General features: G+C 64.3%; 159 protein-coding genes, 9 tRNA genes and 1 other RNA gene (2 of these 169 cut by a window edge). 67 read left to right on the forward strand and 102 right to left on the reverse strand.

Features of this window, described 5'->3' with window-relative positions:
- The 8 genes from LCW13_RS13550 to LCW13_RS13585 form a co-directional block, all read right to left on the reverse strand.
- A protein-coding gene (locus LCW13_RS13550; RefSeq protein ID WP_054555610.1) for a SulP family inorganic anion transporter crosses the window boundary here: on the reverse strand, nt 1–929 show its 5' portion. 559 nt of this gene lie to the left of the window's left edge; the window shows 929 of its 1488 coding nt (coding positions 1–929); its start codon is at nt 927–929; its stop codon lies off the left edge, out of view.
- A 264-nt stretch (nt 930–1193) separates the two neighbouring features.
- A complete protein-coding gene (locus LCW13_RS13555) occupies nt 1194–2243 on the reverse strand; it encodes a DMT family transporter (protein ID WP_225347164.1) in 1050 nt (349 codons plus the stop codon).
- 6 nt (nt 2244–2249) lie between these two features.
- Nucleotides 2250–3110 (reverse strand): HAD family hydrolase, encoded by an 861-nt coding sequence (locus tag LCW13_RS13560; RefSeq protein WP_225347165.1) that lies wholly within the window; start codon nt 3108–3110, stop codon nt 2250–2252.
- A gap of 134 nt (nt 3111–3244) precedes the next feature.
- Nucleotides 3245–4273: a cyclodeaminase gene (locus tag LCW13_RS13565; protein ID WP_225347166.1), complete on the reverse strand. Its 1029-nt coding sequence runs from the start codon at nt 4271–4273 to the stop codon at nt 3245–3247.
- A gap of 58 nt (nt 4274–4331) precedes the next feature.
- Nucleotides 4332–5441 (reverse strand): pyridoxal-phosphate dependent enzyme, encoded by a 1110-nt coding sequence (locus LCW13_RS13570; protein ID WP_225347167.1) that lies wholly within the window; start codon nt 5439–5441, stop codon nt 4332–4334.
- A 3-nt stretch (nt 5442–5444) separates the two neighbouring features.
- Complete coding sequence (locus tag LCW13_RS13575; RefSeq protein WP_225347168.1) at nt 5445–6905, reverse strand: aminotransferase; 1461 nt, start codon at nt 6903–6905, stop codon at nt 5445–5447.
- A 96-nt stretch (nt 6906–7001) separates the two neighbouring features.
- The gene (locus LCW13_RS13580) at nt 7002–8555 is read right to left on the reverse strand and encodes an NAD-dependent succinate-semialdehyde dehydrogenase (RefSeq protein ID WP_225347169.1); all 1554 of its coding nucleotides are present in this window, start codon (nt 8553–8555) and stop codon (nt 7002–7004) included.
- Nucleotides 8556–8807: 252 nt separating this feature from the next.
- A complete protein-coding gene (locus tag LCW13_RS13585; RefSeq protein ID WP_043331576.1) occupies nt 8808–9356 on the reverse strand; it encodes a hemerythrin domain-containing protein in 549 nt (182 codons plus the stop codon).
- A 312-nt stretch (nt 9357–9668) separates the two neighbouring features.
- On the opposite strand from LCW13_RS13585, the gene LCW13_RS13590 reads away from it, so the two are divergent.
- Nucleotides 9669–11036 carry a replication-associated recombination protein A gene (locus LCW13_RS13590; RefSeq protein WP_153636423.1) on the forward strand — a complete coding sequence of 456 codons (1368 nt, stop codon included), beginning with the start codon at nt 9669–9671 and terminating at the stop codon, nt 11034–11036.
- 131 nt (nt 11037–11167) lie between these two features.
- On the opposite strand, the gene lolA is transcribed toward LCW13_RS13590, so the two are convergent.
- Entirely contained in the window at nt 11168–11836 is a 669-nt protein-coding gene (gene lolA / locus LCW13_RS13595; protein ID WP_054555615.1) for an outer membrane lipoprotein chaperone LolA, read from the reverse strand.
- Between the two features lie 193 nt (nt 11837–12029).
- Nucleotides 12030–16118: a DNA translocase FtsK gene (locus tag LCW13_RS13600; RefSeq protein WP_225347170.1), complete on the reverse strand. Its 4089-nt coding sequence runs from the start codon at nt 16116–16118 to the stop codon at nt 12030–12032.
- A 170-nt stretch (nt 16119–16288) separates the two neighbouring features.
- On the opposite strand from LCW13_RS13600, the gene aat reads away from it, so the two are divergent.
- The 3 genes from aat to infA all read left to right on the forward strand — a co-directional run bounded on the left by aat (nt 16289) and on the right by infA (nt 18418).
- Entirely contained in the window at nt 16289–17005 is a 717-nt protein-coding gene (gene aat, locus LCW13_RS13605) for a leucyl/phenylalanyl-tRNA--protein transferase (protein WP_225347171.1), read from the forward strand.
- 36 nt (nt 17006–17041) lie between these two features.
- On the forward strand, nt 17042–17845 hold the full coding sequence (locus tag LCW13_RS13610; protein ID WP_054555616.1) for an arginyltransferase: 804 nt from the start codon (nt 17042–17044) through the stop codon (nt 17843–17845).
- Nucleotides 17846–18199: 354 nt separating this feature from the next.
- Nucleotides 18200–18418 (forward strand): translation initiation factor IF-1, encoded by a 219-nt coding sequence (infA, locus tag LCW13_RS13615; protein WP_024953359.1) that lies wholly within the window; start codon nt 18200–18202, stop codon nt 18416–18418.
- A 575-nt stretch (nt 18419–18993) separates the two neighbouring features.
- On the opposite strand, the gene clpA is transcribed toward infA, so the two are convergent.
- The 3 genes from clpA to icd form a co-directional block, all read right to left on the reverse strand.
- Nucleotides 18994–21258 carry an ATP-dependent Clp protease ATP-binding subunit ClpA gene (clpA, locus tag LCW13_RS13620; protein WP_043333850.1) on the reverse strand — a complete coding sequence of 755 codons (2265 nt, stop codon included), beginning with the start codon at nt 21256–21258 and terminating at the stop codon, nt 18994–18996.
- A 33-nt stretch (nt 21259–21291) separates the two neighbouring features.
- Complete coding sequence (gene clpS / locus LCW13_RS13625) at nt 21292–21693, reverse strand: ATP-dependent Clp protease adapter ClpS (RefSeq protein ID WP_225347172.1); 402 nt, start codon at nt 21691–21693, stop codon at nt 21292–21294.
- A gap of 499 nt (nt 21694–22192) precedes the next feature.
- Nucleotides 22193–23455: an NADP-dependent isocitrate dehydrogenase gene (icd, locus tag LCW13_RS13630; protein WP_043333852.1), complete on the reverse strand. Its 1263-nt coding sequence runs from the start codon at nt 23453–23455 to the stop codon at nt 22193–22195.
- Nucleotides 23456–23555: 100 nt separating this feature from the next.
- On the opposite strand from icd, the gene LCW13_RS13635 reads away from it, so the two are divergent.
- From LCW13_RS13635 to LCW13_RS13685, 11 genes are all read left to right on the forward strand, one after another.
- Nucleotides 23556–24359, forward strand: a complete 804-nt coding sequence (locus LCW13_RS13635) for a pseudouridine synthase (protein WP_153636424.1) — start codon at nt 23556–23558, stop codon at nt 24357–24359.
- On the forward strand, nt 24359–24808 hold the full coding sequence (locus tag LCW13_RS13640; RefSeq protein ID WP_043333853.1) for an NUDIX domain-containing protein: 450 nt from the start codon (nt 24359–24361) through the stop codon (nt 24806–24808). The genes LCW13_RS13635 and LCW13_RS13640 overlap by 1 nt, the downstream gene beginning before the upstream one ends.
- 201 nt (nt 24809–25009) lie before the next feature.
- Entirely contained in the window at nt 25010–26191 is a 1182-nt protein-coding gene (gene mnmA / locus LCW13_RS13645; protein WP_054555617.1) for a tRNA 2-thiouridine(34) synthase MnmA, read from the forward strand.
- Nucleotides 26188–26823, forward strand: coding sequence for a high frequency lysogenization protein HflD (gene hflD / locus LCW13_RS13650; protein ID WP_043333854.1), 636 nt, complete (start codon nt 26188–26190; stop codon nt 26821–26823). Before mnmA ends, hflD begins: the two co-directional genes overlap by 4 nt.
- Before the next feature lie 149 nt (nt 26824–26972).
- Complete coding sequence (purB, locus tag LCW13_RS13655) at nt 26973–28340, forward strand: adenylosuccinate lyase (protein ID WP_192837462.1); 1368 nt, start codon at nt 26973–26975, stop codon at nt 28338–28340.
- A gap of 257 nt (nt 28341–28597) precedes the next feature.
- On the forward strand, nt 28598–29842 hold the full coding sequence (locus LCW13_RS13660; RefSeq protein WP_054555618.1) for a cupin domain-containing protein: 1245 nt from the start codon (nt 28598–28600) through the stop codon (nt 29840–29842).
- Entirely contained in the window at nt 29839–30270 is a 432-nt protein-coding gene (locus LCW13_RS13665) for a GNAT family N-acetyltransferase (RefSeq protein WP_225347173.1), read from the forward strand. Before LCW13_RS13660 ends, LCW13_RS13665 begins: the two co-directional genes overlap by 4 nt.
- 338 nt (nt 30271–30608) lie before the next feature.
- Nucleotides 30609–31379, forward strand: coding sequence for a hypothetical protein (locus tag LCW13_RS13670; protein WP_225347174.1), 771 nt, complete (start codon nt 30609–30611; stop codon nt 31377–31379).
- A 197-nt stretch (nt 31380–31576) separates the two neighbouring features.
- Nucleotides 31577–32887 (forward strand): isocitrate lyase, encoded by a 1311-nt coding sequence (gene aceA, locus LCW13_RS13675; RefSeq protein WP_225347175.1) that lies wholly within the window; start codon nt 31577–31579, stop codon nt 32885–32887.
- 488 nt (nt 32888–33375) lie between these two features.
- The gene (locus LCW13_RS13680; RefSeq protein ID WP_052384587.1) at nt 33376–33879 is read left to right on the forward strand and encodes an outer membrane lipoprotein; all 504 of its coding nucleotides are present in this window, start codon (nt 33376–33378) and stop codon (nt 33877–33879) included.
- A gap of 549 nt (nt 33880–34428) precedes the next feature.
- Complete coding sequence (locus tag LCW13_RS13685; protein ID WP_107336769.1) at nt 34429–35406, forward strand: lipid A deacylase LpxR family protein; 978 nt, start codon at nt 34429–34431, stop codon at nt 35404–35406.
- 158 nt (nt 35407–35564) lie between these two features.
- Here LCW13_RS13685 and LCW13_RS13690 read toward each other — a convergent pair whose 3' ends face one another.
- Complete coding sequence (locus LCW13_RS13690; RefSeq protein WP_043333859.1) at nt 35565–35849, reverse strand: hypothetical protein; 285 nt, start codon at nt 35847–35849, stop codon at nt 35565–35567.
- Between the two features lie 493 nt (nt 35850–36342).
- On the opposite strand from LCW13_RS13690, the gene LCW13_RS13695 reads away from it, so the two are divergent.
- Nucleotides 36343–36825 (forward strand): FKBP-type peptidyl-prolyl cis-trans isomerase, encoded by a 483-nt coding sequence (locus LCW13_RS13695; protein WP_043333860.1) that lies wholly within the window; start codon nt 36343–36345, stop codon nt 36823–36825.
- A 202-nt stretch (nt 36826–37027) separates the two neighbouring features.
- Here LCW13_RS13695 and LCW13_RS13700 read toward each other — a convergent pair whose 3' ends face one another.
- From LCW13_RS13700 to LCW13_RS13720, 5 genes are all read right to left on the reverse strand, one after another.
- Complete coding sequence (locus LCW13_RS13700) at nt 37028–37726, reverse strand: DUF3047 domain-containing protein (protein WP_225347176.1); 699 nt, start codon at nt 37724–37726, stop codon at nt 37028–37030.
- Nucleotides 37727–37808: 82 nt separating this feature from the next.
- The gene (locus LCW13_RS13705) at nt 37809–38471 is read right to left on the reverse strand and encodes a CDP-alcohol phosphatidyltransferase family protein (protein WP_225347177.1); all 663 of its coding nucleotides are present in this window, start codon (nt 38469–38471) and stop codon (nt 37809–37811) included.
- 59 nt (nt 38472–38530) lie between these two features.
- Nucleotides 38531–40294, reverse strand: a complete 1764-nt coding sequence (locus LCW13_RS13710) for an ABC transporter permease (protein ID WP_225347178.1) — start codon at nt 40292–40294, stop codon at nt 38531–38533.
- A complete protein-coding gene (locus LCW13_RS13715) occupies nt 40270–41553 on the reverse strand; it encodes an ABC transporter substrate-binding protein (RefSeq protein ID WP_225347179.1) in 1284 nt (427 codons plus the stop codon). The genes LCW13_RS13710 and LCW13_RS13715 overlap by 25 nt, the downstream gene beginning before the upstream one ends.
- Before the next feature lie 67 nt (nt 41554–41620).
- Nucleotides 41621–43843, reverse strand: coding sequence for an FAD-dependent oxidoreductase (locus LCW13_RS13720; RefSeq protein ID WP_225347180.1), 2223 nt, complete (start codon nt 43841–43843; stop codon nt 41621–41623).
- A 296-nt stretch (nt 43844–44139) separates the two neighbouring features.
- Here LCW13_RS13720 and msrA point away from each other — a divergent pair, with 296 nt between their 5' ends.
- A complete protein-coding gene (gene msrA, locus LCW13_RS13725) occupies nt 44140–44817 on the forward strand; it encodes a peptide-methionine (S)-S-oxide reductase MsrA (RefSeq protein ID WP_225347181.1) in 678 nt (225 codons plus the stop codon).
- Nucleotides 44818–44958: 141 nt separating this feature from the next.
- Here msrA and LCW13_RS13730 read toward each other — a convergent pair whose 3' ends face one another.
- Nucleotides 44959–46278 (reverse strand): MFS transporter, encoded by a 1320-nt coding sequence (locus LCW13_RS13730; protein WP_225347182.1) that lies wholly within the window; start codon nt 46276–46278, stop codon nt 44959–44961.
- Between the two features lie 187 nt (nt 46279–46465).
- On the opposite strand from LCW13_RS13730, the gene LCW13_RS13735 reads away from it, so the two are divergent.
- Nucleotides 46466–47440: a LysR family transcriptional regulator gene (locus LCW13_RS13735; RefSeq protein ID WP_225347183.1), complete on the forward strand. Its 975-nt coding sequence runs from the start codon at nt 46466–46468 to the stop codon at nt 47438–47440.
- Nucleotides 47441–47590: 150 nt separating this feature from the next.
- Here LCW13_RS13735 and LCW13_RS13740 read toward each other — a convergent pair whose 3' ends face one another.
- From LCW13_RS13740 to LCW13_RS13800, 13 genes are all read right to left on the reverse strand, one after another.
- Nucleotides 47591–48190: a C40 family peptidase gene (locus LCW13_RS13740; protein ID WP_131432632.1), complete on the reverse strand. Its 600-nt coding sequence runs from the start codon at nt 48188–48190 to the stop codon at nt 47591–47593.
- 312 nt (nt 48191–48502) lie between these two features.
- The gene (locus LCW13_RS13745) at nt 48503–51130 is read right to left on the reverse strand and encodes a DUF1266 domain-containing protein (RefSeq protein ID WP_225347184.1); all 2628 of its coding nucleotides are present in this window, start codon (nt 51128–51130) and stop codon (nt 48503–48505) included.
- Nucleotides 51131–51357: 227 nt separating this feature from the next.
- Nucleotides 51358–54441, reverse strand: coding sequence for an efflux RND transporter permease subunit (locus LCW13_RS13750; protein WP_215823365.1), 3084 nt, complete (start codon nt 54439–54441; stop codon nt 51358–51360).
- 3 nt (nt 54442–54444) lie between these two features.
- Complete coding sequence (locus LCW13_RS13755) at nt 54445–55677, reverse strand: efflux RND transporter periplasmic adaptor subunit (RefSeq protein ID WP_225347185.1); 1233 nt, start codon at nt 55675–55677, stop codon at nt 54445–54447.
- 86 nt (nt 55678–55763) lie between these two features.
- Complete coding sequence (locus tag LCW13_RS13760) at nt 55764–56390, reverse strand: TetR/AcrR family transcriptional regulator (RefSeq protein ID WP_225347186.1); 627 nt, start codon at nt 56388–56390, stop codon at nt 55764–55766.
- Nucleotides 56391–56783: 393 nt separating this feature from the next.
- Nucleotides 56784–57263: a YcgN family cysteine cluster protein gene (locus tag LCW13_RS13765; RefSeq protein ID WP_054555633.1), complete on the reverse strand. Its 480-nt coding sequence runs from the start codon at nt 57261–57263 to the stop codon at nt 56784–56786.
- A gap of 69 nt (nt 57264–57332) precedes the next feature.
- On the reverse strand, nt 57333–57689 hold the full coding sequence (locus tag LCW13_RS13770) for a YcgL domain-containing protein (RefSeq protein WP_225347187.1): 357 nt from the start codon (nt 57687–57689) through the stop codon (nt 57333–57335).
- Nucleotides 57690–57804: 115 nt separating this feature from the next.
- The gene (rnd, locus tag LCW13_RS13775; protein WP_225347188.1) at nt 57805–58986 is read right to left on the reverse strand and encodes a ribonuclease D; all 1182 of its coding nucleotides are present in this window, start codon (nt 58984–58986) and stop codon (nt 57805–57807) included.
- A 217-nt stretch (nt 58987–59203) separates the two neighbouring features.
- On the reverse strand, nt 59204–59830 hold the full coding sequence (recR, locus tag LCW13_RS13780) for a recombination mediator RecR (protein ID WP_043333870.1): 627 nt from the start codon (nt 59828–59830) through the stop codon (nt 59204–59206).
- Nucleotides 59830–60162 (reverse strand): YbaB/EbfC family nucleoid-associated protein, encoded by a 333-nt coding sequence (locus tag LCW13_RS13785; protein WP_043333871.1) that lies wholly within the window; start codon nt 60160–60162, stop codon nt 59830–59832. The genes recR and LCW13_RS13785 overlap by 1 nt, the downstream gene beginning before the upstream one ends.
- Before the next feature lie 181 nt (nt 60163–60343).
- On the reverse strand, nt 60344–62617 hold the full coding sequence (gene dnaX / locus LCW13_RS13790; RefSeq protein ID WP_225347189.1) for a DNA polymerase III subunit gamma/tau: 2274 nt from the start codon (nt 62615–62617) through the stop codon (nt 60344–60346).
- 430 nt (nt 62618–63047) lie between these two features.
- Nucleotides 63048–63144, reverse strand: an RNA gene (gene ffs / locus LCW13_RS13795) — signal recognition particle sRNA small type.
- A 129-nt stretch (nt 63145–63273) separates the two neighbouring features.
- Nucleotides 63274–64437, reverse strand: a complete 1164-nt coding sequence (locus LCW13_RS13800; protein ID WP_225347190.1) for an AbrB family transcriptional regulator — start codon at nt 64435–64437, stop codon at nt 63274–63276.
- Between the two features lie 179 nt (nt 64438–64616).
- On the opposite strand from LCW13_RS13800, the gene LCW13_RS13805 reads away from it, so the two are divergent.
- The 3 genes from LCW13_RS13805 to LCW13_RS13815 all read left to right on the forward strand — a co-directional run bounded on the left by LCW13_RS13805 (nt 64617) and on the right by LCW13_RS13815 (nt 68457).
- A complete protein-coding gene (locus LCW13_RS13805; protein ID WP_225347191.1) occupies nt 64617–65447 on the forward strand; it encodes a response regulator transcription factor in 831 nt (276 codons plus the stop codon).
- A complete protein-coding gene (locus tag LCW13_RS13810; protein ID WP_225347192.1) occupies nt 65444–67168 on the forward strand; it encodes a sensor histidine kinase in 1725 nt (574 codons plus the stop codon). Before LCW13_RS13805 ends, LCW13_RS13810 begins: the two co-directional genes overlap by 4 nt.
- A 128-nt stretch (nt 67169–67296) precedes the next feature.
- Nucleotides 67297–68457, forward strand: a complete 1161-nt coding sequence (locus LCW13_RS13815; RefSeq protein WP_225347193.1) for an ABC transporter substrate-binding protein — start codon at nt 67297–67299, stop codon at nt 68455–68457.
- A gap of 144 nt (nt 68458–68601) precedes the next feature.
- On the opposite strand, the gene mscK is transcribed toward LCW13_RS13815, so the two are convergent.
- Nucleotides 68602–72147: a mechanosensitive channel MscK gene (gene mscK / locus LCW13_RS13820; protein WP_225347194.1), complete on the reverse strand. Its 3546-nt coding sequence runs from the start codon at nt 72145–72147 to the stop codon at nt 68602–68604.
- 425 nt (nt 72148–72572) lie between these two features.
- Here mscK and LCW13_RS13825 point away from each other — a divergent pair, with 425 nt between their 5' ends.
- The 4 genes from LCW13_RS13825 to LCW13_RS13840 all read left to right on the forward strand — a co-directional run bounded on the left by LCW13_RS13825 (nt 72573) and on the right by LCW13_RS13840 (nt 75374).
- On the forward strand, nt 72573–73787 hold the full coding sequence (locus LCW13_RS13825; protein ID WP_225347195.1) for a phospholipase A: 1215 nt from the start codon (nt 72573–72575) through the stop codon (nt 73785–73787).
- A 441-nt stretch (nt 73788–74228) separates the two neighbouring features.
- Nucleotides 74229–74567, forward strand: coding sequence for a DUF883 family protein (locus LCW13_RS13830; RefSeq protein WP_082388358.1), 339 nt, complete (start codon nt 74229–74231; stop codon nt 74565–74567).
- Nucleotides 74567–74989, forward strand: coding sequence for a phage holin family protein (locus LCW13_RS13835; protein ID WP_225347196.1), 423 nt, complete (start codon nt 74567–74569; stop codon nt 74987–74989). The genes LCW13_RS13830 and LCW13_RS13835 overlap by 1 nt, the downstream gene beginning before the upstream one ends.
- Nucleotides 74990–75023: 34 nt before the next feature.
- Nucleotides 75024–75374: a YqjK-like family protein gene (locus LCW13_RS13840; protein WP_225347197.1), complete on the forward strand. Its 351-nt coding sequence runs from the start codon at nt 75024–75026 to the stop codon at nt 75372–75374.
- A 95-nt stretch (nt 75375–75469) separates the two neighbouring features.
- Here the strand turns inward: LCW13_RS13840 and LCW13_RS13845 are convergent, their stop codons facing one another.
- Nucleotides 75470–76666 carry an MFS transporter gene (locus LCW13_RS13845; protein WP_225347198.1) on the reverse strand — a complete coding sequence of 399 codons (1197 nt, stop codon included), beginning with the start codon at nt 76664–76666 and terminating at the stop codon, nt 75470–75472.
- A gap of 246 nt (nt 76667–76912) precedes the next feature.
- Between LCW13_RS13845 and LCW13_RS13850 the strand changes: the two genes are divergently transcribed.
- The gene (locus LCW13_RS13850; protein ID WP_225347199.1) at nt 76913–77821 is read left to right on the forward strand and encodes a LysR family transcriptional regulator; all 909 of its coding nucleotides are present in this window, start codon (nt 76913–76915) and stop codon (nt 77819–77821) included.
- A gap of 28 nt (nt 77822–77849) precedes the next feature.
- On the opposite strand, the gene LCW13_RS13855 is transcribed toward LCW13_RS13850, so the two are convergent.
- The 17 genes from LCW13_RS13855 to LCW13_RS13935 form a co-directional block, all read right to left on the reverse strand.
- Nucleotides 77850–79046, reverse strand: coding sequence for a BaiN/RdsA family NAD(P)/FAD-dependent oxidoreductase (locus tag LCW13_RS13855; protein ID WP_225347200.1), 1197 nt, complete (start codon nt 79044–79046; stop codon nt 77850–77852).
- A gap of 181 nt (nt 79047–79227) precedes the next feature.
- Nucleotides 79228–80817 carry an ABC-F family ATPase gene (locus tag LCW13_RS13860; protein WP_225347201.1) on the reverse strand — a complete coding sequence of 530 codons (1590 nt, stop codon included), beginning with the start codon at nt 80815–80817 and terminating at the stop codon, nt 79228–79230.
- Between the two features lie 94 nt (nt 80818–80911).
- The gene (locus LCW13_RS13865) at nt 80912–81193 is read right to left on the reverse strand and encodes a peptidylprolyl isomerase (RefSeq protein ID WP_043333877.1); all 282 of its coding nucleotides are present in this window, start codon (nt 81191–81193) and stop codon (nt 80912–80914) included.
- Between the two features lie 276 nt (nt 81194–81469).
- A tRNA-Ser gene (locus LCW13_RS13870) sits at nt 81470–81557 on the reverse strand.
- A gap of 176 nt (nt 81558–81733) precedes the next feature.
- Nucleotides 81734–82321 (reverse strand): YiiD C-terminal domain-containing protein, encoded by a 588-nt coding sequence (locus LCW13_RS13875; protein WP_225347202.1) that lies wholly within the window; start codon nt 82319–82321, stop codon nt 81734–81736.
- Nucleotides 82322–82387: 66 nt separating this feature from the next.
- Entirely contained in the window at nt 82388–82948 is a 561-nt protein-coding gene (locus tag LCW13_RS13880; protein WP_054555640.1) for an NAD(P)H nitroreductase, read from the reverse strand.
- Between the two features lie 150 nt (nt 82949–83098).
- Nucleotides 83099–83977 (reverse strand): NADPH-dependent 7-cyano-7-deazaguanine reductase QueF, encoded by an 879-nt coding sequence (gene queF / locus LCW13_RS13885; RefSeq protein ID WP_225347203.1) that lies wholly within the window; start codon nt 83975–83977, stop codon nt 83099–83101.
- A 134-nt stretch (nt 83978–84111) separates the two neighbouring features.
- Nucleotides 84112–84885 carry an ABC transporter permease gene (locus tag LCW13_RS13890; protein WP_043333883.1) on the reverse strand — a complete coding sequence of 258 codons (774 nt, stop codon included), beginning with the start codon at nt 84883–84885 and terminating at the stop codon, nt 84112–84114.
- Complete coding sequence (locus LCW13_RS13895) at nt 84882–85850, reverse strand: ABC transporter ATP-binding protein (RefSeq protein ID WP_043333884.1); 969 nt, start codon at nt 85848–85850, stop codon at nt 84882–84884. Before LCW13_RS13895 ends, LCW13_RS13890 begins: the two co-directional genes overlap by 4 nt.
- Before the next feature lie 368 nt (nt 85851–86218).
- Nucleotides 86219–86293, reverse strand: a tRNA-Gly gene (locus LCW13_RS13900).
- A gap of 35 nt (nt 86294–86328) precedes the next feature.
- A tRNA-Glu gene (locus LCW13_RS13905) sits at nt 86329–86404 on the reverse strand.
- A 31-nt stretch (nt 86405–86435) separates the two neighbouring features.
- Nucleotides 86436–86510 (reverse strand) — tRNA-Gly (locus LCW13_RS13910).
- Between the two features lie 70 nt (nt 86511–86580).
- Nucleotides 86581–86656 (reverse strand) — tRNA-Glu (locus LCW13_RS13915).
- Nucleotides 86657–86729: 73 nt separating this feature from the next.
- Nucleotides 86730–86804, reverse strand: a tRNA-Gly gene (locus LCW13_RS13920).
- 37 nt (nt 86805–86841) lie between these two features.
- A tRNA-Glu gene (locus LCW13_RS13925) sits at nt 86842–86917 on the reverse strand.
- 4 nt (nt 86918–86921) lie between these two features.
- Nucleotides 86922–86996 (reverse strand) — tRNA-Gly (locus LCW13_RS13930).
- A gap of 26 nt (nt 86997–87022) precedes the next feature.
- Nucleotides 87023–87098: transfer RNA gene (locus tag LCW13_RS13935), tRNA-Glu, on the reverse strand.
- 268 nt (nt 87099–87366) lie between these two features.
- On the opposite strand from LCW13_RS13935, the gene msrB reads away from it, so the two are divergent.
- The 4 genes from msrB (at nt 87367) to htpX (ending at nt 91572) form a co-directional block, all read left to right on the forward strand.
- Nucleotides 87367–87789: a peptide-methionine (R)-S-oxide reductase MsrB gene (gene msrB / locus LCW13_RS13940; RefSeq protein ID WP_043334292.1), complete on the forward strand. Its 423-nt coding sequence runs from the start codon at nt 87367–87369 to the stop codon at nt 87787–87789.
- A 233-nt stretch (nt 87790–88022) separates the two neighbouring features.
- Entirely contained in the window at nt 88023–89000 is a 978-nt protein-coding gene (gene ylqF / locus LCW13_RS13945) for a ribosome biogenesis GTPase YlqF (RefSeq protein ID WP_043334293.1), read from the forward strand.
- Between the two features lie 238 nt (nt 89001–89238).
- On the forward strand, nt 89239–90477 hold the full coding sequence (locus LCW13_RS13950; RefSeq protein ID WP_225347204.1) for a pyridoxal phosphate-dependent aminotransferase: 1239 nt from the start codon (nt 89239–89241) through the stop codon (nt 90475–90477).
- A 195-nt stretch (nt 90478–90672) separates the two neighbouring features.
- The gene (gene htpX, locus LCW13_RS13955) at nt 90673–91572 is read left to right on the forward strand and encodes a protease HtpX (RefSeq protein WP_107336103.1); all 900 of its coding nucleotides are present in this window, start codon (nt 90673–90675) and stop codon (nt 91570–91572) included.
- A gap of 102 nt (nt 91573–91674) precedes the next feature.
- Here htpX and nhaC read toward each other — a convergent pair whose 3' ends face one another.
- The gene (nhaC, locus tag LCW13_RS13960; RefSeq protein ID WP_064503312.1) at nt 91675–93231 is read right to left on the reverse strand and encodes a Na+/H+ antiporter NhaC; all 1557 of its coding nucleotides are present in this window, start codon (nt 93229–93231) and stop codon (nt 91675–91677) included.
- Nucleotides 93232–93534: 303 nt separating this feature from the next.
- A complete protein-coding gene (gene pdxB / locus LCW13_RS13965; protein WP_225347205.1) occupies nt 93535–94713 on the reverse strand; it encodes a 4-phosphoerythronate dehydrogenase PdxB in 1179 nt (392 codons plus the stop codon).
- A gap of 211 nt (nt 94714–94924) precedes the next feature.
- Between pdxB and LCW13_RS13970 the strand changes: the two genes are divergently transcribed.
- Complete coding sequence (locus tag LCW13_RS13970; protein ID WP_043334304.1) at nt 94925–95203, forward strand: WGR domain-containing protein; 279 nt, start codon at nt 94925–94927, stop codon at nt 95201–95203.
- A 93-nt stretch (nt 95204–95296) separates the two neighbouring features.
- Here LCW13_RS13970 and LCW13_RS13975 read toward each other — a convergent pair whose 3' ends face one another.
- A complete protein-coding gene (locus LCW13_RS13975; protein WP_225347206.1) occupies nt 95297–95647 on the reverse strand; it encodes a glutaredoxin family protein in 351 nt (116 codons plus the stop codon).
- Between the two features lie 3 nt (nt 95648–95650).
- Nucleotides 95651–97867 (reverse strand): bifunctional 23S rRNA (guanine(2069)-N(7))-methyltransferase RlmK/23S rRNA (guanine(2445)-N(2))-methyltransferase RlmL, encoded by a 2217-nt coding sequence (gene rlmKL, locus LCW13_RS13980; protein WP_192837427.1) that lies wholly within the window; start codon nt 97865–97867, stop codon nt 95651–95653.
- A 487-nt stretch (nt 97868–98354) separates the two neighbouring features.
- Between rlmKL and rmf the strand changes: the two genes are divergently transcribed.
- Nucleotides 98355–98564 (forward strand): ribosome modulation factor, encoded by a 210-nt coding sequence (rmf, locus tag LCW13_RS13985; RefSeq protein ID WP_043334308.1) that lies wholly within the window; start codon nt 98355–98357, stop codon nt 98562–98564.
- A gap of 824 nt (nt 98565–99388) precedes the next feature.
- Here the strand turns inward: rmf and LCW13_RS13990 are convergent.
- The 9 genes from LCW13_RS13990 to doeA form a co-directional block, all read right to left on the reverse strand.
- Nucleotides 99389–100432 (reverse strand): quinone-dependent dihydroorotate dehydrogenase, encoded by a 1044-nt coding sequence (locus LCW13_RS13990; protein WP_225347207.1) that lies wholly within the window; start codon nt 100430–100432, stop codon nt 99389–99391.
- Nucleotides 100433–100662: 230 nt separating this feature from the next.
- Nucleotides 100663–101808 carry a hypothetical protein gene (locus LCW13_RS13995; RefSeq protein ID WP_225347208.1) on the reverse strand — a complete coding sequence of 382 codons (1146 nt, stop codon included), beginning with the start codon at nt 101806–101808 and terminating at the stop codon, nt 100663–100665.
- Between the two features lie 338 nt (nt 101809–102146).
- Nucleotides 102147–106985 carry an NAD-glutamate dehydrogenase gene (locus LCW13_RS14000; RefSeq protein ID WP_225347209.1) on the reverse strand — a complete coding sequence of 1613 codons (4839 nt, stop codon included), beginning with the start codon at nt 106983–106985 and terminating at the stop codon, nt 102147–102149.
- Nucleotides 106986–107342: 357 nt separating this feature from the next.
- A complete protein-coding gene (gene trmA, locus LCW13_RS14005; protein ID WP_054555653.1) occupies nt 107343–108473 on the reverse strand; it encodes a tRNA (uridine(54)-C5)-methyltransferase TrmA in 1131 nt (376 codons plus the stop codon).
- A gap of 207 nt (nt 108474–108680) precedes the next feature.
- Nucleotides 108681–109565 carry a glutamate racemase gene (gene murI, locus LCW13_RS14010; RefSeq protein ID WP_225347210.1) on the reverse strand — a complete coding sequence of 295 codons (885 nt, stop codon included), beginning with the start codon at nt 109563–109565 and terminating at the stop codon, nt 108681–108683.
- Between the two features lie 97 nt (nt 109566–109662).
- A complete protein-coding gene (locus LCW13_RS14015) occupies nt 109663–110676 on the reverse strand; it encodes a LysR family transcriptional regulator (protein WP_225347211.1) in 1014 nt (337 codons plus the stop codon).
- A gap of 107 nt (nt 110677–110783) precedes the next feature.
- Nucleotides 110784–111287 (reverse strand): Lrp/AsnC family transcriptional regulator, encoded by a 504-nt coding sequence (locus LCW13_RS14020; protein ID WP_225347212.1) that lies wholly within the window; start codon nt 111285–111287, stop codon nt 110784–110786.
- The gene (gene doeB, locus LCW13_RS14025) at nt 111284–112369 is read right to left on the reverse strand and encodes a N(2)-acetyl-L-2,4-diaminobutanoate deacetylase DoeB (RefSeq protein WP_225347213.1); all 1086 of its coding nucleotides are present in this window, start codon (nt 112367–112369) and stop codon (nt 111284–111286) included. Before doeB ends, LCW13_RS14020 begins: the two co-directional genes overlap by 4 nt.
- Before the next feature lie 45 nt (nt 112370–112414).
- The gene (doeA, locus tag LCW13_RS14030; RefSeq protein ID WP_084589510.1) at nt 112415–113725 is read right to left on the reverse strand and encodes an ectoine hydrolase DoeA; all 1311 of its coding nucleotides are present in this window, start codon (nt 113723–113725) and stop codon (nt 112415–112417) included.
- A 444-nt stretch (nt 113726–114169) separates the two neighbouring features.
- Between doeA and LCW13_RS14035 the strand changes: the two genes are divergently transcribed.
- Nucleotides 114170–115186 (forward strand): 2-hydroxyacid dehydrogenase, encoded by a 1017-nt coding sequence (locus tag LCW13_RS14035; RefSeq protein WP_225347214.1) that lies wholly within the window; start codon nt 114170–114172, stop codon nt 115184–115186.
- A 54-nt stretch (nt 115187–115240) separates the two neighbouring features.
- On the opposite strand, the gene LCW13_RS14040 is transcribed toward LCW13_RS14035, so the two are convergent.
- Nucleotides 115241–115696 carry an Lrp/AsnC family transcriptional regulator gene (locus LCW13_RS14040; protein WP_043334316.1) on the reverse strand — a complete coding sequence of 152 codons (456 nt, stop codon included), beginning with the start codon at nt 115694–115696 and terminating at the stop codon, nt 115241–115243.
- A 234-nt stretch (nt 115697–115930) separates the two neighbouring features.
- Here LCW13_RS14040 and LCW13_RS14045 point away from each other — a divergent pair, with 234 nt between their 5' ends.
- Nucleotides 115931–117052 (forward strand): PLP-dependent cysteine synthase family protein, encoded by a 1122-nt coding sequence (locus LCW13_RS14045; protein ID WP_225347215.1) that lies wholly within the window; start codon nt 115931–115933, stop codon nt 117050–117052.
- A 103-nt stretch (nt 117053–117155) separates the two neighbouring features.
- Here LCW13_RS14045 and LCW13_RS14050 read toward each other — a convergent pair whose 3' ends face one another.
- Nucleotides 117156–117716: a DJ-1/PfpI family protein gene (locus LCW13_RS14050; protein ID WP_043334317.1), complete on the reverse strand. Its 561-nt coding sequence runs from the start codon at nt 117714–117716 to the stop codon at nt 117156–117158.
- 258 nt (nt 117717–117974) lie between these two features.
- Between LCW13_RS14050 and LCW13_RS14055 the strand changes: the two genes are divergently transcribed.
- The 3 genes from LCW13_RS14055 (at nt 117975) to LCW13_RS14065 (ending at nt 121074) form a co-directional block, all read left to right on the forward strand.
- Nucleotides 117975–118838, forward strand: coding sequence for a hypothetical protein (locus tag LCW13_RS14055; RefSeq protein WP_225347216.1), 864 nt, complete (start codon nt 117975–117977; stop codon nt 118836–118838).
- Nucleotides 118839–119033: 195 nt separating this feature from the next.
- Nucleotides 119034–119960 carry a lysine exporter LysO family protein gene (locus tag LCW13_RS14060; protein ID WP_153636470.1) on the forward strand — a complete coding sequence of 309 codons (927 nt, stop codon included), beginning with the start codon at nt 119034–119036 and terminating at the stop codon, nt 119958–119960.
- Between the two features lie 76 nt (nt 119961–120036).
- Nucleotides 120037–121074 carry a LacI family DNA-binding transcriptional regulator gene (locus LCW13_RS14065; RefSeq protein ID WP_107336079.1) on the forward strand — a complete coding sequence of 346 codons (1038 nt, stop codon included), beginning with the start codon at nt 120037–120039 and terminating at the stop codon, nt 121072–121074.
- A 58-nt stretch (nt 121075–121132) separates the two neighbouring features.
- On the opposite strand, the gene LCW13_RS14070 is transcribed toward LCW13_RS14065, so the two are convergent.
- Nucleotides 121133–121684, reverse strand: coding sequence for a gluconokinase (locus LCW13_RS14070; RefSeq protein ID WP_225347217.1), 552 nt, complete (start codon nt 121682–121684; stop codon nt 121133–121135).
- A gap of 332 nt (nt 121685–122016) precedes the next feature.
- Between LCW13_RS14070 and LCW13_RS14075 the strand changes: the two genes are divergently transcribed.
- From LCW13_RS14075 to betT, 8 genes are all read left to right on the forward strand, one after another.
- A complete protein-coding gene (locus tag LCW13_RS14075; protein WP_043334321.1) occupies nt 122017–123375 on the forward strand; it encodes a GntT/GntP/DsdX family permease in 1359 nt (452 codons plus the stop codon).
- 358 nt (nt 123376–123733) lie between these two features.
- Nucleotides 123734–125116 carry an efflux RND transporter periplasmic adaptor subunit gene (locus LCW13_RS14080; protein ID WP_225347218.1) on the forward strand — a complete coding sequence of 461 codons (1383 nt, stop codon included), beginning with the start codon at nt 123734–123736 and terminating at the stop codon, nt 125114–125116.
- Nucleotides 125113–128238 carry an efflux RND transporter permease subunit gene (locus tag LCW13_RS14085; RefSeq protein ID WP_225347219.1) on the forward strand — a complete coding sequence of 1042 codons (3126 nt, stop codon included), beginning with the start codon at nt 125113–125115 and terminating at the stop codon, nt 128236–128238. The genes LCW13_RS14080 and LCW13_RS14085 overlap by 4 nt, the downstream gene beginning before the upstream one ends.
- On the forward strand, nt 128235–129653 hold the full coding sequence (locus LCW13_RS14090) for an ATP-binding protein (RefSeq protein WP_225347220.1): 1419 nt from the start codon (nt 128235–128237) through the stop codon (nt 129651–129653). The genes LCW13_RS14085 and LCW13_RS14090 overlap by 4 nt, the downstream gene beginning before the upstream one ends.
- A gap of 33 nt (nt 129654–129686) precedes the next feature.
- Nucleotides 129687–130430 (forward strand): response regulator, encoded by a 744-nt coding sequence (locus tag LCW13_RS14095; protein ID WP_215823399.1) that lies wholly within the window; start codon nt 129687–129689, stop codon nt 130428–130430.
- 199 nt (nt 130431–130629) lie between these two features.
- Complete coding sequence (locus LCW13_RS14100; RefSeq protein WP_225347221.1) at nt 130630–131025, forward strand: hypothetical protein; 396 nt, start codon at nt 130630–130632, stop codon at nt 131023–131025.
- A gap of 243 nt (nt 131026–131268) precedes the next feature.
- Nucleotides 131269–132447: a Spy/CpxP family protein refolding chaperone gene (locus tag LCW13_RS14105; RefSeq protein WP_225347222.1), complete on the forward strand. Its 1179-nt coding sequence runs from the start codon at nt 131269–131271 to the stop codon at nt 132445–132447.
- Between the two features lie 999 nt (nt 132448–133446).
- Complete coding sequence (betT, locus tag LCW13_RS14110) at nt 133447–135486, forward strand: choline BCCT transporter BetT (protein ID WP_225347223.1); 2040 nt, start codon at nt 133447–133449, stop codon at nt 135484–135486.
- 152 nt (nt 135487–135638) lie between these two features.
- Here betT and LCW13_RS14115 read toward each other — a convergent pair whose 3' ends face one another.
- Genes LCW13_RS14115 through ptsP form a run of 3 tightly spaced genes read right to left on the reverse strand, consistent with a single transcriptional unit; the run spans nt 135639 to nt 141510 of the window.
- Entirely contained in the window at nt 135639–137426 is a 1788-nt protein-coding gene (locus LCW13_RS14115; RefSeq protein WP_225347224.1) for a PTS fructose-like transporter subunit IIB, read from the reverse strand.
- On the reverse strand, nt 137423–138466 hold the full coding sequence (locus tag LCW13_RS14120) for a 1-phosphofructokinase family hexose kinase (RefSeq protein ID WP_225347225.1): 1044 nt from the start codon (nt 138464–138466) through the stop codon (nt 137423–137425). The genes LCW13_RS14115 and LCW13_RS14120 overlap by 4 nt, the downstream gene beginning before the upstream one ends.
- On the reverse strand, nt 138466–141510 hold the full coding sequence (ptsP, locus tag LCW13_RS14125; RefSeq protein WP_225347226.1) for a phosphoenolpyruvate--protein phosphotransferase: 3045 nt from the start codon (nt 141508–141510) through the stop codon (nt 138466–138468). Before ptsP ends, LCW13_RS14120 begins: the two co-directional genes overlap by 1 nt.
- Before the next feature lie 387 nt (nt 141511–141897).
- On the opposite strand from ptsP, the gene cra reads away from it, so the two are divergent.
- Nucleotides 141898–142905: a catabolite repressor/activator gene (gene cra, locus LCW13_RS14130; protein ID WP_225347227.1), complete on the forward strand. Its 1008-nt coding sequence runs from the start codon at nt 141898–141900 to the stop codon at nt 142903–142905.
- A gap of 57 nt (nt 142906–142962) precedes the next feature.
- On the opposite strand, the gene LCW13_RS14135 is transcribed toward cra, so the two are convergent.
- Together LCW13_RS14135 and LCW13_RS14140 are read right to left on the reverse strand one after the other, a co-directional pair.
- Nucleotides 142963–145719, reverse strand: coding sequence for a sensor histidine kinase (locus LCW13_RS14135; RefSeq protein ID WP_225347228.1), 2757 nt, complete (start codon nt 145717–145719; stop codon nt 142963–142965).
- Nucleotides 145720–145770: 51 nt separating this feature from the next.
- Nucleotides 145771–146451 carry an oxidoreductase gene (locus LCW13_RS14140; protein WP_225347229.1) on the reverse strand — a complete coding sequence of 227 codons (681 nt, stop codon included), beginning with the start codon at nt 146449–146451 and terminating at the stop codon, nt 145771–145773.
- Between the two features lie 259 nt (nt 146452–146710).
- On the opposite strand from LCW13_RS14140, the gene LCW13_RS14145 reads away from it, so the two are divergent.
- A complete protein-coding gene (locus LCW13_RS14145; RefSeq protein WP_225347230.1) occupies nt 146711–148873 on the forward strand; it encodes an alkaline phosphatase D family protein in 2163 nt (720 codons plus the stop codon).
- On the forward strand, nt 148857–149831 hold the full coding sequence (locus LCW13_RS14150; protein ID WP_225347231.1) for a histone deacetylase family protein: 975 nt from the start codon (nt 148857–148859) through the stop codon (nt 149829–149831). The genes LCW13_RS14145 and LCW13_RS14150 overlap by 17 nt, the downstream gene beginning before the upstream one ends.
- A gap of 123 nt (nt 149832–149954) precedes the next feature.
- Here LCW13_RS14150 and LCW13_RS14155 read toward each other — a convergent pair whose 3' ends face one another.
- The 4 genes from LCW13_RS14155 to modA all read right to left on the reverse strand — a co-directional run bounded on the left by LCW13_RS14155 (nt 149955) and on the right by modA (nt 153855).
- A complete protein-coding gene (locus LCW13_RS14155) occupies nt 149955–150770 on the reverse strand; it encodes an MOSC domain-containing protein (protein ID WP_225347232.1) in 816 nt (271 codons plus the stop codon).
- A gap of 63 nt (nt 150771–150833) precedes the next feature.
- Nucleotides 150834–152072, reverse strand: a complete 1239-nt coding sequence (modC, locus tag LCW13_RS14160; protein ID WP_225347233.1) for a molybdenum ABC transporter ATP-binding protein — start codon at nt 152070–152072, stop codon at nt 150834–150836.
- Nucleotides 152065–152757, reverse strand: coding sequence for a molybdate ABC transporter permease subunit (gene modB / locus LCW13_RS14165; RefSeq protein ID WP_225347234.1), 693 nt, complete (start codon nt 152755–152757; stop codon nt 152065–152067). The genes modC and modB overlap by 8 nt, the downstream gene beginning before the upstream one ends.
- A gap of 174 nt (nt 152758–152931) precedes the next feature.
- Nucleotides 152932–153855 carry a molybdate ABC transporter substrate-binding protein gene (modA, locus tag LCW13_RS14170; protein ID WP_225347235.1) on the reverse strand — a complete coding sequence of 308 codons (924 nt, stop codon included), beginning with the start codon at nt 153853–153855 and terminating at the stop codon, nt 152932–152934.
- A gap of 446 nt (nt 153856–154301) precedes the next feature.
- Between modA and LCW13_RS14175 the strand changes: the two genes are divergently transcribed.
- Complete coding sequence (locus LCW13_RS14175; RefSeq protein WP_054555676.1) at nt 154302–155216, forward strand: LysR family transcriptional regulator; 915 nt, start codon at nt 154302–154304, stop codon at nt 155214–155216.
- Nucleotides 155217–155330: 114 nt separating this feature from the next.
- Here LCW13_RS14175 and LCW13_RS14180 read toward each other — a convergent pair whose 3' ends face one another.
- Both LCW13_RS14180 and LCW13_RS14185 read right to left on the reverse strand, forming a co-directional pair.
- Nucleotides 155331–156020: a glutathione S-transferase C-terminal domain-containing protein gene (locus tag LCW13_RS14180; protein ID WP_225347236.1), complete on the reverse strand. Its 690-nt coding sequence runs from the start codon at nt 156018–156020 to the stop codon at nt 155331–155333.
- 154 nt (nt 156021–156174) lie between these two features.
- A complete protein-coding gene (locus LCW13_RS14185) occupies nt 156175–156897 on the reverse strand; it encodes a glutathione S-transferase N-terminal domain-containing protein (RefSeq protein ID WP_225347237.1) in 723 nt (240 codons plus the stop codon).
- Nucleotides 156898–157284: 387 nt separating this feature from the next.
- Here LCW13_RS14185 and LCW13_RS14190 point away from each other — a divergent pair, with 387 nt between their 5' ends.
- Entirely contained in the window at nt 157285–158844 is a 1560-nt protein-coding gene (locus LCW13_RS14190; protein ID WP_043334381.1) for a carbon-nitrogen hydrolase family protein, read from the forward strand.
- A 4-nt stretch (nt 158845–158848) separates the two neighbouring features.
- The gene (locus LCW13_RS14195; RefSeq protein WP_225347238.1) at nt 158849–159694 is read left to right on the forward strand and encodes a M90 family metallopeptidase; all 846 of its coding nucleotides are present in this window, start codon (nt 158849–158851) and stop codon (nt 159692–159694) included.
- 232 nt (nt 159695–159926) lie between these two features.
- On the opposite strand, the gene LCW13_RS14200 is transcribed toward LCW13_RS14195, so the two are convergent.
- Nucleotides 159927–160850 (reverse strand): LysR family transcriptional regulator, encoded by a 924-nt coding sequence (locus LCW13_RS14200; protein ID WP_225347239.1) that lies wholly within the window; start codon nt 160848–160850, stop codon nt 159927–159929.
- Nucleotides 160851–161049: 199 nt separating this feature from the next.
- On the opposite strand from LCW13_RS14200, the gene LCW13_RS14205 reads away from it, so the two are divergent.
- From LCW13_RS14205 to LCW13_RS14265, 13 genes are all read left to right on the forward strand, one after another.
- Nucleotides 161050–162282 carry a TauD/TfdA family dioxygenase gene (locus LCW13_RS14205; protein ID WP_225347240.1) on the forward strand — a complete coding sequence of 411 codons (1233 nt, stop codon included), beginning with the start codon at nt 161050–161052 and terminating at the stop codon, nt 162280–162282.
- A 131-nt stretch (nt 162283–162413) separates the two neighbouring features.
- Nucleotides 162414–163616: a GGDEF domain-containing protein gene (locus LCW13_RS14210; RefSeq protein WP_225347241.1), complete on the forward strand. Its 1203-nt coding sequence runs from the start codon at nt 162414–162416 to the stop codon at nt 163614–163616.
- A gap of 185 nt (nt 163617–163801) precedes the next feature.
- On the forward strand, nt 163802–164359 hold the full coding sequence (locus LCW13_RS14215; protein WP_225347242.1) for a lipocalin family protein: 558 nt from the start codon (nt 163802–163804) through the stop codon (nt 164357–164359).
- Nucleotides 164360–164620: 261 nt separating this feature from the next.
- Nucleotides 164621–165439, forward strand: coding sequence for a DUF1338 domain-containing protein (locus LCW13_RS14220; protein WP_225347243.1), 819 nt, complete (start codon nt 164621–164623; stop codon nt 165437–165439).
- A complete protein-coding gene (locus tag LCW13_RS14225; RefSeq protein WP_225347244.1) occupies nt 165436–166458 on the forward strand; it encodes a succinylglutamate desuccinylase in 1023 nt (340 codons plus the stop codon). Before LCW13_RS14220 ends, LCW13_RS14225 begins: the two co-directional genes overlap by 4 nt.
- 588 nt (nt 166459–167046) lie before the next feature.
- Nucleotides 167047–167841 (forward strand): ABC transporter ATP-binding protein, encoded by a 795-nt coding sequence (locus LCW13_RS14230; RefSeq protein WP_172978744.1) that lies wholly within the window; start codon nt 167047–167049, stop codon nt 167839–167841.
- 188 nt (nt 167842–168029) lie between these two features.
- Nucleotides 168030–168854 (forward strand): transporter substrate-binding domain-containing protein, encoded by an 825-nt coding sequence (locus tag LCW13_RS14235; protein ID WP_043334394.1) that lies wholly within the window; start codon nt 168030–168032, stop codon nt 168852–168854.
- 41 nt (nt 168855–168895) lie between these two features.
- Nucleotides 168896–169612, forward strand: a complete 717-nt coding sequence (locus LCW13_RS14240) for an ABC transporter permease (RefSeq protein ID WP_043334396.1) — start codon at nt 168896–168898, stop codon at nt 169610–169612.
- Between the two features lie 23 nt (nt 169613–169635).
- Nucleotides 169636–170406, forward strand: a complete 771-nt coding sequence (locus LCW13_RS14245) for an ABC transporter permease (RefSeq protein WP_404813690.1) — start codon at nt 169636–169638, stop codon at nt 170404–170406.
- 249 nt (nt 170407–170655) lie between these two features.
- Complete coding sequence (locus LCW13_RS14250; protein WP_153636493.1) at nt 170656–171420, forward strand: transporter substrate-binding domain-containing protein; 765 nt, start codon at nt 170656–170658, stop codon at nt 171418–171420.
- Between the two features lie 299 nt (nt 171421–171719).
- Nucleotides 171720–173006, forward strand: a complete 1287-nt coding sequence (locus tag LCW13_RS14255; RefSeq protein WP_225347245.1) for an efflux RND transporter periplasmic adaptor subunit — start codon at nt 171720–171722, stop codon at nt 173004–173006.
- On the forward strand, nt 173003–176197 hold the full coding sequence (locus tag LCW13_RS14260) for an efflux RND transporter permease subunit (RefSeq protein ID WP_225347246.1): 3195 nt from the start codon (nt 173003–173005) through the stop codon (nt 176195–176197). The genes LCW13_RS14255 and LCW13_RS14260 overlap by 4 nt, the downstream gene beginning before the upstream one ends.
- Nucleotides 176198–176375: 178 nt before the next feature.
- Entirely contained in the window at nt 176376–176786 is a 411-nt protein-coding gene (locus tag LCW13_RS14265; RefSeq protein ID WP_054555691.1) for a hypothetical protein, read from the forward strand.
- Nucleotides 176787–176910: 124 nt separating this feature from the next.
- Here LCW13_RS14265 and LCW13_RS14270 read toward each other — a convergent pair whose 3' ends face one another.
- From LCW13_RS14270 to LCW13_RS14290, 5 genes are all read right to left on the reverse strand, one after another.
- Complete coding sequence (locus LCW13_RS14270; RefSeq protein ID WP_225347247.1) at nt 176911–177525, reverse strand: nucleotidyltransferase family protein; 615 nt, start codon at nt 177523–177525, stop codon at nt 176911–176913.
- A 32-nt stretch (nt 177526–177557) separates the two neighbouring features.
- The gene (locus LCW13_RS14275; protein WP_225347248.1) at nt 177558–178583 is read right to left on the reverse strand and encodes an XdhC family protein; all 1026 of its coding nucleotides are present in this window, start codon (nt 178581–178583) and stop codon (nt 177558–177560) included.
- 103 nt (nt 178584–178686) lie between these two features.
- Nucleotides 178687–181071 carry a xanthine dehydrogenase family protein molybdopterin-binding subunit gene (locus LCW13_RS14280; RefSeq protein ID WP_225347249.1) on the reverse strand — a complete coding sequence of 795 codons (2385 nt, stop codon included), beginning with the start codon at nt 181069–181071 and terminating at the stop codon, nt 178687–178689.
- Nucleotides 181058–181651, reverse strand: a complete 594-nt coding sequence (locus LCW13_RS14285; RefSeq protein WP_064503317.1) for a (2Fe-2S)-binding protein — start codon at nt 181649–181651, stop codon at nt 181058–181060. The genes LCW13_RS14280 and LCW13_RS14285 overlap by 14 nt, the downstream gene beginning before the upstream one ends.
- A gap of 479 nt (nt 181652–182130) precedes the next feature.
- Nucleotides 182131–182835 carry a glutamine amidotransferase-related protein gene (locus LCW13_RS14290; RefSeq protein ID WP_225347250.1) on the reverse strand — a complete coding sequence of 235 codons (705 nt, stop codon included), beginning with the start codon at nt 182833–182835 and terminating at the stop codon, nt 182131–182133.
- Between the two features lie 229 nt (nt 182836–183064).
- On the opposite strand from LCW13_RS14290, the gene LCW13_RS14295 reads away from it, so the two are divergent.
- A complete protein-coding gene (locus LCW13_RS14295; protein ID WP_225347251.1) occupies nt 183065–184255 on the forward strand; it encodes an MFS transporter in 1191 nt (396 codons plus the stop codon).
- A gap of 118 nt (nt 184256–184373) precedes the next feature.
- On the opposite strand, the gene astB is transcribed toward LCW13_RS14295, so the two are convergent.
- The 7 genes from astB to fabV form a co-directional block, all read right to left on the reverse strand.
- Nucleotides 184374–185720, reverse strand: a complete 1347-nt coding sequence (gene astB / locus LCW13_RS14300) for an N-succinylarginine dihydrolase (protein ID WP_225347252.1) — start codon at nt 185718–185720, stop codon at nt 184374–184376.
- A gap of 100 nt (nt 185721–185820) precedes the next feature.
- Entirely contained in the window at nt 185821–187320 is a 1500-nt protein-coding gene (gene astD / locus LCW13_RS14305) for a succinylglutamate-semialdehyde dehydrogenase (protein ID WP_225347253.1), read from the reverse strand.
- Between the two features lie 151 nt (nt 187321–187471).
- Nucleotides 187472–188503: an arginine N-succinyltransferase gene (gene astA / locus LCW13_RS14310; RefSeq protein ID WP_225347254.1), complete on the reverse strand. Its 1032-nt coding sequence runs from the start codon at nt 188501–188503 to the stop codon at nt 187472–187474.
- Nucleotides 188503–189564: an arginine N-succinyltransferase gene (locus LCW13_RS14315; RefSeq protein WP_225348170.1), complete on the reverse strand. Its 1062-nt coding sequence runs from the start codon at nt 189562–189564 to the stop codon at nt 188503–188505. Before LCW13_RS14315 ends, astA begins: the two co-directional genes overlap by 1 nt.
- Nucleotides 189565–189587: 23 nt before the next feature.
- Nucleotides 189588–190808: an aspartate aminotransferase family protein gene (locus LCW13_RS14320; protein WP_043334420.1), complete on the reverse strand. Its 1221-nt coding sequence runs from the start codon at nt 190806–190808 to the stop codon at nt 189588–189590.
- Nucleotides 190809–190964: 156 nt separating this feature from the next.
- Complete coding sequence (locus tag LCW13_RS14325; RefSeq protein WP_200906740.1) at nt 190965–191966, reverse strand: GlxA family transcriptional regulator; 1002 nt, start codon at nt 191964–191966, stop codon at nt 190965–190967.
- Nucleotides 191967–192232: 266 nt separating this feature from the next.
- Entirely contained in the window at nt 192233–193435 is a 1203-nt protein-coding gene (fabV, locus tag LCW13_RS14330) for an enoyl-ACP reductase FabV (RefSeq protein WP_043334421.1), read from the reverse strand.
- Between the two features lie 350 nt (nt 193436–193785).
- Here fabV and LCW13_RS14335 point away from each other — a divergent pair, with 350 nt between their 5' ends.
- Nucleotides 193786–194199, forward strand: coding sequence for a DUF7079 family protein (locus tag LCW13_RS14335; RefSeq protein WP_166020033.1), 414 nt, complete (start codon nt 193786–193788; stop codon nt 194197–194199).
- Nucleotides 194200–194372: 173 nt separating this feature from the next.
- Here LCW13_RS14335 and LCW13_RS14340 read toward each other — a convergent pair whose 3' ends face one another.
- From LCW13_RS14340 to LCW13_RS14395, 10 genes are all read right to left on the reverse strand, one after another.
- On the reverse strand, nt 194373–195041 hold the full coding sequence (locus tag LCW13_RS14340) for a transglutaminase-like cysteine peptidase (protein WP_213114967.1): 669 nt from the start codon (nt 195039–195041) through the stop codon (nt 194373–194375).
- Between the two features lie 22 nt (nt 195042–195063).
- Entirely contained in the window at nt 195064–197013 is a 1950-nt protein-coding gene (locus tag LCW13_RS14345) for a bifunctional diguanylate cyclase/phosphodiesterase (RefSeq protein ID WP_225347255.1), read from the reverse strand.
- A gap of 66 nt (nt 197014–197079) precedes the next feature.
- Nucleotides 197080–198387 (reverse strand): TolC family outer membrane protein, encoded by a 1308-nt coding sequence (locus LCW13_RS14350; protein WP_082388386.1) that lies wholly within the window; start codon nt 198385–198387, stop codon nt 197080–197082.
- A 33-nt stretch (nt 198388–198420) separates the two neighbouring features.
- Complete coding sequence (locus tag LCW13_RS14355; protein WP_153636505.1) at nt 198421–199803, reverse strand: HlyD family type I secretion periplasmic adaptor subunit; 1383 nt, start codon at nt 199801–199803, stop codon at nt 198421–198423.
- Nucleotides 199796–201970, reverse strand: a complete 2175-nt coding sequence (locus tag LCW13_RS14360) for a type I secretion system permease/ATPase (RefSeq protein WP_225347256.1) — start codon at nt 201968–201970, stop codon at nt 199796–199798. Before LCW13_RS14360 ends, LCW13_RS14355 begins: the two co-directional genes overlap by 8 nt.
- 97 nt (nt 201971–202067) lie before the next feature.
- Entirely contained in the window at nt 202068–225182 is a 23115-nt protein-coding gene (locus tag LCW13_RS14375; RefSeq protein ID WP_318527664.1) for a VCBS domain-containing protein, read from the reverse strand.
- A gap of 218 nt (nt 225183–225400) precedes the next feature.
- Entirely contained in the window at nt 225401–227557 is a 2157-nt protein-coding gene (locus LCW13_RS14380; RefSeq protein ID WP_225347257.1) for a transglutaminase TgpA family protein, read from the reverse strand.
- Nucleotides 227554–228573: a DUF58 domain-containing protein gene (locus LCW13_RS14385; RefSeq protein ID WP_225347258.1), complete on the reverse strand. Its 1020-nt coding sequence runs from the start codon at nt 228571–228573 to the stop codon at nt 227554–227556. The genes LCW13_RS14380 and LCW13_RS14385 overlap by 4 nt, the downstream gene beginning before the upstream one ends.
- Nucleotides 228570–229499 carry an AAA family ATPase gene (locus tag LCW13_RS14390; protein ID WP_054556876.1) on the reverse strand — a complete coding sequence of 310 codons (930 nt, stop codon included), beginning with the start codon at nt 229497–229499 and terminating at the stop codon, nt 228570–228572. The genes LCW13_RS14385 and LCW13_RS14390 overlap by 4 nt, the downstream gene beginning before the upstream one ends.
- A gap of 118 nt (nt 229500–229617) precedes the next feature.
- Nucleotides 229618–230130, reverse strand: coding sequence for an NUDIX hydrolase (locus tag LCW13_RS14395; RefSeq protein WP_225347259.1), 513 nt, complete (start codon nt 230128–230130; stop codon nt 229618–229620).
- A gap of 322 nt (nt 230131–230452) precedes the next feature.
- Between LCW13_RS14395 and LCW13_RS14400 the strand changes: the two genes are divergently transcribed.
- Nucleotides 230453–230686: the 5' end (the start) of a copper chaperone PCu(A)C gene (locus LCW13_RS14400; RefSeq protein WP_225347260.1), read on the forward strand. 318 nt of this gene lie beyond the right edge of the window; only the first 234 of its 552 coding nucleotides appear in the window; the start codon lies at nt 230453–230455; its stop codon lies beyond the right edge, outside the window.

Genomic DNA, 230686 nt, shown 5'->3' on the forward strand with positions numbered 1-230686 from the left:
AACACGACCAGGATCAGCAGCACGACACCCGCCACCATGGTGGAGAGACGCGTACGACCGCCGGACTTCACGTTGATCATCGTCTGGCCGATCATCGCGCAACCCGCCATGCCGCCAAGGAAGCCGGTGACGACGTTGGCCGCGCCCTGGCCCTTGCACTCACGGTTCTTGTCGGACGGCGTATCGGTCAGATCATCGACCAGGGTGGCCGTCATCAGGGATTCCAGCAGGCCCACGACCGCCAGCGGCAGCGAGTACGGCAGGATGATCCACAGGGTTTCCAGATTGAAGGGGATGTCCGGAATCAGGAACACCGGCAGGCTGTCCGGCAGCTCGCCCATGTCGCCGACGGTGCGGATATCCAGACCGACGACCATCGCGAAGATGGTGAGCACGATGATGCAGACCAGCGGCGACGGCAGCAGCTTGCCGACCTTCGGCACCAGCGGCAGCAGGTAGATGATGCCGAGACCGGCCGCCGTCATGGCGTAGACGTGCCAGGTGACGTTGGTCAGCTCCGGCAGCTGGGCCATGAAGATCAGGATCGCCAGCGCATTCACGAAGCCGGTGACCACCGAGCGCGACACGAAGCGCATCAGCGAGCCGAGCTTGAAGTAGCCGAAGATGATCTGGATCACGCCGGTCAGCACGGTGGCGGCCAGCAGGTATTCCAGGCCGTGGTCCTTGACCAGGTCGACCATCAGCAGTGCCATGGCACCGGTGGCGGCGGAGATCATGCCCGGACGGCCACCGGCGATGGCGGTCACCACGGCGATGGAGAAGGAGGCATACAGGCCGACCTTGGGGTCGACACCGGCAATGATGGAAAAGGCGATGGCTTCGGGGATCAGGGCCAACGCCACCACCAGGCCGGACAGGATGTCGGGCCGGAGGTTGGAGAGCCACTGCTGTTTGAGGCTGCTTGTCATCGAGTCGTCCGCAACAGGTTGGGGAAGGTGGTGTGCGTGCTGGATCCTGGCGCTGTCGAGTCAGTCTGGCGTCCGGTTGTTGCAATCTTCATCACTGCCGTCAGGGGCAGTGCCGCTCGCGCCTGGCTCGCGTCGTGAAGTCGCCGTCGTTTCCGATCGCCCTGTGGCTTTCTTCGCGCCATGAGCTATTCGCTCCGGTCGCCGTGAGGCGTCCAGAGGGCTGTCATTTGACAGTGAATAAACTCGGGGATGGGCGGGATTGTATCAGTTGCCGCCCGCAGACGCATCCGCAGAAGGCGTGCGCGTGGCCTGCAGGTGACGCAGGCGGCGGTCGATCAGGCTCTTGATCAGCATCGCGCCCAGCACCATGGCGCCGCCCACCCAGCCGCGCACGGTCAGCGACTCGTCCAGCACCCACCACACCCACAGGATGCCGAACACGCTTTCCAGCAGCATCAGCAGCGCCACCTCGGCGGACGGCAGATACAGCGGACCACGCTGGATCAGCGTGAAGCCCAGCGGCGATAGCACCAGACACAGCAGCACCAGCCAGCCGGCGCGCCGGGCGAAATCATCGCTGTGCGAGGGCCATAGCTGGGTGAGCACGCTCTCGAGGCCCTCTGCTGCACCCTCCCCAGCACCAGAGACCGCCAACCACGTGCAGGCCAGCAGGCCGCACAGCGCGGTCAGCAGTCCCGACAGTGTCAGCATCGGGCTCATGTCGAGGCCCGGGCGCGTACGGCACAGCGTGAAGTTGCCCGCCAGTGACAGGCTGCAGCCCAGCGCGAGCAGATTGCCGGTCAGTGAGCCGTTGCCCGCCTCGTCCATCACCAGCAGCGTGATGCCCGCCAGCGAGACCAGAATCGCGCCCCATACATGGCGCGGCTGACGCTCGCCCAGCCATAGCCGCGACATCAGCGCCGCGAACAGCGGACTGGCAGCGAGGATGATCAGCACATTGCCGGCGCGGGTGTATTGATTGGCGAGCACGAAGCCCAGCGTGGAGCCGGTGAACAGCAGCGCGACCCACAGCCCCGTACGCCCGCAGCCACGCATGCGCGCCAGCGCACTGGCGAAGCGCTGGCCTGGCCCGCCGCGCTGGGTGAGCAGCAGAATCAGCGCAAAGCCGATGGCCGTCAGCAGGCCGCGCCAGAACACCAGCGGGCCATCGGCGACATCGGCGAGGCGCAGCAACAGCGCATCCGGCGAGATCAGCAACACGCCCAGCGCCGTCAGCGCGACGCCGCGCGCCTGCAGGGCTCTGGCATCCGGGCCGTGATCGCGGGAAAGATGGGAGTCAGTCGACGGCTGCATGCACGCTCAGTCCGATTCGATGGACAGGTGCGACTGGCGCCAGTCGACCACCGGCCAGCCACGCGCTTCGGCGAACTGGCGCAGCGGCGCATCCGGCTGGGTGGCGTGGGGATGATCGACCCGCTCGAGCAGCGGCAGGTCGTTGTGGGAATCGGAGTAGCCCCACAGTGCCTGCGGCGCACGCTTGAGCTGGCTGGCGTCTTCCAGCCAGGCATCCAGCGCCGCCAGCTTGCCTTCGCGGAAGGTGACGATGCCGGTGGTCTCGCCGGTGAAGCGGCCCTCTTCATCGAAGGCAGGATGGGTGGCCAGCGCGCCATCGGCGGTCAGACGACTGGCGATGGGGCCGACCAGATGATGCATGGAGGCGGAGATGATCAGGGTGCGATGGCCCGCCTCGCCGTGTTCGGCCAGCCGTGCGATGCCGCCTTCCAGCAGACGCGGCATTACCATTTCTTCCACGAAATCATCGACTTCACGACGCACCTCATCGCGATGCCGTCCGATGAGCGGGCTGAGCAGATGGCCGGTATGCTCGTGGATATCTAGGGTGCCGGCGTGATACTCGCTCTGGTGGCGCTCGCCGATGGCCATGAAGGCATCGACATCCTCGATCCAGCCACAGGCGGCCATCCAGCGCATCCACATGCCGGTGCAGTCGCCATCGAGCAGGGTATCGTCGAGATCGAACACCGCCAGCGGGGAATCCAGCTGGCAGAAATGGCGCAGATACCCCTCACCCGGCGGCGATAGCGGTGGCAGCAGCGTCACGGCATCGCAGTCGGCACAGAGATCCGCCAGCGGTGAGCGGCGGACCTCTACCCCGGGGGCAGCATTGAGGGCGCGCGGCGCAGCAGAGGGTGAGGGCATGGTTCGAGTCACGACAGGCTCCGAGTGGACGAGGGAGTCAACGGCTTCCTGCCGTTACTGCGTGACCCTCGCATGCGGCGCCGCGCTGGGCAAGTCCGTCGCGCCTTCATGACCCGCAGTCGCTGCGCGCGGCGCTAGCGCTGGGCGAGTCGAGCGAGCGCCAGACTGGCAATCGCGGTGTCCTGCACGCCGGTGCCGGTAAGGTCTGCCACCGTGATGAGGGTATCAGTGGCGGTTTCAGCCTGTTCACCGCTGTTCTGGTCACCGCTGTTCTGGTCACCGTCACGCAGACGACGCCCATCGGCCAGCAGCTTGCCCAGCTCGTACACCTCGCATGCCTTGGCCTGGTCTTCATCCAGCCCCTTGAGCTCCCCATTGATTTCCGACTGGGCGCGGCTGTCACACACGAAGTAGTCGCAATCGGTCAGCACGTCGGCTTCCAGCTCGCGCTTCTCGGGGCTGTCGGAGCCCATCGCGGTGACATGCACGCCTTCCGGCAGCATCGAGTATTCCAGCAGCGGCGTGTGAGACGGCGTGGCGGTGATGATGATATCGGCGTTCTGACACACCGCATGCAGGCTGTCATGGCTGCGCACGGTGAGTCCCAGGCGCTGCTCGGTGTCGCGCGCGAAGCGCTCGCCGCGCTCCTTGTCGCGTGCCCAGACATCGACACTCTCGATATCGCGCACCAGTCGCAGCGCTTCCAGCTGCAGGCTCGCCTGCTCACCGGCGCCGATCAGTGCGACGCGCTTGCTGTCGGGGCGTGACAGGGCCTCTGCCGCCACGGCACCGGCCAGCGCGGTGCGAATGGCGGTGAGATAGCCACCGTCATCCAGCAGGGCCTTGGCCAGCCCCGTCTCGGCGGAGAACACCACCATCAGGCCATTGAGGCTTGGCAAGCCGCGGGCGGGATTGTTGAAGAAGCCGGGGCTGATCTTGATCGCGAAGTGCTTGAGCCCCTGAATGTGGGCGGTCTTGACGTCCACCTCGCCGTTGGCCTCCTCGATGGCCATCGACAGGATCGGCGGCTGCACCACCTTGCCTTGGCCCAGCGCGATGAAGGCATCGCGAATGGTGCCCAGTGCCGTGGCGTCCAGCCCCACGACCTGCTCGATCTGTTCACGGGAATACGTCTGCATGCTTTCTTGAGTCGGTTCCGTCATGCGCCCTCCTCCTGATGTGCCATCATCTGTCTCACGCTGTGAGCCATGGGCGAAAAAATCACTGCTGAGCGTCCGCCAGCAGCGCTCTGGCCTGATCGAAGGTCTCCAGACTGACGCCATTGCCGCTGATGATCAGCGCGACACGCTGGCCGCGGATCGACTCGGCCAGCGCCGGGTCGGTCTCGCCCAGTCGCGAGGCCTCAAGCGCGGCAAGCCCGACCACGGCGGCGCCCTCGACCAGCAGCTTCTCCTCTTCCAGCAGCATCAGCATGGCGCGGGCGATGGCGCGCTCGCTGACCTGATGGTGTTCATCCATCACGCGGCGCACCAGCGGCAGCGTGGTGTGATTGCCAAGCCCGATGCCGCCGCCCAGCGAATCCGCGAGGCTGGCGACCTCTTGCACCTCCACCGGTGTGCCCGCCTGCAGGCTATGCCACATCGCGGCGCCTTCGGTGAGGCTGATGCCATGCACGCGGGTCTCGGGGCGAATCGCCTTGAGCGCCGCCCCGATACCGCCGAGCAGGCCGCCGCCGGACAGTCCGATCAGTACCTGATCGAGCTGCGGGCAATCTTCCATCAACTCAAGCCCGATGGTGCCCTGACCGGCCGCGATCAGCGGGTCATCGAAGGGCGGCACCGCCAGCATCCCCTCCTCCTCGACCAGCCGATTGACCTCGTGGAAGGCCTCGTCCTGACTGCGCCCGACCCGGCGCACCTCGACACTGCCACCAGTGGCACCGCCCAACTCACCCAGCGCCTCGATGGCACGCACCTTGTTGGCGGGCACCTGCTCGGAGAGACAGATGACCGCCCTGAGGCCACGGCGCATCGCGGCGTAGGCCAACGCGCGACCATGATTGCCGGTGGAGGCGGTGGTCACGCCGCGCTGGAGGCGCTCGTAGGCCTCCCCGGCGGCCTGCTCCGCCACGGCGGCCAGCAGATTGCTGGCCCCGCGCAGCTTGAAGGCGCCAGTGGGCTGGCGGGTCTCCAGCTTGAGCAGAATCTCGGCATCGAAGCGGCGCGACAGCGCCGGTGAAGGCACCAGCGCTGTGCGTTCGACACCCGTGGCCGTCGATGAATGAAACAGCCGCTGGCGCGCGGCATGGATATCGGCCAGCGCCAGCGGCGTTTCCCGTGTGCTCTTGAGCGGGGGTAAGGTCAATGCCATGGCCTACTGATCACCAGACGTGAGATCGCCATTGTCGACAAGCTCCTGATGCACCTTGTCCACGGCGCGACGCGCGCGGGCGACGATGTCATCGATTTCCTCAGGCGTGACCACCAGCGGCGGCGCGAAGCCGAGGATGTCGCCCTGCGGCATGGCGCGAGCGACCAGGCCTTCCTCGAGGGCTGCCGCGGAGATGCGCGGGCCGACCTTGAGCGCTGAGTCGAACGCCTTGCGCTGTGACGGCTGCGGCGAGAACTCCAGCGCCGCCAGCAGGCCGATGCCACGCACATTGCCGACGATGGGGTGATCGGCGAAAGCCTCCTGCATGGCGTTCTGCAGATAGGCGCCGGTATCGCGGGCGTTGTCGACCAGGCCCTCGCGACGGATGATCTCCAGGTTGGCGACACCGGCGGCGGCGCCCAGCGCATGGCCGGAGTAGGTCCAGCCATGGCCGATGGGGCCGAATTCGCCGGTGCCCTGCTCCAGCACCTTCCACACGCGGTCACCGACGATGACCCCGGACAGCGGCTGATAGGCGCTGGTCAGGCCCTTGGCGATGGTGACCAGGTCCGGCTTGATGCCGAAGTGCTGGTAGCCGAACTGGCTGCCGATGCGCCCGAAGCCGCACACCACCTCATCGCAGATCAACAGGATGTCGTGGCGCTTGAGCACGGTCTGGATGGCCTCCCAGTAGCCCTCCGGCGGCGGCACGATGCCACCGGTGCCCAGCACCGGTTCGCCGATGAAGGCGCCGACGGTCTCCGGCCCTTCGGCCTGGATCATCGCCTCGAGCTTCTCGGCGCACCAGGTGGAGAATTCGCGCTCGCTCATCTCGGCGCACTCGGCGGGACGACGATAATAGTCCGGCGCCTCGGTGTGCAGGATGCCCGGAATCGGCAGATCGAAGTGATCATGGAAGGCCGCCAGTCCGGTCAGCGAGCCTGAGGCGATGCCGGAGCCGTGATAGCCGCGCCAGCGCGAGATGACCTTCTTCTTCTCCGGCTTGCCGATCACGTTGTGGTAATAGCGCACCAGCTTGAGCTGGGTCTCGTTGGCATCACTGCCGGACATGCCGTAATAGACCTTGGACATGTCGGGGCCGGCCAGCTCGAGAATCTTCTCGGACAGCGCGATCTGCGGCTCATTCGAGTGGCCGACATAGGTGTGGTAGTAGCTGAGCTTGAGGGCCTGCTCGTGGATGGCATCAGCGACTTCCGTGCGCCCGTAACCGATGTTGACGCAGTAGAGGCCGGCGAAGCCATCGATCAGCTCACGCCCGTCACGCTCGCGGATGCGGATGCCTTCGCCACCGGTGATCACGCGGCCCGGTGCATCGCCCTGGGCGTAATCGCGCAGGTGGGTCGAGGCATGGAAGGTGACCTTGCGATCACGGCGAATCAGCTCATCGGTCGAGGTCGCGTCGTCGAAGCTGGCGGCCTGACTCAGGGTGTTATCGGTGCTCATGTGACTCTCCGAATGCTCAACTAGGGGCGATCGACCGGTGGTGCTCAATGGCCACCGGTCGCCATGATCGACATGTGACAGTGAAGGATGTCCGTCTCAACTTCCGGAGGCGCTTTCCAGTCCACCCAGACAGTAGTACTTGATATCGAGATATTCCTCGAGCCCCTGACGGCCACCTTCGCGACCCAGGCCAGATTGCTTGACGCCGCCGAAGGGAATCGGCGCGCCGGTCATCTTGACGGAATTGACGGAGACCATGCCGAAGCGCAGGCCACGCATCAGTTGCCAGATGCGGCGCACATCGTGGGTATAGACGTAGGCGGCGAGGCCGTATTCGGTGTCGTTGGCCATCGCGATCACCTCTTCCTCATCGTGCCAGGCGGTGATGCCGGCCACCGGCGAGAAGGTTTCCTCGCGCCAGACGCGCATGTCCGGCGTGATGTCGGCCAGCAGTACCGGCATGAAGAAGTTGGGGCCCGGCGCCATGCTCTGGTCGCCGTGGATCAGCCGCGCGCCACGCTCGACGGCGTCATCGACGATGGTCTGCGCCTTGGCGACGGCGTCGCGGTGGATCAGCGGGCCAAGGTCGATCCCCTTCACCTGACCATTGCCGACCTTGAGCTGCTTCATGATGCGTGCGAAGTGGCTCAGGAAGTCCTCGTAGAGGCTGTCGTGGACCAGGATACGGTCGGCCGCGAGGCAGTCCTGACCGGAGGTCTGGAACTTGGCATCGACGGCGGCGCGCGCAGCCTCCTCGGGGTCCATGTCCGGCCCGACGATGAAGGGGGCGTTGCCGCCCAGTTCCAGCGAGACACGCTTGACGCTGTCGGCGCACTGTTTCAGCAGCAGACGCCCGACCCGGGTGGAGCCGGTGAATGACAGCCCAGCGACGCGCGGGTCGTCACACAGCTGCCTGGAGACCTCGGAGGCCTCGCCGGTGATGACGCTGAAGACACCTGCGGGAATGCCGGCACGCTCGGCCAGCTCCGCCAGCGCCAGCGCCGAGAACGGCGTCTCGCCGGCCGGCTTGACCAGCACCGTGCAGCCCGCCGCCAGCGCGGCCGCGGCCTTGCGAGTGATCATCGCCAGCGGGAAGTTCCACGGCGTGATCAGCGCCGCGACACCGATAGGCTCACGCACGGTGCCCAGCGCGGCATTCGGGATATGGCTGGGAATGGTCTCGCCGAAGGCACGATTGCCCTCCTCGGCGAACCAGTGAACGAAGCTGGCGCCGTATTCCACCTCGCCACGCCCATCGTCCAGCGACTTGCCCTGCTCACGCGTCATCAGCATGGCCAGGTCTTCCTTGTGGGCGCGGATGAGGTCGTACCAGGCATCCAGCAGCTCGCCGCGCTGGTCGACGCGCAGCTTGCGCCATTCACTCTGGGCCGCATCGGCGGCGGCGATGGCGGTGTCGATCTGCGCCTCCTCGAGCCACGGCACCTGGCCGAGACGCTCGCCGGTGGCGGGGTCGAAGACCGCCTCCTCACGCCCGCCTTCGCCATGCACCCAGCAGCCATTCACGTAGGCGAGCTGGCGAAACAGGCGCGGGTCTTCCAGGGCAATGCCTTGGCTGGCGAACTGGGTGGGCTCGGACGTCGCTCCGTCCTGGGAAGTTGCCCACTGTCGTGCAAGAGATTGAGCACTCATCGCTTGTCTCCCGGGCCGCACGGCCGTCATCTGAGAAGGCGGAACACCGCCAAAGACAACGCCCACCGAAACGCGGCGGGCGTCATGTGATGACCTCAGTGTGGGGGAGATGGGACGTGGAGACTTTCGGAATACCCGCCAACGACTTGGCGTTCTTTCTGTTGTGGCGGGTAAAGTGCGGATTCTTTCTGTGTGGCGAGTTCCTGACTAGACGGTTATGGATCAGAGCGTCACTGATCGGACCGACGTGGCTCAGGCGGTCACGACATCACTCTCGGTCAGCTCGGCGTAGAGTTCCGGGTAGGCTTCCTGGAGGCGCTCAAGCTCGGTGCGCGCATGCGGGATGGCATCGGTCAGCTGCTGCCATTCCTCGTCACTGAGGTTGTCGCGCATCAGCGGGAACAGCTCCTGGCGCTCGGCACGCAGGTAGTCACGGTGTGCCTCCACATACTCGCGCAGGTCGGCATTGAACTGATCCATCGGGATGATCTGGTCCATCAGGATGCTGTCGAGATTGTCGGACAGCTTGTCCAGACGCTCGTGCAGGGTGCGATATTGCTGGATGAGGCGCTGACAGAGTGGCGCGGCGTCTTCGGAGCGTTCGCACAGCATCTGGGTGCATTGACGCTCCAGCGGAATGATGAAGCCCTGCATGTAATCGAGAATGTAATCCACCACCTCACGCATCATGCGAAAGTCGGGACGCTCACCACTGACGAGCGTCTTGTGGCGGTGCGAAAGCACGTGCAGCAGACGGGCCATGTTGGCGTGGTCCTGGCGCAGCTGAGTCACATTGGGCATGACTTCCTCCTCCTTACGGAACAGGTGGCCGATGCTGGCAGACAGCGCTGCCGCCTCGGGCATTGCTACCGAATGTAGCAATGTCGTCACCTAGAAGTGTAGGACACATCCCCCGAGCGCCAGTTAGACGTTGGGTGGGATTGCCTAAATGAGCGTGTCATGCTGTCAGGAAAACATGACAGTCTGGTGCAATGCCACGCGCGGCCTGAGGCCGCTGACTGACCGTGCCGCCCCTGCTGATTTGTACAGTCCTGCAGGATCGGCCATGATGAGCGCAATACTGCCCCACGCCTGCCGGAGCCAGACTCGCCGATGGATCTTTTTGCCGATACCGCCTCGAATTCCCATGCGCCACTGGCCTTCCGCATGCGTCCCCGCACCCTGGATGACTACATCGGACAGACAGCGTTGGTCGGGCCTGACATGCCGCTGCGCCAGATGGTGGCCTCCGGCGTGGTGCGCTCGATGATCCTGTGGGGGCCGCCGGGGGTCGGCAAGACGACGCTGGCCGAGATTCTCGCCAAGGGCTGTGATGCCCATCTGGAGCAGCTCTCGGCGGTGATGGCCGGCGTCAAGGACATCCGCGAGGTGGTGGAGCGCGCCAGACACTTCCAGGCCAGCGATCGCCAGACGGTGATGTTTCTCGATGAGATCCACCGCCTCAACAAGAGCCAGCAGGATGCCCTGTTGCCGCATGTGGAATCCGGCCTGCTGACGCTGATCGGCGCGACCACCGAGAACCCGTCCTTCGAGGTCAACTCGGCCCTGCTGTCACGGGCGCGGGTCTATGTGCTCAAGGCCCTGGAGACGGACGACCTGATCGAGGTACTGACGCGCGCCCTGCAGGATGAGGTCAACGGCCTCGGCAAGCGTCATATCGAAGCCAGCCGCGAGACGCTGACCCGCATCGCGCGCTCGGCCTCCGGCGATGCACGCCGCGCCCTCGGCCTGCTGGAGACTGCCTGTGACTTCGTGCGTCGTGAGCCAGACGCCCAGGGGGGAACGCGCGAGATACTCGAGGACAGCTCGCTGGAGGCCGTGCTGGGCCATCAGGCCTCCAGCTTCGACAAGCAGGGCGATGACTATTACGACCTGCTGTCGGCGATCCACAAGTCGATACGCTCCTCGCGGCCCGACGCGGCGCTGTTGTACATGGCGCGCTTCATGGATGGCGGCGGCGACCCGCTGGATGTCGTGCGGCGCCTGACGGCGATTGCCTCCGAAGATGTCGGCAACGCCGACCCACGCGCCCTGCCGCTGACCATCGCCGCCTGGGACGCCTATCTGCGCCTCGGTGACTACGAGGGCCAGCGCGCCATCGCCCATGCGGCGATCCACCTGGCCATCGCGCCCAAGAGCAATGCCATCGAGGTGGCCTGGAAGGAAGCCAAGGCCTTCGTGCGCCAGCAGCCCCACTTCGGGGTGCCGGTCTACCTGCGCAATGCCCCGACCACGCTGATGAAGGAGCTGGGCATGGGCGAAGGCTATCGCTATGCCCACAACGAGCCCAATGGCTATCCGGCCGGCCGCTCCCACGATGCCTGGCCAGAAGAGCTGCCGACCCAGCAGTTCTACCGCCCGACCCAGCATGGCGGTGAGAAGCGCTTCGCCGAGATTGAGCGCTGGCGCCGCGAGCAGGACGCCGCCGCAGACCGTGGCGAGACGCCCGGACAAAGCTGATCAGCGGCGAATCCTGCGCGCACATGGCTGCAGAGTCGCGACTGGCACAGACAAGAACGCCCGGACCAGAAGGTCCGGGCGTTCTTGTCTGGTCAAGCGTATTCAGGATTTGCGCTGCACCTTGGGCGTGATCACTGCTCGCGAATGACGTCGGCGCCTTGCGGGATCTGGAACACGAAACGACTATCCTGCAGCGACGGGTTGTACTGCACGTTGCTGAAGTCGATCGCCGTACGCTGGCCGGTGGAATCCGCCATCTGCAGCATGTCGAGCTGCTCGCTGTCGAAGGTCAGCTTGAGGCTTTCAAACAGCGTATCGGCCTGTTTGGGCGTCAGCGTGAAGGTCTCACGCGCGCCCTGCTGCTGACGCTTGACCGCATAGTTGGCGGTCAGCTCACTGGCACGACCGGACAGCAACAGCGCCGGCGTGTGGGTGACGCGCTCATCCAGCGGCTGCACGGTGACCTGCTCGAGGTCCGGGTCATGCAGATAGACTTCCTTGCCGTCCGACACCACTTCCTGACGGTACGGCGCATCGACGCTCCAGCGGAACTTGCCCGGGCGCGACAGCCACATCTTGCCCTTGGCTTCCTGCAGACGCTGACCGGAGGCATCGAGGATCTGCTGATCGAAGTCGGCTGCATAGGTCTTGAGCGGCTCCAGCAGGCGCGACAGGCGATCGCCTGCCGATTCCTCGGCGTGCGCTGGCAGAGCGGCCATGCCCAACATCAGCGCGGCGCCCAGCCCCTTGGCCAGACGAGCGGTCAACGAAGAAGCGAAAGAACGGGACAATGTCTTCATGAAACTCCTTGCGATGAGGAAGACCAGTGGCAAGCCTCGGCACCGAGGCCCTGCAGCTGACCATCATCATTTCAGCGATTCGGGATGATTGCTGCCAATATCCTGCTGGCAGTGATCTGTTATCTGATGTCTTTGACACGAAGGGGAGCAAAAAGCTCCCCTTCGTGTGTTTCAGCGACCAGGCCGGCGGCGGCTAGCCGCTGTGGTTGGGCGCGATCACTTCCCGCGAGCCATTGGTGCCCATCGCGGAGACGACGCCCGCCATCTCCATCGCCTCGACCAGACGCGCGGCGCGGTTGTACCCGATCTTGAAGCGACGCTGCACGGCAGAGATGGAGGCACGACGCGACTCGACCACATAGGCCACGGCCTCATCGTAGAGCGCATCCTGCTCGGCATCGCTGTCCTCGCCTTCAGCCTCGAGGCCGGCCAGCGCATCCGCCTGCACACCACCGGTGAGGATCTCCTCGATGTACTCCGGCGAGCCGCGACGCTTCCAGTCATCGACCACACGGTGAACCTCGTCATCATCGACGAAGGCACCATGAACGCGCGTCGGCATGCCGGCACCGGCCGGCAGGTAGAGCATGTCACCGTGACCCAGCAGGTCCTCGGCGCCGCCCTGATCGAGGATGGTGCGCGAGTCGATCTTGGAGGAGACCTGGAAGGCCATGCGCGTCGGGATGTTGGCCTTGATCAGGCCGGTCACCACGTCCACCGACGGACGCTGGGTGGCCAGAATCAGGTGAATCCCCGCGGCGCGCGCCTTCTGGGCCAGACGTGCGATCAACTCCTCGACCTTCTTGCCGACGATCATGAACATGTCGGCAAACTCGTCGATCACCACCACGATGTAGGGCAGCTTGGCGAGCACCGGCGGATGCTGGTGCATCTCCCAGGGCTGCGGCTCCCACAGCGGGTCAGCGATCTGGGCGCCATGTGCCTCGGCTTCATCGATCTTGGCATTGAAGCCGGCCAGGTTGCGCACGCCCATGGCGGCCATCAGCTTGTAGCGACGCTCCATCTCGGCGACACACCAGCGCAGGGCGTTGGCGGCCTCCTTCATGTCGGTCACCACCGGCGCCAGCAGATGCGGAATGCCGTCATAGACCGACAGCTCCAGCATCTTGGGGTCGACCATGATCATGCGCACTTCGTCCGGCGTGGCCTTGAGCAGCATCGAGATCAGCATCGAGTTGATGCCGACTGACTTGCCCGAACCGGTGGTACCGGCGACCAGCAGGTGTGGCATCTTGCCGAGGTTGGCCACGACAGGCGCGCCACCGATATCCTGCCCCAGCGCCAGGGTGACCGGAGATTCCGCCAGCTGATAGGCATCGGAATCGAACACTTCGCGCAGGCGAATCATGGCGCGGTTGGGGTTGGGGATCTCGATGCCGACCGTCGGACGGCCCGGAATCACCTCGACCACACGCACGCTCTTGACCAGCAGCGAACGCGCCAGGTCCGTCGACAGGTTGGAGATCTTGGACGCCTTGACGCCCGGCGCCGGCTGAATCTCGAAGCGTGTGATGACCGGCCCCGGCCAGACATCCGCCACCTCGGCCTTGACGCCATACTCGCGCAGACGCACCACCAGCAGCTCGGCCATCTGGTCGAGCTCTTCTTCGCTGTAGTTGGGCTTCTGGGCATCCGGCGGCGTCAGCAGACTCAGCTGCGGCAGGTCCCCTTCCGGCTCGTCCTCGTGATCGGCGCCTTCATGGCGCTGACTCTGCATGTGCTCCACGGTCCACAGGGTCGGGCCGGAGGGATCACTGGCAGCCGCCTGCGCATCTTCCGCCGTCGCCAGACGACCACCGCCCGGCACCATGCCGGACTCATCGCCGTCATAGGCCCAGGAAGGACGCTCGGCCGTTGCGGGGGTCGCTTCCGGCGTGGCTGTCGGCGCCTCGAAAGGCGGCACATGCTCGGCCTGAGGCGCCACGGAATCGGGCTCCGCTGGTGCGACCGGCTCGGCCGGTTGATGAGGCGCTGCAGGCTGACGCGGCTCAGGGGCATGCTGCGGCGGCGTGGCAGACGGGCTGCTCGGCGCCGCAGGCGCGTCTGCCTGTGTCGGCGCGTTGCCCGTCGGCTGCTCGAAGGCATCATCCCAGGAGACGACCGCCTTGCGAGCGGGAGTCTCGGAAGCGGCCGCCGCGACACCGGCCGCCATCACACCCGCACCGGCAGCCAGCCCTGCGGCCGTGGCGAATTGACCACCACTGCCGGGCAGGGGCGCATCATCGTCGTCCCTGGGCTCCGGCGGTTGATTGCGGCTATCCGGCGCGGCATCACTGCGCTCGCGCGCAAGTTGCGCGTCGCGCTCACGCTGTGCCTCTTTCTCAAGCTGCGCCTGCTGCTCGAGCTGTGCCTGCTTTTCGAGCTGCGCTTGTCGCTCTGCCGCTTGCTGCTCGGCTGCACGCTGCGCTTTCTGTTCAGCTTCGCGCTGCGCCTCCTGTTCTGCCAAGCGCTGCGCTTCCTGTTCAGCCAAGCGCTGCGCTTCCTGCTCGCGAGCCAGCTCTTGAGCCTGAGCTTGTGCCTGAGACGGAGCCTTGTGAGCTTCGGCCTCGCTCTGCGCCTGAGCGTCTTGCGCCGTGTCGTGTCGGGCGGTCTCATGACGAGCCGTGTCGTGACGAGCGGTCGGTGCAAAGGCTGAGGCGGCGTCCCAGGCAGCAGGGGCAGCCGTACTGTCGGAGGCTGATGCCGTATCTTCGGCGGCAGGGGCTGGCGTCGCCGCCTTGGGAGCCTGCGTGGTGACTGAGGCGTCAGCATGACGCTGGCGCTCGGCCTCAATGGCAGCGGCTTGCGGCAGACGGGAGCGCGTGACATCGGCATGCGCGACACGCGGCGCGGAGGCGGCCTCTGCCGCCACGGCGGTCTTCAGGGCCGCGGCCAGATCAACCCCTTCGATGCTGACATTGGCGCTCTGCACCGTCATGCGCTCGGTGTAGGCAGCGCCCGGCACCTTGGCGGAAGGCGTGGTTTCAGCGGTCTGCCACGGGATATCGGTGCTGCGGTCATCCGCGAAGTCATCGCGAGCGCTGATGGCCTCGTCGGTGCCGCCATCCAGAGACGGCTCGACACGGCGCTGGCCGCGCGGCTCGGCGGCGATGCCTTCTGCCTCCTGACGGCGACCAAGCAGAATCTCGTCGCTGTCCTCGTCCCACTCATCCTCACGGGCACGGCGGCCCGGCAGCAGACGCTGCCACCAGCTCAGTCTGGGGGCCGGGTCGCGATCCGAGTCATCCTCTTCACCGTCCTCGTGCGTCAGCGACTCTTCGGCGTAGGCTGCCTCGTCATCGTAGGCGTCCTGATCGTCGCGGCGACTGTTGAAGCGCTCGGCGAACCAGCCGGACACCCGCATGCAGCCATTGCCCAGCTCATCCATGACCGTCAGCCACGACATGCCGGTAAACAGCGTGAAGCCGCACAGGAAGCTGGCCATCGCGACCAGTACCGTGCCGCCCATGCCGATCAATGGCGTCAGTGCCCCGGCGATGCCCTTGCCGAGAATGCCGCCCGCGCCGTTGGTCAGCTGGCTGTCGGGGCTGTAGAACTGGATATCGCCGATGACGCAGGTCGCCATGATCAGCAGGAACAGGCCGCCAGCGCGCACCGCGATGGTCGTCGGGTCCCACACCAGCTCTGTACTGGGCTGACGCATCAGGCGCCAGGCACCGAAGCCCAGCATTGCCGGCCACCACAGGGCACTGCCGCCAAACAGCGAATACAGCACGTCTGACAGCCAGGCACCGATGCTGCCCATCCAGTTGCTGGGCGTGAGTTCAGGGCCGCTGTAGGACCAGCCGGGGTCCGTCGGCGCATAGCTGAACAGCGCCAGAAGCATGAAGACGCATAGGCTGAGCATGAGAATGACCACGCCTTCACGGCTGACGCCCTGCAGGGTGGTGGTCAGGCGTGACGGTGGTCGCGCTGCCTTCTCCGCACGCTGCTCGGCGCGGATGGCCTGGCGTTCGGCGCGTTCGGCCTGACGCTCGGCGCGGCGCTGGGCTGCAGGGCTCTCTTCCTGCACGCGCGGCTTGTTTCTGGCCTTGGCAGCAGGCTGGCCGCTGGCGTCCTTCCTCGCGGGCTTGCCCGAGACGCGCGGCGTCTTGCGTGCCGGGCTGGACTCAGTGGCCGAAGCACCGCGCAGACGCGCGAAGAAGCCCGGCGAGTCCGCTTTCTGACGGGCACGCTTCCTGGGTGTTGCTGCCGCACGGCGGCTACGGGTTTCAGGCTTGGCCTGTTCCCGACTTGTCTTTCTGGCACTCTTGGCAGTCAAGTCGCCATCCCCCTTGCACCTTGTGGGCGATTTTCCATGTACCTTCAGCCGGTTATCATAACCATTCGATGGCAGTGACGTCATAATTGCCGATTCACGTCTGCTCATGACGCCAAGGCGCCAGGAGCCCATTGCTCCGTGCATGTTCCCGAACCGACAAGAGGCTGCCCATGCTTCCCTGGCTTCCCCCTGCCCCTGTCCGCTTTCCGCATGCTTCCACCGCCCTGAGCGAGCCCGACGGCCTGCTGTGTGCAGGGGGCGAACTCAGTCCCGAGTGGCTGCTGGCGGCCTACCCCCGCGGCATATTTCCCTGGTTCAGTCCGGGTGACCCCATCCTGTGGTGGTCACCGGACCCACGCATGGTGCTCAAGCCAGAGGAAGTCCGTGTACGCCGCAGTCTGGCCAAGCGCCTGCGCAATGCAGGCCTGAGCTACAGTATCGACCGCGACTTTACCGGTGTGATCAATGCCTGTGCCAGCATTCCTCGCGATGGCCAGGCAGGCACGTGGATATTGCCAGAAATGCAGCGGGCCTACATCGCCCTGCATGCCATGGGACATGCCCACAGCGTTGAAGTCTGGCAGGGCGATTCTCTGGTGGGCGGCCTGTATGGCGTCGCCTGTGGACGCATCTTCTTCGGCGAGTCGATGTTCTCGCGCGTGCCCGATGCCTCGAAACTGGCGCTGGTGATCCTGTGCCAGGAATTGAAGGCACGGGATTTTCCGTTGATCGACTGTCAGATGCATACTCCGCACCTGGCAAGTCTTGGCGCCCGCAGCATCGCCCGCAGCGATTTCATCAGCTATCTTGACCAGTATGCCACTGGCCAAGGGCATGAGGGCAAGTGGTCACTGACATCCTGGCCCACGCAGCACGCCCGGGAATGATGGCCACGGCAATTCCAAGAGGGAGATGATGCAACGGTGAGCAGCAATACCCCCAAGCAACCGCAACGCGATCTGCGCTTCTTTCTGACGGTACCGCACGCCTGCAGCTATCTGGAAGGCCGCCAGGCGACCACGCTGTTTCTCGATCCGCAGGAAGCGCCCAATTCCGGTGTCTATGACGCCCTTGCCCTGCTCGGCTTTCGTCGCAGCGGCTCTCATCTCTATCGTCCGCATTGCGGTGATTGCCGTGCCTGCATTTCCGTACGCGTGCCGATCGCCGACTTCACGCCCAACCGCACCCAGAAGCGTCTGGTGCGTCGCAATGCCGACCTGGTCATCGAAGAGGGGCCAGCACTCTTCGACCCCGAGCATTATCGCCTCTACGCCCACTACATCCGCAGCCGTCATGCGGATGGCGACATGTTCCCGCCCAGTCATGAGCAGTATCGCACCTTCCTCACCTCCCGCGATGACTATGCCCGCCTGGTGAGCTTTCGCCTCGATGGCCGTCTGGTGGCCGTCGCCGCCATGGACCGCATGAGTCATGGCCTGTCCGCCATCTATACCTTCTACGATCCCGATGAGTCACTGAATCAGCGCTCGCTGGGGACCTACGCGGTGCTGTGGCAGATTGAGCAGGCACGCCGCGAAGGCCTGACCCACCTCTATCTGGGCTACTGGATCCGCGATTGCCGCAAGATGAACTACAAGCAGCATTTCCAGCCGCTCGAGTATCTGGATGGCAGCCACTGGCGGCGACGCATACCGGCCAACCATACCGACAGCCATCTGCCACTGAGCCTGGTCAAGCAAGGCGCGTCAGTGACATCCGGCGAGTGACGCGCTGAGCTCATTGCATGGGCTCTTTCGACGCGCTCTCCAGGCGCCCTCTCGACGCAAGCGCTCCGACAACGCTATGGTGACGCAACGCTCAGCTGGCAGGGGCTCATCAGACAGCGCTGAGTGCCGACCAACCGCCTGCCGAGAGTTGCCCCGGCGCAAGATGCCGATTTTTATCTTCCTCCTGAGCTGCCCACAGGCGCTCAAGGAACGTACAATCGCGCTTCGACTTTGCCTTGCCGCCGCCCTTACGGCACAATATCGCGTATCGAAGTCCCGAATCGGGCACTTTTTGTGCTGAGGCGGCTCGGAACTACCAGCAGTATTCCCTGTAATAAGTGAGGATCAGCCTATATGGCGCGTGAAGATCATATTGAAATGGAAGGCGTCATCGTCGACACCCTTCCGAACACCACTTTCCGTGTTGAACTGGAAAACGGCCACATCGTGACCGCTCACATCTCCGGCAAGATGCGCAAGAACTACATCCGCATCCTGACTGGCGACAAGGTCAAGGTTGAGCTGACTCCGTACGACCTGTCCAAGGGCCGTATCGTCTACCGTTCGCGCTAAGCACGGTCAGACTGCCCTGCCGGTTGCCATGCCATCGATCACTCTGTACGTCCTGGACCTGCATGCGATCATCATGACACCGGCTGGCTGAACCGGTCGTTCCCGGCACCTCAGGCACCAGCGTCACCTCCGCCTGAACCCTCCGCCCGGACCCGGAACGCATCGAGGTTGCAAGACTTGCCCTTCGCGGCGAGACACCCGCCACCTCGATGGCGTATGCCTGAGTATTCCGATGATGCCGCCTTGTCCCATGAATGCGTCTTGAGCCCGAACGCCAATCTGGCCTTCGCTCCCATTCAATGATGACAGGCGGCTCATCCCCGCTGGGCATCTTCTCCCCCCAGTACGCATTCGCTTCCCCCGATACGCATTCGCCTCCTCCAGTACTCATCCAACTCCCCGCCCTTCCCTTGAGGATGGCGAGCCCCTTGGCGTGCGCGCGTGTCCAGCTTGAGCAATCGACTTCATGCTCGCTACGTGCGGACAGCTTGCTGACTGACAGGCATAAAAAACGGCCAGTGCTTGAGCACTGACCGTTCATGTCGACCCTTCAGGGCAGCAAGCTGAGCGTCAGATCACGCCATTTCCGCTTCCGTTTCCAGGTGCAGCTCGCCGTTGTCGACCGTGACATGCACGATGCCGCCCGACTCGGACAGGTCGCCGAACAGGATCATCTCTGCCAGCGGCTTCTTGAGCTTCTCCTGAATCACGCGTGCCATCGGGCGAGCCCCCATTGCCGGGTCATACCCGAGAGTCGCCAGCAAGTCGCGCGCCTCATCAGCGACATCCAGCTGCACACGCTTCTCATCCAGCTGCGCCTGCAGTTCGACCAGGAACTTGTCGACCACATTGCGCACCACGGCGAGATCCAGCGCGCCGAACTGGATGATGCCATCCAGACGGTTGCGGAATTCCGGCGAGAACGTCTTGCGGATGACTTCCATGGCGTCGGTGGAGTGATCCTGGTGCTTGAAGCCGATGGAGCGACGCGCCACCTGCTCGGCACCCGCATTGGAGGTCATCACCAGAATGACGTTGCGGAAGTCCGCTTCGCGACCGTTGTTGTCGGTCAGGCGGCCGTGGTCCATCACCTGCAGCAGCAGGTTGAAGACTTCCGGGTGTGCCTTCTCGATCTCATCAAGCAACAGCACGCAGTGCGGCTGCTTGGTGATGGCTTCGGTCAACAGACCACCCTGGTCATAACCGACGTAGCCCGGCGGTGCCCCGATGAGGCGCGAGACGGTGTGGCGCTCCATGTACTCGGACATGTCGAAGCGCACCAGCTCGATGCCCATCAGCGCCGCCAGCTGACGAGCGACCTCGGTCTTGCCGACCCCTGTCGGGCCAGCGAACAGGAAGCTGCCCACCGGCTTGTCCGGCGCCTTGAGGCCTGCACGCGACAGCTTGATCGCTGCGGACAGCCCGGTGATGGCGTCGTCCTGCCCGAAAACCAGCATCTTGAGATCGCGCTCGAGGTTGGACAGCAGCTTCTTGTCGGAACTGGAGACCGTCTTCGGCGGAATGCGGGCGATGGAGGCGACGATCGCCTCGACCTGCTCGGTATCGATGGTGTCGACGCGGATGCTCTCCGGCAGCAGGCGCTGGTGGGCACCGGCCTCGTCGATCACGTCGATGGCCTTGTCCGGCAGCTGACGGTCGTTGATGTAGCGGTCTGCCAGACGCACTGCCGTTTCCAGCGAGGCATCGGTGTACTTGATGGCATGGTGCTCCTCGAAGCGACCACGCAGCCCCTTGAGGATGCGGATGGTGTCATCCACCGACGGCTCCATGACATCGACCTTCTGGAAGCGGCGCGCCAGGGCGCGGTCCTTCTCGAAGATGCCACGGAATTCCTGGAAGGTGGTGGAACCGATGCAACGCAGCTCGCCGGAAGACAGCAGCGGCTTGAGCAGGTTGGAGGCATCCATCACGCCACCGGACGCGGCACCCGCACCGATGACGGTGTGGATCTCATCGATGAACAGGATCGAGTTCGGTTCCTTGCGCAGCTCCGCCAGCAGCGACTTGAGACGCTTCTCGAAGTCACCGCGGTACTTGGTGCCGGCCAGCAACGCCCCGAGATCCAGCGAGTAGACCACGGCTTCCTTGATGACGTCCGGCACGTCCTCCTCGACGATGCGCTTGGCGAGACCTTCCGCGATGGCGGTCTTGCCGACACCGGCCTCACCGACCAGCAGCGGGTTGTTCTTGCGGCGACGCACCAGAATCTGCACCACGCGCTCGAGCTCGCCATCGCGACCGATCAGCGGGTCGATCTTGCCCAGACGCGCCTGCTCGTTGAGGTTGGTGGCGTAGTTGGTCAGCGGGTTGTTGCCGCCTTCGCTGCTCGCCTCTTCGCTCTCTTCATTCTCGACCGACGCCTGGGGCGTCTGGGTGTGACCCGCGACCTTGGAGATGCCATGCGCGATGTAATTGACCGCGTCCACACGCGCGACATTCTGCTGCTTGAGGAAGTAGACGGCCTGACTTTCCTGCTCGGAGAAGATGGCCACCAGCACGTTGGCGCCGGTCACTTCACTCTTGCCGGAGGATTGCACGTGGAAGACGGCACGCTGCAGGACGCGCTGGAAGCCCAGCGTCGGCTGCGTCTCGCGGTCTTCCTGCTCTTCCGGAATCAGCGGGGTGGTGGAATTGATGAAGTCCTGAAGGTCGACTCGCAGCTTGTCCAGATTGGCACCACAGGCGCGCAGGACATCGGCAGCGGAGGCATTGTCCAGCAGTGCCAGCAGGAGGTGTTCCACGGTCATGAATTCGTGGCGTTTGGAACGTGCCACGGTGAAGGCCGTGTTCAGGGTCAGTTCAAGTTCTTTGCTCAACATGGCAAGTCCCCTCTAGGCCGCGTCTTGGACGGATCACTCCGCCCGGTCGATGTCGCACAGCAGCGGATGCTGGCACTCTCGAGCATATTGATTGACTTGGTGGCATTTCGTTTCCGCGATGTCGCGACTGAAGATGCCACAGGTTCCTTTTCCCTGATGATGGACAGCGAGCATGATCTGTACTGCCTGCTCCTGATCCTTGTTGAAAAAGGTGGTCAGCACCTCCACGACGAAGTCCATCGGCGTGAAGTCATCATTGTGCAGAACGACCTTGTACATGGGCGGTGGAGCCAGTTCAGGCTCAGCGGTCTCGAATGCCAGATCACCTTCGTGGTCTTCCTGGTATCCGGGTGCCTGAGCCGACGGGGCCTGATTGCTGATCGACAGTGTCTCCAGAAAGGGAGGACTGCCGCGCGATGTCTCTGTCTTGAACATAAGGGGCTGATCCGGTGAACACAAGCCGTGACGAAGCAGATTGCCTCAACGCGCCGCGGAGAAGGTCAAGCGCTGCCACGTCGTCTCAATGTGGGTGTGATAAGGAAAAGATGGGGGCTTGTCGATCTGGTTGCAAGCTTTAGTCGCGCACGCCTGAGCGTACACGTTCATGCCTGCATCGCGACGCTCTGACATGAATGCGGACATTTGCATGCATTTTCGCTCACATACGCGACAGACACCTCTCGACAGGCGTCGCCAACCGGCGACCCACTCAAGCGTCTCGCCGCTCAATGAAGCCCGCAATGCTTCCGCACAGAACCCCCGCGCAGAACGCTCCACGCAGAACGCACAGGAGTGGCAATCGTTGGCAGCAGACTGAGCGCGCAACCGAGAAGCTTCCATCTCAAACGCAAGAAGGCCCCCGGACATGTCCGGGGGCCTTCTGCTGAAACCTGTCACGCAACCTGATGCCTGGGCATCAGATCAACGCAGGGTCTCAGGCATCCATGTTGTCAGCAACAGCCTGACCGAACTCGGAGCACTTCAGCAGCTTGGCATCGTCCATCAGGCGATGGAAGTCATAGGTGACTTCGCCCTTGGCGATGGCCTTCTCGACGCCTTTCAGCACGAGATCAGCCGCTTCGACCCAACCCATGTGACGCAGCATCATCTCGGCAGAGAGGATGACGGAGCCCGGGTTGACCTTGTCCTGGCCAGCGTACTTCGGTGCAGTACCGTGAGTCGCTTCGAACATGGCGACGGTGTCGGACAGGTTGGCACCCGGCGCGATACCGATACCACCCACTTCCGCCGCCAGAGCGTCGGACAGGTAGTCACCGTTCAGGTTCAGGGTGGCGATGACGTCATATTCCGCCGGACGCAGCAGGATCTGCTGGAGCATGGCGTCAGCGATGACGTCCTTGACCACGATGTCCTTGCCGTTGTTCGGGTTCTTGAAGGTCATCCACGGGCCGCCATCCAGCAGCTCGCCGCCGAACTCGTCCTTGACGATTTCGTAGCCCCAGTCCTTGAAGGCACCTTCGGTGAACTTCATGATGTTGCCCTTGTGCACCAGGGTCAGCGACTCACGGTCGTTGTCGATGGTGTACTGGACAGCCTGACGGACCAGACGCTTGGTACCTTCTTCGGAGACCGGCTTGACGCCGATACCGCAGTTCTCCGGGAAGCGGATGTTGGTGACACCCATCTCTTCACGCAGGAACTTGATGACCTTGTCGGCTTCCGGCGTTCCCGCTTTCCATTCGACACCGGCATAGATGTCTTCGGAGTTTTCGCGGAAAATGACCATGTCGACGTCAGCCGGCTTCTTGACCGGGCTCGGCACACCAGTGAACCAGCGCACCGGGCGCAGGCAGGTGTACAGATCCAGCTTCTGACGCAGAGCGACGTTCAGGGAGCGAATACCACCGCCCACCGGAGTGGTCAGCGGACCCTTGATGGAAACGATGTAATCCTTGACAGCCTCGAGAGTCTCTTCCGGCAGCCAGGTGTCAGCATCATAAACGTGAGTGGCTTTTTCACCGGCGTAGACTTCCATCCAGTGAATCTTGCGCTCGCCGCCATAGGCCTTGTCGACAGCAGCGTCGATGGCAATCTTCATGGCCGGAGTCACGTCCACACCGATACCATCGCCTTCGATGAACGGGATGATCGGATTATTCGGAACGTTGAGGGTATTGTCGGAATTTGCGGTGATCTTGGCACCGCCTTCCGGGACGACAATCTTCTGGAACCCCATTGATAACTCCCCTGTCATGGATTCAGTGGAGGCGCGAGTATAGCACCCGTGCCGCTTCTCACAGTAGGCTTATACGGCAGCCGCGACAAAAGTCTAAACCATGTCTCTCATATATCTGCTTCACAAGCCTTACCGCGTCCTGACCCAGTTCACCGACCGCGATCAGGGCCGCCAGACACTCGCTGACTTCATCGACGTACCGGATGTCTATGCCGCCGGGCGCCTCGACTATGACTCCGAGGGACTGCTGCTGCTCACCAGTGATGGCGCACTCTCCCACCAGATCGCGCACCCGAAGAAGAAGCAGCCCAAGACCTACTGGGTACAGGTGGAAGGTGCCCCTGACGAGCAGGCCATCGCCGCGCTGCGTGCCGGTGTCGAACTCAAGGATGGCATGACGCGCCCAGCCAAAGTGCGGCGCATCGAGCCTCCCGAGTTGCCTGACAGGCAACCCCCTGTGCGCTTCCGTGCGAGCATTCCGACCCACTGGCTGGAGATCATCATCAGCGAAGGTCGCAATCGCCAGGTGCGCCGCATGACCGCCCACGTCGGCCTGCCGACCCTGCGCTTGATCCGCGCGGCCATCGGGCCGTGGAAGCTCGACGGCCTTGCCCCCGGTGAATGGCGCAGCGAGGAAGTCGAGATGCCTGCGCCACCTCGTCGCGAGTCCCGCTCGCCACGCCACAAGGGCGCGACTGGCAAGCCGGGCGAGCGCCGCACCGGCAACGCTGGCCCCCGGGGCAGTGACAATAGAGGCAACAGCGCGGGCAAGAGCGGCAAGGGCTCAGGTCGGGGTTCCCGTCGGAGTTCTGGCCAGACTGAAGGCAAGGGTTCAGGCAAGACACCCGGCGCCCGCGCCCCCTCCCGTCGTCCCTCATCCCCCAAGAAAGGAAGGAAATCCTGATGGCTGCTCGCTGGACCCCGAATGTCACCGTCGCCTGCGTCGTCGAACGCGCCGGGCGCTACCTGATCGTCGAGGAAGACAAGGGCGGGCCCTGCACGGTGTTCAACCAGCCGGCCGGCCATCTCGAACCCCATGAGCGCATCATCGACGGCGTGCAACGCGAAGTGCGCGAGGAAACCGCCTGGCGCATCCTGCTGACCGGCTATCTCGGCCTCTATGTGCACGTGGCCGAGGACGGCACCCACTTCCACTCCCACAGTTTCGAGGCCGCCGCCCTTGAGCACCTGTGCACGCCGCTGGACCCTGACATCGTCAGAACGCACTGGCTGTCGCTTGAGGAGATCGAGCAGCTCGAGGACATGGGCCGCCTGCGCAGCCCGCTGGTGACCCGGCGTATTCGCGACAGCCAACGTGGCAAGCGTTTCCCGCTGGATGTGCTGCACGATTGAGCGATTGCCCGCGCCGGAAGTCCGCCGCCGGGCGTGCTGTCGAGCGGCGCTTGCGGCCCTGTGCGGCAGACGGCGCAGGCGGGGTGAATCCCACCCCCGCATTCAGGTATAATCCCGCCCATTCAAGCGGCGCCAGAATGACGGGGCTGCCGCCTCCCCTGTTTGTGACAACCCGCGGCCATGCGGGTGACGAGAGAACTGATGACCGCTGAAACCGGTACCGGAACCAAGGTCATCGTCGGCATGTCCGGCGGTGTCGACTCCTCCGTCTCTGCCCTGTTGTTGATGGAGCAGGGCTACCACGTCGAAGGCCTGTTCATGAAGAACTGGGACGAAGACGACGGTAGCGAATACTGCACCGCCCTCGAAGACCTGGCCGATGCCCAGGCCGTGTGCGACAAGCTCGGCATCAAGCTGCACACCGCCAACTTCGCCGCGGAGTACTGGGACAACGTCTTCGAGCACTTCCTGGCCGAGTACAAGGCCGGTCGCACGCCGAATCCCGACATCCTGTGCAACCGCGAGATCAAGTTCAAGGTCTTCCTCGAGTATGCCGAGATGCTGGGCGCCGAGCTGATCGCCACCGGTCACTACGTGCGTGGCGGCGTGCGTGATGGTCTCCCGCGCCTGCTCAAGGGCCTGGACACCAACAAGGACCAGAGCTACTTCCTGCATGCCGTGCCGCAGGCGGCCATCGCGCGCACCCTGTTCCCGGTCGGCGAGCTCGAGAAGCACGAAGTACGCGCCATCGCCGAGAAGCATGAGCTGATCACCGCGCGCAAGAAGGATTCCACCGGTATCTGCTTCATCGGCGAGCGGCGTTTCGCCGACTTCCTCAAGCAGTACCTGCCCGCTCAGCCCGGCAAGATCGAGACCCCCGATGGCGATGTCATCGGCGAGCACATGGGCCTGATGTACTACACCCTCGGCCAGCGCCAGGGGCTGGGAATCGGTGGCCTCAAGCGCTATCCGGACGCGCCCTGGTTCGTGTGTGCCAAGGACCTGGAGCGCAACGTGCTGATCGCCGTGCAGGGCAAGCACCACGACCTGCTCTACACTCAGGCGTTGAGCACCGAATCCGTCGACTGGGTCGCCGGCGAGCCGCCGCAGACCGATGCCAATGGCGAGCTGCGCATTCGCTGCAAGAACCGCTATCGCCAGGAAGACCAGGCCGCGACCTTGATCGTCAATGACGGCCAGCGTGTCGAGGTGCGTTTCGATGAACCGCAACGCGCCGTCACGCCCGGCCAGTCTGCCGTCTTCTATCTCGGCGACATCTGTCTGGGCGGCGGCGTGATCGATGCCGCCTGGAAACTTCCGGCGGCGGACGCCAGCGCTTCCACCGCCCCGCTCTCTGGCCCCGAGGAGTCCGCCGCGCAATGACCAGCGTGCCGATCCGTCCCGTCACTGATACCACTACCCGCCAGGCACTGTCGCTGGCGGGCGTCTTCCAGGCAGCCGCGCTGGTCGATGAGCTGGCCCGCCACGGCCAGTGCGATGAGCGCGCCTGGGAAACCCTGGTCAATGCCACGCTGGATACCAATCCGGAAAGCTTCGAAGCCATCTACGGCGGACACCATAACCGCCTGCGGCTCGGCATCGACACCGTCAGTGCGGTGATGGAACGTCGCCAGGTCTCGCCCGTGGTGATGCGTTACGGCTTCTCGCTGGTGATGCTGATGAGCAAGCTCAAGAAGGACCCGGACATGCTGGACAAGCTGGGCGCGGGCCTGACGCGCATCCAGGGCCAGGCCGAGCACTTCGGGCCGACCCACGAGAACGTGATCGCAAGTCTGGGCGAGCTTTACCAGCAGACCCTCTCCACCTTCCGCTACCGGATCGTGGTGCAGGGCGACCCCGGCCTGCTGCAGCAGCGCATGATGCCGGAACGCATCCGCTGCGCCCTGCTGGCAGGCGTGCGCTTCGCGCTGCTGTGGGACCAGCAGGGTGGCCGTCGCTGGAAGCTGGTCTTCCAGCGCAGCGCGCTCAAGAAGTCATTGCAGCAGCTGGGCTGAGCCCGCCTCCGCGCTCGCGCCAGCGCGTCACCTGACGCACCAGATTCACACCCGAATTCGCTTCAACAACGCTGGAGCCCATCAACCGGGCTCCGAGACACTTGAACCGGCAGCGCATCATGTCCTGCCACCATCGGAAGATTCTCATCATGCAGCTGTCCGCCCTCACCGCCCTGTCTCCCGTCGATGGCCGCTATGGCGCCAAGACCGAGGCCCTGCGCGAGCACTTCAGTGAATTCGGCCTGATCCGTGCCCGCGTCATCGTCGAGGTGCGCTGGTTGCAACGCCTGGCCGCCCACGCCGAGATCGCTGAAGTGCCGGCCTTCTCCGCGGATGCCAACGCCGTGCTGGATAGCATCGTCAGTGAATTCAGTGTCGAGGATGCCCAGCGCATCAAGGACATCGAACGCACCACCAACCACGACGTGAAGGCGGTCGAGTACTTCCTGAAGGAAAAGGTCGAAAGCAACGCCGAACTCAACGCCGTCACCGAGTTCATCCACTTCGCCTGCACCAGTGAAGACATCAACAACCTGTCTCATGCCCTGATGCTGCGTGGCGGCCTGGACAACGTGCTGCTGCCGCAGATGCGTGAAGTGACCGAAGCGATCGTCGCGCTGGCCCACCAGCACGCCGAACAGCCGATGCTGTCGCGCACCCATGGCCAGACGGCCAGCCCGACCACCCTCGGCAAGGAAATGGCCAACGTCGCTGCGCGTCTGCGTCGTCAGCTGGCGCAGATCGAACGCATCGAGATGCTCGGCAAGATCAACGGTGCCGTGGGCAACTACAACGCCCACCTGACCACCTATCCGGCCATCGACTGGGCGGCCAACGCCGAAACCTTCGTCGAGAGCCTCGGGCTGACCTTCAACCCGTACACTACCCAGATCGAGCCGCACGACTACATCGCCGAGCTGTTCGATGCCATCTGCCGCTTCAACACCATTCTGATCGACTTCGATCGTGACGTCTGGGGCTACATCTCGCTGGGTTACTTCAAGCAGCGTACCGTGGCCGGCGAGATCGGCTCTTCCACCATGCCGCACAAGGTCAACCCGATCGACTTCGAGAACTCCGAAGGCAATCTGGGCATCGCCAACGCCGTGCTGGGCCATCTGGCACAGAAGCTGCCGATCTCCCGCTGGCAGCGTGACCTGACCGACTCCACCGTGCTGCGCAACCTGGGTACCGGCCTGGCGCAGGGTCTGATCGCCTATCAGGCGACCCTGAAAGGCATCAGCAAGCTGGAAGCCAACCCGGAGCGCCTGAACGCCGATCTGGACAACAGCTGGGAAGTGCTGGCCGAGCCGATCCAGACCGTCATGCGTCGTTACGGCATCGAGAAGCCCTACGAGAAGCTCAAGGAGCTGACCCGTGGCAAGCGTATCGACCAGGCCGGTTTCGCCGCCTTCATCGAGACGCTGGAACTGCCGGACGACGTCAAGACCGAGCTGAAGGCACTGAGCCCGGCCAGCTACATCGGTAACGCCATTGCACAGGCCAAGGCGCTCTAAGCGGCGCAGGTTCACTGCAAGTCTCAAGACGCCGGGGCCTCTGCTCCGGCGTCATACATTACGCATTACGCAGCACGCTGAACGACACACTGGATTCACGACCACTGACGCTCTCCGTCAGTGGGCACGACATGCCACGCTCTCAAGGCTCGGCATGGAACGCATCGCCGTCTGCCATCCGGCAACACGGCTTCAACGACGTCATCGCGAGACCGCCGCCCCCTGACAGGCTGCCGTTCGCGTTCGAGAGGTTCTGCATGAGCACATCCCCCGCCCCCCGCGACACCGACACGCCACTGGCACTGTTGGGCGGCCTGAGCATCCGTGAATTCCTGCGCGATTACTGGCAGCAGAAGCCGCTGCTGATCCGCGGAGCCTTCGCAGACTTCGAGACGCCGCTGGAAGCCGATGAACTGGCCGGTCTGGCCTGTGAAGATGGCATCGAAGCCCGTCTGGTCGAGGAAAACGGCCCGGACAAGGCCTGGCAGGTCAGCCACGGCCCCTTCGATGAGGCGACCTTCGCGCGTCTCGACGCCAAGGACGACAGCCAGTGGAGCCTGCTGGTACAGGCGGTGGACCATTACGTCCCCGACGTCGCCGCGCTGTTCGAGCCCTTCACCTTCCTGCCGCGCTGGCGCCTCGATGACATCATGATCAGCTACGCGCCGACCGGTGGCAGCGTCGGCCCGCACCTGGACAACTACGATGTCTTCCTGCTGCAGGCCCAGGGCCAGCGTCATTGGCAGCTGGGCGGCATGCATGGTGACGACGCCGAGATCATCGATGGCATCGACCTGCGCATCCTCAAGCACTTCGAGGTCACTCCGGGCGAGGACTGGGTGCTGGAACCCGGCGACATGCTCTACGTGCCGCCGCGCCTGGCGCACCACGGTGTCAGCCAGTCCGATGACTGCATGACCATCTCCGTCGGCTTCCGTGCGCCTTCCGCCGATGAAGTCGTCACCTCCTACGCCGACTATCTGGGTGCCAGTCTGCCGGAATCGCTGCGCTACCGTGACCAGGGCATGGCACCGGTCGCCAATGCCGGCGAGCTGGACGACGCCTCGCTCGAGCGCGTGCGTGAGTTGCTGCTCAGCACGCTGGACAACCCGACCCAGCTGGCACAGTGGTTCGGTCGCTACATGACCCAACCCAAGTATCTGGAGCAGCTCGCCGCCCGCGAACCGGCCCTCAAGACGCATGAGCTGGTCGAGTATCTGGAAGATGAAGGCGTACTGGTGCGCTCCCTGGGCTCACGCTTCGCCTTCCGTCACGGCGAGAATGGCACCAGCACGCTGTTCGTCGATGGCGATGGCATCCTGGCCCCTCAGCCGCTGGCGGAAGCGCTGGCCTCCGATCAGCGCCTCACGGCGGTGTTGCTTGACTACACCACAGCAGACCTTGATCGCAGTGCCGTGGTCAGCCTGCTGACGGCGCTGATCAACCGCGGCAGCCTGATACTGGAATGCGACCTTCAGGACGAAGAGGACGATGAAGAATGAGTGACGCCATGATCAGCCTGGAACGGGGCGACTGGCAGACGTTGGGCAACGAGGCCAGCGAGATCCGCCGCGTCGTGTTCATCGAGGAACAGCAGGTACCGCAGAATGAGGAGTGGGACGGGCGCGATGACACCTGCGAACACTTCCTCGTGCATCTGGATGGCCGCACCGTCGGCACGGCCCGTCTGTTGCCGGACGGCCATGTCGGCCGCGTCGCCATCCTCTCCGAAGCGCGCGGACTGGGGCTTGGCCAACGCCTGATGGAAGCGGTCATCCATGCTGCGCGCCAGGCTGGTCATGCTGAAGTGCTACTGGATGCTCAGACCCATGCGCTGGAATTCTATCAACGCCTCGGCTTCACGGCTTACGGCGACGAGTTTCTCGATGCCGGCATACCGCACCGCAGCATGCGCTTGATTCTGAACTGAATTTTAGCGTCCGCCTTACAAAAACCGGCCCCATTTGGGGCCGGTTTTTTTGTGCCTTGAAGTTTCTTGTAGTCTGGCTACAACCCGCTCCTTGACCAAGTCATCATTCCCCAAGGCCCATGGATACTGACATCATGACGTCATTGATAAATATTAAAACGACTGTTTGTCGGCAGGAATTCCACAACGTTGAAACTGGTATAAAACGATCGTTTTAATGCGACCAAGGAATGAAAGACAGCACTCAATTTCGGAGCGATGCTAGAGATCAGGTCATTTACGCTGCACTGCGACATGACACGCTGCCCGACCCGGCACCGCCTTCAGGAGATTCGCCCATGCTCACCTCAGACTCACGAACGCAGACCACCCTGATGGGCGGTAGAGGTGACCAGGTACTCGGGCAGCCTGAGGATGCCGCTCTGGCCGAGCAATGGCACAACGCCGAGATCCGCACGCGGATTCTCAAGCTGGCACGTCCCCTCAAGGACCTGCTGCCACCGCAGACAGCGGAGTCGGTGGCGGCACAGGCGCAGACGATCTGCCATCTGAGTCGCGACCAGCGCTGGCAGCTTCCCGGCGAGCAGTGGCAACTGCGCTCACAGGGCAGCGGCTGGCAGCTGAAGTGCAATGGGAAGCTGAAGTGCAGTGTGCAGCCGGCAACCGCAGGCGAGACGCAGGACGCGCCTGACCAGCTGGCGCTTGCCGGACTCACCGATGACGTGACTGGGGTGCAGCTGGGCAACCGCCCGCTCCCTCGGGCCCTCTGGACCCTGGCCGCCGCGCGGCATCGCGGCGAACGTCATTCGGTGCTGGCCATTGCCCAGATCAGCAGCGTGCGCGAAGCGCTGTGCTGGGGAGAGCTGATCTCACGGCTGCGTGCGCCGGACGGCAGGCCGCCACGCATCGCCCTCACCCTCAGCCACTGCACGTTACCCACGCTGGAAGCCAGCCTGTACTTCCTGATGCCCTGGTTGGACAGCATCACGCTGACAGCGGCCCCCGGCCTGGAAACTGCCTGCCTTGGCGTGATCAAGGCTCGCTTCAGACTTGCTGAGCCAGCGGAGCTCGACAACGCCACCGACGACGCCTTCTGTCGCACGGCGTGACTCCACTGGTAACGCCTGAAAGATCAATAACAACAACAAACTGTCATGCAGCAACTCAAGACGCAGAGCACCGACACTCCCATTTCACGCGTCGCTCTCGCGTCGACCGCCAGACGAAAGACAAGCGAACAGACACAAGACACAGACAACACGCCAGGGGCTGAGCCCCGACGACGAAGCCATCAGGAGATGCCACCATGAGTCACACACGTGCCGATCAGATTGCCGCGCTCGAAAAGGACTGGGCCGAGAATCCGCGCTGGAAAGGGGTCACTCGCCCCTATTCCGCCGAGGATGTGGTGCGCCTGCGCGGTTCCGTTCCGGAAGCCAATACCCTGGCGACCCGCGGTGCCGAGAAGCTCTGGAAGCTGGTCAATGGTGATGCCAAGAAGGGCTACGTCAACTGTCTGGGCGCCCTGACCGGTGGCCAGGCCATGCAACAGGTGAAGGCCGGTATCGAGGCCATCTACCTGTCCGGCTGGCAGGTCGCCGCCGACAACAACACCAGTGAAGCCATGTACCCGGATCAGTCGCTCTATCCGGTGGATTCCGTGCCGACCGTGGTCAAGCGCATCAACAACACCTTCCGCCGCGCCGACCAGATCCAGTGGCAGAAAGGGGCCAATCCGGGCGATGCCGACTTCGTCGATTACTTCGCGCCTATCGTGGCGGATGCCGAGGCCGGTTTCGGTGGCGTGCTCAACGGCTACGAGCTGATGACCGCCATGATCCGTGCGGGTGCCTCCGGCGTGCACTTCGAGGACCAGCTGGCCTCGGTCAAGAAGTGTGGCCACATGGGCGGCAAGGTACTGGTGCCGACCCAGGAAGCGGTGCAGAAGCTGGTGGCCGCTCGCCTGGCTGCTGACGTGGCGGGTGTCCCGACCCTGGTCATCGCGCGTACCGATGCCAATGCCGCTGACCTGATCACCTCCGATGTCGACGACTACGACAAGCCGTTCCTGACCGGTGAGCGCTCCGACGAAGGCTTCTATCGTGTCAATGCAGGCCTGGATCAAGCCATTGCCCGCGGCCTGGCCTACGCGCCCTACTCCGACCTGATCTGGTGTGAAACCGCCAAGCCGGACCTCGAGGAGGCGCGCCGCTTCGCCGAAGCGATCAAGAAGGAATACCCGGACCAGCTGCTGGCCTACAACTGCTCGCCTTCCTTCAACTGGAAGAAGAACCTCGACGACGCCACCATCGCCAAGTTCCAGCAGGAACTGTCGGACATGGGCTACAAGTACCAGTTCATCACCCTGGCCGGTATCCACAACATGTGGTTCAACATGTTCGATCTTGCCTACGACTATGCGCAGGGCGAAGGCATGAAGCACTACGTCGAGAAGGTGCAGGAAGCCGAATTCGCCGCAGCCGAGAAGGGCTACACCTTCGTGGCGCACCAGCAGGAAGTCGGCACCGGCTACTTCGATGACATGACCAACGTCATTCAGGGCGGCAACTCCTCCGTCACCGCACTGACGGGCTCCACGGAAGAAGACCAGTTCTAGACCGCTGACATCACGGCATGGCACCTCGCAATGACCGGATTGCGCGAGGTGCCACTCGCAGACTGACCGAAGCCCGCTCACGCGGGCTTTTTCGTGCTTTACGCCTTGAATGCCCGCCGCGAATGTCCACCATCAGCAACGAACGCCCCTGCGCTGACATTCACTCGGTATGGCTCAAGAAGAAGTGCTCACGCGGAAGTACTTGCGTGGCAGCACTCATGCGCCGGTACTCACGTGGTCGGTACTCACGCGGTAGCACTCACGCGACCGGGAAGTGCAGAAGTTGCGTCACCTCAGCGTTTCAGGTCGGGAACCCGTCATGGTCGACGTGGTCTATAATGTTAAGAAACAGTGTTCTCGCACGCCCGTCGTGACAAGAACCTGCTGGCGGCCCAAGGAAGTGATCGCCTACCTGAGCCTTGCTCTCTCAGCCTCAGCATTCTCCATCACAACCTCAAGCTGCACCGCATCATGCGAGGAGACACACCATGACACTCTCACTGACTCACAAACGATCGACTGGCGCACGCCGCTGGCTGCCCGTGATCGCACTCGGCGTGCTGACGCTTGGCGGCTGCGCGAACAGCGACATCTACTCCGGCAACGTCTACACCGGCGATCAGGCCAAGCGCGCACAGTCCGTCAGCTACGGCACCATCACCTCGCTGCGCCCGGTGCAGATCCAGGCACAGGATGAAGGCAGCGGCGTGCTCGGTGGCCTGGGTGGTGCGGTCGTCGGCGGCCTGCTCGGCAGCCAGATCGGCGGCGGCTCCGGTCGTGCGATCGCCACTGCCGCGGGTGCCATCGGCGGTAGCGTGGCCGGCAAGTCGATCGCTGACAATGTCGACCAGATCGACGCCTACGAGATTGAAGTCCGCCGCGATGCCGGCGACAGCCTCATCGTCGTCCAGAAAGCCGACACCGCCTTCTCGGTTGGCCAACGTGTCCGCCTGGTCGGCTACGGCGCCAACCTGAGCGTCGCGCCTTACTGAGTCTCTCGACGGCTGGCGCTCCCTTGCCGGGACGCCAGCCGTTCTGATTCTGCGCCTTCAGCGACGCCTGTCGCAGCCCTGCGCGGGAAACGCCGCCACGCTCTCCCCATCTCGCCTGGCTCACGCATCCCCGCCTCTCTCGCGTCTCTCGCACCTCTCGCGCTCTGCATCTCCCACACGCCCCACCCCCTCGCTTCGCTTCGCATCCCCTCCCTCGATCTCACACAGGCACGGCTCGCCGCAGTGGGCGATATGCAGACTGCCTATTGATTAACAGGCTATGAAATCGGGATTTTTTGTGCAAAGTTATACGCCTGCAGCCTAACTTGACTCTGTACACAACTACCCGTCCCAGGAGTTGCGATGCGTCCCGTCACTGCCCGTCCGCCAGGTTCTCGCCCAGGCACCCGCAAGCTGTCTTGTGTCACGTCTTCTTCAAGAAACGCTCCCCGCGCTTATCCCAGTCCAGTCAATGAGAACCCTGGCGGTACCGCCGCCTCAAGCCATGCCCCGCAGATGGCGCCGGCCTTCTCGACCCGGCGCCTGGGCATGGCATTGATCATGCTGGGCGCGGTGGCATTGGCTCCCATGGTGGAGGCCGCCGAGGACGAGGGTGGCGTGCTGTCATTGAAGGTCGAGAACGACATTCTCACCTCCGGCGATGATGGCCATTACACCAACGGCTTTGCGCTGAGCTACACCTTCAAGACACCAGAGCAGCACTGGTCACGCTCATTCGCGGACTGGGTGCCCGGCTTCAGCGCGGCGCGATTGGACGCCACGGCCTACCGCTTCGGACAGCAGATCTATACCCCCAATGACATCAAGCGAGAGCAACCGGATCAGGATGACCGCCCCTACGCGGGCTACCTGTTCGGTGGCGTCTCGCTGTTCGCCGGTGAAGAGGGAGATGACTGGCGACGGGTGGACACCTTCAATCTGGATCTCGGCATCGTCGGCCCGGCCTCGGGCGCCAAGGATGCTCAGAAGGCGGTACACAAGCTGACCGGCAGTGATGAGCCGGAGGGTTGGGATCACCAGCTGCACAACGAGCCGGTGATCAGCACCGGCTGGCAGACGCAGCTATGGCTGCCGGCCAGGGCCGCAGGGCTGGAGGTGGAGTACGGCCCCTCGGCTTCCGTGGCGCTGGGCAATCTCTACACCTATGCGGGCGTCGGTGGCGGGGTACGCATCGGCCAGGGGCTGACCCGCAGCTACGGGATACCGACAGTGGCGCCGGCCCAGGGCGGCCGTCAGTACTTCCATCCCGACGGTGATTTCGCCTGGTACCTGTTCGCCAATATCGAGGGCCGCGCGATGGCCTACAACATGCTGCTGGATGGCAATGGCTTCGAGGACAGCGCCTCGGTAGACCGTCGCCCACTGGTCGGCGACCTGCAACTGGGCTTCGCACTCAGCTGGCAACGCTGGCAGCTGGCGTTCGTCAACGTGTGGCGCACTCACGAATTCGAGACGCAGCAGGAGAGCGATCAATTCGGCTCGCTGACGCTCTCGACCTGGCTATGACTCGGCGCTGAGCTGCAGGCGGCACTGACAAGACGCGATGGATGAGCAGAGCCTGATGAGAAGTGTCTGATGAGCAGAAACAGAAAGGCCGGGCAGATAGCCCGGCCTTTCTGTCTGCGGGAAACGTCATGCTTCCCGGAAGGTTGCTGCTGGTGAGATCAGTGCATCTTGACCTTGCTCATGCCCCAGCAGATCAGCTTGCCGCCGATCAGAACGATCAGCGCCAGCACGATCAATGCCATCAGCATGGAGACGGGATTGACGATGAAGGTCGCACCCAGAATACCCAGGGCCACGCCCCAGACGTAGCGGTCACCGCTATCGATGCTCAGAGCCTCCGGCAGGACACGCTTGACGGTGGCACCCAGCGAGCCTTCCCAGCGGTTCAAGCACAGCATGAAGATCGCAGCGAAGCTCACCAGCCAGATCAATGTCACGGTCATCGAAATTCTCTCCTGAAAAATAGGGTCGCATGGCGCCTGAGTTGTCATTTCCCGTCAGGCGACGGGACAGAGTGTGCAGAGCGAGGCCACCTCGGGCCGCGCGTCAGAATCCGCAATATCCGAGTAGGCAGAGTAACCAGACCCTGTGGCCCTCGCAAGCCATCGCCCCAACCTTGTCTGGCCGCCAGCAGCAAGGCCGCTGTGCGCTGACAGGGCAACCCCGCCAGACACCTGATAATCCAACCGTTTTGCCCCTTTGTTCACCGATGGCGTCGGGGGTGAGAAAAAACCCTGCCTCAGGGTTGAAATGCACGCCTGCGAGCGTCACCTATACTTTCAAGACAAGGTAACGTGCGCTGGATTGCCTCTCTGGCAATGTCATCAGCGGGCCAGGAGCCACGTGATACGCGGCTTTTTTCCAGTTTCCCCCCTGACAGTCACCTCAGGGGCACGTTACCATTGACGTTCATATACCTATCGAAAGGCTCTCATCATGCAAATCGCCCAGAATGCCGTCGTATCCTTCCACTACACCCTGACCAACAACGAAGGGGAAGTGCTGGATAGCTCCGAAGGTCGCGAGCCGCTGGCCTACATCCACGGCGCTGGCAACATCGTCCCGGGCCTCGAGAAGGAACTCGACGGCAAGACTTCCGGCGACGAGCTGAAAGTTGCCGTCTCTCCGGAAGAAGGTTACGGCGAAGTCCAGGAAGCCCTGGTCCAGGAAGTGCCGCGTGAAGCCTTCCAGGGTGTCGAAGACATCGAAGCTGGCATGCAGTTCCAGGCGCAGACCCAGGGCGGCCCGCTGATGGTCACCGTCACCAAGGTCGAAGGCGACACTGTCACTGTCGATGGCAACCACCCGCTGGCCGGCGAAACCCTGAACTTCGACGTGCAGATCACCAACGTGCGTGAAGCTTCTGCTGAAGAGCTGGAACACGGCCACGTTCACGGCGAAGGCGGCGTGGAGCACTAAGCTCCGCCTCTTCCCTCATCTGAGGCATCTCCCCGGATGAGCGCCTCCCACAGTGTGGGAGGCCGGAACCGAAAGCCCCGCGACTGAGTCATCAGTCGCGGGGCTTTTTCGTGTCTGGCTCCGTGTCGGCCTGACTGGCTTGGCGCGCTTGTCAGACTGGCTCAGCCCTCTCTTCACAGCCCTGATCACTCATGATTCCGGATCAGGCACCGCAGCTGGGCGGCGTGGCATCGCTGGAAAGGCTCAGGCCACGAAACAGCGCCGTGGCATCACCGCCGGCATTGTCACCGTCAGCCATCAGCGCCAGTCCGGCAATCTCGCTCGGCTTGCTGCCAAACAGTGACGCGTAATCAGCACGCAGATCACGCACCTCCGCCACCCACTGCCCCACCTTCTCATCACCGGATTCAACGGCCAGCAGCACGGCACGATCCGTGAAGGCATTGTCCCAATGGCTGCCTTTGGCTTCATTGCTGGACCAGACGTAATTGATGGCCTCGACCTGCCACGGCAGGATACCGGTCTTGTTGACCACGTAGAGACGCGCCGGATAGTCATCGCCGCCCTTGGTCTTCTCGTTCACGCTCGGGTAGATGCCATCCACCTGCCAGCACCATTTCAGATAGGGCGTCTCTTCAAGCGAGATATCCTGCTCCAGATAGCGCGCGGACGCCTGGCCCCGAGCGCGCGCCTCGAGCGCAGGTCTGCCATCGCGCTCCACCACGCGATAGGCCGTCTGGCCTTCGAAGGTCTTCTCGCCCCAGGCAAGAATCTGCGCAGGCGAGAAACTCCTGTCAGCCGCGTGGGTCACCGAGGGCAGTAGCGCCGCCAGCAGGCCGCTGGAGGCGACTGCCGCGAACAGGGGCAGGAATGATGGCAACTGACGGGAAGCAATCTTCATTGGCAGGACTCCGAGGCGCCTGAGCAAGGCGAGTGAGAAAGGTAACGAGCCGTATCATCAGCAAGGCCAGGTTCGCAGCGCATCATCTCCGGTCAGCATTGTGCGGATCAGCGCCATGCTGCTCGCATCGATCCTGGGCTCGCAAGGTGACATACCCTCCCCATACGCGCGTCAGTGTGGTCAGGATGCATGCCGCGGCGAAGATCCATGCCAACAATGCGAAATGCTGTGGCATCAGGCAGGCCAGTACGAAGAAGGCGATGGTCTCGGTGCCCTCGGTCAGGCCATCCAGATAATAGAAGGCCTTGCGCGTGAAATTGGGCCGCTCCAGCTGATGCTTGGCCGCCATGATGGCAAAGGCCAGAAAGCTCGAGCCCGTGCCGACGAAGGCGAACAGCAGCGCCACCGCCGCCATCGCATTGGCACCAGGGTCTGCCAGGGCGAAGCCCACCACCACGGCGGCGTAGAACAGGAAATCGAGACAGATGTCCAGAAAGCCACCGGCATCGGAGCTCAGGCCGGCATGCCGCGCCAGCGCGCCATCCAGCCCGTCCACCACCCGATTGATCAGGATCGCGACCAGCGCGAACCCGAAATGCCCATAAGCCAGCAACGGCAACGCCAGCATGCCGATGGCGAAGCCCGCGAGGGTCAGCTGATCCGGATGCAGACCGCGCGCCGCCGCACTTTTCGCAAGACGTTTCAGAGGCGGCTGTACCCAGCGTGAGGTCCACTTGTCCAGCATGTTGCATCTACTCCCATGAAGTCGTTGAGGTCATCGTCATTCCAGCGCCTGACAGGCGCTCAGCCGCGCGTCGGCGAGACCGAGCGCCCGGCAGGTACCGCACGCGCCAGCAGGTAGACCACCAGCGGCAGACAGGCCTGCAGGCAGGCGGCCACCGCGGTCAGGCGCGGGTCGGCCCCCGTCGCCAGCGCTAGGGTTTCGGTGGTCAGGGTCGGGACACGCCCGCCGCCCAGCACCACCGTCGGCACGTACTGCGCGATACTGACCGCGAAGGCCACTGCCCAGCTGATGGCCAGCGGCCTGAGCATCAGGCGCAGGCGGATACCGATCAGCACCTCGAGCCGTGAACGCCCCAGCAGGCGTGCCGCCTGCTCGAGTCGGGTATCGAAGCGTGCCCAGGGGCCGGCCAGCGTCAGCCAGGCGTAAGGCAGGGCGAACAGCAGATGGCCGATCACCACTCCCGCCCAACCGGGGCTGGCCCCCAGGCTCAACCAGCCGACCTGAAAACCGAACAGGAAGCTGGCCTGCGGCAGCAGCAATGGCAGATAGAGGCAAACCACGAAGCCGCGCAGGCGGCCACTTTCCCGTTCACGCTCGAACACCGCCACGCTGAGGATGACGGCCAGCGTCGCCACCAGCAGTGCCAGCCACAGGCTGTTGCTGAAGGCATCCCCCAGGCCAGCGAGGGCCTGGTGCCAACTCTCCCAGCCCCAGCGAGACGGCAACAGCGCAGGGAAGAACCAGCTTCTGGCCACCGATTTAACGCCGATCACCACGAAGGCGAGCAATGAGATCAGCGTGACCACGCCCAGCACTCCGCGCGCGACACGCCCGAACAGGGCTTCACTCGCCAGCGCCAGCCGGCTTGCACGCGCCGGGTGATGGCTCAGTGCCCAGTCGCGATGCCAGGTGAGCAGAGCACGCCCCAGCGCCGCGCCAAGCGCCATCATCCCGATCACCAGCAGGGCCAGCATCAGGGCGCCGACACTCGCCGGCAGGCGCGCCGACGGGTCACTGTCGCGCCACAGCTCGATCAGGCGCACCGCCAGCGTCGGCGTGCGTGTCGGCCCCAGCACCTGCGCCACATCCACCACCGCCAGCGAGTAGGCCAGCACCGCGCCAATGGGCAAGGCGATCGCGCGCATCACCTGTGGCATCAGAATGCGCCAGCGCAGCTGAGGGATGCTGTAGCCGAGCGCCTGGCCTGCCTGAAGCTGCGCCGTGACCGGCAGGCGTGACAGCGCCGTCTGCGCCATCAGCATCAAGAATGGCGCCTCCTTGAGCGCCAGACCGACCGCCAGCGAGATGCCGTGGGCATCCGGCAGCGGATACTGCGGCGGTACCAGCACCTCGAAGGGCGCCAGTAGCAGGCGCATCAGCACGCCACTCGGGGCGGCCAGCCACAGCAACCCCAGCGCCAGAGCCAGATGCGGCATCGCCAGTATCGGGGCCAGCAGGCGCTCCATGTGCTCACCGAAGCGAGTCCCGGCGGCCGCCGAGACCCACCCCATGGTCAGCAGCACCGCCAGCAGCGTACCGCCGAGGCCACTGACCAGCGTCAGTCGAAAGCCCTCCGCCAGCCCGGGCAAGGCCCACCAGCGTTGCCAGGCGACCGCCGAGACTTGCTCGAAGCCCAGCGTCGGCCACAGCCCGAAGGCCGGCGCGACCAGTCCAGCCAGCCCCAGCGCCGTCGGGCCGAGCAGCAACAGCAAGACGCCCCAGCGCAGCACACGGGCGGGCGTCAGCGGTGCATGACCAGTGGCGGGGGCGACACGCCAGCGGTCAGCGACCCATTGCGTCAATTGCGATAGCGTCGCGCCCACTCGGCCTCCAACGCATCGGTCCAGCTCGGGTGTGGCTCGCTGAGCGGAGTGCCCAACGCCTCGGGCGACATGCTGCCGGGCAGCTGCGGCAAGGCCTCGAAGGCGGCGCGCTCTTGCGGCGGCAGGCGGGCGACATCCAGCACCGTGTCATCGCCCCAGCGTGAGGGGTCGGCCTTGGCAGCCTGGGCCTCGGCGGACATCAACTGATTGATCCACACCAGTGCTGCGGCCTTGTGCGGTGCACTGGCCGGAATCGCCAGATAGTGCACATTGCCGAGAGTGCCGCCGTCATGGATATACGGCTCGATGGTCGGTGGCAGCCGCCCTTCCTGACGGGCGTTGGCCACTTCCTGGGGCACGAAGGTCAGCGCGATCCACACGCTGCGCTGAGCCAGCAACTTCATCTGCTCTTCGGCACCGGCTGGCTGACGCTCGCCCTGCGCCCACATCAAAGGATGCAGCGCATCGAGATAGTCCCACAGCGGAGCGGTCACCTCAGCGAACTGAGCATCACTCGCCACGGGGGATGCCAGCACCTCGCGCTGCTCTACTAGCATCAATTCAATCAAGGCCTGCTTGAGGAAGGTGGTGCCGTGGAAGCTGGGCGGCTGCGGATAGGTCATGCGCCCGGGATGCTCTCTGGCCACCTCCAGCAGCGCCTGCATCGAGCGCGGCGGCGATTCCAGCAGTGCAGTGTCATACATGAAGATCAGCTGCGCACGCCCCCAGGGCGCCTCCAGACCATCGGTGGCGAGTCCGAAATCGCGCGCACCGATCTCCTCGAGCAGATAGTCGCTGTTGGGCAGATGCTCGACGAAGGGCCCCCACACCAGCTCGGCCTGCTTGAGCGCACGGAAGTTCTCGCCGTTGATCCAGATCACATCGATGCTGCCGTCGCGGCGCCCGGCCGCCTTCTCGGCCAGCAGGGTCGAGACGCTCTCGGCGGTATCGGCGATCTTGACGTGGCGCACCTCGATGCCATGCCGCGCCGCCGCCGTCTCGGCCTGGGCGCGCAGATAGGCGTTGGTCGCCTCACTGCCGCCCCAGGCATGAAAGTCGATGCGTTGACCGCGCGCGCGCTCGGCGATCACCTGCCACTCGAGCGAGGCGAGCTCAGGGGTCGCGCGCCCGGCCTGCGCGTCTGCGGCATACGCCAGAGAAGCGGCCCAGGGACTGGTAGTGACGCCGGCCAGCAAGACCAGCGAGCCGCCCATCAGCGCCAGGGCACGACGGCGACCCGCCAGATGATTCGTCTTCATGAAGGGCTTCTCCTGATGGAAAAATGCCGCGACCCTGCACCTGCAGGCCCGCGGCATGATTCAGCGATTACTGTTTTTCGACAGCCACAGTCCGCTCGGCAGCATTTGCCTTGAGGGTCTTGGTCGGCTCGAAGCGGCCGTTGCGGCGCCAGGTGAAGTAACGGTCGAGCACCTTGAGCACGCCTTCCGGCTTGTGGGCATTCTTCCACATGCCCGCCGCGGCCTTGTTGGCCTCGGACAGCGTCGGATACGGATGGATGGTGGACAGGATCTTGTTGAGACCGATGCCATGCTTCATCGCCATGGTGAATTCGGCCAGCCACTCCCCTGCCGAGGCACCGACCAGCGTCACGCCGAGGATACGATCGCGTCCCTTCTCGGTGAGCACCTTGACGAAGCCTTCCGTCGCACGCTCGGCCAGCGCGCGATCACTCTCGCCCATCTCGTAATGCGTGACCTCGTACTCGTAACCCTGGGCCTTGGCTTCGGTCTCGTTGAGGCCGACACGTGCCACTTCCGGCTCGGTGTAGGTGACCATCGGCATGATACGGTAGTCGACCTTGAAGGTCTTCAGACCACCGAACAGCGCGTTGACCGCCGCGTGCCACGCCTGGTGGCCCGCCGCATGGGTGAACTGGTACGGACCGGCCACATCGCCACACGCCCAGATATTCGGCTGCAGGGTCTGCAGCGACTCGGAGACATCGATGGTGCCGCGCTCGGAGACCGCGATGCCCAGATCTTCCAGACCGAAGCCTTCGACGTTGGCTTCGCGCCCGATGGCCACCAGCAGCTCATCGAACTCGATCCAGCTCTCCTCGCCGTCGGGAGAACTCACGACCAGATGGCGCATCGGCTGACTGTCCTTGTCCTTGAGCACCTCGATGCGCGTGGCGGTGGAATTGACGCGCAAATCGACGCCCTCACCGGCCAGCTGCTCGTGCATCAGCGCGCTGACTTCTTCGTCTTCACGCGGCATCACGCGCGGGGCACCCTCGATGATGGTGACGTGACTGCCCAGGCGCGCGAAGCTCTGACCCAGTTCCATGCCGATCGGGCCGGAACCCAGCACCACCAGACGCTTGGGCTGCACCTTGAGGTCCCACAGGTTCTCGGAGGTCAGCGGCGTGATCAATTCCATGCCCGGGATGGCTGGCACACGCGGACGGGCACCAGTGGCGATCACCACGTTGCGCGTGGTCAGCACGCGACCATCGACTTCCACTTCCCAGGGCGTCCTGAGTCTGGCGTTGCCGGTATGCACTTCCACGCCGAGGCCTTCGTAACGCTCGATGCTGTCATGCGGTTCGACACTCTCGACCACGTCATGCACATGGCCCATCACCTTGGCGAAATCGATTTCCGGCTCGTTGGCGGTGATCCCGAAGCGCTGGGACTGACGAATCTCATGAGCCGCACGCCCGGCACGAATCAGCGCCTTGGAGGGCACGCAGCCGGTATTGAGGCAGTCACCGCCCATCTTGTGGCGCTCGATCAGCGCGACACGCGCATTCACGGCAGAGGCGATATAGCTGGTGACCAGCCCGGCGGAACCGGCACCGATGACGACCATGTCGTAATCAAAGGTCTTCGGCTTGTCGAAGGCCGCCTGCTGCTTGCGCTTGCGCAGCACGCCGACGATCTTCTTGGCGATCAGCGGGAAGAGGCCCAGCGCGATGAAGGAGGCGATCAGCCCCGGCGAGAGGATGCCGGACAGGGATTCCAGCTGGCCCAGCTCACGCCCGGCGTTCACGTAGATGGCGGTGCCCGCCAGCATGCCCAGCTGGCTTGCCACGTAGAAGGTGACCACGCGCATGCGGGTCAGGCCCATCACCAGATTGACGATGAAGAACGGGAAGACCGGCACCAGGCGCAGCGTGAACAGATAGAAGCCGCCTTCGCGCTCGACGCCACGGTTGAGGGATTCCAGCTGACGGCGGAAGCGCTTCTCGATGCTCTCGCGCAGCAGAGTGCGGGAAATCAGGAAGGCCAGCGTCGCACCGATGGTGCTGGCGAAGGAGATCAGCAGCAGCCCCCAGCCGAAGCCGAACAGCGCGCCACCCAGCAGCGTCAGCAGTGCTGCACCGGGCAGTGAAAGCGCCGCCATCGCCACGTAGACGACGAAGAAGGTGCCCGCGACCTTGTACGGTGATTCCGCGAACAACGCCTGGAATTCGGACTGGCTGGCCTTGAGGCTCTGCAGAGTGAAGTAATCCTGTGCCCCGCTGGCAAAGAAGACCACGATGGCAGCGACGATGGCGCCCAGAAGCAGTAACTTGCGTTTATTCACTGGCGATTTCCTTTTCGATTCCTGCCGTCATGGGCATGTCATTGGGATGTACCGTGTCCTTACGAGGCATGTCGCTGACTGGATGCACTGATTCGCGTAGCGGAGTGAATGGCAGTGGCTTGATCACGACAACGGTAACGTTTCATTCTGCATGTTCGCATCCATCCCACGTTTATTCGCGTAGAAACCTATACAGGCAGTGAGGACTCAACAGCGCCAGTCACCTCACGGCTCACCGAGACATGGAGATTTCCGTGTACTCATCTCGAAGGAATGACGCCTTTCCCGGAGACACCATGACCCGATACACGCGAATCCCCTTCCCTGCGATCAGACGTCTCACGCCACTGGCAAGCCTCCTCGGCGGCCTGCTGCTTGTCGGCCACGCCCATGCCTTCGACCCGCAGACAGCGCCCAAGGGCGTCGCCGAGGGTGTCGCTCAGGGCCAGGAAGTCGCCATCTTCGCCGGTGGCTGCTTCTGGTGCATGGAAGGCCCCTTCGACAAGCTTGAGGGTGTGATCTCGACCACCTCCGGCTATACCGCGGGCGAACAGGACAACCCGACCTACAAGCAGGTCTCCGCGGGCGGCACCGGGCATACCGAAGCGGTCAAGGTGGTCTACGAGCCGGAAAAGGTCAGCTACGACACCCTGCTGGAGGTCTTCTGGCACAACATCGACCCGGTCGCGGTGGACCGCCAGTTCTGTGATGCCGGCACCCAGTACCGCAGCGGCATCTATCCCCTCGATGAGGCCCAGCGTGACGCGGCAGAGGCCAGTCGCGATGCGCTGAAGGACAGATTCCCCGAAGGCATCGCCACCGAGATCGAGGCGGCAGGGCCCTGGTATGCGGCCGAGGACTACCATCAGGACTTCTACAAGAAGAACCCGGTGCGTTATCGCTTCTACCGCGCCGGCTGTGGCCGCGATGATCGTCTGGAAGAGATCTGGGGTGACGACGCGCCCGCGCACTGATCTCGCCCTCCAGGCCCTCTGAACGACAACGGCTCGCCATCTGGCGAGCCGTTTTCAGTTGCATGCTCTGATTTACGTGCCCTGCTCTCTATTCTGCGGTCTGCTCTGCTCTCTGATCTTCCATCAACCCTGCTCTCAGGCTCAATACTGCGTGGTGGCCCGGCGCCAGCACAGGATCGCCAGCGAGAAGGTCACCGCCAGCACCAGTACGCTGGCCATGACCACCCCGGGCCAGCCGGCAGCCTGCCAGAAGGGTTCCAGCCAGAAGCCGCCGAGACTCGCGCCCAGATAGTAGGCGGTCAGATACAGCGCACTGGCACTGGCCCGCGCGCCCTCGGCATTGCGCCCGACCCAGGCTGAAGCTGTGGCATGCGCGAGGAAGAAGCCGAAGGCATTCAGACTCAGGCCGATCAACATGCCGATCAGCGAGTGACTCAGCGTCAGCAGCGTGCCGAGCATCACGATGCCGGTGCCCAGCATCATGGTCAGTGCCTGACCGCGTCGCTGAGCGATCGCCAGCGCGGCCTCGCCGTCCTCAGCCGCACCTCCCGGTACCAGACGCCGTGCCAGCCGGCCAGACTGGGAGGCGCCGAAGGTGCCCGCCAGATAGGTCAGGAACAACAGCCCCAGCCATTGACTGCTGAGCGACCAGGGCGCCTCACTCAGCCGGAAGGTCATGTAGCTGTAGAGATTGACGAAGATGAAGAAATTCAGCCCACCGAGCAGGAACACCGGCCACAGACGAGGATTGCGCAGATGGCGACCCAGACCTGCCAGCATGCTGCTCAGCTTGAGCGGCTGGGCGACGAAGCGTCTCTGGCGCGGCAGCAGCTGCCATAACGCCCCCAGCACCAGCAGGCTGACGCCGCCGATAGCGGCGAAGCTGGCCTGCCAGCCCCAGTGCTCCGCGATCACGCCCCCCGCGACCCGCCCCGAGATGCCGCCCAGCGAATTGGCACTGATGTAGAGCCCCACCGCCACCATCAAGGCGGGTTGCTCCATCTCGTCACTCATGTACGCCACTGCCACCGCCGGCAGGCCGCCGAGCAGAAAGCCCTGCAGCGCGCGCACCGCCAGCAGCGACCAGAAGCCCTCGGCGAACAGTGCCAGCCCTGAACAGGCCACCCCGCCGGCCAGGGTCCACAGCAGAATACGCCGCCGCCCCAGCGCATCGGACAGCGGGCCGAACACCAGCAGTGCCATAGCCAGCGTCAGGGTGCTCACCGACAGGGACAGACTCGCCTGCAGCGAGCTCAGGCCCAGATCCGTCGCCAGCAGCGGCAGCAGCGGTTGCACCAGATAGAGGTTGATGAAGACCACGAAGGAGCCCAGGCACAGCGCCTGGGTCATGCGCCGCCAGTCACGCCCGCGCGCCTTGAGCGGCTCGGGCAGCTCGGACTGTGTGGCGGAAACCGAGGCGGCGGAATCGGGGGAAGAAGACGCGGAAAGCGATGAAGCCATCAGGTACCTGCACTCAATCAAGCATGGGGATGGCGCCAGTCTGCGCCGCGCGCTCGCATCAGTAAAATAGCTCGACATGATGCTGGCCATCAGCAAAGCTGATGACAACGGCGACACAGGGATGTCGCAAACTGCGCCGAGAGGAAGCAGCGCTGATAAAGGACTTCGCGATCAACAGGACCCCGCGATGAAACTGCCCTTCGATCTGCGTGCACTGGAGATATTCGTCAGTGTCGTCGAGCACCAGAGCTTCACCACTGCCGCTCAGGCACTCAGCCTGGCCCAGTCAGCGGTCAGCCAGTCGATCGCCGGGCTCGAAAGCCGGCTGGGCACGCAACTGCTGGTCAGGGGCTCACGCGGTCTGCGCCTGACACCGGCCGGCGATACGCTGCTCGAGCATGCCCGGCCCCTACTGCAACAGGCACAGCGCGCGGCACTGGCGATGGCGGAGCTCGAGGGGCTGGTCAAGGGCGAGGTGCGCATCGGCGTCTCCTCGATGCTCGGCTCCTACTACTTCCCGCCCCTGTTGATGGCATTCAAGGCACGCTATCCCGACATCAAGCTCAGCGTGATCGAGGGCGGCACCCTGAGCCTGCGCCGAATGATCGACAATGCCGAGCTGGACCTGGGCGTCATCGTCGAGGATCAGCTCGGCACCGACACCCACGGCCTGATTCGACGCCACTTCCTGAGCGAGGAAATGGTGGTCTGCCTGGCGAACGATCATCCGCTGGCCGCCCGCACGCAGATCAGCGTCGAGGAGTTCTTCGCCGAGGAGCTGGTGGTCTTCAAGCGCGGCTACTTCCATCGCGACTTCATCGAGCGCCTGGCCAGCCAGCATGGTCTCGCGCCGAGCATCGCCTTCGAATCGAACCTGATCGCCCTCAACAAGGCGATCGTCGCGCGTGGCTTCGGGATCACCACCTTCCTCAAGCGTGTGGTCGAGGATGACCGTGAAGAGAACAACCTGACCGCCGTCTCCTTCGATGAGCCCGCCTGGCTTGAGCTGTCACTCGCCTGGCGCCGCGAGCGCGGCCTGTCACGTGCCGAGCAGGCGCTGGTCGATTTCGTCATTGAACACTCGGCGGCCGGGAGGCTCGCCCCGGATGCCTTGAGCGCTGATGATCAGGCAAGCAGCACTACGCTGAAGCCCCCTTCCTGAGCAGTGGCTGACATTTGCCGGGGCTCATAAACGACATCACCCGGCCAGGGCCGGGTGATGTCGAAGAAGACACTTGTCTATTCAAGGGCCTGTCTATTCAAGGGCTTGTCTGTGTCAGCGCTTGTCTGTTTCAGTGCCAGCGTGATCGGCTCACTGACTGCGCATGGCCAGCTTCATCTGCATGGCCTCGTAGGGCATCGGGCGACGCGACTGCCAGTAGTGCTGGGACCAATAGACATTGTCGAGTCGCGACAGCTTCACGCCACGCGAGGTGGAGGCATGCAGGAAGTAGCCGTTGCCGACGTAGACCCCCACATGGTTGTAGCGACGCGAGGGACGGAAGAAGACCAGATCACCCGGCTTGAGCTGCGACTTGTCGATGCGCTTGCCACGCTTCACCTGGTCGGTGGTGGTGCGCGGAAGATCGATGCCGAAGCCATCACTGAAGACATGCTGCATCAGGGCGGAACAATCGATGCCGCGGGAGTTGGTTCCCCCCAGACGATAGGGCGTCCCGGCCCAGCGGTCATGCTCTTCAAGCAGGACATCGCGGATGCTCGGCCCTGACATGGCGTAGTCCTGCGACTCGGCGGCCGGCTGGGACGCGGACTGGCGATAGCGCTTGAGCTTCGGCAGTTCCGGCAGGTCCACATCGTAGTAGGCCACATCATTGGACGGTGTTGAGTGACTGGCACAGCCTGCCACACCCAGTGGCAGGATCAGAAAACAGCATAATAACGCGTGGCGCATCCAGCATTCCTCGTCGTGGGCCCGGCGCTGGAAGGGTGAAGGTGAGCAGCGCTTGCGGACGGCGATAACCATTGATGCATGACGATGATCGTTGATCGATCAGGGGTAACACGGCGACTATCTGACAAGGTGGGCCGGATCAGGCAGCAGCACACATTGCAACACGATGACGACAGTCAGATGACAAACTCAATTCGTTCGCAGGATAGTAGTTCATGTTTCCGCAAACCGTATGCCATTGCCGCACAAGTTAGACCAAAGCATCAGAGAAAGTGCCCCCCTGCCGCTCACCCAACCTGAATTGAATCCCGCTCAGTGCAACGTGCGAGCGTCTCCGCTCAGCACATCCAGATGCAACGCCGGCCAATGCCCCGGGCGCGCGCCCGGGAAGTCGAGACTTGACCAGGCACCGGCCAGCGGTGGCGCCGCCGTCAACCACTGGATGAGCGCATCGCGGAAGCCGCGCAGGAAGCTGTCACGCTGGTCGGTGTCGCCCATGAAGAAGGCATAGCCGGCGAACAGTCCCCGGGCATATTCCTTCCAGCTGCCGTAGTGGTCGCGCGCCATTGCATAGGCGCTGTCCAGATAGGCGGTGAAGGTCGCGTCGTCCAGCCAGCCCAGCTGGCGCCCGGCAATCGCGAGGTCCACCATCTGGGCGATGTCCCACGCCGCCATGTCCAGCTCGTTGCAGCGCGCCTCGTTGTCCCTGACGCGACGCAGACGGTCCAGATGCACCTGCTCATCATCGCCGCGCTCGGCGCTTTCCAGCACGTCGATCTCATTGTCGAGACGGGCGCGATTGAGGGTGTAAGGGCCGTAATTGATCTGGTATTCATCCCGATCACCGGCATCGCGCAGGAAGTCGAGGAAGCCCTTGAGCGCCTCGGCATTGGCGAGACCATAATGACCTTCGAGCCAGCCGCTGAGTTCCTCGACGCCCCGCCCGTACTCGACCATCGGCTCACCCCAGCACGGCGTATTGAGCGGACCGCTCAGCGCCAGCGCCGTGAAGCGATCCAGACTCGGACGCAGCCCCGGCTCCTGCCAGTCGCTGGCGCGCCAGTCGAGCCAATGGAACAGGCTGCCGGGGTCATCGAGATGCCAGCGGATCTCGTTGACCAGCGGATGATCCTCGAGTTCCGGCACCGCGGATTCCCACACCGCCCAAGCTTCCAGCAGACGCATGGCGTCCGGATAGTAGCGGCACAGGGCACTGCGCAGACGCTCGGCACACTGGGCCAGCTCATCGGCCGGGAAATCACCGCTGTCCTGGACCATCAGCAGGTAGAAGGCGTACTTCTCGGCCATCACCACGCTGGCGGGATAGCGATGACAGACGGCCAGACGCTGTCGGCGTTCCAGCTCGACGGCATCGGCACGCCCGAAGGGCGTCTGGGCGTCGGGCAAGGCACCACGCGCGGCATCGGCGGCCAGCTGGTTGAGATGATGCGCCTGCGCCGGCAGCCAGAAGCGCGCCATGCCCTGCACGCCATCGCGGGTGTCCAGCGCCAGCGTCTCGTTGAGATATTGGCGTGCCTCTTCGCGGCGCGCCGCATCGACCTCGGCGACAAGCCCCTGACGATAGAGCAGGTCCGGCTCGCGGATACTGGCGATGGCCAGCACCCAGTGGCGGCTGTCATTGCGCCACGCACGAATCGCCGCACGGCAGCGCTCACGCCGGGCGGCAGGCAGCAGCGCATGCAGCTCGCAACGCAGCGGCGTCAGCGGCGACGCCATCAGCGGACGCCAGTCACTCTCGGTGTCGCGGGTCAGATCGACACCCTCGAACAGACTGCGACCGCGCTGATAGGCGCGGGCCACGCCCTGCCAGTCGGCATAGCGGCGCACCAGCAGGTCGATGCCGTGGGCGGCGAAGTCCTCGCCCTCCTCACGACTCAGCCAGCCGGCACATAGCCCGGCGAAGGCGAGATCGACCAGACGCAGCCAGTCCCAGGCGGCGAATTCCAACGGCTCGCCACGATCGAGATACTGCAGCAGCAGCTCGCCATAGGCCGTCGGTGACGGGGGCTTTTCCAGCCCGCCATCGGCGACGTCGATGCTGGAGGAGGCATGCGCGGGGGCGCCCTTGCGCCCTTCCGTCTTGCGTTCGGCCTCTTCCTGAGCCGCATCCGCTTCCAGCTCATCCAGCCACTTGGCACGCTCGCTGTCGCTGGCCGTCATCAGGCGTGCGCTGTCGATGTCCCAGCCATAGCGATGCCCCTGCGAGGCCAGCCACAGCAGCAGTCGAATCAGCTCATCACGCCCGGTGATCGCCCAGGTCTCGGCCAGCCAGCGCGTGACGTCCGGCCAGTGCGCCGCGGCGTCAAAACCGCTGGCACCGTCCTCGTGCGGGCCGCTGTCATCGGTGGTCAATGTCTGACCGCCGAGCCACGGCGAGAAGATGGCGCGCGCCATCCAGACCCGGTCGCGCTCGCCCTGAGGCCAGAGCTCAGTAACCGCCACCGGAGGCTGTGCCTCCAGCGCTTCCTGCAGACGCGGCCAGGTGACGCCGGCGTCTTCGTGCTCCAACTGAGACAACGCGAGGCTGGCCTCGAAGAAGCCATCATCGCCTCGCGTCCAGCCCGCATCGCTGCGCGAATGAGCCAGGGCCTTGAGCCAGTCATCCAGCGAGGCGAAACGCCCGCCGATCGCCGTGAGCAGACGTATCAGCCAGGCACGCGTGCGCGCCTCTGACAGCCAGCCGGCGGTACGTGCCAGCGCCAGCAATTCCAACGCCTCCAACTGGTGCAGCGGGTCCGGGGTGTCATTGGGGAAGGCCTCCAGCAGACGCCATCCCAACTCGCCCGCATCCGGGACTTCCTGGGCCTTCAGACGCGCGCACGCCTGGGCCGGTGTCCACACCGTTTCCGGCGCTGCACTGAAACCCCAACCGCACAACACCAGCTGTTGCCCCCACCAGGCACTCAGGGGTTCGACCAAGGCACACCTCACGACTCGATAGGATTCGACTGACGCAACACTTGCGACCGGGCAACTCGCAACCGGCGGCGCATAGTGTAACGGAAAGGGGCTTGCGGCGATGCCCCTCACGCAGGATAGCGAGCACGAACCACACCATGACGCCCGATGACAAAGGCACTGTCATCGGGCGTCATGGTGTGGGTGGCCGCGACTGCGCAGACCAAGATTACCGCATTATCATCACATCAGGATGTCTTCATGGACTTGTTGCCGGTCGGGATGCGGAAGAAGGCGCAGTACGCCACCGGCAGCACCACCAGCGTCAGCAGGGTCGCCACGCCCAGCCCGAACACGATCACCACCGCCATGCTCGAGAAGAAGGCATCCGGGAACAGCGGAATCATGCCCAGCATGGTGGTGATGGCCGCCATCGACACCGGCCGTACACGACTGACGGCCGCCTGCACCACCGCCTGGAAGCGATCCTCCTGCTCATCGAGCTGCACGTTGATCTCCTCCACCAGCACGATGGCGTTCTTGAGCACCATGCCGATCAGGCTCAAGGTGCCGAGCAGCGCCATGAAGGTGAACGGCGCGCCGAACACGATCAGACCACTGACGATACCGATCAGCGTCAGCGGCACGATGGACCAGATGGCCAGCGCCTGACGCAGGTTGGAGAACAGCAGCACCGTGATCACGAACATGCCCAGCAGCCCCATCGGCAGCGAGGAGAACAGCGCCTCCTGAGCTTCGGATGAGGTTTCGTACTCGCCACCCCACTCCAGGTGATAGCCCTCGGGCAGCTCGATGGCCTCGATCTTGGGACGGATACGCCCCAGCACGCTGGCGGCCGTTTCGCCGGACAGCGGCATGGGCTCGGCGTAGACCGCCAGCATGCGCTGACGATCGCGACGCTTGATCAGCGGGTCGCGCAGCTCGGTCTCGAGCGGCCCCATCACCGAGCCCGCCGGCACGTAGGTCTCCTGCTCATCGCTCCAGACGTTGAGGCTCGCCAGGGTATCGAGGTCGAAGCGCTGACGCTCTTCACCGCGCAGCAGGATCGGGATCAGCTCGGAGCCTTCGCGATAGACACCGACGCTCTCGCCGTCGCTGTTGATCAGCAGCGCCTGATGCAACGAGTCACGCGTCACGCCGACACGCCGCGCCTGATCATCCAGGAATTCGGGCTCGATGCGATTGACGCGATTGCGCCATGACAGACGGATGCTGTCGGCCAGCGGCTCCTCCTCGAAGACGCTACGCACCTTGCCTGCCAGCTGACGCAGCACTGCGGGGTCTTCGCCGTAGAGGCGCGCCTCGAGACTCGCCTTGGCCGAGGGGCCGACCTGCAACGCCTGCACCTTGTACTCGACTTCAGGATACTCGGCGCGCACCAGGCGTATCACCTCCTCCATGCGCGCTTCGCGACTGGCCCGGTCCTGAGTCTCGACGATCAGCTGCCCGAAGCTGGCATAGCTGTCTTCCGGCGAGTAGGTCAGCGTGAAGCGCTGGGCGCCCCCGCCGGTGACGCTGGTGACATGATTGACCTTGTCCATCTTGAGCACCTGCTGCTCAAGGTCCGCGATGCGCGCTTCCGTCGCCAGCACATCGGTGCCTTCCGGCATCCAGACATCGACGAAGAACAGCGGGGTCGAGGCATCCGGGAAGAAGGCATTCTTGACCTGACCGAAGCTCATCACGGCCGCCACCAGCAACGCCACCGCGCCCCCCAGGGTCAGCCAGCGCAGGCGAATCGCCCAGCTCAGCAGGCTGCGGAAGCCACGGAAGATGACGCCACGATAGGGGTCTTCCTCCTGATTCTCGTCCGTGTCGCTGCCTGCCGTCTCCCGCGCTTCGCGGAAGAACATGTCGAAGAAGAACGGTGTCAGCGTCAGGGCGGTGATCCAGCTCAACAGCAACGAGTAGCACAGCACCCAGAACAATGACCCGACGAACTCGCCGGTGGCATCCGGCGACAGACCGATGGGCGCGAAGGCGGTGATCGCGATCACCGTGGCCCCCAGCAGCGGCATGCGGTTCTGGTTGACGACCTCGAAAGCGGCCTGGCGCTTGGTCTTGCCGCGCTTGAGACCGATCAACATGCCCTCGGTGACCACGATGGCGTTATCCACCAGCATGCCCAGCGCGATGATCAAGGCCCCCAGCGAGATCTTCTGCAGCTCGATGCCATGAATCGACATCATCACGAAGGTGCCGAGAATGGTGATCAACAGCACCAGCCCCATCAGCACGCCGCTCTTGACGCCCATGAATACCAGCAGCACCAGAATCACGATGCCGACGGCCTCGGCCAGGTTGATCAAGAAGCCGGACACCGCCTCATCCACCACCTGGGGCTGGTGATAGACCGTGGTCAGCTCCATGCCCAGCGGCATGCGCGACTCAAGCTCGCCAAGACGCTTGTCGACCAGCGCACCGACCTCGACCACATTGACGCCAGAGGCGAACGAGATGCCCAGCGACAGCGCCGTCTCACCATCGGTGTGATAGAGGCGCGACGGCGATTCGGTGTACTCGCGGCTGACCGAGGCGATATCGCCGAGACGAATCAGGCCACCATTGCCGGGACGACCGACCACCAGACGCTCCAGGTCCTGCACGCTCTGGAACTCGCCACTTGGCTGCAGTTCCAGCGACAGGCCGTTCTGACGGATCCGTCCGGCGTCGCCGACCACGTTCTGGGCATTGAGCAGGTTGGCGAGCTGATCCGGCGAGATGTTCAGCGCCTGCATGCGATCACGATCCAGCGCGACGATGACCTGCTCGCTGCGCGCGCCGACGATGGAGACCTTCTTTACCCCCTCCACCAGCGTCAGCTCGCGCTGCAGGAAGTCGGCCTGGTCCTCGAGATCATGCGCCGAATAGCCCTTGCCGCTCAGGTTGTAGAGCAGCCCGAACACATCGCCGAAGTCGTCATTGACGATCGAGGAGCCACTGCCGGGCGGCAGGCTCGACTGGGCGTCATTGATCTTGCGGCGCAGCAGATCCCAGTACTGCTGCATCTCGCCTTCGCGCACGCTGCTCTCGAGCTCCAGCGTGATCTGGGAAAGCCCGGAGCTGTTGACCGAGCTGACGCGCTTGAGATTGGGAATCTGCTGGATCGCCTTCTCCAGCGGCAGCGTGACTTCCTCTTCCACCTGCTTGGGCGTCGCGCCCGGATACTGGGTAATCACCACCGCGTTGCGGATGGTGAACTCGGGAAATTCCAGCTGGCCGAGGCCGAAGAAGGAGGTCACGCCACCCACCGACAGCAGCAACACGACCATCCAGCTGATGACCTTGTGTCTCAGGAAATAATCGACCATGGATCAGAGCCCCGCTTCCTTGACCCAGGGACGCACAGGCTCCCCGGCTTCCATGCGACTGGCGCCCGCGGTGACCAGACGGTCACCGGCACTCAGTTCTCCCGTGATCACCAGCCCTTCGCCGGTGGCCTGCAGTACCGTGACCGGCACGGCCTCGACGGTGCCCTGGGCGCCAGCTTCCTGCTGCTTGCCCTCGCTCTTGCCGGCGTCCTCGTTGATCGTTTCGCTCACCTGAGCGTCACCGCCCTTGGGCACATAGCGCCACACCACGGCCTGGTTCGGGCTTTCCTCCTGAGTGACCACCGCCTCGATCGGCACGCGCCACTGGCCCTGGGTCGCCGCCGTCAGCTGCTGCATGTCCAGCTCCACGGTGGCGCTCATGCCTGACAGCACGGTGATGTCCTGCGGCTCCGGCAGCGTCAGGGTGACTTCATAGCTCAGCGAGCCCTCGCTGGCGCTGGTGTCGTGCTCCTTGTAACGGGCCGGATAGCGCGACTCGCCACTGCCGAAGCGCACCCAGGCCAGGGCGGCATCCTCAAGGCGCCCGGCCTCGGCACGCTCACGATCGATGGCGCGCACCTGACGCTCCGGCATGTTGAAGATCACGTCGATCTGACCCGGCTGCTGCAGCACGGCGATGGTTTCCTGAGCGGCGACCACCTGATAGTTGTCCACCGGCACGCGCGCGATCACCCCGTTATAGGGTGCCTTGAGATAGGTGTAGCTAAGTTGGTCCTGCGCCTGGGAATACTGGGCCTGCGCTGACTGGAATTCGGCCTGCGCCTCATCGAAGCGCGCCCGACTGATGGCGCCCTTCTCCACCGAGTACTTCATGCGCTTGTAGGTCGCCTGCGCCAGATTGAAGCTGGAGCGGGCATTGTTGAGCTCGCTTCTGGCATCGCGATCATCCAGGCGCGCGATCAGCTCGCCCTTCTCGACCTCCTGACCGGCCTGGACCTTGAGTTCACGCAGCTCACCGCCGATACGGAACGACAGGTTGGAGCGCTCCGAGGCCTCGACCACACCGGGGTAGCGCTGGATGACACCGCCGCCTTCATCCGACAGCGACAGCAACTTGACCGGATGCACCTTCTGCTTCTCCAGCGGCGCCTCTTCCTCGCTGCAGGCCGCAAGCCCGAGGGCCAGCACGAGTCCGGCGAACAGCTGAAGGACGCGGCCTCCCCGCCAGGCGAAAGGAGTACGCAGGTGTGGCTTGGCACCAGGTCGAAGTTTCATCAGCGGGCCCTTGAGTCGTTGGAATAAAATGGCACAAGCGAAAATCTGTCATCTGTCCGGCGTGCGCGCTTCGGGGCTGGCTGCCCTCACTGGCGAAGCGCGATCGCGTCCCAGGCCATCTCGAAGGCCTGGTCGAAGCTGGCATGACTGATGGCCGGCAACTGGCAACTGGAGCCCTGCAGCAGGCTGTAGATCGACCGGAACATGAACACCTCGATGAGGGCGAGATCGATCTGCTTGAGGATGCCGGACTGCTGGCCCAGCGCGAAGGCGTCCAGCAAGGGCGCGGCGCGCTCCTGATTGGCCACCCTCAGGGCGTCCTGCATATGGGAAGAGTGCAGAAACTGATCGTGAAAGAGGAACAACGCAGGCTGACGGCGCCCCAGCGCCACCAGGGCATTCCACACCCGACACAGTGCCGACTTCAGCTGCTGGGCGGCCGGCGACAGCGTTGACGGCTCGGCCTCGAATGCCTCTGCCGGCTCGGCCTGGAAGGCCTCGATGGCGACCGCGATGATGCGCCGGCTGACCTCGCGAAAGGTCGCCTCCAGCAGGTCATCCTTGCCGCGGTAGTAGAGATAGAGCGTGCCGGGCGACATGCCGGCGGCACGCGCGATGCGCGCCACGGAGGTCACGGCAAAACCATGCTCGGCCACCTCATGCAGCGTGGCTTCCAGCAACGCCTGCTGCTTGTGTTCATCACGATGGCGCATGGCCCGTCTGCCTCTGGTCTGTTCTGGTCTGTTCTGGTCTGTTTTGGTCAGTTCTAGTCTGATCTGGTCTTGAGCGAATCCTCACAAAATAAATGAACGTTCATTTATTTACAACCAGACATTGCGCGGCCGAGTGCGTGCACCCGCCTCGGCCATGCAAATCAGCTCATCAAAATCAGCTTATGCAAATTATCGTATCTAGCAGATCAAGCCGTGACTGAGGGTCAGAGGCGTCAAATACAAGGCCACTGAATGCCTGACTCGAAATGCCTGACTCGAAATGTCAGGCACGGAATGCCAGATACAGAATGTCAGAAACAAGAAAGCGCAGCTCATAGAGCTGCGCTTTCTAAAGACATCCACCTGAAATCTGACACGCGCCCGCGGCGCGTCTCAGCTCTCGGGATCGATGATCGCGATGATGTGGTCTTCCAGGTCCTGCTGGCGCACCGATACCTCGGAGACGGCGAAGCGTGACACCGAGACCCCGGCGCGCTTGACGCTCTTGGCATCCCCGGTCAACAGCGGGTGCCATTCGGGCAGCTCACGGCCTTCATTCAGGCGACGATAGCCGCAGGTTTCCGGCAGCCAGCGCAGCTTGCCCACCGTCTCGACATCCAGCGGGATGCAGCCCGGCACGCGCGTGGCGCGATTGGGATAATCGCGGCAGCTGACCTTGCGCACATCCAGCAGACGACAGGCGACATCGAGTACCGCGATATCGCCACTGTCTTCATCCTCGAACTTGAGCAGGCAGCATTGGCCACAGCCATCGCACAGCGCCTCCCACTCGGCGGTATTCAGCTCCGAGAGTGCGTGGCGCTCCCAGAAACGCTCACGCTTTCCGCCGTCAGGCTGCGGAACATCGCTCATCTTGCTCTCCTCGCCCTGCCGGGCAGCAGGGTCGTTTCATCAGTACGGTCTTGTCTGCCGGACAGGGCGTCAGTAATGCGTTTCCGGCGGCGTCACGCCAATCTCCTTGAGGAGATTTTCCTTGGCCGGCGGCATCTGCAGATAGAAGCCCTGCTCGCGAATCTTCTCGAGCACCGTGGTGCTGGCAACGCGCGCCAGCGGCTTGTCGGCACGAATCAGCAGTGTCATCAAAGGGGTCGGCGTGCCGAAGATGCCCAGCAGGGATTCCGGCACATCCTTGAGTCCACGCGCCTTCTCGACGTAGAGATACATCTCGTCCTTCTTGGCGCTCTTGTAGATCTCGCAGATCATCTTGTCGTCTGTCATCGGGCTACCCATCATCTTGCAGCGCTTGCGCGCATCAGCGGGCTCTCGCGTCACGGGCATGACCCGAGAGCTCACTACCGGTTTCTGGCCTGTTTCTGACCTGTGTTGCTGGCAGGCCAGGCTGCGCGAGCCTCGCGCATGCCCCTTGCAGTCTGGCCCACGAAAGCGGCGAGCGTCAGCTCTCGAGCGCCTTGGCCAGGCGCGCGGCCAGCAGCTCACCACGCCAGCCCTGCGCCAAGGGCAGCGGCTCGCCCTCGTAATCGGCGATCACCAGCGCTTCCATGTCACGGCGCTTGCCGAGAATCTCAGGCTTGAGCTGCTGTGCCTCCGCCACCGCATTGACCTCACGCTTGAGGCGCTTCATGCAGTTCTTCCACTCCGGCGCCAACGGCGACGGCGGCACGCGCGGCAGCTGACTGTCATCGAGCATCGCCACGTCCTTGAGCAGCGTCAGCACGGTGTCCCCGTGGCGCTTGATCTGCGGCGGATGCATGCCATCGACCTTGGCCAGCTCGAAGCGATTGGTCGGCAGTCGCTCGCAGATCCCGAACAGCTGCGCATCGGCCAGCAGGCGTGAACGCGGCACGTCGCGCAGACGAATCTGCTCCTCGCGCCAGTCACACAGCACCTGCCAGGCGGCCAGGCCACGCGGCGAGAGCTTCCACAGGCTGCGATGACGCTTCCAGTACTCCGGGTCCGGCGTGGCACCGCCGCTGCTGCCCGGGTCCCGGCAATCCTCTTCAAGCCACGCCATGCGGTCCAACTCGAGCAATGCATCACGCTGCTCGGACCACACCTGCGGCAGGAACAGCACGTCCAGCGCGGCGTAATCGCACTGCGCCTGACTCAAGGGGCGCTTGAGCCAGTTGGAACGCGTCTCTTCCTTGGGCACGGTGACGCCCACCACGCGCTCGACCAGACGCTGATAGCCCATTGAGGCTTCGCCGCCGGTCAGGCCTTCGGCGATCTGGGTATCGATCAGCGGCGTCGGCGCCACGCCCGCCCAGCGCAGGAAGACTTCCATGTCCTCGCCACAGGCGTGCAGCAGCTTGAGCGGACCCTCTGCCCCCAGCAGACGCTTGAGCGCCTCGCTGGCCGGCACCACGGTGGGGTCGATCAGGAAGATGCGCGGCGTCTTGCCGTCCGCACCGGGCAGCTCGCCGTCACGGGCGGCCATCAGCTGCACCAGTGCCGGAATCGGGAAGAAGGTCGACTCGCGGATGAATTCGGTGTCCAACGCCAGCCAATCGGCGCCTTCCAGTTCTGCACAGGCAGCGGCCAGCGCCTCGGGGGTCTCGACCCAGACGGCCTCGAAATCGAGTTCTGACAGCAGTGCGGTGGCGGGTTGATCACTCATCAGCAAGGAAATCTCGTGGTGACAGGCTTGCCCGGGCAAGCGGGAATTGAAGGTGACGGGCACTCGCCAGACACCGGGCGGTAAACGACCGCGGGCGTGGTGGTTCCTGACCACCACGCCCGCAGACGTGCTGCTGTAGTTGCTTTGATACCGAAGCTGCTTTGCTACCGAAGTTGCCTTGATGCCGGTGCCGAACAGCGTCGGCACCGGTATCGCATCAGATCTCGCCGAGGGTGAACGGCAGACGGCCGCTGAAAGCACGACTGAGCGTGCCGCCATCGACGTATTCAAGCTCCCCGCCCATCGGCACGCCATAGGCCAGACGCGTCAGCTTGAGCGGCTGCCCACCGTGCTGCACATCGCGAAGCTGCTCGGCGATGTAATGTGCGGTGGCCTCGCCCTCGACCGTCGGGTTGGTGGCCAGCACCAGCTCCTCGATCTGGCTCTCGCGGACGCGGGTTTCCAGCGCATCCAGCCCGATATCCTCGGGCCCGATACCATCCAGCGGCGACAGATGGCCGTGCAGCACGAAATAGCGCCCCACATAGCCACCCGCGCCCTCGATGGCGAGCTGGTCGGCGGGCGATTCCACCACGCACAGCACGCGCTCATCACGCCGCGGACTCAGGCACAGCTGACAGACCTCTTCCTCGGTCAGCGTGCGACAGCGCGCGCAATAACCGACGCGCTCCAGCGCCTCGCCCAGCACGCCGACCAGACGGTCGGCGCCCATGCGATCACGCTCCAGCAGATGCAGCGCCATGCGCTGTGCCGTTCGCGGGCCAACGCCCGGCAGCACGCGCAAGGCATCCAGCAACTGATCTACCAGCGGCGAAAATCCCATCAGAACGGCATCTTGAAGCCGGCCGGAAGGTTCATGCCAGCAGTCGCCTCTTCCATCTGCTTCTTGGAATTGACTTCGACTTTGCGCACCGCGTCATTGACGGCGGCCGCCAGCAGATCTTCCAGCAGCTCCTTGTCTTCTTCCATCAGGCTCGGGTCGATCTCGACGCGCGCGACGTCATGACGACCGTTCATGGTGACCTTGACCATGCCCGCGCCGGATTCGCCCTGGACTTCCGCCTTGGCGGCTTCTTCCTGGACCTTCTGCATGCGCTCCTGCATTTCCTGCGCCTGCTTCATGATGTTACCCATACCGCCTTTTCCACCGAACATGGCTCACCTCATCAATAACGTGTTGAACATGACCTAACGATAAATGCTGTCTGCCGGACGTGCCATGTCGTGGCACCTCCGGCCTGTGGTGTGCATGCCTTGTCGGCACACGCACCGCGAATCCGGGAAAGCGTCAGCGATGCCCGGCACCGCCGACACTCGGTCGAAACTGCCCAGAGCGTCAGAAATCGTCCGGCTCGAAGGAGTTGACGCTTTCCTCGATCAGACGTGCGCCCAGCTGTTGCTCCATGGACTGGATATGCGGGTCAGCACGCAAGGCTTCAACCGCGCGCACATGACGTTCGCCCAGCAGACGAATGCGACGACTGTGCGGCGTTTCCAGACCTTCCGGCAGCGGCGCGACGCTGATCTCCAGCACACGCTCCACGCCCTGGCCCGCCAGCGCCTTGCGAATGCGCTCCTGATGGACTTCGGCCATCATCGCCGACTGGGCGGGGTCCAGCCTCAACTTGAGGTGGGTGCCGTCATCGTGCTCGACCAGGCAATGCGCGCCGATATTGCGCGTGATGCCGCCCAGCCCCAGTGAGGGGAACAGCTCCAGCCACGCGGCGTGATTCAAGCGACCATCGGTACTCGGGGCGCTCGGCGCCGGCGTGGGAGCAGCCGCGGGTGCCGGCTCCGGTGCGGGAGCAGGCTCCGGCAGCGGTTGCGCTGCCACGGCTGGCTCGCTGGCGACCGGCTCGTTTGCGACCGGCTCAGACACGGCCGGCTCAGGCGCCGGCGGTGCAGCGGGCTCGGGCTGTGCTGGTGCTGACGTTTCAGCTTCAGCGGGCTCTAGCGCTGCTGGTACGGCTTCAGCGGGCTGCGGCGCTGCCATTTCAGCGGGCTGCGGAGCCGATGACTCAGCAGCCTCTGGCTGCGCCGGCGCGGAACCGAAGGCGGCACTCAGGCGTGACATCGCCGAACTGGGCGCAGCGGGCGCCTGTGCGGGAGCTGCCGTCTGTTCTGGCGCTGGCGCCGACACTGGCGCGGCCGCTGGCTGGGGCACGTCTTGCGCTACGTCGCGAAAGCCGGCATCCCGGGCGTCCTGCGAAGCGTCCTCCGTCGCCCACGGGGGCGGCTCGTCGGCCATCGGCGGATGTGCTTCGGTCGCTGGCGCGGCCACTGGTGCGGCAGGCTGAGGCGCGGGTGCCATCGGGGCTGCCGGTGCTTGCTGAGGCTGAGCCTGCTGGACAGGTGCCTGCTGAACCGGAGCTTCTTGAACAGGAGCCTGCTGAGCCGGAGCTTGCTGAACAGGAGCCTGTTGAACAGGCGCTTGCTGGACAGGCGCCGGAGCTTGAGCGCCAGGCGCGTTCGCACCCTCCGCCTGGCCGGTCATCGGCAGCGGCGTCTGCGCCGGGCGCGGCACGCCCTGCGGGCGGAAGGCCAGCATGCGCAGCAGCGTCATTTCCAGCGCGGTGCGCGCATCCGGGGCGTTGGCCATGTCGCCACGCCCCTGCAGGGCGATCTGGTAATAGAGCTGCACGTCTTCACCGGTGAAACGGCTGGCCAGCGCCAGCAGCGCATCACGGTCGCCATGCCCGTTGTCCAGTGCGCTCGGCACCATCTGGGCGATCGCCAGACGGTGGAAGACGGAGGCCATGTCATCCAGCACCCCGCCGTAGTCCGGCCCCTGCTCGGCCAGTGTCGCCACCTCCGCCAGCAGACTCGCGGCGTCCAGCGAGGCCAGACACTCCAGCAGCGCCAGCACATGGCGGTGATCCAGCGTGCCGAGCATGGCGGCGACATCTTCGCGCCGCACCTGACCATGGCCGAAGGCGATCGCCTGATCGGTCAGACTCATGGCGTCACGCATCGAGCCATCGGCAGCCTTGCCGAGCAGCCACAGCGCGTCTTCCTCGAAGCTGACTTCCTCGCGGGCGAGAATGTCGGACAGGTGCTCGACCACGCGCACCGGCGGCATGTTCTTGAGCGTGAACTGCAGGCAGCGCGACAGGATGGTGACCGGCAGCTTCTGCGGATCAGTGGTCGCGAGCAGGAACTTCACGTGGGGCGGCGGCTCTTCCAGCGTCTTGAGCAGCGCATTGAAACTGTGGGTCGACAGCATGTGCACCTCATCGATGAGGTACACCTTGTAGCGGCCCTGGGTCGGCGCGTACTGGACGTTGTCCAGCAGCTCACGCGTATCCTCGACCTTGGTCCGCGAGGCGGCGTCGACTTCGATCAGGTCGACGAAGCGGCCCTCATCGATCTCGCGACAGGTGCCACAAACGCCACACGGCCTGGAGCTGACGCCCTCTTCACAGTTCAGGCACTTGGCCAGGATGCGCGCCAGCGTCGTCTTGCCGACACCGCGGGTCCCGGTGAACAGATAGGCATGGTGCAGGCGCCCCTGATCGAGGGCATTGACCAGCGCACGGCTGACATGCTCCTGACCGATCAGTTCGTGAAAATTGCGCGGGCGCCACTTGCGCGCCAATACCTGATAGCTCATTGAGCGGGGCATTCCTTGGGCGATCTGAAACATGAGCTGAAACCTGCACGACCCGGCTGGGCTTTACCCCCGACGGTCGACAGACGGAGACCGATGACGAGGCCTCGCTGAGAATGCGCTCATTCTAGCGACTTGCCGTGTGGCTTCAAAGCACGATGCCACTTGCGTAGCAGGATTGAGGGCACGAGGCCGGATGACAGGCGTGGTGCTCGTCCCGAATTGCGGGCACGACGAAACGCCAAGCGGGGCTCGGGACAGGCAGGAGATGACAGATTCAGACAGCGAGGGTGTGGCGAAAGGCTTCAGGCAACGTAAAGCGAAGGGCTTGCAGGGGGGGCTTGCGAGGACTTGAGATAGAGCCTTGCACAGCAGGCGGGATGATTCGGACATTTCACGAGCAGCCACTTTCAAGGCCCTGAAATGGAGGCGGCCCCATCAGCCACATCCCGGCACACGCGTCAGCCACTACCGTTGCTCCCTTCCGGGCCTGGCGGGGTTTGCAGCCTAGCATTGCGGGAGGACCGACAGGGCCACCACAAATATGATCATTCGGTGAACTACCGAGCCAATCGCTTGAACTTCAAGCACTTGGCGTGATCAAGGCGCACACTATAACAGCGCATCGCCGCCCTCACAAGGGGAGATCACGCCACGGGCTATTGCGTCGCCTCACGCGCTCGGCGATGGCGGAAATGACGCGCCATCACCGGCAGCAACAGCATCAGGACGATCAGGCGCAGAAGGTGATGGAAGGCGACGAAGATCGGGTCGAGATCGAGCGCCACCGCCAATAGCGCCATCTCGCCGATACCGCCGGGCGCCAGGGCGAGAAAGGCCACATCACGCGGCACGCCCATCAGCTGATGGATCAGCTCGGCAAAGCAGCCCAGCACCGACAGCGAGATCAGGGTCGCCACGCCCGACTGGCCCATCACCCCGACCAGCACCCGCGGCGTAAGGCCCTTGAAGCGCGCCCCGATGGCGCAGCCCAGCACCAGCTGCATGACATCGGTGCCCCATACCGGTGGCGAGAAACGCACCACGTCGCCAAGCGACAGCACCAGCGCCAGCAACAGTGGCGCCAGCAGCGAGGCATTGGGAATGCGCAGTCGCCTGGCCAGGGGCAGCAGAAACGGCAGCACCGCGATCAGCCACAGGCCGCTTACCGCCACATCGCTGCCGATGCCGGGCGTGCCCGCCGCACCTTCCAGCACCCAATAGAGCGGCGGCAGAATCATGATCACCAGCAGCACCCGCAACGATTGCGCCACCGCGATGCGCTGCGGGTCGCCACCGATGCGCTCGCCGATCACCACCATCGCCGTCAGCGCGCCGGGCACCGAGGAGAACCACGCACTGGTGGCGTCAAAACCACAGCGGCGATACCAGGCGGCGCAGGCCAGCGTCGAGGCCCACACCCCCGCCAGCAGCAGCAACGCCGACAACCACCAGCTGGAGAGGTGCGAGACCAGCTCGGGCGAGACGCGCGCGCCCAGCGTCAGCCCCAGCACCCCCAGAAACAGGTTGCGCAGGCGGTCCGGTACGCCCAGCCTCAGCCCGGCCATCGCGCCCAGCAGATTGGCGACCAGCGGCCCCAGCATCCACGCCAGCGGCATGCCGGTGAGCTGGAACAGCCAACCGCCCACCACCCCCAGCGCCAGCGAGGTCAGCAGCGGCCTGAGCGGCGCGTCAGCCTTGAGCGAGGTGGCAGCCTTGAGCGACGTGACAGCCCTGAGCGACATGACAGCCGTGAGCCTATGGGCTGGCGAGAGACGAGAGGCGCGCGCCTTGAGGCGCTGCAATAGCGGAACGGATGGCATGCTGGCTTCCTTGTCAGCGACACGAAACAGGCCACCAATGATACGCTGGCGCAAGCGCCATTGGCTGCCTGTTTGAGGCAATATTGCGCCTTCAAGCGGCCATTGCAGGTCGCAGACCGGCCCTGTGCCTGACTCTCATCACTCTTGTCGCGTACCTGACGCGCCCTTGCGGAGCCCGGATGACTTCTCCCGACTCACTCCCCTCAGCGGCTGACGATTCAGCGGCTGACGCCTCAGCGCATGGCCCAGCCACCGCACCGCCCCCGGCCCTGCTGCTGGTCGAGGACGACGCCCTGCTGTCCAGCACGCTGTGCAGCGTCTTTTCCGCCGAGGGCCTTGCGGTCACCCACCTGGCCGACGGCGCCGCGGCGCTTGCCCGCCTGGCGGCCCACCACGATCACGGCTTCGCGCTGATCGTACTCGACCTCAACCTGCCCGGCGCTTCCGGGCTCGAGATTCTCGCCGCGCTGCGCCAGCACGATCGCCAGACCCCGGTGCTGATTCTCACCGCGCGCGGCGCCATCGAAGATCGCGTGCGCGGGCTGGACCTGGGCGCCGATGACTATCTTGCCAAGCCCTTCGTGCTCGATGAGCTGGAAGCCCGCGTGCGCGCCCTGCTGCGCCGCCATGCCACTCTTCAGGCCAGTCAGCAGGCCACTCTTCAGGCCAGCCAGCAGCCGGCGCCCTCGCCTGGCATCGCCCCACGCCTGACTCTCGGCAGCCTGGCCTTCGAGCCACTCAATGCACGCTTTCTGCTCGCCGATGCCCCACTGGCGCTGCCGCCCCGCGAACAGCGCCTGCTGGGTTGTCTGATCCAGCATGCCGGCGAACCGGTGGACAAGGCGCGCCTGACCCGCGAGGCCTTCGGTGAGGAAGAGGCCGTGGGCGACAACGCCATCGAGGTCTATGTGCATCGCCTGCGCAAGCGCCTGGAAGGCAGCGACGTCAATCTGCGCACCATCCGTGGCCTTGGCTATCTACTGGAACAGACCACGGACGGCAGCGCTTGAATTCCGCACCCTCACCACGCCCACAGACAGAGGCAAAACGCAGTATCAGCCTCTATCGGCGCCTGCTGAGCTGGCTGCTGCTGCCTCTGCTGGCGCTGGGCACGCTATTGCTGGTGCAGGCCTTCCTGTCGGCGCGTGAGGCAGCGGACCGCGCCTACGACCGGCTGCTGGAGGCCTCGCTGGTCACCATCGCGGAGCAGGTCAAATGGCAGGACGGCCAGCTGTGGCTCGACCTGCCGCCCGCCGCCCTCGAGATGCTGGCTACCGACGCCCAGGAACGCGTCTTCTACAGCCTGGTGGATGCCGATGGCGAGCAGGTCACCGGCAATACCCACCTGCCGGATGCCAATCGCGCCGCCAATGGTCGCCTGGCCCCGCAGGAATCACTCGGACGCAGCGGCGAGCTGTCGTTTCGCGATATCGCCTGGCAGGGACAGGCACTGCGGCTGGGCAGCCTCGATACCCGCTTGGGCGGCTGGGGCGATGACCCACGCCACGGCCAGCGTTACAGCATTCGCGTCGCCCATACCCGCGAGGGGCGAGACACCCTGACGCGTGAGCTGTTCAGTGGCTCGCTGGTGCGTCTGGCGGGCATGGCCACGCTGGCACTGCTGGTGGTGCTGATCGGCGTCCGGCTGGCGCTGTCGCCGCTGACCCGCCTGCGCCGCGCCATTCGCGAACGCGACTCGCGCAGTCTGGCGCCGCTCAACCTGCCCCTGCCGCGCGAGCTCGAGGAGCTCAAGCACACCATCAATGACCTGCTGGCGCGCATGCGCCGCGTGCGCGCCAACCAGGAGCGCTTCATCGGTGATGCCTCGCACCAGCTGCGCACCCCGCTGGCGGGACTCTCCGCTCACGCCGAGCTGGCACTGCGCCAGCAGGACCCCAGCGCCTGGCATGCCGCGCTGGGCCAGATGCAGGCCACCGCCAGCCATACCGCCCATCTGGCCAATCAGCTGCTGTCGCTGACACGCCTCAACAACCCGGAGGTGCAGCCGCCGCGCGTGCCGCTGGAGCTGTCAGCGCTGGCGCGCGCCACCGTCAGCCGGCTGTTCCTGCGCTGTGATCGCGCCGGCGTGGACCTCGGCCTCGAGATCGCCCCGGACATCGATGGCGCCGCCTGGACGCTGGGCGTCGAGTGGCAGCTGGAGGAGGCACTGGCCAATCTGATCGACAATGCCTGCAAGCACGGCGCACGCACCGTCACACTCACCCTGAGCCGGATGGCGACACCGAGCGATGCCACGTTCACGCAATCGGACAGTGCCGCACTGGCGGGCCGCTGGCGGTTGAGTGTCGAGGATGATGGCCCGGGCATCGACGCCGAGCGGCGCCTGCTGGTGCTGCGCCCCTTCCACCGCAACACCCAGCCCGACAGTCATGATCAGGCGCCGGCGCAGCAGCCCGATGAGCTCAAGCATCACGAAGGCGCCGGACTGGGGCTGGCGATCGTCGATGGCATCGCGCGACACCACGATGCGCGCCTGACGCTTAGCGACGCGACAGCACGCAGCATGACGCAGGCTGCTGATCCTGCATCCCGCACAGACGATGCAACCCGCGCAGCCGACGCAGACGACGCAGACGAGACAGGCGCGTCCTGCGGGCTATGCGTCAGTCTGCATCTGGCGCCCTGTGCAGCGCCTGAGGTGAGAGTGGGTGGGGATGATGAATCAGCACAGGCCGGCAAGCCTGCGAAGACAGGAGGCACAGCATGCTAGCGAGACGACCGCCAACCGGGCAGCAGCATTCTGACAATCGCTGCTCTGACCATCACGGTCATGACAATCACCGCCCGGGCAGACAGCGATCTGGACGGCTGACGGCCTGCCTCGTGCTGGCCGTGCTTGTGAGCCCCTTTAGTCAGGCGGCGTCCCGGGCGGCGACCCAGGCAGCGTTTGACCCGCTGCTCGAAGAGCATCAATCGCTGTGGTTGCAGGGCGGCCAGCCAGTCACGGCGCCCGCGCCTGACAGCGACGCCAGCCACGCGGCCGATCTGACGATTCACGCCGCGCTGGACCTGCCCGAGATTCGCCCGCTGCTGCTGCGTTACAGCCGCCAGCATCCTGAGCGAGTGCTGCACTACGTCAATCGCTCCGCCTTGGGGCTTGAAGCACAGTACCTGCAGGCACCGCTGACACCGCAGGCGGATCTGATGATCTCCTCGGCCATGGGCCTGCAGTACCGACTCGCCAATCAGGGTCACGCCCTGGCACTCGAGGCCCCCAATCTGGCCGCCTGGCCGGCCAACTCACGCTGGCGCAATGAGCTGTATGCGATGAGCTTCGAGCCGATCGTGATGGTGGCGCGACGTGATGCGCTCAAGCGTCTGGCGGACCTCGACGGCCTGCGCAATCCCCGCGATGTGCTGCGCAGCCATCGCGACTTCTGGCACCTGCTCGAGACGCGCCGCGAGCAGCTGCGCGGCCGCATCATCAGCTACGACCCGCGCCGCAGCGGCTCCGGCTTCACCTACGCCGTGTCCGATGCCCGTCAATCGCCGCGCTACTGGACGCTGGTGCGCGCCATGGGTCAGGCCGATGCCAGACTGGTCAGCACCACCGGCGCCATGCTCGAGGCGCTGGCCAGCGGCGAGGTGGATATCGCCTACAACCTGGTCGGCCCCTACGCGGTGACCTTTGCCCGCGCCCATCCGGAGCTGGTGGTGATCGTGCCGGAAGACTACGTGCTGATTCAGCGCCGGCTGGCCTTCGTCCCCCAGCAGGCGCCTCATCCCGAGGCCGGTGAGGCCTTTCTCGACTGGTGGCTGAGTCTGGAAGGCCAGCAGGCGGTGGCCAGCGACAGCCAGCTGGGCGCACTGCACCCCGAGGTGCGTGGCGAGGGCAGCGCTCAGCATATGCGCGAGCAACTGGGCGATGCACTACGTCCGATCGAGATCGGCCCTGGCCTGTTGGCGACACTCGATCGCCTCAAGCAGGCCAGTTTCCTGAGCCGCTGGGTACTGGAATTCGAGGCCCCGTCAGCCACGCAGCCCGAATTGAACCAATGATGCGTGGTGTCAGGGCTGGCTAGCCCCTCCCGTTCTGTAAACGCACTAAACACAGCTCCGAGCCCATCACGCACAAGGCGCCCCGCGGGGCGCCTTGTGCGTGATGCCATGCGGCATTCAATGACATGAGCAGTGGATTCAGCGTCAGCGACCACCGGCATCTCCGCCGCCATCACCGCCATCGGCGTCCGGTGCGGCCTCGCGCAGCCCGGCGTCCTCACGGCCTGCCAGACCCTCGGCGGGCTTGCGCCGCGCGATCAGCGCACCACCTTCCCGGTGCTCGCTGCTCTGATACTCCGTGCTTTCCGTCTCGCTGCTTTCCGGTGAGCCGCTGGCGGGGCGCAACGGCTCCGCCGAGGCGCTGCGCTGCTCGACGAGGCGCTCGGTGCCATCGTCGCGATGCAGCCAGACATCCATCTGCTGGAAGGCGACCTTGAGGCCATGCTCACGGAAACGTGCGTCCACCCAGCGGTTGATCTCATCGGTGGCGTAGAGGCGATCGGTCAGGTCATTGACGTAGATGCGCAGCTCGAAACCGAAGTTGTCCTGGTTGTAGGTCAGGCAGAACACCAGCGGCTCCGGGTCCTTGAGCACCCGCCTGTTTTCCTGGGCGGCCTGCATCAGCAGACGATGCGCCAGATCCAGATCACTGCCATGGGCGACACCGAAATTGAGCACCACCCGCGTGACGTTGTCCGACAGCGACCAGTTGATCAGCTGGTCGGTGACGAATACCTTGTTGGGAATGATGATCTCCTTGCGATCGAAATCCGTCACCGTGGTGGCGCGGATCCGGATGCGATTGACCGTGCCATGCAGGTTGCCGATGGTGATGGTGTCGCCGATGCGCACCGGCCGCTCGAACAGGATGATCAGGCCCGAGATGAAGTTGGCGAAGATCTCCTGCAGACCGAAGCCCAACCCGACACTCAACGCCGCCACCAGCCACTGCAGCTTGTCCCAGCTGACGCCCATGCTGCCCAATGTCATCACGAAGCCGGTGGCCATGATCACGTAGGACAGCAGCGAGGTGATCGCGTAGCTGGAGCCCTGCTTGAGCTCGAGCCGCGACAGGATCGAGACCTCCAGCAGGCCCGGCAGGTTGCGCGCCATCATCACCGCCACGGCGAGGGTGATCATGCCCGCGATCAAGTCCGCCAGCGAGATGGGCGTCGCCGAATCGCCCTCGACGGAAGCGGCGATTTCCCACACCACCACGCTGTCGAGATAGCTGAGCACATTGAGCAGATCGGCCCACACCACATAGAAGATCGACAGGAAGCTGATGACCAGGATCAGCTTCGAGAGACGCAGTGACTGGGAGTTGACCTGCTCCATGTCCAGCGGCGGCTCTTCCACCACCTCGACACCGCCTTCGGCGCCCTCCTGCACCTGGGCACGGCGACGCGCTACGGCGCGACGATAGGCCAGACGCCGCGCGGCGACTGCCAGCCCGCGCACCACGGTGGCTTCCACCAGAATCCAGGCCCCGAACAGGAAGATGGTGGTGATGAAGCGGCCACACAGGCGCAGCGCGGTGTACTCGTAGCCGAGACAGATCAGCACGCCCAGCGCCACCGGCACCAGCGCCATCGCAAGGCCCAGAATCAGTCGGAACAGCTTGAGGCCGAAGAAGGGGACGTGGGCCAGAATCAGTCGCGACAGACAGAAGCTCATCGCCATCAGGCCCACGAACAGAATGGCCAGCCCCAGCGGACGCTCGAGCAGGTTGAGGTCCGCCTCGCTGATGATGTTGGTGGTCAGCACCACCGGCAGCAGCGCGAAGCCCAGCCACCAGATATGGCGGCGCAGCTCCGCCACGTAGTTGGCCGGCCACTGGAAGTGACGCTCGGCGACACCGTCCTTGACCAGCAGGCGGCGGAAGATGGCGAAGATGCCCCACGCCAGCGACAGCTTCAACAGCGCCTGGCCCAACGCCCACAGCATGATGCCCTCGCCCAGCGACAGCACGCCGCCGATCAGCGCCAGCGCCAGCGCGCCGGGGATGGCCAGCAGGACGTTGAGCAGAATGGCGCGCGGCGTATGCAGCTGGGTGTCCTGCTTCAGGCGCCCTATCTGGGCGTGCAGGTCCGCCAGGCGCGCACGGATGCGCGAACGCTTCCAGGTGATGAAGATCAGCAGCAGCAAGCCCGGCAGCGCCACCCACAGGTCACTGAGCTGAAAGCCCTTGGACAGCCCCGCCACCACGCCACGCCAGACGTTGGGCCTGAGCTCCTCGGCGAGCATTTCCGGGGTACGCGACAGCCAGTCGAGATCCAGCGGCTTGCCATTGGCGACCCAGAACAGCTGCTCCTCGATGGTCTGGCGCAGACGCCCTGACACTTCCAGCAGCTGCTGCTGGTTGAGCTGCAGGTCGATGGCGCGTGCCAGCAGGCTGTCGTATTCCTTGTCGAGCTTGTCGACCAGCTCCTTGCGCGCCTCCAGCTGACCGATCAACGCCTGACGCAGCTCGGCGCTGATCTGGCTGACATCGGCATTGCCGCCGGGGCGTTCCAGCGCCGCGGCCTCGCCCAGCACGTAGGAATTGAGATAGCCCGGAATATCGGCGAGTTGCTCGCGCACCTTGTTGAGTTCGAACTGCTTGAGGCGCAGGTCGGCGATCTCTTCCTTCAAGTCCTTGCGCACATCGACCTGCGGCAGGCGACTCTGCTGCTCACGCAGGATACGCGCCAGCAGGACGCTGCCCTTGATGGCCTCGATCTGCTCGCTCATGGTGCGCTCGACCTGGGTGACGCGGTCGAGCTGGGTGCGCACCTCCAGCCCATCGCGAATCACGGCGTTGACGCGATCGGTGATCGCCAGCAGCTGGCTGCTGAGTTCGCGGTTGCGGTTGAGCACCTGCTGGAAGATGGGGTTGTCGGCCAGCGCGGCATTCTCGCCACTGGTGGCATCGGCGATGGTCTGCTCGGACTGGTTGCGGCGCTTGTCGTTGACCAGCGTCTGGACCTGCTCCAGGTCCTGCTCCAGATTGGCGATCTGACGGCTGTAGAGGGTCTTGCGCACCTGGGCCAGCTCACGCAGCAGAGAGCTTGAATTGAGCTCTGAATGGCTCAGCTCGCCACGCGTCTCGGCCAGCGCCAGGCGGGCCTCGATCAGGTCACGCCCGGTGCCGGACAGGTCGGCATCGCCGCTGCCACCCAGCTGGGTCTGCAGGCGCTGCACCTGCTGCTGTGCATCGGCCAGGGTCGAGCGCGAACGCTCCGGCAGGCTCTGGGCATTGATCAGGCGCCGATTGGTGTCGGCCAGCTTGTCCTGCAGGTTCTGCAGCGAGTCGAGAATCGAGGTCATGCGCTTGTCCAGCGCCTCGACCGACTCGTCTTCCAGCGAGGCGATGCTGGGCGGGGTGTAGTCCTGAGGCAGGCGCGCCAGCTCGGCCTGCGCCTTCGCCAACTCCGCCGGCGCCTCCTTGACCTCACTCTTGAGGGAATTCAGGCTGCTGGTGGCTTCGGCGAGGTCGTCGAGCACCGTCAGGGTATCCTTGAGGTCCGCGATGCGCTGACGGGTGTCGGCATCCGGTTTCTCGACGCTCTGCAGGTCTTCAAGCTGAGTCTGGACATCAGCACGCTTCGGGGCGTCCGCACTGGCCGTGGCCGGCACCCAGGCCAGCAGCACCATCAGCAGCAAGGCGCCTGCCAACATCATCAGTCTCAAGGACTTGTTACCTGTCACAGCTGTCTCCTCAATGGTCACCACCGCACTTCTTCATCGGCTCTGCTGCCCCGCCAGGCCGCCGCCAGCCATGCAGGATGACATCGTGACCGGCCGCAAACGCGGGCAAGGGCCGCATTGTCGACTGGCGCTGCATCCCACGCAATCCTTGTCGGCAAACGTCCGCCGGCGGCCGCCCAGCAAAGGATGAAGTGGAGATTGAACTAGAGAGTGAAGCGGAGAATGCAGCAAAGAGTGACGGGGCGAGAAAGCGATGCTTGCAGGCCAGCGTGAGCGACATGCATCGTCGCATCGAGGCGACGCACCTGTCGGAATCTTCGTGCTGGAACCGGACACTGCGCCACCAGTAGAATGGCAGACATGTCATGAACATTGCTCCATAATGCGCTGCTCCCCCGCCGCGGTGTAACCGACAGGATATTTCCATGCCCCTCCGCCTTGCCTCCATCGGATTCCGGTCCGTCCCTGCACGCCTCTCGGGAGTGCTGGCCACAGTACTGCTGGGTGCCGCCGCACCGGCAGCGGCCGACGTGCCCTACACCATGGATGCCGAAGGACGCGTGGTACTGGCCAACGGCAAGCGCTTCGCTCCCGAAGCACTGGGCATGACTGCCGCCCAGGCCCGCGCGGGTGCCATGAGTCAGGCTGACTGGCGCGAGCTGGCGGCCTCTGCACCGGGCACGGCGGACGGCGTCGAGAGTGACCCGCGTACCGAGCAGGTCTTCCTCTCCAACCGCGAAGACGCGGATGACGAGCGCTACTCGGCGGAAGCGGCCGAGACCGAGGGGGCACAAGGCCAGAGCGTCGATGCGCCCCTCGATGAAAGCCTGGCCCAGCAGCGCGCCAAGGAGCGTGTCGTGCTGGAGAACGACGCCGAGAAGAATCCGCTGGCCATCACCGCCTACAAGCGCAATTACCTGCTGCCCTGGGCCTACAACACCAACCCGGATGCCAACGGCTTTGCCGAAGTCACCCAGGAAGGCGAGGTGGACAAGACCGAGGTGAAATACCAGCTCAGCCTCAAGGTCGAGCTGATGGATGACATCTTCGGTGACAATGGCGACGTGTTCTTCGCCTATACCCAGCGCAGCTGGTGGCAGGCCTACAACTCCGATGCCTCGGCGCCGTTCCGCGAGACCAATTACGAGCCGGAAGCCTTCCTGCAGTTCGACAATCGTTATGAGCTGTTCGGCTGGACCAATACCCGCAACCGCATCGGTTTCGCGCATCAGTCCAACGGCCGTTCCGACCCGCTGTCGCGCAGCTGGAACCGTGTCTACGCCGACATGATGTTCCAGAACGGCGACTGGGCCATCGCGGTCACGCCGCACTGGCGCGTGCCGGAGGAGTCCGACGAGGACGACAATCCGGACCTCTACAACTACATCGGCTACGGCGACATCACGGTCGGCTATACCTCCGATCAGCACGAAGTCACCTGGATGGTGCGCGGCAACCCCTCCAAGGGCAACTACGGCAACCAGCTCGACTACTCCTTCCCGCTGTTCGGCAAGGTACGTGGCTACGTGCAGTACTACCACGGCTACGGTGAGAGCCTGATCGACTACGACCACAGCGTGAATCGCTTTGGCCTGGGCTTCTCGATCAATACCTTCTTCGCCGGCTCGCCCGAGACCTGATCAAAGAGTTCTGATCAAAAAGTTCTGATAAAAGAACTCGCATGACCCTCCCGCAACGGGCAGCCCAGGCTGCCCGTCTTGCCATCTGCCCTCCGTATGCACCGCCCTTATGTGGACTGCCCATGTGGACCGACCATGTGGACAAGGTGGCACGTCCATGATCCAGATCATGCCTCCCGCACGTGACATGGCGATATCGTGCTCTGTGCGTGTCTTGCCCTTGTGTTTGTCGCATTCGACCCCCACGACTTGTGCATGACCACGCAAGACGCGTCATGACGACGTGCTGACGATGCTTGCAAGAGTCTCGTGCAAGTGGATTCAGGTCATGCCCTGCCGCCTGCGGCGCCCCAGGGAAGAGAGAGTTCGAGAGTCAAGCGCAGACAACACCGCGCTCACCATTCGCGAAATCTGATTCGACATACGGGAAGGAGTTACACCATGGCTATGCAAAAGATCGGCGATCACACCACTTCCGCGACCGGTGCCAACACCGACCAGCTGAAGGAAGATCTGCGCCATCTGTCCCAGACCGTCGAGGAACTGCTGCACGCCTCGGCTGAAGATTCCCGCGAGAGCATGAAGGAAGCCCGCGCCCGCGCCCAGACTCGCCTGGAAGCCACCCGCGCCCGCCTCAGCGCCCAGGGCGATCGCCTCGCCGCCGGTGCGCGCGAATCCGTGGACTGCGCTGATCGCTACGTGCACGACAACCCGTGGACCAGTGTCGGTATCGGCGCGGCCGCCGGTGTCGTCGTCGGCATGCTGCTTGGCCGTCGCTGATGCAGGAACAAGGGCCGGTTGAACGCGTACTTGGCGCCATCCGACGTCTGACTGCGAGCCTGGTCGAGAGTGGCGAGACGCGCTTGCGTCTCGCCGTGCTGGAGCTCGAGGAAGAGCGCGAACGGCTGTTCGTGATGCTGCTGCTGTCGGGTATCGCCCTGATGCTGATCTGCTTCGGCATCGGCCTGGCGATCCTGCTGGTGGTCGTGACCTTCTGGGATACCCACCGCCTGCTGGCCATCGCCCTGAGCGGCGGTATCCTGCTGGCATTGGGGGGGTTGATCGCCTGGCGCGTCAAGGTGATCGCTTCCCAGCGCAGCCTGCTGCGTTCCACGCTCAGCAACCTGAGCCGTGACAGCGACAGCCTCAAGGATGTGCGTGCCGACGCACTGGAACGCCAGCGCCAACGCGAAAACCTTTGATGCCCCGCCTGCCAGTGCCTGCCAAGGAGGCGAGATGAATTCTTCCAGACAGTCCCTCGCGCGACGCGAGCCGGCGCTGCCCCCCGTGCAGGGGAACGGACGCCGGTCAGCACATCCGCGTGACGCTCGGCGTGCGGAACTCGAAGCACGCATCAGTCAGCAGCGCCTCGATGTCAGCCATGCGATGCGCGAACTCAAGGAGGCCACCGCCCCCATCGACCGCGGCTGGGCCAAGGTCCAGCAATACCGCGGCCCGTTGGTGCTGGTGGGCGGCCTGATCGCGGCGCGGGGCGGGTTCCGGCCAAAGAAGGGCCTGAGCCTGCTCAAGCGCGGGCTGATGAGCTGGGTGATGATTCGCCGTCTGAGAATATTGTTCGACAAATGATCACGGCATTACAGCGAAAGCCCCGCCACCTGGGATTCAGGTGGCGGGGCTTTTTTTCGTCATTGCGACGTGTCGTTCTGTTAACCCTGCCGCGATCAGGCGCTGCGGCTGTCACGCTTGAGCAGATACACGCCCAGATAGAGCACCGCGAAGATCAGCCCCAGCACGGCGGCGGCGCCGAAGACGTTGCTGCCGTCACCGGACAGGAATTCCAGGAAGGACGTCAGGAACTGTCCCAGGAAGATCGCCATCGTCAGGTAGGAGAGATTGCGACCGCGCACCGAGGTGTGGCTGCGCTCCACCGTCATGTGGTTGAGCAAGGGGATCGAGAAGCCGAAGCCCATGCCGGACAACACGGCACCGACGCTCATCAGCGTCATGTTCTCGGCCTGCTGGAAGAGGAACAGGCTGCCGGCATAGAGCAGGAAGGCCAGCACCAGCGTCGGCATCTCACCCAGGGCACGCGACACCTTCGGCATCAGCATCGCCGCGACCACCGCGACCAGCGAAATGCCCGCCAGGAAGATACCGGTGGCCGCTTCATCCAGCCCCAGCAGATTCAAGCGCATCGGCAGCATGACGATGGCGGTGAAGAACAGCGTCAACGAGATGGCCGCGGCCAGGTAGACGCTGGTCAGCGAGGAGGACAAGGCCTCACCGCCGGCATTTCCGCTCTCCTCGGCAGGCGCTTCAGGCGACTGTTTCGGCACCATCATCCACAGCATGGCCAGCAGTACCCAGGCCAGCAGATAGAGGGCGAAGGGCCACTGCCAGGCGATACCCGCCAGCACACCACTGACGAACAGGAAGATCACCCCGCCAAGCTCGATGGACATGCCCTGCTGGGCGATCATCGCCAGACGCGCATGGCCGTGATACCACTCGGAGATCAGCGTGGTGCCGCCCGCCATCACCACGGCGGTCACGCCGCCGAGCAGAATGCGATCGGCGAACACGACGACGGTGCCTTCCAGCAGTGCGCCACCCGCGCCCAGCACGCCATACAGGAACAGCCCGCCCACCAGCGAGCGATAGGCACCGACACGATCGATCATGCGCCCGGCGATGGGCGCGAACAGCACGGCGCCCAGCGACGGCAGGGTAATCAGCCAGCTGGCATGGCTCTCCACCTCAAGCGCCGAGGCGATGCTCAGAAGCCCCGGTGCGACCACGGTTCCCACCATGATGGTCAGACAGGCGATGGCCAGCAGCGTGAAACGGCCGCCGGCAGAAAGCGGTTGTGAGGGTCCGCGCGTATCCTGCGCGGCCACTCCACTCGTTGATGTCGTCATATTGGCTCCACTCGAATTCAGAACCCTCCTGTCAGCCGCTACGCGCCCCGCCTGCTCGCTTGCTTGTCTGCTTGCGAGGCAAAGCCAGCGGCAAGCAGCAAGAGACAGGAGACAAGGCGAGACGGCAGAGACTGACGAAGGGAGGTTTGGCAGGCCTTCAGACTAGCGAGTGCAGGCTTATAATAGAAATGACAATACTTGATATGACTTATACTTACTGAACATCAATCAGCCACGAGGGCCGGCATGGAACTCCGCACACTGAAAACCTTCGTCTCGGTGGCGACGCACAGAAGCTTCTCGGCCGCCGCCCGCGAGCTGCATACCGTGCAACCCGCCATCAGCCGCCAGATCGCCGATCTCGAAGCCGAGCTGGGCGTCAGCCTGCTATGGCGCAATACGCGGGAGGTGAAGGTGACGGGACCGGGGGAGGCATTGCTGGAAGAAGCGCAGCGCATGCTGGCGCTGGAGGCGCAGGCACGCAAGCGCGTGGCGATGGCTGCAAGCGGCCAGACCGGCACACTGCGCATCGGCTACATGAGCTCGGCCTGCGCAAGCTTCGTGCCCGGACTGATGCGCGACTTCGCCAGCGACCATCCCGAGGTCAGCCTGTCATTGCATGAGATGAGCGCCCAGCAGCAGCTGGATGCCTTCGCGCGTGACGAGATCGACATCGGGCTGTCGCGCCCGCTTCCCAGCGAGCAGCGTGACAGCCTGACCGCCCTGGCGGTCTACGAGGATAGGCTGATGGCGGTGGTGCCCGAGGGGCATCGTCTGGCGCACCGCAAGCGACTGGCCCTCAGCGAGCTTGCGCAGGAAGATTTCGTGCTGTTTCAGCGCGGGCAGGCGACGGGGCTGTTCGATCAGATCATCAGTGCCTGCGGCGATGCCGGCTTCTCGCCGCGCATCCAGCGCCAACCGGCCTTGATGCAGACACTGCTCAGTGAGGTGGCGGCGGGACTGGGAGTCGCCATCGCGCCCGGCTGCATTCGCCGCCTGCAACGTGATGGCTGCCAGTTCATTCCCCTGCGCCCGGCACTCGGCGCGGTACCGCTGGAGCTGCACTACCCGACCACACCGGTCCGCCCGGTAATCGAGGCCTTTGTCGCGCTGGTCGAGCAGCGCCTGCCCGCCATCCGCCAGCAGATGGCGTGAGACGCAGCCAGAGGCGAGAAGGTGCCGGTCAGCAGTTCAAGCCGCAGGCCACCGCCGAGGACCACGCCCACTGGAAGTTGTAGCCGCCAAGTTCCCCGGTGACATCCAGCACCTCGCCGATGAAGGCCAGCTGCGGCAGATCGCGCACGCTGAAGTCCTTCTGCGAGATGGCGTCAGTGACCACGCCACCCATGGTCACCTCGGCGGTGCGCCAGCCTTCGGTGCCCGCCGGCTTGAGCTGCCAGTGATTGAGTGCCTTGGCCAGCTGCTCGAGACGCGCGTTGGAAAGCTCGGCGAGGCTGCGCTCGCTGATGCGACCGGCGTCGGCGTCCTGCCACTCGACCAGCGACTGGGCGAGGCGCTTGGGCAGGCGCTCGCCAAGCCAGGGGCCGATCTGGCGCTTGGGATGCTGCTCGCGCAGGGCCAGCAGCTCGGCGTAGGCATCCACGCCCGGCAGCAAGTCGATGCTCAACGGCTGCCCGGGCGTCCACCAGCTGGAGGCCTGCAGCATCGCCGGACCGGAAAGCCCGCGATGGGTGATCAGCATCGGTTCGCGATAATGGCCCTTGCCGGCGGTGACGCTGACGTCACAGGCAAGCCCTGACAGCGGCGACAGACGCTCCTTCCACTGCGAGGTCAGCGTGAATGGCACCAGCGCGGCGTAGGTATCGGTGACCTCGAGCCCGAACTGGCGCGCGATGTCGTAGCCGAAGCCGGTCGCGCCCAGCGTCGGAATCGACATGCCGCCGGTGGCCACCACCACGCGCCCTGCCGTGTGCGTACCATTGCTGGTCTCGACCCGCATGCCCTCGCCCGCGCGCTCCAGCGAGGTGATGCGCGTACTCAGGCGAATCTCCGCCCCGGCCCATTCACACTCCGTCATCAGGATCGCCAGCAGGTCCTTGGCGGAATCGGCGCAGAACAGCTGTCCCGGCTTCTTCTCGACGTGCTCCAGCCCATGACGCTCCACCAGTTCTAGGAAATGGTGCGGCGTATAGCGCTTGAGCGCCGAGATGCAGAAGTGCGGATTGCGCGAGAAGAAGTTGGCTGGGCCGGCATCCAGATTGGTGAAGTTGCAGCGCCCACCGCCGGACATCAGGATCTTCTTGCCGGCCTTGTTGGCGTGGTCCAGCACCAGCACGCGCTTGCCCTGATAGCCTGCCGTGGCGGCACACATCAGGCCTGCCGCGCCTGCGCCGATGATGATGACGTCATATGTGGCCATGCGGGACACTCCGTGAAGCGAAGAAAGGAAAGGAAATCGGCTGTGCAGACACACGCGGGCCGGCATTCTACCAGAAGCCTGCCGCAGCCAGCGGCCGGAGATGGGAAACAAGACACCCCCATCGTCAGAGACGATGAGGGTGTCTTGTCAGACCGGACAGACTAGCCAGTCATGGCGAGTCTCAGACGATGACGCCCTGGCTGCGCAGGTAGTCGTCGTAGGTGCCGGAGAAGTCGACCACGCCATCGGCCTTCAGCTCGATGATGCGGGTGGCCAGCGAGCCGACGAATTCGCGGTCGTGGCTGACGAAGATCAGGGTGCCTGGGTAGTTTTCCAGCGCGAGGTTGAGTGCCTCGATGGATTCCATGTCCAGGTGGTTGGTCGGCTCATCCATCACCAGCACGTTGGGCTGCTTGAGGATCAGCTTGCCGAACAGCATGCGGCCCTGCTCGCCACCGGAGATGACCTTGACCGACTTCTGGATGTCGTCATTGGAGAACAGCATGCGACCCAGGGTGCCACGCACGACCTGCTCGCCGCCGCCGGTCCACTGCGCCATCCAGTCATAGAGGCTCATGTCGTTGGCGAAGTCATGGGCGTGGTCCTGCGCGTAGTAGCCGACGTCCGCGGCGTCGGTCCACTTCACTTCACCGGCGTCCGGGTGCATCTCGCCGACCAGGGTGCGCAGCAGCGTGGTCTTGCCGATGCCGTTCGGGCCGATGATGGCGACACGCTCTCCGGCGGCGACCGTGAAGCTGAAGTTCTCGAACAGGGTGTTGCCGTCGAAGCCCTTGGAGAGCTTGTCGATCATCACCGCGTTGTTGTGGACCTTCTTGGTCTGCTCGAAGCGGATGAACGGGCTGACGCGTGAGGACGGCTTGATCTCGTTGAGCTGGATCTTGTCGATCTGCTTGGCACGCGAGGTCGCCTGCTTGGCCTTGGAGGCGTTGGCGGAGAAGCGGCTGACGAAGGACTGCAGCTCGGCGATCTGCGCCTTCTTCTTGGCGTTGTCGGCCTGCAGCTGTTCGCGCGCCTGGGTGGCAGCGGTCATGTACTCGTCGTAGTTGCCCGGGAACAGACGCAGCTCACCGTAGTCCAGGTCCGCCATGTGGGTGCAGACACTGTTCAGGAAGTGACGGTCGTGCGAGATGATGATCATGGTGCTGGCACGTGCAGTCAGCACGCCTTCCAACCAGCGGATGGTGTTGATGTCCAGGTGGTTGGTCGGCTCATCGAGCAGCAGGACGTCAGGATCGGAGAACAGCGCCTGTGCCAGCAGCACGCGCAGCTTCCAGCCCGGCGCGACTTCGCTCATCGGCCCCAGGTGCTGCTCGATGGGGATATCGAGGCCCATCAGCAGCTCACCGGCACGCGCTTCGGCGGTGTAGCCATCCAGCTCGGCGAATTCGACCTCGAGGTCGGCAACCTTCATGCCGTCTTCCTCACTCATCTCCGGCAGCGAGTAGATGCGGTCACGCTCGGCCTTGACCACGGCCAGACGCTCGTGGCCCATGATGACGGTGTCGAGCACCGTGTATTCCTCATAGGCGAACTGGTCCTGACGCAGCTTGCCCAGACGGATGTTGGGCTCGAGCATGACGTGACCACCGGACGGCTCCAGATCGCCACCGAGAATCTTCATCATGGTCGACTTGCCGCAGCCGTTGGCGCCGATCAGGCCGTAGCGATTGCCACGCCCGAACTTGGCGGAGACGTCTTCAAACAGCGGCTTGGCACCGAACTGCATGGTGAGATTGGCGGTAGAGATCACGAGGGAATATCCGTTTGAAATGAAAAAGGTGGGCGGTGACGAAGTGTCACGCTGGCGCCGGGAAATACGGGGAGCCGCAAAGGCCTGGCAGGCATCAGCCGCGGAAGAAGACTTCCAGCAGGTGATAGCCGAACTTGCTCTTCAGCGGCCCCTGCAGGGTATTGAGCGGCCCCTTGAAGATGGCGCGATCAATGCCGCCGACCATCTGGCCGGGGCGCACTTCGCCCAGGTCACCGCCCTGCTTGCCGGAGGGACAGGTGGAGTGCTTCTTGGCCAGTTTCTCGAACGGCTGGCCGCGCTCCAGTGACTGCTTGAGACGCTGCGCCTCGGCCTCGGTCTTCACCAGAATGTGGCGTGCCATGGCAATACGAGCCATCTCATGTCCTCTTGCAGGCGGAATCGGTCTTGCCTCACACCATCTCGTGCCCCGGGCATCCCGGAGGCGGGCCCGACGTCATCCGAGCACGTCCCTGACGACATGACAGCCGTCATGACGCGAGATCAGGCGTTCGGGGAAGGTTCGACAGGCGATGGGGTGAGTCTGAAGGCGGGCATGATAACAGCTCAGGATGACAGACGCTGCAGTGCAAGCTCGATAGCTCGCTCAGAAACGCGAAAAGCCCGCATCGTGAGATGCGGGCTTTTCTGAATCTGGTGGAGGAGGAGGGATTCGAACCCTCGAAGCCTTTCGACTTACACACTTTCCAGGCGTGCTCCTTCGACCACTCGGACACCCCTCCAGATCAGTGCTCTCATTGGTCACCCGACTGCGTCGTGTTTCCCTTGAGAACGCGGCGTATATTATCGATAACCTTCGAGTGGCGCAAGCCTTTTTTCCAAAAACTTTCAGATAGATAGCGTCAGCGCTCTCGCCCTACGCTCCACCATGCGCACTGGGCCGAGACCGCACTCATCGTCACGGCCCCAGCACCACGTAATCGCCGCGGGCCTCGAAACACAGTCGCGGAGCGGACTGCCCTTCGACCTGACACCACAGCTGCTGGGTCAGCGACAGTCGCGCTCGCCGCCCTGCTGCTAGGCGCTCGCCCACCTCGTCCAGCGCTGCCATGTCATCCGGCGCGCAGATGATGTGATAGTCGCCACTGACCGGGGCCAGAAACCGCTGACTGGCCTGCGACACCACGATATCGCGCTGGATACCGCGTGCACGCAGCCAGAGCGTCAGCCAGCTCCAGCCACACAGGGTCGCCTCGAGACTCATGGCGCCACCAAAGGCAGTGCCCTTGTCATTGAGATTGGGCGGCAGATGCAGATGCCAGCTCAGCTGACCCGTCGCACGCTCGGGCTCTGACCACTGCATCTCGACAAGCCCCAGATGAACAGCCAGCGGGATCGCCTGCGTCAGCCAGCCACGAAACCGTGACAGGTCGTCGCTGACCGGCGCCGCGAGACTGCCCGGCTGCCCCTGCGCATCACGCGGCAGGGGCAACGGTGGCCAGGCCTCACCACTCAAGCGCGACGGCTCATTTCGCGTCTCACTCACTCAGCGTCTCTCTCATCAAGGGCCTCGCTCAGCGCTGCTCATCAAGGGCCTCGCTCATTCAGCGTTTCACTGCCAGCGTTCGACGAAGTCGGCACTGTTGCGGTTCGGCAATGGCTTGAGGCGTCCGCCCGGGGTGCCGAGATAGAGGAAGCCGACCAGCTCATCCTGCTCGCCCATGCCCAGCCCTGCGTGCACGATAGGGTCAAAGGCGTAGCCACCGGTGCGCCACATACCACCGAGCCCCTGGGCCTGAGCGGCATACAGCATGGCGTGAGCGGCACAGCCGGCACTGACCACCTGCTCGACACGCGGCACCTTGGGGTGGTCCGGCGTGACCCTGGCGATCACCGCGATCACCATCGGCGCACGCAGCGGCTTCTTGCTGGCAGCGGCCTGGGCGGCCTCGTCACCGGCCGGCGACTTGTTGCGCTCCGCCTCGGCGAACAGCTCGCCAAGGCGCTCAAGCCCGCCACCCGTGAATTCGATGAAGCGCCAGGGCGTCAGCTCGGCGTGGTCCGGCGCGCGCAGGGCGGCCTGGTAGATGGCCTCCATCTGCTCAGCGCTCGGGGCCGGCGCCATCAACTTGCCCATGGAATTGCGTTCATGCAGTAACGTCAGCGCGTCCATCGTCTCTCCTGTCACAGACTTAAGATAAGAATGATTCTCACACTAGCATGTCGCCGGTACGCCGTCTCATCACTCGCTGCTATCTATCTGATTGGCAAGACGCTACCTGATTGCCAAGGCGCTATCTGGTTGGCGAGGTGACAGAGACGACTACTGCCGGGAGAGACGCCGCGGCAGACTGGCGCGGGCCTCGGCCTCGAGATCCGCCGTGGCTCGCCACGGGCTGATATCCAGGCCACCACGCCGCACATAGCGCGCCATCACCAGCAGAGACTCGGGCTTCACGCGCGCCATCAGGTCGACGAACAGGTGCTCGACGCAGTGCTCATGGAAATCCTGGTGCTGGCGATAGCTGATCAGATAGGCCAGCAGGCGCTCGCGGTCGATACGCGGGCCGCGATAACGGATCCACACACTGCCCCAGTCCGGCTGGCCGGTGACCGGGCAGTTGGACTTGAGCAGATGGCTGTGCAGGTCTTCGCTGACGATGTCGGCGTCATCGGCGCTGAGCAGCTCCGGCGACGGCGTGTAGTGCTCGACGCTGATCGGCAAGTCATCGAGGCACTCCCCCGGCAGACGCCCGACGTCCAGCTCGCTATCGTCCAGCTCCAGCAGGCACACCTCGACCGGCGCCCCGGCCGCGGCGGCGAGGTCACGCTCCAGCGTTGCCTGCACCGCTGCCTGATCGGGGAAACGGCTCTGATTGAGACTGTTGAGATAGAGCTTCCAGGACTTGGATTCGATCAGGTTCGGCGAGGCTGCCGGCAGGCGAAAACGGGCCACGCGTACCCACGGCTTGCCGGCCTCATCCAGCCAGGAGACTTCAAAGGCGTGCCACTCATCCTCACCGACGAACGGCAGCGCCGCGTCATCGATGCCGATGGGGCCACGGTTGGCCGCCCGCGCGATGGGGAACAGCAGGCTGGCATCGTAGTGCTCGGGATAGGCGGACTCTCGCCCGAGCGGGGCATCCTTGAGGGTCTCGGGGCGCGCCTCGTCGGGCACGTTGACGGCAGTGGGGTGAGCCATGACAGCACTCCAGTGAAATAGGCCAATAAAGCATCGATATCAGGGGGCGCAGACAGCAGAACGCCGGCAGAAGTCGGCGTTGCATGCACTGGCGCGATAGCGCGCATCTTACCATCATCGTCTGGGCGACATCTTCAGCTGCGGATGCCCTTGCCACGCTCCAGCAGCCACAGCGCGAAGGCGAACAGGCCGATGATGAAGGCCACGATGGCGGCCATCGCCGGGCCGACGCTGATGTCCGAGACGCCCAGAATGCCGTAGCGGAAGGTGTTGACCATGTAGAGGATCGGGTTGGCCAGCGACACCGTCTGCCAGAATTCCGGCAGCATGTGGATGGAATAGAAGACGCCACCCAGGTAGGTCAGCGGCGTGAGCACGAAGGTCGGAATGATCGAGATGTCATCGAACTTGCGCGCGAACAGCGCATTGATGAAGCCACCGATGGAGAACAGCAGCGCCGTCAGCACCACGACCATGATGGTCAGGAAGGGGTGATGGATATCGAGGTCCGTGAACAGGAAGGCCACGGCGGTCACGATGATGCCGACCCCCAGCCCGCGCACGGCGCCACCGATGATGTAGCCGAGCAGGATGATCCACGAGGGCAGCGGCGAGACCATCAGCTCCTCGATGCTGCGCTGGAACTTGTTGGAGAAGAATGACGAAGCCACGTTGGAATACGAGTTGGTGATCACCGACATCATGATCAGCCCCGGCACGATGTAATCCATGTAGCTGATGCCATCCATGGTGCCGATGCGCGAGCCGATGAGATTGCCGAAGATGACGAAATAGAGCGTCATGGTGATGGAAGGCGGCAACAGCGTCTGCGGCCAGATACGCGTGAAACGACGGACTTCCTTGACGACGATGGTGACCAGAGCCACCCATAGCTGACGGGGGTTCACTGCGTGATCTCCTTGGCAACATTGGAGGCGATACCGCTTTCGGCGTTGGAACGCTCGACCAGGTCGACGAACAGCTCCTCGAGACGATTGGCACGATTGCGCATCGACACCACGGTGATGCCAGCGCGATCCAGCGCCGCGAAGGCGGTATTGATCGACTGGCCCTTGCGCACGGCGAGCGCCAGCTGCTGAGGGTCACTCAAGGAGACCTCGAACCCGGCAATCACCGGCGCCTTGGTCAGCGGCTCACGAATGTCGAGCAGGAAGGTTTCCGCATCCAGCTCCTTGAGCAGCTCACGCATGCTGGTGTTATGCACGATCTCGCCATGATTGATGATGGCGATGTTGCGGCACAGGCTCTCGGCCTCTTCCAGGTAATGCGTGGTGAGGATGATGGTGGTGCCCTCCTCCCGATTGATGCGGCGCATGAACTCCCACATCGAGCGGCGCAATTCGATATCCACACCGGCCGTCGGCTCATCGAGAATCAACAGACGCGGCTTGTGAATCAGCGCACGGGCAATCATCAGACGACGCTTCATGCCACCGGACAGCATGCGTGACGGGGTGTCGCGCTTGTCCCACAGCCCGAGATCCCTGAGCAGACGCTCGGCACGCGGGCGCGCTTCCTTCATCGGCATGCCGTAATAACCCGCCTGGGTCATCACGATATCCTGCACCTTCTCGAACTGATTGAAGTTGAACTCCTGCGGCACGACACCGAGGTGATACTTGGCCTTCGAGAAGTCCTTGTCGATATCGATTCCGTAGATCTCGACCTTGCCTGCGGTCTTCTGCACCAGCGAACTCACCACGCCGAGGGTCGTGGACTTGCCGGCCCCATTGGGGCCCAGCAGCGCGAAGAAATCGCCCTCGGGAACGTCAAGATCAATCCCCTTGAGCGCCTCAAAACCGTTGCCGTAGACCTTGGTCAGGCCACGGATAGACAAGGCAGGTCGTGACATCGGACACCTGTAATCGATTGACGCTGTCAGCCAGCACAGCAGAAAAGACGCATCTGAGAACAATTGCGCAACAGTGATGGCACCGTTTCGCCGTCCGCGGACATGAAAATCAGACGCAAGATATTGGATGCGCATGGTAACGCATTCGGCGCTGCCACATCAGACACACGGCAGAAAGGCATTAGTGCGCCACGGGAAACAAGCAGAGGGAGAAAATCACGCGGGGACAGCACCAGAGAGCGGCGCAGAACAGGGTGGAGAGGAATTTCAGGCACAAAAAAATCGCCAGTGACGTAACACGATGATCGTGTCTGTCAGGCGATGGCGTACTGCTATGTCATGCTTCAGCTTGCAACGTCACATTCGACTGGAGCGGGAAACGAGATTCGAACTCGCGACCCCAACCTTGGCAAGGTTGTGCTCTACCACTGAGCTATTCCCGCCTGTCGAAACACAAAAACTGCGGCGTAAAACAGAATGGCGTCCCATAGGGGGTTCGAACCCCTGTTACCGCCGTGAAAGGGCGGTGTCCTGGACCACTAGACGAATGGGACACACGTTAGAAAAAGCCATGCTTAATCTAAATGGAGCGGGAAACGAGATTCGAACTCGCGACCCCAACCTTGGCAAGGTTGTGCTCTACCACTGAGCTATTCCCGCACCGGGTGTCATGAACCTGTGCTCACGACATCTGTCTTACTGCTGGCTTGCCACACCATCATGCTCTGCATGGCGTCCCATAGGGGGTTCGAACCCCTGTTACCGCCGTGAAAGGGCGGTGTCCTGGACCACTAGACGAATGGGACGTACTGGAGCGAGAGATGAGATTCGACCGGGCTGACGTTCAGCTCGCGACCTTGTCACACCACTTGTTCCTAATGGAGCGGGAAACGAGATTCGAACTCGCGACCCCAACCTTGGCAAGGTTGTGCTCTACCACTGAGCTATTCCCGCAACACAAGCAGATCATGCGACCACACAAGACCGAAGATGGCGTCCCATAGGGGGTTCGAACCCCTGTTACCGCCGTGAAAGGGCGGTGTCCTGGACCACTAGACGAATGGGACACACTGGAGCGGGAAACGAGATTCGAACTCGCGACCCCAACCTTGGCAAGGTTGTGCTCTACCACTGAGCTATTCCCGCACTCCGGTCTCTACGCTGCAAGAAAGTGGCGTCCCATAGGGGGTTCGAACCCCTGTTACCGCCGTGAAAGGGCGGTGTCCTGGACCACTAGACGAATGGGACGTAACGTTCTTGCCTCGTCGAGGTGGCGCGTATATTACAAAGACCCTCCCCCTTCGTCAACCCCCTGCTTCAACAGGATTTTTCCGGCGTTGGCCAAGTGCATCCACCACATGCTTGTGGTCACGCCCTGACGCCCGCATTCTTGGGGTATGTACCGGGTTTCGCGTGAAGACCGGCAGTCACTCTTTTCGAATTGCCGCGCAGGAGAACTTGCTTGCAGGTTCACACGAGCGCCATTCGAGAAACGCATAGATAGAGAGAAGAGATCATGAGCGAACAAGACCCGCAGACTCAGGACAAGCTGATTCGCAGTGAAGAGGAGTGGCGCAAGCGCCTGACGCCGGAGCAATACCGGGTGACGCGCGAGGCAGGGACCGAGCGCCCCTTCACTGGCGATCACGAAGTCAGCCCGACGCCGGGTACCTATCACTGCATCGCCTGTGACGCCAAGCTGTTCGACAACGACACCAAGTTCGACTCCGGCTGTGGCTGGCCGAGCTTCGACCGCCCCTATGCCGATGCCGCCGTCGAGGAGCACTTCGATACCAGCCATGGCATGCGTCGCGTGGAAGTGCGCTGTCGCCGTTGCGAGTCCCACCTGGGGCACGTCTTCCCGGATGGCCCGACTGACACCGGTCAGCGCTACTGCATCAACTCCGTCGCACTGCGCTTCAAGCCGATACGTGCCTGACACCCGGGACATGGAGAGTCGACAGAGCGCTGAGGCAGTGATGACCGGATAGCGCGCCTCCATGGCCAGGCCGCCTCTGATAGAATGCGTCGCCATACGCGTCCCCTCCTCTGCCGCATGCCATGTAGCGCCATCCCTGATGGATGAGCGCCTTTCCTGGCATGCGGGAAGAAGGAGGCAGGACAGAGGTCACAGAACAACCGTCATACCCCTGACGGCAGGAGAGAAGCGACATGCTGGGCTGGTATCCGGGACATATGCACAAGGCACGCCGTCAGATAAAGGACGCGCTGCCCGAGATCGACGTGGTCATCGAAGTCCTCGATGCCCGCCTCCCCTACTCCAGCACCAATCCGGTGCTGTCCGAACTGACCCGCCACAAGCCGGTACTCAAGCTGCTGTCTCGCGCCGATCTGGCGGACCCGGCACGCACGCGCGAATGGGTCGAGTATTTCGATGCCCTGCCCAACACCCGTGCACTGGCGATCACCACACTTGAGGCGCGTGACCTCAAGCAGATTCCGCGGCTATGCCGCGAGATGGCCGGTCATATCCGCGTCGATCGTGATGCGCGCGTGATGGTGATGGGCATCCCCAACGTCGGCAAGTCGACGCTGATCAATGGCCTGGCGGGTCGCAAGATCGCCAAGACCGGCAACGAGCCCGCCGTCACCAAGCGCCAGCAGAAGATTCGCATCGACGGTGGCATTGCCCTGATCGATACCCCCGGGGTGATGTGGCCGAAGATCGAAGACCAGGCCAGCGCCTATCGCCTGGCCGGCAGTGGCGCGATCCGTGACACCGCCATCGATTACACCGATGTGGCGGTGATCGTCGCGGCGGAGCTGGCCAAGCGCTACCCCACGGAGCTGACCGCACGCTACAAGCTGAAGTCACTGCCGGCCTACAGCGCCAACCCTGACGCCGAGCGAGTCGAGAGTGATGGCCCGCGCAAGGTCGATCTGATGGCGCTGTCCGGCTTCAATGGAGTCGCGATTCTGGAAGAGATAGCCAGCAAGCGCGGTGGCCTGCGTGCCGGTGGCATCATCGACCTGCACCGCGGTGCCGAGGTGCTGCTGCATGAACTGCGCGACGGCAAGCTCGGGCGCCTGACACTGGAAACACCCGCCGACATTCCTGCCGAGCCGGTGCCGGAAGCCAGTGGCGAGACAGAAGATGGAGCCGAAACGCGTGAGCAAGAGAGCGAATAACGCTACCAGAACAAGGCGCTAACGCGACTCTCGTCTGGCTCCCGTCCGCGGAACACGCCTGAATTCCAGTTGAAAATCCCGCCAGAAAACCTCTGGCGGGATTTTTTTCTGCCTGAACATCTCAAACCACAAATTTAACCACGCTATTGGCCCTTGGCCGTGGCGCGGCAGGCCAGCGGCGCGATATGCTGGACGCTCGCCCCTACACCTTACGTGACGGAGATCTACGGAAAGCATCATGGATACCGAGCAAAGAAAGCCCCGCGAAATTCGCAAGTCACACAAGCTGGACAACGTCTGCTATGACATTCGCGGGCCGGTTCTCGAACACGCCAAGCGTCTCGAGGACGAGGGCCATCGCATTCTCAAGCTCAATATCGGCAACCCGGCGCCCTTCGGCTTCGAGGCACCGGAAGAGATTCTGCAGGACGTGATGCGCAACCTGCCGACAGCGCAGGGCTATTGTGATTCCAAGGGGCTTTACTCTGCGCGCAAGGCGATCATGCAGGAGTGCCAGCGCAAGGATATCCAGGGTGTCGGGATCGAGGACATCTACATCGGCAACGGCGTCTCGGAATTGATCGTGCTGGCCATGCAGGCATTGCTCGATGATGGCGACGAGCTTTTGGTACCGGCGCCGGATTACCCGCTATGGACTGCTGCCGCCAACCTGGCCGGTGGTCGCGCCGTGCACTATCTGTGTGACGAAGCGCAGGACTGGGCGCCCTCCATCGAGGACATCCGCGCCAAGGTGACCAGCCACACAAAGGGCATCGTGCTGATCAATCCGAACAACCCGACCGGCGCGGTCTATCCGCCCGCGGTGGTGAAGGACATCCTGCAGGTCGCGCGCGAATTCGGTCTGGTGGTGTTCTCTGACGAGATCTACGACAAGATCCTCTACGACGGTACCGAGCACGTCTCCACCGGCGCGCTGGCCGATGACCTGCTGGTCGTGACCATGAACGGTCTGTCCAAGAGCTACCGCTGCGCGGGCTTCCGCTCCGGCTGGATGATTCTCTCCGGCGACAAGCGCCCGGCGGCCGACTTCATCTCCGGCCTCGACATGCTGGCCAGCATGCGCCTGTGCGCCAATGTGCCGGCGCAGCACGCCATCCAGACGGCGCTCGGCGGCTATCAGTCGATCAATGATCTGGTACTGCCGGGCGGACGCCTGCTGGCCCAGCGTGACGCGGCCTGGAAGAAGCTCAACGAGATCCCCGGCGTCAGCTGCGTGAAGCCCAAGGGCGCGCTCTACATGTTCCCGCGGCTCGACCCCGAGATGTATCCCTTCGAGGACGATCAGCAGATGGTGCTGGAGCTGTTGCTGGAAGAGAAGATGCTGCTGGTGCAGGGCACCGCCTTCAACTGGCCGAATCCGGACCACCTGCGCATCGTCACCCTGCCCTACGCCGACCAGCTGGAAGAAGCCATCGAGCGCCTCGGCCGTTTCCTGGCGCGACGTCGCAAGGCCTGACGTCGGCCCAGCCCCCGCGATCAAGGGGCTACGCAGGTCGCCTCCAGTGGTGATACCTTGCTGTCCTTGCAGACCGTCCTTGCAGACTGTCGACGCAAATTCTGCCCGCGCCACCGCCAGTGATTCATCTCACTGTCAGTATCGCGGGCAGATAATTGCGCCCTACCGATATATTGGCATTGGAGACCTGACCCCATGATGCGGATAGCCCTTTTCCTGATCACCAACCTGGCGGTGGTGCTGCTGGCCAGTGTCACGCTGCGCCTGCTGGGCTTCGATGGCTACATGGAAGCCAACGGCATCAACTACACGGCGCTGCTGATCTTCTGCTTCATCATCGGCATGGCCGGTTCCGTGATCTCGCTGTTCCTGTCCAAGACGATGGCCAAGTCCTCGACCGGCACCGTGATCATCGAACAGCCGCAGAACGACACCGAGCGCTGGCTGCTGGACACCGTCGGTGAACTGGCGCGCGACGCTGGCATCAAGATGCCGGAAGTCGGCATCTTCCCGGCGCAGCAATCCAATGCCTTCGCCACCGGCTGGAACCGCAATGATGCGCTGGTCGCCGTCTCGGCCGGCCTGCTCAATCGCATGCGTCCCGAGGAAGTGCGCGCCGTGCTGGCGCACGAGATCGGCCACGTCGCCAACGGCGACATGGTGACGCTGACGCTGATCCAGGGCGTGGTGAACACCTTCGTGATGTTCTTCGCGCGTATCGCCGCACACGCCATCGACGCCTTCCTCAAGCGCGATGACGAGAACGGTGGCCTGGGCTTCTTCGGCTACATGGCGGTCGTGTTCGTGCTGGAAATGGTGCTGGGCCTGGTGGCCTCGATGATCGTCGCCTGGTTCTCGCGCTGGCGCGAATATCGTGCCGATGCCGCAGGCGCAGGCCTGGCGGGCAGCGGCTCGATGATCAATGCCCTGGCTCGCCTCAAGCAGGAACATGAGCTGCCGGACCAGATGCCCGACACCATGACCGCCTTCGCCATCACCACCGGCAAGAGCCGCAAGCTGATGGAGCAACTGTTCGCCAGCCACCCGCCGCTGGATGACCGTATCGCTGCGCTCAAGGCCGCTGCCTACAAGTAAGCTCCGCCAATCCTGCACGGACTGAATGGCCCCTGCAGACAGCAAAAAGCCCGCCACGTGATCCACGTGGCGGGCTTTTTTTGTCCACCCCTCAGCATCGAGTCAGCGTGACTCCGAGGTCTCGTGGGGCGTATCCAGCACCAGCGACTCGGCCAGCGGCGTCGGCTCCACGCCTTCAGCTCCCTCGCCTTCTTCAAGGCGCTCCAGCTTGAAGCCGACCATGGCGTAGGCCACCGCCAGCGCCAGATTGATCAGGTTGAACAGCGCAAAGGGCAGGTAGCTCAAGGTCGCGACGCCCAGGGTGGCCGCCATGTAGGCACCGCAGCTGTTCCAGGGGATCAGCGGCGAGGTGATGGTGCCGGAGTCTTCCAGCGCGCGTGACAGGTTGACCGGCGCCAGGCGGCGGCGACGGAACTCGGCGCGATACATGCGCCCCGGCAGGATGACCGAGATGTACTGATCGCCGGTCACCACGTTGGAGGCCAGGCAGGTCCCCAGCGTGGTGATGACCAGCGAACCGGCATTGCGTGTCGCGCCCAGAAGGCTCTGTACCAGACGCTCCAGCAGACCGAGACGTTCGATCACGCCACCGAAGGTCATCGCCGACAGGATCAGCCACACGGTGTTGAGCATGCTGCTCATGCCGCCCTTGGAGAGCAGCGAGTCGATCACCTCATCACCGCTGTGGGAGACATAGCCATCGAACATCGACATCCACACCCCCTTGAGCAGCGCCATGGCGGTGGACATGTCAGTGACGCTTGCCAGCCCCACAACCGCCTGCGGCTGGAAGATGACCGCGAAGACGGCGCCCAACGCCGCGCCGATGAAGATCGCCGGGAAGGCGGGCATCTGACGCACGGCCATCACCAGCAGCACCAGGAGTGGAATCAGCAGGTGCAGGCCTATATTGAACTGCTCGCCCAGCTGGGCACGCAGATTGGCGACCTGCTCCGGCGTCTGCAGGCTGGAGACGGAGTCATGGCCGAGCCACAGAAAGCCTGCCAGCGCGAGCAGGATGCTGGGCACGGTCGTCCACAGCATGTGACGAATATGCGCGAACAGCGTGGTGCCGGCCGCTGCCGGCGCCAGATTGGTGGTATCGGACAGCGGCGAGAGCTTGTCACCGAAGTAGGCCCCGGAAATCACCGCGCCGGCGGTGATCGCCTCGGACAGCCCCAGGCCATCGGCGATGCCGATCAGGCCGATGCCGATGGTACCGGCGACCGTCCACGAGCTGCCCACCGACAGCGCCACCAGCGCGCACAGCAGACAGGCGGAGGCATAGAAGTACTGCGGCGCGATCACGTCCAGGCCGTAGTAGATCATCGCCGGCACGGTGCCGCCGAGAATCCAGGTGCCGATCATCGCGCCGACCGCCAGCAGGATCAGGATCGCGCCCAGCGAGATCTGGATGCCCTTGTTGATCCCCTCTTCGATATCGCTCCAGCGATAGCCGTTCTTGAGACCGATCAGACCCGCGATCATCGCGCCGGACAGCAGCGCGACCTGATTGGGCCCCCAGGAGGCATCGGCACCGAACAGCACCACCGCCAGCACCAGCATGGCGATGACCAGCACGATGGGAATCAGGGCATCCAGCAGAGAAGGCGGACGATAGCCGCTGTCCTCAGCAGAGTTATCAGGGTGTTGTTGCATTCAAGACACCATCTTCAAGAAATGAGGACGCCGACACGCCGCGTGGTGACGGGCATGGCAGAAGACACGGAGAATGGGGAGCAGCGCCACAGCGTCAGGCGGGGCATGCCATCAAGGCCACCCCCGGCGCGTGTCGCCAGGCGATCTGAGGCGCATTATATCGACCAAGGTCGAAGACCGAAACGGTCAAGGATTCAGGCATGCGGCAAGGTCGTCGTCCATCAGGCGACCTCCACAACGCGAACGCCCCCGCCAGCAGGGCTGACAGGGGCGTTCCAGGGCGGCTTGCGAATCACGCCGTGATCATTTGCTGACCAGCTTGACGCGGGAGAAGCCGAAGCCCTCGAGTACCTCACGCAGTTCGCGGGCATTCTTCTTGAGCTCGACACGCAGCGTGGAGAACTCGCGACGCAGCGGATATTCCCGTCGATAACGCACGAACCCCTCGGCATTGCCGAACCGACGCTGATAGCGACGCAGGCCCAGCGCATCGCGGCGCACGTCATAGCAGGCGCGTACGCAGAGCCCCAGCGCCTCTTCCGGCGGCGCCCAGCCCGTCAGCACCAGCTTGCGCAGCCACGGGTCCGGCTTGAGCTGACCCAGCTTGCGGCGCGCCGGCAGCCCGAAGTGACGACAGGCCTGCTGATAGATGATCTCGGTGCCCTGCATCTTGCCATCCAGGCTATGCCCGGCGATGTGCGGCGTGGCGATGTCCACCAGTGCGGCCAGCTCGGCATCGATATCCGGCTCGTTTTCCCACACATCCAGCACGGTCAGCAGGTCAGCCTGCTCCTTGAGGCGCTGCTTGAGCGCCGCGGTATCGACACAGCCTCCGCGGCCGGCACTCAGCAGCACGCTGCCGGGCTTCATGGCGCGGATACTCTCGGCATTGATCAGATGATGGGTCGGGTGCTCGCCACCGGTGACCATCGGGGTGTGCACGCAGATGACATCACACTCGGCGACCAGCTCATCGAGGTCCACGAAGCGGGACTTCTCGGGGCGCTCATCGCTCTGACCCTCAAGCGCGGCGCGCGGCGGATCGCAGACCAGCACCTCGGCACCCAGCGACTCGAGACGCTTGACCAGCCGTGACCCGACCTGACCGGCCCCGACCACGCCGAAGCGGCGGTCCAGCTGCAGATCCAGCCCTTCCTGCTCGGCCAGATGCCACAGCGACGACAGCACGTAATCCACCACCGAGTCGGCATTGCAGCCCGGCGCGTTGGTGAAGTGGATATCGTTGGCCGCGAGCCATTCGAGATCGGCATGGTCGGTGCCGATGATCGGCGAGCCGACGAAGCGCACCCGCGTTCCTTCCAACAGCGCCTGATCCACGCGCAAGGTAGAGCGACAGATCAGCATGTCGACGTCCTTGAGGACGGCATTGGTGATCTCGCGAGTCGGCATGCAGGTCACCTCTCCCAGTTCGGAGAAGAATTCCTCTGCCAGAGGGACGTTATCGTCCACGATGATGTGCATCTGTTGCCTTTCCTTGCTGTGGCAATGAGTGTCGCTGCGGGTTCACGGGCCAGCATGAGCGCCTGAGTGACTTCACACCTTGCCGCAAGGCACGTGAAGATTACAATGGTATGCTTGCTTGCCCGCCGCCGTGCCATCTTAGGCGCACGCAACGGGCGTCACAAGCTCATGATTGAGTCCAGCCACCATCGTTTCGCCTCGGGAGTCACGCGTGATCATCCGCTGGGAAAGCCACCACGATTACGTTCTGGTCCATGTGCATCAGGACATGTTCGGCGACTGGATCGTCAGCCGCTCATGGGGCCAGATCGGCACCCAGTTCGGCGGATTGAAGCACGATCTCGCCGAAAGCCACGAGCAGGCCATGACCTGGGTCAGCGACCTCGCCCACATCCAGGCCTCACGCGGCTACACCAAGGTGCTGGAGGCCACGGCCGATAGCCCGGAAGCCGAAGACGCCATGCGCCAGATGTCGCTGCTGGAGAGCTAGTGCGCAGCACGGTGCCGGACACGAAAAGACCGCCGCTACCCTGAGGTAGCGGCGGTCTTTTTGCACCAGCTTATAGCGACACGTCTGCGCCGCTCAGCGCAGAAAGCGACGTCCGTTGCGCAGGGCGGGGCCCTGCGGCTCAGTGGCTGAGCCGTGCTCGGCTGGGGGCGTCATTTCGACACCCTGTTCGAGGCGCTGCTCGACGCCCTGCGCGCGCAACCACTCCGGCAACACCTCTTCGCCATCGGCCAGCGAATACTCCGCACCCGAGGCGCTCGCCAGTACAGGAATGCGCGTCGCGTAACGCTCGCTCAACTGCGTGTCGAAGGCGATCTCGACCCGCGTGAGCGTGACTTCCGCCCCCAGCGCCTGCAGCGTGGCTTCCAGCCGAGCGCACAGATGACAGCCCGCCGTGGTGTAGAGCCACAGCGGGACGCTGGCCATCGCTCAGCCCTTCACATCGCTGGCGCGACGGATGCGGAAGACGTGGTGGATATCCGGACGACGCTTGAAGTCCGGGTCCAGCAGCTTGCGCGACAGGTCTTCCACCACATGATGCTGGCTGACGCTGTCATCCATCACGAAGCGACGATGGTTGTTGGAGAAGATCAGCGTGCCGCCCGGCGCCAGACTGGCCATCGCCAGGTCGATCAGGCGCGCGTGATCACGCTGGATATCCAGGGTGCCTTCCATCTTCTTGGAGTTGGAGAAGGTCGGCGGGTCGAGGAAGATCAGGTCGAACTCCTCGCGGGAGCGCTCCAGCCACTTCAGACAGTCGGCACGCACCAGCTGATGGCGTTTCTCGCTGATGCCGTTGAGCTTGAAGTTCTCGCGCCCCCAGTCCAGATAGGTATTGGACATGTCGACGCTGACGCTCTCACTCGCGCCGCCCAGCACCGCATGCACGGTCGCCGTCGCGGTGTAGCAGAACAGGTTGAGCACCCGCTTGCCGTCCGCTTCCTTGCCCAGCAGCTTGCGCACCGGACGGTGATCCAGGAACAGGCCAGTATCCAGGTAGTCCTTGAGATTCACCCACAGCCTGGCATCGCCTTCCTGCACCTCGATACGCTGACCGGAGCTGTCCTGGCGCGTGTACTGCGCCTTGCCCGCCTGACGCGTGCGTTGCTTGATATGGATATCGTTGGGCGAGCAGCCCAGCACCTGCGGGATCGCCGCCAGTGCATCCATCAGGCGGCGCTGCGCCTGACTGGCATCCACGGACTTGGGCGGCGTGTATTCCTGCACGTGCACGTGACGGCCATAGATATCGATGGCCAGCGCGTACTCCGGCATGTCGGCATCGTAGAGGCGATAGCAGGTAGTTCCGCTCTGCTTGAGCCAGCGCGCCAGTGACTTCTGGTTCTTCTTGAGGCGATTGGCGAACATCTGGCCGCCCTCGCTCAGCGCGGGCTGACTGCGGGCATCTTCGGCCACGCTGTCTTCGTCGACCGCACGCTCACGCGCCGCCACGTCGATCATCAACAGCTTGCAGTCGAGCTGACCGTTGCGGAAGGCGTACTGGCGATGCGCACGCAGGCCGAGGCGGTGGCCGAGGTCCGGATTGCCGGTGAACATGCCCAGCGTCCAGCCGCCGAAGTGACGCTTCATGCGCTCACCGAGGCTTGCGTAGAGCGGCACCAGTGCCGGCAGCTCGCCCAGACGCTCACCGTAGGGCGGGTTGGTCATCACCAGGCCCGTGGTGGCGCCTTCGGGACAGGTCAGCTCGGCGACGGAGGCACCTTCCAGCTCGATCAGCGCCGGAATGCCGGCACGCATGGCGTTGGAGCGCGCGGCAGAAATCGCCTGCGGGCTGTGGTCACGCCCGAACAGACGTGCGGTGACCTTGCGGCGCCCGGCAATGGCACGCTGCTCCATCTCTTCCCACAGGCCCTTCCAAATGCGCTCGTCATGGCGCCCCCAGTGGCGGCAGGCGAAGTCCTGGTTCAGCGACTGCGGCGCGATATCCGCCGCCATCAAGGCCGCTTCGATCAGCAGCGTGCCGGAGCCGCACATCGGGTCGACCAGGCTCTCGCCACGCGCCGCACGCGCCGGCCAGTCGGCCCGCATCAGCAGAGCCGCCGCCAGGTTTTCCTTCAGCGGCGCATGCGCGAGATCAGGACGGTAGCCACGCTGGTGCAGACTGCGCCCCACGAGGTCGATGCCCAGGGTGATGTAGCCATTGTGCAGGTGCGCGTAGATGCGCAGATCTGCATTCTTGCCATCGACGGTCGGCTTGTTGCGGCCTTCCTCGAACATCGCCTCGACGATGCCGTCCTTGACGGTCTGGGCACCGAAGAAGGTGTGACGAATGTCTTTCCATGTTCCGTGGAAATCGACGGCGATGGACGCACGATCCGGCAATTCCATCGCCCAATCGACACCTGCACTCGCCTTGCGCAGTTGCTCACCGGTGTCGACGCCACCCACGCGAGTGAGCAGACGAATGATGCGGTTGGCCAGTCGCGACCACAGGATGGTGCGGTAGGCGGTTTCCTGGCTACCGTTGAAGTGTACGCCAGCGACGGTCGTGCCAGTCACCTCGGCACCCAGAGCCGTCAGCTCATCGGCCAGCAGCGTTTCGATGCCACGCGGGCAGGTCGCAAACCAGGTAGAGAGCGAGTTGCTGGGCGCGCGGGGGGTAGTCGCAGAGGTCGTATCAGTCATGAATCTCTCACCGGCAGGTGCCGGACTTATTCCTGTGAGTTGGCTTCTGGCACTAGCGATATTCCTATACGGCTGTCGACAAGCCAGAGGCAGTGTTCTAAAAACTATAGGTGTAGCTGCAATTCGGAAAGGTGACACGCCATGCGAAATCGAGGATCAAGGGACACGAGCCTCATTCGGGCAGCCTACCTGTGCCGCTCAGGAGATCGGACTTCCGGCACGGCAAGGCAGTCGCTTTTTCACCATCACGCTCGAGCATATACAGGCAAGACCTTCCATCATCTCACACTCGTGACCTTTTCCGACAAGAATGGCCAACGACGCGAGGTGATGATGCACGAGGCCGGCAGTGCCCGACAGGGCATCGGCCAACTCTCTCACTCGGCATGTCCAATGGCAGGACAACCGCGGCCAGACAAGGTCTCGCCGGGTACGTCTCGCCATCACTGACACACAATGCCGATGGGTTCTCACTTAGAGGTCATCCATGAAGAGACAGAAACGTGATCGCTTTCAGCGTGCCTATGTTCACGGCTACAAGGCTGGTGTCACCGGCCGTTCCCGTGATGATTGTCCCAGTATCGATGTCAATCTACGTGAATTCTGGATGAGCGGCTGGCGTGAAGGCCGCGGGGACCAATGGTCGGGAATGACCGGCGTCTCCGGCATCCACAAGAACCCCATGGTGCTCAGCTGAGCACCGCATGACGCCAAGGTTCATCATCCGCGACCAAGAGGTCATCCCATTTCAGGAAAGCGGTACGTCACGGAATGACACTGGCAATACGGCGCCTGGCGCCTTTCACCCCGCCGACGCAGCCTGATGCGCTGCCCAAGCGGATTCTCCGGCATCACGCCACCGGCTTCTGACATGTTACAGGGTCGGCTGGCACGTACAGAGAGGACTCGAGGTGTTCACGGTGAGTCGGTTTAGCGACATCACCCGGAAAATCCCACGGAAGTCGCCCAGCGACACGTCAAATCACCAGGGAGGTAACGCCTTATTTCTATCTTGATGACGCGCGGCACTGACAGGCAAGAGACGCAGTAGGCAATGGGGCCGACTCGCTTCACTTCCTGAAAGGCCGAGATGTTGGCGCTCGTGTCGTTTCAATCGTGGTATGGCTCCAGAAGAGGAGGCGCAGCAGGCGACGGCCTGCGAGGACGACGGTCCAGCGCGGAGCACGACACGGGCAAACGTTCACCTTGACTGCATCAGCAGGTTCTTTCCAGGCCTGCTTCAACCATCCACGCACCCGATGAGCTCAAGGGGCCAACCCCCAACCGCCGTTTCTGACGGCAAAAGCGCTTCGCATCGTGCACGCTGGCTGGACATGGCAGCCAACACGACAACGGCAGATCACGCATCACTTCCCTGCCGTTGTCATATCATCATTCACGCCGGTACCGAGGCCGCCTTCTGATGTCAGGAGGCGGCTTTTCTGTGTCTGCCCTTCCCCACTCTTGAAGCGCCGTGAGCGAAGGATGCCAGCATCACGCTGCGACTGAGCCCAGGCCGGATCACACCTTGATCAGGGTATCGGCCTTCTCCAGTGCACGCGCGCACTCACCGATCAATGCCGGGCCGCGGTAGATCAGCCCGGAATACAGCTGCACCAGATCCGCCCCCGCGGCGATCTTCTCACGCGCACTCTCGCCATCGGTGATACCGCCCACACCGATGATCGGCATGTTCGGCAGCGCTTCACGCAGGCCACGAATCACCCGCGTCGACGATTCACGCACCGGGGCGCCGGAAAGTCCGCCCGCCTCCTGCGCATGCGGACTACCCGCGACCGCCGTGCGCTCGATGGTGGTGTTGGTGGCGATGACGCCATCGATGCCGTTGTCCGCCAACGCCCGCGCCACGAACAGGATTTCCTCGCTGTCCATGTCAGGCGCGATCTTGATTACCAGCGACACCTTCCTGCCGCGCTCGGCATCGAGCTGATCGCAACGCTGGCGAAGCCCGGCCAGCAGTTGGCTGAGATGATCACCGAACTGAAGATTGCGCAGCCCCGGGGTATTGGGCGACGAGATATTGGCGGTGATGTAGTCGGCATGCGCATGCACGGCATCGAGGCAGACCAGATAGTCGCTCAGCGCATCATCCACCGCCGTGGTCAGGTTCTTGCCGATGTTGATCCCCAGCACGACACCAAAGGCAGCACGCGCCTGACTGGCCTTGACCTTCGCGACCAGATGCTCGACCCCGGCATTGTTGAAGCCCATGCGGTTGATGATCGCCTGATGCTCCGGCAGCCGGAACAGACGCGGCTTCGGATTGCCGTCCTGCCCTTTCGGCGTCACCGTGCCGACCTCCACGAAGCCGAAGCCCAGAGCGGCAAGCGCATCGAGGTGATCGGCATTCTTGTCGAGACCTGCCGCCAGGCCAACGCGATTGGGGAATTCGAGCCCCATCAGCGAGACCGGATCACGCGGCGCTTCACCGCCCAGACCGCGCGCCATGCCGAGGCGATGTGCCATGTCCAGCGCACTCAGCGTCACACCATGAGCTGTTTCCGGGTCGAGCTTGAAGAGAAGCGAGCGAGCAAACGAGTACATGATGATCTCCAGACAGCGGGCGGCAGGGTCGTGACGACAGCATAGCTGGGCGCGAAGTATACCCGAAGCCCGCGGGGACAGACACTGCGCGCCGGAACGCTCGCGCTGCTGTCGATAAAATCGCTCACGCCAAGGCCGGCACCATTGCTCATGCTCAGGGCAACAAAAAGGGCGACCCGCTGGGCCGCCCTTGTGCCACCCCCGACGGTGTCGGGGTCATGCCATGCAGATCATTTCACGTCGAGCTGCTGCACGCGCACGGTGTAGTTGTTGACGCCCTGCATGGAGGAGCCGAACTTCTGACCGCTGACCCAGACGGTGTAACGCCCCGGTTCCAGCACGGTCTTGAGGTGGAAGTCGCCCTGGAAGCCTTCGCCCTTGTCGCTGGCGACGGTGTTGCCACTCTCGTCCAGCAGGCGCATCTGCAGCTTGTAGGTGCCTTCGCTGCCCGGGAAGGTCTCGCTGTCGATGGTCACGGTGCCGCGGTCCGCGACATCGAAGGTCATGACCTCGCCCTTCTCGAGTATGCGCACATCGGTGACGATCTCGTCGAAACGACGATCCGGCTCCGCTTCGGCCTCGGTTTCCGTCACGGCTGCACTGCCCGTGGCAGCAGCGGTCGTGGCAGCAGCGGCAGACGTCTCGGCTGCAGCAGTCGCGGCTGCCGAAGTCGTAGCGGCGGCAGCGCCTGTGGCGGAAGCGCCTTCAGCTGCCGCATTGCCTGTCTCGGCAGCCTTCTTCTCGCGGGCAGCCTGTTCGGCGGCGGCAACGGTGGCCGGCTTGATGGTCGCGACTTCATCGTTGGCATCGACGAAGGCGGTACGACGGCCATCGCCATCGGTGTCGAGGAAGACCAGGCCGTTGCCGGTCTCGATGCCGCTTTCCTCGGCAGACAGCTTCTCGCCACTCTCGCTCAGGCCTGCGACGTTGATTTCATAGGTGTTGCCGCCCGACTTGCCAGCCCCCAGCTTGTCGGCGCGCACAAGCAGCTTGTAGACGCCCGGCTCAAGCTCGGTATTCATGTTCAAGCCATCGGAGGCCCTGTCACCTTCTGCAGTGGCCACGACCTCGCCCTGCTCACTCTCGAGCGTGGCCTTCATGGTGTAGGGGTCGGTCACATCGAAACTGGCGACGCCATCGATTTCGTAGCGTCCGGCTTCCTTGATGGTGAACTGGTGCACGCTGGTACCGCCGAACAGGAAGTTCTGGCTGTGGGCATCACTGCGCGGCTTGAGGAACTTGGAGATATCCAGCTTGCCTGCCGCTTCTTCTGCACGCTGCTGAGCGGGGCTGCCATCGGCCAGCACGGCCTGGGATGCCAGAGTGGACAGGCCAAGCGCGAGGGCGCAGGCGAGGGGTAATGCACGATGTGACATGGTGTCTCTGCCTTGTTGTACTGATGCTTTGAAAACAGAAGCCTCCAGCGAGCGCCGCAGCGACTCCGAGACTTGAAATGAGGGTCTGAAAATCAAGGACTGAAAACAGGGGCTGCAGAAAAGGATGCAACCATCAGGGCCTGTATCAGTCTCTGCACTGGTCGCCATTCAGCATACCAGACAGCTGACGACAGTTACCTTACCGCAGGCTTCAGCTATCACTTTTTTATTCATTCCCGACATGAAAAAGCCCTCACCAATGGTGAGGGCTTCTATCAGCGAGTCATCAGATGCTCGCCACTTGCGTCAGCCTCTTGCTGCAACCGAGGCCGAAAGCATCAGGCTTCGCGCTTGGACTCGGCCAGATCGACCAGCTCGCGCAGGGCGACCGCGAACAGCGGGAAGCTCAGCTGAGCACCGCCCTTCATCTCGCCGAGCAGTGAGCACCAGCGGCTGACCAGAGTCTCGTGGCTGGCCATCCAGCTGTCGACACGCTCATCGATCTCGCGCGGTGCATTGTCCTGCTTGAGCACGCTGACGGTCAGTGCCAGCTGCTGACGATCGAGATCGTCACGGAAGCTTTCACGTGCCTGCGCCTGCCAGCTGTCCTGCACCTCAAGGCCGTTGATCTTGTCACCGACCCACGGCAGCTCCAGACGATGGCCGATGCCGTAGAAGGCTTCTGCCACGCGATTGATCTTCTCGCCGGTCGCCTTGGCCGCCTCGATGATGCCAAGCCCTGCATAGAGGCTTGAGGTCGCGGCGATGGTGCTGGCCAGGGCCTCCGGCACGCCTGCCTCGACATAGCTGTCGCGACGCGCTTCCCAGTTCTCGCGGGCTTCGCCCTTGAGACGCTCACCGATGCTCTCGGAGAGCTGGGCCAGACGCGGGGCGAAGTGGCTGATGCATTCCTTGACGCCCATGGAGCTGCGCTGACGCAGGAACCAGCGAGTGGCACGACGCATCAGACGCATCAGGTCACCCATCATGCGGTACTGCAGTTCTGCCGGCACCTGGTGATCGAGGGCCTCGATCTGGGTCCACAGCGCTTCCAGATTGAAGCTGTCACGCGCCACGATGTAGGCACGCGCGATTTCCGCCTTGTCGGCACCAGTGGTGTCTTCCAGACGACGCACGAAGGCGATGCCCATGTGGTCGACCAGGTCATTGGCGATCTGGGTCGCAGCGATCTCACGTTTCAGACGGTGCTGGTACATCTCTTCCGGGAAGCGCTCCATCAACACGCGCGGGAAGGCGCGCTCGAGGTGCTGCTGCACGTAGCTGTCGTCCGGCACGTCAGAGGCGATCAAGCTGGTCTTGAGGTCGCTCTTGGCGTAGGAGACCAGCACGGACAGTTCCGGCAGGGTCAGGGCTTCACCGGCGTTGGAACGCTCGATCAGCGCCTCATCGGACGGCAGGAACTCGAGTTCACGGTCCAGGGTGCCGGCCGCTTCCAGCTCATTGATGAAGCGACGGAAGACGCCCATGCCTTCCTTGGACTGCTGCTCGGAGAGCGACAGCGCCTGGGTCTGGCGATAGTTGTCCTTGATCACCAGCTCGCCGACTTCGTCGGTCATCTCGGCCAGCTGCTGGTTGCGCTGCTTGTCGGTCAGATCACCGCGGGCGACGATGTCGTCCAGCAGGATCTTGATGTTGACCTCGTGATCCGAGCAGTTCACGCCACCGGCATTGTCGATGAAGTCGGTGTTGACGCGCACGCCCTGCTGGGCCGCGGCTTCCATGCGGCCACGCTGGGTCAGACCCAGGTTGCCGCCTTCGCCCACCACCTTGCAGCGCAGCTCACGGCCGTCGATACGCAGGCCATCGTTGGCCTTGTCGCCGACATCGGCGTGGGACTCGCTGGACGCCTTGACGTAGGTTCCGATACCGCCGTTCCAGATCAGGTCGACCTGCGCCTTGAGCATCGCGTTGATCAGCTCGTTGGGCGCCAGATGGTCGGCACTGATGTCGAAGACTTCCTTCATCTGCGGGCTGATGGCGATGGTCTTGGCATCACGCGAGAACAGACCGCCGCCTTCGCTGATCAGGCTCTTGTCGTAGTCGTCCCAGCTGGAACGCGGCAGACGGAACAGACGCTCGCGCTCGGCGAAGCTCTTCGCGGTGTCCGGGTTCGGATCGACGAAGATGTTGCGGTGGTTGAAGGCACCGACCAGGCGGATCTTCTCGGACAGCAGCATGCCGTTGCCGAAGACGTCACCGGCCATGTCACCGATACCGACCACGCTGAACTCGTCTTCCTGGATGTTGATGCCCATCTCGCGGAAGTGACGCTGCACGCTGACCCAGGCACCCTTGGCGGTGATGCCCATGCCCTTGTGGTCGTAACCGTTGGCGCCACCGGAGGCGAAGGCATCGCCCAGCCAGAAGCCGTACTCGTTGGAGATGGCATTGGCGATGTCGGAGAAGGTCGCGGTGCCCTTGTCGGCCGCGACGACCATGTAGGGGTCGTCTTCGTCGTAACGCACCACGGCCGTCGGGGCCACCACGTCACCACCGGACAGGTTGTCGGTGATGTCGAGCAGTGCGCGGATGAAGATCTGGTAGCAGGCGATACCTTCCTTCTGGATCACGTCGCGGTCGGTGGTTTCCGGCATGCGCTTGCAGACGAAACCGCCCTTGGCGCCGACCGGCACGATGACCGCGTTCTTGACCTGCTGTGCCTTGACCAGACCCAGCACCTCGGTGCGGAAATCTTCATGACGGTCGGACCAGCGCAGACCACCACGTGCGACCTTGCCGCCACGCAGGTGAACACCTTCGACGCGCGGCGAGTAGACGAAGATCTCGAACATCGGGCGCGGCTTCGGCACGTCAGGAATGCTGCGCGTGTCGAGCTTGAAGCTGATGTAGTCCTTGGCCTGGCCATCTTCCGCCGGCTGGAAGAAGTTGGTACGCAGCGTCGCCATCATCAGGTCGACGTAGCGACGCAGCAGGCGGTCGTCGTTCAGGCTGGAGACCTGGTCGAGCAGGCCATTGATGCGCTCGCGGCAGGCGTTGACGTCATCCTCGCCACCCTGACCCTGCGGGTCGAAGCGCAGGTTGAACAGCTGCACCAGCTCGCGGGTGATGTCCGGATGGCTGCCCAGCGCATTGGCGATGTAGGCCTGGGAGAGACCGAAGCGGATCTGCTTGAGGTAACGCGCGTAGGCACGCAGCATCGCCACTTCCCGCCAGTCCAGGCCAGAGCCGATGATCAGGCGGTTGAAGGCATCGGATTCGGCTTCGCCGGACCAGATCTTCTTGAAGGCTTCGATGAAGCTCTCGCGCACTTCGGAGAGCTCGACCGCGCCCTTGCCGTGATGCTCTAGATCGAAATCGTGCACCCAGCAGGAGGAATCGGTGCGGGTGATCTCGTAGGGGCGCTCACCGATGACACGCAGACCGAGGTTTTCCAGCACCGGCAGCACGTCGGAAAGCGGGATCGGCTGATGCTTGTGGAACAGCTTCAGGTTGACGCCGGAGTTGTCGTCCTCGACCAGACGATAGGTGCTCAGGCCGACGGCCTGGCCTTCGTCCAGCGCACGCAGGTGGCCCACGTCATAGACGGCGGTGCGCGGCGAGAAGTCGTCACGATAGCTGCCCGGGAAGGCATCACGGTAGCGAGTCATCAGCTCGTTGGCCTGCTCTTCACCGAAGCCTTCGACCATGGCAGCGTGCAGCTCGTCACGCCAGCTGCGGGCCAGCTGAGCGATCTTGTTCTCCAGCGCGCGCATGTCGTACTGGCCGGGTTCATCGCCCTTGAAGCGCAGGATGAACTGGATACGCGTCAGCACGGACTCGGACAGATACGGCGTGAAGTCACCGAAGGTGGCGTTCAGCTCTTCACACAGCAGATTCTGGATGCGCACACGCAGGTCGGTGGAATAGACGTCGCGCGGCACGAACACCAGTACCGAGAAGAACTTGCCGAAGCGGTCTTCACGCACGATCAGACGCACGCGGCGACGCTCACGGATGTTGAGGATGCTGGTGGCGGTACGGGTCAGCTCGTCCGTGGAGATCTGGAAGAGGTCATCACGCGGATAGACTTCCAGAATCTGCAGCAGGTGCTTGCCGTTGTGGCCCTTCGGGTTGACGCCGGCGGCTTCCATGACGTCCTGCACCTTGCGACGCAGAATCGGCACGTTGCGCGGGCTCTGGTTGTACACCGTGGAGGTGTAGAGCCCCAGGAAGCGGCGCTCGCCGATCACGCGGCCTTCTTCATCGAAGCGCTCGACGGTGATGTAGTCCGGGTAGGCCGGACGGTGCACGCGGGCGTGGAAGGCACTCTTGGCGAAGGACAGCAGTTCCGGTATCAGCACGTACTGATCGCTGTTGACGCTCTGCTGGTGACGGGACTGCTCGTGATAGCGCTCGAGGTCCAGCTTGAGCACGCCCAGCTCGGAACCTTCGACCTTGTTCAGCACGCGGGTGCCGTCTTCCTGCTCGTCGACGGTGTACTCGTCATAGCCCAGGAAGGTGAAGTGGTCGTTGCCCATCCACTGCATGAAGTCGCAGGCTTCCTGATGGTCAGCCTCGGAGACGGTCGGCGGACGGTTGTCACGCAGCTCCTGCAGCGCCTGGGCGCCCTGGCTACGCATGGCGTCGAAGTCAGCGACGGCAACGCGCACTTCGGCCAGCACTTCACGCAGGCTGGTCTCGAGGTCTTCCAGTGTCTCGGCGTCGTTGTGACGATCGACCTCGATGTAGATCAGCGACTCGCGGTGCTGCGGGGCGTTCTCGGCACGCGGTGCCGTCACGCGCTCCAGCTGGCCGGCATCATCACGTGCAACGGCCAGCACGGCGTTGTGGATGGCGTGAACGGTGATGCCACGACGGTTGAGCTCGATACGCACGGAATCGACCAGGAACGGCATGTCCGGGTGCAGCACTTCGATGATGGTGTGCGTCGACTGCCAGCCATGCTTCTCGAAGTCCGGGTTGTAGGCGCGCACCTTGGGAGCCTCGAGGCTCTGCAGGAAGTGCCATACGGCCAGGGTGGAACCGTAGAGGTCATCCAGCTTGCGCTCGGCCATGTCCTCGAAGGAGGCCGTTGCGTGATAGTCGCGCGCAAACGCCGCGATCACGTCCACCTTGTCCTTGGGAAGTCGCTTGTCCAGCTGCTCTTCGAGCTGCGCAAGAAATTCCTGCTTGCCGTCCGTCGCCACGTGTAGCATCAATCACCTCGACTGACCTGATGGATGTATCAGGGAAAATAGTCATAGAGAGTCTGCGCCGGCCAGAAAGGCGTTGCAGCACAGACTCATGCAGTGCATCACAGACTAGCGCAGTCTGCGCCTCTGCCCCATGCCTGTTCCATATTGGTCATGCAGCATTACATCTGTGCATCGGGTATTGACTTGGCGGTCCGCGCATGAAACGAAAGTCTAATTCGAGTGACTGTCATGTGCGCAAAAAAGCCCCGTCGTCCCCTACCTGACAGGTAGATGACGACGGGGCTCTGGTTTTTCAAACGATTGGCGCGATACCTCGCTCATGCAGGCGTGACATCGGCTGTCGGTGTGAAGATGCGCTTATCTGCGAACCAGATAGACACCACACTCGAGGTGGTCGGTATACGGGAACTGATCGAACAGCGCGAAGCGTTCGATACGGTGCGTGCGGCACAGCACCTCAAGGTTGTCGATCAGCGTCTGCGGGTTGCAGGAGATATAGACGATGCGCTCGTAACGCGCGGTCTGCTCGCAGCTGTCGGCATCGAGGCCGGCACGCGGCGGATCGACCAGCACGGTGCGGAAGTCGTGGTTGTCGAGGTCCATCTCCGCGACACGACGGCCCGCCTTCTCGCCCGCCAGCGCCAGCGAGAAGTCCTCGGCCGACATGCGCGCCACCTGGGCATTGTCGATGGCGTTGGCCGCCAGGTTGACCTGCGCCGAGGCCACGGAAGTGCGTGAGATCTCGGTGGCCAGCACGCGGCGGAAGTTCTCGGCCAGCGCGATGGTGAAGTTGCCGTTGCCGCAGTAGAGCTCGACCAGATCGCCCTGCTCACGGCCTTCCGCCTGCGCCTTGTCAGGATGGGTCACGTCACGTGCCCAGCTGAGCATCGAGCGGCAGATCTCGGCATTGGGCTGGGTAAAGCTGTTCTCGACCTGCTGATAGACGTACTCGCGGCCATCGACCTCGAGACGCTCGAAGACGTGATCGCGCGTCAGCACGATATGCTGCTTGCGCGAACGCCCGATGATCATGATGTCGAGCTCTTCTTCCAGCGCACGCGCCTCGGCTTCCCAGTCTTCGCCGAGCTTGCGATGGTAGATCAGCGTGACCAGTGCCTCGCCGCTCAGGGTGGTGAGGAACTCGCACTGGAACAGACGCTCGCGCAGCACCGGGCTTGCCTTGAGGCGCTCACGCAGCAGCGGCATCAATTCATTGATGCGCTGGCTGGCGACCGGGAAGTCGTCCATGCGCACGACCGTCTTCTTCTTGTTGCCCTCGTCGTCGAACTCGACCTCGAACATCGCGTAATAGAGGTCATCATCCTCGTGCCAGATACGGAACTCGCACCGCATGCGGTAATGGCTGGGCGGCGAGGGAAACACCTCGAGTTCCGGCGCATCAAAGGCAGCGAAACGTGCGCGGGTCTGCTCGGCCTTCTCGGCGAGCTGCTGTTCATACTGACTGGGATCGACGACGGCGATGGCCACACTGACTCCTGCCTGCGGGCATACCGCAGCACTGAAACGATGAGCAAAGGGACGCGGGGACGTCATGGTGAACCATGCCGATCACGTCCATTCAAAGGTTGGGCGCGCTAGCCTACCATCGGCAGCGCGAAGCTCAAGCGCCAAATGGCGGGTCAAGGCGGGAGCAGGCAGGTGCAAGAGGGCCGTGAGAGTCAACGCCCCTGCCCCTCAGTCGTCGAACGCCAGCGCCTGCGGCGCGGCGAAACCCTGACTGGCCAGCGCCGTAGCCAGTCCCGGCTGCCGGGCATCCGTCGCCAGCGCCAGGTGCTCATGCGGTGCTGGTTGAACCTCTTGAGCGACTTGCTGTTCAGCCGCTTGCGCCGCAGTACCAAGCGCCAGCACCTCCGCCACGCGACGGGCGATTGCCGCGCCGGAATCCACCAGCGCCACCCGAGACTCGCCCAGCACCTGCGAGATGTCGGCGCCGAGCAGCGGGAAATGCGTGCAGCCGAGAATCACCACTTCCAGCGCTTCGACCGCCGCCAGATCAGCCAGACTGGCCGCCACCACCTCGGGGCGCGCCGGCTCACCGCGCAGGCGCCGCTCGGCCTCCGCGACCAGCGGATCGGCGGCGACGCGAATCACGCGACAGTCGGCAGCAAAATCACGGATCAGCTGCTCGGTGTAGGCGCGACGCACCGTGGCGGATGTCGCCAGCAACGCGAAGACCGGCGGCTCGCACTTCTCACGACGTGCTGCGCTCTGGCGCGCACGTGCCAACGCCGCCGCCGGCTTGATGGCGGGCACGGTGCCGATCACCGGAATCGACAGCGCTTCGCGCAATGCCGCCAGCGCCAGAGTGCTGGCGGTATTGCAGGCGACCACCAACGCCCGTGCCCCGCTTGCCTCGACGGCCGCCACGCACACCTGAACGATGCGCGGTATCAACCAGTCATCCGGCTTGGTGCCATAGGGTAGCGCGGCGTTGTCACAGACATAGGCCAGCGACAGCTGCGGCCACTGACGGCGGATCTCGGCGGCGACGGACAACCCGCCGACACCGGAATCGAAGACCAGCACCGGGGCAGAAGAACGGGAATCAGAGGCAGGCATGTCGCCTGGGCGGGCAGGACTCATCGGCAGATACCGCTGGCGACAATCATCATGGAGACGGGCGACTCGAACAGACGGGACAAGGGCGCGGAGTCTATCACGGCCGCAGACCCGGCTTCACAGCCTCGAGCGATGGCAGATCGTTCTGCCCGGCATCATTCACGGCCGTGGTGTCGCGAACGGCTGTCGATGACGTGGCAAGCACGTCGGGCATCATCGTGAGGCCAATCCGCGCGAAGTGCTCACACAGCACCTCGATCAATGCCCGCAGGCGCGCCGGCTGCATGTCGCGCTCGGCATAGACCAGATGGATATCCACCGGCGCGCACCAGTAGTCGACAAGCAGCGGCACCAGGCGGCCATTGGCGACGTCATTGGCCACCAGGAAATCCGGCTTGCAGGTAATGCCGATGCCCTGGGCAGCGGCCTCGACCAGCCCGCGCCCGCTGTCGCAGCTGAAGGTCGGCGACAGGCGGATCTTGCGTGGCCGCCCGTCGACCATGAAGCTCCACACCGGCCCTTCGCGCTGCTGGGTGTAATTCAGGCAGCGGTGATGGGCGAGGTCTTCCGGCACCTCGGGCGTGCCATTCTCGGCCAGGTAACCCGGGCTGGCATAGACCCCGACCTGGGTACCCGCCAGCCGGCGCGCGATCAGGCTGGAATCAGACAGCGCACCGGCGCGAATCACCAGATCATAATCCTCGGCCATGAGATCGACATGGCGATCCTCCAGGCGCAGGTCGAGCTCGACAAAGGGGTAGGTCTGGCGGAAATGCGCCAGGGCCGGCATCAGACACTGGATGCTGAAATCCATCGGCGCCGACATCTTCAAGCGCCCCCGAACCTCGCCCTGACGCTCGCCAAGACTGTCTTCCAGCGCCTGAAGGTCATTGAGCACACGACAGGCCCCCGCCAGGTAATGCTCGCCCTCGGCGGTCAGCTGCAGACTGCGCGTGGTGCGCATCAGCAGGCGAACGCCCAGCTCGGCTTCCAGGCGCGAGATCTGCTTGCTGACCATGCCGTTGGATAGCCCCAGCTGACGAGCACCGCCCGCAAAACTGCCCTCCTCTACCACGGCGCGAAACACCTGCATGGCAGTGAGTCGATCCATCGTGCGATCCCCTTTGCGATCAAGGAAAATGAGCCAGGAAAGTGAGTCAAGAAAGTGAGCCTGAAAAGCGGGACGGCAAGATGACGACAAGTCCGCGCCCGGCGCGCCTATTTTACCTGCTTGGTGACGATGTAGGTGAAATAGCGATCGATGCCCAGCTCTGACACCAGCCAGTGATCGACCAGACGCTGATAGGCATCGATGCTGGCGGTCTCCAGCCGCAACAGATAGTCCACCCCGCCGCCGACGGCGACGCACTCGATCACCTCATCCGCCTCTCGCATGGCACGCTCGAAGCGCTGGAAGCTGCCGGCATCATGATGCTTGAGGTGGATCTCGACCCACACCGGCGTGCGCGGGGCAGCCCCCGGAGCAGCGCCACCCTGCTGCTCACTCAGGCGCTGCTGATTGATGATGGCGGCATAGCCCTCGATGATGCCTGCCTGCTCGAGGCGCTTGACGCGCTCCCAGCACGGGCTGACCGACAGGTTGATCTCCTCGGCCAGCCGCGACTTGGTGATGCGACCATCACGCTCGAGTATCGCCAGAATCTTGAGATCGAAGGCATCCAGCTTCGGCGCTGGCTGCGAGCGGGAGGGGCTCACGCTCATGAGGCCTCTCGCGCCAGGTCGCCCACGACTTCCGCGATCACCGCCAGGGTGTCGCCCAGACTCACCTGGGCCGGGAAGCGCCGCGCCACCAGCACGCCATCACGGGCGGCGCGATATTCCACCGCCGCCTGACCGGCGCGCCCCAGCGGATAGACCCGCGCCACGCATTGGCCCGCCGTGACCTGCTCGCCGAGTGCCACGCACAGCTCCAGCAGCCCTTCATGCTCACTCTGCACGTAACAGCTGGCATCCGGCATGTCGATCAACAGCGGCGCGTTCGTCTGGCTGGCACGCTGGCGCTCGATGTCCTGCTCCAGATCCGCGCGACTGCGCTCGCGCAGCACACCACTGAAGGCGAGGAAGTTGTCGACGCCACGGTCGGCGATCGCCTGACGCTCCGGCGTGGTGGAACCGCCACCGCCCAGCTCCGTGGTGACGAAGACCTTGCCCTGGCGCTCCACTGCAGTGTCGTAAAGTGCCTCGGCGTCCAGCTCGAACATCATCATCGCCGAGGGTGCCCCGAAGGCCAGCGCCCCGGCCAGGCTCTCGGCTTCCTGCAGACGACACTGCTCGACGCCCAGCGACTCCTCGAGATAGTCGAGACGGTGCGCGGCCGCGAACGGCAGGATATCCAGGGTGCGGCCGCCGGAATGCAGGTCCAGCGCATAGTCGCACTGCGGCACCAGCACCCGGGTGAAGTAGTCGGCGATCTGCTCGGTCGGGCCGCCGGTGGGGTCGCCGGGGAAGCTGCGGTTGAGGTTGCCGCCATCGAGAGGCGAACAACGCCGCCCGGCCTTGGCCGCCAGCGCATTCATGGTCGGCACGATGATGACGCGGCCCTTGACGTCCTCGGCAGTCAGACGCGCCGCCAGCTTGTAGAGCGCGGTGATGCCTTCGTACTCGTCGCCATGATTGCCGCCGGTCAGCAATACCGTCGGCCCCTCACCATTGGCGATCACGCTGATCGGGGTCATCACCGCGCCCCACGCCGACTCGTCAGTCGAGATCGGCAGCTTGAAGAAACCGTGCTGAACGCCATCGGCGAACAGATCGATGGTCAGACTGACGGGGGACTCTCGCATGACACCACTCCTTGTTATGGCGGGCTGCTGACACTTGTCGGCAGGCTATTTGACGAACAGCTGGCGCGGCACATCACACAGCGGCTCGGCACCGTTTTCCGTGATCAGGATCGACTCGGTGATCTCGAGCCCCCAGTCGTCCATCCACATGCCGGGCATGAAGTGGAAGGTCATGCCCGGTTCCAGCACGGTCTCGTCACTGGGGCGCAGACTCATGGTGCGCTCGCCCCAGTCCGGCGGATAGCTGATGCCGATGGGATAGCCGCAGCGCGCGCCGCCACGGTCGAAGCCGTACTTGTCCATCGCCGCGCCCAGCGCCAGCGCGATGTCACAGCAGCGATTGCCGGGTTTGGCGATGGCCAGTCCGCTCTCGATGCCTTCCAGCAAGGCGGACTCACCACGCACGAAATCGCGCGGCGGGCGGCCGAGAAACACGGTACGCGACAGCGGCGCGTGATAGCGCTTGTAGCAGCCGGCCAGCTCGAAGAAGGTGCCCTCGCCCTGGCGAAATGGCGTGTCATCCCAGGTCAGGTGCGGCGCGGCGGCATCACTGCCGGTGGGCAGCAGCGGCACGATGGCCGGATAGTCGCCACCGAGAATCTCACCCTCGGGGCCGATCACGCCCTCGACGCCGACCCGGTAGATCTCCGCGACCAGCGCACTCTTGGGCAGGCCCGGCTCGATCATCTCCAGAATGCGTGAATGCATGCGCTCGACGATGCGCCCGGCCACGCGCATATAGGCGATTTCCTGCTCGGACTTGATCGCGCGACACCAGTTGACCAGCGAGTTGGCATCCACCAGCCGTGCGTGGGGCAGCTCCTTGACCAGCGACAGATGCGCCCGCGCCGAATAGTAATAGTTGTCGAGCTCGACCCCGACGACCCCATCGTGCCAGCCACGCTGCGGCAGGATGGACTGGGCGAGAAACTCCATCGGATGCATGTCCGGATTCTGCACGTAGTAATCCGGATACCACAGGATGTTGTCCTCCCCCATCCAGCAGGTACGCAGCGCGCCGTTGCCGTCCTGACGACGCCCATACCAGACCGGCTCGCCGGAAAGCCCCAGCAGCACGCACTGGTGCACATAGAAGGACCAGCCGTCGTAGCCGGTCAGCCACGCCATGTTGGAGGGGTCGGAAATCACCATCACATCGATACCGGCACGCGCCATGGCCTCACGCACCCGCTGGATGCGCGCGCGATACTCGCCGATGGTGAAGGCCTGACGGCCAGCGGACAGCGCGCGTGGCGTCCAGTCACTCTCGGTGGCCGGTGCCTCGCTGCTGGGCAAGGTGGCCAGGCCAGCAAAGGCTGGCTGGGGCGCACCAGTATGGGGCGGGAATTGACTCATGCAGCGCTCCTTTTCGATCAGGCCTTGAGGCAAGCAGCACGTTGGGGCGGAGCCAGTGGCCATACGCAGGGCCAGGCGGCGGGTGACCGACCTGCCAGCCACACCGGGCTGACACTGCCTGCCTGCGCCGCGAGCGAACGATGCGCCCCGCGGGTCGGCAGGGTCGGCGTACATGCGTACATCCGAATTCCCCTCTGGATTCGAGTCTGTCACTCTGCCAACAACGGGTCAAAGGACGACTCTGGCACTGTCGCCCTTCGCTTGAGCCCTTGCAAGGCCTGCGCCATTGCCGCCCGCGAGCAGGCCATGCCCGCAAGACAATGGCGCATGGTGAGGCGACAACTCCAGCCCCTTTGCACAGAGCCACGAACAGAGCCTACGAACAGGCCGGGACAGCTCAAAAATCCCGACCCGCCACCCAGCGTCCCTGAAGAGGAGAACAGCATGCGAATACTGGTACATCATGAACGCGCCGAACGTTGGTGCGATGCTCTGCGTCAGCGCTTGTGCGATACCGCCGACGCCAAGGGGTCGCGGCAAGGTGAGTCGTCGGAGCAATCGTCGGAACCGTCATCAAAACAAGCGCCGTTGGAAATCGTTGCCGATGACGGCGAGATGCTGGGCGATGTGCTGGTGGTGTGGGCGCCGCCTGCGGCGCTGTTCGAGCGCCACCGTGATCATGACGTCAAGGCGATTCTCAACCTGGGCGCGGGCGTCGACAGCCTGCTCGACAACCCGGCACTGCCTGACGATGTGCCGGTGCTCAAGCTGAGCGATGCCGGCATGGCCAGCCACATGCTGGATTACGTGCGCTACGGCCTGCTGCATTTTCGGCGTGACTTCGACCGCTACGCCAGACAGCAGGCGGACATCCAGTGGGCCCCGCACCGCGTGGTGCGCGCCCACCAGTACCCGGTGGCTGTGCTCGGACTCGGCGCTATCGGCAGCCAGATCGCCGAATCACTGGCGGCAGACGGCTATCCGGTACATGGCTTCAGCCGCAGCGCCCACACGTTGCAGGGCGTGACCTGCCACCATGAGACCGGCGCAGGCGGCCGCTCGCTCAAGCAAGTACTGGGTGACGAGTCGCTCGGCCTCAAGGCGGTGATCAACCTGTTGCCCAATACGCCGGCGACGAGAGACGTGTTGAACGCCGACGTCTTCCAGGCGCTGCCCGACGACGCTGTGCTGATCAATCCGGGGCGCGGCAGCAGCGTGGTCGAGGAGGATCTGGTCGCGGCGCTCGAGGAAGGCAAGCTCAGGGGCGCCCTGCTCGATGTCTTCCAGCACGAGCCACTGGCCGAGGACAGCCCGCTGTGGCACCAGCCGCGCGTGATCATCACGCCGCATGCCGCCGCGCCGACCCCGGTGGCCGAGGCCGCCGACCAGCTGGCCGACAACATTCGCCGCATTCAGCGGGGTGAGGTGCTGACCGGTATCAGCCGCGAGCACGGTTATTGAGCGCGCTGGCGCGCGGTGCTCAACCGGCGATCAGACGTCACCACCTGACAGCCATCACAGCGGCAGCGCGGTGGTCGTCTTGATGCGCTCCATCGCGAAGCGGGCCGACACGTCGCTCAGCTCGTCGATGGTGTTGACCAGCCGCTTGTAGACGCGGTCGTAGGCGTTCATGTCCTCGACCTGCACCTTGAGGAGATAGTCGTAGTCACCGGCCATGCGATAGAACTCGGTGACTTCCTCGATCTCCTCGACGATGGCCACGAAACGCTCGAACCAGGCCCGCGAGTGATCGCGGGTCTTGAGCTGCACGAAGGCCGTCAGCCCCATGCCGATCAGCTCGGCATTCAGCAATGCCACCCGTGCGGTGATCACGCCACACTCTTCCAGGCGCTTGAGGCGCTTCCAGCAGGGAGACGTGGTCAGATGCACGGCTTCCGCCAGCGCCGCCAACGACAGGCTGGCATCGCGCTGCAGCAGCCGCAGCAGGGCGCGGTCCGTGGCATCGAGCACTATTTTCTCCATTACCCTCACCTCGCAATGAATTCTTGCCATGAAACATGGCTCACGCCATGACAACTGGCAAGTTTTGCTTGGCGGCTGGTCGTACCATGAAAGCTCCTTACTGCGACCGGAAATGCCGCCATGCCGACCACTGACTCGCCCTCGATAGCGCCTTTCAGCACGCCCACAGCACAGCACGCCCCGCACGCGAGTCAGCGCGAGTCATGGCGCCAACGCAGCCTCATGAAGCTTGCGGCCTTGAAGGCCGCCACCCCGGTAACCCCGCTGCTGGAACTCAGCCTGCGCGGACTGGGCGAGGCGCGCATCCTGATCAAGGACGAGCGGGCGCATGCCAGCGGCTCGCTCAAGCATCGCCTGGCGATGTCGCTGTTCGAGCAGGCCCTGCAAAAGGATTGGCTGACGCCCGGCAGCCCGGTGATCGAAGCCTCCTCGGGCTCCACCGCGGTTTCTGAAGCGTGGCTGGCACGCAGGCTGGGGCTGGAATTCATTGCCGTGGTGCCCAGGGGCACCGCCTTTTTCAAGCAGCAAGCGATTCGTGGCGAGGGCGGGCGCGTGGTGGAAATCGAGGACCCCGCTCGGCTCTGTCAGCATGCACAGGCGCTTGCCGATGACAGCGGCGGTCACTTCATCAATCAATTCCGCCTTGCCGCCACGGCCGGCGACTGGCGCAGCGACGGGGCCGGCGACTGGGCAAGCGACACCAGCCTGCCCGGGGAGTGCCTGGCACAGATCGCCGCGCGTGAGCTGCCCGAGCTGCAGGCGGTATTTCTCGGCGCCGGTACCGGCGGCAGCGCCGCCAGCTTCGCGCGCCATCTGCGCCACAAGCGCCACCTGCATCAGGGGAGCCACCTGCATCAGGGGAGCCATCTGCATCACGGGAGCCATCGTGCCCGCGTGATCGGCGTGGACCCCGAGCACTCCGTCTATCACGCCTGCTGGCAGCACCATCGTGCCCACGGCGCCCGTACGACCCGCCTGCCCGTCCCGCAGGCGGCCAACCCCATCGAAGGCATCGGCCGCCCCTGCGTGCTGGAGGCATTCGACCCCGCGCATTTCGATGACTACCGGCGCATCGCGGATGCGCGCAGTCAGGCGGCCGCGCTGTGGCTAGCCGAGCATGCCGGGCTTGAGGTCGGCCCCTCCACCGGTACCGCCTTCGCGGGGCTGCTCGAGAGGCTGGCGCTCAGGCGCGCACGCGGTGAGTCGCTGGCCGGCAGCTGGTTGCTGCTGGCCTGTGATCACGCCGAGCGTTATGCCACCACGCTGGGCAATCCCGCATGGCGAGCCGCACAGCAATCGCGGCTCGCCCCGCAGCGGGCCTGGATCGAGGCGTTTGCCGATTGAAACGACGCCTGTTTTACGCCCCCGCCTGAAACGACGACACCCCGCCGAGTGGCAGGGTGTCGTAAAGCCCATCCGATGCGATGGCGTGGCTAGCAGGGGTGAATCACACCAGCAGCGCCTGGAACTGACGCAGCCATTCCGGATGCGCCGGCCACGCCGGTGCAGTCACCAGCTTGCCGGAGGTCACGGCGTCGGTCACTTCCAGCGACACGAACTCACCGCCCGCCAGCTTCACCTCCGGCGCACAGGCCGGATAGGCGCTGACGCGATGGCCTTCCAGCGACATGGCGGCGGCCAGCAGCTGCGGGCCATGACAGACGGCGGCGATGGGCTTGTCGGCCTCGACGAAGTGACGCACCATCGCCAGCACACGCTCATCCAGACGCAGATACTCGGGGGCGCGGCCACCGGGGATCAGCAACGCGTCGTAACTCTCGACGGCGATCTCGGCGAAGCTGGCGTTGAGCGCGAAGTTGTGGCCCGGCTTCTCGGTGTAGGTCTGATCACCTTCGAAGTCGTGGATGGCGGTCTTGACGATATCGCCTTCCGTCTTGTCCGGGCAGACGACATCCACGCGATGCCCCATCGCCTGCAGCGCCTGGAACGGCACCATCAGCTCATAATCTTCTACAAAATCCCCGGCAATGATGACAATGCTGGCCATGATGATCTCCTGATTGGACCCAACGTCTAGGTACGCGCCGCGCGCGGCGGGAAGGACAAGGCAGTTACAGAGTACCTATCCATTGCACATGAGCAAGCGCTGAAATATCGTCGTGGCCGCCTGACGGGCGTTGGCTTGATTGTGGATCGCCTCAACATCATTACATCATCACGTGCAGTCGCCCTGCCCCGTCGCTGCCTGACCGCTCGACACCCCCATTCACAGGCCACGGCTCCAGTGCCGGTCTCGGGAGTCACCATGACCCTGCCATCTTCCGCCTTGTCTCACTTCTCTCAAGCCCCCATGCGGCGCGGCGCTTGCACCGCCACACGCGCCGATCAGACCTCGGCATGGCAGCGCCTGTGGCGCGCAGGCCTGGGGGCGCTCCTGCTGCTGGCGGGCAGTGCCCAGGCGGCCAGCGATGAGGCCGCTGTCGGCCCTGAGGCGCCCCTGGCGCCTGTCGCCAGCATCGCGCCGGTGCCCTTCACCGCCCACTACACCCTGGTGCTGGATGGCTGGCCGGACGTGCCCATCACCCAGCGCGTCAGCCAGAGCGGCGAGTTGTACATCGCCAGCATGGAGGCCTCCATCAAGGTCGCCAGTGGCTATGAGCAGGGCCGCTTCACGCTCGCGGAGGGCCGCCTGCTGCCCGAGGGCTATCGCTCCGGCTATCGACTGGCCGGCATCGGCAAGGACTACAACCGGGAAGCGCCGGAGGCAGGCGACACCCGCCTGCCTGACCGTCAGAGCCTGCTGGTACTGCTGAGCCAGCAGGTCGACAGCCAATGGAGCGAGCAGGCCTGTCTGGCCGCGACGCCCTGCTCACTGGATTATCTCGACCACAAGGGCCGCCAGCGCACCTTGATGTACGAGATCCAGGGCCAGGAAACGCGCCAGGCGGCACAGCGCACCTTCCGCACCCTGCGTATCGAGGCGTGGCGCAAGCATCGCGAACACAAGCACTACCGTATCTGGCTGGCGCCGCGCTGGCCGGGCCTGATGGTCGGCCTCGATTACCTCGACTACGAAGACGTCATGGACAAGGACGGCAACCGCAACGGCGAGGTGCCGCCGCGCTCGGCCCATCTGACCCTGAACCAGCTGAGCAGTGCCCGCCAGTGATGACAGCTCCCGCCTCTAGCGCGGCTGATCATAAGCCCCGCTGATACGCCATCAGCAAGTCTCTCGCGCAATGGTGCTAGCGGGGTTATCCAGACTCCACGCCAACCGATATAGTAAGGCCCTTCGGCGGTATTCACCGCCAATCAATCACTTGCGCCGCCCCTGCTGTCCGGGTGGCAACGCCAAGGAAGGGTCATGCTGTCGGGTCTCATCTTCATTCTGCTGCCGCTGATACTCGGCTATCTGGTACGCCTCACCGATCCTGGTCGCCTGGCGGTGGTCAATCGGCTGGTCAATGCCTCCATCTATCTCATCCTGTTCCTGATGGGCATGGGGCTGGCGGCGCTGGAGCAGTTGAGTGTCGGCATGGCCGCCATGAGCGGTCAGGCGTTGACGCTGTTCGCCATCATCACGCCGCTGAATCTGCTGGCGCTGTGGTGGCTGTCGCGCCGCAGCCCGCTGCGCGCCAATCCCGCCCAGGCGGTGGATGGCGCACCGATGACCCGCTGGCAGGCGCTGTCCGGCTCGCTGACCCTTGCCGCCGTGGTCGCGCTGGGGGTCGGCGCCGGCGTGCTGCTCAAGACCTTCGGCACCCAGCTTGATACCGACACCCTCGCCGAATGGGCGCTCTATGTGCTGCTGGCGCTGATCGGCTGCCAGCTCAGAAGCTCCGGCATGAGCCTGCGCCAGATCCTGCTCAATCGGCATGGCCTGATCATCGCGCTGACGGTGATGGCCAGTTCGCTACTCGGTGGCCTGCTGGCGGCCCCCTTGCTGGCGCTGGAGTGGAATCAGGGCATGGCGATCTCGGCCGGCTTCGGCTGGTACTCCCTGTCGGGGATCCTGATCGGTGATCAGCTCGGGCCGATTCTCGGCGGCGCCGCCTTCTTCAATGATCTGGCGCGCGAGCTGCTGGCCTTCGTGCTGATCCCCCTGACCATCCAGCGCTACACGCCGCTGGCCATCGGCATCGGCGGGGCCACCTCGATGGACTTCACGCTACCGGTGATCCAGCAGACCGGCGGCGTGGCCTGCGTCCCGGTCGCCGTCGTCTCGGGCTTCCTGCTGTCGCTGGCAGCGCCGCCGATGATCCTGTTCCTGCTCTCGCTGAGTCACGTCTGATCCGCCGGGCAAGGCTTGCTCCCGGGCTGCCTTAACAGGGACACTCTTGTCCTCCTTCGCAGCCGCTTGAATGTCCATGCCCTCTCAGCCACACAAAGCTTCCCGCCTCAAGCGCGTCACCCTGGCCGATATCGCCGCCCGACTGGGCGTCACCAAGGTCACGGTGTCGCGCGCGCTCAATCAGCCCGAGAAGGTCTCCGCCGCGATGCGCGAGCGGGTAACCGAATGCGCCCGCGAGCTGGGTTACATGCCCAATCGTCAGGCCGGCAGCCTCGCCAGCGGCCACTCGCGGCTGATCGCGCTGCTGATTCCGTCGCTCTCCAACGCCGTGTTTTCGGAGCTGCATCGCGGCCTGGAAGCCCCGCTGGCCGCCGCGGGCTATCAGCTGCTGATCGGCCATACCGGCTATTCGATGCAGGAAGAGGAGCGCCTGATCGAGACCTGGCTCTCCTTCGGCATCGACGGGCTGGTGCTGTGCGGCAGTCGCCATAGCCCTCGTACCCGCGAGATGATCGCGCGCTCGGGCTGTGCGGTGGTGGAGTGCATGGAGAAGCGCGAGACGCCGCTCGACATGGCGGTGGGACTGGACCAGCACGCCGCTGGCCGCGCGATGACCGAGGCCATGATCGCCTTGGGGCATCGCCATATCGGTTTTCTCGGTGCGCGCATGGACCGCCGCGTCGAACAGCGCCTGGGCGGCTGGCGTGCGGCGATGGAGGCCGCCGGCCTGTCGCAGCAGGCGCTGTTGACCACCGATGCCCCCTCCAGCGTACGCATGGGCGGCGAGCTGCTCGACGAGATGCTGACCCGCTGGCCCGAGACCCAGGCCGTGTTCTGCTGCAATGACGACCTGGCGGCCGGCGGGCTGTTCGAGTGCCAGCGCCGCGGTCTGTCGGTGCCCGACCAGCTGGCGCTGGCCGGCTTCAACGGCCTGGAGATGACCCGCGGCACCTGGCCGCCGCTGGCCAGCGTGGTCACGCCACGCCGCGAGATCGGCGAGCGCGCCGCCGCCCTGCTGCTGGCGCGCTTGAGCGGTGATCTCGACGCCACGCCCCACGGCCTGTGGGAAGACCTGGGCTTCAGCCTGCAGACTGGCGGTAGCCTGTCCTCGTGATACTTTGTCCTCGTAATACGCGGCGGCAGTCTGGCGCCGTGAGACGTCTGGCGAGCGACTAGCGCTCCGGCGTGTCGAGGACCTGCTGACAGACACTCTCGACCAGCGCCTGCGGTGTGGCGCTGATGTCGAGGGTGTGGATGCGCCCTTCATCGTCGCCGGGCACCTCGAGCGTCGCCAGCTGGTTGTCGAGCATGTCAGCGCCCTTGAAGAAATGATCGGTTCGCGCCTCGAGGCGCTCCAGCAGCAGCTCGCGCGTGCCTTCGAGGAACACGAAGCCCAGCGCGGGGTCCCCGCCACGCAGTTGATCCCGATAACGTCGCTTCAAGGACGAGCAGGCCAGTACCAGACTGCGCCCGTCGCGACGCGCACCCTCGATCAGCTCGGCCAGACGGGCCAGCCAGCCGTGGCGATCGTCGTCATCCAGCGGGATGCCGCGCGCCATCTTGGCCACGTTGGCCTCACCGTGATAATCGTCGCCATCGATGAACTGTGCGCCCAGGCACGCCGCCAGCTGCTGCCCGACGTGTGACTTGCCACAGCCCGACACCCCCATGACCACCAGACGCACGCCACCCTGAGCTGCCAGAGCCTCTGACCTGGTCGGCATCGACGCGACCGCTGATGCTCCTTCTGCCTGCTGCTGCATGAAAACCCTCTCCCCCTGAATGAAAACGATGGCCCACCAGCGTACCCGATGTTGCCGATCAATCCCTTGTCCGGCGCCTCGGGACGGCTGTCGCGCACTGAGCGACTGCCAATTGACGGACAGTCAGCTGCCAGACGCGACAGACTTTTGTCCCTCATGCACCTTTCGGATCATTGCGTAAGCGTTAATGTTACCGGTAACTTTCATCCTGCACGACCCACGACGCCTCACACAATACGCCTTTGGGCAATGGCCGATGATCACGCCGTTGCCAGCCGCAAGAGTTCGCCATCATGTCCCCAGATAGCACCCTCGTCCTTGCCGCCCTCGGCGGCATCCTGCTGCTGCTTTACCTCGTCATGCGCCTGCGCCTGCATGCCTTCGTTGCCCTGCTGGTGGTGAGTCTGGGGGTCGGACTGGCCACCGGCATGCAGCCCGACGCCATCATCGACTCCGTCACCAACGGCATGGGCAACACCCTGGGCTTCGTTGCCACCGTGGTCGGTCTCGGCGCGATGTTCGGCAAGATGCTGGAAGTGTCCGGCGGTGTCGATCGCATGGCCAACACCCTGCTGGGGCGCTTCGGCACCTCACGCTCGCAATGGGCGCTGGCGCTGACCGGCTTTCTGGTCGCGATTCCGGTGTTCTTGGATGTCGCCTTCATCATCCTGGTGCCGCTGGTCTATGCGCTGGCACGCCGCAGCGGCCGCTCGCTGCTCTATTACGGCATCCCGCTGCTCGCCGGTCTGGCCGTGACGCACTCCTTCATCCCGCCGACCCCGGGGCCGATCGCGGTCGCCAAGCTGATCGGTGCCGATCTCGGCTACGTCATCCTGTTCGGCGCGCTGTGCGGTCTGCCGGCGATGATCGTCGCGGGGCCGATCTTCGGCCGCTTCATCGCGGCGCGCATCGACGCCAGGATCCCGGATTACATGGAAAATACCGGCAGCGTGATGAGCGATGAAGAGGTCAACCAGCGCGCCCCGGGCTTCGGTCTGATCCTGTCCATCGTGCTGCTGCCGCTGGCGCTGATCGTGCTCAATACCGTCTCGGGCTTCCTGTTCGGTGACGACAGCCCGCTGGTCGGCTGGCTGGGCTTCCTCGGCCACCCGTTCGTGGCGCTGAGTCTGGCCACCCTGATGGCCTTCACCCTGCTGGGCACACGCCGTGGCATGACGCGCGAACAGGTGATGGAAGTCGCCACCAAGGCACTCGAACCCGCCGGCATCATCATCCTGGTCACCGGTGCGGGCGGCGTCTTCAAGCAGATGCTGATCGATTCCGGGGTCGGTGACGTGCTCGGCAACCTGATGGCCGACAGCAACCTGCCGCCGATCCTGCTCGCCTTCCTGATCGCCACCGCCGTGCGTGTCATCCAGGGCTCGGCCACCGTGGCGATGATCACCGCCGCCGGCCTGATGGCCCCGGTGATCGATACGCTGGCGCTGTCCGGCCCGGTGCTGGGGCTGGTGGTGATCGCCATCGCCAGTGGCGCCACCGTGCTCAGTCACGTCAATGACTCCGGCTTCTGGCTGGTCAGCCGCTACTTCGGCCTCACCGAGAAGGAAACACTGAAGAGCTGGACGGTGATGGAGACCCTGATCGGCGTGATCGGCGTCTGCATGGCGCTGCTGATCGGCCTGTTCATCTAGTTTATCCAGTTCAACTATTTCAACTATTTCAACTACTGAAATCTGGCCTGCCCGCGCGGTTCAGCCAAGCTGATAGAGCGGGTCATCCGTCAGCAGGCGCCGCCCGCCAGGCGCACTCGTGAAAAGCTGCCACTTCGTGTGGCAGCTTTTTTCGTGGGGCGCCAATCACGCAATGGCAGATTGCGTCTGTTGCACGCTATTTCCCATTTTGGCATTGCGCCTGAATGGCATCATGCGATCATCCACCCATTCGTCTGCCTTTCATGGCCATGATCCACCGCCCGCTCTGACCGACGCCAAAGCGACTGGCCAGAAGACGGCTGCGCATCAGGCCAGTCACTTTTCGTTCGGAGTCCGCATGGACCATAGCCCTGAGACGCCAGCGTCGTCTTCCGCGTCGCCCGCCCCTGCCGGCCGCCCCGCACCCTCCTCGCGGCGCCTGATCTGGATGCGCCTGCTGGCGCTGATCATTCTCGCGCTGGCGATCGCGCTGGCCGCCTGGTGGATGAATCATCGCCCCGGTGCGCCGAAGCGTGCCCCCAGCGAGGCGCCTGCGCCCACGGTCGAGGTGGTGACGGTCAGCCATGCCGCCAACGCCCCGACGCTTGAGGGCTTCGGCCGTGTGATCGCCGATCGTCAGACCACGGTTTCCACGCGCGTCAGCGGTCAGCTGGCGCCCTTCCCCGAAGGCATCGAGGCCGGCCGCGAGGTTCGCGAGAACCAGCTGCTGGCCAGTCTCGACCAACTGGATTATCAGCTGGCACTGCGGCAGGCCGAGGCGGATCTCGCCACGGCAGAAGCCAGCCTCGCCTCTGAAAAGGGCGAGCAGATCCGCGCCGCCTCGGAATACAAGACCTTCGGTCGCAATCTGCCGGCGGCCCAGAAAGCACTGGTGCTGCGCGAGCCTCAGCTCAAGTCGGCCCAGGCCGCCGTGGAAAGCGCCCGCGCCAGCCGCGATCAGGCCAAGCTCAATCTGGCCCGCACCGAGATTCGCGCCCCCTACGACGGCCTGATCAGCGAGCGGCTGGTCGGCGAAGGCAGCGACCTCAACGCCTTCACCGACCTGTTGACGCTGGTGGCCACCGACCGCTTCTGGGTGCGCCTCAATCTGCCGCAGGCCGACATGGAGTGGCTCTCGACCCACGCCCGTGATGGCCAGGGCACGCCGGTACTGCTCTCGAGCAAGGCCTGGCCGGATGGCCAGCACCGCCGTGGAGAAGTGTGGAGCGTGCTGCCGTCGCTGGAAGACAACGGCCTGCTGACCCAGGTGATGGTGGCGGTGGAAGACCCGCTGGCGCTCAATGTCTCCGAGGAGGCGCGCGCCAGCACCCCGGCGCTGCGCATCGGCGATGTGGTCGAGGCGACCCTGACACCTCAGCGCACCGCCTCGCTGATCGAACTGCCGATCAGTGCGCTGCGCAGCGGCCAGCAGGTCTGGGTGCTGACGGAGGACGGGCATCTCGAGAAGCGCTCGGTAGGCGTGCGCCATCTGGGCAATGACACCCTGCTGGTCGCCGACGGTCTGGTGGACGGCGAGCGCGTCATCACAAGCTCCCTGAGCAGCGTCGAAGCCGGCATGGCACTGCGCGCGCGTGGCGATGCGCCGACGCCGACCGCCCAAGCGAACGATGCCAAAGCGGCTGACGACAAGACGACGGCTGGCGACAAGAGCGCCACGGTTGCCGATCAAAACACCGCAGCTGCCGACAGGAACGCCACGACCACCGGAAGTGACTCATGACGGCACAGTCGCGCCTCAAGGGCCCCATCCGCTGGATGCACGATCATGGCGTCGCCGCCAACCTGCTGATGCTGTGTCTGATTCTCGGCGGCCTGCTGATGTCCAGTCAGATCAAGAAGGAGGTCTTCCCCTCCTTCGAGCTCGAGATCATCAACGTCAGCGTCAGCTATTCCGGCGCCACGCCGGATGAGGTCTCCGAGAGCCTGTTGCAGGCGATGGAGTCCGCGGTACAGGACGTGGAGGGCATCGAGGAGATCACCGCCACCGCCGAGGAAGGCCTCGGCTCGCTGTCCATCGAGCTGCAGGACGGCGTCGAGACCATGCGCGCCTATCAGGACATCCAGCAGGCCATCGACAGCATCACCACCCTGCCCGATGAATCCGACCCGCCCGTCTACTCGCTGGCGGGCCGCTCGCGCAGCGTGATGGAGCTCAAGCTGCATGGCCAGACCGATGACCAGACCCTGCGCAATGTCGCCGAGCGTCTGCGCCTGAGCCTGCTGGACAGCGACGACATCACCAAGGTGGAGCTGACCGGCATCCGTGACCGCGAGGTGCATGTCGCGCTGGAGGAAGGCGCGCTGCGTCGCTATGGCCTGTCGCATCAGGATATCGCCGGCCTGATCGGCAATCAGGCGCTCAACCTGGCCGGGGGCAGCCTCGATACCCAGCAGGGCGAATACCTGGTGCGCTATGAGGCGCGTCGCGACGGCGCCGCCGAGTTCGCGCAGCTGCCGGTGATCTCCAGCCAGGAAGGCAATGTCGTGCGTCTGGGCGATATCGCCACCGTCACCGACGGCTTCGCTGACAGTGACAAGGAAGTGCTCTACGACGGCGAACCGGCGATCGGTCTCGACATCTATCAGGTCGGCTCCCAGACGCCCAACGAGCTGTCCGCCGCGACCATGGCGATGCTGCCGCAATTGACCGCCAGCCTGCCGCGCGGACTGACGCTGAGCGTCGAGGACGATGACTCGCTGGTCTATCAGGACCGCCTGGAGCTGCTGCTCAAGAATGCCTGGATGGGCCTGGTGCTGGTGCTGGTGCTGCTGGGGCTGTTCCTCGAGGCGCGTCTCGCCTTCTGGGTCACGCTGGGTATTCCCACCGCCTTCCTCGGCGCGATGCTGTTCCTGCCGCTGGTCGGCGTGTCCATCAACATGATCTCGATGTTCGCCTTCATCATCGCGCTGGGCATCGTGGTCGATGACGCCATCATCGTCGGCGAGAACATCCACTCGCACCGCGAGCGCGGCGCCAGCATGCGCGAAGCCGCCATTCTCGGCGCGCGCGAGATCGCGGTGCCGCTGGCGTTCTCGATCCTGTCCAACATCGTGGCCTTCATTCCGCTGCTGTTCCTGCCCGGCTTCCTCGGGCTGGTATTCGGCATCATCCCGCTGGTGGTGATCAGCATCTTCGCGCTGAGCTGGATCGAGGCGATCTTCATCCTGCCCGCGCATCTGGGTCACACCAGCGAGAAGCCGATCCGCTGGCTGGCACCGCTGGACCGCGTGCGCCATGGCGTCCAGCACGGGCTCGAGCGCTTCACGCGTCGCCGCTTCCAGCCCTTCCTTGAAGGGTGTCTGAACTATCGTGGCCTGACCGCCATCTGCGGCCTGGCGCTGCTGGTGCTGGCGATGGCCTGGATGGCCAGCGGCCGCCTCGGCTTCTCGCTGATGCCGCGTGTCGAATCCAACCGTGCCGGTGTCACCGCCAACCTGCCGGTGGGCAGCCCGATCAGCCAGGACCGCGAAGTGCGTACCCTGCTGCTGGACGCGCTGGAGCGGGTTCGCGAGCGCGACGACGCCCCCGCGATCTACTCCACCAGCGCCGAGATCGAAGGCAACTCACTGAGCATCATCGCCAATCTGGACACCACGGTGGAGGACAACTGGTCGCCCTCGCAGCTGATCACGGCCTGGCGTGAGGAAGCCGGCACCATCGCCAATACCGAGTCGCTGCTGTTCGAATCCGACATCGGCGGCCCGGGTCGCGGCGCGGGCCTCACCATCCGCCTCTCCTCGTCTGACAGTGGCGCGCTGATGGCCGCCGCCGAGTCGCTGGCGACGTCGCTTGAGGATTACAGCTCGCTGTCCGACATCGACAGCGGCCTGGATGACGGCAAGCGCGAGCTCTATCTGCAGCTCAATGCCTACGGCCGCTCGCTGGGACTGGATGGCGCCACCCTGGCCAATCAGCTGCGCGGGCCGCTGTCCGGCGCGACCGCCCTCAAGCAGCAGCAGGGCCGCAACGAGGTCGAGGTCAAGGTGCTGCTGCCCGAAGACCAGCGCGCGAGCCTCGCCCAGCTGGAGAACTTCGGCGTGCAGACCGGCAACGGCGTCAGCGTGCCTCTGGGGCTGGTGGCCGACATCGAGCAGGGACGCGCCGCGTCCAGCATCCTGCGCATCGACGGCCGCCGCGTGATCGAGGTCACCGCCAACGTCACCCCGTCCGATGCGGTCAGTCAGGTGATCACCAGCCTGGAAAGCGACGTCTACCCCCAGCTGAAGAGCCAGTATCCGAGCCTGAGCATCGGCTATGGCGGGCGTCAGGAAGAGACCGCCGACAACCTGGGGTCACTGCAGGTGTCGTTGCTGCTGACGCTGGCGGCACTCTATCTGCTGCTGGCGTTGCCGTTCAGGAGCTATCTGCAGCCGCTGCTGGTGATGACGGCGATTCCCTTCGGGCTGATCGGCGCGGTCATCGGCCATCAGCTGATGGGCTATGGCCTGTCGGTGATCAGCCTGATGGGCATGCTGGCGCTGTCGGGCATCGTCATCAACGACGCCCTGGTGCTGATCGACTACGCCAACCGCCAGCGTCTGGCCGGCGCCACCGCGCGTGAGGCGATCATCATGGCGGCCACGCGACGTCTGCGCCCGATCCTGCTGACGACGCTGACCACCTTCTTCGGCCTGGCGCCGATGATCTTCGAGACCTCGCGTCAGGCGCGCTTCATGATCCCGATGGCGGTCTCCATCGGCTTCGGCATCCTGTTCGCGACGGTGATCCTGCTGATTCTGGTGCCCTCGCTCTATCTGTTGCTGGAAGACCTGCAGCACAACCTGCGCCGCCTGCTGGGGCTGCCGCCCCGCACCCCGCGTCATGAGGAGCAGCCATCATGATGCCCGCCGTCACCGCCTGGCGCTCACGACTGTCCGTGCGACTGTTCGTGATCCTGCTGCTGACCAATGTCGTGATCGGCGGCAGCATCTACATGTTCATCTCCCACAGCATGGACAGAGGGTTCGCGGAGTATCTGGAGCAGACCCAGCAGGAGCGCATCGAGCTGATCTCGTCCGATCTGGTCAGCGCCTACGCCGCGGAAGGCAACTGGGACTGGATGAAGAGCCGGCGCAACTGGGGGCGCATCGTGCATTCCCAGGCACCGCCGGACAGGTTCGAGATACCGCCGGGCGCCAACATGAATCGCCCCCAGGACTACATGCTGCGCGATACCCGCGGCCAGCGCCTCAATGGGCCGCCGCGCCCCATCCCCGGCATGCAGTTCAAGGACCTGATACTGGACGGCGAGAAGATCGGCGAGCTGGGCTACCTGCCGGTGAGTGAATTCCTGCGCCGCGGCAAGGACCAGTATCTGGAGCGTCAATCGCGCAATCTGGCGACCATCATCCTGTCCTCCACCTTCGCCTCGCTGCTGGCGGCGGCCGGCATCGCCTGGTGGCTGGGCCATCGGGTGCGTGACCTCGCCAGTGGCGCCAGCCGTCTGTCGAGCGGCGACTATGCCACCCGCCTGCCGGTGCGCGGACGGGATGAGCTGTCGCGGCTGGCCGGCGACTTCAATGCGCTGGCGCAGACGCTGGAGACCAACCGCGATTCGCGCCAGCGCTGGGTGAGTGATATCTCCCATGAGCTGCGCACGCCGCTGGCGGTGCTCAAGGGCGAGATCGAGGCCATGCAGGACGGTATCCGCCCGATGAGCCAGGACAGCCTCGGCTCGCTGGAGCAGGAGGTGGATGCCCTCAACCGCCTGGTGTCGGATCTGCGCCTGCTGGCCCAGAGCGATGCCGGCACCCTGGAAGCCTGGCGCGAGCCGCTGGAGCTGGATGCCCAGCTCAGCGATAGCCTGGACGACCTGCGCGGCTGGCTGGAAGACAGCGGCATCCAGCTGGAGACCGACATCCAGCTGCCGCTGCGCGTGCAGGGCGACATGCAGCGCCTGCATCAGCTGTGGAGCAACCTGGCCAGCAACACCCGCGCCTACACCGACTCGCCCGGCAAGTTGAGGGTCAGCCTGCTGCGCGAGGCCGCCTCACCCGGGGATGGCGCCGGCCACCCCGGCTGGGCGGTCGTGCGCTGGGAAGACTCGAGCCCCGGCGTGCCAGAGGCCGAGCTTGCCTACCTCACCGAGCGCCTCTACCGGGTCGAGAACTCGCGCAACCGCTCCAGCGGGGGGTCAGGGCTGGGCCTGTCGATCGCCAGCGCGCTGGTCAGTGCGCATGATGGCCAGCTGGTACCGGGCCAGTCATCACTGGGCGGACTGCGATGGGACATTCGCCTGCCGCTGTTGTCTACTTGAAACAGACATTTTCATCTGCAAGGACTCTTGACCATGAGCGACGTTCACGCCGACACCTCTGACGCCCGGGCCGAGACCCAGAAACCGCTGATTCTGGTGGTGGAAGACGAGCCCAAGATCGCAAGCCTGCTGTGCGATTATCTGGACGGCAGCGGGTATCGCACCCGGCATGTCGACGACGGCAACGCCGTGATCGCGGCGGTCAATGACGAGACACCCGCCCTGGTATTGCTGGACCTCATGCTGCCTGGCACCGACGGCCTGACCCTGTGCCGTCAGCTGCGGGCCGAGGACAATCTGCTGCCCATCGTGATGCTGACCGCGCGGGTCGAGGAAGTGGACCGCCTGCTGGGGCTGGAGCTGGGCGCCGATGACTACATCTGCAAACCCTTCAGTCCGCGTGAGGTGGTGGCGCGCATCAAGGCCGTGCTGCGTCGCAGCCAGGCGCTTGATCAGACCCTCTCGCAGACCTCCGACAAGGGCCAGCTGGTGCTCAATGAGGAAGGTTGGCAGGCACTGGCCGATGGCAGTGACCTGGGCCTGACCGCGGTCGAGTTCCAGCTGCTCAAGGTGATGATGCAGTCGCCGGGGCGCATCTTCTCCCGCGATCAGCTGATGGACCACATGTACCGCGACCACCGCATCGTCTCCGAGCGCACGGTGGATTCCCACGTCAAGAAGCTGCGCCGCAAGATCGCCAATGTCTGGCCGGAGCGCGACGTGATTCGCTCCATCTATGGGGTCGGCTACAAGTTCGAGCCTGACGTGCTGGACTGATATCTCGCCTCGCGCAGGCCCTGAAACCTTTCAGAAACATGACAACCGCCGTCTGTGACCACAGACGGCGGTTGCGTTTTTGTTGCACCCACGGTGCGAACTTGCTGTCCAACTGCGACGGATACTGTCATCACTGCCTAAGCAAGAGCCATTTACTGCTGCTCGAGCGCGGGTCTACGCCACAAGTGAGGTATTCGTCATGTCCCACAGTCCTGCCAGTCGTGCTCTCTCCCGCACTCGCCTGATCGGTGCCGGCGTACTGAGCGTCATGCTGATGGCATCACCGCTGAGCGTGACCAGTGCCAGCGCTGCCGATGTCTCGCTGAATGTGCTGCTGGATGGCATCAGCCTGAACGTCGGCCAGCGTGCCACCCTCGACAAGCAATATCGCCACTATCGCCAGCAACGTCAGGCCGCAGAGAGCCATCACGACGCCAAGGCGCTTGCCAAGGCGCGCAAGGCCTACCTGGCCGATGTCGATCGCGTCCTGAACCGCCATCAGACCCAGCGCTTCCACCAGCAGTTCGACCGCCACTATCCGGCGAATGCCCAGGCGAACGCCAAGGCGGCGAAGAAGCGCCACCACGGTGGCTGATGGCAACCGCGTCTGAGCGCCTCGGGTTGAAACCTGGCGTCATCACCTTGATCAAGGACTCAGTCCCTACAGGATTCAGGCCACAAGATCACGCTGCAGAAAAGACACAGCAAGCCGTTGCATGTTCCGCCCAGGCGCGTTGCACGCAACCCCATGAAACGTTGCACAATGCCGGCACATTCACTGCTGATAATGCTCTTATCGCTTGATTCCGGCCCTTTATCTAGACACTCGGAGTACGCCATGAACCGCATTTCTCGCAAGCTCATCGTTTCCGGTCTGCTGACCGCCCTGGCACTGCCGATGACCGCCCTGGCACTGCCGATGACCGCCATGGCCTCAAGCAACGACAAGCACCATGACGGCGCCGACCGCAAGGAAGGCCTCGACAAGATTCTCGCCAGCTGGCATCTCAGCGATGAACAGCAGCAACAGCTCGACGCACTCAAGCAACAGCAGATGGAAAGCCGCAAGCAGCTCAAGGAGCAGAAGTTCGACTCCCGCGAAGCGCGCCGCGACGCCATCCAGGCACAGCGTGAAGAACACAAGGCCGCCCTGGCAGAGATTCTCGACGAGAATCAGGTCAAGGTGCTCGAAACCTACTGGGCTGCCGGCAAGCCGATGCACGGCAAGCACATGGGCAAGCATGACGGCAAACGTCACGGCGAAGGCAAGCATGCCGACGAGCGTGGTGGCGAGCGCGGCGGCAAGCACATGGCCGACAACGGCAAGCAACGCATGCAGCTGATGGGCGCCCTGTTCGACAGCTGGGACCTGGATGACGACCAGCGCAGCGCGCTCAAGGACTCCTTCAAGTCCATGCGTGACGACATGGAGTCACTCAAGAAGACCGACTTCGACTCGCGTGAAGCGCGCAAGGCCGCCTTCGAGGAACTGCGCAAGACCCAGCACGATCGTCTGGCCAAGGTGCTGGATGACGACCAGATCAAGGTGCTGGACCTGATGCACCAGCGTGACAAGCGCGGTCCGAAGATGGCCGACCGTCAGCAGCAGGAAGGCATGAAGGCGCTGCTGGCCAGCTGGAACCTGAGCGATGACCAGATGCAGGCGCTCAAGGAAGTCCGCAAGGAAATGCGTGACGAGATGCATGACAGCATGAAAGAGATGCACGACGACATGCGCGATGCCATGCAGGACGCCGACACCAAGCAGGAGCGTGTCGCCGCCCGCCAGGAAATGCGCAAGGAAATGAAGGAGCAGCGCCTGGAACTGCGTGAGGAAGGCCGCGAGAAACTCGCCGATGTGCTGTCCGCCGAGCAGCTCGATGCGCTGGAAGCCTTCATGGCCAATGGCATGCGCCATCACGCTGGCAAGCATCATGGTGGCATGAAGGGTGACATGAAGGGCGGCGACATGAAGCGCGGCCCGATGCATGACGCCGACCAGTCTGAAGATGCCTGAGTCAGGCCATCACCTGAGCAACTGAAAGCCGGCTGATCGTGGGCCCGGCGAGGTAAGAACCGGACGGTCGCGCCCCGGACGATCGCGCTCCGGACGATCGCGCTCCGGAAACAGCCATTCAGCTGCCCTGCTGACGTCACTTTCGCCGCCCCGGCCACGATTCTGTGGTCGGGGCGGCGTCGTTGTGTCCTTTTACCGACAGCGATTTTTCCAGGCACGACGCCGCGCCTGCGAGGCTCTGCCATCGGGCCTCGCGGCGATCTGATCGCGACACGAGGATAAGCGAAAGCGACAGTTGCACTGCCTTTTTCCCCAAAGGGGGGTTATATTTTTATTGAACAATCAATTAAAATAATTCTGCAAGGCTTTGAGCATTACACGGCGTGATGATGTGAGTCGCGTTTTCCTGACTGCTGAGCTCCCCTCCGCTGCCGAGCTCGACCGGCGGCAGCAAGACGGGATGCCTGCAACCGTCACAGGAAAGCGGACCCGGCAGATGCCGACGAGACTGACGCCTGCCATCCCGGCAACTTCAAGGGAGCAAGCGACGGCGACCGCCACGGACTCGCGAGCAGACACCGGAGTGACCCGCCCCTTCGCAAGAAGGCGGGTGACGTCCAGGGACGCCGAGTAGACGTTCGAAGTGATGAGAGCAGCACGATGAAGGCACAGCGTTCCCCAGCGCTCGGCCCGCCATCGTTCTTCTGCGGCCAATCTGGCCTGCAGAAGAGGGGCCGCACCACAGCACCACGGTGCGCGCCCGGCGTCTCTCATGAATTGCCCATCGGCATTTCTTGCTTGCTGCCCAGCGATGCCCCTGCAATCGCGTCGCCACGGCAGTCGACACTGCCGCTGCTGCAAGTTCCGCCCCGCGCGTGAGCTGAGCACGGCCCGTGCCGTTCGTGTCCGTCTTTTCCTGCACGCCACCCGCAATTTCTGCGGCTGACGGGCAGCTAAGCACCACGCACGAGTGAAACTTCCCCTGATAAGGAGTTGCTCATGCAGAAACCTGCTTCCGCCGAGAACGCCACGCCGTCCTCGAGTCGTATCAACCCGACGGTCTTCTACGGATCGATCATCGGTATCCTCGCCTTCCTGGCCTTCGCGATGCTGTTCACCGAACAGGCCGACGCCTGGATCGGCAGCGCCCTGGGCTGGACCATCGATACCTTCGGCTGGTTCTACATGCTGGCCATCGTCGCCTATCTGGTCTTCGGGGTGCTGATCGCCTGCTCGCGTTTCGGGCGCATTCGCCTCGGGCCGGACGATTCACGCCCGGAATTCTCGCTGCTGTCCTGGTCGGCGATGCTGTTCGCGGCCGGTATCGGCATCGACATCCTGTTCTACTGCATCGCCGAACCGCTGTCCCACTACGTGGCGCCGGTGACCGGTGACCCGCAGACCCAGGCGGCGATCCGCAACGCCATGGTGGAAACCTTCTTCCACTGGGGCCTCTCCGGCTGGGGCATCTATGTGCTCGCCGGCATGTCGCTGGCCTACTTCAGCTACCGCCACCGCCTGCCGCTGGCGATCCGCTCGGCCTTCTACCCGCTGCTCGGCAACCGCATCAATGGCCCGATCGGCAACGCCGTGGACATCTTCGCGATCATCTCCACCGTGTTCGGCATCGCTACCTCGCTGGGCATCGGCGTCATCCAGCTCAACTACGGCCTCAAGTTCATGCTCGGCGTGCCCGAGAACCTCGCCGTCCAGGCCGCGCTGATCATCGGCGTGATGGTACTGGCGACCATTTCCGTGATCACCGGTGTCGAGAAAGGCATCCGCATGCTGTCCGAGTTCAACATGCTGCTGGCCACCGCGCTGCTGATCTTCGTGCTCGCCGTCAGCGACACCTCGCAGCTGCTCAACGCCCTGGTGCTCAATGTCGGTGACTACATCACCCAGTTCACCGCCAAGAGCTTCGATACCTACGCCTACACCCCGGGTACCGATGAGTGGATGAGCGGCTGGACGCTGTTCTTCTGGGGCTGGTGGATCGCCTGGACCCCGTTCGTCGGCCTGTTCCTGGCGCGTATCTCGCGTGGCCGTACCATCCGTCAGTTCGTGTTCGGCGCGCTGCTGATTCCGCTGAGCTTCATGATGGTGTGGATGAGCGTGTTCGGTAATTCCGCCATCGACATGGTCGCCAATCAGGACGTCGCCACACTGGCCACCGAAGCCCTGAACGCACCGCAGAACACCATCTACACCTTCCTGGAGCAGCTGCCCTACTCCACCATCACCACCGCCGTGGTGGCGATTCTGGGTATCGTGTTCTTCGTAACCTCCGCCGACTCCGGCGCCCTGGTACTGGCCAACTTCACCTCCATCCTCAAGGACGTGAACCACGATGCGCCGATCTGGCTGCGCATCTTCTGGTCCGCCATCATCGGCCTGCTGACGCTGGCACTGTTGATGGTCGGGGGCCTGAGCGCGCTGCAGAGCGCCGTGGTGATCACCGCCGTGCCCTTCTCCATCGTGCTGATCTTCATGATGATCGGCATGTACAAGGCGCTGATGATCGAGGACCGCAAGGAGAACGTGCGTCAGGACAACAGCTGCGTCTACGAAGGCGTCGACTGGCATGAGCGTCTGGACCACGTGCTCGACTTCGCCCAGAGCGGCAGTTCCGAGGCGACCCTCAAGCGCTCCATCCGCCCGGCCCTCAACCAGCTGGCCGAGGAGCTCAATCGTCGCGGTCAGGTCTCGAGCGTCACCGAAGAGACGCTGGAAGATGAGCCGCTGCCCCGCGTGACGCTGGAAGTCGAGTTCGAGGATGCCTCCAACTTCGTCTACCAGGTGCGTGCGGTACGCCAGCAGACGCCGAGCTTCATCGACGCCAATGATGACTTCTACCTGCGTCTGGAAGTGCACCTCTCCGAGGGTGGCAGCGGTCAGGAGCTCAACGGCCTGTCGCGTGCCCAGGTGCTCGACGAAGTCGTCACCGCCTACCAGCAGCATCTGGCCTTCGTGCGCCACGATACGGTCAATGAAGCCCCGGCGATGCCGGGCGTGATCGGCAAGTCCGAACTGGACTGATCAGAGCTGGACTGATCAGAACTGGACTGAGCCGTCGCTGAGCGCCTGCGCTCGGCCTGCAATGCAAAAGCCCCCGCCGGGAGACCGGCGGGGGCTTTTTGCGTCTTGCCTTGTGCGTTTGCGGCTTGCGTCCTTACCTGCCTGCCAGCGGCTCAGGTCGCGGCAGCGGTCTCGACCTGCTGTGCGCCCTTCTTGATCAGCGCATAGCCGATACCCGTCACCAGGGTGCCGGCGACGATGGCGCCCAGGTACATCAGCGGCACGTTGATGGCGTTGGGAATCAGCAGCACGAACAGCCCGCCGTGCGGTGCCAGCAGCTTGGCGCCTATCAGCATCGACAGTGCGCCGGTAACGGCACCACCGACCATGCAGGCCGGAATCACGCGCAGCGGGTCCTTGGCGGCGAACGGAATCGCACCCTCGGAGATGAAGCACAGGCCGAGAATGAAGCTGGCCTTGCCCGCCTCACGCTCCGGCTCGGCGAACTTGCTACGCGCGATGAAACTGGCCAGCCCCATGCCCAGCGCCGGCACCATGCCAGCGGCCATGATGGCCGCCATCGGCGCGTAGGTCTCGCTGGCCAGCAGGCCGACACCGAAGGCGTAGGCGGCCTTGTTGACCGGGCCACCGAGGTCGAAGCACATCATCGCGCCGAGCAGAATGCCCAGCAGCACGGCATTGGCCGAGCCCATCGATTCGAGGAATTCGGTCAGTGTCGCCATCAGCCCCGCCACCGGCGTGCCGACCACGTAGATCATCACCAGACCGGTAACCATGCTCGCCACCAGCGGGATGATCAGGATCGGCTTGAGCGATTCGATCGACTGCGGCAGCTTGACGAAACGGCTCAGCCCCAGCGCGCTGTAGCCCGCCAGGAAGCCGGCGATGATGCCGCCGAGGAAGCCGGCGTCCAGGGTGGCGGCCAGCCAGCCACCGATCATGCCCGGCGTGATGCCCGGGCGGTCGGCGATGGAGTAGGCGATGTAGCCCGCCAGCACCGGAATCATCAGCTTGAAGGCCGAACCGCCGCCGATCTGCATCAGCGCCGCCGCCAGAGTGCCTTCTTCCTCGAAGGCCTTGATGCCGAACACGAAGGACAGCGCGATCATCAGGCCGCCCGCCACCACCATCGGCAGCATGAAGGACACGCCGGTCAGCAGGTGCTTGTAGGGGCCGCGCTTCTCGCCCTTCTGCTGGCTGCCCTGACCGCCCGCGGCGGTGGCGGATTCCATCTCGGCGCCTTCCAGTGCCTGCTCGATGGTATCGCGCGGCTTCTTGAGCGCGGTGCCGGTGGAAGTCCGCCAGACCCGCTTGCCGGCGAAGCGCGTCGGGTCGACCTCGATATCACAGGCCAGAATCACCACCTCGGCTGCGGCGATCTCCTGCTCGGTCAGCGCATCCTGCGCGCCCACCGAGCCCTGGGTCTCGACCCGCGTCGGGTAACCCAGCGCGCGCCCTGCCTCGCTCAGGGCCTCGGCGGCCATGAAGGTATGCGCCACGCCGGTCGGGCAGGCGGTGACCGCGACGATGGACGGCTTGTGCGCCACCTCTCCGCCAGCTGCGCTTGCTGCGCCGCTGGCCGTCGTGCTGACAGTCGCAGCAACATCGGCGATGTCCTTGGCTTCCAGCACGCGGGCGCGGGCCTCGGCATTGGCCAGGAAGGCGGCGGGGTCCGGCAGCGCCTCTTCGATGGGCGCGACATGCACGCGCTTGCCGACGAAACGCTCGAGACCGGCGCTGGTCATCGGCGACGCCGCGACGATCACCAGCTCGGCGGCGGCGAGCTGGGCATCACTCAGCACGAGTTCACGCTCGAATTGCGAGCGCATGTCGATGAGGGGTTCCCAGTCGCGACGACGGGCGGCCTGCTCCAGACGGCGCGCCGCCAGGAAGCTGGTCGCCATGCCGCTCGGGCAGGCGGTAACGATGATGACATTCATGGGCGTGGCTCTCCGGCTGTCGCGACCTCGGCACTGGCCAATGTCTCGATGCTGGTGTGTTGTTGGAGGGTTTCAAGCTCCGGGGCGGCGGGATTGCCCGGCCCCGGGTGGGTCACGGCCTCGGCGGAAAGCGCCGTGGCATGACGCAGAATTTGTTCACGCATGGCCGCCGTGGGTGTCGGATGGCAGAGCACCCCATGCAGCATGGCGGCCAGCAGGGTATCACCGGCACACACGGTACTGACCACTCGCATGCGCGGCGGGCGGGCCCGCAGTGTCTCGGCGCCGGGGCTTGCCCACAGCACGCCTTCCGGACCGGCAGAGATCAGCGCCTGTTCGATGCCGTGCTCGACCAGACTCGCCAGCGCGCGCTGACGGGCGGCGTCGCTCTCCAGCGGCTCGCCCGCCCACAGCGCCAGTTCCTGCTCGTTGGGCTTCACGCCGCTGGGCGGCACCGCCAGACCGGCTTCGAGTGCCGTGCCGCTGGTGTCCAGCCAGCAGGCAATGCGGCGGGCACGCACCCGCTGCACCAGGCTCGCCAGCTGCTCGCTGCTGACACCCGGCGGCAGGCTGCCGGCGATGACGACGGCACAGCGCTCCGGGCTGCCCTCGGCCTGCTGGCGATCGATCCACTCATCGATGCGCCCCTCAAGCCGCGTGAAGGCAGCCTCATCGACCTGCATGCCCGCGCCGTTGATATCGGTGACACGGCCACTGGCCTCCCCCAGCTTGACGTTGATGCGGGTCGCGCCCGCGACGCGTTCGAAGGCATCACTCAGCCCCCACTGGACGAAGGCGGCCTCGAAATCGGCCTGGTTGTCGGCGCCCAGAAAGCCGCTCAGCGTCACCGGATGACCCAGCGTCGCCAGCACCCGCGCGACGTTGATGCCCTTGCCCGCCGCCTCGAGATGGTGGCTGCGCGCCCGGTTGACCTTGCCCGGCACCAGGCTGTCGAGGCCGATGGTCATGTCCAGCGCCGGGTTGAGCGTCACGCACAATACCGGGCAGTCGGCGGCCTGATGCGTCGTGTTGTCACTCATCACACTGACTCCCGCGGGCTGTGTCCATTACTGTCCACATTACTGGCCGCATGACTGTCCGCATCACCTGAGGTGACCTCGGCAGTTGAAGGCTCGCCCTGCTCGAGCAGCGCTTCCAGAGCACTGCGCACGTCTTCCGAGGTCGGCTGGGCCAACGCGACCCTCGCCTGCTCACGCGCCGTGGCCAGGTCCAGCTCGCGCACCCGCGCCTTGACCAGCGGAATCTGGCGGCTGGACACTGACAGCTCATCCACGCCCAGCCCGACCAGCACGCCGACGGCCTGGTCATCACTGGCCAGCTCACCGCAGACGCCGACCCAGGCACCGTGGGCGTGGGCGGCACTGACGGTCATCTCGATCAGGCGCAACACCGCCGGATGCAGACCATCGGCCTGCGCCGAGAGCGTCGCATGGCCGCGGTCGATCGCCAGGGTGTACTGGGTCAGGTCATTGGTGCCCACCGAGAAGAAGTCGACTTCCGGCGCGATGCTGGCAGCAGTCAGCGCCGCCGAGGGGATCTCGATCATCACGCCAACCTGCACGTCGCGCACCGGCGGCTGGCCATGTTCGGCCGCGTAGGCGGCGTCCAGCTCGGCACGCACGCGATCGACGATGGCACGCGCGCCACGCAGTTCGGCCAGGTCCTTGACCATCGGGAACATCAGGCGAATCGGCCGCGCCCCGGCGGCCGCCAGCAGCGCCCGTACCTGGGTCTCGAGCACTTCCGGGCGCGTCAGGGCGAGGCGAATGCCGCGCAGGCCGAGGAAGGGGTTGTCCTCACGCGGCAGCGGCCAGTAGGGCAGCGGCTTGTCGCCGCCGACATCCAGCGTGCGTGCCACCAGCGGCCGCCCCTCGAGCGCATCCAGCGCCTCGCCGTACTGGGCGGTCTGGGTGGCGAGGTCCGGTGCCTGCGGGTGCGCCATGAACACGAATTCGGTACGCAGCAGGCCGACACCCTCGGCACCGCGCTCGACGGCGTCGCCGGCATGGGCGGTGTTGCCCAGATTGGCAACCACCTCGACATGATGGCCATCCAGGGTCGTGGCGGGTGCCATGCGCGACTCCCAGGCGGCGGCCTGACGCTGCTCATGCCCGGCGATCGCCTCTTCGGCACGCGCGCGGCGACTGGCCGAGGGCATCACGCTGACGCGGCCTCGTTCACCATCGACGATCAGCTCGCTGCCATCGGCGATCGCCAGCACGCTCGGGCCAGCCCCGACCACCGCCGGAATGCCCAGCGAACGCGCCAGAATCGCGCTGTGCGAGGTCGCCCCGCCCAGCGCCGTGACCAGGCCCCGCACGCGAGTGGTATCCAGGCGCGCCACATCCGACGGGCCGATGTCCTCGGTCACCAGCACATGCGGTGTCTCGGGGGCACTCGGCAGCGGCGTATCGGTCAGCACGCCGAGCACCCGCCGACCGACATCGCGCAGATCGGCGGCGCGTTCGGCCAGCAGGCGATCGGCGAGGTTCTCCTGGGCGCTGGCAGCGCTGTCGATGGCCGACCACCAGGCCGCTTCGGCGCTGTGGCCTTCATCAAGGCTTTCGCGCGCCGCGGCAAACAGCTCCGGATCGCCGAGCATCTCCTCGTGCATCGAGAGAATCTCGGCCATCTCGGCGCCTTCGGCGCGATTGACCAGCGCCAGCAACTGCTCGCGGGCGGTCTGGATACTGGCCACCAGGCGCTCGGCCTCACGATCGGCGCCGGCATCTCTGCGCGTCTCGTAGACGAAGCGCGGCAGGCGCATCACCCAGCACGGCGCGATGGCCATGCCCGGCGAGGCGGCCACCGCAGGCACCACGCTATCGGCGGCGGGAGCGGCCTGCTGGGTGTCGCGGGTGGCTTGCTGTTCGCTGGCCTCCAGCGGCGTGGCGGCGTCGGCGCGCCAATCGGCCAGCGGCTCCACCGCCTCCCCGAGACCGGCCTGCACCGCGCTCACCATCATGCTCAGCGCCGCCTGATTGGCCGCCGAGTCATCGCCGGAGGCGCTGAAGATCAGCGTCTGGCCGCGGCGTGCGCCCAGCCCCAGCACCTTGGTCAGACTGGCGGCACTGACCACACCGCTGTCATCGCCTTCCAGTCGCAGCGCCGGAACGACGCCATGCTGCTCGCCGGCTTCGCGCGCCGCCTGCACCAGCTGCTTGGCCGGACGCGCATGCAGACCGTGGGCGTTGAGCAACACCACCTGAGCCAGCTGCGCCGTGGCGGACTCCCCCGACAGCCGCGCCAGCAGGGCGCTGGCCGACAGGCCCGGCAGGCTTTCGCCCGCGCCCTCTTCCAACAGCGTCAGCAGGCGCTCTAGCAACGGCTGATGCTGGCCCTGCTGAGCATCGACTGCCAGACAGGCCAGCGCAGTGATGCGTCCGTGGCGCGTCTCCAGTGCCTTCTCCGGCGTGACGATGGCCAGCGCCGAACGGGTGACATCCTGCTGCGACTGCGCCAGCCACACGCCCTGCCCCAGCGCCACCGGTTGGGCGGCGAGCATGGCCGAGATGAAACCATCGCTGACACAGCCGGCCTGACGCAGGCGCGCGGCCCCCGCCAGCACCAGCTCGTCACGATCACGCGCGGGGAAACCGCACAGCAGCGTCTCGGCATCCAGGAGCGGCGGCACCACCTCGCGGCCCAGCTCGCTCAGCACTTCCTCGGCGGTGGTCGCCGAGGCCAGGCGCTCGCTGACGCCGTCGCGATCGAGCACACGCGTCAGCGCACGCAGGATGTCGAGATGCTCATCGGACTGTGCCGCGATGGTCACCAGCAGGAAGACGCGATTGCCGTCGTGCCACTCCACGCCCTGCGGAAACTGCAGGACACGCACCCCGGTGGCCAGTACGGCCTCGCGGCTGTCCGGCGTACCGTGGGGAATCGCGATCCCCTGCCCCAGGTAGGTGGAAGACTGGGCTTCGCGCGCCAGCAGGCCCTCACGGTAGTCGGGCGTGGCGCGCCCACCGGCGACCAGGGCATCGGCGGCCTGTTGCAAGGCATCGCGCCAGTCGCTGGCATGGGCGGCGAGAAGGATGTCCTCGCGATCAAGACTGAGCATGGCTGGCTCCTTGAGGCTCCCTTCTGGGTGAGGAGCCTGGATGTTGGCGGTGCGCTGCAAGCGTGTATTTCAGCTGCCGCGACACGTCACTTGGCGAGTTCCGACAGGGTAGCGGCGTCATGGCGTAATGACGAGCATGCTGAATCGTGTCACCTCAATAGGGCTCATGCTGGCCGTTTTCTTGCGCCCGATCAAGCGAACACAAACCGAAAACGTGCTTCTGGTGACTAGACATTGGGTGTAGAGCCGCCTGTGGCGCGGGCTCGAGAGGTGTCGAGCGAGGCGTACCCGGCGCAGAGAGGATTTGCACCCGAGCCCACAAGTGCGCATCATTCCTCGCACATGGAGCACGCAGATCCCGTTCCCCTTTCCAGCAAGGACAGTGGCATGACCCTGGCAGAAATCGCGCGTCTTGCAGGCGTTTCACGCACCACCGCCAGTTATGTGGTCAATGGGCAGGCACAGGCACGACGTATCAGCCCCCAGACGGTCGAGCGCGTCATGGCGGTGGTACAACGTCATCACTATCGGATCGATGCCCAGGCAGCCGCGCTGAGGCGTGGTGAAAGCCGCACGCTGGGCTTCATGCTGCCGGATCTGGAGAACGCCAGTTATGCCCGCCTGGCCAAGTTGCTGGAGCGCGGGGCGCGTGAGCGCAACTATCAACTGTTCATCGTCTGCTCCGACGATGAGCCGGAAACCGAGCGCGAGCTGGCACGCATGCTCAAGGCGCGGCGGGTCGATGCGCTGATCACCGCCAGCTGCCTGTCCCCCGATGACCCCTTCTACCGCGAACTGGCGCTGGATGGCTTCCCGGTCATCGGTGTCGACCGCGCGCTGGATACGCGCCACTTCGCCAGCGTGGTCAGCAACAACGAAGATGCCGCCCGCCAGCTGACCGAAGCCGTGCTGGAACACGCGCCGCAGCGACTGCTGTGGCTGGATGCCTTGCCGGAGATCGATATCACGCGGGCGCGCGCCAGCGGCATGCAGGCGGCGCTGGCGCACTATCAGCAGGGCTCCGGCAGCAGCGAGCTTGAGGCCACCACCCTGCATGCCGCGCGTTACGAGCGCGAGGCAGGCGCGGCGGCGCTGACCGAGCATCTCCGCCATTCACCGCTGCCGGACGCCATCGTCACCGCTTCCTACACCCTGATGGATGGCGTGCTCGATGTGCTGTTCGCCGAGGGGCCGCCGGCCAATCCGCCCAAGGCGATGGCCAGCTTCGGCGACGACCGCCTGCTCGACTTCCTGCCGCTGCCGATCCATTCACTGCCCCAGCGTCACCAGCAGATCGCCGATGCGACGCTGACGCTGGCGCTGCAGGGCATTCAGGGCCAGACCACGCCCGGCGTGACGCTGGTGGAACGAGAACTGCGCCGCCGCCAGCACTGAGGTGATGTCTGAGGTGATGTGTCTGGCCGAGGGCGGCTTTGCTGGCGCCCACCATCACTAGCGCCAGGCTTGGCCGGCATCGTGGGCGATGCGGTGATCGCGAATCTCGGCCAGCAGCGCCGCCACCGCGGCCTCGATGCGGGTACGCGGCGTGTCGGATGCCAGCAGCAGCTCCAGCTGCAGGGCGGCATCGCGCAGCAGGTCGTGATCCAGGGTGGCGGCGCTGCCCTTGAGCAGATGGGCTTCATGCTGCAATTGCTTCAGATCCATGTGATCCACCGCCCGTGACAGGCGCTGGGACTGCTGCTCGAGCTGCTCCTCGAAGGCCGCCTCGAGGGCCGCGATGCTGTCGGCATCCAGTTCATCCCGCAGCGCAGGCGTCACGGACTGTGCAAGCTCCGCCGCTGAGCCGCCAGATGTCCACGCCTCTCTAGTGTTCATGCTCGTGTGTCCCCCTTCTGCCCCTTCCCGTTCGCCCTCGCCTTCGCTCTCGCCTTTGCCCTCAGGCTCACGCCGCTCGATGGGGCCAGCCGCCGACGGCTCACTGGCCTTGTCTGCTTCAGCTTCAGCTTCAGTCTCAGTTTCAGCTTCAGCCTCGGCCTCAGTGGCACGCGCCTGGGCCTCATGGATCATGCGACGCCGCGCAGCGGGGGAATCGAGTGATGCCACCAATGACGCTGCACGCGCGAGTGCCTCACCGGTTACCGGCGGTGCCTCGAAGTGGGGCGGTCGCTCAGTGGTAGGGGAATAGCTGATCGGGTCGAAGGGCTGGGTGCTGGCGAGGGCATTGACGCGCCATTCGCCGAGGTCCTGGCTGCCCGACTGCCAGCGCGCCAGCATGCTGGCGAGCTGCTGACGCCGGATCGGCTTGGACAGGAAGTCGTTCATGCCCGCCGAGAGGCAGCGCGCACGCTCCCCCGCCGCCACATTGGCCGTCATCGCGACGATAAGGCTCGGCGCACGCCTGTCACTGTGCTCCATGGCGCGCCAACGCCGCGCCACCGCAAAGCCATCCAGTCCCGGCATGCGCAGGTCGAGCAGCACCAGCACCGTATCGCGCTGGCGCGCATACCACGCCAGCGCCGCTTCGCCACTGTCGACCGTCGTCACCGTGTAGCCCAGGCCACTGAGCATGGAGTGGGCCACTTCGCGATTGATGTGATTGTCGTCGACCACCAGAACATGCTCGCCACGGCTGAGCGGCAGGGGCGCGGAGGTGAAGGCCGGTCGCTTGAGCGCCGCGGTGCGTGGCAGTGGCAGCTCGAACCAGAAGCAGGCACCCTTGCCCGGGCGTTGCTTGAGGCCCAGTCGCCCGCCCATCAACTCGACCAGCCGCCGCGAGATCGAAAGCCCGAGTCCGGTACCGCCGAAGCGACGCGCGGTGGAGGCATCGCCCTGGGTAAAGGGCTCGAACAGCTGGGCGGCCTGTTCTTCACTGACCCCGATGCCGGTGTCATCGACCTCGAAGCGCACTCGCCCCGCCGGCAATGCCTCGACCAGCAGACAGACACGCCCCTGCTCGGTGAACTTGAAGGCATTGGAGAGCAGATTGAGCAGCACCTGACGCAGACGCACCGAATCGCCCATGACCTGCTCGGGCAGCTGGGCGGAGCGGCGGTCATCGAAGACGATGCGCGTGCTGTCCATCTGCGGCAGCAGCAGGTCGATCACGCCATCGATGGCCGTGTGCAGTTCGAAGGGGCGTCGTTCGACGCTGAGCTTGCCGGCCTCGATCTTGGAAAAGTCGAGGACATCATCCACCAGCCCCATCAGCACTTCGCCGCTGTCGCGCAGGCTGCTGGCATAGCGGTGCGCACTGCTCTGCAGCGGTTCGGCCAGCAACAGCTCGCTCATGCCGATCACGCCATTGAGCGGGGTGCGAATCTCGTGGCTCATGGTGGCCAGAAACTCGGACTTGGCGCGACTGGCCTGTTCGGCCCGCGCCGCCTCGTGCTTGAGGGCCGACGACATCGCCAGCATCTGCAGGCGGGCCTGCTCACGTCCGCGGGCCTGCAGCCAGACCTGACGGCAGACCATCAAGGTGGCCAGCAGCATCAGCGCCAGCAACAGCAACATCAGCTGCACCAGGCTGTCGCGGCTCTGACGCTCGTGGGCCAGCTCCTCGGCCAGACGTGCACGTACCCGCAACAACAGCGTCTGGGTGGTATCGCCCAGCGCATCGCTCAGCTGCTGGAACTCCGCCGCCTCGCGACCCTCGGGCCCCAGCACCTGGGAGCGCTGTGCAGCGTCGTTGTCTGGTAAAGCGTCGTCAGCCTGGGCGCCCTGCACCGGGCCCGTGCCCTCGAACACCGGGCCATGCCGCCACTTTTCCAGCCGCAGATCGAGATACTCGATCTGGCTCATCAACTCATCGGCCAGCAGCGGCACGGCCGGCAGGGTCATCAGATGGCGCTGGAAATCCCCCCGCCGGAAGATATAGGTGCGGCTGTAGAGCAGCTCGTAATTCTGCAGCACCTCATTCCAGATGCTGGCACGATCGGCTGGCCCGGCGACGCGATAGCGCGCTATCGAGGAGGAGAGGCTGACCGCCTCGCGATCCAGCTTGTAGATCGACCAGACGGCGTCATCGCGGGTGCGGTCTTCCAGACTGACCTGGTTGTGCAGGATGGTGCCGCCGATGCCGATGGAGGCCAGCAGACACAGGATGCTGATCGCCATGCCCAGCCACAGCGGCCAGCGCGCGGGGGAATTGCCGCTTCCGCCCACACCCGACGCGGCAATGCCCTGATCAGCAAGGGACTGATCAGCAGCGGTGCCTGAAAGCGGGGATCTTTCATCCGGCGACTGATTCACTGCATGACTCCATGTCATCTTGCGCCTGAGGGGTCAGGCGCCAGCCCTCGCTCACTCCAGCGTCAGCCCGGTGACCTGCCAGACACTGCGAAAGCGTACCTGCTCATTGAGCAATTCCGGATGAGCATCGAAGGGATACAGCACGAACAAGGGCCCGAGGTCACGCACCGGCATGCGCTCTCCGTCGCGGCGCGTGGCCAGCAGGACATCGAAGTCCTCGATGTCGCTGAGGGGAATCTCGGCCACGAAGTCATTCAGTGCCCGCACCTTGAGCCCCCTGGCATCTTCAGACACCCGCGCCACCAGCTCGCGCAGCAGCGGGCCGGAGAAACTGACACGTCCCTGGGTCCAGGGGGTGTGGGTGGCCACCACGCGCGACGGCATGGCTTCGAGCATCGCCAGATCGAAACGCGCCCGTGGTGCCTGCAGGGAACCGGCATTGCCACAGCTGACAGCGCCCTCGACCGTCAACACCACCGGCCCGCTGGGCGCAGGCAGGCAGTCATTGGCCGCCAGCACGTGGCGCTCGCCTGTCGCCAGCGGCGCCTCGGCGGCCAGGGCCGCGGGGCTGAAGAGGCTCGCTGACAGGCTTGTTGCCAAGGTCGCGGCCAGGCTCGCTGTCACACTTGCGGCCAGGGCGACCTTGCGCCAGAGGGAGCTGCGCGAGCCCTGCCCGCGGTTGACTGGCCTGGACTGCGGACTCACGAGGCGCTTCGCCGATGGATCATTCATGCCGGTTTCCCATGCTATTGTGCGAACGCCATGTGCATTCAAGGGCCCAACTTTACGCTAGCTCGCGCATGCTTTGCGAGCCTGCGAACCTCGCGCCACGACGAGTTGTCACACTCAACGCACGGAGCCACTCATACGCCCAGCCCACGCCTGCGCCCATGGCTGGCGTTCGTCGCCTGTTACGCTATCGCCTGTTAAGCGTCAGCTGATGATAGTCAGCTGACCGCTATCCGTCTCCACCTGCCATCGAGCCTGCTTAATGTCTGCCACTTCGTCCGCTTCGCTGCCTGCCAACGGCTCTCCCACACCGACTGCTGCCCTGCCCCGCGTGCTGGCAGGCCCGATATTGCGCCGTGTCACCGCCGAGGGCGTGATGCTGTGGCTGGTGACCTCTCGCCCACAGCAGGCGCGGGTGTGGCTGCTGCCGGAGCAGGACGCGACGCCTCCCACGCGAGGTGAGGATGGCCTGCCGACAGCACCGAGCTGTCGGCTGACGGAGCATCTGGCGATGCCGCTGGGGGAGCACGCCTGGCTGCTGTTGATCGAAGCGCATCCCGACACGCCCTTGCCTGCCGACTGCGCCATCGCCTACGAGCTGGGCCTGGCGGAGCCGTCATCGGCAACGACAGCGTCATCGGCAACGGAAGCGGCATCATCGGCAGACACGCCCGAATGGCAGGGCATCGCCGACTGGGCGCCACAGATTTGCTACCCCGGTGAAAGCCTGCCGCGTTTTCGACTGCCGTCGCGCCTGACGCGTGTCGCGCATGGCAGTTGCCGCAAGCCGCATCACGGCTTGAGTGACGACGAGCAGCAGGCGCAGCAGAATGCGGAAGACGCTGCGTCGACCGATCGCCTTGAGACGCCGCCGCCCAAGGGCCCGGGTGGCGATGGACTGGTGGCGCTGGATCGCTGGTTGAGCGAGCGACGTGAGAGCGTCGCCGAGTGGCCGGAGGTGATGCTGTTCACCGGCGATCAGATCTACGCCGACGATGTCGCGGGGCCGATGCTGGGCGCGATCGATCAGCTGATCGCGGGGCTGGGGTTGCCGGAGGAAACGCTGATGGAGGCCGAGGTCTCCGACACTCGCGAGCTGCGCCAGCACCCCTCGCACCTCTACCACCGCCCGCAGCTGCTGCCGGATATGCCGGCCAACGAAGGCGTGGCCGCCAGCTTCTTCGGTGCCAAGCGCAAGCCCATCTTCACCTCCACCGGTGCCGACAACCACCTGATCGGCCTGTCGGAAGTCATCGCCATGTACCTGCTGGTGTGGTCTGACGTGCCGTGGGAGGCGCTGGGCATCACGCTGGAAGATCCCTCGGCGCTCGAGGGCCATGACGACGCCACCCGCGAGCGCCATGCCACCGAAGCCCGTCACCTGCGGCGCTTCTGTGGCGGACTCGGTCAGGTGCGTCGCCTGCTGGCCAATGTGCCCAGCCTGATGATCTTCGATGACCACGATGTCACCGATGACTGGAACCTCAGCGCCGCCTGGGAGGAAGCCGCCTATGGCCACCCCTTCTCGCGCCGCATCATCGGCAATGCGCTGACCGGCTATCTGCTGTGTCAGGCCGCCGGCAACGGGCCGGAGCCACTGGCGGAGCTGCTGGAGGAGACCCGGGCGCTGTTCACTCATGCCCTGACTGGCACTGACACGGCCGCAGACGGCCATTTCGATGTCGAGCGTCAGGAGGCCTTGATCGCCCACCTGCATCGCTGTGAGAGCTGGGATTATCAGCTCGACACCACGCCGCCGCTGATCGTGGCCGATACGCGCACCCGCCGCTGGCGCAGCGAGCGCAAACTCTCGCATCCCTCGGGGCTGATGGACTGGGAGGCACTGAGCGAGCTTCAGCAACGGCTGGTCGGCCATCCGGCCGTGGTGCTGGTGTCCCCGGCGCCGATGTTCGGCGTCAAGCTGATCGAGAGCATCCAGAAGCTGTTCACGCTGGCCGGCAAGCCGTTGATGGTCGATGCCGAGAACTGGATGGCGCATCGCGGCGCGGCCAGCGTGATGCTCAACATCTTCCGCCACTCGCGCACGCCACAGAACTTCGTGATCCTGTCCGGCGATGTGCACTACTCCTTCGCCTACGACGTGCGCCTCAAGCATCGCCGTTCAAGCCCGAGCATCTGGCAAATCACCAGCAGCGGCATCCGCAATCGCTTCCCGGTCGGCCTGCTGGATGTGCTCGACCGTCTCAATCGCTGGCTGTACGCCCCGCGCTCGCCGCTCAATCTGCTGACACGCCGGCGCAACATGCGTGTCACGCCGCGCCGTCACGACGCGGCCAGTCATGGCGAACGCCTGCTGAACGCCTGCGGCATCGGGCTGGTCGACCTGGACAGCGACGGCCGTCCCACCGCCATCCGTCAGCTGACCACCGACGGACAGGAGGTGCACTTTGTGCCCCGTCGCTGATGCCCACTGCCCGCCGCTGGCGCTGATCCATCATCCCGGCTATCGGATAGCACTGCCCGAGAAGCATCCCTTCCCGATGGACAAGTTCAGCGTGCTCAAGCGCCTGCTCGACCGCCAACTGGCCGACTGCGCCTCGGCCATCGACTGGGTGACGCCCCAGCCCGCCGAGGAGGACGACCTGCTCAGCGTGCATACCCGCCGCTATGTGCATGAATTTCTCACTGGCACCCTGAGCGCGCAGGCCCAGCGGCGCAGCGGCTTCGTGTGGAGCGAGGCACTGCGCGAGCGCAGCGTGCTGGCCGTGGGCGGCACCCTGACCACCGTGCGCGAAGCGCTCAAGCGCGGGCTGGCCTGCAATACCGCGGGCGGCACCCATCACGCCCACCCGGAGGCCGCCAGCGGCTATTGTCTGCTCAACGACATCGGCGTGGCGGCGCATCAGGCGCTGGAGGACGGCGTGAAGCGCGTGCTGATCGTCGATCTCGATGTGCATCAGGGCGATGGCACGGCGTTGATCTTCGCCGACGAGCCGCGGGTCTTCACGCTGTCACTGCATGCCGAGAGCAACTTCCCGGCGCGCAAGCAGCAAAGTGATCTGGACGTGCCCTTGCCCAGGGGCATGGGCGATGCGGACTATCTGGCGGTGCTGGAGCGTACGCTTGAGGAGGTGCTGGCGCGGGTACGCCCGGAGCTGGTGATCTTCGATGCCGGTGTCGACCCGCATGCCGCGGACAGGCTCGGCCATCTCGAGTTGAGCGACAGCGGCCTCTACCACCGCGAGCGACATGTCATCCAGCGCTGTCGCGCGGCGGGCGCCGCCGTGGCCTGCGTGATCGGTGGCGGCTATGACCGCGATATCGAGGCACTGGCATGGCGCCACAGCCAGCTGCACCGTGCGGCGCTGGATGTCTGGCGCGAGGCGCATGGCCAACCTGCCCTGTTCGGGCCGCCGGGCTGAGCTTGCCTACCGTCTTGCCAAACGCCTCGCCAACTGTCTTGCCAAGCGTCCCTCAACGAAAACGCCCGCCATCGATGATGGCGGGCGTTTTCGTTCAGGCCTGTAGGCAAGATTCCAGCGACATCACTTGAAGGCGGTGACTTCCACCTCATCGCCGACACGCAAGGTCGGCTTGCGCGAGGGATCGAGCGCGACGAGGTTGTAGCCGAAGTGCACCTGGCCATCCGCGAAGCGGCGCACCCGTGCCAGCGTCTTGAGCGGCTCGCCGTCGCCACGCTTGTCGCCCGTCGCCGGGTCGACATTGACCATCGCACAGCGGGTGCAGGAGGACACCAGCGTGAAGCGTGCCTCACCGATGCGCACTTCCTGCCAGCCATCCTCGGCCCATGCCTCGGCGCCGCTGATCACCAGATTGGGGCGGAACTGATCCATGCCATGGTCCGCACTCGGGGTCTGGGCGTTGAGCGCCGCCAACGAAGCCTGATTGGCCAGCAACAGCGGAAAGCCGTCGGCGGCGCTGACGCGCTGCGCGATGATCTCGCGATAGCGCTCCGAGCGCTCGCCCAACCAGCTGAGCCTGACCGGCATGCCGACCTGCTCACTCAGCCAGGCATCAGCCTCAAAGCTCACGCTCAAGGCAGTGAACCGATCGGCCCACACCTGGATGTCGAGGCGCTCGGCCTGGTCATCGGTGGCAAAGCTGACACTGCCGCATTCGGGGCGGTCCAGATGCCACAGTCGCCACTGGCCGCTGGCGTCTTCGCGCAGGGCCAGGCGCTGCAGCTGGGGATGCGTACGCGCGGTGACGAACTTGCCACGCGCCGCGACCACCACGAAGCGGCGGTCCTGCGTGAGACCTTCCTCGCCGAGCGTCGCTGTCTGAAGCGCTTCAGCGGCGCCGGACTTGAGGGGATAGCGCCACAGGTGGGTCAACTGCATGAGAGGTTTCCTTTCCAGAGTCCATCAATTCGAGAAATCAGCTTACGGTGCGTGCGAGCGGTATCAGCTCGCAGGCGAGGCAGAGCCTGCGTCATTTGGCGCCTTGGCCTGTGCGGTATCTGTCTGTGTCGCATTCGGCTGGGCCGCACTCGGCTGGGCCGCATTCACCATGGGGATGTCGTCATCCATGGCGTCCAGGCTGATCACGTCGGGGCCCGAGAGCGCCACGCTGGAAATCAGCGCCTTGACGCCCAGCCCGACCTTGAGGCCCAGCTCCTGACACACCAGACGATCGACTCGCGCCCTCACCCGCTGGCCGGCGATGCCCAGCACCAGCTCGGCGCTGGCGTGGCCGCGCTCGCTCTCGATCTCGTGGATCACGGCCGGCAAGGCATTGCGCAGGCTGGTGTGGGTCGGCGTCTCCAGCGCGATGCTGATGTCACGCGCCCGCAGCCGCAGTCGCACACGACGCCCCACCGGCATCGCCAGCCGCGCCAGCTTGAGGCTCAACCCGGCGCCCAGCCCCAGACGCGTCAGCTGCCAGTCATCATCGTGCGACAGCACCTCGGCGGTCAGCAGCGAGCCCGCTTCGAAGCGGCCGGTCTGCGGTGCCAGGTCCAGCCGTGACAGCATGTCACCGATCTCGCCGCTGGCGGTGATGCGGCCGTTGTCCACCAGCGCCAGGCGGTCGGCGACCGCGAACAGCTCGCGGGTGTCATGACTGACGAACAGGATCGGAATCTCGATCTCGCGCGCCAGCCGCGCAATGTAGTGCAGCAGCTCCTGCTTGCGAGCACCGTCGAGTCCGGTCAGCGGCTCATCCAGCAACAGCATGCGCGGGCGTGACAGCAGGGCGCGGCCGATCGCGACACGCCGCGCCTCGCCACCGGACAGCTGGCCGGGCATGCGCGACAGCAGGTCCTCGATGCCCAGCAGCGTCACCATCTCATGCAGACGTGACTGATTCTGTTGGCGCTGGGCGGGTGTCAGGGCGCGCGGCATGCCATAGCGGAGATTGCCGCGCACGCTGTAGTGCGGAAACAGACGCGGCTCCTGGAAAACGACGCCGAGCCTGCGACGATGCGCCGGCACGAAGATATCGTTCTCACCGCCCGTCAGGCACTCGCCATCCAGGCGCAGATGGCCATGGTCGGGACGTTCGAGACCTGCGATCAGGCGCAGGATAGTGGTCTTGCCGCTGCCGGAACGCCCGAAGAGCGCCGTGACGCCGCGCGCCGGCACCTTGAGCGTGGCATCCAGCGTGAAGGCGCCCTGCTGACGATGGAGGTGGAAATCAAGCATCACGCCCCTCCATGCGCAGTCGCGCGCGACGTGCCAGCCACTCGGAGGCCAGCAGCGACAGCATCGCGATGACGACGGCGATGGCGCACAGCCGGGCCGCGGCGCCTTCCTGGCCCGGGGTCTGGATCAGGGTATAGAGCGCCAACGGCAGCGTGCGGGTCTCGCCGGGGATATTGGCGGCGAAGGTGATGGTGGCACCGAACTCCGACAACGCACGCGCGAAGGCCAGCATGCCGCCGGTGAGAATGCCCGGCAGCGCCAGCGGCATGGTCACCGTGAACAGCACGCGCAGCGGGTTGGCGCCCAGGGTGCGGGCCGCGGCCTCCAGACCCGGGTCGATGGCCTCCAGCGACAGGCGCATCGCGCGCACCATCAGCGGAAAGGCCATCACCGCCGCCGCCAGCGCCGCACCCTGCCAGGTGAAGGGCAGCACGATATCGACCCTGGCCAGCCACTGGCCGATGACGCCGTTGCGCCCGAAGGTCACCAACAACAGATAACCGACCACCACCGGCGGCAGCACCAGCGGCAGATGCAGCAGACCATCGACCAGCGCCTTGCCACGAAACTCACGGCGCGCCAGCCACCAGGCCGCCGCAAAACCGGGAATCAGGCTCAGGCCGACCGCGACGCAAGCCACCTTGAGGCTCAGGCTCAGGGCTTCCCATTCCAGCGCACTCAGCATGGATCTTCCTCAGACGAAGACAGGTTCTCGCACATGACGTGACGCGAAGCGCCGGCAGACAGCCCTGCCCGCCTTGATCACGCCGATGTGACAGCAGGCTCCCAGTGTAGCGGCCTCATCTTGTCGATGACATGCCAGCGTATGACGCAAGGCACCTCGACGCTGATCCAGCGGCTAGTCGGCCTCAGGCTGCGCAGCAGGAGCCTGATGGGCGAGCGTGCTGAAGCCGAAGCGATGGAAGATGGCACCGGCCTCGTTGCTGGAAAGCCAGGCCGAGAAGGCCTCGGCCTGTGACGACGGCGCATCACCGCCACGACTGATCAAGGCGGCAGGATAGTGGATGGGGTCATGGCTGCTGTCCGGCAGCAGGCCGATCTGATGCACCCGATGGCTGATGGCGGCGTCGGTGGCATAGACGATCCCCAGCGGGGCCTCGCCATGCTCGACCAGCGCCAGCGCAGCGCGCACGTCCTCGGCGCTGGCCAGGCGCGAGCGCAGCGTCTGCCACTGCCCCAGCGCTTCCAGCGACTGACGCGCATAGATGCCCGCGGGCACGTGGTCGGGGTCGCCAACGGCCAGGCGAGTGTTGCTGCCGGTGGCGGCGAGACGCTCGGCCACATCGGTGACGTCCTCGGCATTGCTGACACTGGCGTCCAGCTGGCTGGGGCCGGGTGCGACCAGCGCGAGACGGTTGCCCAGCAGGTCGTGACGGCCGGTGACAACGATGCCAGCCTGCTGCTCCAGCCAGTCCATCCAGCGCTCATTGGCCGACAGATACAGCTGCGCCGGAGCCCCATTGGCCAGCTGACGCGCCAGGGTCGAAGACGAGGCATAGACCGGCATGATGTCCACATCGGCGAGACGCTCGTAGCGTGCCTCGATGGCATCCAGTGCATCATGCAGCGAGGCGGCGGCCATGACACGAATCTGGGGGCGCTCGTCTGCCTGAGCGGGTGCGGCCAGCAGTGCCAGCATCAACGGGGCTGCCAGGCTGGCGGCCCTCAACAGCGCTGATGAAGGAGCTGGCACTGGTGACGCAAGCCGTAGCGGAAAGGCAAGCAAGGCGGCCCGGGCGCGCAAGCGGGTAGCGAATGACATCTACAGGGTCCTTGAACAGTGAAACGCAGCGACGAGGCCTGCTGCGCGTTGATCTCGCCATGATGCCGCGCTCGCTCGCCATGTGCATCTCATGTGGGCGCAATTGCCGCGCGGGGCGCGGAAACCGTCAACCCTGTTTGTCGAACGCCAGCGGCATGAGGCTCGCTTGAGGCAATCTGGCTGCCTGTCAGCGCCCGTCTACCATCAGCCACGGGCTGGTCAGCGGAAGCCGCCGGCTGGCAGATGTTTCGCCGCATCCGGCTACAGGCAAACGCGAATCACTCACATGTATGCCATTCGCTCGACCAGATCGGCTACAATGCTGGCCAAAATGGCAGGGAGACGCTGGCCCACACCCCAGCAACGACGCGATTCCTGCTTTCATGCTTTCTTTCACGCTATTTGCCGCTTCAACGGCAGACAACAGCGGCGGGTGCCACCAAGTCATGCCTCCAGTACTTGACGAATTTCAGGGCCTCAGTGCCTTCGATGCCATCATGCGCTACGGCAATCTGGGCGCAGGAGCCGAGCATCTCGGTATCTCCAAGTCCACGCTCAGCCGCCGGATCAGCCATCTCGAACACCAGCTCGGCCAGCCACTGCTGCATCGTCAGGCCAATCGCCTGATTCCCACCGAGGCCGGCACGCTGTTCTATCAGTACTGCCAGCAGATGCTGTCGCTGGGCGAGCGCTCGCAGATCGCGCTGGATGAACTGCGCGAGGAAATCAGCGGTGATATCACCGTCAGCGCGCACCCGCACTTCCTGCGTGGCTGGTTCAATCATGTGCTGACCGACTTCATCGAAGAGTATCCGGGCATTCGCCTGACCCTGACCGCCAACCACCTTCCGCCGTCACGCGATGACGACCAGGTGATGCTGTGGCTGTGGGAAGGGCCGGCCAAGGACACCGGGCTGCGCGAGGAGATTCTGGGTCAGCAGCAGCAACATCTCTATGCCCACCCCAGCTATCTTCGCCAGCATGGCCATCCGCAGCACCCCAGCGAGCTGACCTCCCATGACTGGGTCAATCTGATCGACCGCCATCATCCCAATCTGGTGCTCAATCACCCCGAGGAAGGCGAGTATCGCCTGAGCCTGCCGCCGTCACGCTTCACGGTCGACAACGTGGTGGTGCATGCCGACCATATCGCGCACGGCGCCGGTATCGGCCTGCTGCCGGACTACCACGTGCGTACCCGGGCGACGGCGCACCCGGGACAGTTCGAGGCCTGCCTGCCCGAGTGGAAGGGGCCGTCGATTCCGGTCAGCCTGCACTATCCCTTCGGCCATCCGCCGCGCAAGCTCGGCGCGCTGCTCGACCATATCCGCCGTCGTGTGCCGACGGACTGGACCCGCTGATCTGTCGGCCTGACAGCGCTGCAGGCCGACAGATCAGCGGTTGCTTCAAACTTCTCAGCTTCACGACTTCTCAGTTCCACAACTTCATGACTTCACAGCGGCACTGACTGCCCGTCAGGATTGCTGGCCGAACAGATGACGGCGCGCTTCCTCATCCATCGCCACATTAGCAGCCGGATTGATGTCGTCGATGCGCGCCATTGCCCGCTTGACGCCATCACGCTCGGCGATGCGGGCACGATAGGCGGCGACCGCCGGGAAGCGCGTCAGATCGATCTCCTGCTTCTCGGCCTTCAGCCACGGCCAGATGGCCATGTCGGCGATGCTCAACTCGTCCCCCGCCACGAAGTCACGCCCCGCAAGCTGGCGCTCCAGCACGCCGTAGAGGCGCTCGCCTTCCTTGTGATAGCGCTCGATGGCGTACTCCACCGGCTCTGGCGCGTAGTGCTTGAAATGATGCACCTGTCCCAGCATCGGCCCCAGGCCACCCATCTGCCAGTGCAGCCACTGCAGCACGTCATTGCGGGCGCGTGTTTCCTGCGCCAGAAACTTGCCGCACTTGTCGGCCAGATACTCCAGAATCGCACCGGACTCGAACACCGAGATCGGCTCACCGCCATCGGCTGGCGCATGATCGACGATCGCCGGCATGCGATTGTTGGGCGAGATGGCCAGAAACTCCGGCGCGAACTGCTCACCCTTGCTGATATTCACCGGAATGAGGCGATACTCGAGACCGGCTTCCTCCAGAAAGATCGTGATCTTGTGGCCGTTGGGTGTGGTCCAGTAATACAGATCAATCATCTGTGGGCTCCTGTGCAAGGACATAGCAAAATGGCTCGAACGCCCATGAGCGTTCGAGCCATTGAGGAGATCATGTTCATCGCCAGGCCCCTCGTGCAGCTTTTCACCAGAGGCATTGCGAGCATGTTCTTTACTGCAGCCGTTACTGAAGGTGTTATGACTGCGGAATCTCGCTGGCACGTGGCGCCTTGCGCGCCATGCCGTCGTGCAGGTCCATCATGCGCTCGCGCCACTGCACCAGCGGGTCGCCCGCGTCTTCCGTCTCGCCGAAGGGCGAGGTATCGGAGACGATGTGTGCCCAGATGAAGAAGCCGAAGACCAGGTAATCCGCCGCCGCCGGGGCATCGCCATCCATGAAGGGCTGATTGGCGAGCAGGCCACGCAGCGGCTTGAAGGCGCTGTCCAGGATGCCGCGAGCGGCCTCGACGTTGTTGAATTCCTCGAAGGACATGCCGAAGCGGGCTTCGCGGCTGGTGCGGAAGTACTCGCGGTCATCCGGGTGGATGGCCGCCAGCAGGTCCAGCGCCACCAGGCGGAAGAAGCCGACCGCCATGACCTGCTCGGTATACACCTTGACGAAGTTCAGGCGTGCCTCGGCATGTGCATCGCCGATCAGCAGGCCATCGCCGCTGTCTGGATAATGCGCGTCCAGATGCTTGAAGATGTCATAGCTGTCCATCGCCACGCCGTACGCATCCTTGAGCACCGGCACCGTGGTGGAATCGCAGAAGTCGATCGGGCTCTTGTCGGTGAACAGCATCGGCACGAGTTCGGCCGCAAGGCCCTTGTGCGCCAATGCCAGACGCGCGCGCCAGCAGAACGGCGAGAAACGCAGGCGGTCATCACGGCCACGCAATTCATGAAGGACTGGGGTCATGCGGGTCTCCTTTAGTGTCATGAAGGCCTGGTGTCACTAAGGCCTGAGGTCATTGGGGCCTGGTGTCTTTCAAGCTTGATATGAACGGCATGACTTCGCTGCGCGCGCCCTGCCCTTGGCATTGTTTTGGACGTTGTGCCGCGCAAATGCAAGCAAAATGAGCATTCGTTCAACATCGCACTGAGCGCCACTCAAGGCGCGAAGGCTCGCTCACCCTTGCAGTGACGCGAGGTTGGACCCATTGATGAGGGTTGCATGACCAGGGCCGGACATTGACCAAAGGATATTGATGACACCCGGCCTCGACAGCGCGAATAATGGGGCCCATCGCGTTCGCGCCAGCCACTTCCTGCCCTGATCCCCTCTTTCATTTTCCAAGGAGTCTCGATGTCCGTCGAAGACCTGCACCTGAACCTGCGCAACCTGCAGGAGTCAGATTACCCCCAGCTCAAGCGCCTGATGGACGGCATCTACGACGACATCGGTGGCGCCTGGCCTGAGCACACCATCAACCGCCTGATCGCCGAATTCCCCGATGGCCAGATCGTGATCGAGGATGGCGAGAGGCTGGTCGGTGTCGCCCTGACGGCGCTGGTGGATTACGACGCCTTCTCCAACCCGCACAAGTACGACGACCTGATCGGCCAGCGCGAGATCATCCTCAACAAGGAGGATGGCGATGCGCTTTACGGTCTGGATGTGCTGATCGACGTCGACTACCGCGGCTATCGCCTCGGTCGCCGCCTGTACGAGGCGCGCAAGGACCTGTGCCGCTCGATGAATCTGCGCTCGATTCTGGCCGGCGGACGCATTCCCCAGTACCACGAATATGCCGCCGAGCTCTCGCCCTCCGAGTACATCGACAAGGTGGAGCGTCGCGAGATCCATGATCCCATCCTGTCGTTCCAGCTGGCCAACGGCTTCCTGGTCAAGCGCCTGCTGCGCCAGTACCTGCCGGAAGACGAGGATTCCCAGGGCTACGCCACGCTGCTGGAGTGGAGCAACATCCTGTTCGAGCCCGCCGAGCGCGTGCTGGAAAGCCGCAAGACGATGATTCGCGTCGGCGCCGTGCAGTGGCAGATGCGCAAGTTCGACAGCGTCGAATCCGTGCTGCAACAGGTCGAGTACTACGTCGACGCCCTGTCGGATTACCAGAGTGACTTCGCCGTCTTCCCGGAGCTGTTCAACACGCCGTTGATCGGCCTTTTGGAAGACCAGAGCGACCCGGTGCGCTGCATCCGCTACCTCGCCGGCTTCACCGAGCGCTTCAAGCAGGAAATCTCGCGCATGGCGGTGGCCTACAACATCAACATCGTGGCCGGTTCCATGGTCGAGATCGGTGACGACAACGAGCTCTACAACGTCACCTACCTGTGTCACCGCGATGGCGAGATCGACCGTCAGGCCAAGCTGCACATCACGCCGCAGGAGCGCCGCGACTGGATCATCAAGGGCGGTGACGAGCTGGCCGTGTTCGAGACCGACGCCGGTCGCATCGGCATGCTGATCTGCTACGACGTGGAGTTCCCGGAACTGTCGCGCCTGCTGGCCGATCAGGACATGGACATCCTGATGGTGCCGTTCTGGACCGACACCAAGAACAGCTACCTGCGCGTGCGCAACTGCGCCCAGGCGCGTGCCATCGAGAACGAATGCTACGTGGTGGTCTGCGGCAGCGTCGGCAACCTGCCGTCCATCGAGAGCCTCGACATCCAGTACGCCCAGTCAGCGGTGTTCTCGCCGTCGGACTTCTCCTTCCCGCATGACGCGGTGATGGCCGAGACCACACCGAACACCGAGATGATCATGTTCTCGGATCTCGATCTGGAGCGTCTCAAGGTGGTGCGCAGCGAAGGCTCGGTGACCAACCTGAAGGACCGCCGCAAGGACCTCTTCGAGCTACGTCTGCGTGACTGGTCGTGGAAGTCCGGCAGCCGTCAGGACTGAGTCGATGACGCACTGGTGGCAACGGCTGTGGCAGCCCTCCGCTCGCCACGGCCGTGACAGCTCAGCCCCCGACGCCGGCGCTGTCTCGACCGCACCCCCAGGTGGCGAGACAGCGCCGGATGACGCGTGGCAGGCAGTCCGCGAGCGCCTGCCGATTCTCGAAGGACTCGACGCCGAGGCACTGGCGCGTCTTGAACGGCGCGCCCGCCATCAGCTGAACGACTGGAAGCTGACCAGCGCCGAGCCGCTCGCACAGGTCGAGGCACTGGCACTGGCCGCTCAGGCGATGCTGCTGCTCAACGGCTGGGCGCATGCCGAACGCTGGCAGGACGCCGGCGCTCGCGTGCACGAGATCATGCTGCCGCTGCAGGCCATCCGCCGTGAGGTGGAAGAGATGGATGACGCCGGTGTGGTGCATGTCTTCGAGGACACCCGTGCCGGTGAGACCTGGTACCAGGGGCCGGTGGTGGTCACCCAACAGGACCTGGCCGCCAGCGGTGACTGGAGCGGCTTCAACGTGGTGATCCATGAATTCGCCCACAAGCTCGACATGGCCAACGCCACCGATGCCGATGGCTTTCCGCCCCTGCCACGCCATATCAGCGCGGCGGAGTGGCACGCCACCTTCACTGCCGTGTGGGATGACCTGAGCGCGCGCCTGTCACGCGGTGAGCCGACGCCCATCGATGACTACGCCGCCAGCCACCCCGCCGAATGCTTCGCCGTCTGCTGCGAGTATTTCTTCAGCGCACCGGATGAGCTCAATGCGGCCTATCCGGCGCTGTATGACCTGCTGGAACGCTTCTTCCAGCAGTCGCCATTGGCGCGCTGCCCGCCGCCTCCCGACTGACCACGCCTGACCACGACTGACCACGCCTGACCACGCCTGACCACGACTGGCAGATCTGACCACCCGCTTGGCAGACAAGGCGCCAGCAAGGCGAGGAAATCGCGATAGAGAAGAGATAGCGGCCGCTTACCGCGCCGGGCATCATCTCAAGCTAACGGTATATCATCCAGAAGCGCGCCAGCAGACACGCCGACTCGATCAGCAGGAGGCGCAAAAGCAACCTCTGCATCGCTCACTGTGGCTCCGCCAACAGATAATCCCAGACACGCTGCGCGGTGGGCCGCATCGGGCGCTGATTGGAGCGCACCAGCCAGAAGTTCTGCTCGGCGGGGATCGTCAACGCGAAGACCTGCTCCAGCCCGCCGTTGCCGGACGCCAGCCATTGCCGGAAATGGCCTTCATGCACCAGCGCCACCCCCATGCCGAGACGCGCCATTTCCAGCGTCATCACCTGGGTGTCACAGCTGATGGTGGAGGTCGTCTTCTCCAGCCCCAGTTGATCTGCCGCCACCAGCCAGCGCCGCCAGCCCACCGCGAAGCCTGCGGCATGCAGCAGCGTCATGCCGGCCAGGTCCGCCGCCGTGCTCAGCTGCGCGCTCAGCGCCGGACTCGCCACGACGGCCATTCTCTCCTGCCCTGCCCCCACCTGGATCGCCTCCACCTGCGGCCAGTCACCCTGGCCGTAGCGCAGTTCGATATCCACCTGCTCGCCATCGAAATCGCTCTGCCAGAAGGCACTGACCAGACGCAGCGCGATCTCGGGCTGGTCACGGTGGAAGTTCGCCAGCCGCGGCAACAGCCATGCCTGCTGGCTCATCGGGGTCGCCCGCAGGCTGACCGGCGCGGCGCGCGAGGGGCCGAAGACTTCCAGCGTGCCTTCCTGCAGGCGCTGGAAGCCATCCTGCAGCGCTGGCAACCAGGCCTGACCGGCCGGCGTCAGATTGAGGCTGCGGGCATGACGCACGAACAATGGCTGACCAAGGCGGTCCTCCAGCTGGCGAATCCGCTGGCTAATGGCCGACTGGGTGACACTCAGCTCCTCGGCGGCACGCGTGAAGCTCATCAGGCGCGCAGCGGCTTCGAAGGCCTGCAACCAGGCCAGCGGCGGCAGGGGGCGCGGCAAGGCATTCGGTGTCGTAGGGGAAGGTTCGTGCATGGCTATCTCGCGTCAGAGCATGAAGGTCAATCGCACACATTAGCTCAGCTAAGTCATGGCCGTCATATTTCGCGTTGGCCAGCCGTGATGACGAGGGGGACAATGGTCTCATTCTCGGGTCACGGCTCAGCCATACGACCCAGCCACGCGACACGCGTTGGCTCACCTGCTACTGCTCACACGACATAGGACGGCGCCCATGGAGACTCTCATCGCATCTGCCCCTGACACCCAAGACACTGAAGCGCCACAGGCACGCCATCAGTGGGACATGAAGGAATACCTGCCCCATCACGAGGGCGCGCCGCTGGTGAAGGCAGACCACGACGAGACCCTGGCGTCACTGGCATGGGCCAGCGGTGAGCAGACCCAGCTGCCGCTGATCTGGCTGCGCGACCACTGCGCCTGCGATCTCTGCCGTCATCCGCAGACCTTCGAGCGCACCTTCATGCTGATGGACGATGCAGCCCTGACGGTGCATCAGATGCGTGTCGAGCAAGGCAATCTCGTCGTCGTCTGGCAGGACGGCCACACCAGCCGCTTCGATGCCGGCTGGTTGCTGCAACGTCGTCCGAGTGATGCGCCGCCGGCCACGCCGGTCCCCGCAAGCCAGGCCTGGCAGCAGGGTCACAAGCCTCACGTCACCGCCTTTGCCGATTACATGGCCGGTGGACAGGCGCGCCTGGGCTGGCTGGAAGCGCTGTGCCGCGACGGCTTCGCGATTCTGGATGCCGGCCCGACGGCAGGCGGCGAGATCGACCAGGTGGCCGCGACCATCGGCCCGATCCGCGCGACCAACTTCGGCGGCCGCTTCGAGGTCTTCTCCAAGCAGGCGCCCAACAATGCCGCCTACACACCGATCGCGCTGGAACTGCACACCGACCTGCCCAACTGGCGTCAGCCGCCAGACATCCAGATGCTCTACTGCCTGGCCAATGAGGCCGAAGGTGGTGATTCCATCTTCGGAGACGGCATGGCGGTCGCCGAAGCCCTGCGCGAGCGGGACCCGCAGGCCTTCAGGCTGCTGGCCGAGACCCCGGTGGACTTCCGCTTTGCCGACGAGACCACCGACCTGGTGGTGCGCGAGCCGGTGATCCACCTGGATGCCAACGACAAGGTCATCGAGGTGCGCTTCAACAACTGGATCCGCGACAGCCTGCGCCTGCCGCTGGAACAGATGCAGGCCTGGTACAGCGCCTATCGCCAGTACTGGAGCATCCTGCGGGAACCGGCCTTCCGCCTGCATCTCAAGCTGGAAGCCGGCCAGATGGTGGCCTTCGACAACCGCCGCGTGATGCACGGCCGCAAGTCCTTCGACCCGACGACCGGCCGCCGCCACCTGCAGGGCTGCTATGTGGATTACGACATGGTGGAATCCGCGCTGCGCGTCACGGCGCGCCAGCTGGCCGGTGCCAACCTCACTCAGTCGTGAGCACTAAAGCCCTCATGCAGCGGAGTGTTTGAAATAGCGTTGAACCGCACGCAAAGGTTGCGGCGGTTCCTCCAGGGCATACCACGCAAGGCAGTGGCATCCTGAGAGTCTGGCAACTCAGGTATCGCCCCATGAATCCCATGACACTCTGCTTTGCGGATGACACCCTGGAACGACGTTATCGGCGTCGACAGATCGAGACCTCACACAAGCTCAGCCGGATCACCATCCCGCTGAGCTGTCTGCTGTTCGCGTCCTATGGGCTGATCGAGATCAGTCTGCTGGATCACTACGAGCCCTACCTGCTGCTGCGTACCAGCGTTCTGATCGGCGTGCTGGGCCTGTTTCTGCTGTCACGTCTCCCGCGTTTCCGACACCACGTCAACGGCATCCTGTGCCTGGCCTCGCTGGTGGCAGCGCTGGGGACGCTGGCGATGTTCCATGTGGGGGACGGTCACGCCGGAGAGCACCTGGTGGAGAGCCACGCCGCCGGACAGCATGAGGACGAGCATGGTGACTTCCCGGTCTATTTCGTCGCCCTGTTGCTGGTGGTCTTCTGGACCTACACCCTGCTGGGACTGCAGTTCATCTATGCCATGGGCTGCGGACTGCTGATATGGATGGGCTGCACCGTCAGCTGCGCGCTGATGCATCTTGGCTCCGATACATTAGTGGAGGTCAACGAAGTCTTCTTCATGATGGCCGTCAATATGCTGGCAGGCCTGAGCGCCTACTCGCGCGAGCGCCAGAGCCGGCAACTCTTCCTGCATGAATGCCATATCACCGGCGAGCGGGACGATCTGCGCGACCACGCGATGTGCGACTCGCTCACCGGGCTGCTCAACCGGCGCGCCCTGCTGACACGCCTCGACCAGATACTCGACATCCAGACTCCCGGCACGGTGCAGGCCGCGCTGTTCATCGACCTCGATGGCTTCAAGCCCGTCAATGACCGCCACGGCCATGCCATCGGCGATGAAGTGCTGCGCATCACCGGCGAACGCCTGGGCAACACCCTGCGCGGCAACGATATCGTCGGTCGCCTGGGCGGCGATGAATTTCTGGTACTGATCAGCCGTGAAGGCAACGGCCGCAAGGGCCCGGAGCAGCTGGCGGAGCGTCTGATCGACGCCATCAGTCGTCCCATCACGCTGGAAGTCGATGGCGAGCCGCTGATCATCGCCGTCAGCGCCAGTATCGGCATCAGCCTGTTCCCCTTCTCGGGCGCCACGCCGGAAACGGTCATCGCGCGCGCCGACAGCGCCATGTACGAGGCCAAGCAACGCGGTCGGGGCGTCGTCGTCACCGGCAATCCGCTCCGCCTGGTACTGTGACGATCGACGCTCGGCGCTCGGCGCTCGGCGCCTCGAGCATGTCGCCGCGCCACCCTCCCTCTTGAGACAGCGGCAGACGCCCCAATGAGACAAGGATGCCGTTTCGTCCTTTTTCTCATGACCCGCATCACGCCAGAACGCCCCACGACTCATCAATGGGGCGTCCTGGCGCATGGAGCCTGCCAATGACACGCCTGCCGCATCTTGCCTTCTCTCTAATCGGTCTCGGTCTCCTCGGCGGCTGCGCCGGAGTCCCCTCCGGCACCCAGCCCGTCGAGGATTTCGAGCTCGAACGTTACTACGGTGAATGGCACGAGATCGCCCGCCTGCCCAACAGCTTCGAGGAGGGCCTGAGCTGCGTCAGCGCCGATTACTCGCCCCGCGAGGACGGCGGCGTGCGCGTCATCAATCGCGGCTACAACGCCGAGCAAGGGCAATGGAGCCAGGCCGAAGGTCGTGCCTACTTCACTCAGGGCAGCGAGACGGCGGCCCTCAAGGTCAGCTTCTTCGGCCCCTTCTATGGCGGTTACAACGTGCTGGCGCTGGATGACGACTATCAGTGGTCGCTGGTGGCCGGCGCCGATCGCGACTACCTGTGGATACTGGCGCGTGAGCCACAGCTGGATGACGCCACCTACCAGGCGCTGGTCGAGCAGGCCGCCGAGCTCGGCTTCGCGACCGACGCGCTGATCAAGGTCGAACAGGGCAACGCCTGCCCCTCTACCGATAACATCGAACGCTGACGCCGAACCCGGTCCCAGGACCCAAGGCCTGACACCAAGGTCTAAACCGGCGCGTGACGTTTATATGGTGCGGACAGCCGCTTTCATCCAACCGACCTCGCATCTTGTCACGCGCGCGTGGCTCGCCAATGGTGAGCTGACAATCTTCCGGGGTAGCGCCACGCCGAGTGCACTGCCCTGATGCCAATCGTTTGATGCTGCCGCCCAGTGCCAGTGACACCTCGCTGCACTGGGCAACTCAGTTCAGAGGGAGCCCGTGCCATGGATATCCAGCAGTTCTTCAGCGCCCTGTGGGATGACTACGTCGCCATGACGCCCCAGGCCCAAAAGATCCAGGATGCCTTCATCGCTGACGGCGAGACCATCGTCAACGACCACGTCGCCTTCCGCACCTTCGATCGCGGGCCGATCACCCTGAGCGCGCTGGAACCTCACCTGCTGGCGCTGGGCTATACCCGCTTCGCGCCCTATGATTTCCGCGAGAAGAAGCTGCGCGCCTTCGGCTATCTGCCGCCGTCACCCGACATGCCGCGCGTCTTCCTCTCCGAGCTGAAATGCCATGAGTTGTCCGAGCGCGCCCAGGCGATCATCGATGGCCTGGTCAGCCAGATCTCGCCGGATGCCGCCACCCAGCCCTCCGTGCTGTGGTCTGGCCGCCTGTGGAAAGCGCCCAGCTTCGAGCAGTATCAGCGCCTGATGGAAGAGAGCGAGTATGCGGCTTGGCTGTCGATCATCGGCCTGCGCGCCAACCACTTCACCATCAGCGTCAACGCGCTAAGCCGTCACGACACCCTCGACAAGGTGCTGACGCGCGTCGAGTCGCTGGGCCTTGGCATCAACCCGGCCGGAGGGCGCATCAAGGGCTCGCCCGAGGTGCTGCTGGAGCAGGCCTCCACCCTCGCCGACCGCCAGACCTTCACCTTCGCCGGTGGCGAGGAGCATGAGATCTCCACCTGCTACTACGAATTCGCGCGCCGCTACCCCGATGCCGATGGCGAGCTGTATCAGGGCTTCGTGGCGGCCAGCGCCGACAAGATCTTCGAATCCACCAATGTTCGCCAGGAGCCGACTGCCTCGTGATTGCCGACTGGCTAGACCTGACACTCGAAGGCCACGCCAGCGCCCGTGGCATGGGCCGTATTCCCGGCGGTCGCTATGAGATCGTCGCACCCGGCGTGCTGGAGATCACCCCCGACGTGATGGGGCCCAAGGCGCGCCCGTGCGTGATCTCCGCCGGCATCCACGGCAACGAGACCGCCCCCATCGAACTGCTCGGTGAGCTGATCGCGGGACTGGAGAGCGGCCATATGATCGTCGGGGCGCCGCTGTTGCTGATTCTGGGCAACCTGCCCGCCATCCGCCGTGGCGAGCGTTTCATCACCACCAATCTCAATCGGCTGTTCAAACGCGCCGAGGCAAGCGTCACGGGCAACGACTGTCCGTCCGATGATGAGCCGGCACGCGCGCGTCAGCTGATGGCGGCAGTGGACACATTCTATGCCCGCTTCCCGCTGGCCGAGGGTACGCGCCGTCTGCACTACGACATGCACACCGCCATCCGCGACAGCCTCTATCCGCGCTTCGCGGTGGTGCCCTTCAGTGATGGCGACGCCATCAGCGCATCGCAGTGGCCGATATTGAGCGCCGCCGGCATCCAGGCCGTGCTGCACCAGCATCAACACAGCTGGACCTTCTCGCACTATTCGCGCCACTACCATGATGCCGACGCCTTCACGCTGGAGCTGGGCCAGGTACGCCCGTTCGGCGCCAACGACATGGCGGCACTCGCACCGATGAAAGCCCTGCTCGCGGCGCTGGCGACCGGCACGGCACCCGCCGAAGCAGACCCCGAGGCCATCGACTACTTCACGGTGGAAGTGGAACTGATGCGTCAGTCAGCCGACTTCACGCTGTGCTTCAGCGAGGATGTCGCCAACTTCACCGCCTTCGCCCCCGGCAGCGTGGTGGCCGAAGACGCCGCTGCTGGCCCCTGCATCATTGGCGATACGCCACTGCGGGTGGTGTTCCCCAACGCCAAGGTGGAGATAGGCGCCCGCGCCGCCCTGCTGCTGGCCGAGAGCTCGACACCGACAGACTGAGTCACCAGACACTGAACAAACCGGCACTGAGCCACAGGCGCCGGCGTTCTGCCCGCCCATCCCCCTCAGGGCGCAGCACGATGCCGGCGCGATTGCACTGACGAAAGCCTTACTACAACGACAACAGGCGACCTTGATCATGAAGACTCCTCCCCCACGGCCGGACGGCATCCGCGTGCGTCCTTGCAGGCTCCACCAAAGTCGTAACATTCCTCCACGCCAGATAGCGGTGAACCCTGCGTTGAGCTGGTAGAATCGGCCCCCTTTCCCGTCCACGACATGCAAGCACAGGCATTTTTCGCCTGTTGTAGACGGTCACTGGCAGCGAGAACGACGATCAATCGGACTGATCATGAGGAACTGGCCATGCCCCTGACGGCATTCTCCGCCACTCCTCCCGTGCCACGCCTTGCCGCCTCATCACGTCTGCGTCGCGCACGTCAGCGAGCGAGAGTGAAAGGCAGTACCAGGCAGCCGTGCCATGTCGGCAACGAACCTGTATCCCGAGCCCGACCGCCCCGCGGCGGACTCGTGGCGTGTCATTGCCCCCAGGGCTGGCAACGTCCGGATTGGAGTAACTGCATGACCATGAGATCTTCCGTGGCCGAGAGCCCGAGCAGCGACGCGCTGCCTCTCGAGGTCCGCAACATCACCAAGTCCTTCGGCACCAATCAGGTGCTCAAGGGCTTGTCGCTGCAAGCGCGCAAGGGCGATGTCATCACCCTGATCGGCGCGTCCGGTTCCGGCAAGAGCACCTTTCTGCGCTGCATGAACCTGCTGGAGCAGCCGGACGGCGGCGACATCTTCGTGCATGGCGAGCAGATCGGCTTCAAGGAAAGCCGCCGTGGCCGCGAACCGATGGACTGGCGTCAGGTCGAGCGCATGCGCGCGCGCCTGTCGATGGTCTTCCAGGGCTTCAACCTGTGGTCGCACATGACGCTGCTGGAAAATGTCATCGAGGCGCCGATCCATGTGCTCGGCAAGCCGAAGAAGGAAGCCATCGCCCACGCACGCAGTCTGCTGGACCGCGTCGGCCTGCTCGAGCGCGCCGACTACTATCCGGCGCAGATGTCCGGTGGCCAGCAGCAGCGCGGCGCCATCGCACGCGCGCTGGCGATGGAGCCGGAGGTGATGCTGTTCGACGAACCGACCTCGGCCCTCGACCCGGAACTGGTCGGTGACGTGCTCAAGGTCATGCGTGACCTGGCCGAGGAAGGCCGCACCATGGTGGTGGTGACCCACGAGATGAGCTTCGCGCGTGATGTCTCGAGCCAGGTGGTCTACCTGCATCAAGGACTGGTCGAGGAAGCCGGCAAGCCGGAAGACGTGCTGGGCAATCCCCAGTCGGAGCGCCTCAAGCAGTTCCTGGCGCCCAAGTACTGACAAAGCGCCCTGATCAGCAGCCCTGATCAACAGTACTGATGAATGGCCCTTGGCCCATCGCTGAGCCTACCGCTCGGCCTGTGGCACATCCCGGCACGGTGGTCCCGTGACCGGCACATGATTCAGCACCGCGAGCGCCACGCCAACGGCAGGCCTCGAGGTGTCCAAGACTTCAGGAATGACAAGTAATGAAACAGTTCGCGACACGTGCCCTGCTGGGTCTCACCCTCGGTCTCTCCACCTTCGCCATCACCACCAGCGCCGCCCAGGCGGCCGATGTGCCGGACCCGCTGCGCTTGGGCATCGACGTGCCCTACGCGCCCTTCGGCTACAAGCTGCCCAGCGGTGAGCTGACCGGTTTCGAGATCGAACTGGGCAACGCCATCTGCGCCCAGCTCGCCACCCATTGCGAATGGACCGAGCAGGACTTCGACGGCATCATCCCGGGCCTGATGGCGCGCAAGTACGACGTCATCATGTCGGCGCTGACCATCAATCCGGAGCGTGAGCGTCAGGTGCTGTTCTCCGAGCCCTACTTCACGCCGCCGTCCGGCTGGTTCGTCAAGGCGGACAGCCCGCTGGCGGGCGCGGATACCCTCGATGCCGAGGCGCTCGCGGGCAAGGTGATCGGGGTGCAGCGCGGCAACCTGCAGGATCACTACGTCACCGACCTCTACGGCCGCACGGCAGAAGTGCGCCGCTACACCAAGCTCGATGATCTGGTGCTGGACATGGACAGTGGCCGCGTCGATGTCGCCTTCCTGGACCTGCCGGTCGGTCAGGACACCCTGGTCAACGCCAACGACGGCAACTTCGTCAACACCGGCAGCGCCATCAGCGAGCCGAAGAAGTACTTCGGCGACGGCTTCGGCATCGCCATGAAGAAGCGCGACCGCGACCTCAAGAAAGCCATCGATGGTGCCCTGGAAGCGCTCAAGGCCGATGGCACGCTCAAGCGTCTCAACGACAAGTACTTCGCCAGCGCCGCCACTGCGTCCGACAACCACCAGTAAGCCGCTGAACGGGTTATTCGGCGCTTCACGGGAGATTTCCCATGATTGACCTACAAGGCTACGGGCCCAGCCTGCTGGAAGGTGCCTGGGTCACGGTGCAGCTGGCCGTGCTGGCCCAGCTGCTGGCCATCGCGCTGGGGCTATTGACGGCGACGGCCAAGATGTCGCGTTCCACGCCTCTGCGCTGGCTCGCGACGCTCTACACCACCATCATCCGCGGCGTTCCCGACATCGTGCTGATGCTGCTGCTGTTCTTCGGTGGCCAGATCGGCATCAACATGGTCACCGACTGGCTGTACGACAGCTACGACATCGACGTCTTCGTCAATGTCGATGAGTTCACTGCCGGCGTCGTCACCATCGGCTTCATCTTCGGTGCCTACATGGGCGAGACCTTCCGGGGCGCCTTCATGGCGGTGGATGCCGGGCAGATCGAAGCGGGGCGCGCCTATGGCATGAACGACTGGAAGGTCTTCAAGCGCATTCGCTTCCCGCTGATGATGCGTCACGCCCTGCCGGGGCTGGGCAACAACTGGATGGTGCTGCTCAAGACCACCGCCCTGGTGTCGGTGATCGGGCTGGTCGACATGGTGCGTGTCGCCAGTGAGGCCGCCAAGGCGACCCACGAGCCCTTCACCTTCCTGTTGCCGGTCGCGGCGGGCTATCTGCTGATCGCCACCGTGTCCGAATGGGGGCTGGCACGTCTCAAGAAGCGCTATAACGCCGGATTCGGGGAGGCCAGCGCATGGAACAACTGAATGATGCAGGCTCCTCAGGCGTCATCACCCAGCTGGGTCAGATGCTCGAGGATGCGCTGAGCGACAACTACATCTTCACCGCGACCACCCTGTGGCATTACTGGGAAGGGCTGGTCACCACCGTACAGCTGGTGTGTCTGGCGCTGCTCATCGGCCTGATACTGGCCGTGCCGCTGGCGATCATGCGCGGCTCGCGCCGTCGCTGGGTGAAGATGCCGGTCTATCTCTACACCTATGTCTTCCGCGGCACGCCGCTGCTGATCCAGCTCTACCTGATCTACTACGGCGTGGTGTTCTTCGACGGCTTCGACATCTCGCTGGGCGTGACCAGCGTGCATGTGCCCAGCATCCAGGAGACCTGGCTATGGGATTACTTCCGTGATCCCTTCGTGCCGGCGCTGCTGGCCTTCGTGCTCAATACCGCGGCCTACACCACCGAGATCTTCCACGGTGCCATCCAGTCGACCCCCAAGGGCGAGATGGAGGCAGCGCGTGCCTACGGCATGTCACGTGGCAAGATGATGCGTCGCATCATTCTGCCCAGTGCCTTCCGCCGGGCGCTGCCGGCCTACGGCAATGAAGTCATCTTCATGCTGCATGCCAGTGCCATCTGCAGCGTGGTGACGCTTCTGGACCTCACCGGCGCCGCGCGCGACATCTACGCACGCTTCTACGCGCCCTTCGAGGCCTTCCTGTTCGTCGCCGCCATCTACCTGTGTCTGACCTTCACCATCATTGCCATATTCCGGCAACTGGAGAAACGCCTGCTAGCGCACTTGAAACCGTTAAGCTGAACGTCAAAAGCGCCCTTTGTAGGGCGCTTTTTTTATATCAGGATATAACGGCAGGAATTCATCTCGTTTAACGACCGTTTGAATTTGTCCATTGCCCCTCTTCACCACAGCCTCGGTCTGGGCTAGTGTGGAGCCACTGGCATGACACGCCCCCTTATGTCCGCGGCTCAGATGGCTGGTGTTCAGGAGGGAGTGTCTGATGCCACTGATCAGCCAGTATGACCAACAACAATGATGGATGGGACTGACATGAAGAAGCTTCTGGGAATCTCCCTGCTGGGTGCAGCATTGATGGCCGGTGGCGCTCAGGCGGCCGAATCGCTGCGCATCGGCGTCGACGTGCCCTACGAGCCGATGGAATACAAGACGCCCGACGGTGAGCTGACCGGTTTCGATATCGAGCTGGGCAATGCCATCTGCGCGAAGATCAACCGCGACTGCGAGTGGGTCATCCAGGCGTGGGACGGCATCATTCCCGGCCTGATGGCGCGCAAGTACGACGCCATCATGTCCTCGATGACCATCAATGAGGAACGCCGCGAGAAGGTGCTGTTCTCCGACACCTACATCACCCCGCCGTCCGCCTGGTTCGCCCCGTCCGACAGCGAGCTGAGCGCCACCTCCCAGGAAGCCCTGGCTGACAAGGCCATCGGCGTGCAGCGCGGCACCCTGCAGGACAACTACGTCACCGATCTCTACGGCAAGAATGCCGAGGTCAAGCGCTACACCACCGCCGATGACCTGGTGCTGGACATGGAAGCGGGTCGCCTCGACATCGCCTTCCTCGACTTCCCGGTCGGCAAGTCCACCCTGATTGACGGCGGCAACGGCAACTACAAGGCCGTGGGTGAAGTGGTCACCGAGCCCAAGAAGTACTTCGGCGATGGCTTCGGTATCGCCATGCGCAAGCGTGACAAGGACCTGGCCGAGCAGATCAACGGCGCCCTGGCCGAGCTGAAGGCCGATGGCACCTACGACACCATCCACACCAAGTACTTCGGCGAGAAGCAGTAAAGTCGCTTCAAGCGGCATGCCAGCCATGCCGTGATACCTGTGTCGAGATGCCTGTGCCGAGATGCCTGCACCGTGAGTTGAGCGGCAGCAGACGCAAGTGACATGTACGACAACAAGCCCCGCTGGCATTCGCCGCGGGGCTTTTGCGTTGACCCTTGCTCAAGCGCAGCAGTCAGCCAGCGCGCCATCTGCACAATTGGTGCATATTCAGAATCAAAGCGGTGTGCTCCAAGGGGCTTATCCGTCGCAGGCCGGCTCTCTAGGATGCCGAGCCAACTATCCTGCAACGGAAAATTCCCATGTCGAGACTGAACTTACGTCCGGCGCGCCTTTCTCGTATCGCTTCTTCCCTGCTACTGACCCTTGGTGGCCTTCTGGCGCTCAGTGCCTGCAGCGAGGGCAACAGTGAAGAGACCGGCAACGCGCAACAGACTCCCCCGACGATGGAAGTCGTCGCCGCCCAGTCGCAGCCGGTCGCGGCCTGGCACACCTACACCACACGTCTGGAATCTCCCCAGCGCGTGCAACTGCGCCCACGCGTGAGCGGCGAAGTCGAAGAAGTGCTGTTCACCGAAGGCAGTCAGGTAAGCGCCGGCACGCCGCTGGTGCGTCTTGATCAACGCCCCTTCAAGGCCGAGGTACAGCGTCTGGAAGCGGAAGTCGCACGCATCAAGGCTGAGCTGGCCAATGCCCGCAGCGAGTCCGGTCGCGCCGCCAGTCTGGTCAAGCGCAACCTGATATCGCGCGAGGAAGCCGATTCGCGCAGCACCAATGCCACCGGCTTGAATGCACAGCTCAAGGGCGCCATCGCCCAGCTCGAGCGTGCCCGTCTGGATCTGGACTACGCCACCATCCGCGCCCCGATCGATGGCCGCCTGTCCAATGCGCGCATCACGCGTGGCAACACCGTGCAGGCTGGCCAGAGCGTGCTGACCACGCTGGTCGAGACCCGCCAGCTGGACGCCTATATCGACATCAGCGAGCTGACCTGGAACCAGGACTTCGCGAACGTCAGCGCCGATGACCACCTGCCGGTCGAACTGCAGCTGGCCGGTCAGCAGGATTTCCCCTTCCACGGTGAGCTCGACTTCATCGACAACAGCGTCGATATCGATACCGGCACCCTGCGCATCGGCACCACCTTCAGCGCCGATGATGCCGCCCTGCGTCCGGGCGCCTTCGCACGCCTGCGTCTCGCCTCGCCCGAGATCCGTGATGCCGTGCTGATTCCGGAACGCGCCATCGGTACCGATCTGGACCGTCAGTTCGTGCTGGTGGTCGCCGAGGACAACACCCTCGCCTACCGCGGCATCACCACCGGCCCGCGCTTCGGCCCGCTGCGTGCCGTCACCGATGGCCTGGCCGCCGGTGACCGCGTGCTGGCCGCGGGGCCTGCCAAGGCAGGTCCGGGCATGCCGATCACCCCCAAGCTGGTCGAGATGCCCGATGACGGTGCCCTCAAGGCACTCGCCGCGCGTATCTCGCGCCTGCAGCAGCAGACCGCCCAGCCGCTGGATCAGGACAACGACCAGGACGCCGCGACACTGGCCGAGGCTGACCGTCAGGCAGCCGGAGGCCGTTCGTGAATATCTCCAGCTTCTTCATCAAGCGCCCGGTCTTCGCCGCGGTGCTGTCGATCCTGATCGTCATCTCCGGGATGCTGTCGCTGTTCCAGCTGCCCATCTCCGAGTATCCGGAAGTCGTGCCACCCACCGTGGTGGTGCGCGCCAACTACCCGGGTGCCAACCCCGAAGTCATCGGGGCCACCGTCGCCACGCCGCTGGAGCAGGAAATCACCGGCGTCGAAAGCATGCTGTACATGGACTCACAGGCGACCTCCGACGGCAACCTGACCCTGACGGTGACCTTCGCGCTGGGCACTGACCTGGACAAGGCCCAGGTGCAGGTGCAGAACCGTGTGGCCCGCGCCACGCCGCGCCTGCCGCAGGAGGTGCAGCAACTCGGCATCACCACCGAGAAGGCCTCGCCCAACCTGACGATGGTGGTCCACCTGACCTCCCCGGATGGCCGCTATGACCAGCTGTGGCTGTCCAACTACGCGCGCCTGAACCTGAAGGACAATCTCGCCCGTCTCGAGGGGGTCGGTGACGTGCAGCTGTTCGGTGCCGGCGAGTACTCGATGCGCGTGTGGCTCGACCCGGACGCCGTGGCGGCGCGGGGCCTGTCTGCCGGTGACATCATCAGTGCCCTGCGTGCCCAGAATCAGCAGGTCGCCGCCGGCTCCGTCGGTGCCCAGCCCTCGCCTGACGACAACCAGTTCCAGCGCCTGCTCAACGTGCGGGGCCGCCTGGAGAGCGCCGAGGAATTCGAGAACATCGTCATCCGTGTCGATGAAGATGGCCGCCTGACACGCCTGAAGGATGTGGCGCGTGTCGAACTGGGCGCCGACAGCTATTCGCTGCGCGCGCAGCTGGATGGCAAGGACGCCGTGGCGATGCCGATCTTCCAGCGCCCCGGCTCGAATGCGATCGCGCTGTCGGATTCCGTGCGCGAGAGCATGAGCGAGATGTCCGAGGCCTTCCCGGATGGCGTCAGCTACGACATCGTCTACGACCCGACGGTCTTCGTGCGCGGCTCCATCGAGGCGGTCATCGACACCCTGTTCGAGGCCATCCTGCTGGTCGTGATAGTGGTGATCCTGTTCCTGCAGACCTGGCGGGCCTCGATCATCCCGTTGATCGCGGTGCCGGTCTCGCTGATCGGGACGTTTGCGGTCATGCAGCTGATGGGCGTGTCGATCAATACGCTGTCGCTGTTCGGGCTGGTGCTCGCCATCGGTATCGTCGTCGATGACGCCATCGTGGTGGTGGAGAATGTCGAGCGCAACATCGAGCTGGGCCACTCGCCCATCGAGGCCACCCAGATCGCCATGCGTGAGGTGACCGGCCCGATCATCGCCATCGCGCTGGTGCTGACGGCGGTATTCGTGCCGACGGCCTTCATCAGCGGATTGAGCGGTCAGTTCTACAAGCAGTTCGCGCTGACCATCACCATCTCGACGCTCATCTCGGCCTTCAACTCGCTGACGCTGTCACCGGCGCTGTCGGCTCTGTTGCTCAAGCCTCACGGTGCCAAGCCTGACTGGCTGACCCGTGTCATCGATGGCCTGTTCGGGCGCTGGCTGTTCGCGCCGTTCAACCGCGCCTTCAGTGCGATGGCCAACGGCTATACCGGCCTGATCAAGAAGCTGCTGCGCTTCGGTGTCATCGTCGGCCTGCTGTATGTCGTACTGCTCGGCGCCACCGGCAAGCTGTTCGACAGCGTGCCCGGCGGCTTCATCCCGGGGCAGGACAAGCAGTACCTGGTCGCGATGGCCCAGCTGCCGGACGCCGCCAGCCTCGACCGCACCTCCGAGGTCATCGACGAGATGCAGGCACTGGCGCTGGACACACCGGGTGTGGCGCACACCGTGGCCTTCCCGGGGCTCTCCGTGAACGGCTTCGTCAATGCCTCCAACTCCGGCATCGTGTTCGCGACCCTGGCGGACTTCGATGAGCGACAGTCGCCCGAGCTTTCCGGTCAGGCGATCGCCGCTCAGCTGAACCAGAAATTCGCGGGGATCGACGAGGCCTTCGTCGCCGTCTTCCCGCCGCCACCGATTCTGGGCCTGGGCACTACGGGGGGCTTCAAGTTGCAGCTGCAGGACCGTGGCAACAAGGGCTTCGATGAGCTGTTCTCCGCCGTGCAGACCATCACCGCCAGGGGCAACGCTGACCCGCGTCTGAGCAGTGTCTACTCCAGCTTCCGCATCCAGGTGCCGCAGTACGACATCGATCTGGATCGTGAGCAGGCGATGATCATGGGCGTGCCGGTGGAACGTGCCTTCGAGACTCTGCAGGTGTACATGGGCTCGCTGTACGTCAATGACTTCAACCGCTTCGGGCGTACCTATCAGGTGCGCGCCCAGGCCGAGCAGTCGGCGCGTCTCGACCCGGATGACATCCGCAACCTCAAGGTGCGCAGCGACAACGGCCGCATGATTCCGCTGGGCAGCTTCGTCAAGGTGACACCGACCACCGGCCCGGACCGCGTGATGCACTACAACACCTTCGTCAGCGCCGACATCAACGGCTCGCCGGCGCCGGGCGTCTCCAGTGATCAAGCCAAGTCCGCCATCGAGGAAGTGCTGGCCGGCAACCTGCCACAGGGGATCGGCTACGAGTGGACGGAGGTGACCTACCAGCAGGTGCTGGCCGGCAACACCATGATCTACATCTTCCCGCTGGTGGTATTGCTGGTGTTCCTGGTGCTGGCCGCCCAGTACGAGAGCTGGTCGCTGCCGCTGGCGATCATCCTGATCGTGCCGATGACACTGCTGTCGGCGCTGGCCGGTGTCTGGCTGACGGGGGGCGACAACAACATCTTCACGCGCATCGGCTTGATCGTGCTGGTGGCACTGGCGTGCAAGAACGCGATCCTGCTGGTCGAGTTCGCTCGTGAGCAGCAGCATGCTGGCCAGAGTCGTCTGGACGCCGTGCTGACGGCCTGTCGCCTGCGCCTGCGCCCCATCCTGATGACGTCGGTGGCCTTCACCGCGGGCGTGGTGCCGCTGGTACTGGCCACCGGTGCCGGCAGCGAGATGCGTCAGGCGATGGGCGTGGCGGTGTTCTCCGGCATGATCGGCGTCACCGTGTTCGGCCTGCTGCTGACACCGCTGTTCTATGTCGGTATCCGCCGCCTGGTCGAGAAACGTGAAGCGCATCAGGAAACTGACACGCCGGACAGCAATGCCGAGTCAGGCCGCCGCATTCATTGATACGACCACTCTGCCGAGAGATCGAGGATAGGCAAACGCCACGGGGCGTCGCGGCTTCAGTAACCACTGAAGCATTGACTCCCCGTTGGCAACACTGCCATTCCGTTCGTGGCATGTTTACTGCTCACGACTCTCGGCATAATGCCCATCAATATTTACCCACTCGGGAGCAGGTGCCATGTACGCCGATACCTTCAATGATCTGGCCCTGGAGGCCGAACTCGAAAACTTCGCGCACCGCTGGTTCTCCATGCTCAACCGCATGGCGCCTGCTATCGAACTGGCGGAACTGCTGGGCGAGGAGGCTTCCATCCAGCTGCTGGATGAAACCCTGACCGGCAGCGAGTACCTGGCCAACTGGGAGCAGCGTCGCAGCGAGCTGCTGGTCAATGGCCATGCACTCGGCTGGGTGCGTGCCCAGCGCAACAGCCTCGACAGCGCCACCCTGCGCATGGGTGGTGAGCACCGCGCCGCCATGCGCGATGGCAGCGTATTGCACACGCATTTCGACGCCGAGTGGGTGCTCGACCTGAGCTGGGGCGAGCCGCGCATCCAGAGCATCAAGCTGCTGGATATGCGCACGCTGTAACGCGACACGCCGACAGCAAAAGGCCCCGTCACTTAATGGTGACGGGGCCTTTTGCTGTCTGAAGCAAGCCTGTTTCCAGCGTAGGTAGTTCCTCGGCCTCAGTCATTCAGTTTCAGTTTCTGTCTCAGCCTCTGAGCTTCAGCATCGCTGGCGTATCGATATCGTGATGGATACCGGCATCACCGACTGCCACCTGACGCAGCGCCTCGCGATGTCGCGCGATCACCTCGCGCGCGCCCTCGCCGCTCTCAAGCGTCGCAAGCTCTGCCCACAGCGCCCGCCCGAACAGCACCGGATGCCCGGGGCTATCCTCGCCGTCAAGCCTCGGTCGCACGATATGCACGCCATCGGCCTGGGCCTCGGCCCGAAGGACATGAAAGGTCTGTGCCGTGATCTGCGCCATGTCCGCCAGCCATACCGCCGCCACCTGCACATGCGCCAATCCAGCATCATCTTCCAGCTGACGGAAGGCATCGCCGAGACTGGCGCCGAGTCCGTTGCCCGCCTGCGGCGCACGCCAGATCCGCTCGGCATGCTCACGCGCGAAGTCATCTCCCAGCAGTACGGCGGGATCATCGTCCTCACGCAGCAGCAGCCGCCAGTCCACCTCACAGGACATGACCCGGGACAGCGTCGCCATCAGCAGTGTCTGGCCATCCGCCAGACGCGCCTGACGCTTGTCTCTGCCGAAGCGGCGACTCTGCCCAGCGGCCATGACCAGAATGATCGACTCATTCATGGGCGACCTCCCTGCCTGCCCCCTGAGCGCCTTCACAGGCTCTCGCGAGCGCGGCCACGGCGGATGCGCACGATATCGGCCATCACCGCCAGCGCGATCTCGGCCGGTGTCTTGCTGCCCAGATTCAGCCCGATCGGCATCACGATGCGCGCGATCTCCTCGGCGCTGAGCCCACCGCTGCGTGCCAGCCGCTCGGCGCGCGCCGTTGAGGTACGCAGCGAGCCCATCACGCCGATATAGAACGCGGGCTGGCGTACCGCCTCGATCATCGCCAGATCATCGATACGCGGGTCGTGGGTCAGCGCGACCACGGCGGTGGCGGCATGACAGCCGCCGGCGGCGATGAAGCGTGACGGCAGCTCGCGGCGCAGGCTGACGCCCTCGAGCGGCGCCTTGCGGGCATCCCAGTCGGCCAGCACTTCCTCGCGTGGCTCGCAGATGATCACCTCGAAGCCGAGGCTGACGGCGAAGGCTGCGCAGGCTTCCGCCACCGGCGAGAGCCCCGCCAGCAGCAGACGCGCCACTGGCCCGACCCGCAGCTGATAGCCGCATGCCTGGCCCGCGTGGCCCTCGAGTGGCTCGACCCGCTCCCCCAGCCCGCTGTCGTGCTGAAGCGCACGCGCGCCATTCCCCTCCAGCATCACCTGCCGCAGACGCGGCGTCTGGCCCTCGAGTGCCCCGCGCAGCGCCTCAAGATGCGCGATGTCCGCGTCACAGGCCGTGAAGCGCTCGACCAGTACGTCCAGAATGCCGCCACAGGGCAAGGCGATTCCCGCGCCCTGATGGCCGCCCTCGCCATAGCGGATCACCTGGGCGGGCGCGGTGAACTCCCCGTCAGCCAGGCGCGCCAGGAAGTCCTCCTCGACACAGCCGCCGGACAGCGAACCACGATGCTGCCCATCGGCGCGCGCCACCAGCCAGGTACCCGGCTCACGCGGTGAGGAGCCGAAGGTGGCCAGCACCGTGCATAGCCAGATCGGGCGCGCGGATGGCTCGCCATCTGCCGGTGCCAGCCAGTCGATCGCCTGATGGATCACTTCAAGATCAAGGTGTTGCATCAATAATCTCTCATATCAGAAGCCTGCGCGCGGTCTGAAGACACGAAACCCGCCACCCGGGCATGCCGGAGTGGCGGGAATCAGAGGCATTCACCAAGGAGGATCAGGCCTCGCTGAGCGCGGCCTTGAGCGCCGCCGGACGCATCGGCAGGTCACGCAGGCGCACGCCGACCGCATGCTGAATGGCGTTGGCGATCGCCGGTGCGACCACCGTGGTGCCCGGCTCGCCGAGACCGACCGGCATCTCGGTGCTGTCGACGAACTCGAGATCCATCTGCGGCACCTGATGCATGCGCAGCGGCTGGTAGGCGCCCAGATTCTGCGCCACCGGGCCGCCCTCGCGGTACTCGGTGCCTTCGTGCATCGCCATCGAGACGCCCCACAGGAGCGAGCCTTCCAGCTGTGCCATGGCGCCATCCGGATGCGCCAGCGTACCGGCATCGACCACGCTGGTCAGCTTCTCGAGCTTGACCTCGCCCGTGGCGCGATCGACCTTGACCCGTGCCACGCAGGCCACCCAGGTCGGCATGCTGCGTTCCTGACCGAAGCTCAGTGCCACGCCCATGCCGGTGTCTGCCGGCAGGCTGTCGCGCTCGCTCCAGCCGGACTTCTCCATCACGCGCTTGAGCACGTTGCGCAGACGCTCGGCACCGCCGGTGCTGACCGGCGCCTTGCCGGCGTTGCGGCCTTCGGCGTCCAGCAGTGCGAGACGGAATTCGGCCGGGTCCTGCTCGGCCGCCAGTGCCAGCTCATCGATATGCTGTTCGACCGCCCACAGCGTCCAGCCCGGTGCGACGGAGCGCAGGTAGCCGGGCACGAAGGCCTCGTGGGCGACCTTATTCTGCTGCGCCCAGACACGCTGGGTGCCGACGTTGTACCAGTGGTCCGCGCCGCTGATGGAGAAGGAGTCCAGCTTGCCGCCACCTTCAATGGCTTCCGCCATGAAGGCCGGCATCAGGGCGGCCGTCGGCCAGCCAGCGGCGGCGGCGTGCTCGGAGGCCACGACACGCCCCTCGGCATCGAGACCGGAGCGCAGACGCTGCACCGAGGGCGAGCGCACGCAATCGAAGCGGCTGTCATCGGGGCGCGTGAAGATCATCTTCACCGGACGCCCCACGGCCTTGGAGGCCAGCGCTGCCGGCACGGCGTAGTCACCGTGCAGACGACGCCCGAAACCACCGCCCAGATACAGCTGGTGATGGGTGACCTTGCCTTCCTCGAGCTCCAGCGCCTTGGTGACCAGTGAGGTCAGCAGGGACTGCTGCTGGTTGCCGCAGTGGATGTGCCAGTGGCCATCTTCTTCGTAAGCCAGCGCATTGGCCGGTTCCAGCGTGAAGTGCAGCACGCTTGAGGTGGTGAAGGTGGATTCCACCGTGGTGGTGGCATTCTCGAGCAGCGGCGCAGGGTCGCCCTGATCCACCAGCAGTGAGCCATTGTCGCGGCTCGGCGAGCTGACCAGACGCTGGCCCTCGGCCTGGATCGCCGTTTCGTCGACCTGATAGCTGTCGCCCTTGCTCCACTCGACCTTGAGCAGGTCGGTGGCGCGCATCGCCGCCGAGAAGTTGTCGGCGATGACCGCAAGCCAGCCCTGACAGATGCCGGACGGGTCCTTGAGTTCGATGGTCTGGCGATAACCGATGACCTTGCGGGCCTCGCTGTCATCGACGGCGGTGACCTTGCAGCCGAAGCGGCTCGGCGGCATCACCGGACGCGCATGCAATGTCTTGCCGACACGCGCCTCGATCTCTGCCGGCAGGGTGTAGTCGATGCCGTAGACGGCCTGACCGTTGGTCTTGGGCGGCACGTCCAGCGCGTTGCCCCTGGTGCCCAGCACGCGACGCTCGGAGGCCGGCTTGAGCTCGATGGCCGCAAGCTCCTCCTCGGAGAAGCTGCGCTCCAGCCCCGCCGCGACGATCTCGCCATAGCTCAGCGACTGATCGCCACTGATGACGCGTCCCTTGCGCGCCTTGCAGCTCTCGACCGCCACGCCCATCTGCTGAGCGCCCGCCTCGATCAGCGCGATACGTCCCGCCGCGCCGGCCTGTGACAGCGGCTGGTAGCTCTGGTGAACCGACCAGCTGCCGCCGGTGATCATGTAGCCCCACTTGGGGGCGCTGTCGACGTAATCGACCTTGACGCTGTCCCAGTCGGCTTCCAGCTCCTCGACCACCAGACGCGCGAGGCTGGTGGCGACGTGCTGCCCCATCTCGGACTTGGTGATATGCACGGTGACGGTGCCATCAGTGGCGATGGCGTACCACATGGTCGGCTCGAAGGCCCCGGCGGACAGCGTCTCGCTGGCCGAGCCCTTGCCGTCTGCCCCAGCAGCCAGCGCCGCGCCGGACACGCCGAAGGCCAGCATGGTGGAACCCGCCACACTGCCGATCAGGAAGCCACGCCGCGTGATACCGCCGCGGCTCGAGGAAGTCTTGTGCGCGGCAGCAAGCTCGCGCTGATGCGCGGCCAGCTTGTCATCAAACCTTGCCATGAGACGTCTCCTCGACAGCAGAATGGGATACGGTGCCTGCCGTGGCACGCGGATCGAAGGTGCCGACGCCGGCAGTCGCGGCCGTGGCGTCGGTCTGCTGACCGCTCACCTGGCTGGTGGCACGCTCATTGGCGATGGTGGCGGCACGCTTCACTGCGCGATGGATGCGCACGTAGGCCATGCAGCGACACAGGTTGCCGGCCATGGCGGCGGTGACCTGCTCATCGGTGGGGTCGGGCGTATTCTTGAGGAAGTCGGCGGCCTGCATGATCTGGCCGGACTGGCAGTAACCGCACTGCGGCACCTGCTCCTCGACCCAGGCCTGCTGCAGCGGGTGGTCATCGTTCTCGGCCAGCCCCTCGATGGTGACGATGTCACCACCTTCGGCGGCCAGAACCGGCAGGACACAGGTACGCGCCGCTGTGCCGTTCAGGTGCACGGTACAGGCGCCGCACTGGGCGATGCCGCAACCGAACTTGGTGCCGGTCAGACCCAGGTGCTCACGCAGCACCCATAACAGCGGGGTTTGCGGGTCGACCTCGAGACTGACGGCCTTGCCGTTCAGAGTGAAGTTGGCCAAGGGGCTTCTCCTCAGGAGCATGAAGCAGGGACAGGATTGAGATACAGAGCTGGGATACAGAGCGGCGCGACGGCATGACTCGACATGGCGTCAGTAGACTGACGCTGCGTGTGTCCGGTGTCAGGGGGCGAACGGCACGTTGCATGTCGGGCAGGCTGCGCGATTGGCATACCCCGAATGGCGAAATTCTACAGGTCACGACTCGGCACCATGGTGCCAAACGGGAAACAGTGTAGTGTCACCAGACCGCGGCATGACACCAGACCGGGATATGGCACCCGCCATGGTAAACAGCGCATGTGACATGCATGACAGTATAGCGTTTCGCGGGGGGCGATCGGCAGTGGATTCCACGCAAGCCGGGCACGATTCGTCACCGATGCCTGCCGGCGCCTGTTAGCTGACAGCCCCTGCCGGTTCCTGAGGCTTCTGCCGATTCCTGACGGCTCGTGAAAAAAGCGCCCTGCGCTGGTCAGGCCTCAACGCCAGTGGCGAATGAAGGCCAGCATCCATTGCGTCATCACGGCGCTGTCTGGCGCGACACTCAGGGAGGCTTCGCCCTCGCGCACGCGATGTTCGCCGATCTGTTCGCGACGCAACCTCATCAGGTCACGTGAGTAGGCGGGGCTGAACTCGGGATGCCCCTGCACGCCGAGGCAGCTGCCCACCTCGATCAGATAGAAGGCGCAGAAGGCGCTGTCCGCCAGCACCCGGGCATCGGCAGGCAGGACACTGACCTGATCCTGATGGCTGACGATGAGATCCAGCCCCGTTTGCGGCGGTTGCATCCAGGGGCGTTGCGCGCAGACACGATTGAACGACAGGCCGACCCCCCAGCCGCGCGCATGTTTCTCCACCTCGCCCCCCAAGGCCCTGGCGATCACCTGATGGCCGAAGCAGACACCGACCAGCGGCAGCTTTGCCGCATGCACCCGCCGGACGAACTCACACAGTGTCGTGATCCAGGCGAGCCCATCATTGACGCCATGTTTTGACCCCGTGATCAGCCAGCCATCGCAGGCATCCAGCTGCTCGGGAAACTCGCCATCCAGGCAGCGCCAGACGCTGAGCCGGATATCGGGGTCACTGCGCGTGAGCAGGGCCTCGAACATGGCGGGATAGTTGCCGTGTCGCTCGATGAGAGCCGGATTGACGTCATCGCATTGCAGCAGACCGATGTGCATCACTACCTCCTGAGGTGGCGGGATCGACGACGTCCGCGCCACGACCGCGGCACGACCGTACGTGACAAGCAACGACTGCGCTGTCGCTTCTGCTACCGTCGTTGACGTATTCGGGATGCGCCCATCCATGAGAATAAAGTGGAATATAGAGACCAAGGTCTCAAGGTGATCTTCCGCCCACAGGCAGTGGAGTCCGCAGCACAATGGTAACGACAGGGGTGGGCCAGACATGCAACTGAACTGGAAGGCAGCGATCGCGTTGGCAGCGCTGATTCTCGCCATCAATACCGGCGCGCGGCAGGCCATGGGCTTCATGCTGCCACCGATGGCCAGCGAACTCACTTGGGGCATGGGGAGTCTGTCATTCGCGCTCGCCATCCAGAATCTGGTCTTCGGACTGGCCGCGCCCATCGCCAGCAAGCTGTCGGACCGCTTCGGCACGCTCAGCGTCTTCCTCGTCGGTAGCCTGTGCTATGCGGTCGGCATGGGCGTCACCGCCCTCTGGCCGACCCCGACGGTGTGGATGCTGGGCGCCGGCGTGCTGGCCGGTATCGGCATCGGCGCGACCACCTTCCCGCTGGTGCTGGCTGCCGTCACGCGCGTGGTCCCCCTCCAGCATCGTGGCATCGGGCTGGGCATCGCCTCGGCCGGCGGCTCCTTCGGGCAGCTGATCTACTCGGTCGCGACCCCGATGCTGGTGCTGATCGACTGGAAGATCGCCATGCTGGCCCTCGGGGCCAGCTGTCTGCTGCTGATTCCCATGGCCCTGCCCTTGCTGCGTCGCCCGCCAGCCGGCAGTGAGGCACCGGCGGAGGATATCCCGAGCCAGGGCCCGCTGCTGCAGGACCGACGCTTTCTGGCGCTCGCCGGCGGCTTCTTCGTCTGCGGCGTGCATGTCGCCTTCATCGCCACCCACCTGCCCAATTTCGTGGTCGCCTGCGGCCTACCCCTGAACGTGGCCGGCAACACGCTGGCGATCATCGGTGCGCTCAATATCGCCGGCACCATCCTGTTCGGTGCCTGGGGCGGCCGCCGTCACCCGCCGCAGCTGTTGATGCTGATCTATCTGTGCCGCGCCGCGCTGGTGATGGCCATGGTCGTCATCCCGCCCAGCAGCATGCTGCTCTACGCCTTCGGCGCGATCATGGGCATTCTGTGGCTGTCGACGGTGCCGCTGACCAGTCAGGCCGTGGCGCTCTACTTCGGCCAGAAGCGTCAGGCCTTCGTGTTCGGCATGGTGCTGGCCGCTCATCAGGTCGGTGCCTTCCTGGGGGCCTGGGGCGGTGGTGTGGTCTATCAGCTGACCGGCAGCTACGACCTGCTGTGGATCTCCAGCGGCATCTTCGGTCTGCTGGCCGCCATCGTGCACTGGCCGGTGCGCCGCGAGCCCACGCGCGTGATCCAGCCACAACTGGCCTGAGTCGCGCCACGGGATCCGCCGCTCTCATCTCAGACCTCTGATCACATCTCCACAACGACACAGCCCCCACCGGCGAGACCGATGGGGGCTGTGTCGTTGTGGACTTCAGCGGGGACGATCAGCGCTGGAAGGCGTAGACATTGCCGACCTTCAACAGCCGCGTCAGCTCATCCAGTGCCGCCAGGGTTTCCTCGGCCAGCTGCGGGTCGGCGAGGTCTGCCGGTGTCAGGCTGTCACGGTAGTGACGCTTGACCCAGTCACCCAGCTCGGCGTGCAGCGTATCGCTCATCATCACGCGCCCGGACAGCGCGGCGCGCTCGGCGTCGCTGAGCACCACGCGCAGACGCAGACAGGCCGGGCCACCGCCATTGCGCATGCTCTGCTTCACGTCCTTGACCAGCACTTCGCCGATCGGATTGGGGCCGGCCAGAATCGCATTCTGCAGCGCGTTCCATACCGCTTCGTTCTCCTGACACTCGCCCGGCACCACCAGCGTCATGCTGCCATCGTCGTTGGAGAGCAGCTGCGAGTTGAACAGATAGGAGGAGACGGCATCCTCGAGGCTGACGGCTTCCAGCGGCACACGGATCGGGATCAGCGGCGTGGACAGCTTGGCGCGAATCTCATCGAGCACCGCCTCTTCATCGCGGAAGGCCAGCTCGTGATAGAACAGCACCGGGCCATTGCCCACCGCGATCACATCGTTGTGGAAGACGCCGGCATCGATGGCGTCCGGGTGCTGCTGGGCGAACACCACCTGACCTTCGCTCAGACCATGCTGACGCGCGACGGCCTGACTGGCTTCCAGCGTCTGACGCGCCGGATAGCGACGCGGTTCGACGCCGTCACCGCCGAAGGCCTGGCGGCCATAGACGTAGAGATGCACGCCCGGCCCGCCGTGGCCATCGCACAGCCGCGTGTGGTTGGCGGCGCCTTCATCGGAGAAGGACGGCGTCGCGGGCAGCGCAGGGTGATGCGCGAAGTGACCATCGTCGGCGAAGATGGCGCCCAGGATGCGCCCGGTGGTCGCTGGCTCCAGGTAGCGGTGGAAGCTGGATTGCAGGTTGGCCGGCGTGAAGTGCACGCGGCCATCACCACTGTCGCGCGACGGCGTGACGGTAGCGGCGTTGGCCGTCCACATGCTGGAGGCGGAACACACCGCGCGCAGAAGCTGCGGTGCCTGCTCGCTGGCCGCCTTCAACACCTGGGCGTTGCTGCCGGTGAAGCCGAGATCACGCAGCGCCCCAAGGTCCGGGCGCTGTTGCGGTAGCAGAATCCCCTGTGCATAACCCAGATCCGCCAGCGACTTCATCTTGTCGAGGCCCTGCAGCGCGGCTTCGCGCGGGTTGGAGGCCAGGCCGCCGTGGCGCATCGAGGCCACGTTGCCATGCGCCAGGCCGGCGTAGTTGTGGGTCGGGCCGACCAGGCCATCGAAATTGATCTCTTGATACGGGGTGTCGGACATGAAGGTCTCCTGCCACGACGCCTTGCCAGCTCAGCAAACAGGCACGGCGGGCGTCGTGGTCAACAATGGGTAAGCGGCAGCGGTGCCCGAACGGACGGCCTTACAGACGGATACCGGCCGGCAGGTTCGCGGGCAGCGCCAGCTCCTCGGCTTCCATCGAGGCGACCGGATAGCTGACATAGTCGGCGGCATAGTAGGCGCTGGGGCGATGGTTGCCGCTGTCGCCGATGCCACCGAAGGGCGCATCGCCGGAGGCGCCGGTGGTCTGGCGATTCCAGTTGACGATGCCTGCGCGAATGCGCAGCAGGAAGTCGTCCCAGTCAGCACGAGCGCCACCGATCAGTCCGGCCGAGAGGCCGTAGCGGGTGTCATTGGCCAGCGCGATGGCGTCGTCCCAATCGGCGTAGCGGTGGATCTTGAGCAGCGGGCCGAAGAATTCCTCGTCCTCGAGCGCAAGGCCAGTGACATCGATCAGCGCCGGGCTGAGCAGACTGGTGCCCTCTTCCACCTGCTGCATGCGCACGATGACGTTGCCGCCCAGCGCTTCGAGATCGTCCTGCGCCTTGAGCAGCCCCTCGGCCGCGGCGACGCTTGCCAGGCCACCATAGAAGGGGGCGTCCTGCGCGAACTGCCCCGCCACCCGCAGCTCGCGCAGCGCCGTGGCCAGCGTCTCGATCAGACGATCACCGACCTCGCCCTGCGGCACGATCAGGCGCCGCGCACAGGTACAGCGCTGACCGCCCGAGGCGAAGGCCGACTGGATGATCGCCAGCACCGCGGCGGTTTCATCCTGCACATCGCGCACCACCAGCGGGTTGTTGCCGCCCAGTTCCAGCGCCAGCAGCTTGCCGACCTGACCGGCGAACTGACGGTGCAGCAGCTTGCCGACCTTGGCACTGCCGGTGAACAGCAGCCCATCGATGCCTTCGGACTGGGACAGGGCCTGGCCGACTTCCGCCGCGCCCTGCACCAGATTGATCACGCCGGCCGGCAGGCCCGCGGCCTCCCAGCACTGCAGGGTGAGATCGGCGGTGGCCGGGGTCAGCTCGGAGGGCTTGAACACGCAGGCATTGCCCGCCAGCAGCGCCGGTACCATGTGGCCGTTGGGCAGATGGCCCGGGAAGTTGTAGGGGCCGAAGACCGCCATCACGCCGTGCGGGCGGTGGCGCAGGACTGCCTGGGTGCCCGCGACATCCTTGGCACGCTCGCCGGTGCGCTCATGATAGGCCTTCACCGAGATCGCGATCTTGCCGATCATCGCGCCGACCTCGGTGCGCGCTTCCCACAGCGGCTTGCCGGTTTCGCTGGCGATGCTGACCGCCAGCGCTTCGCGATGCTGCTCCAGCTGATCGCGGAAGCGCTCCACCACCGCCAGACGCGCCTCGAAGCCCAGGCGCGCCCAGGCCGGGAATGCCTGACGCGCTGCCGCGACGGCCTGCTCGACCTGCTCGGCAGTGGCAGCGGCGCCCTGCCACAGACATGCGTGGGAGACGGGGTCGGTCTTGGTGAAGGATGCGGCCTCACCCGCTTGCCACGCGCCGTCGATGAAGAGCTGTTGACGCACGTTGAGTGTGGCGGGAGTCGAATTCGTAGTGGTCATGGCATGCCTCATCGAAAGGGCGCGCCGCGCGAGCGACGCTGAACAAGGAGTAACGGGGCAGTTGGCGATCTGCCCCGCTGATGGCAAAAGGACGCAAGGCGGTGTGCGCCTGCGAGATGGCGCGAAGAAGCGGATGCCCGTGGCGGACGCTTCAGCCGGCCAGCACGCGCAGCGTGTCACCGCCGGTGACGCCGAGGCGTTCGGCCTCATCACGGTGGAGGCGCACATGGCAGGCGCCGGAGTCGTCCCGGGTGACGTCGTGGCTGATCCAGCTGGCACGGAAGTCGGCCATGCCGGTGGTGGCGGCCATCACGGCGGGACGCTCGCAGGCCGGGGCATCAGACGCGATGACCTCGACACTCGCCAGCTGGCTGTCACGCACGGCGCGCACATCATCGATATAGGCCTCGACTGTCGGGCCGCCATCGAAGATGTCGACGTAGCCTTCCCAGCGCAACCCTTCCTTCTTGAGCATCGCCACCGCCGGACGGGTGTGCTCATGTACCTGCCCGATGGCGGCCCGCGCGGGCTCGGAGAGAAACGGCGTATAGATCGGGAACTTGGGCATCAGCTCGCCGATGAAGCTCTTCTGGCCCATCCCGGTGAGGCGGTCGGCCTCATTGAAGTCCATCGGGAAGAAGTGGCTGCCCAGACACTCCCAGAACGGGCTGCGCCCTTCGGGCGTGAAGACACCGCGCATCTCGGCCAGCACCTTGTCGGGGAAGGCCGCGCGGAACTGGGCCATGAACAGCCAGCGCACCCTGGAGAGCAGCGCGCCGTTGCGGTCCTTGCGCCAGCCCTCACGCAGGAACAGCGAGCAGACCTCGGCATCACCGGTGTGGTCGGAGCACAGCGTCAGCGTATCCAGGGTGCGATGCAGATCGAGCTGCACCGAGGAATGCGCCAGCGAACCGAGGCGATAGTGATAGAACGGCGCATCGGTGCCCACGCAGGCCTCGATGGCACAGCAGCCCGCGATGCTGCCATCGCGATCATCCTCGAGCACGAAGAAGTACAGGCGATCATCGCTGGGTTCGCGGCCCTCGAAGGCGGCCAGGGTGCGCTCTATCTTGGCGCTGAGAAACTCATGATTGTCCGGCAGCGAGGTGAAGCCGACACCGGTTTCCCGCGCCAGTACCTTGAGGCCTTCGATATCGTGTCGAGCGATAGGACGAATGCGCATTACAACTCTCCCTCATCCATCGTCGGCAATGGCATCGGCACGGCAAGCACCGCACGCCCCTCTTCCACGCCCAGCACTTCGGCCTGCTGCGGCGTCAGCATCAGCTGGCCGGTCGGCGTCAGGGCATAGCGCGCCAGCACGCAGCGGAAATCGCCGAGACGCTGGTTGGCCACCATCGCCGGCACCGCATCCGGCAGGCTTTCCTGCGGTCGGATACGCACCGGATGCCAACCGCACTGCTTGAAGGTGTGCAGACGCTCGCACTCCGCCAGCAGCAAGGGGCCGGCATCGAAGATGTCGACATGACGCGAGCGCGAGAAGCCCTCGGCGAGCATCTCCTGCATGGCGTACTCATGGTGCGGATTCTCACGCCCGATGGCGGCACGCGCCTGGGGGGTGAGCAGCGGCAGATAGAGCGGGAACGGCGGCATGACCTCGGCGATGAAGCTCTTGGAACGCACCCCCGCCATCTGATTGATTTCATTGAAATCACGATCAAAGAAGTGCTGACCGACGCTGTCCCAGAACGGGCTGACCTGACGCTCGTCGCGCGTTTCCAGATAGCCCGGGAAGGCCACCGCCAGTTCGGTGGCGAAGCGTTCCGGGTACTGGGCGATGAACATCAGGCGTGCGCGGCGCAGCAGGCTGTCCGCATCCGTCTCGCGGTAGCGGGCATCCAGCGACAGCGCGCACAGCAGCGTGGCATCCGACACCTCATGCGACAGCGACAGCGTCTGCACTTCGTGGCGCACGTTGAGCTGCTGCGAGGCGTGGATCAGCGTTTCCTGACGATAGGTGTAGTAGGCCTCGCGCGCGCCAGCCTCGGCGCGCAGCGAGGCGGTACCGACCACTTCGCCGGTGTCGAGATCTTCCAGCACGAAGCAGTAGATCTCGTCGCCCGGGAAGTCGATCTCGGCTCGCAGACTGCGCTGGGAGCGCAGAATGCGCTCCTCGAGGCGGTCACGATGTGCCGGCAGATTGGTCAGGCGAGGCGTGGCCGTGGCCGCGAGCCGCTCGAGGGCGAGCAGATCGCGGCTTTCGGCAGGCCGCACCACCAGCATCGGGGCACTGCTCATGGCGCTGCTCATGCAGATGCAGAGGCGGCGACGAAATTCGCCACGGCGCGGTCGAGCTTGTCGAGACCACTCTGGATCTCCTCTTCGCTGATCACCAGCGACGGCGCCAGACGCAGCACGTCAGGACCGGCGATCAGCACCATCAGGCCTTCTTCCATCGCCAGGTTGAGAATGTCCTTGGCACGCCCCGCGTAGTCCGGCGCCATCTGGGCACCGATCAACAGGCCCATGCCACGCACTTCCTTGAAGACACCGTGACGCTTGGCGATGCCTTCCAGGCCGTTGCGCAGCAGCTGGTGGCGGTGCGCGACACCGTCGAGGGTTTCCGGGGTGTCGATGGTCTCGAGCGCCGCCAGACCCACGGCACACGCCAGCGGGTTGCCGCCGTAGGTGGAACCGTGAGTGCCGATGGCCATGGCCGGTGCGATGCGATCGGTGGTCAGCATGGCGCCCAGCGGGAAGCCGCCGCCGATGCCCTTGGCGGTGGTCAGGATGTCCGGCACCACACCGAAGTGCTGGTAGGCGTACAGGTGACCGGTACGCCCGGCACCGCTCTGGACTTCATCGAAGATCAGCAGCGCATCGTGCTGGTCGCACAGCTCACGCAGTCCTTCGAGGAATGCCTGCTCGCCCGGAATGATGCCGCCCTCGCCCTGCAGCGGCTCGACGATGATCGCGCAGGTGTCATCGCCCATCAGCTCGCGCACGGAGTCGAGATTGTTGAATTCGGCGTGCTGGATACCGCCCGGAATCGGCCCGAAGCCCTGGGAATACTTGGGCTGGCCACCGACGCTGACGGTGAAGAAGGTGCGGCCATGGAAGGACTGACGGAAGGAGATGATCTTGTCCTTCTTCTCGCCATGGGTGTCGTGGGCGAAACGACGCGCCAGCTTGAGCGCGGCCTCGTTGGCCTCACCACCGGAGGAGCAGAAGTAGACCTTGTCGGCGAAGGTGCGCTCGGTCAGCGCCTTGGCCAGCGCCAGTGCCGGCTCGTTGGTGTAGACGTTGGACAGGTGCCAGACCTTGTCGGCCTGGTCCTTGAGCGCCTTGACCAGCGCCGGATGGCAGTGGCCCAGCGAGGTGACGGCGATGCCACCGGCGAAGTCGATGTACTCGCGACCTTCCTGATCCCACAGACGGCTACCCTCGCCGCGTACCGGAATGGCAGCCTGGGGTGCGTAGTTGGGCACCATGGCATGGTCGAAATCGGCACGGGTCAGCTGGGTCATCGTCTCTTCCTCATCGCGGGGTCTTGGCATGGCCGGCCGATGATCGGCAAGCCACGGGTCATGACACTCGAGTATAGGGAGGCGAGATGACAAAGACTTTCAGCGAAAGGACGACGACTTATGTCAGGAGGCGACTTTTGTCATCCAGGGAAGGTGTCAGGCCTGCAACATGAGACGTTCGTCGCGGGGGCTGCGCCCGAAATGGTTGCGAAACGCCGTGGAGAAGTGAGCGGCGCTGGAAAAGCCGGTGGCCAGCGCGATCTCGCCGATCGGCTGATCGCTCTCGCGCAGCAGCTGGCGCGAGCGCGCCAGACGCAGATCCAGATAGTAGCGGCTGGGCACCGCCTGCAGATGCTTCTTGAACAGCCGCTCCAGCTGACGCCGCGAGATGCCGAGGTGCTCGCCGATCTCGTGGGTGGAGAGCGGCTCCTCGATATTGGCCTCCATCAGCGTCACGGCCTCCACCAGCGGCTGGGGCGCATGGGCGAAACGGTTCTTGAGCGGCACGTGCTGCGGCTCGTCCGCCAGCCGGATGCGCTCGCAGACGAAGTGCTCGGAGACCTTCTCGGCCAGCGCGCGACCATGCTGCTGGGCGATCAGCGTCATCATCATGTCCATCGCCGCGGTGCCACCGCCGCAGGTGACACGATCACGATCCAGCTCATAAAGCTGATGGGAGACGTTGACCTGCGGGAAGTCGCGGCGGAAGGATTCGGCGCGCTGCCAGTGGATCGTCGCACGATAGCCATCGAGTAACCCGGCGCGAGCCAGCTCACGAGTGCCGGTGGAGATGCCGCCCAGCATCACGCCACGTTCGGCCAGACGCTTGAGCCAGGCCAGCAGCGCGGGATTCGAGGCTACCTCCTGCAGGCCCGCCTCGCCCGCCGGCTGAGCACCGCACACGAACAGGGCATCCAGATGGCGCGAATCACTGGCGACCAGACTGTCCGGCGAGAGACTCAAGCCCGCCGCGGATGCCACGCCACGCCCGTCAAGCGCGAAGGTGACGGCCCGATAGAGTGTCTGCCCCGCGAGCTGGTTGGCCACCTGCAGTGGCTCCAGCGCACAGGCCTGGGACAACAACGAGAAGCCGGGCAGCAGCACGAAGCCTATCTGGCGCTGCTGGGCCTGGGGGGAAACCAGTGAATCCACGGGCATGAGTGTGAGTCGGGGTCCGTCGCGTGAGGGTGGCGCCATATTGTGCCATGCCTCTGGCACTTGTGCCTGGCCCGGACTAGCATGACGCTCGAGATGAGGCCACCACTCACGACGACGCCACCCCGAAGGATGGCGTCGTCAGTGCTCAGCTGTCAGTGCTCAGCTGTCAGTGCTCAGCGGGCAGCGCTCAGGTCTCAGTGGGCAGCGCTCAGCGAGCTGCCAAGACCTCTGCGCTTATGCCGAGGCGCGCTTATATTGAGGCGCCCTTACATCTGAACGACATCGAACTCGACATCGGTGGCGACATCGGCATCGTAGTCGACGTCGTCACGGGTGAAGCCGAACAGCTTCAAGAATTCCTGCTTGTAGCTGGCGTAGTCGGTGATGTCGAACAGGTTGTCGCTGGTGACCTGCGGCCACAGTTCCTGACAGGCCTGCTGGACGTCGTCCTTCAGCTCCCAGTCGTCGAGACGCAGACGGCCGGACTCGTCGGTGGCGATCTCGCCTTCGCCGTAGAAGCGCTCGGCGTAGAAGCGGTTGAGCTGCTCGATGGTGCCTTCGTGCAGGCCCTTCTCCTTCATGATCTTGTAGACCATGGAGATGTAGAGCGGCATGACCGGGATCGCGGCGCTGGCCTGGGTGACCACGGACTTGAGCACGGCCACGTGGGCACGACCACCCTTGGCGGACAGCTTCTCGTGGATGCTGCCAGCGGCGCGGTCCAGATCTTCCTTGGCGCGACCCAGCGCACCGTGCCAGTAGATCGGCCAGGTGATCTCGGTACCGATGTAGCTGAAGGCGACGGAGCGGGCGCCCTCAGCCAGCACGCCGGCGTCGTCCAGCGCCTGCATCCACAGCTCCCAATCCTGACCACCCATCACGGTGACGGTATCTTCGATTTCCTGCTCGGTGGCCGGCTCGACCTCCGCTTCGATGATGGTGTCCTTGTTGGTGTCGATGGCAGTCGCGCGGTAGGTCTCGCCGATTGGCTTGAGCACGGAGCGCTTCACTTCACCGCTGTCCGGCAGCTTGCGCACCGGAGAGGCCAGAGAGTAGACGACGAGGTCGACTTCGCCCATGTTGGCCTTGATCAGCTCGATGGCCTTGGCGCGTGTCTCATGCGAGAAGGCATCGCCGTTGATGGCCTGGCTGTAGAGGCCTTCCTGCTTGGCGAACTTGTCGAAGGCGGCAGAGTTGTACCAGCCTGCGGTGCCGGCCTTCTTCTCGGTGCCCGGCTTCTCGAAGAACACGCCCAGGGTATCGGCGCCATAACCGAAGGCTGCCGTGATACGTGCCGCGAGGCCATAGCCGCTGGAAGAACCGATCACCAGCACCTTCTTCGGACCACCGTCACGCTTGTCACCGACTGTCTTGCGGGTGATGGCGATCTGCTCGGCGACATTCTGCTCGCAGCCCTTGGGATGTGTGGTGGTGCAGATGAAGCCACGAACCTTGGGTTTGATGATCACGTAAAGAACCTCGTTTGCTGTTGGCCCGGCGTGTACCCGCCGATGCGATACTCGCTTCACGCTGACAGCAGGCAATGGCCGTCCTTGGGTGGTGAAGCGTATCGTGAAATAGGGCGTTCGAATCCCGTAAAGCAGGCTCAGTGCCAGCTCATGGGCGCTATTCTAGCGGCTGTCGGCGACGCTGTCCGCCCTGCCGTCATGATCCGCCATCTGCCTGCATATCACTGGAGCCAGCCGCGGCGGCTGCCGTATCATGTAGGCCTTTTCGCACACTGCCATTCCACTGCCGTCCTGCATTCGCCGCTGGTTGCCAGCCGCACTGTCCGACAGGCTCTGCCCAGGATGTTTTCATGAACGATCAGAACGCTCACCTCGCCCCCGATGTGGCCGCCCTGCTCGAGCGCCGACAGGACATCTGGCTGGCGCTGTCTCCACTGTGGCTGGAGCGCGACCCACGTGAAGCCGAGTATCAGCACATGGCAGAAGTCGTCGAGGCCCAGGGGCTGAGCTTCCAGGAACTGGAAAAGCTCTATCGGCTGGAGATGGCCCCGGTACTGGTGCGAGAACAGGTCAGCATGACGCCCAACTTCAAGGGCTTCGATGACAGCCAGCTACTGTCACGCCTGCTGCAGCATACGCATCGTCTGACACGTGGCCGGCGCATGTTCTGGCTGCTGTTTTCGGGGCTGGCCACGATGCCGAGTCGCCATCGCTACGGCAATCTGCTCGAGATCCTGCACCTGCGCGGCAATACGCCCCGCTAATGCGCGCCCCGCAATCTGCATGGGGAAGCCTGACGAGGGCTCTGGCCTGCAACGCCCGAATGACAAGACACCCCGCGACCGGAAGGTCACGGGGTGTCTTGTCGTGCTGTAGTGCTTAGCAGTGCTTGGCAGAGCTCAATCGCCATTCCTCGAGGGGGCTTTCGCCGCCAGGCTCATGGCCGTTTGTGACGCGGCACTCTCAGCACCCCTTGTGCGCGGCGCTTCTGCCAATCAGACAGACTTGAAAGGCCTCGGCTGTCGCTGATGCGCTTGCCCCCTTCCAGACGTTTGCTCATCCACAGCGCACTGCCATTGAAACTGTAGATAGGCAGCAGGTCCGTGCGCTCACTGGCCGGCAGGATGGAACTGTTCAGGTTGTCCAGTACATCAGGATTGCGCGTATTGGCCCCCTGATAGGTCACGACCATGTGGAACTGGTTGAGGCTGAGCGCCTTGACGTAGTGCAGACGCAGGCGGTCTTCCGGTACGCCAAGCTCGCGCAGGGTCAGGTACTTGGCCATGGCGAAGTCGTCGCAATCACCAGCCCCTGCCCCCAGAAACTCCTGCGGCGTCGCCCAGTAATCAGTCGCTCCCCAGACGCTGAGGTCATCGGTGAAGTTGAGACGATTGAAGAAATCGTTCACTTCGCTCAACTGACGCCTGATCGGCGCGCCCTCCAGCCGCTGCAACAGTTGCTGCCATTGCTGCACACGATTCCAGCCACCTGTCCCGTAGATCTGGATGAACTGGCGGGAATCCACCGCCTGTGCCAGACCCGCACCGAGCGACAACGCCAGCAGCACCCCGACCGCAAGACCCTCCCACCAGCGGCGATGATTCATGTCGAGGCACCCTGAATGTCACTTAGCGAGGCATATCTTCTGCTGGATTGGCGAACCTTGCCATGACATCGACTGCCGGTGACACGAAGCCCTGATAGCCATCTGCGCCCAGCGACATCGCCCGCTCCTGATCCGCCTCGGACTCGACGCGGGTCACGATGACCTGCGACTCGACCTGATGCGCGGTCATGCACAGACTCTGCAACAGCTCGGTGTCGACATCTTCGCGCTTGAAGAACGCCTGGTCGATCTTGACGTAATCAGGCCGCAGTGCCGACAGATAGCTGAGCTCCTTCAGCTCTCGGGCGAAGCGGTCGATGCCGCCCCGCGCCCCCAGACGACGAGCATGCCGGAACAGCATCTTGATACGCTCCTGATGCCTGAGAGCGATGCTTTCGGACACCTCGATATCCAGACGCTTGCACAGGCGCGGATGCGCCGCCAACCAGTTGAGCAGACCAATATAACTGGCTTCATCGTCGAAGGTTTCTTCGGTCAGGTTGAGCGCCAGTCTGGGCACTTCAATCCGGTCGATATAGGAGGCCAGCCACTCCAGAGCGCGCAGATCGAACTGCGCCCCCATGCGGAAATGGCGAATCACCGGCAGGAAGTCACCCGCACGATGCAATTCATCACCATCGCGCAGACGGGCAAACAGCTCGCGGTGGAGCTCGCCACCATCGTTGAGCAACACCGGTTGAGCGACGAAGTCGAGTCCCTTGGGGGAATCCAGGGCCTTTTCGATGATCTCGCGCCACTCGCCTCGCGGACGCGCACGGCCACCCGCAGGGGCCAGTTCCACGCCCGACCCTTGCTCGATGGCCTGACGAAGCGTGGCATCTGCAACGGCATACATCTGGGTGCGCTGCATGCCCGGCTCACGCCGAACGGCGCCAAGAGCACAGTTCTCCGGCGGAGTATCCACCAGCGGATTGGCATCCAGCAGATTGTCGATGTCCTCCGCCAATAGCGTGAGAAACTCCTGAAGCCGAGCCTCGTCGGTTTCAGGCAGCAACAGGCCGAAATCACTATTGGCCAGACGCGCGGCAATGATCGCCTCACCCGCCAGTTCGCGATCTTCCAGCTTGCGCGCGATGGCTTTCACCAGGGCGTCACGCCCCTTGTAGCCCTGCTCGCGATACACCACCTTGATATGCGACACGCGCAGCAGCGCGAAGCTGCCACCCATCGGCTCGCTCAGCCACTCATCGACCGCTCGGTTCAAATAGCCACGATTGCCAAGCCCCGATACCGAGTCTTCTTCCGCCTGGCGCTGCAGACGCGCCAACTGCGCGGCCTGAGCCTCGAACTGGGTCTGCAGGCGCTGCCCAAGACGATTGACCGCCGAGGTGATGCCCTTGAGCTCCGCCACGCTGGTCTCTTCCAGCGGCGCGTCGAAGCGCTGCGTCTCCATCTCATTGAGGCGAGACGATAGACGCTCCAGCGGGCGCAGCAGACGACGCATAACCAATGAGGCAATCAGCAGCGTGATCAGACCGCCGAGCAACAGCCACAGCGCCAGACGCTTGGCCAGCTGCCAGAGCTGGTCATAGCCCTGGGCAGATTCGCCGGTCAGGCTGATCGTGCCCAGCGACGCCCAGCCACCCGGCAGCTCGCGGCTCGCCGATTCCACCGGCATGGGAATCAGGTCACGAAACCACTGCGGTGCCAGACTCTCGCGCACGACATTGAAAGCGATAGGCGTCGCGATGGCCACGCTCTCCAGCCTGGCATCGCGCACATGACCACCATCCACCGTGGCACGTATCAGGGCTTCGGCACTGGCGGCATCGCCAAGCTCTACATGTGGCACCAGCGCGAGACTCAGGCTCTGGGCGAGATTCGAGAGTTCGACGCGTTGTCGTTCGGCCAGTGCATCACGGGTGTTGTTGACCTGGATGAAGAAGATACCGAGGGAGAACCCCAACAATACCAGCAACATCAAGGTAAACAGGCGGCGCGAAAGACTCATCTGATTTCCTCATCAACCATCAGCATGGCAACGGCGCACCCAGGGTTCGGGAGCGCCGTGGGTGGCTTAGCCCTGTTGTTGGACGGGGACGGCAACATTCATGGAATCCAGCAGAGCGCCGGTCGCCGACAGCAGGCGATAGTTGGCGGTTTCCAGATCAAAACGGGCGCGAATCAGGTTCTGTTGAGAGGTGAACAGCTCACTCTCGCTATCCAGAAGGTCCAGCAATGTGCGGCGCCCGATATCGAATTGCTTGCGATAACTCTCGCGGGTATCGGTCGCGGCACGCACATAACTTTCCAGGTAATCGATCTGACGCTTGAGGTTCTCGCGGGCATTCCATGCCAGACGAATCTCGTCACGCACATCGCGCATCACGCGATCATTGTCGTGCTCGACCGCTTCCAGCGCTGCCTGACGACCGCGGATCTCGGACTGATCACGGCCACCACGATACAGGTTGTAGCGCATGACCAGTTCGACACTCCAGTCGTCTGACTTGCTCTTGTCCTGGTCATAATCATTGTCCAGCGTGCGATTGCCCTCGAGACTGAACTCGGGGTAGTTATCGCCCTTCTCGGCGTTCACTTCATGGCGTGCAGCATCAATGGAGACCCGCGCTGCCGCCAACAGCGGGTTGCGCTGATTGGCCTGCACGTAGGCGCTCTCGACATCCTCGCTGAGCAGGCTGGTGTCGATGCCCGGCATGCTGAGGTCCGACGGCATCTCACCCACCAGACGCAGATAGGCAGAGCGGGAATCCTCGAGATTGTTGATCGATGACAGCACGCTGGCTTCGGCATTGGCCAGACGACCATCCACCTGACGCACGTCACTGCGCGCACCGAGGCCGGATTCCGCACGCCGCCCGATATCATTCGAGATACGACGGTGAGCCTCGAGATTGGCTTGTGCGTACTTGAGAATCAGCTCATCACGCATGACCTGCAGATAGGCACCGGCCGTATCCAGCGCGATGTCATTGGCCTCGGCCGCAACCTGCAGGCGCTGGTAGTCCGCCTCTGTCTCGGCCTGGCGAATGCGCTCGATTGTCGTGTTGCCGTCCCAGAGCAGCTGACGGATGGTCAGATCAAGGCGCGTGTAATCGTGCCAGTCGTCATCGTCATTGACGCCGTCATCTTCCGAGTCGAACTTGCCATAGCCCAGACGACCGGTCAGATCCACTGTCGGGCGATACGCCCCGCGCTGGGTTTCCGCTTCTTCGAGTCGCTGGATGTGACGTGAAACCTGAACGCGCGTGCGCGGGTTTTCCATTACCGCTCGGGATACGGCCTCTTCAAGAGTCGCAGCCGAAGCCTGAACGCCAAACCCCATCCCTGCGGCGATGCTCAACGCCAAGAGTGTCTTTTTCATTATGAGTTACCCTCGAATCCATCAAATCCTTGATCAACGTTCACGCAAGGCACCTTGCCTGGCGCGCAGAATCGGCTTCATCAGATATTGCAGTACGGTCTGATTGCCAGTGATCACATCGACACTGGCCTGCATGCCCGGGATGATCGTGAGCGGATCCGAGTCACTTCCAAGGTGGTTCTGCTCCGTCAGCACCTTGATCTCGTAGAAACTGTTGCCTTCTTCATCCTGCACAGTATCCGCACTGATCTGATCGACCTTGCCTTCCAATCCACCGTAGATGGTGAAATCGTAGGCAGATAACTTGACGACGGCCGGCTGTCCGATTCTCAGAAAGCCGATGTCCTTGGGAGCGACTCGCGCCTGAACCAGCAGCTGATCCTCGATGGGAACAATCTCCATCAGGTCTTCCCCGGGCTCGATGACGCCGCCTATGGTATTGATATTCAGCGTCTTGATGGCGCCCTGAACCGGAGAGGTCACCAAAGTACGATCGAGTCGGTCCTGAAGACTGGTGCGCCCCTCACGCAAGCGACCCAGATCCGCCTGGGTCTTGGCGAGCTCTTCCGCGGCACGTGAGCGGAATTCCTGCGCGACGCCGACCCGATTCGAGATGGCCTCATCCAGCTCCGATTGCTTGCCCGGCACGGCCAGACGCGCCGACTCAAGATCACCCCGCAGGTCGTTGACCTCACGCTGGATCTTGAGAAGGTCCACCTGAGAGACCACGCCTTCACGCACCAGCGGGGCCGTCATGCCGAGCTCGCGACGTGACAGTTGATAGCTGCGCTCGAGACTGTTGATGCGCGATCTCAACTCACGCAACTCCTGTTCTTTCTGCAGAATCTGTTCACGCGCGCCATTGAGGCCACTGTTGAGCTGATTCAGATGCGTGCGATATGCCGTCATCGCACGCGACACCAGAGCTGGACTGCGCGCCTTGAATTCTTCGTCGAACGGCAACTCGATATTCTTCACGCTCACCTGATCCTTCCAGGCATCCGCGGAGGCGTTGACCTCGATGGAATCAAGCTCGGTGTCGTACTGCATGATGGTGGCCTGCAGGCCATCGAGGGTCGAGACACGCTCGCGCAGATCGGAACCTGCACTGGTGTCATCGATGCGCAGCAGTGGCTCCCCCGCCGAGACGACCTGACCTTCCTTGATATAGATCTCGCGCACGATACCGCCTTCCAGGTTCTGGACGACCTGCAAGTGCGTCGAGGGCACGACCTTGCCGGACCCGCGCGTGACGACCTCCAGACTCGCCTGGCTGGCCCAGATGATGAAGATGACCACGAATGCGAGCACCATCCAGATCAGGATGCGCGACTTCCAGGGAGTCGCCAGCAACACGGCCGAGCTGACATCGTCGAGATGGTGAAGGTCACGCTGCTCAATCGGTGCCTTAGCCACGATTCACCTCCTGCTTGCGCCCAGCGACACGGCCTTCATTCAGGGCGCTCAGCACCTGCTGCTTGGGACCATCGGCGACGATGCGCCCTCCTTCCATGACGATGACGCGGTCTACCACGTCGAGCATGCTGCTCTTGTGGGTGACCAGCAGCAGCGTCTGGCTGCGTGGCAGGGACTTGAGCATTCTGCGCAGGCGCAGCTCGGCGCGGTTATCCATGTGCGACCCGGGCTCATCGAGCAGCAAGAGCGGAGGACGCATCAAGAGTGCGCGTGCCAGCAAGACCGTCTGACGCTGACCGCTGGAGAGCATGCGCCCACCCTCACCCACCTGACGGTCCAGTCCTTCAGGGTGATGACGAGTGAATTCGGTCACACCGGAGGCATCAGCCGCGAGGTCGACCTGTACATCACTGGCGTGTGGTTGGCCGAGGGTGATGTTGTCGCGAATGGAGCCGAAGAACAGTGAACTGTCCTGGCCCGCATGACCGATATGCCGACGTACGTCGGCGGGATGCAGCTGATTGAGATCCAGTCCATCGATTCGAACGCTGCCCGCCGTGGCGCGATACAGGCCAGAGACAAGACGCTGCAAGGTACTCTTGCCAGCACCGATACGCCCGATGATCGCGATCCTCTCACCTGGATTGATGGTCAATGAGATATCCGACACGGCAGGCGGCGTATTCGGCGCATAGGCAAAGCCGACGCGGTCGAATTCGATGCGCATCTGCAGGTGCTCGCGGTGAACGTAACGACGATCTTCCGACTCTTCCGGCAATGCCATGATCTGCTCAAGCGCACTCATGGCACTGCGAGTCTGGCCGATGCGCGTGATCAGCAACGCCAACTGCCCCAGCGGCTGCAACGCACGCCCGGACAGCATGACCGCGGCAATCAAGCCACCGACAGACAGGCGTGCATCCGCGATCAGATAGACCCCGAACACGACCAGCGCCACCGTGGTGGCTTGTGTCAGCGACATGCTCAACGAGCTGACAGAGGTCGTCAGGTTGCGGCTTTTCACCCCCCAATGCGCGATCTGCCCGACGGCGCGTTCATATCGACGCTGGGTTTCGCCCTGAGCATTGGCCAGCTTGAGGCTCTCGAGGCCGGAGACGGCTTCGACGAGGCGCGCATTGCGTTCCGTCGCCAGGCGCGACCCCTGCTCGATACTGCTGCGCAGCGGTTTCTGGATCGCCAGACTGTAGACAAGCAGGATCACGAGCGCGGCGAAGGGCACCAGAACCAATGGCCCCGCCACGATCCAGATCACCAGCAGGAACAGCAGGGCAAACGGCAGATCGACCAGGGTGGTCAGGGTCGCGGAGGTAAAGAACTCGCGGATCGAATCGAACTCCTGCAGGTGCTTCACATAGCCACCGACGGAGCCGGGACGCGCTTCCATCCGCAGGTTCATGGTCTTGGAGAAGAGCTTCGAGGTCAGCAACACCTCTGACTTCTTGCCGGCCGTGTCCATGAAGTAGGCGCGTGTCTGGCGCATCACGAAGTCGAACACCATGATGATCGCCATACCCGTCGCCAAGACCCACAGCGTGTTGAAGGCCAGGTTGGGCACGACCTTGTCATAGGCGTTCATCACGAACAGTGGCGATGCCACGGCAAACAGGTTGATCAATATCGACGCCAGAATCACGTCACGATAGATCGGCCGCGACAGCTTCAGCGTTGACCAGAACCAATGGCCATCGCTCTGCTTGAGCGTTTCCGGTGCGCGTTCATCAAAGCGGTGCTCCTGCTTGAGATAGACGACACGCCCATCATGACGCTCAGCCAGAGACTCGATGTCGACCAGCTCATCACCATCGGCCTCAGGCTGATGAATCCTGGCCTTGCCTGCGTCGTTGTCGACCTCCAGCAAGACGACAGCACGCTCTTCCTTGAGTATCAGAATGCACGGCATCAGCATGTCGCTGATGGCCGTGATCTGCTGGTTGACCAGTTTGGCACTCAGATTGGCACGTGCCGCGGCACGACTGACAAGCGCCAGGGGAAGACGGCCTTCCTCCATGGGAAGACCATCGACCAGCACTGCTGCAGATCTGGGATTGCCGTGGTAACGCGCCATGAAGACCAGCGCATTGAGAAGGGGGTCGCCTTCCCTCTCGCCAACGGGCTCCGGTCTTAATGGCGTGGGTTGATCGCTCAACCTGTCCTCCTTAGTAGGGCACTTCGCAGATGTCTCTACGGCAAAGTCTAATACAGCAAGGGGAGACAGCCTAAGCCATCTCCCCTATCACATCGATTCAGCCGTCAACGTTCGTCTTGAGACTGTTGCTGTCGAGCAGAGATTGAATAATCTGCGTATCCGTGTCGCCACCTGATGTCAGGTCGACATCCTGCAGATTGATCTCTTGCGTGATATTGCTGCCGTCGGATCCATCGACACTGATCTCGATATTGGTGCCACCTTCTCCGTCTGACTCGAAGTGCAGGAAGCTCGAGAGCGTATCGGCATCATCGTTGGACTGAAGCAGATCGGACAGATCGATGACATCGCCATCCGCGACACTGAAGTCAGTGATGGTATCCGTCGCCATGCCGCCTTCGCTGTTGATGTCATGACCGCTCAGCCACTGGAAGGTGTCGGCACCATCGCCGCCGGTCAGGATGTCATTGCCGGCACCTCCGACCAGAAGATCATCGCCCTCACCACCAGAGAGGATATCGTTGCCGGTGCCGCCTCTCAGCGTATCGTTGCCGCTGCCGCCTTCCAGACGATCACTGCCCTCGCCACCGCTCAGGGTGTCATTGCCGCCCTGGCCAACCAGATAGTCCGCATAGAACGGGCCATCTCCATCGCCCGTCAGGGTGTCGTTGCCATCGGTGCCGATGACCACGGCCAGCTTGTCGACATCGATACTGACACTTGAGGCGTTGGTATCCCCGTCATTGTCGACCGTCACGTAATCGAAGCTGTCCGTGGAGCGCTCGCTGACGTTATCCGGGGGCGTGTAGGTGAAGTCACCGCTCCCCAGATTGAACAGCATGCTGCCACCCAGGTCTGTCGAGATGATCAACTCCAGGCTGTCCGCATCGTAGCTGCTGTTGTCCGACCCCGTAGCAGACACGGTGTTGGTAACCGGATCATAACTGTAGGTCGTGCCATCCACGGTGACCGATTGCAGATAACCGCCATCCGCTCCCAGCAGACTGCCATCCACGGAGCTGCCCGAGACAAGCTGACCACTGACAGGCGATTGCACGGTCGCGGCCAGACTATCATCGAGGTCCGAGAAACTGGTGACGATAGCGGCATCAATATCTTCATCAGCTGAGCCGTCATAGGCAATGGGGTTCAGGTTGTCCTCAGTGACACCTTCACCCAAACCTATTGCATAAGACTTGACGCCATTTTCAACCAGGAAGTCAGTCCAGATTTCTTCTTCTTGCGGAGAAATCCCTCTATCACTGTAGTAGACGGTATTTCCGACGAGTACATCTAACTGGCTGGAGTCTCCATCACCATAATTGGGGCTACCATCAGAGAAGAAGTAGGAAATGCTTTGCGCGTTTTCCAATGCTCCATCTTGAGAATAGTTCTCCATAGCAGCAGCCAAGGCGGAGTCATAGTTAGTGACACCAGCCGCCACAAGATCGTCCAGGATGTCCACGACTTCATCGACACTCAGCCACGCTTCTTGCGCTGTAGCCACTGTCGAGAACGTCACTAGATTGATACGAACATCACCAAAGTCGTCATAGGCCCCGATCAAGGTCTTGATTGAGTCGATAGCGCTCTGAAGGCGAGTCTCACCATTTATGCCATCGTCCTCCCCCATGGAGCCAGACACATCAAGCATGATAGTCAGGTTGGTATCCACCAGGGTGGACGAGAAGCTCTGCGCTTCCTGCTGCTCGGGTGCATCATCCTCGATGCCGATGGTCAGCGTGCCGGTGGAGCTGGCGCCTTCGCTATCCGTTGCGAGCACACCGAAGTCCAGAGACAGGACATCTTCACCATCACCCGAGTGATCGACCGCCTGACTCAGAGTGAAGGTATAGGCGCCGCTGTCATCGATGGTCACCGTCGCGACCTCATTGCCATCAGCATCGGTTGCCACCATTGACTGGGTGCCGCTGCCGGACCAGATCACCGCACTGCCACCGGAGGTGATGGCCGTGGCAGGAGCCGTCAATACCAGCGACAGGCTGTCACTGTCGACATCCGTGACGGAAACCGTACCGGTGACGGTGGTGGCATCGGTGGTATCCGTGAAGCCATCAGCCGCATCACTGTCGGCGATACCGCCTTCAAGCCCTTCTTCGCTGACGCGGCCTTCAGTCGCAGTCACCACCGGGGCATCATTCGTCCCCTGAATGGTAATGGTGACATCCTGGGTAGCTGTCGCTCCCGCCGTATCCGTGACAGTGACGGTGTAGGTCAGGACCAGCGACTCGCCTGCAGACAGGTAGTCGAAGCTTTCCCCGGCAGCACTGCTGTCGAAGGACCAGTTGAGCGTACCTTCAGTACTCTCGTCATCGATGATGGCCCCGGTATCCACGCCCAGCAGCGCAAGCAGGTCATCGTTGTCCAGCGTACCGGTGTCGCCATCACTGGAGACGCCGGTAACGCTCGGCGTCACGCTATTGCTGAGATCCACGTCATCCACCGACAGAGTCCCGCTGGCACTCAGCGGTGCACCCGCCTCCGTCAGGCTGGCGGCGGCACTGTCGCCACTGCTGACACTTATCTCCGGCGCATCGTTGCTACCTTTGATGGTGATGGTCAGCGTGGTAGTGGCAGTATCACCGTCAGCATCCGTGATCACGTAGGTATAGACGTCCGTGACCGACTCACCGGCCGCCAGGTACTGCAGGTCGTCGCGTGCTGACTGATAGCTGTAGGAGCCATCCGCCGCCAGGGTCAGCTCGCCGTGCTCACCCGTGATCACGGCCGCCGCGCCATCGCTCACCGGGGCAGTCTCCGCTCCGGCGATGACGGCAGTCACGATTACCGCATCGGCACCCAGAGTATCGGCAGTCGCCGATGTGCCCTCCACGACATTGCCGGTGATGGCAGAATTGAGATTCTCGCCAATGCTGCGCGTATCAGCGTTGGCTACCGGTGCCGTATCCAGCACCGTGACATCGAGACTGTCACTGGTGCTCTGGCCTGCCAGATCCGTCACTACGACGGTGAAACCATCGACGACGCTGTCATCGCCATCTGTGTGATCAGCCGCTGTGCCATCTTCCACATAGGTGTAGGTGACCTCACCACTGTCGGCATCGTAGCCGGTCACGGTCAGCGTGCCTTCACCATCTGGATTGGAGATCACTACCGGTGTGGTGCTGGCATCCGTGATATCCACGCCAGCAATCGTCACTGCCGCGATACCTGCTGCAGCTGACACGGTAAAGGTATTGGTGAGCGTGCTTCCGGTCGCTTCGGTGACGGACTGGTCTTCCAGTGAACGGATGACCGGCAGCGCATCATCAGTTCCCTTGATGACGATATCCACTGTCGTGCTGGAGCCATCGCTGAGCTGCACGATGTACTGCTCATTGATCGTGTCGGCAGATGTCAGCCCCTGCACAGCGGCAGTGTCGTTATCCAGCGTATAGGTCCAGTTGCCGTCGGAATCGACGGCGAAGGTACCGTAGAGACTGCTGTCGTCAGTGGCCGGCGTGAACGTCGGCGCATCACTATCGACATCGGTCGCGGTCAGCGTACCTGAAGCTTCCGTCACACCATCTTCGGCAACAGCGCCATCATCGGCACTGATGACGACAGGGTCATCAATCGCTGCGACGTCCTCGAAGCTGAGAATGGCTTCATCGAACTCGGTGCCATCCGTGATCACATAAGTGGTGTCGGGTACCGGACCGTTGTAATTCTCACCGGGCGTGAAGGTGAAGGTACCGTCAGCATTGATCAGAAGTGTGCCGACTTCGCCAAGATCCGCTGTCTTGCCCGGGTCGTACATAACCCCGTCAACAGTGAAGCTGACGACGCTCAACTCATCACCATCGGCGTCGACGTCGTTGTTCAGGACGTTGCCGCTGACCGGAGTATCTTCCTCGACCACTATCGGACCGTCGTCATAGGCCACCGGCTTGTCATTCAAGCCCTGGACATTGATGGTGATGTCGGCGGTATCCGAGTCGCCATCCGCATCCAGGATGGTGTACTCGAATACTTCCTTGACGAGGTCACCGGCACCCAGTGCCTGAGCGCGCGCATCATCAAGGTCATAACTGAAGGTGCCATCGGTATTGATGGTCAAGCTACCGTAGCTGCCATCGACGGTAACGCTACCCTCATTGTCTGCCAGTGAAATGCCATCGAGATGCGTGATGGTCACGCCATCAGCGCCTAGCTCATCCTGTCCGCCGCCGACAACACTGAAAATGACACTGGTGTTGATCACCGGCTCACCATCCGGAGACGTATCATCTTCGCGAATGGTGTAGGTGTCGTCATTGGCGACAGGCGCGGTATCCAGAATCTTGACGTCAAGGCTGTCGCTGGTGCTCTGCCCGGCCAGGTCAGTGACGACCACGGCGTAGTTGTCGAACACGCTATCGTCGCCAGCCGAGTGATCCGCAGCCGTGCCATCCTCCACATAGGTGTAGGACACGGTGCCGGCATCGTAGCCCGTGATGGTCAGCGTGCCTTCGTCATCAGTCGCGCCCGGGATCACGATGGGGTTATCCACTGACGCCGAAGTGATATCCGTGCCATTGATGGTAACGCTGGCGATGCCGGCATCCGCTGCCACCTCGAAGGTGTCAGTGACCGTCTCACCCGTGGCCTCGGTCACTTCCTTGTCAGCCAGCGTGATGACCGGCACTGCGTCGGCCGAGCCCGTGATATTGATGGTCAGCGTAGTGCTGGAATAGTCGCCATCGCTGTCTTCCAGCACATAGGTGAAGACATCTTCCGCCGGTTCATTCTCTGCCAGAGACTGCGTCTTGGTGGTATCCAGAACGTAGGTATAGCTGCCGTCACTGTTGAGCGTCAGAGTGCCGTAGTCGCCCGTGACCGTGGCACTGCCGCCGTCGGCAATCCCGGTATCGTTCAGTTTGCAGACCATGAATGGCGCATCTGCACCCAGGACGTCCTCATTGTCATTGGCACCGTCGATCACGTTGCCCGTGAGCTCGTCCGTCGCATCTTCATCAATATCGCGCTCATCCGGCTTGGCCGTCGGCGCGGTATCTAGAATCTTGACGTCAAGACTGTCGCTGGTGCTCTGCCCAGCCAGGTCAGTGACGACCACGGCGTAGTTGTCGAACACGCTATCGTCGCCAGCCGAGTGATCCGCAGCCGTGCCATCCTCCACATAGGTGTAGGACACGGTGCCGGCATCGTAGCCCGTGATGGTCAGCGTGCCTTCGTCATCAGTCGCGCCCGGGATCACGATGGGGTTATCCACTGACGCCGAAGTGATATCCGTGCCATTGATGGTAACGCTGGCGATGCCGGCATCCGCTGCCACCTCGAAGGTGTCAGTGACCGTCTCACCCGTGGCCTCGGTCACTTCCTTGTCAGCCAGCGTGATGACCGGCACTGCGTCGGCCGAGCCCGTGATATTGATGGTCAGCGTAGTGCTGGAATAGTCGCCATCGCTGTCTTCCAGCACATAGGTGAAGACATCTTCCGCCGGTTCATTCTCTGCCAGAGACTGCGTCTTGGTGGTATCCAGAACGTAGGTATAGCTGCCGTCACTGTTGAGCGTCAGAGTGCCGTAGTCGCCCGTGACCGTGGCACTGCCGCCGTCGGCAATCCCGGTATCGTTCAGTTTGCAGACCATGAATGGCGCATCTGCACCCAGGACGTCCTCATTGTCATTGGCACCGTCGATCACGTTGCCCGTGAGCTCGTCCGTCGCATCTTCATCAATATCGCGCTCATCCGGCTTGGCCGTCGGCGCGGTATCTAGAATCTTGACGTCAAGACTGTCGCTGGTGCTCTGCCCAGCCAGGTCAGTGACGACCACGGCGTAGTTGTCGAACACGCTATCGTCGCCAGCCGAGTGATCCGCAGCCGTGCCATCCTCCACATAGGTGTAGGACACGGTGCCGGCATCGTAGCCCGTGATGGTCAGCGTGCCTTCGTCATCAGTCGCGCCCGGGATCACGATGGGGTTATCCACTGACGCCGAAGTGATATCCGTGCCATTGATGGTAACGCTGGCGATGCCGGCATCCGCTGCCACCTCGAAGGTGTCAGTGACCGTCTCACCCGTGGCCTCGGTCACTTCCTTGTCAGCCAGCGTGATGACCGGCACTGCGTCGGCCGAGCCCGTGATATTGATGGTCAGCGTAGTGCTGGAATAGTCGCCATCGCTGTCTTCCAGCACATAGGTGAAGACATCTTCCGCCGGTTCATTCTCTGCCAGAGACTGCGTCTTGGTGGTATCCAGAACGTAGGTATAGCTGCCGTCACTGTTGAGCGTCAGAGTGCCGTAGTCGCCCGTGACCGTGGCACTGCCGCCGTCGGCAATCCCAGTATCGTTCAGTTTGCAGACCATGAATGGCGCATCTGCACCCAGGACGTCCTCATTGTCATTGGCACCGTCGATCACGTTGCCCGTGAGCTCGTCCGTCGCATCTTCATCAATATCGCGCTCATCCGGCTTGGCCGTCGGCGCGGTATCCAGAATCTTGACGTCAAGACTGTCGCTGGTGCTCTGCCCAGCCAGGTCAGTGACGACCACGGCGTAGTTGTCGAACACGCTATCGTCGCCAGCCGAGTGATCCGCAGCCGTGCCATCCTCCACATAGGTGTAGGACACAGTGCCGGAATCATAGCCAGTGATGGTCAGCGTACCTTCGTCATCAGCCGCACCCGGAATCACGATGGGATTATCCACTGACGCCGAAGTGATATCCGTGCCATTGATGGTGACGCTGGCGATGCCGGCATCCGCTTCCACCTCGAAGGTGTCAGTGACGGTATCGCCGGTGGCTTCGGTGACGCTGTTGTCGTCCGTGCCGCTGATGCCGGTGATGACCGGCGCGGCATCGGTCGACCCCGTGACGGTGATGGTCAGCGTGGTGCGGGAGACATCGCCATCGGCATCGGTGATGCCGTAGGTGAAGACGTCGCTCAGCGGGTCGCTGTCATCGTCCAGCGACTGGACCTCGGCATTGCTGTTGTCCAGCGCGTAGCTGTAGCTGCCGTCACTGTTGAGGGTCAGCGTGCCGTAGTCGCCGGTGATCTCGGTGCCGGCCGTGTCGTTGACGTTGTCCGCAAGCGCGTCATCGTCTTCCAGGCGGCCTTTCACGACACCGGTGACCGTGGTCGGCGTGTCGCTGCCCAGGGCATCGGCGGCCGCATCGGCATCCGTGCTGTCACCGACTCCGCTGATGACATTGCCGGTCAGGGCGTCAGAGGCGTCCTCGGCGATGGTGCCGGTGTCGGCATTGGCCGTCGGGACGGTGTCGACGATCGCGATGTCGAGACTGTCCGTGGTGCTGGCGTTCGTGATGTCGGTGACCACGACCGCGAAGCTGTCGGTGATGTCGCCGCCCGAGTGATCCTCGGTCTCGCCATCCTCGACGTAGCGGTAGGTCACCTCACCGGTGCCAGCGTCATAGCCGGTCACGCTCAGGGTGCCTTCGCTCCCCTCGATGACCACCGGGTTGGCCTCGGTCGCATTGGTGATGTCGACCGGCGTATCCGCATCGACGCCAGCAATGGTGACCGTGGCAATCCCGGCAGTGGCGGCGACCGTGAAGCTGCCGGTGACGGTGTCGCCGGTGGCTTCGGTGACGCTGTTGTCGTCCGTGCCGCTGATGCCGGTGATGACCGGCGCGGCATCGGTCGACCCCGTGACGGTGATGGTCAGCGTGGTGCGGGAGACATCGCCATCGGCATCGGTGATGCCGTAGGTGAAGACGTCGCTCAGCGGGTCGCTGTCATCGTCCAGCGACTGGACCTCGGCATTGCTGTTGTCCAGCGCGTAGCTGTAGCTGCCGTCACTGTTGAGGGTCAGCGTGCCGTAGTCGCCGGTGATCTCGGTGCCGGCCGTGTTGTTGACGTTGTCCGCAAGCGCGTCATCGTCTTCCAGGCGGCCTTTCACGACACCGGTGACCGTGGTCGGCGTGTCGCTGCCCAGGGCATCGGCGGCCGCATCGGCATCCGTGCTGTCACCGACTCCGCTGATGACATTGCCGGTCAGGGCGTCAGAGGTGTCCTCGGCGATGGTGCCGGTGTCGGCATTGGCCGTCGGGACGGTGTCGACGATCGCGATGTCGAGACTGTCCGTGGTGCTGGCGTTCGTGATGTCGGTGACCACGACCGCGAAGCTGTCGGTGATGTCGCCGCCCGAGTGATCCTCGGTCTCGCCATCCTCGACGTAGCGGTACGTTACGGTGCCCGTATCGGCGTTATAGCCGGTCACGGTCAGGGTGCCTTCGTCGGTGGTGAGCTCGACCGGATCGGCCTCGGACGCGCCGGTGATGTCAGTGCCATTCACGGTGACGGTATCGATGCCGGCAGTGGCGGCGACCGTGAAGCTGCCGGTGACGGAGTCGCCGGTGGCTTCGGTGAGGCTGTGGTCCGCCTCATCACCGCTGATATCGGTGATGGTCGGGACGCCGTCGGTGGACCCCTCGACGGTGATGGTCAGCGTGGCAGTATCACTGTCGCCATCGGCGTCGGTGATCACGTAGGTGAACGTGTCTTCTTCCGTCTCGCCATCATTGAGCGACTGGACCGCCGGGCTGGTGGTGTCGAGCACATAGCTGTAGCTGCCGTCACTGTTGAGTGTCAGCGTGCCGTACGTGCCTTCGACCACGGCAGCGTCATCAGCCGTGACGGCATTGCCGTCAACACCGGTGACCGTCGTGGCATCCGCGCCCAGGATATCGGCGGTGTCGTTGTCGCCACTGATGACGTTGCCGTCGAGAGCGGTGGCGTCCTCGTCGATACTGCGCGCATCGTCATTGGCCGTCGGCGCGGTGTCGACGATCGCGATGTCCAGGCTGTCGCTGGTGCTCTGCCCGGTGATGTCGGTCACCACGACGGTGAAGCTGTCGGTGATGTCACCGCCGGTGTGATCTTCGCTCTCGCCATCTTCGACGTAGCTATAGGTGACCTCACCGCTGTCGGCGTCATAGCCGGTCACGGTCAGGGTGCCTTCGTCGGTGGTGAGCTCGACCGGATCGGCCTCGGACGCGCCGGTGATGTCAGTGCCATTCACGGTGACGGTATCGATGCCGGCAGTGGCGGCGACCGTGAAGCTGCCGGTGACGGAGTCGCCGGTGGCTTCGGTGAGGCTGTGGTCCGCCTCATCACCGCTGATATCGGTGATGGTCGGGACGCCGTCGGTGGACCCCTCGACGGTGATGGTCAGCGTGGCAGTATCACTGTCGCCATCGGCGTCGGTGATCACGTAGGTGAACGTGTCTTCTTCCGTCTCGCCATCATTGAGCGACTGGACCGCCGGGCTGGTGGTGTCGAGCACATAGCTGTAGCTGCCGTCACTGTTGAGTGTCAGCGTGCCGTACGTGCCTTCGACCACGGCAGCGTCATCAGCCGTGACGGCATTGCCGTCAACACCGGTGACCGTCGTGGCATCCGCGCCCAGGATATCGGCGGTGTCGTTGTCGCCACTGATGACGTTGCCGTCGAGAGCGGTGGCGTCCTCGTCGATACTGCGCGCATCGTCATTGGCCGTCGGCGCGGTGTCGACGATCGCGATGTCCAGGCTGTCGCTGGTGCTCTGCCCGGTGATGTCGGTCACCACGACGGTGAAGCTGTCGGTGATGTCACCGCCGGTGTGATCTTCGCTCTCGCCATCTTCGACGTAGCTATAGGTGACCTCACCGCTGTCGGCGTCATAGCCGGTCACGGTCAGGGTGCCTTCGTCGGTGGTGAGCTCGACCGGATCGGCCTCGGACGCGCCGGTGATGTCAGTGCCATTCACGGTGACGGTATCGATGCCGGCAGTGGCGGCGACCGTGAAGCTGCCGGTGACGGAGTCGCCGGTGGCTTCGGTGAGGCTGTGGTCCGCCTCATCACCGCTGATATCGGTGATGGTCGGGACGCCGTCGGTGGACCCCTCGACGGTGATGGTCAGCGTGGCAGTATCACTGTCGCCATCGGCGTCGGTGATCACGTAGGTGAACGTGTCTTCTTCCGTCTCGCCATCATTGAGCGACTGGACCGCCGGGCTGGTGGTGTCGAGCACATAGCTGTAGCTGCCGTCACTGTTGAGTGTCAGCGTGCCGTACGTGCCTTCGACCACGGCAGCGTCATCAGCCGTGACGGCATTGCCGTCAACACCGGTGACCGTCGTGGCATCCGCGCCCAGGGTATCGGCGGTGTCGTTGTCGCCACTGATGACGTTGCCGTCGAGAGCGGTGGCGTCCTCGTCGATACTGCGCGCATCGTCATTGGCCGTCGGCGCGGTGTCGACGATCGCGATGTCCAGGCTGTCGCTGGTGCTCTGCCCGGTGATGTCGGTCACCACGACGGTGAAGCTGTCGGTGATGTCGCCGCCGGTGTGATCTTCGCTCTCGCCATCCTCGACGTAGCTGTAGGTCACGGTGCCCGTGTCGGCGTCATAGCCGGTCACGGTCAGGGTGCCTTCGTCGGTGGTGAGCTCGACCGGATCGGCCTCGGACGCGCCGGTGATGTCAGTGCCATTCACGGTGACGGTATCGATGCCGGCAGTGGTGGCGACCGTGAAGCTGCCGGTGACGGAGTCGCCGGTGGCTTCGGTGAGGCTGTGGTCCGCCTCATCACCGCTGATATCGGTGATGGTCGGGACGCCGTCGGTGGACCCCTCGACGGTGATGGTCAGCGTGGCAGTATCACTGTCGCCATCGGCGTCGGTGATCACGTAGGTGAACGTGTCTTCTTCCGTCTCGCCATCATTGAGCGACTGGACCGCCGGGCTGGTGGTGTCGAGCACATAGCTGTAGCTGCCGTCACTGTTGAGTGTCAGCGTGCCGTACGTGCCTTCGACCACGGCAGCGTCATCAGCCGTGACGGCATTGCCGTCAACACCGGTGACCGTCGTGGCATCCGCGCCCAGGATATCGGCGGTGTCGTTGTCGCCACTGATGACGTTGCCGTCGAGAGCGGTGGCGTCCTCGTCGATACTGCGCGCATCGTCATTGGCCGTCGGCGCGGTGTCGACGATCGCGATGTCCAGGCTGTCGCTGGTGCTCTGCCCGGTGATGTCGGTCACCACGACGGTGAAGCTGTCGGTGATGTCACCGCCGGTGTGATCTTCGCTCTCGCCATCTTCGACGTAGCTATAGGTGACCTCACCGCTGTCGGCGTCATAGCCGGTCACGGTCAGGGTGCCTTCGTCGGTGGTGAGCTCGACCGGATCGGCCTCGGACGCGCCGGTGATGTCAGTGCCATTCACGGTGACGGTATCGATGCCGGCAGTGGCGGCGACCGTGAAGCTGCCGGTGACGGAGTCGCCGGTGGCTTCGGTGAGGCTGTGGTCCGCCTCATCACCGCTGATATCGGTGATGGTCGGGACGCCGTCGGTGGACCCCTCGACGGTGATGGTCAGCGTGGCAGTATCACTGTCGCCATCGGCGTCGGTGATCACGTAGGTGAACGTGTCTTCTTCCGTCTCGCCATCATTGAGCGACTGGACCGCCGGGCTGGTGGTGTCGAGCACATAGCTGTAGCTGCCGTCGGCTTCGAGGGTCAGCGTGCCGTAGCTGCCGGTGACGACTGCCGCGGCATCTGCCGTGACGTCGGACGCACTGCCGCCGTCCGGCGTGACGCTGGTCACGCTGGTGGCATCGGCCCCCAGGGTGTCGGCGGTGTCGCTGGCGCCGTCGATGACGTTGCCGTCGAGTGCCGCGGTGGTGTCCTCACCGATGTTGCGCGTATCGGCGTTGGCGACCGGGGCGGTATCGAGGATCGCGATGTCCAGGCTGTCGCTGGTGCTCTGCCCGGTGATGTCGGTGACCACGACGCTGAAGCTGTCGGTGATGTCGCCGTCGGTGTGATCTTCGCTCGCGCCATCTTCGACGTAGCTATAGGTGACCTCACCCGTGTCGGCGTCGTAGCCGGTCACGCTCAGGACACCTTCGACGGTGGTGATCTCGACCGGATCGGTCTCGGTCGCGCCGGTGATATCAGTGCCATTCACGGTGACGCTGGCGATGCCGGCATCCGCTTCCACCTGGAAGGTGTCAGTGACGGTGCCGCCGGTCGCCTCAGTGACCGACTGGTCATCCAGCGAGGTGATGGTCGGCACGCCATCGGTCGAGCCGTCGACGGTGATGGTCAGCGTGGTGCTGGAGGCATCGCCATCGGCGTCGGTGATCGTGTAGCTGAAGACGTCAGCCAGGCTCTCGCCATCATCCAGCGACTGCACGGCCGGATTGGTGGTGTCGAGCACATAGCTGTAGCTGCCGTCGGCTTCGAGGGTCAGCGTGCCGTAGCTGCCGGTGACGACTGCCGCATCATCCGCGGTGACGTCGGACGCACTGCCGCCGTCCGGCGTGACGCTGGTCACGCTGGTGGCATCGGCCCCCAGGGTGTCGGCGGTGTCGCTGGCGCCGTCGATGACGTTGCCGTCGAGTGCCGTGGTGGTGTCTTCGTCGATGTTGCGGGCGTCGGCCTTGGCCTCCGGCGCGGTATCGAGGATCGCGATGTCCAGGCTGTCGCTGGTGCTCTGCCCGGTGATGTCGGTGACCACGACGCTGAAGCTGTCGGTGATGTCGCCGTCGGTATGATCTTCGCTCGCGCCATCTTCGGCGTAGCTGTAGGTCACGGTGCCCGTGTCGGCGTCGTAGCCGGTCACGCTCAGGACACCTTCGACGGTGGTGATCTCGACCGGATCGGTCTCGGTCGCGCCGGTGATATCAGTGCCATTCACGGTGACGCTGGCGATGCCGGCATCCGCTTCCACCTGGAAGGTGTCAGTGACGGTGCCGCCGGTCGCCTCAGTGACCGACTGGTCATCCAGCGAGGTGATGGTCGGCACGCCATCGGTCGAGCCGTCGACGGTGATGGTCAGCGTGGTGCTGGAGGCATCGCCATCGGCGTCGGTGATCGTGTAGCTGAAGACGTCGGTCAGTGACGCGCCATCATCCAGCGACTGCACGGCCGGATTGGTGGTGTCGAGCACATAGCTGTAGCTGCCGTCGGCTTCGAGGGTCAGCGTGCCGTAGCTGCCGGTGACGACTGCCGCGGCATCTGCCGTGACGTCGGACGCACTGCCGCCGTCCGGCGTGACGCTGGTCACGCTGGTGGCGTCCGCGCCCAGGGTGTCGGCGGTGTCGCTGGCGCCGTCGATGACGTTGCCGTCGAGTGCCGTGGTGGTGTCCTCACCGATGTTGCGCGTATCGGCGTTGGCGACCGGGGCGGTATCGAGGATCGCGATGTCCAGGCTGTCGCTGGTGCTCTGCCCGGTGATGTCGGTCACCACGACGGTGAAGCTGTCGGTGATGTCGCCGTCGGTATGATCTTCGCTCGCGCCATCTTCGGCGTAGCTGTAGGTCACGGTGCCCGTGTCGGCGTCGTAGCCGGTCACGCTCAGGACACCTTCGACGGTGGTGATCTCGACCGGATTGGTCTCGGTCGCGCCGGTGATATCAGTGCCATTCACGGTGACGCTGGCGATGCCGGCATCCGCTTCCACCTGGAAGGTGTCAGTGACGGTGCCGCCGGTCGCCTCAGTGACCGACTGGTCATCCAGCGAGGTGATGGTCGGCACGCCATCGGTCGAGCCGTCGACGGTGATGGTCAGCGTGGTGCTGGAGGCATCGCCATCGGCGTCGGTGATCGTGTAGCTGAAGACGTCGGTCAGTGACGCGCCATCATCCAGCGACTGCACGGCCGGATTGGTGGTGTCGAGCACATAGCTGTAGCTGCCGTCGGCTTCGAGGGTCAGCGTGCCGTAGCTGCCGGTGACGACTGCCGCGGCATCTACCGTGACGTCGGACGCACTGCCGCCGTCCGGCGTGACGCTGGTCACGCTGGTGGCATCGGCCCCCAGGGTGTCGGCGGTGTCGCTGGCGCCGTCGATGACGTTGCCGTCGAGTGCCGCGGTGGTGTCCTCACCGATGTTGCGCGTATCGGCGTTGGCGACCGGGGCGGTATCGAGGATCGCGATGTCCAGGCTGTCGCTGGTGCTCTGCCCGGTGATGTCGGTGACCACGACGGTGAAGCTGTCGGTGATGTCGCCGTCGGTGTGATCTTCGCTCGCGCCATCTTCGACGTAGCTATAGGTGACCTCACCACTGTCGGCGTCATAGCCGGTCACGGTCAGGGTGCCTTCGTCGGTGGTGAGCTCGACCGGATCGGCCTCGGACGCGCCGGTGATGTCAGTGCCATTCACGGTGACGGTATCGATGCCGGCAGTGGCGGCGACCGTGAAGCTGCCGGTGACGGAGTCGCCGGTGGCTTCGGTGAGGCTGTGGTCCGCCTCATCACCGCTGATATCGGTGATGGTCGGGACGCCGTCGGTGGACCCCTCGACGGTGATGGTCAGCGTGGCAGTATCACTGTCGCCATCGGCGTCGGTGATCACGTAGGTGAACGTGTCTTCTTCCGTCTCGCCATCATTGAGCGACTGGACCGCCGGGCTGGTGGTGTCGAGCACATAGCTGTAGCTGCCGTCACTGTTGAGTGTCAGCGTGCCGTACGTGCCTTCGACCACGGCAGCGTCATCAGCCGTGACGGCATTGCCGTCAACACCGGTGACCGTCGTGGCATCCGCGCCCAGGATATCGGCGGTGTCGTTGTCGCCACTGATGACGTTGCCGTCGAGAGCGGTGGCGTCCTCGTCGATACTGCGCGCATCGTCATTGGCCGTCGGCGCGGTGTCGACGATCGCGATGTCCAGGCTGTCGCTGGTGCTCTGCCCGGTGATGTCGGTCACCACGACGGTGAAGCTGTCGGTGATGTCACCGCCGGTGTGATCTTCGCTCTCGCCATCTTCGACGTAGCTATAGGTGACCTCACCGCTGTCGGCGTCGTAGCCGGTCACGCTCAGGGTGCCTTCGTCGGTGGTGATCTCGACCGGATCGGTCTCGGACGCGCCGGTGATGTCAGTGCCATTCACGGTGACGCTGGCGATGCCGGCATCCGCTTCCACCTGGAAGGTGTCAGTGACGGTGCCGCCGGTCGCCTCAGTGACCGACTGGCCATCCAGCGAGGTGATGGTCGGCACGCCATCGGTCGAGCCGTCGACGGTGATGGTCAGCGTGGTGCTGGAGGCATCGCCATCGGCGTCGGTAATCGTGTAGCTGAAGACGTCAGCCAGGCTCTCGCCAGCATCCAGCGACTGTACGGCCGGATTGGTGGTGTCGAGCACATAGCTGTAGCTGCCGTCACTGTTGAGTGTCAGCGTGCCGTACGTGCCTTCGACCACGGCAGCGTCATCGGCCGTGACGTCGGACGCACTCCCGCCGTCCGGCGTGACGCTGGTCACGCTGGTGGCATCGGCCCCCAGGGTGTCGGCGGTGTCGCTGGCGCCGTCGATGACGTTGCCGTCGAGTGCCGTGGTGGTGTCTTCACCGATGTTGCGGGTATCGGCGTTGGCGACCGGGGCGGTATCGAGGATCGCGATGTCCAGGCTGTCGCTGGTGCTCTGCCCGGTGATGTCGGTGACCACGACGCTGAAGCTGTCGGTGATGTCGCCGCCGGTGTGATCTTCGCTCTCGCCATCCTCGACGTAGCTGTAGGTCACGGTGCCCATGTCGGCGTCATAGCCGGTCACGCTCAGGACACCTTCGACGGTGGTGATCTCGACCGGATCGGTCTCGGTCGCGCCGGTGATATCAGTACCATTCACGGTGACGCTGGCGATGCCGGCATCCGCTTCCACCTGGAAGGTGTCAGTGACGGTGCCGCCGGTCGCCTCAGTGACCGACTGGTCATCCAGCGAGGTGATGGTCGGCACGCCGTCGGTGGAGCCGTCGACGGTGATGGTCAGCGTGGTGCTGGAGGCATCGCCATCGGCGTCGGTAATCGTGTAGCTGAAGACGTCGGTCAGTGACGCCCCGTCATCCAGGCCCTGGACCTCGGCATTGCTGTTGTCCAGCACATAGCTGTAGCTGCCATCACTGTTGAGGGTCAGCGTGCCGTAGTTGCCGGTGACGACTGCGGCGGCATCTGCCGTGACGTCGGACGCACTCCCGCCGTCCGGCGTGACGCTGGTCACGCTGGTGGCGTCCGCGCCCAGGGTATCGGTGGTGTCGTTGTCGCCACTGATGACGTTGCCGTCGAGAGCGGTGGCGTCCTCGTCGATACTGCGCGCATCGTCATTGGCCGTCGGCGCGGTGTCGACGATCGCGATGTCCAGGCTGTCGCTGGTGCTCTGCCCGGTGATGTCGGTCACCACGACGGTGAAGCTGTCGGTGATGTCGCCGCCGGTGTGATCTTCGCTCTCGCCATCCTCGACGTAGCTGTAGGTCACGGTGCCATCAGCCGCATAGTCGGTGATGGTCAGCGTGCCTTCATCGGTGGTGATCACGACCGGCGTGGTGCTGGCGTCGCTGATGTCGATGCCGTCAATGGTGACAGCGGCAATCCCGGCGGTGGCCGCGACCGTGAAGCTGCCGGTGACGGTGTCGCCGGTGGCTTCGGTGACGCTGTTGTCGGCCGTGGCACTGATGTCAGTGATGGTCGGCGCGCCATCGGTCGAGCCGTCGACGGTGATGGTCAGCGTGGTGCTGGAGGTATCGCCATCGGCGTCGGTGATCGTGTAGCTGAAGACGTCAGCCAGGCTCTCGCCATCATCCAGCGACTGCACGGCCGGATTGGTGGTGTCGAGCACATAGCTGTAGCTGCCGTCGGCTTCGAGCGTCAGCGTGCCGTAGTCGCCGGTGACGACTGCGGCGGCATCGGCCGTGACGGTGCTGCCATCGACGTCAGTGACCGTGGTGGCGTCCGCCCCCAGGGTGTCAGCGGTGTCGCTGGCGCCGTCGATGACGTTGCCGTCGAGTGCCGCGGTGGTGTCTTCGCCGATGTTGCGCGTGTCGGCGTTGGCGACCGGCGCGGTATCGAGGATCGCGATGTCCAGGCTGTCGCTGGTGCTCTGCCCGGTGATGTCGGTAACCACGACCGCGAAGCTGTCGGTGATGTCGCCGTCGCTGTGATCTTCGCTCGCGCCATCTTCGACGTAGCTGTAGGTCACGGTGCCCGTGTCGGCGTCGTAGCCGGTCACGCTCAGGGTGCCTTCGACGGTGGTGATCTCGACCGGATCGGTCTCGGTCGCGCCGGTGATATCAGTACCATTCACGGTGACGCTGGCGATGCCGGCATCCGCTTCCACCTGGAAGGTGTCAGTGACGGTGCCGCCGGTCGCCTCAGTGACCGACTGGTCATCCAGCGAGGTGATGGTCGGCACGCCGTCGGTGGAGCCGTCGACGGTGATGGTCAGCGTGGTGCTGGAGGCATCGCCATCGGCGTCGGTAATCGTGTAGCTGAAGACGTCGGTCAGTGACGCCCCGTCATCCAGGCCCTGGACCTCGGCATTGCTGTTGTCCAGCACATAGCTGTAGCTGCCATCACTGTTGAGGGTCAGCGTGCCGTAGTTGCCGGTGACGACTGCGGCGGCATCTGCCGTGACGTCGGACGCACTCCCGCCGTCCGGCGTGACGCTGGTCACGCTGGTGGCGTCCGCGCCCAGGGTATCGGTGGTGTCGTTGTCGCCACTGATGACGTTGCCGTCGAGAGCGGTGGCGTCCTCGTCGATACTGCGCGCATCGTCATTGGCCGTCGGCGCGGTGTCGACGATCGCGATGTCCAGGCTGTCGCTGGTGCTCTGCCCGGTGATGTCGGTCACCACGACGGTGAAGCTGTCGGTGATGTCGCCGCCGGTGTGATCTTCGCTCTCGCCATCCTCGACGTAGCTGTAGGTCACGGTGCCATCAGCCGCATAGTCGGTGATGGTCAGCGTGCCTTCATCGGTGGTGATCACGACCGGCGTGGTGCTGGCGTCGCTGATGTCGATGCCGTCAATGGTGACAGCGGCAATCCCGGCGGTGGCCGCGACCGTGAAGCTGCCGGTGACGGTGTCGCCGGTGGCTTCGGTGACGCTGTTGTCGGCCGTGGCACTGATGTCAGTGATGGTCGGCGCGCCATCGGTCGAGCCGTCGACGGTGATGGTCAGCGTGGTGCTGGAGGTATCGCCATCGGCGTCGGTGATCGTGTAGCTGAAGACGTCAGCCAGGCTCTCGCCATCATCCAGCGACTGCACGGCCGGATTGGTGGTGTCGAGCACATAGCTGTAGCTGCCGTCGGCTTCGAGCGTCAGCGTGCCGTAGTCGCCGGTGACGACTGCGGCGGCATCGGCCGTGACGGTGCTGCCATCGACGTCAGTGACCGTGGTGGCGTCCGCCCCCAGGGTGTCAGCGGTGTCGCTGGCGCCGTCGATGACGTTGCCGTCGAGTGCCGCGGTGGTGTCTTCGCCGATGTTGCGCGTGTCGGCGTTGGCGACCGGCGCGGTATCGAGGATCGCGATGTCCAGGCTGTCGCTGGTGCTCTGCCCGGTGATGTCGGTAACCACGACCGCGAAGCTGTCGGTGATGTCGCCGTCGCTGTGATCTTCGCTCGCGCCATCTTCGACGTAGCTGTAGGTCACGGTGCCCGTGTCGGCGTCGTAGCCGGTCACGCTCAGGGTGCCTTCGACGGTGGTGATCTCGACCGGATCGGTCTCGGTCGCGCCGGTGATATCAGTGCCATTCACGGTGACGCTGGCGATGCCGGCATCCGCTTCCACCTGGAAGGTGTCAGTGACGGTGCCGCCAGTCGCCTCAGTGACCGACTGGTCATCCAGCGAGGTAATCGTCGGCGCCGAGTCATCCACGCCGGTGATCAGGATGTCGACCGTGGTGGTCGAGCCATCGCTGAGCTCGACCACGAACGACTGGCTGACAGTGTCACCTTCATTCAACCCCTGAACGACAGCGGCATCGTTATCGAGGGTGTAGGTCCACTCCCCTGCCTCGTTGACGCTGAAAGTGCCGTAATCATCGCTTTGGGTGCCAGCGACAACATCAGTACTTTCGACATCGACAAGCGCGCCGGAAGCTTCGGTAACGCCATCCTCCGTTACCTCTCCAGAATCGCCGCCAATCAGGGCGCCTACATCATTGCTGGTCGCGGTGTTGCCGGCCGGATCGGTGACCGAGGCTTCGACGCTGTACTCGCCTTCGCTCAGCGGCGTTTCAGCGTCAACCGTATAGGTGCCGTTCTCGACGGTGGCGGTGACGGTCTGCTCGTTGCCGTCGCTGTCGGTGATGACCAGGGTGACGGTGCTGCCGTCTTCGGCATCGGTGGTGCCGACGATGGTCGGCGTGGTGTCGGAGGTCAGCGCGGGGGCATCGACAGTCAGTGCCGGCGCGCTTGCGTCGATCTCGCCTACATCATTGCTGGTCGCGGTGTTGCCGGCCGGATCGGTGACCGAGGCCTCGACGCTGTATTCGCCTTCGCTCAGCGGGGTCTCGGCATCGACGCTGTAGGTGCCGTTCTCGACGGTGGCGGTGACGGTCTGTTCGTTGCCGTCGCTGTCGGTGATGACCAGGGTGACGGTGCTGCCGTCTTCGGCATCGGTGGTACCGACGATGGTCGGCGTGGTGTCGGAGGTCAGTGCCGGTGCATCGACAGTCAGCGCCGGCGCGCTTGCGTCGATCTCGCCCACGTCATTGCTGGTCGCGGTGTTGCCGGCCGGATCGGTGACCGAGGCCTCGACGCTGTACTCGCCTTCGCTCAGTGGCGTCTCGGCGTCAACCGTGTAGGTGCCGTTCTCGACAGTGGCGGTGACGGTCTGTTCGTTGCCGTCACTGTCGGTGATGACCAGGGTGACGGTGCTGCCATCGTCGGCATCGGTGGTACCGACGATGGTCGGCGTGGTGTCGGAGGTCAGCGCGGGAGCATCGACAGTCAGCGCCGGCGCGCTGGCATCGATCTCGCCCACGTCATTGCTGATCGCGGTGTTGCCGGCCGGATCGGTGACCGAGGCCTCGACGCTGTACTCGCCTTCGCTCAGTGGCGTCTCGGCGTCAACCGTGTAGGTGCCGTTCTCGACAGTGGCGGTGACGGTCTGTTCGTTGCCGTCACTGTCGGTGATGACCAGGGTGACGGTGCTGCCATCGTCGGCATCGGTGGTACCGACGATGGTCGGCGTGGTGTCGGAGGTCAGCGCGGGAGCATCGACAGTCAGCGCCGGCGCGCTGGCATCGATCTCGCCCACGTCATTGCTGATCGCGGTGTTGCCGGCCGGATCGGTGACCGAGGCCTCGACGCTGTACTCGCCTTCGCTCAGTGGCGTCTCGGCGTCAACCGTGTAGGTGCCGTTCTCGACAGTGGCGGTGACGGTCTGTTCGTTGCCGTCGCTGTCGGTGATGACCAGGGTGACGGTGCTGCCATCGTCGGCATCAGTGGTACCGACGATGGTCGGCGTGGTGTCGGAGGTCAGTGCCGGTGCGTCAACGGTCAGCGCCGGCGCACTTGCGTCGATCTCGCCCACGTCGTTGCTGGTCGCGGTGTTGCCGGCCGGATCGGTGACAGAAGCCTCGACACTGTATTCGCCTTCGCTCAGCGGCGTCTCTGCATCGACGCTATAGGTGCCGTTCTCCACAGTCGCGGTGACGGTCTGCTCGTTGCCGTCGCTGTCAGTGATGACCAGCGTGACGGTGCTGCCGTCTTCGGCATCAGTAGTACCGACGATGGTCGGCGTGGTATCGGAGGTCAGTGCCGGTGCGTCGACGGTCAGGCTCGGCGCGCTTGCGTCGATCTCGCCCACGTCATTGCTGGTCGCGGTGTTGCCGGCCGGATCGGTGACCGAGGCCTCGACGCTGTACTCGCCTTCGCTCAGCGGCGTCTCTGCATCGACGCTGTAGGTGCCGTTCTCCACAGTCGCGGTGACGGTCTGTTCGTTGCCGTCGCTGTCGGTGATGACCAGCGTGACGGTGCTGCCGTCTTCGGCATCGGTGGTGCCGACGATGGTCGGCGTGGTGTCGGAGGTCAGTGCGGGAGCATCGACGGTGAGTGCCGGCGCACTTGCGTCGATCTCGCCCACGTCATTGCTGGTCGCGGTGTTGCCGGCCGGATCGGTGACCGAGGCCTCGACGCTGTACTCGCCTTCGCTCAGCGGGGTCTCGGCGTCGACGCTGTAGGTGCCGTTCTCGACGGTGGCGGTGACGGTCTGTTCGTTGCCGTCACTGTCGGTGATGACCAGCGTGACGGTGCTGCCGTCTTCGGCGTCGGTGATGCCGACGATGGTCGGCGTGGTGTCGGAGGTCAGCGCGGGAGCATCGACGGTCAGCGCCGGCGCACTTGCATCGACCTCGCCCACGTCATTGCTGGTCGCGGTGTTGCCGGCCGGATCGGTGACCGAGGCCTCGACGCTGTACTCGCCTTCGCTCAGCGGCGTTTCAGCGTCGACCGTATAGGTGCCGTTCTCGACAGTCGCGGTGACGGTCTGCTCGTTGCCGTCGCTGTCGGTGATGACCAGGGTGACGGTGCTGCCGTCTTCGGCATCGGTGGTGCCGACGATGGTCGGCGTGGTGTCGGAGGTCAGCGCGGGGGCATCGACGGTGAGCGCCGGCGCGCTTGCGTCGATCTCGCCCACATCATTGCTGGTCGCGGTGTTGCCGGCCGGATCGGTGACCGAGGCTTCGACGCTGTACTCGCCTTCGCTCAGCGGTGTCTCGGCGTCGACGCTGTAGGTGCCGTTCTCGACGGTGGCGGTGACGGTCTGCTCGTTGCCGTCGCTGTCAGTGATGACCAGGGTGACGGTGCTGCCATCGTCGGCATCGGTAGTGCCGACGATGGTCGGCGTGGTGTCGGAGGTCAGCGCAGGAGCATCGACAGTCAGCGCCGGCGCGCTGGCGTCGATCTCGCCCACGTCATTGCTGGTCGCGGTGTTGCCGGCCGGATCGGTGACCGAGGCCTCGACGCTGTACTCGCCTTCGCTCAGCGGCGTTTCAGCGTCGACCGTATAGGTGCCGTTCTCGACGGTGGCGGTGACGGTCTGTTCGTTGCCATCGCTGTCAGTGATGACCAGGGTGACGGTGCTGCCATCGTCGGCATCGGTGGTACCGACGATGGTCGGCGTGGTGTCGGAGGTCAGTGCCGGAGCATCGACAGTCAGCGCCGGCGCGCTGGCGTCGATCTCGCCCACGTCATTGCTGATCGCGGTGTTGCCGGCCGGATCGGTGACCGAGGCTTCGACGCTGTACTCGCCTTCGCTCAGCGGCGTTTCAGCGTCAACCGTGTAGGTGCCGTTCTCGACGGTGGCGGTGACGGTCTGTTCGTTGCCGTCGCTGTCAGTGATGACCAGGGTGACGGTGCTGCCGTCTTCGGCATCAGTAGTACCGACGATGGTCGGCGTGGTGTCGGAGGTCAGCGCGGGAGCATCGACGGTCAGCGCCGGCGCGCTTGCGTCGATCTCGCCCACGTCATTGCTGGTCGCGGTGTTGCCGGCCGGATCGGTGACCGAGGCCTCGACGCTGTACTCGCCTTCGCTCAGCGGCGTCTCGGCATCGACGCTGTAGGTGCCGTTCTCCACAGTCGCGGTGACGGTCTGCTCGTTACCGTCGCTGTCGGTGATGACCAGGGTGACGGTGCTGCCATCGTCGGCATCGGTGGTGCCGACGATGGTCGGCGTGGTGTCGGAGGTCAGCGCCGGGGCATCGACGGTGAGTGCCGGCGCGCTGGCGTCGATCTCGCCCACGTCACTGCTGGTCGCGGTGTTGCCGGCCGGATCGGTGACCGAGGCGTCGACGCTGTACTCGCCTTCGCTCAGCGGCGTCTCGGCGTCAACCGTGTAGGTGCCGTTCTCGACGGTCGCGGTGACGGTCTGTTCGTTGCCGTCGCTGTCAGTGATGACCAGCGTGACGGTGCTGCCGTCTTCGGCATCAGTAGTACCGACGATGGTCGGCGTGGTGTCGGAGGTCAGCGCCGGGGCATCGACCGACAAGGACAGCACGACCTCTGTGGGCAGTGTCGGATCAAGATCCAGCCCCAGGCCATCTTCGTCCTCATCATTGAATTCCGGGTCGGTAAAGCCACCCTCATATTCATAGGAGGTCCGTTCGACACGCCCTTCACGCCCCACCCCAGAGGCATCAAGGAAACCACTACGACTGCTGCCCGGCGCACCGCCACTCTCACCGGCTGCGGGAGCTTCCTGAATCGCGGTCGGGTCTTCGCCACGAGCGATCGCTTCGCGCAACGCTTCCACTGCCGGGTCAACAGGCGCTTCCCCACGCGACTCGGCCAGCAACACCTCAACGCCGATCGGCGCCCCCTGCGGCACCACAAGCTGGGTGCCGTCTTCCAGCACCACGATCGCGCCCTGCGGTGCGACCAGAGTGGCTGTTGGTTCAAGCGTCATTCCATTGACGACACGCTGCGCCTCGCTGGAGGAGGAAACAACAAGTACTGTGCCTTCTGTGCGGATGACCTGGACCATGGGGACATACTCCTACTGGGGAAAGGTGCTGCATCATGCTGCGAAGGGGGAGCGATGGCATGATAGACAAGAACGGATAGTTACATTTTGATACACAACAACACTTACCGCAACCTAGCAATTTTCAGTAGCGCTATCGCGCTGCAAGGATGAGATATCTAATGCGGAAAAACCTCTTTAAATCAATAAGTAACACTCATAAAAGTCATCATTGTGATTTAGCGAATCTTGCGAGACTGCACAGACCACTGGCGCCGAACACTACGCAAGGATGATGCTTCACCATGAGAACTCGCTAATACCGTAGCATCGTTGTATAGCCATTGTTCAATCAAATCTGCCAAATGTAACAATACTCTTACATTCTGCGGCTGCTGTTGGGCAATACGGCGCAAGTGGCTGCCGGGAGCCTCGCCAACGTGGGGGCCATGGCCCGTACGCTCCAGCCGCTTCACCAATCTGCGGTAGGCTCGCACACCTGCGTGCGCTGACACCTCACGACCCGACCACAACACCAGTGCCACGCCTGCCAGCACCACACTGGCCAGCAACCCGAGCACACCCCAGACAAGCCACTCCCAGCGGAAGTCACCAAACAGTCGCTTCCAGAGATTTCGCTGCTCGTCGAGACGGAACCCCACCACGCTGCGTTGCCAGCGGTATTCGAAACGCTCCCACTGCCGTCTCAGATCACTGAGCAATGAATTATTCAGCGTGAAGGCGCGCAAGCCAGCATCGGCCATGAAGCCCGGCTGCCCCTGCAGGCTCAGCGCCCCCTGCGAGATTCGCTCGGGAGCCACCGCCGCGGTGGGATCAAATCGATGCCAGCGGCCGGCATGGAACACCTCGACCCAGGCGTGAGCGTCATACTGACGGATGCTCAATTCCTGCGGCCCACCGATGCCATCGCCTTGTGCCTCGCCGCCCAGATAACCCGCGACCATACGCGCCGGCAGTCCGGCAGCGCGCGCCAGAAAAACGCTGGTAGAGGCGTAATGGGTGCAATAGCCCCGCAAGCTGTCGAACAGGAAATCATCGACACGGCTGAGCCCCTCGAGGCGCGGTGGCGTCAGGGTGTAGTGGAAAGGCTGGCGATTGAAATACTGGAAAAGGCGCTGCAGGAAGACCTGCGGATCTCCCCCCGACTCCCGCATCAGATCGCGAGCGAACTCACGGGCACGCGGGTTGCCATCATCGGGCAACAGCTGATCAAGGCGCTGCATCCATTGCGGAGCCGTTGTCGGTGGCGCGCCGGAGGAAGACATCTCCAACAGCTCGCGGGTATTGAGTGACGCCAGCCCCTCAAGGGTGCCGTCGATCAGGTAACGGGCCTCGCGGCTGGTCGTCAGTGGCGCGCCGAGACTCGGCCGCCAGGGGCGCGGGTCCGGCTCCAGCAGCAGCTCATAGCGATGACGCGCGACTTCCCCCTCCCTACGCGTTCCGCGCTGAACGTAGCGCTCGGCCGGCCCGCCCAGTGCCTCCTGAAGACGCTCCGGCGTGGCGCGCGACCAGCGCACGCCATCAAACAGACTCAGGGTATACACACGCCAGTAGCGCTGGGAGGCCGCAGGCAGTCCGTTGTCGAAACGCGCCCTAAACGCCAGGGCATCACTGCGACCCAGGGCGGCGATATCGCCGGGAGAGACACTGTCGGTAAGCCCCGTGGTGGCCTCGTTGAGCTGCGGCACGTTCCACAGCGGCGGCAAGCGGGGAAAGAGCACGAACAAGCCCAGCATCAGCGGCAGGGACAGCCCCATCAGCCAGGCCGTCTCCCGCATGGCCTCACGACGTTCGCGCGCACCGGCGATCAATACCAGTCCGCCGACCAGCCACGCCGCGGCCATGACCGAAGCCGCCGCCATCAAGGGCCCCTGGTCATGCAGGAAGGCCGCCGCCAGCACCACGAAGCCCAGCCCGCAGACCACGCGACCATCGCGCAGGCTGTCCGTCTCCAGCAGCTTGAGCAGATAGATGCCGACCAGCAGGCCGATCATCGCCTCCAGGCGCAGCATCTGGCCGTATTCGAGAAAAAGGCCCGCCGCGACCATTGCCACCGCCGCCAGTCGCAACAGGATGCCAGCGCGCGGAACTCGCGCCCGGAGTTGCTGAAAGCGCCACAACGCCGCCAGCAAGGCCGGCAAGGCAAGCCATACCGGCATCCACAGCACATGCAACGCCAGCACAAGACACTGGCCGATGAACAGATGGCGCAGCTCCAGCCAGCCCAGCGCCTGGTCAGGCGTCAGCGGTTTGCGCTGCCACCAGCGTCGTCTGGTGCTGGAGGAGGGAGAAGATGCGCCACTGGAGAGCTCGTCCTTTGAGGAACGGCCCAGGAAGGCACGTCCCGGGGAAGCCTTGGCTGTCGACAGGCTCATGCGCTGCCCTCCTGACTCAAGGGACGACTCGCGCCGGCTCGCTCGGCGGCCTCACTGGCCGCCAGCTGGGCGGACCATGGCAACCTCTGCTCGCCGCCGAACAGCGTCAGCGCCTCAAGCACTCGACGGCGATGCGCCCCGCCACTGGCGATGGCCAATATCTGGCCCGGCAGCCGCAGACCATAGGTCGCCTGGGCGCCTTCCGCCGCCAGCACGCGCGCCGTGAGCTCCGAGAGCCGCTGCTCCATGTCGCCACGACAGGCCTCGTAATCCAGCCACAGCGAGGGACGCGCTGGCGTCTCGAAGCGCTTGGTGACCAGCTCGCCGCTGCGCCCCCAGTGCTTCCAGGCGATATGCGCTGGCGCATCACCCGGCACATAGCGGCGCAGACCGGCGAAATCGCCCTGCTCTATCTGCTCGAGCGTGCGACGACTGCCCTGCGGGGTGGAGGGAAGCTCTGGCTGTGGATAGACGAGGACCGGCGTATCGATCGCGACCCAGGCCCACAGGCGTACCAGCCCCAGTGGCCAGCGCGACTCCAGCGTCAGCGTCGGCAATGAGAACTGGCCACGCTGAAAGGCCGCCAGCTCCAGCGGCGCACTGCCTTCGCCGTCATGGATCTCGAGTCGTTGGCGCGCCTCTCCCAGTCGCACATCGATGGCATGCGAGCGAGCCCGACCGGTGAGGCGCACCATGACGCGCAACGTATTGCCTGCAAACGCCTCACCATCGGCGATCAGCTGCACTCGCACGCCCGCCAGATTGCGCCAGCTGCGAAAGATGCTGACCACTGCCACGGCGAACAGCCAGAAGGACAGGCCATGCGCCAGCGAGTTCTCGTAATTGATCCCCAACAGCAGCAGCAGGATCACCAGCACCGCCCAGAACAGCCCGAAGGGCGTCGGCAAGATCATCAAGCGCGCGTGATGAAGCGCCTCGCCTCCGCCAATCGACATCTTGCGCAGCATGCGGGCTTTCACGCGCGTCCATGCGCCGGGTTTCGCCACCTGGGTCATGCAGGCACCACCGCCACCTGCCCGAGCAGATGGCGCGCCACGGCTTCACCTTCGGCAACACTGCCTTCGCTGAGGCGGTGCCCCACGACGGGCGCCCAGACCGCTTGCACATCCTCCGGCAGCACATAGTCACGTCCTGCCAGCAGTGCCCAGCCACGCGCAGCACTGGCCAACGCCAGCACCCCGCGCGTCGAGAGACCATAGGCCACTTCCGGTGAGCTGCGCGTCGCCGCCACCAGCGCCTGCAGATAATCCAGCAGCGGATCAGACAGGCGCACACGGTCCACGGCGGCCTGCCACTCCTTGAGCACCGAGACGGGCAACAAGGGTCGCAGCGCCTCGATATGCTGACGCCCGGCATTGCCCTTGAGAATCTCGCGCTCGGCTGCGGGTTCCGGGTAGCCCAATGACAGCCGCATCAGGAAGCGGTCCAGCTGGGATTCCGGCAGCGGGAAGGTGCCGGATTGCTGAAGCGGATTCTGGGTCGCGATCACGAAGAACGGTTCTGGCAGGCGACGGGTCTCACCTTCCACCGTCACCTGACGCTCTTCCATCGCCTCCAGCAACGCGCTCTGCGTCTTGGGCGTGGCACGGTTGATCTCATCCGCCAGCACCAGCGAGTGGAACACCGGGCCGGGATGGAAGCGGAAGTTGCCCTCACGCGGGTCGAATACCGACACGCCGAGAATGTCAGCGGGCAATAGATCGCTGGTGAACTGCACCCGCTGCATGTCCGCTCCGATCAGACGCGCCAGCCCCTGGGCGAGCGTCGTCTTGCCCAGCCCCGGCAAGTCCTCGATCAGGACGTGACCACGACACAGCAGACAACAGAGCGCCAGACGAATCTGGCGCGGCTTGCCCGCCAGCACCGTAGACAATGCGGCTTCCACCTCTTCCAGCTGCTGTGGCGATACCTTGGCATTCATGCAAAGACTCCAGAACAAAGTGGGGAGGAGGAGATGCGGCCATCACGATGGGCAGCACACGCCAGATGACGCAGGGCCAGCGGCGTTACTGCGCAGGCTCGACAAGGAAAAGCGAAGATCATCGGCTCAGGCTCTCACTCAGAAAGCCTTCACGAATCAGGCGCTCAAGGGCCATACGGCTATCAGGCGTTGAAGGATGCAACGCAAGCGCATCGGCCGGCGTGACCCAGAAGGCATCTGCCACTTCTTCAGCCTGCAGCGTCAGCGGGCCATCGTAATGCACCAGATATGCACTGCCGAAGACATGGTTGGTCGCGTCGGTGTAGCAGAAATCGAAACAATGCTTGAGCGGCGCGCCGCGCACGCCAATCTCTTCCTCCAGCTCGCGACGGGCAGCCACCTGCACGGCCTCACCGGCCCCGACAACCCCCCCACTGGCGAGATCGAAATAGCCGGGGAACACTTCCTTGCTCAGGGTACGCTTCTGGATGCACAGCTCACCGCGGCCATTGAGCACGAAGGCATAGGTGGCACGGTGCCAATAGCGGTAGCGTCGCATCAAGCGACGCGGTGCCGTGCCACAAGGGCGATTCTGCGCATCGACCAGCTGAATGATTTCGTCCTGGATCACCGTTCCCTGTTCCTTGCCTGTCCTTGAATCACTTCGATAGCCATCCGCGACGACCAACACCGCCGGATGGCATCGACCAATGCGTCCCACGGTAGCAGAATGCGACGAAGCTGCCTTCAACTGCGGCCCGGACACCTGCCTTCACACCCGGGCAACAGGTGACGCTCACATTCGTGCAAACCACCTAAAACAGAACTCTCTGCAATAGCCTCTGCACTAGCCTCTACACTAGAGGCCATCGCCGACAGAAAACACCACACTGGCATCATGGACCGCTCACATGGTCATTCTCTTTACACACCGACACAGGAGATGCGCAAGCATGAGGCAACCTCGCCAGGGACATGGCGCGCCGCGACGCGCCGGACAGATATCGGCTGGCCTGACCGCCCTTCGCACCACCACCAGCACCGCCAGCAGATGGCTGGCGTCGCTAGCCCTGCTCTCCCTTGCCACCATTCACGCCTCGGCTCAGGAGCCCCCACCCGCCACCCCCCATGTCCAGCAAGCCTTCGCGCTACCGACGCCACCGGGTGCCACGACCGGGGCCGTCTAC

It is taken from the genome of Cobetia amphilecti (assembly GCF_020217465.1).
Lineage (GTDB): Bacteria > Pseudomonadota > Gammaproteobacteria > Pseudomonadales > Halomonadaceae > Cobetia > Cobetia amphilecti.

Excerpts from the sequence above, each read along its gene's own strand:
- LCW13_RS14340 (WP_213114967.1), bottom strand. The coding sequence starts at position 195,041 with ATGAATCATCGCCGCTGGTGGGAGGGTCTTGCGGTCGGGGTGCTGCTG.
- icd (WP_043333852.1), bottom strand. The coding sequence starts at position 23,455 with ATGGGGTTCCAGAAGATTGTCGTCCCGGAAGGCGGTGCCAAGATCACC.
- queF (WP_225347203.1), bottom strand. The coding sequence starts at position 83,977 with ATGGCTCACCCCACTGCCGTCAACGTGCCCGACGAGGCGCGCCCCGAG.
- LCW13_RS13580 (WP_225347169.1), bottom strand. The coding sequence starts at position 8,555 with ATGAGTGCTCAATCTCTTGCACGACAGTGGGCAACTTCCCAGGACGGA.
- rlmKL (WP_192837427.1), bottom strand. The coding sequence starts at position 97,867 with ATGACTGATACGACCTCTGCGACTACCCCCCGCGCGCCCAGCAACTCG.
- LCW13_RS13760 (WP_225347186.1), bottom strand. The coding sequence starts at position 56,390 with ATGCGCCATCGTGATGAACACAAGCAGCAGGCGTTGCTGGAAGCCACG.
- LCW13_RS13735 (WP_225347183.1), top strand. The coding sequence starts at position 46,466 with ATGAAACTGCCCTTCGATCTGCGTGCACTGGAGATATTCGTCAGTGTC.
- LCW13_RS13690 (WP_043333859.1), bottom strand. The coding sequence starts at position 35,849 with ATGACCGTGACATTGATCTGGCTGGTGAGCTTCGCTGCGATCTTCATG.
- modB (WP_225347234.1), bottom strand. The coding sequence starts at position 152,757 with ATGCTGAGTGCGCTGGAATGGGAAGCCCTGAGCCTGAGCCTCAAGGTG.
- modA (WP_225347235.1), bottom strand. The coding sequence starts at position 153,855 with ATGTCATTCGCTACCCGCTTGCGCGCCCGGGCCGCCTTGCTTGCCTTT.
- LCW13_RS14100 (WP_225347221.1), top strand. The coding sequence starts at position 130,630 with ATGTCCCACAGTCCTGCCAGTCGTGCTCTCTCCCGCACTCGCCTGATC.
- rnd (WP_225347188.1), bottom strand. The coding sequence starts at position 58,986 with ATGAGTGATCAACCCGCCACCGCACTGCTGTCAGAACTCGATTTCGAG.
- LCW13_RS14095 (WP_215823399.1), top strand. The coding sequence starts at position 129,687 with ATGAGCGACGTTCACGCCGACACCTCTGACGCCCGGGCCGAGACCCAG.
- LCW13_RS14315 (WP_225348170.1), bottom strand. The coding sequence starts at position 189,564 with ATGCTGGTGGTGCGGCCTGCCGAAAGCCGCGATCTGCTCGCCCTCGAG.
- LCW13_RS13990 (WP_225347207.1), bottom strand. The coding sequence starts at position 100,432 with ATGTACTCGTTTGCTCGCTCGCTTCTCTTCAAGCTCGACCCGGAAACA.
- ylqF (WP_043334293.1), top strand. The coding sequence starts at position 88,023 with ATGCTGGGCTGGTATCCGGGACATATGCACAAGGCACGCCGTCAGATA.
- LCW13_RS14155 (WP_225347232.1), bottom strand. The coding sequence starts at position 150,770 with ATGCAGTTGACCCACCTGTGGCGCTATCCCCTCAAGTCCGGCGCCGCT.
- clpA (WP_043333850.1), bottom strand. The coding sequence starts at position 21,258 with ATGTTGAGCAAAGAACTTGAACTGACCCTGAACACGGCCTTCACCGTG.
- murI (WP_225347210.1), bottom strand. The coding sequence starts at position 109,565 with ATGCCTGCCTCTGATTCCCGTTCTTCTGCCCCGGTGCTGGTCTTCGAT.
- LCW13_RS13835 (WP_225347196.1), top strand. The coding sequence starts at position 74,567 with ATGCAGGAACAAGGGCCGGTTGAACGCGTACTTGGCGCCATCCGACGT.
- LCW13_RS13855 (WP_225347200.1), bottom strand. The coding sequence starts at position 79,046 with ATGGCCACATATGACGTCATCATCATCGGCGCAGGCGCGGCAGGCCTG.
- msrA (WP_225347181.1), top strand. The coding sequence starts at position 44,140 with ATGACCCGATACACGCGAATCCCCTTCCCTGCGATCAGACGTCTCACG.
- modC (WP_225347233.1), bottom strand. The coding sequence starts at position 152,072 with ATGCTTGATTTCCACCTCCATCGTCAGCAGGGCGCCTTCACGCTGGAT.
- LCW13_RS14185 (WP_225347237.1), bottom strand. The coding sequence starts at position 156,897 with ATGACCCCAGTCCTTCATGAATTGCGTGGCCGTGATGACCGCCTGCGT.
- LCW13_RS13995 (WP_225347208.1), bottom strand. The coding sequence starts at position 101,808 with ATGTCACATCGTGCATTACCCCTCGCCTGCGCCCTCGCGCTTGGCCTG.
- cra (WP_225347227.1), top strand. The coding sequence starts at position 141,898 with ATGACCCTGGCAGAAATCGCGCGTCTTGCAGGCGTTTCACGCACCACC.
- nhaC (WP_064503312.1), bottom strand. The coding sequence starts at position 93,231 with ATGCAACAACACCCTGATAACTCTGCTGAGGACAGCGGCTATCGTCCG.
- LCW13_RS13865 (WP_043333877.1), bottom strand. The coding sequence starts at position 81,193 with ATGGCTCGTATTGCCATGGCACGCCACATTCTGGTGAAGACCGAGGCC.
- mnmA (WP_054555617.1), top strand. The coding sequence starts at position 25,010 with ATGACCGCTGAAACCGGTACCGGAACCAAGGTCATCGTCGGCATGTCC.
- LCW13_RS13770 (WP_225347187.1), bottom strand. The coding sequence starts at position 57,689 with ATGCCCGTGACGCGAGAGCCCGCTGATGCGCGCAAGCGCTGCAAGATG.
- LCW13_RS13785 (WP_043333871.1), bottom strand. The coding sequence starts at position 60,162 with ATGTTCGGTGGAAAAGGCGGTATGGGTAACATCATGAAGCAGGCGCAG.
- LCW13_RS13950 (WP_225347204.1), top strand. The coding sequence starts at position 89,239 with ATGGATACCGAGCAAAGAAAGCCCCGCGAAATTCGCAAGTCACACAAG.
- LCW13_RS13680 (WP_052384587.1), top strand. The coding sequence starts at position 33,376 with ATGACACTCTCACTGACTCACAAACGATCGACTGGCGCACGCCGCTGG.
- LCW13_RS13740 (WP_131432632.1), bottom strand. The coding sequence starts at position 48,190 with ATGCGCCACGCGTTATTATGCTGTTTTCTGATCCTGCCACTGGGTGTG.
- doeB (WP_225347213.1), bottom strand. The coding sequence starts at position 112,369 with ATGCGAGAGTCCCCCGTCAGTCTGACCATCGATCTGTTCGCCGATGGC.
- LCW13_RS14145 (WP_225347230.1), top strand. The coding sequence starts at position 146,711 with ATGTCTGCCACTTCGTCCGCTTCGCTGCCTGCCAACGGCTCTCCCACA.
- LCW13_RS13750 (WP_215823365.1), bottom strand. The coding sequence starts at position 54,441 with ATGGTCGATTATTTCCTGAGACACAAGGTCATCAGCTGGATGGTCGTG.
- LCW13_RS14230 (WP_172978744.1), top strand. The coding sequence starts at position 167,047 with ATGAGATCTTCCGTGGCCGAGAGCCCGAGCAGCGACGCGCTGCCTCTC.
- LCW13_RS14325 (WP_200906740.1), bottom strand. The coding sequence starts at position 191,966 with ATGCCCGTGGATTCACTGGTTTCCCCCCAGGCCCAGCAGCGCCAGATA.
- LCW13_RS13895 (WP_043333884.1), bottom strand. The coding sequence starts at position 85,850 with ATGTCACGACCTGCCTTGTCTATCCGTGGCCTGACCAAGGTCTACGGC.
- LCW13_RS13695 (WP_043333860.1), top strand. The coding sequence starts at position 36,343 with ATGCAAATCGCCCAGAATGCCGTCGTATCCTTCCACTACACCCTGACC.
- htpX (WP_107336103.1), top strand. The coding sequence starts at position 90,673 with ATGATGCGGATAGCCCTTTTCCTGATCACCAACCTGGCGGTGGTGCTG.
- LCW13_RS14050 (WP_043334317.1), bottom strand. The coding sequence starts at position 117,716 with ATGGCCAGCATTGTCATCATTGCCGGGGATTTTGTAGAAGATTATGAG.
- LCW13_RS14240 (WP_043334396.1), top strand. The coding sequence starts at position 168,896 with ATGATTGACCTACAAGGCTACGGGCCCAGCCTGCTGGAAGGTGCCTGG.
- LCW13_RS14045 (WP_225347215.1), top strand. The coding sequence starts at position 115,931 with ATGAAGCTTGCGGCCTTGAAGGCCGCCACCCCGGTAACCCCGCTGCTG.
- LCW13_RS13560 (WP_225347165.1), bottom strand. The coding sequence starts at position 3,110 with ATGCCCTCACCCTCTGCTGCGCCGCGCGCCCTCAATGCTGCCCCCGGG.
- lolA (WP_054555615.1), bottom strand. The coding sequence starts at position 11,836 with ATGAAGACATTGTCCCGTTCTTTCGCTTCTTCGTTGACCGCTCGTCTG.
- LCW13_RS13700 (WP_225347176.1), bottom strand. The coding sequence starts at position 37,726 with ATGAAGATTGCTTCCCGTCAGTTGCCATCATTCCTGCCCCTGTTCGCG.
- LCW13_RS14320 (WP_043334420.1), bottom strand. The coding sequence starts at position 190,808 with ATGACCCAGCTGACCCGTGCCGATTTCGACCATGCCATGGTGCCCAAC.
- LCW13_RS14335 (WP_166020033.1), top strand. The coding sequence starts at position 193,786 with ATGAACGATCAGAACGCTCACCTCGCCCCCGATGTGGCCGCCCTGCTC.
- LCW13_RS13665 (WP_225347173.1), top strand. The coding sequence starts at position 29,839 with ATGAGTGACGCCATGATCAGCCTGGAACGGGGCGACTGGCAGACGTTG.
- LCW13_RS14120 (WP_225347225.1), bottom strand. The coding sequence starts at position 138,466 with ATGAGTGACAACACGACGCATCAGGCCGCCGACTGCCCGGTATTGTGC.
- ptsP (WP_225347226.1), bottom strand. The coding sequence starts at position 141,510 with ATGCTCAGTCTTGATCGCGAGGACATCCTTCTCGCCGCCCATGCCAGC.
- LCW13_RS14105 (WP_225347222.1), top strand. The coding sequence starts at position 131,269 with ATGAACCGCATTTCTCGCAAGCTCATCGTTTCCGGTCTGCTGACCGCC.
- clpS (WP_225347172.1), bottom strand. The coding sequence starts at position 21,693 with ATGTTCAAGACAGAGACATCGCGCGGCAGTCCTCCCTTTCTGGAGACA.
- LCW13_RS14055 (WP_225347216.1), top strand. The coding sequence starts at position 117,975 with ATGACCCTGCCATCTTCCGCCTTGTCTCACTTCTCTCAAGCCCCCATG.
- recR (WP_043333870.1), bottom strand. The coding sequence starts at position 59,830 with ATGGGATTTTCGCCGCTGGTAGATCAGTTGCTGGATGCCTTGCGCGTG.
- LCW13_RS14350 (WP_082388386.1), bottom strand. The coding sequence starts at position 198,387 with ATGAAAAAGACACTCTTGGCGTTGAGCATCGCCGCAGGGATGGGGTTT.
- LCW13_RS14265 (WP_054555691.1), top strand. The coding sequence starts at position 176,376 with ATGTACGCCGATACCTTCAATGATCTGGCCCTGGAGGCCGAACTCGAA.
- LCW13_RS13715 (WP_225347179.1), bottom strand. The coding sequence starts at position 41,553 with ATGAAGACGAATCATCTGGCGGGTCGCCGTCGTGCCCTGGCGCTGATG.
- msrB (WP_043334292.1), top strand. The coding sequence starts at position 87,367 with ATGAGCGAACAAGACCCGCAGACTCAGGACAAGCTGATTCGCAGTGAA.
- LCW13_RS13670 (WP_225347174.1), top strand. The coding sequence starts at position 30,609 with ATGCTCACCTCAGACTCACGAACGCAGACCACCCTGATGGGCGGTAGA.
- LCW13_RS14140 (WP_225347229.1), bottom strand. The coding sequence starts at position 146,451 with ATGAATGATCCATCGGCGAAGCGCCTCGTGAGTCCGCAGTCCAGGCCA.
- LCW13_RS14345 (WP_225347255.1), bottom strand. The coding sequence starts at position 197,013 with ATGAGTCTTTCGCGCCGCCTGTTTACCTTGATGTTGCTGGTATTGTTG.
- LCW13_RS13565 (WP_225347166.1), bottom strand. The coding sequence starts at position 4,273 with ATGACGGAACCGACTCAAGAAAGCATGCAGACGTATTCCCGTGAACAG.
- LCW13_RS14060 (WP_153636470.1), top strand. The coding sequence starts at position 119,034 with ATGCTGTCGGGTCTCATCTTCATTCTGCTGCCGCTGATACTCGGCTAT.
- LCW13_RS13590 (WP_153636423.1), top strand. The coding sequence starts at position 9,669 with ATGGATCTTTTTGCCGATACCGCCTCGAATTCCCATGCGCCACTGGCC.
- astD (WP_225347253.1), bottom strand. The coding sequence starts at position 187,320 with ATGACCACTACGAATTCGACTCCCGCCACACTCAACGTGCGTCAACAG.
- LCW13_RS14070 (WP_225347217.1), bottom strand. The coding sequence starts at position 121,684 with ATGCCGACCAGGTCAGAGGCTCTGGCAGCTCAGGGTGGCGTGCGTCTG.
- LCW13_RS13765 (WP_054555633.1), bottom strand. The coding sequence starts at position 57,263 with ATGAGCGATGTTCCGCAGCCTGACGGCGGAAAGCGTGAGCGTTTCTGG.
- dnaX (WP_225347189.1), bottom strand. The coding sequence starts at position 62,617 with ATGAGCTATCAGGTATTGGCGCGCAAGTGGCGCCCGCGCAATTTTCAC.
- LCW13_RS14020 (WP_225347212.1), bottom strand. The coding sequence starts at position 111,287 with ATGAGCGTGAGCCCCTCCCGCTCGCAGCCAGCGCCGAAGCTGGATGCC.
- LCW13_RS13830 (WP_082388358.1), top strand. The coding sequence starts at position 74,229 with ATGGCTATGCAAAAGATCGGCGATCACACCACTTCCGCGACCGGTGCC.
- LCW13_RS14380 (WP_225347257.1), bottom strand. The coding sequence starts at position 227,557 with ATGAGCCTGTCGACAGCCAAGGCTTCCCCGGGACGTGCCTTCCTGGGC.
- LCW13_RS14375 (WP_318527664.1), bottom strand. The coding sequence starts at position 225,182 with ATGGTCCAGGTCATCCGCACAGAAGGCACAGTACTTGTTGTTTCCTCC.
- hflD (WP_043333854.1), top strand. The coding sequence starts at position 26,188 with ATGACCAGCGTGCCGATCCGTCCCGTCACTGATACCACTACCCGCCAG.
- LCW13_RS14085 (WP_225347219.1), top strand. The coding sequence starts at position 125,113 with ATGACGGCACAGTCGCGCCTCAAGGGCCCCATCCGCTGGATGCACGAT.
- LCW13_RS13800 (WP_225347190.1), bottom strand. The coding sequence starts at position 64,437 with ATGCCATCCGTTCCGCTATTGCAGCGCCTCAAGGCGCGCGCCTCTCGT.
- LCW13_RS14200 (WP_225347239.1), bottom strand. The coding sequence starts at position 160,850 with ATGCACGAACCTTCCCCTACGACACCGAATGCCTTGCCGCGCCCCCTG.
- LCW13_RS13975 (WP_225347206.1), bottom strand. The coding sequence starts at position 95,647 with ATGGCCAGCGTCCCGCTGTGGCTCTACACCACGGCGGGCTGTCATCTG.
- LCW13_RS14115 (WP_225347224.1), bottom strand. The coding sequence starts at position 137,426 with ATGAATGTCATCATCGTTACCGCCTGCCCGAGCGGCATGGCGACCAGC.
- LCW13_RS14390 (WP_054556876.1), bottom strand. The coding sequence starts at position 229,499 with ATGAATGCCAAGGTATCGCCACAGCAGCTGGAAGAGGTGGAAGCCGCA.
- LCW13_RS13730 (WP_225347182.1), bottom strand. The coding sequence starts at position 46,278 with ATGGCTTCATCGCTTTCCGCGTCTTCTTCCCCCGATTCCGCCGCCTCG.
- LCW13_RS14275 (WP_225347248.1), bottom strand. The coding sequence starts at position 178,583 with ATGCAACACCTTGATCTTGAAGTGATCCATCAGGCGATCGACTGGCTG.
- LCW13_RS14080 (WP_225347218.1), top strand. The coding sequence starts at position 123,734 with ATGGACCATAGCCCTGAGACGCCAGCGTCGTCTTCCGCGTCGCCCGCC.
- LCW13_RS14175 (WP_054555676.1), top strand. The coding sequence starts at position 154,302 with ATGCCTCCAGTACTTGACGAATTTCAGGGCCTCAGTGCCTTCGATGCC.
- LCW13_RS13825 (WP_225347195.1), top strand. The coding sequence starts at position 72,573 with ATGCCCCTCCGCCTTGCCTCCATCGGATTCCGGTCCGTCCCTGCACGC.
- doeA (WP_084589510.1), bottom strand. The coding sequence starts at position 113,725 with ATGAGTCAATTCCCGCCCCATACTGGTGCGCCCCAGCCAGCCTTTGCT.
- rmf (WP_043334308.1), top strand. The coding sequence starts at position 98,355 with ATGAAGAGACAGAAACGTGATCGCTTTCAGCGTGCCTATGTTCACGGC.
- LCW13_RS14195 (WP_225347238.1), top strand. The coding sequence starts at position 158,849 with ATGACGCACTGGTGGCAACGGCTGTGGCAGCCCTCCGCTCGCCACGGC.
- betT (WP_225347223.1), top strand. The coding sequence starts at position 133,447 with ATGCAGAAACCTGCTTCCGCCGAGAACGCCACGCCGTCCTCGAGTCGT.
- LCW13_RS14250 (WP_153636493.1), top strand. The coding sequence starts at position 170,656 with ATGAAGAAGCTTCTGGGAATCTCCCTGCTGGGTGCAGCATTGATGGCC.
- aceA (WP_225347175.1), top strand. The coding sequence starts at position 31,577 with ATGAGTCACACACGTGCCGATCAGATTGCCGCGCTCGAAAAGGACTGG.
- LCW13_RS13685 (WP_107336769.1), top strand. The coding sequence starts at position 34,429 with ATGGCATTGATCATGCTGGGCGCGGTGGCATTGGCTCCCATGGTGGAG.
- LCW13_RS14180 (WP_225347236.1), bottom strand. The coding sequence starts at position 156,020 with ATGATTGATCTGTATTACTGGACCACACCCAACGGCCACAAGATCACG.
- LCW13_RS13705 (WP_225347177.1), bottom strand. The coding sequence starts at position 38,471 with ATGCTGGACAAGTGGACCTCACGCTGGGTACAGCCGCCTCTGAAACGT.
- LCW13_RS14290 (WP_225347250.1), bottom strand. The coding sequence starts at position 182,835 with ATGCACATCGGTCTGCTGCAATGCGATGACGTCAATCCGGCTCTCATC.
- LCW13_RS14270 (WP_225347247.1), bottom strand. The coding sequence starts at position 177,525 with ATGAATGAGTCGATCATTCTGGTCATGGCCGCTGGGCAGAGTCGCCGC.
- LCW13_RS14190 (WP_043334381.1), top strand. The coding sequence starts at position 157,285 with ATGTCCGTCGAAGACCTGCACCTGAACCTGCGCAACCTGCAGGAGTCA.
- LCW13_RS13640 (WP_043333853.1), top strand. The coding sequence starts at position 24,359 with ATGGCTGCTCGCTGGACCCCGAATGTCACCGTCGCCTGCGTCGTCGAA.
- LCW13_RS13575 (WP_225347168.1), bottom strand. The coding sequence starts at position 6,905 with ATGAGCACCGATAACACCCTGAGTCAGGCCGCCAGCTTCGACGACGCG.
- LCW13_RS13660 (WP_054555618.1), top strand. The coding sequence starts at position 28,598 with ATGAGCACATCCCCCGCCCCCCGCGACACCGACACGCCACTGGCACTG.
- LCW13_RS13840 (WP_225347197.1), top strand. The coding sequence starts at position 75,024 with ATGAATTCTTCCAGACAGTCCCTCGCGCGACGCGAGCCGGCGCTGCCC.
- infA (WP_024953359.1), top strand. The coding sequence starts at position 18,200 with ATGGCGCGTGAAGATCATATTGAAATGGAAGGCGTCATCGTCGACACC.
- LCW13_RS14280 (WP_225347249.1), bottom strand. The coding sequence starts at position 181,071 with ATGGCAAGGTTTGATGACAAGCTGGCCGCGCATCAGCGCGAGCTTGCT.
- LCW13_RS14075 (WP_043334321.1), top strand. The coding sequence starts at position 122,017 with ATGTCCCCAGATAGCACCCTCGTCCTTGCCGCCCTCGGCGGCATCCTG.
- LCW13_RS13850 (WP_225347199.1), top strand. The coding sequence starts at position 76,913 with ATGGAACTCCGCACACTGAAAACCTTCGTCTCGGTGGCGACGCACAGA.
- astA (WP_225347254.1), bottom strand. The coding sequence starts at position 188,503 with ATGCGCATTCGTCCTATCGCTCGACACGATATCGAAGGCCTCAAGGTA.
- LCW13_RS14015 (WP_225347211.1), bottom strand. The coding sequence starts at position 110,676 with ATGGATCGACTCACTGCCATGCAGGTGTTTCGCGCCGTGGTAGAGGAG.
- LCW13_RS14255 (WP_225347245.1), top strand. The coding sequence starts at position 171,720 with ATGTCGAGACTGAACTTACGTCCGGCGCGCCTTTCTCGTATCGCTTCT.
- LCW13_RS13570 (WP_225347167.1), bottom strand. The coding sequence starts at position 5,441 with ATGGCATTGACCTTACCCCCGCTCAAGAGCACACGGGAAACGCCGCTG.
- LCW13_RS13880 (WP_054555640.1), bottom strand. The coding sequence starts at position 82,948 with ATGGACGCGCTGACGTTACTGCATGAACGCAATTCCATGGGCAAGTTG.
- pdxB (WP_225347205.1), bottom strand. The coding sequence starts at position 94,713 with ATGCACATCATCGTGGACGATAACGTCCCTCTGGCAGAGGAATTCTTC.
- LCW13_RS13635 (WP_153636424.1), top strand. The coding sequence starts at position 23,556 with ATGTCTCTCATATATCTGCTTCACAAGCCTTACCGCGTCCTGACCCAG.
- LCW13_RS14090 (WP_225347220.1), top strand. The coding sequence starts at position 128,235 with ATGATGCCCGCCGTCACCGCCTGGCGCTCACGACTGTCCGTGCGACTG.
- astB (WP_225347252.1), bottom strand. The coding sequence starts at position 185,720 with ATGTCCGACACCCCGTATCAAGAGATCAATTTCGATGGCCTGGTCGGC.
- LCW13_RS14220 (WP_225347243.1), top strand. The coding sequence starts at position 164,621 with ATGGATATCCAGCAGTTCTTCAGCGCCCTGTGGGATGACTACGTCGCC.
- LCW13_RS14385 (WP_225347258.1), bottom strand. The coding sequence starts at position 228,573 with ATGACCCAGGTGGCGAAACCCGGCGCATGGACGCGCGTGAAAGCCCGC.
- LCW13_RS14295 (WP_225347251.1), top strand. The coding sequence starts at position 183,065 with ATGCAACTGAACTGGAAGGCAGCGATCGCGTTGGCAGCGCTGATTCTC.
- LCW13_RS13555 (WP_225347164.1), bottom strand. The coding sequence starts at position 2,243 with ATGCAGCCGTCGACTGACTCCCATCTTTCCCGCGATCACGGCCCGGAT.
- LCW13_RS14065 (WP_107336079.1), top strand. The coding sequence starts at position 120,037 with ATGCCCTCTCAGCCACACAAAGCTTCCCGCCTCAAGCGCGTCACCCTG.
- purB (WP_192837462.1), top strand. The coding sequence starts at position 26,973 with ATGCAGCTGTCCGCCCTCACCGCCCTGTCTCCCGTCGATGGCCGCTAT.
- LCW13_RS13845 (WP_225347198.1), bottom strand. The coding sequence starts at position 76,666 with ATGACGACATCAACGAGTGGAGTGGCCGCGCAGGATACGCGCGGACCC.
- LCW13_RS13585 (WP_043331576.1), bottom strand. The coding sequence starts at position 9,356 with ATGCCCAATGTGACTCAGCTGCGCCAGGACCACGCCAACATGGCCCGT.
- aat (WP_225347171.1), top strand. The coding sequence starts at position 16,289 with ATGCTTCCCTGGCTTCCCCCTGCCCCTGTCCGCTTTCCGCATGCTTCC.
- LCW13_RS14000 (WP_225347209.1), bottom strand. The coding sequence starts at position 106,985 with ATGCTACACGTGGCGACGGACGGCAAGCAGGAATTTCTTGCGCAGCTC.
- LCW13_RS13805 (WP_225347191.1), top strand. The coding sequence starts at position 64,617 with ATGACTTCTCCCGACTCACTCCCCTCAGCGGCTGACGATTCAGCGGCT.
- LCW13_RS14210 (WP_225347241.1), top strand. The coding sequence starts at position 162,414 with ATGAATCCCATGACACTCTGCTTTGCGGATGACACCCTGGAACGACGT.
- LCW13_RS14215 (WP_225347242.1), top strand. The coding sequence starts at position 163,802 with ATGACACGCCTGCCGCATCTTGCCTTCTCTCTAATCGGTCTCGGTCTC.
- LCW13_RS13755 (WP_225347185.1), bottom strand. The coding sequence starts at position 55,677 with ATGAAACTTCGACCTGGTGCCAAGCCACACCTGCGTACTCCTTTCGCC.
- LCW13_RS14235 (WP_043334394.1), top strand. The coding sequence starts at position 168,030 with ATGAAACAGTTCGCGACACGTGCCCTGCTGGGTCTCACCCTCGGTCTC.
- LCW13_RS14035 (WP_225347214.1), top strand. The coding sequence starts at position 114,170 with ATGCGAATACTGGTACATCATGAACGCGCCGAACGTTGGTGCGATGCT.
- LCW13_RS14205 (WP_225347240.1), top strand. The coding sequence starts at position 161,050 with ATGGAGACTCTCATCGCATCTGCCCCTGACACCCAAGACACTGAAGCG.